The organism is Rhizobium sp. CCGE531, assembly GCF_003627795.1.
Lineage (GTDB): Bacteria > Pseudomonadota > Alphaproteobacteria > Rhizobiales > Rhizobiaceae > Rhizobium.
In genome coordinates, this window is the sequence record NZ_CP032686.1 from 1 (window position 1) to 230686 (window position 230686).

Genomic DNA, 230686 nt, shown 5'->3' on the forward strand with positions numbered 1-230686 from the left:
GACAATCCTCCTCGGGACACGTCGAACCTTGTTTGCCGCCGACAACGGGGTTGGCGCGGGAACGGATTGGCCGATTGTCTTTCCCATAAACCGGACGGCCACAGCTGAGCCTTCAGCTGTGGCCGACTGGATGCCGTCGAAGATGGTCGACCGTGCAACCGCAAATAAGGACTTAGCGGCAGATGCGTTCCTTGCGAATAACCCAATGCCCGTGCACCTTGTGCTTCACGGGCTTGACGAAGCAGTCACGATGATGATGGCGGTGGAACGGAGCGGCCTGGGACGGAGCGCTGACGGCGACGACGGATGCCAGGGCGATTGCGGAAGCAAGAAGCAGGTTTTTCATGTTGGTCCTCGTTAGCATTGGGGGCTGATGCTGCGCGATAACGCCCGACTTTGATGCCCCAATTCGACTGAACTGAAAATGAATAGGATGCTTACAAATTTGTAATGCTTCATCGATGCCCCACGGAAGAGGAGCGACAGATTGGGAGTTGATACGACCGATAACGGATATTCTCCTTTCGGAGGAAGGATAGCATTGGCCCCATAGGCGCTAACTTAAGAGCTCCGAAGCCGGGATGGGGCTGTCCCTTAAGCCGTAAAGCTGTCGCGAGGGTCCCCTGCAATAACGAGATTTTGTGTCTGATAATTGCGACAGTGTTTACGAGCGCTTTTAGTCCCAGCGTCGTGCTCCCAAGAAATCAGACAGACCGTCCGAAAACTCGAGCAACGGTCGTCATTAAATTTACCTTAAACCCAATCCGTCGATGAGATCGGCTCTGCCAATATGAACTAGAGCCATGACCACCGCGTTCTTTTCGTCTGGCAGAATTTGCTGAAGCTCTGCCGCGACAGCTTCCAAAACCTCGATGTCATCATCCTCCGTGGAGTTCCCTGAACGTCGATCTAAATAGGAAACAGCGATTGCCAGGGCGACGGCCAAATTAGACATGTAATCCCTTCCATACAGCCCGCGTGTAGGTAACCGCGGCTCGAAACCGTAGCCGCCATATACCGTAAGCGATCTAGAAATATCCTGCCTGATTCCGCAGGGTAATAGTCCATGGTAGCTTTTGCCATGGCGCATCTTTCAGGAACAGACCGCTCGCAATTGCTGCTTCTTCCGGAAGCGGTTGATGATTATGTTGGGGCAGACAATCCTGTCCGCTTCAGTGAGGCCTTCGTTGACGGCTTCGATCTTGCCGCCGCCGGCTTCGTACAAGTGACGGCGAAGGAGACGGGACGTCCGGGTTTCGATCCCGCCGATCTGCTTAAGTTGTATATTTACGGCTATCTGAGCTGGGTGCGTTCGAGCCGGCGGCTGGAAGCCGAGACGCATCGCAATATCGAGGTGATCTGGTTGCTTCGGCAACTGACGCCGGATTTCCGCACCATCGCCGATTTCCGGCGCGTGAACCGCTCAGCGTTCCGGCAGGTGTTTCGCGAGTTCGTCATTCTGTGCCGCCAACTCGACCTGTTCGGCCGGGAGCTTCTTGCTGTCGATGGTACGCGCATCAAGGCGGTGAACAACAAGGATCGCAACTTCACGCGCGGGTCGCTGACGAAGTTCATCTGTGAAGCGGATGAGAAGCTGGCTGACTACATGAAGCGGCTCGACGAAAGCGACGCCGATGAGGACAAGGTTGGCGGCGGCGATGGCCCCGGCGGCCGTAGCGGTGACCTTGCGCGGAAGATCGCGGTGATCAAGGCCAAGCGGGACCGCCACAAGGCGTTGCTGGACGAGCTGAATCGCACCGGCGAGGACCAGATCTCGCTGACCGATCCTGATGCCCGCGCCATGGCGCGCATGACGAAGGTGGGTGTCGGCTACAACGTGCAACTGGCCGTCGACGTGAAGCACAAGCTGATCGTCGAACAGGAGGTCTCCAATCAGGTTCTGGACATGGGATTGCTGGCGCCGACGGTCGAGGCGGCGATGGCAACGCTCGGGGTCGAAACGATCGAGGCGGTTGCCGATCGTGGCTACTTCAAGATCGAAGCCTGCGAGAAGGCGGGGATCACCGCCTTCGTGCCCAAGCCGATCCGCGGCCCCGCCGTTGCCCAAGGCTTCTTCTCCAAGGAGCAATTCCGCTACGACGCTGAAGCCGATGCCTCCACTTGCCCGGCGGGCCAGATGCTGTGGCCCCGCTATCATGGCAAATCCCGCGAGAACGTGAGGGTAACCTATTGCGATCGCAAGGTCTGCAAAACTGCGCGCTACGCCCCGCCTGTACTGCCAAGTCCTATCGAGGGATCACCCGGCTTGAGAACGAGGCCGTGCTCGACCGTATGGCAGACCGGCTCGCCGCCCAGCCCGGCATTCTCGACCGGCGACGTGAAAGCGTCGAGCATCCCTTCGGCACAATCAAGCAATGGATGAATCAGGGCGCATTCCTGATGCGCAGGCTCGACAACGTGCGTGGGGAGTTCAGCCTGACCGCGCTCGCCTACAACATCAAGAGAGCCATTTCCATCATCGGAGTTCCAGGCTTGATCGCGGCACTACAGGCATAATACCACCTCTTTTGCCGCGTTTCCCGGCCTGAATAGGCGCCACAAGGCACCACAACCGCCGTCTCGCATGCTCAGAACCGAAAAGTCCGCAATTTGCGCCAAAACACTGCCGATCTTGCCGAAAACAAGCTAATCTACGTCAACAGGAGAGTTTTCGGACGGTCTGCAGAAGTTTTGCGAATGCGTGGTCGGGGCAACAGTCAAAGAGACGGGCGAATGAAGATGCCGCTAAATCTGCCGTCCGCCGCCAGCGCAAAACTCCATTCCAGGTGGCCCCTCTCGAAGCTGACGTCGTAGACGTCCCAGCCGCAGTCCGTTACGCCCTTGAAGGACATGTCTTTGAGCGGTCCCATGCGCTCCAGATCGGCTTGAATCATTGCAGATTGCTCGCGCGCGGCAGTGGCGAGAGGGGGCATCATCTGCTCATAATCGGGTTCGCCGCGCTGGTGTTGGGCTATGATCTCTTGCAGAAGAGCCTTGCTGTTTTCCACCGGGCGCTTGTCCTTGATCCGCTTCGCAATCGCTTCTTCCAGCGCAATCACAACGCTCTCCTCGACGCGGGGTGCGGTCTGTTCATAGCCGTTCTGGTGTAGCACGAGACCGGATACGGCACCGCTTTCGTTGCGAGTGAAGGTGAGCTGCGCCTGGACTGCCTTGTAGAAGAAACGGTCAACGTCTTCGGGAAAAATTTCAAGCTCCGCCTGGCCCGTCAGGCGCGAAAAGAGTCGTCCATCTCTCAGGGTGATGACATAGGCAAGCGTATCGAGAAGGTAGTATCCGTTATAGTCGGCATAGAGAGCAAGATCGATCTTCTGCTCTGTCCGAGGCCTTGCCTGCTCGTAGCGGCGCCATGCGATGGTATCGGATGAAGTGTCGGTCATGTTCGTATCCTTTGCGAGTTTCAGGAGTTCTTCGATCGAAAGTAGGCCTCCCCCGGCAACCTTCGCCCTCAGGGCTTCAACGATGGCGAGACTGATCTGGGTGCGCCTGAGCTGTTCCTGTAGAGCGAGGTTCTGCATGGAAAGCATGCGATCGAGATCGGCCGCTTGCCCGGCCAACAGCCGGGAGATGTGATGCAGGCGGAAGCCCAGCCGCTTCAACGTCAGAATCTCGTTCAGCCGGGCGATTTCATTGGCTCCGTAGAGCCGCCAATTCTTTACCGTCCTGCGAGGGTGAATGAGGCCAGTTTGCTCATATAGCCGAAGTGCACGTACCGTGAGGCCAATGCACTTGGCACATTGCGCAGCCGTCAACCACGTTTCTTCCTTGATATCATTCCGCATAAGGCCTCCTACAAAATCATGAACCTCATCTAAGGTATGACGTTGGGTCCGGCTCAAGCGAAATTTGAGGGCGTTTTTTGCGTCGGAATCAATCTGTAACCTCCGACCGGCATCGCATTCTGGCTATGGTTGCCTGACTTTTGCGTCGCCTCGGCGGATCGCAGATATGCCGCATGACGGTGGCAAATCGCTTAGAGATTTTCTTCATCGTCCGCACCGACAATACTGCAGAGAGGATCGTATGCTTCAGGAGGCTATGCAGCCTCCGTAGCGACAGGGACCTGAATGTTTGAGATGTCGTCTTCCCAGGGGGAGAGTCGAAAACGTCAGTGACGGCCTCGTCGATCAATAACGCTACGATCGGATGCGCCATGAGCCAGCTTCGCGCCAGGCGCTCGTCCCTCGCTGGCAGTTCGAAGGGCTCTGTTGCAAAAAATCCGTTGATGCCGGAAAGAGCGGCATAGATTTTCAGCGAGACTTTTGATGAGCGATTTCAAGTGGCGTCATTTTCAGGGTGCGTGATTTTGTGGGCGGTGCGTTGGTATTGCCGCTACGGTATCAGCTATCGTGATCTTGAGCAGATGATGGGTGAGCGAGGCGTGCCGGTCGATCATTCGACGATTTATCGCTGGGTCCGGAAATAAGGGCCAGAAATAGAAAAACGGCTGCGCTGGCACTGGCGCCGGCCACAGTCGACGAGTTGGCGCGTTGACGAAACCTATGTGAAAGTCCGAGGACAATGGACGTATCTTTACCGAGCAGTCGATAAATTCGGCAACACGATCGACTTCTACCTGTCCCCGACGCGCAACGCCAAAGCGGCCAAGCGCTTTCTCGGCAAGGCCCTGAATGGTCTGAAGGACTGGGAGAAGCCAACCGTGATCAACACCGACAAGGCCCCGACCTACGGCATTGCTATCGCGCAATTGAAAGCCGAAGGCAAATGCCCCGACAACCTTGTCACGGCTCTGAACTCGGGTTAACGTTTCTTCCCTGAACGGTTTGGGTGTGATTCAAGAGTGTCGGTGATTTGGAGGCCGACATGTTTGAAGACGATCGCCCGCGGCTGCGGGTTTTGCTGGACCATTTTAGTCTCGTTGAGGATGAGCGGGAGCAATGGCGGGTCGCCCATCCGTTACCCGAGGTGCTTCTTCTGGTCGTTTGCGGGACGATCGGCGCATGCGACGATTTTGACGAGATCGTCGAATGGGGGGAGGATAACCTGGCGTTTTTACGTCGGTTTCTTCCCTATCACCATGGCATACCGGGTTCGCGCTGGCTGCGCATTCTGCTCAACCGGATCGATCCGGACCTGTTTTCGAACTGCTTCATATCCTGGGCGGCGACGCTTCGACCCGATGCTCCGGCGCTGGTGGCGATTGACGGAAAGACCTCGCGCGGCAGTCATGACCGGGCCAACGGCCGGGCGGCGCTGCATCTCGTCTCGGCTTTCGCCACCCGTGAACGGCTGGTTCTTGGACAAGAGGCAGTGGCAACGACAAGCTGTGAGCAGGACACCATCCCCTTGCTGCTGGAACGGTTGGCCGAAAAAGATCGCCTGAAAGGCGCGCTCGTGACCATCGACGCCATTGCCTGCAATGCCAAAACCGCCCAGGCGGTGCTCGATGCAGGCGCTGATTACCTCCTGGCGGCCAAGGCCAATCAGCCCGGCCTGATGGGTGAGATCGAGCGCTTCTTTGCCGACGCTCCGGCAAACCTCACCTCAACCGTGACCGAAGTCGACAAGGGCCATGGCCGGGTCGAAGAGCGGCGGGTCACCGTCTCCACTCAAATCGACTGGCTCTCCGGCGACAGGCGCTTTCCCGGCGAATACCGCTTCCCGTCCATCGCCACCATCGTCAAGGTGCAAGCACAAGTCTATGAAAAGTCCAGGCAAAGCAGCCAGGTCCGCTTCTATATCTCCTCGCGGTCGATGACCGCGCTCCAGTTCGCCGAGGCCATACGTGGCCATTGGGCCATCGAGAACTCCCTCCATTGGGTACTCGACGTCACCTTCAACGAGGATGCCGCCCGATCTCGAACCGGGCATGGACCAGCCAACATGGCCGTCGTCCGACACTTCGCCATCAACATGGTTCGAAGCCATAACGACAAGCGCAGTATCAAACTCAGACGAAACAAAGCAGGCAGAAACCCACAATACATGGCCGAAATCATCCGAGCATGACTGTTAACCCGGATTCAGCGCCGTGCAACCTTGTGCACCGGCAGGTCAAATATCTTAACAATGTCGTCGAGGCGGATCACGGTAAACTGAAACAGCTGATCAGACCGGTGAGAGGGTTCAAGACGTTGAAATCCGCCTACGCGACGATCAAAGGTTTTGAGGTCATGCGGGCTTTGCGCAAGGGCCAGGCAGCTGTTTTCAACCTGACGCGCGACATCCGTGGGGAGGCACGCATTGTCGAGCGAGCTTTCAACATCAGACCGAGCGCGTTGACGGAAGCGGTAGCTCTGCTCGCCCAAAATCTCGACGATCGGGCAGCCTGACTGTAAAAAGCACGGAAATATCTTCGCAGTTCGGAAAATTTGCAACAGAGCCCGATTTCATGCCTTCCCGCTCTGAGTGGCCTATGCGGAGATTGCGCTCATTATTCTCCGCATTGTTGCGGATAATGAGCTTGCTATTCTCCGCAACAGCTGCCTATTCTAAAATAATGACCTATATTTGGCAGTCTCATAATTGGCCAACATTTGAATGGCATTCAGACCAGCTCGCGACAAGTCTTGCGACCGTTCGCCTTGAACAAGGCCGCCTTATCGGTCGTGTCGAGGGACTTGGTTTTCGCACCCGTGAAGCAACATTCCTGCGGGCTCTGACAGATGACGTCGTCAAATCGTCAGCGATCGAGGGCGAACGGCTGGATGAGCAACAGGTCAGGTCGTCGTTGGCCAGGCGGCTTGGTATTAACATTGACGGCTTCGTGACGCCCAACCGCTCGGTCGAGGGCATCGTTCACATAACCCTCGATGCCACCATCGACTGTTTCAAGCCGTTAACAGCCGAACGCCTCTTTCAATGGCATGCAGCCCTTTTTCCAACCGGCCGCAACGAATGGGGACATAGGCTTCGGGTCGGCGAGTGGCGGGACGATTCTGATGGCCGGATGGAAATTGTGTCCGGCGCGTTTGGACACGAGAAGGTACACTATGTTGCGCCACCTGCTCACCGTCTGGAAGAAGAAATGAAAGCCTTCCTCAATTGGTTCAACGGACCACAGGAGATGGATCCTCTCATCAAGGCAGCGGTCGCCCATTTGTGGTTCGTGGCCATCCATCCGTTCGGCGACGGCAATGGCCGCATAACCCGTGCGATAGCCGACATGGTCCTTGCGCGCGGTGGCGGTGGAGCTCAGCGGTTATATTCCATGTCCGCAGCTATCGAGAGATCGCGTAGCGGCTACTACGAAGCTCTACAGTCGATCACCGCCACCGAGGAACTCGATATTACGAAATGGGTTCAATGGTTTCTGGATCGCCTGGGAAATGCAGTTGGGGCCGCATTGCTGACCCTCGACAACGTCATGCTCAAAAACGAATTCTGGCAGGCCCATGCCGCGCGTGATCTCAATCCCCGACAGACCAAGGTTCTCAATCGGTTGCTGGAAGGGAATTTCGACGGGAAGCTCACATCGACCAAGTGGGCGAAATTGACGAATGCATCCCAGGACACAGCCTCGCGTGACATCGCAGACCTCTTGGCCAAAGGCATCTTGCGCAAAGGCGAAGCCGGCGGCCGCAGCACGGCTTACGAACTGGTTTCAAATCTCTCTACGGACGGCTAACCCGATTTGAGCAAGGTCGGCGCGTATGCTTCGTCATCCGGCTCGCTTTTCACATGACGACCAGCGCCTTGCGCATTGTCTGATCGCTCGAGCGCATGGACAGGCATTTGTTCGGATTCCTCCCGGTAAAGCATTGCCATTCGAGAACCCTTTGGCGGAAGGGCATCTTTCGCCTGAAGGACGCCAATACCCCCGTCTTGATGGGAGTCGAACCGACGCCCCGTCCGTGATGGGCTAATCTCGTTTTTGTTTCAATGCCTTAGCGGAACACATGGTCTTCGTCTCTTCGCAGCCTCCACCGCCCAATCGAGTTCCGTTGAGTAACTGACAGCGCTCCAAAAATATAGTGGCTGCTTTAAATTATTGTAAACTACCAAAGCCCAAGATTGCAGACTGTTATGGTTTGCGTAGTTCCACTTTGATTAGATCTGTAGAGATATTGGAGCATTCTGTGGGCTGCTCATAAATGCCGCCACATCGAAGCAGCTAACCGACATCTTGTTGGAGGTCGATGCTGCGCTCGGGTTCACCGAAGCCTTCACTCATCTGAGAACCGGGGTTCCATGCGGTGGCCAGGTCGGCTTGCTCAATGTGCTACTCGCAGAAGGGCTGAATCTGGGACTGCGGAAGATGGCGGAGGCCACAAACACTCACGATTACTGGCAGCTATCGCGCCTTGCCCGGTGGCACGTCGAAAGCGACGCAATGGACCAGGCGCTGGCGATCGTGGTGGCTGCGCAGGCAAAGCTGCCGATGTCCCGGCTCTGGGGCATCGGAACGACCGCATCGAGCGATGGCCAGTTCTTTCCTTCGGCCCGGCAGGGCGAGGCGATGAACATGGTCAACGCCAAGTATGGAAACGAACCCGGCCTCAAGGCTAACACTCACGTCAACGACCAGTTCGCGCCTTTCGCGTCACAGACTATTCCCGCGACAATCAGCGAGGCCCCATACATCCTCGACGGTCTGCTGATGAATGAGGCCGGTCGTCAGGTTGGAGAGCAATATGCCGATACGGCCGGCTTCACCGATCACTTGTTCGGGACCAGCGGCATGCTCGGATACCGCCTTGTGCTGCGCATCCGCGATTTGCCTTCGAAGCGCCTTTACGTATTCAATCCCGAAGCGACACCCACGGATTTGCGCAAACTGGTCGGTGGCAAGATTCGCGAGGAATTGATCATCGCGAACTGGCCCGACCTGTTCCGCTGCGCCGCGACCATGGCATCCGGCAAGATCAAGCCAAGCCAGTTGCACCGCAAGCTTGCCTCCTATCCGCGCCAGAACGATCTGGCGGTCGCGCTGCGGGAGGTTGGGCGCGTGGAGCGAACCCTCTTTATTATAGAATGGATCCTCGACACGGACATGCAGCGGCGCGCCCAGATTGGCCTCAACAAGGGCGAGGCCCACCACGCTCTCAAGAATGCGCTGCGTATCGGTCGCCAAGGTGAAATCCGTGACCGAACCACCGAGGGCCAGCATTACCGCATCGCCGGTCTCAACCTGCTCACCGCAATCATCATCTACTGGAACACCGTGCATATCGGCCACGCGGTTGCCGAGCGGCGAAACGAAGGACTTGATGTGCCGCCCGAACTTCTGGCGCACATCTCTGCGCTGGGCTGGGCACACATATTGCTGACCGGTGAGTATCTCTGGCCCAAGCAAGAAACGGCTTAGAGTGTCATTCCGCCCCGAGCCGGAACCGACCCCGAAATCGCCGCCACTTCATTCAGACCACCCCAGGCCGCCGCAGAACGCAAGCTCATCCCGCCGGGTCCGTAAGCCAATGCCAGCCGCAGCAAGGTCTCGGCGTCACCAACGCCGCGTCGCCGCACAAGCGCCTTGGTTATACGCGCTGACGCGCCGAGATCAATGACGCGCTCTAGCTTCGATAGCAGTCTGGACCAATCAGGGGCGATGGAATCACTCGTTCGCATCCACCTTATGAATCACAGACAGATTCAAGCCGTCCAGCCCTTAAGTTAGCGCATATGAGCATTGGCCCCTCCCCTCCACGCCATCATCTCTGCTTGAGGGCTCGCTCGTCATCGCATTTTCTCAATCCGGCTGGCGGCATTAGATCTTTCCGAAAGCGATGAGTTAGCACCGCAAATTGCGCGTTGGTGCCTTCCGGCACCCACAAGACATCTTCGAACGTTTGAGAAAGCGTCCATCCCTGACGTCGATAGAAATTTTCAGCACGGCCGTTGCCTGCTGTACAAAACAGCTCGGCTTCCCGCACGCCATTTTTTTGACAGCTTCAGCTCGGCAAAAGAGAGCAAGCTGTCTGCTACGCCCTGCCCGCGAGCATTCCTGCCGACGTAGAGCTTGACCACCTCCGCGCCCTTTACGGACACGAAGCCGAGCAAGTCGGCGTTCACGGCAACGTAAAATTCATCTCGCGCCTCACTTAGCCAGGCATCGAAATGGTTCATTCTTCTAAAGGCCAAAACTTCCGCAGGAACAAGGGCGGCGTGAGCATCATGCCATCCCTGGTGCCACAAACGCACGATGTCAGCTTGGTCGACCGCATCCGCTGGCCGAATTGTGAGCACTGAAATACCTTTCGAAACGTATGATGATTCCGGGACCTGCAAGCCGCGGAGGAGCGGGTCGGGTGGCGGCCCCTAGGCGGTCGTAACACCGGACAAGCTCGCCAACGCCCGCCAGCATCCGGCGGGCCGCCTTAATGTCCGGGAGACTGCGGCTGGCTTGAAAATCGGCAACACCGCGCTCTACAAGGGGCTTAAGACCGAAAGAGCTGGTTCGGAAAAACTGGACAGCAAGGATAAGTGGAATTTCTGCCTGACTTTGGCTTAGATGCCGGAAACAGGAGAGAGCATGACGAGACGACCACGCCGGAACCACAGCCCGGCTTTCAAGGCGAAGGTGGCGCTTGCCGCCATCAGGGGTGAACAGACGCTGGTGGAATTGTCGCAGCAGTTCGACGTGCATGCCAATCAGATCAAGCAGTGGAAGGACCAGCTCCTTGAGGGGGCGACAGGCGTTTTCGGCGATGACGCCAAAGCGGAACCGGCGACTCCGACCGTCGATGTCAAAACCCTGCACGCCAAGATTGGGGAACTGACGCTTGAGAACGATTTTTTATCCGATGCGCTCGGCAAAGCCGGACTGCTGAGCGGAAAGAAATGATCAATCGCGAGCACAAACTGTCGGTCGTGCGCCAGGCGAAGCTTCTCGGCTTCAGCCGTGGCAGTGTCTATTATTCGCCGCGCCCTGTGTCAGACGGCGATCTGGCACTGATGCGGCGGATCGATGAACTGCATCTCGATTACCCGTTTGCCGGAAGTCGGATGTTGCAGGGGCTTTTGAAGGCGGAAGGGCTTCAGACAGGACGGCTTCACGTTGCGACGCTGATGAAGAAGATGGGCATTGAGGCGATTTATCGTCGTCCCAACACGTCGAAACCGGCACCTGGTCACAAGGTCTATCCGTATCTGCTCAGGAAGCTGACGGTCACCAGACCCAACCAGGTGTGGGCAATGGACCTGACCTACGTCCCCATGGCGCGGGGCTTTGTCTATCTCTGCGCCGTCGTCGATTGGTTCAGTCGCCGAGTGCTTTCATGGCGGCTGTCGATCACGATGGAGACGGCCTTTTGTATCGAGGCGGTTGAGGAAGCTCTTTGCCGATATGGAAAGCCAGACATCTTCAATACCGACCAGGGATCGCAGTTCACCTCCATCGACTTCACGGCGGTGCTGAAGAAGGCCGGGATTGAAATCTCGATGGATGGCAAGGGCGCATGGCGGGACAACGTCTTCGTCGAGCGGCTCTGGCGGTCGATCAAATACGAGGAGGTCTATCTCCATGCCTACAAGACCGTGTCCGAGGCCCGCGCTGGCATCGGCCGCTATTTGACCTTTTACAATACCCGACGTCCACATTCATCCCTTGACCGGCAGACGCCGGACCAGGCTTACTTCAACGCGCTGACACCGATGATGGTGGCGGCATAATCGAGGCGGAAATCCACTTAGCCAAACGTCGCAAGCTGTTCAGACAAACCGAGCCACCTCTGAACAATGAGCAAATTTCCGCCCCGGCGCGGATGCAACACTTTGTGGGAACCCATGACTTCAAGCAAAAGCATACTAGATTCTCTGCAGGGGCAGCTGAACGACGCCATTCGAGATATATACGAATACGCTGGAATGCACGTGACGCATCCGCTTCAGCCAGAAGCTGAAAGTGCGGAGTACGGCGCTTGCCGCTTTGGGCTTGACGGTCATACCATAGCCTTTCGCGTCGCCAAAACAACGCCGACCAAGATTGGCCAGTTTGTGACAATCTGGAAACGGCCGACGCCGGGCAGCGAAATTGCGCCACTCGATATTACTGACGGCGTGCAATTCGTTGTGGTCAATGTCGCAGATACTGCCTACCGGGGGCAGTTTATCTTCAACCAGAAGCTCCTGCTTGCAAAAGGCATCATGTCGCGCAACGGCAAAGGCGGAAAGAGAGCCATTCGTGTATATCCGCCATGGAGCTTTCCAACGGCGAAAGATGCGATACGAACACAGCAATGGCAGACCCAATACTTTCTTCCCCTTGCGACGGATGGGACGGCTGCATCACCGGAACAGGTGCGAAAACTTTTTCAAGCCTGATGTCTTCAGTAGATCAGTTCGTCACACGTTCTCAAATGTCGGATAGATTGGGTACCTCGCGCCGTGCCGCCTATATGTGGATGATCGGCTCCGCTCCAGTTCGCGAGCGTATAGCTAGCGGAAGAAATCTAAATTTTAGTTTCGCTATGTAAAAATTATCTGGTAAAAACAACCATTTAAGCCATGCAAAAATTGCCCATATTTGGGCCAATGGGGGTACGTGGGGCAGATTTGGTGGCGGTGCCGGTTCATTGGGCAACGGTGGTGGCGCAGTCGAGCCGAAGCGGCCCCGGGTGTTCAAGCCCGAGCGAGAATGATCGCTGACAGGGGCGGAACCGGTTGGCCGATGTTGCCAATACCAAGCCGGTCACCGAGATAGTGGTAAAAGGACAGCCCAAGCTTCTGGCAGGTCTTCATAAGACCAAGCATGACGTCGCGCGCAACACGGCCGTCGCGGCTCATCGTGCCGCCGGAGATTTTTCGCTTCGTGACAAAACTCCGCAGATCATTTTCGGATGCATTGGTGTGCAGCGGAATCTCGGGATGATCGAGCACCTTCAGCAGCTCGGTCTTCCTTCGATGCAGCCGCTCAAGCAGCTTGTCGAGTGCCTCATAACCGGTGCGCAGGCTGAAGATTCGGTCAAACCGTCGTCGGAAGGCCGGAACGGCCCGCGGTGAAGGGTTCTGCTTGTAGGCTTTCAGCGCCTTGTAGAAACGCCAGACGAGATCGCGGGCCATGGTGAGCGACCGCTCCTCTTTTGCGGTTCCTGGCATCAGCTTTTGCAGAAGACGTTCGGCATGAACCCAGCACAGCGCGTGATTGCCGACGCGGAACTGGCCGGCGTCGTCGGACACGATCACCGTGTTGCCCATCAGGCCGTGGTGACGGATAGAACCCCACAGGCCGGCCTCGGCATGCGTGCCGATCTCCTGCCGGTCGAAGATGTCGATACCCTTGTCGGCCAGATGCGCCATGAACGGCACCTGGTTGCAGAAGCGCTGCGGTTCAAGAGCGCGAAGTCCGGCAGTAATGGCCGCATCCGCACGGCGTTCTTTCAGATAATCGAACGCGGCATCGTTGAGCACATAATCCTGGTAATTGCCGCGCAGTAGCGACAGGAAATTCAGGCGGGACTTCGATTTTGTGGTGCGAAAGACAGTAAAATTCGGGCCGCCGATGTGTGTGGCGTAACAGTTATTATGGCAATGTCGGGCGCCGGTGTCGTCGACGGTGACATAAGACGACGACACCAGACCGGCATGCAGCACCGCCGCGTCCTCGGCAACAAAGCCATCCAGCTGCTGGGTCAAAAGCCGGACGATCTGGCGTTTTGAGATGTCGAGACCAATGTCATTGAGCAATGTCGTCAGACGCGCGGTCGTTACCTGCCCTTGTGCATGGAGCATCAGGCAAAGCCGCCTGAGGTTGGTGCCATAGCCGCCGATGATCCCCGCCGGCAAGGGTGCCAGCACCGTCTTTCCATCCGGCGTTACCCAGCATTCGCGACGGTAATGCACGAGCTCCGCCTTGAGCACCAGGTCGCGAACATAGACGCTTTTGTATCCTTTGAAGCGCGACCCGGCCGGAGCATCGACGCGCAGGATCTCCTGTCGGCTCACCCGCTTGACATCCAACTTTGGGCCGCGTGGTTTCTTCTTTGTCTGGGCTTTGACAGCGGATTTGGCATCCGTCGCCTTGTCCATACCGGAGGAGCGAAACGGCGGGCGCGGCGGCAGGTTTTTCAATCGCGCGATCTCGTCGCGCAGCAACTGGTTGTCGAGTTTCAGGCGGGTGTTCTCGAGCCGAAGGGCGGCGTTTTCCTCGCGCAGCTGGACGGTCTCGGCCTCAAGCTTCGCAAGCCGGGCTTCCGCCTGCTGCGACCGCTCCAACAGACCGGACACAAGACTGCGCAACGCATTCAGCGACAGCGTGTCGGCATGCTCGGGGGAGGGGAGCCGTTTCGTCATGACAGAATCGAATCATGATTTGCCCCGGCAGGAGAATCCCCAGGCCATAAATCAATTCTCAAAACGCCGGGTTATGCACACTTCTATGCTCGCTCACCGAAACGCTGCCACCGATTTTGCCCCACGTACCCAATGGGGTACGTGGGGCAGATTTGGTGGCGGTGCCGGTTCATTGGGCAACGGTGGTGGCGCAGTCGAGCCGAAGCGGCCCCGGGTGTTCAAGCCCGAGCGAGAATGATCGCTGACAGGGGCGGAACCGGTTGGCCGATGTTGCCAATACCAAGCCGGTCACCGAGATAGTGGTAAAAGGACAGCCCAAGCTTCTGGCAGGTCTTCATAAGACCAAGCATGACGTCGCGCGCAACACGGCCGTCGCGGCTCATCGTGCCGCCGGAGATTTTTCGCTTCGTGACAAAACTCCGCAGATCATTTTCGGATGCATTGGTGTGCAGCGGAATCTCGGGATGATCGAGCACCTTCAGCAGCTCGGTCTTCCTTCGATGCAGCCGCTCAAGCAGCTTGTCGAGTGCCTCATAACCGGTGCGCAGGCTGAAGATTCGGTCAAACCGTCGTCGGAAGGCCGGAACGGCCCGCGGTGAAGGGTTCTGCTTGTAGGCTTTCAGCGCCTTGTAGAAACGCCAGACGAGATCGCGGGCCATGGTGAGCGACCGCTCCTCTTTTGCGGTTCCTGGCATCAGCTTTTGCAGAAGACGTTCGGCATGAACCCAGCACAGCGCGTGATTGCCGACGCGGAACTGGCCGGCGTCGTCGGACACGATCACCGTGTTGCCCATCAGGCCGTGGTGACGGATAGAACCCCACAGGCCGGCCTCGGCATGCGTGCCGATCTCCTGCCGGTCGAAGATGTCGATACCCTTGTCGGCCAGATGCGCCATGAACGGCACCTGGTTGCAGAAGCGCTGCGGTTCAAGAGCGCGAAGTCCGGCAGTAATGGCCGCATCCGCACGGCGTTCTTTCAGATAATCGAACGCGGCATCGTTGAGCACATAATCCTGGTAATTGCCGCGCAGTAGCGACAGGAAATTCAGGCGGGACTTCGATTTTGTGGTGCGAAAGACAGTAAAATTCGGGCCGCCGATGTGTGTGGCGTAACAGTTATTATGGCAATGTCGGGCGCCGGTGTCGTCGACGGTGACATAAGACGACGACACCAGACCGGCATGCAGCACCGCCGCGTCCTCGGCAACAAAGCCATCCAGCTGCTGGGTCAAAAGCCGGACGATCTGGCGTTTTGAGATGTCGAGACCAATGTCATTGAGCAATGTCGTCAGACGCGCGGTCGTTACCTGCCCTTGTGCATGGAGCATCAGGCAAAGCCGCCTGAGGTTGGTGCCATAGCCGCCGATGATCCCCGCCGGCAAGGGTGCCAGCACCGTCTTTCCATCCGGCGTTACCCAGCATTCGCGACGGTAATGCACGAGCTCCGCCTTGAGCACCAGGTCGCGAACATAGACGCTTTTGTATCCTTTGAAGCGCGACCCGGCCGGAGCATCGACGCGCAGGATCTCCTGTCGGCTCACCCGCTTGACATCCAACTTTGGGCCGCGTGGTTTCTTCTTTGTCTGGGCTTTGACAGCGGATTTGGCATCCGTCGCCTTGTCCATACCGGAGGAGCGAAACGGCGGGCGCGGCGGCAGGTTTTTCAATCGCGCGATCTCGTCGCGCAGCAACTGGTTGTCGAGTTTCAGGCGGGTGTTCTCGAGCCGAAGGGCGGCGTTTTCCTCGCGCAGCTGGACGGTCTCGGCCTCAAGCTTCGCAAGCCGGGCTTCCGCCTGCTGCGACCGCTCCAACAGACCGGACACAAGACTGCGCAACGCATTCAGCGACAGCGTGTCGGCATGCTCGGGGGAGGGGAGCCGTTTCGTCATGACAGAATCGAATCATGATTTGCCCCGGCAGGAGAATCCCCAGGCCATAAATCAATTCTCAAAACGCCGGGTTATGCACACTTCTATGCTCGCTCACCGAAACGCTGCCACCGATTTTGCCCCACGTACCCAATGGGTGCGCAGCAGCCTAGGTTGCCCGGCATGTTTTACGGCCATTGTCATCGTGCTTCAGTTCGGACAAAATTTTCACAAGTGGGACAGCAACACCCATCATGGCACGTCCCATGATCTCAGCGACCGCTCGCGTTAACTCCGAGGAAAGCTCGGTATTCTCGATCGATTCGATTTCCTCAATGAGTTTGTTAAGGGTGGGGTCCAGTGAAACCACGAGGTCTATAATTCGCGTCGCGTAGGCCCTGTCTATGATCATCTCGCGTTTCCTGTGCCATGGCGATAAGGCGCAGTTTACTGGATTTAGTCCCGATAAAATAACGGCTGAATACAAATATCAATTGGCTCTGCAATTGCGCGCCACCCCTTCTGCTCCACTTATGCAAATCATTGCTGGCGGCGATTTCATATCGGCCCCTCTGCAAAACTATTCAGATGCCGCCTTCTTGTCGCTTCGGCCGCATCCCGATATGCCGCAGATGAGACTGGTGTTGGTGGTCGTTGTCAATTGGGCTGTTCCAGCGGATCGCCGCCTTGCACTTGGATTGCTTGGCTGGAGGCACCCTATCAAATCGATTTGCACGCAGCCTTTCTAAGGTGTTGAATGGGTTTCGCTGTACTCCGAGCCCGGGTATCTTCGTCGGTTTCACGCCAAACGTCTTTCGCGAAGAGTATGCGTATCTGGGGCGCGTCTTCGAGGCGAATGATCCGGAGGTCGAGCGGTTCACCTCCCGATTTGTCGGTGCCATCGAGAAATAACCCCAGGGGGCTTTCGTGCGGTGTCGGGCGCTCGAAAAGCGCGTCGCCGCAGATACCCCTCCCCTACGCTCACTCCGCAGAGATCATCGCGGCAGGCGAAGATGTCGATCGTCTGATGGGGGATTGCCGCCGTTCGCGAGAACCCGACGTTCGAGAAATTTGCTTGCCGATGGCGCGGCCGACAGACCAGGATTCGAGATCGCTGCGGCAAGCAGGAAGCTCATCATCTGTATCGAGGACTTAGATTGCTGCGCCAGTCCGAAGGTCTCGTGACCGTGATGTCCAGCCGAGCGCCGAACGGTACTTCCACGCTGAGCGCTCAGCCCCAATATTATGTTGTGGTTGCGCTACCGGAATTAGACGATCTGGGGTGCATGGACTCGCGCAGCAGCCGGACGACCTGTGGGACGGTAGGCCCTATGGCCGCCGGCGGATCGGCGCGTTCGCAGAATTCACGCCATACGTACAAAGTTAGTTCGGCGCCATCCGTTCCCGGTTCCCCCTGCCCTTCCGCAAAGTCTTCCAGCACGCGGTATCGCGGATCCCGCCAGAAGAGTTCCTCGACCCAATCGTAAATCGGGATCACATGGAAATGGATCGTTTGGCCGGCAGTGTGCCCATACCGGCCAATATACACGCGTCGGGCATTCAGCCGCTGTTTCGGATTGGCTTGAGTTAGCGCCAGCAGCGGGCCGAGTTCCCGCAGGGCGGTCTCCGACAGTTCAGACAAATCGTTGGCAAAGTTTTTGGCACTGATGATGAGATAGCCAGGAAGGGCGGAATTTGCGCGATGACTGACAAGCCACGCGTCGGTTTCAGTTATGGAATGACTGAGCTCCAACGGCCTCCCCTTCTTCCCCGTCTGACTGCAACGGTCTTTTCGCGGGCGCGATCGCATCCCGAGCTTAACTGATTTTGCGGTCGCTCTGTGACGCCGCGTACCTGACACTTGCCAAGCCGGTGCAGCGGCGAAATAGAATGCTTCGGCTGGGTGGTTTTAAGACAGATTCTCGCATCGCGGGAACGAGCTGAAGCTTGCCAGCCGGCGGTGGCGGACAACTGTCGAGCGTCGCGGCGATGGTTGGAAATGTTCGGGATTGGGATCATGGCGAAGCTTGTTCCAAGGCCGTGGCCAGTCCGAAGCGATGACCTTGAGCGTTGGAGTTTGCGACGATCAAAGCAAAGCTTGGGCTGGGTAGCGTGATGAGTGTGACGATTGCTGCAATGAAGGCGGCGTATAAGTCCGGCGAGATGCAGCAACTCTCTCGATAGACCGGGGTAGCCGCAGATCGTTTGAGATCGCCAGGGCGATTTTTCCAGCGGTTCGAGGAGTGGTCAGGTCTGTGAAGCCAATTATTGGTAAGTGGCGGAGGTAATTGAGTTGTCGTTGTGGTCCGATAGAACCCTGACAGCTGTCAGGGTTTTGGAGAAATGATAAGATTCTGACTTGGGGGAGGCGTGCCGCGAGCTCCGATGGCTTTTGGCATGCCCAGAAGTATCGTAGTCGGCCGGTCGTATGCTCCAAGATGCAGCTCGTGAAAACCTGACAACTGTCAGGGTTTTCGCGAGCAAAGGCCAAGGTCCTCCGGCCGAGATTTCCCGCTACCACACATTTCCGGTTCGTGCGTCTCGCGGCCCATTGAGGTTTCCTTGCCGAGGGTGAGGTTGCGCGGCGTCGGGGCGAGGGAGCAGCCATCGGGGAGATCAGCGCAGCCCGGAACGCAATGTTTCAGCCACGGAGGCGACGACAACGGCAACGCGGGCGGGACGGACTGGGCGACTGGCATCAGCTGTCGCGGATGCCTTTGCAGAATTTGAGCAGCAACTGGAACTGCAGAGCGCATTACGTTTGAGAAGAGGTAGGTGGCAACCGCTGAGACGCCTCATTCCGGGTGACACCTGTGCCGAAAATATAATCGAAGGCGACATTGGCGATCGCGGTATCTTGCGCTTCCATGAAGTTGGCGAGTGCCACAACGATGGCAATGATCCACGCGTTTGCGTCGGCGTGGCAACAGTGCTCGCACTTACATCCCTCATGCTTTCCGATAGCGTGAGGCTGGCGTCGGGCCGACAGTGGCCGATATTTCATCGATCTGGTCTTGTCGCCGATGCTGATATGGCGTCGCTCAGGATGCCGGTCGGAGGATCACGCGCGAGAGGCGGCATCTTTTTTATTGCGCGGTTGAGGTTATCGCCCCGCTGCGGATTTTGTGCGGTCGACATAGCAGGAGATGCCGCCTGATTTCGCCGGCCGCTAGATCCCGGCAGCCTGCTCCGCGCGTTGGTCGGTATTCGCAGCGTCGACCTCGCTCATCCGCGTCGAGCGGCTTCGATCGCCGCGACGTCGATCTTGCGCATGGTCATCATCGCATCGAAAGCTCGTTTTGCCTCATCGCCGCCGGCTACGAGTGCCTCCATCAAGACGCGCGGCGTGATCTGCCAGGAGACGCCCCATCTATCCTTGCACCAGCCACACTCACTTTCCTGGCCGCCATTGCTGACAATGGCGTTCCAGTAGCGATCGGTCTCTTCCTGATCCTCGGTGGCGATCTGAAAGGAAAAGGCCTCATTGTGCTTGAATACTGGGCCACCGTTAAGCCCGATGCAGGGGATGCCCGCTACTGTGAACTCGACGACCAATACATCGCCCTGCTTACCCTCCGGATAGTTGCCGGGGGCACGGGTAATGGCACCCATTGCACTATCGGGAAAGATTTCGACATAGAAGCTGGCGGCGGCTTCGGCGTCTTTGTCGTACCACAGGCAGATCGTATTCTTTGCCATTGCAAGTTTCCTTCCCTGTTGTTCCCGATTTTCAATGTAAGATAGGTACCAGGCGGGCATTCTCCACCCCAAGGCAGCCATTTCACGTCGAGCCCGACCAAAACACCCCAAATAGACTGAGTTGTCGTTTCCGCCCTGGGGAAGTACGATGGGCACTATTTCGCTATAACGGACAGAAAGCATGGGGAAGGGGAGGCCACATTCGTCGCGGCGATGGCGTGGAAGTCGGCGGATTCATCTATTCGCTCGGTGCTACCGCGGGTTCGCACAAGGTCGTCGCTCCAACAAGGGCGCACAGATATCGAATTAAGGACTAGCGGAAGTGATCTCGTTTTTAAGTTCAATATAGTAGAAAAACAACGCCAATTCATTTGTTTAACTAATAGAACTGCCGGTGCGGTTCTGAAGGTAGCCAGCCAGATTTTTCAGATTTCAAAGTCGATCTCAGCTCCGGGTCACCTTCAGCGGCGTGGGCATATGTTATTCGACTACCCTTTGCCAGTTTTAGCCAGCAAAGTTTTGCAGCAATTTTTGAGCCAGATTCACCATGTGTCAGATTTCTTCAGTGTGCTCGGCGTAATCGGGATGTATAATCTCGCATGATTTCTCCGTTTGGAGATGGAAAAGGCCGGTCGTGCAGCCTGGGTAGGAACAAAGATGTCGTTGGTTCCGTTTCAGCACCAGAGGTCGATTATGTTGATGTATGGAACATGGCAGAGACCCGTAAGTATCGAGCTGCACGGTATCGGCGAGTTTCGAACGATCAAGAGCAGTTTGGAAGCACTTGACTGTCTGTTGGCATATTGGCCCGTAGAAGAAGATCAGGCTTATCAGGACGCGTTGATAATCTGTCGCGCCGCGATCGAGGGCATTTCCAATCCTGAACTTGCCAGAGATGCCTTCATTGTGGCGGCGTACGAAGCTCACATCGGCATGAAGCTCGGATATATCAACCACGATTTCCTCACCATCGAACCGCCCCTGGCATTTTGAGATCGCTAGCAGATCCCGGCTCGAAGCTCACGTCGCGCCGCTCGGTCGATCGTGTGCCCGGTGTTGTCGTCGATCCTTGCCGCCGCGTTCAGCGCTATGTCGCGCCAATAAGTGAAAAGCACGAGATCAATTGGTGACGGCCATAAAGCCGCCGCTCTATGGCCAGCAGATCGCCGCCCTATTGCCCCACAGAAAACGTTTGACGGCCACATTGTCGCCGGATCGGTCTTCAACCCTAACCGGCGGCCAAATCAATGCGATATGCCGCCGTTCGCTCTACGCCATCAAAGAGGTGTTCTCCCCCCGCGCTACCGAAGAGGATTCAAAATGATCACTCGTTATATCCCCGCCGCATCGTTGACCGCCGCAGTCTTGAGCTTGATGCTTCTCGGCAATCCTGCGTCCGCGCAGCAAGCGACGCAAGAGAAGCAACCCACCCAAGGCCAACCGGATAGCGGTGGTGCGCCCGCGGCCGTCAGCGATCAAAAGATTGAGGCCTTTGCGGTCGCCTATCTCCAGGTGGACAAAATCAGGCAGGAATACTCGGCCAAGATCGGCGCAACCTCGGATGCGACCGCGAAGCAACAGCTGCAGACCGAGGCAAGCAAACAGATGGTCCAGGCTGTTCAGACCTCTCCGGGCATGTCGGTAGACGAATACAACGCAATTCTGACGGCTGCACAGAAGGATCCGGTGCTCGTTAAGAAAGTCCAGAACGAGCTTCAGAAATCCGCGCCCGCCGCGCCTGCGCAGCAGTAAGCGACGCCACGATCACTAGAGAAATTCCAGGAAAATTGCTGAGCGGTTTTCCGCCCGGAATTGCTAGGAAACAAAGAGACAGAGCGGTTCAGGGATTCCGTGAAAAGCTGAGCCGCTTCAGGCAAATTGATCTCCATCACCATGGCCGCGCCGAGTGTCGCAATCTTGGCGCGGCGTGGATCAGGGCTTCTTCATCACGATGGCTGTGAGCCGGCCGTGCTTGTCGAACGGCAGGATGGCTTCGAGCGCGCTAAGTTCCGTGGCTCGATGGATGATGGGGAAACTAGAGTGATGATATCGCCGTTCAGCGCTTGCGGACGAATTCGGTGCGCAACACCAACCCCTTGATCGTGTCGTGCCGGCAGTCGATCTCCTCGGGATTGTCGGTGAGCCGGATCGACCTGATGACGGTCCCTTGCTTGAGCGTCTGGCCGGCGCCCTTCACCTTGAGGTCCTTCACCAGGACCACGGAGTCTCCGTCTGCCAGAACATTGCCCGATGCATCGCGGACCTCCGCAGATTTCGCGGCCTGCGCGGCGATTTCCGAAGCCGGCCGCCATTCGCCGCTCACTTCGTCGTATATGTAGTCGTCGTTCTGGTCGCCCATGTCTGCCCTGCCGTGTTGCCTTGTTCAACCGCGTCGGTGCCACGCTCTCAGCATGGGCGACCAACCCGCGTTAGCCCTTTATCCCGCAAATGCCACGAAATCAAATCGCCGCCACCGGCCGCAACAAGGATCCGGCGCGATCGAGAGCCGCAAGGCCGGGCATGGCCGATGGCCGCTTTCAAGCGGCCGGTACGAACTGTTGATCGGCCTGGTGGCGCGCCCACGCGATCCCGTCTTCGAGCGATGTTGCCCGGTAGGCCAGATCGGTGCCGCCGGAAAATGCGGCCATGAACCGGCGTATCTTGCCATAGCTGTTATCTAGCACCGCATGCGGTCGCCCGAGCAGGATCGAGCAGATATGGACGTGAAGCCGGTCGGTGACGAGCGCGCGACCACGGGAGATCTGGCGGATGCCGCGACCCAATCTGTTATGTGCCGCGGCGTCGAGCTTGCGCAGCCGTATTTCGGCCGGTTTGAGAGCCAGCAAAGCCGTTGCCGCGCCTAGCGCTTTGGAGATGCGCACGCGTCTGGCGGATTCGGTGGTCCAGTCCTCTTTCGGAATATCGGGATAGGCGGAGAGGTTGGCATCTCCTACCTTCTCGAGATCCGATCTCAGCATGGCAAGGACGGGAAATTCCGGTTCCTCCGGCTGGATTGTTCCGATGGAAAAGGCCATGTCCGGGCAAAGGCGCACCTCGCAATCGAAATGCTTGAGGGCAAATTCCTTCGACTCCTCGTCGCGCACCAGCAATACGAAGTTCTTATGGCGTCCGATGACGCGGGCGCTTTCGGCGAGACGAGCCTCGGACTTGTAGTGGATGGACTGCGGGAACTGAATCACCTGACGATCGGGAAACCGCTCCAGCACCCGCTCGCGGAAATCCTGATGCGCGTCCCATATATCGCCGAAATTGCCGCCGCCATGAATGAAGATCGGACCGGTCGGCATGGTCCGCTCCAGCTGCTCGGGCGAAAAATCATCGATCCGCGAGACATAGGTCGGCCGCTTGCCATATCTCTTTTTGAGATAGGCCATTTCGCCCAACCAGATGGCGGAGTCGCCGCAATTGCGGATGTCGGGAAAGTCGAGGATCGCCAAAGGCTCATCATGGCTGATGTAGTCTTTCAGGCAATCGTGGATCATGTTGTCCAGTTTCGCGATCAGGGTTCGATTTGATTGCAATGTCATTTCCCCATTCCCCATTTAGATGACAAGGCGGTTCGGCGGGCCGGCCGAACGTGCTTCAGGCAAGACGCAATTTCGGCAGCACTTTGCCGAGTATGGTTTGAACCTCCGTTTCGGGACCGGTCGGCCGCTTCATCAGCCTCCACAGGAGGAACGTCGAACCGCAGTAGAGCAGGCCGCCAAGCGAGGTCAGCATTGCGAGATGCGTCACGAGCACGAGCTTGTCGTCCGTCGGCGCCAGATGGCTCGAGGCGAGGGATACGCCGAGCGCCATCACGGCGACGCTTGCGAGCGCCCGAAGGTTCACCGACAATTGCTTCGCGACACTGATGCCGGTGAAGCGCCGCACGAGCATCATGTTGACGGCGGTGCTAAAGAGGCCGGTGAACACACGGCCGGCAATGACACCCGGCAGGCCATAGAGGATCAGGCCGCCAATCATGATCGGCACCCGCAGGCAGAACATCTGGGTATCGCGAACGAAGAGCACCCGCGTCTCGCCCTTTGCCATGCCGAGCGGCTGAACCAGCGAGCCGAGCGTCTGCAGCGCAAAGACCGAGGCAAGCGACTGGATGATGAAGATGACAGGCGCCCATTTGTCGCCCAGCGCCAATCTGACCAGCGGATCGGCGGTCACTGCAACCCCGATGCCGGCAGGAAGCGCGATGGCGGCAACGAGTGCCTGCACGCGCTGATAAGCGGCAGCTAGCCTGCCGGGGTCGTTATGAATGCCGGCAAAAGCCGGATAGATCGTCTGCGTAAGGGGTGCGGTCGCTTCCCGCGTCGGCATCATGGCGAGATTGCTTCCCACCGAATAATAGCCGAGTTGGATTCCGCCGAGCATCTTGCCGACCAACAGATAATCGAAGCGCCAGTTGAGCGTGCTGACGATCTGTCCTGCGGTGAGCCAGGCGGAAAAGGAAAAGAACTCTCGCATATGCTTGAAAGTGATTCTCGGCCGGAACGGCAGCACGAGATAGGAGACGATGACATTCGTCGCCTGGCTTAGGAGGGTTCCGACGACCAGCGCCCAATAGCTTTGATAGATCACCGCTATCGCAACGGAGGCGACGAAGCCGGCGAATTTCTGCGAAACCGCGAGCACGAACTCCTGCCAGAAGATCAGATCGCGCTGGAGCATGATGCGGCGCGGATTTGTAAGGCCGCCCATCAGCATGCTGATACCGAGTGCCAGCATGACGCCCGTCAGCCGGGGCTCGTTGAACAGGGCGGCAGCCGGATAGGCAAAGATCGCAAACAGGATGCAGATCGCCAGTCCGCGCGCGGCATTGAGGGTCCAGGCAGCGCTGAAATGAGATTCGTCTGGCGCCGCATGCCGGATTAGCGCCTCGGAGAGGGAAAGCTCGGTAATGGTCGTGACGATCATGAGTATCGTCATGCCCAAGGCGACCACGCCGAAATCCGCGGGTGCCAGATAGCGCGCCAAGACGAAAGTACTGAGTGTGGCAAGCCCGTTCACGATCGTCCGGGATAGGCTTAACCACATGCTTCCCTTGACGAGGCGTCCGCTGATGCTGCTCATACGATATCCAATTTCCCACTGCGCAACTAGGTGACCGGAGGTGCGATCCGCACGGATAAACCATGCCGTACCGACCCTTGCGGGTCGGAACAGCTCGGAAGAGCCATATGGTCGCTGTAAGCAAAAGACGCCCCCCGGGCATCTCAGCGGGAACTAGTTCGAAGATTCCGTATGTCAACGTTCCCGGATCATTTTCACGTCATTTCTGGATCATTTTCGCATCAGTTTCGAATCTTTGACCTGTGACGCTCGATTGATCGGAAATCTGGCACTGCCTGTCCCGTTCGCGGCGCCCACCAGCGATATGCGCGACACGTTGTCAGCTACGATGCAGAGATGCGCCGTGGCAGTGGTCAGGCCTGGCGCCTGTCGGGATCTTCGATCACGTCATGCAGAGCAAAAAGCGGGTGTTTGGCATTCGGCATGGAATTACCCATCGCTCTGCGATCAGCCAATTTGGCGCGTCGTGTTCTCGCCATTCACGAATTCTGTCAATCTTGTTCCAACTTGTGATGGTGTTCGTGAGCCCCGAAAGCGGAACATTCCGGTGGCCAATCGTATTCCCCTTTCAGCTCTTCGGAGCCGATAAGCAAAGGAGAATGCTATGTATACGAAACTTATCGTTTCAGCGGCGGCCGCCTTTGGTCTCCTCGCTGGTTCAGCCTTCGCGCAATCTTCAACGGTCACCGGGGCCGCGGGCGGCGCGGTGACCGGTGCAGTCGTCGGCGGGCCTGTGGGTGCTGCTGTCGGCGGTGTGGCGGGAGCCATCGTCGGTACCGCAATCGATCCGCCGCCGCAGAAGGTGGTCACCTATGTACAGGAACAGCCGATGCCTCCTTCTGAGGCCGTCGTGCAGGATCGAATTGTCGTAGGCCAACCGCTTCCAGAGACCGTTGTCGTCACGCCGGTTCCCGAAAATCCGGCTTACGCCTACGCGGTCGTCAACCACGAGCGCGTGATCGTCCAGCCGAAGACACGCAAGGTTGTCAAGATCCTCGAATAATACCGGCAAAGGGCCTCCCGCGGGAGGCCCTTTTCGTGCGGTATCGACTTCGGCGATGAGCTCGTCAACGCGAAAGATAAGCGCAAAGGCCCATGACGGACGCTCGACGACCGATATGTTTGCGACCGTCGGCCGGTCAAATACGTCTGGATGATCGCGCCCATGACAGCGACAGGCTGCGACAAGACCTCAAAGCACGTGGGGCATGGGGGCTGTATCCGTCCCATGCCAAACAGGGTCAATATTCCAGTCTTCAGCCCGTGGCTCTACAAACAACGCAACGCTGTCGAGTAGTTTTTCAACAAACTCAAACACTTCCGGGCCGTCGCAACACGATACGACAAACGTGGCGACAACTTCTTCGCATCTATCCAGCTCGCCTCAATTCGTATCTGGTTGCGATCATATGAATCCGTCACCTAGCCGGCTTTCTTCGACGCTGTTGCAATCGGCGTCGCCAGGGATAGTCGGCGAGTGGATTGCATACGTGCGGGCAACTGCAACCTCGCTTTTTGTCGGTCAATGTATCGTCATCGGATTTCGGCAATGAACCGCTCGGACGAGCACAAGCGTCAGGATCCGGCGCCGCGACAATGCCACGGTTTGTCAACGAGTTTGCAACGCTATTCCGACGGAGCCTGCACCGTCGGGCGCTATCGTTATGGCGTCGTGGCATTGGAGCAATGCGACGAAAGCATAGGCTGGCGCCGGTTTCCGACAGGCGTCAGCGAACCGTGAAACAAACCAAGGAACCAGCATATGAAAAAGTTCACGCTCGCCGTTTCCGCAATCATGTTCGCTCTCGCGTCGGTCTCGGCGCACGCGAGTTCCAGCACCCCGAGCACCGGAAATACGAAAGAAAATGTCAAGGCCTTGAACAGTCCGAGTTCGAAAACGGAAACCCAGAAAGACCCCTCGCTTTTGAAGAAGCAGAACTCGACGGCGAAGGGCAAGACAAAATAATAAAACGAATTTTATTCACATGCCAATCTCGTTGCGCCTGGAAGAAAGGCGCAACATCTCAATAAGAGATGCATCGGTATCCGGGGTGCAGACCGACAGACACGATCACGAGAGAATTGCACCTTGGGGCAGTGGCGCATTAGAAGCGCGGTTTTTGGCCACGGCGAAAACAAGTTAGGTGAAAAATCTAGCCGGCGGTCGGCTCGCCGACGCAAAAGGCGGCTCAACCAACTCTCAAACAGATCATCATATTCGGTGCATGCGCCCAACGCGTGCTGGTAGTCCGAGGCCGGCCTTACTGAGTTGGCCGCATACTCAATATTTGCATCAAGTGTCACCCCATTCTCCACGCAATCTGGATATTGCGGGGCTCTAACCTTTCTCCAGAAGTCACAACCCGAACGTGGAAGGGAAGATTTTGAAACACGACAACTCCTGTCCCGCGAGCAAGCAAGCGGTTACCCTACGGCGAGCGCCTTATTCCGATTGCGAAGAACCTCAGCTTAGTTTCTCTTCCCAATTTAGGGGCCAAGATAACCTATCGACAATAGGCTTCATCATCCACTTGCTGCGTGTCAAACAGCGGCAGCAGCATGCTGAAAGACTGTTGAATCTTCTTCCTCTCTCCGCATCGATTTTGCCCGCTGTCGACGGCCGCCTACTTTTGAAGCGGGAGCGGCGAGAGTTCTACCAGCGACACTTGCATCAGCCTTTCTATCCCTTCGAGCTTACCGATGCCGAGATCGGTTGCTTCCTTTCGCACCGAAAAGCATGGCAGGCAATTGTCGATCAGAACATCGATATCGCTCTCGTCATGGAGGATGATATCGAACTCGATAACGGCTTTTACAGGAGCCTCGCACTGGCGCTCGCCCATATAGGACCGGACGATCTTATACGGTTCCCGATGCGTGGAGGTCGTGAACGTGGCCACCAGATCGCCAAAGCCGGCAAGATTGCTTTGATCGAACCCACCTGCCCAGGACTTGGAATGGGAGCGCAGTTGATCTCTCGCGGCGCAGCGATCAAGTTGCTTAAGGCAACCGAACAGGTGGATCGGCCCGTCGACGTGTTCTTGCAGATGTTTTGGTTGACGGGCGTCGTACCGAAGTCGATCACGCCCCATGCCATTTGCGAGATTTCCGGCACATTGGGTGGGAGTACGCTCAAACGACGCGTGCCGCTCTTGCAGAAATGTATCCACGAAATCTTGCGTCCGCTTTATCGCAGTAGGATCAAACGGCTCGCCCGATTGGCCGGTAAACGTCGTGTTCCGTCCTCCAGTGTTGCGGCAAGATAGCATGTCGATATCGATTTTAAGATACAGCCAGATCGCTGATCCCACTGAGCAAGGCGTCTACCTCCGTTACCGGACCGTTTATCCGAGCAACTTTCGCATCCAGATGCGACGATTGAAGAGACTGGGATTTACCGGACTGTCCCTGCGTGATCTCGGGCCGTATTTGCGTGGAGAAAAGTCGGGCAAAGTCTTTGGCATCACCTTTGACAACGGCTTTGGGAGCGTCCACACGCATGCTCTGCCGACCCTTCAAGAATTGCAATTTACAGCGACAAGTTACTTTGTCGCGAGCCAGGTTGGCGGATTCAACATTTGGGATTCACCGGTCGGCGCTCCGTACTCGCGATGCATGTCGAAGGCGGAGATACTGGAATGGGCTCTAATGGGCCAGGAAGTCGGTGCTCACAGTCTCGATCATATCCGGCTGACGGAAGTCTCGACTACCGAGGCAAGACGCCAAATCACCTTCGCTCGTTATAAGCTCGAGGACATGTTGGGAACTTCGGTCGACAGTTTCTCCTATCCGTATGGCGCCGTATCTGAACACGTCAGGTATATCGTTGAGCAAGCTAGCTATGTCAGCGCGACCACGACCTTTAGCGGAAGGATCTTACCCGAGGACGATATGCTGTGGCTACCACGACAGACGGTTCGCCAAGTGGATAGCTGGCTTAACGTCTTGTGCAGGTGTGCGCTCAGTTAGATCCAGATGACGTTATCTCCGCTTAATACAGAAGGTGGCTGCCAGAGAATGATTTGCGTGGGGACCGTCACACGTACAAGGCCGCAAATGCTTTCAAATCTTCTAAAGTCCTATAGCAGGCTTAACGTGCCTGAGGGAATTCGTCTCCATTTCATTATTATTGAGAACAATGAAACGACTTCGTTAGGTCAAGCTATCGAGAATTTTCGAGAGCAAGTACCGAAGTCGACCGTTCAATACGAGTTGGAGACGCGGCTCGGGATCGCCTTCGCTCGCAACCGCGCCCTTGAAGCTGCCCTTGCGGCGGGCGGCGACATATTAACCTTTGCCGACGATGACGAAACTGTCGAGGAAGACTGGCTCGCGCAACTGCTTGCCGCGCGGGACGCTCAGGATTTTGATATCGTCGCATCGCCTGTCAGGCTCGCGCCGCCACCGGCTAGCGCCTCTTCATGGAACAGGATGGTTTGGTCCGGAATGGACAGAATGAATCGCAACAGCGAAGCGAAATCCATTCGTCTCGTCGAGAGGGGAAAAGCCAAGCACATCAAGCTGGCAACCGGTAGCTGGATGGGAAAGCTGGAGTTCTTTCGTCGCACTGGCCTTCGTTTCGACAATACACTTGGCTTGGCAGGTGGCGAGGATTGGCAATTGTGGACCGATGCACTGAAGCTCGGCGCTTCGACGACTTGGACACCCCATGCAATTTCCTACGAGAGGGTTCCCATCGAACGCTTGACACTCCACTACCAATACCGGCGCTCTCGGGATCACAGCAGCATCTTGATTGAAAGACGAAATAGCAAGGGCTCAAAAACGGGGTCGCCGAAAATGTTTGCTTCGATTTTGGGCCGGGTATGGACGCTAAGCTATTGCATTCTCGCTGCTCCATTGACCGGTGGTAGGACTTTGGTGCGCGCGGCGTCGTGCTTGGGCAGCATAGTTGGGTTGCTGCGGGGTCATCTCGGGTTCGCGTCGCTGCATTATCAGACGACCAGCGGCTCTTAGCTGCCAAGACGAGACCCAACACAATGAAATCACCAGCCGTCCACTCGTCGTAGGGGCATTGGAATAGAACTCAGTTGTCGAAATGGGCATAGTAAACGAACCCACCAAAATGCAAAACTGCGAAGGCAGTCAGCGTTTGCGCGCTCATGGCCACTAAGTGACCGACTTATAAGATCGTAGCCAAATCCGCATTGATGCGAGCTGAACGGTTGCGAGGAAATTGTCGTCGCGTTTGTCGTATCGCGTTGCGACGGCACGGAAGTGTTTGAGTTTGTTGAAGAACCGTTCGACGGCATTGCGTTGTTTGTAGAGCGACGGGCTGAAGGCGGGGATGTTGACGCGGTTTGGCATAGGGCGGATGCAGCCCCACGCTCCTCGTGCTTTGAGGTCTTGGCGCAAGCTGTCGCTGTCATAGGTTGATGCGGTCCACTCCCCCGGGCTGTCACATCATACCGCTGTCATTTCCCAACGGCTTGGTTCGACGGCAATATTGTCATCACGTCATCGCCAGGAACAGGGTCCGCCAGAAAGCCGGCGTTTCTCGCCATGATCGCCCAGCGATGCGGGCAATCTGCAATTTTCCGATTGGAAACAGTTCTACGATCGATAGAAAAATCACGGCGCCTTCTGGGCGCCGTGAATAGTTCGTTTCGTGCGAGATTTCTTGCAGGGCAGTCCCTGCGGCAGACGTTAGCTCGCGTGATATGCCGCGATGACGGCGGCGACTTGGTCGGTGTTCATGGCCTGTATCTGCGTCGTCGTAATGGCGTGAACCTGATCGCTCGACAAGCTTCCGATATCCGTGGTCGATAGACCGGCAACTGCCGAGGTGGTGATAGCCGCGATGTCGGCAGTTGAGAAAGCGGCGATGTCGGCCGTTGACAAGGCACCGATCTGGCTGGAACTCAGAGCCGTGGTCTGCGCGGTGGTCAGAGCGCCAACCTGGGTGGAGCTCAAGGCACCGACCTGGGCGGTCGTCAGGCCGGTCACAGACTTTGCAGTGAGTGCGCCGATCTGCGTGGTCGACAATCCCGCGACATTATCGGTGGTAAGCGCACCAACCTGAGCCGCACTCAGCGTGCCAACCTGCGATGCGCTCAGAGCACCGACCTGGGCCGAGGTCAGAGCATGGACCTGGTTGGTCTTGAGGGCGGCCACCTGTTCCGTCCGCAGAGCCGCAGCCTGGTCAGACGACAAGGTTGCGACATTGGCTTCCGAGAGACCTCCAAGGGCGGTGGTATTGATGGCGGCGATATCGGCTGTCGACAGACCAGCAATTTCAGCGCTGCTCAAGGCACCGATCTGGGCGGAGTTCAGCGTGCCGACCTGAGCCGTCGTTAGTGCGGCAACATTGGCCGAACCGAGTGCTGCGACCTGGGCCGTGGTGAGACCAGCGACCGACTTGGCATTGAGCGCTGCGACCTGAGTGGTCGAAAGGCCCGCGACATTATCGGTGGTGAGCGCGCCAACCTGAGCCGCACTCAGCGTGCCGACTTGCGAGGCGTTCAGAGCACCGACCTGCGTTGAGGTGAGAGCGTTGGCCTGCGTCGTCTTCAGGGCAGCAACCTGCGCCGTGGTCAGCGCTGCGGCCTGATCGGAAGACAGAGCTGCGACATTCGACGTCGACAGTCCTCCGAGAGCGGCAGTGTTGATGGCGGCGACGTCGGCGGTCGAAAGGCCGGCGACTTCAGCGCTGCTCAGGGCGCCGATCTGGGCGGAGTTCAGCGTCCCAACCTGAGCCGTCGTCAGTGCGGCGACATTGGCCGAACCGAGTGCTGTGACCTGCGCCGTGGTCAGGCCAACAACCGACTTGGCGTTGAGTGCCGCGACCTGAGTGGTCGAGAGACCTGCGACGTTGTCGGTGGTAAGCGCACCAACCTGAGCCGAACTCAGAGTGCCGACCTGCGAGGCGTTCAGAGCGCCGAGCTGGGTCGAGGTCAAAGCGTGAACCTGCGTGGTCTTGAGCGCCGCAACCTGTGCTGTGGTCAGCGCTGCGGCCTGATCGGACGACAAAGCTGCGACATTCGCCTCGGAGAGCCCCCCGAGAGCCGCCGTGCTGATGGCGGCGATATCGGCTGTCGATAGACCAGAAATCTCGGCGCCGCTCAAAGCACCGACCTGAGCCGAGTTTAGGGCTCCGACCTGCGCCGTGGTCAGTGCGGCAACATTGGCCGAACCGAGCGCACCAACCTGCGCCGTGCTCAGGCCAACAACCGACTTTGCGCTAAGCGCTGCGGCCTGAGTGGTCGAAAGGCCCGCGATATTGTCGGTGGTGAGCGCGTTGACCTGCGTTGCGCTGAGGGTGCCGACCTGGGCGGTGTTTAGCGCGCCAAGCTGGGTCGATGTCAGAGCGTTGACCTGCGTGGTCTTCAGGGCGGCAACCTGCGCCGTCGTCAGTGCTGCAGCCTGATCGGACGACAGAGCCGCAACGTTGGCCGTCGACAATCCCGTGAGAGCTGCCGTGTTGATGGCGGCGATATCGGCAGTCGAGAAACTTGCGATGTCAGCCGTCGACAGTGCACCGATCTGGGCGGAGTTGAGCGAACCGACAAGGGCGGGGCTCAAAGCCTCGACCTGGGTCGAGCTCAGTGCTCCGACTTGGGCGGTTGACAGTCCTGCCACAGACTTCGAAGTCAGAGCACCGATTTGCGTAGTCGAAAGACCGGCAACATTGTCGGTGGTCAGCGCATTGACCTGCGTGGCGCTGAGGGTACCGACCTGCGAAGCACTCAGAGCGCCGACCTGGGTCGAAGTAAGTGAATGGATCTGAGTGGTCTTGAGCGCGGCAACCTGGGCTGTGGTCAGCGCCGCGGCCTGATCGGACGAAAGGGCTGCGACATTGGCCGTCGACAGGCCGGCGAGAGCCGCGGTGTTGATGGCGGCAATATCGGCGGTCGAAAGGCCGGCAACTTCCGCGTTGCTCAAGGCACCGATCTGAGCGGAGTTCAAAGCGCCGACCTGAGCCGTCGTCAGTGCCGCGACGTTGTCAGAGCCAAGTGCGGCAACCTGCATCGTGGTGAAACCGGTGACCGACTTGGCGGAAAGTGCGCCGACCTGAGCGGTCGAGAGCCCCGCAACATTGTCGGTGGTCATTGCACCGATTTGTGCGGCATTCAGCGTACCAACCTGGGAAGTACTCAGCGCACCGACCTGCGTCGAAGTCAGGGCGTGAACCTGCGTGGTCTTCAGGGCAGCGACTTGAGCCGTGGTCAAAGCCGCAGCCTGGTCGGACGACAGCGTTGCAACATTCGCTTCCGACAGCCCACCGAGAGCGGCCGTGTTGATGGCGGCGATGTCGGCGGTTGAAAGGCCGGCGACTTCAGCGCTGCTCAGGGCACCGATCTGAGCGGAGTTCAGCGTCCCGACCTGTGACGTCGTCAGTGCGGCAACATTGGCCGAACCGAGTGCTGTGACCTGCGCCGTGGTCAGGCCAACAACCGACTTGGCATTGAGCGCTGCGACCTGGCTGGTTGACAGGCCTGCGACGTTGTCGGTGGTGAGCGCACCAACCTGAGCCGCACTTAGCGTGCCGACTTGCGAGGCGTTCAGAGCGCCGAGCTGGGTCGAGGTCAGAGCGTGAACCTGCGTGGTCTTCAGGGCAGCAACCTGCGCCGTGGTCAAAGCCGCAGCCTGATCGGACGACAAGGCTGCGACATTGGCCGTCGACAATCCTGCGAGAGCCGCCGTGTTGATGGCGGCGATATCGGCAGTCGAAAGACCGGAAATTTCAGCGCTGCTCAGGGCGCCGATCTGAGCGGAGTTCAGGCTACCGATCTGGGCAGTGGTGAGTGCCGCGACATTGGCGGAGCCGAGAGCACCAACCTGGGCCGAGGTGAGCCCGGTGACCGACTTGGCGCTGAGCGCTGCCACCTGGCTGGTCGACAGGCCCGCGACATTATCCGTGGTCAGGGCGGTCAACTGGGCTGCACTGAAAGTACCGACCTGCGAGGCGCTCAGAGCGCCGAGCTGTGCCGAGGTCAGAGCATTGACCTGCGTCGTCTTCAAAGCCGAAACTTGCGCCGTGGTCAGTGCTGCAGCCTGATCGGACGAGAGGGCCGCGACATTGGCTGTCGAAAGACCGGAAAGTGCAGCAGTGGTGATGGCGGCAACATCGGCGGCCGAGAAGCTGGCGATATCAACCGTTGACAAGGCACCGATCTGGGCCGAATTCAACGCACCGACAAGAGCGGGGCTCAAAGCCTCGACCTGGGTGGAGCTCAAAGCACCGACCTGTGCGGTCGACAGACCGGTGACAGATTTTGACGTGAGGGCACCGATTTGCCCCGTCGAAAGGCCGGCGACATTGTCGGTGGTCAGCGCGGTGACTTGAGTGGCGCTGAGGGTACCGACCTGCGAAGCACTCAAAGCGCCAACCTGGGTCGAGGTAAGCGAATGGATCTGCGTCGTCTTCAGAGCCGAAACTTGCGCCGTCGTCAGCGCAGCGGCCTGATCGGACGAAAGGGCCGCGACATTGGCGGTCGAAAGACCAGCGAGCGCAGCAGTCGTAATGGCGGCAATATCGGCAGTCGAGAAGCCGGCGATATCGGCCGTCGACAAGGCGCCGATCTGGGCCGAATTCAAGGAGCTGATAAGGACGGGGCTCAAAGCTTCGACCTGGGTGGAGCTCAAAGCACCGACCTGTGCGGTCGACAGACCGGTGACAGATTTCGACGTGAGGGCACCGATTTGCGCCGTCGAAAGGCCGGCGACATTGTCGGTGGTCAGGGCAGTAACCTGTGTTGCATTGAGGGTGCCGACCTGAGCGGCGGTCAGCGCACCGACCTGCGTCGAAGTCAGGGCGTGAACCTGCGTGGTCTTCAGGGCAGCGACTTGAGCCGTGGTCAAAGCCGCAGCCTGGTCGGACGACAGCGTTGCAACATTCGCTTCCGACAGCCCACCGAGAGCGGCAGTGTTGATGGCGGCGATATCGGCGGTCGAAAGGCCGGCGACTTCAGCGCTGCTCAGGGCGCCGATCTGAGCGGAGTTCAAGCTACCAATCTGGGCAGTGGTGAGTGCCGCGACATTAGCGGAGCCGAGAGCACCAACCTGGGCCGAGGTGAGCCCGGTGACCGACTTGGCGCTGAGCGCTGCCACCTGGCTGGTCGACAGGCCTGCGACATTATCGGTGGTGAGCGCGCCAACCTGAGCCGCACTCAGCGTGCCGACTTGCGAGGCGTTCAGAGCGCCGAGCTGGGTCGAGGTCAGAGCGTGAACCTGCGTGGTCTTGAGCGCCGCAACCTGTGCCGTGGTCAGTGCTGCGGCCTGATCGGACGAGAGGGCTGCGACATTGGCTGTCGAAAGACCGGAAAGTGCAGCAGTCGTGATGGCGGCAATATCAGCGGTCGAGAAGCTGGCGATATCATCCGTTGACAGGGCAGCGATCTGGGCCGAGCTCAAAGCGTGGAGCTGCGAGGTCGTCAAGGCTCCGGCTTGCGACGAGCCGAACGCGCCGATCTGGTCAGCGCCGAGGGCGGCGACTTGTTCCGTGCTCAGGTTTTCTATTTTTGCCGTGTCGAGAACAGCCAATTGGCCGAGGCTCAGACCCTTGATCGCACCTGCGGATACAGCACTCATCTGGTCGGTCGAGAGCGCTGCAATTTCGTCGGTCTGCAGCGCTTTAATCTGCGATGAGGAAAGCGCTTTGATCTGCGTGGTGCTCAACGCTGCCACGTCACTGGTCGTGAGAGATGCAATGACGGTGGTGGTAAGAGATTTAATCTGATTGACGGTCAAAGAAGAAATGATTGAGGTCATTGGTGTGGGGCCCCTGATGTTAACCTATGGCAGATGTCATTTCTCAGACGCCGACAGCGTGAAAAGAGCGCGCCATCTCTTGACCGCGGCTTCGGACGCGCGACGCGCCGAACCCGTGACACCCAGATGACCGAGAGCCTTTATGGCGCCTGCCGCTTCAGGATCCTGCCGGACGAAAAGAATATTGTGAGAAACATGGCTCTCGAGAGCCGAAGCGTCGGAGGGGCTTCATGCATGCAGGGCCCGCAATGGCCTTGCTTCCAACGCCTGTTTACATAAACGTCTCGCTATTGCTGAGCCGCTTGATCAAAATCTACACTTCAGCACGGGCTGACATTGCGCCATCAGCTGTGTCTTAACCATAGGACTAAAGGGGTGCCTTTAATTTCGGGTTAACGGAGCAATATTTTTACTCAAAATCTCAAAGACAACCTAAATGATATCTTGATCTGCAATACACTAAAACAATAACCGTATAGTTTAACACAGTTAATTTGCGACGATTTCGTGAAGGTAAATTTAAAACTCGTAAAAAAATGCATATTCGCCATTGCACGCATGCTTTAGAAGTGCTTATTTTGACAATGGTGGTATAATCTTTAGAAAAGTCATGGATTTTTTGCCATATTATTTCTTTTGCGAAAAATATATCGAATATATTCAGAAATTGTATTCTGAGATAATCGGGTATGTTTTCGTAAAAGTCTTTATGTTGCTTTCAAAGCTCAACTGCAATCATAAGGTTTTTTAGTATATGAAAAAACATTTACTGCAGATTGAATAAAATTCAATCTGCAGACAAACCAGCGACAAGCCCAAAGCAAGCTAGCATCGATAAACAAACGTAATGCCAATTTCCCTCGGTCTCGGAACCGACTGAAACATTACTCGTTGTAGGATGCTCATGCTCATTGATAATGCAGCTGCCTCGAATATTCTTCTTCTCTTCGCAGAACTACAGGCTAGGGCTCGGAATCAACAGCTGTCCCTGCCCGATCTTTTGCAATTTGTTGAGGAGTTGAGCGCAACAGGACAAGCGAGCCTCGCAGCCGAGCTTTATAAGACATGGATCGCGTTCAACGACACGCATCCCTTGCTGCACGTTATATATTTCAATTACTCGGTCACCTTGCGGCAGCTTGGGGATGTGGCGGGAGCGATCCACGCCCTGCGTGCCTGTTTGAAAATCGATCCGCGGTTCGGGCAGGCATATGTCAACCTCGGCCGCGCGCTCGAAGATTGCGGTCTAACCGGCCAGGCCGTCCAGTCATGGCGGAGCTATCTGGAAGTAACGAACGAGATCACGGCGGAACGAGCCAGCCACCGCTTGATGATGTTGCAACATATTGGCCGCGTTCTCGAGAATGCCGGTCGTTTTGATGAGGCGGAGGGCGCGTTATGGCAGGCCATTGAATTGCGGCCTGACAAACCCGAATCCGCTCAGCATTGGACATCATTGCGGCAACGCCAGTGCAAGTGGCCAATGTTGGTTGGGTCAGAGCATGTTTCGATCCGTCAGTTGTTCGACGCGATGTCTCCGCTGACGCTTGCCTGCCACGCCGATGACCCGCTTTTCCAGCTCGCCAAGGCCTATCGCTATTGCAAGTCACTTGTGGGGCGACCCGATTTAAGCGGCTTTACGCGGATTTCACCACGACGGAAGTCTGGAACCGGAAAGCGGCTGCGCGTCGGCTACGTATCATCCGATTTGCGCGATCATGCGGTGGGTTTCGCTCTTCGCGAAGTCTTCGAAACGCACGACAAGAACAGTGTCGAGATCTATGCATATTATTGCGGCGATCCCTCACCCGAAGATGCCACGCAATCGCGAATCAAGAGCGCAGTCGATTGCTGGCGTGAAATCTCCGGCCTTAGCGACCGCGACGCAGCCGGGCAGATCGTCGCCGACGAGGTCGACATCCTCATTGACGTCAACGGCTACACAAAGCACGCGCGGACCAAAATCTTCGCGCATCGCCCGGCGCCCGTCATCGTCAATTTTTGTGGCTATCCCGGCACCATGGGCAGCCCGTTTCATCAATATATCATTGCCGACGAGCAGATCATTCCGCGTGAAAATGAGATTTACTATACGGAAAAGGTGCTGCGGATTCCTTGCAATCAGCCCATCGATCGCAAGCGGCAGATCGCCGAGCGTCCGCGGCGCTCCGAGGTAGGATTGCCGGAAGACGCGTTCATATTCGCCTGCTTCAACGGCATGCAGAAGATCACAGCTGCCTGCTTTGCGCGCTGGATGACCATTCTCTCCGAAACGCCCGACAGCTTCCTCTGGCTTCTGACCGGCGGCGAGGATGTCGACCAGCGCCTGAGGCAAGCAGCCGAGCAGCGCGGTGTCGCGCCCGAGCGCCTGATCTTCGCGCCGAAGGCGCCCAATCCCAAGCATCTGGCACGCATTGGGCTGGCCGATCTTTTTCTCGATACCTTCCCCTACGGCGCGCATTCCACAGCCGGCGATGCTCTGACGATGGGCCTGCCGGTCCTGACGTTCCCCGGCGCCGGTTTCGCGTCGCGGTTCTGTTCGAGCATCGTTTCGGCCGCAGGCGCACGAGGTCTGATCTGTGACAGCCCGGACGACTTCATCCGAAAGGCCGTCGGCTTTGCGCGGAACCCTGAAAGCCTGACAGAGATAAGGAATGCCCTGGAACTTCATCGCGATGCCAGCGTGCTGCGCGATATTCCGGCTCTCGTCCGCCGCCTTGAGCAACTGTACTGGCAAATGCAGAGCGAGAGTGAACGCGGTGAAACGCCGGTGCCGGATCTCGGTAATCTCGATCTCTATTATGAGATCGGCTCAGAGATCATTGCTGAGAATATCGAGTTCGAAAGCGATTTCGCCCGTCGCCAGCGTTACATCGAGAAGTTGGCGCAATGGCATGCCTTTTCACCGATCCCGCACGATAACCGCCTATGGACGGCAGAAATCGCCAATGCGTTGTAAGCGGCACCACACCAGGAAGCGAGGCTGAAATGGCTCCAGTAATTCTTGTCACATTTGCGGGCAGACAGAAAAGAATGGAAATTCTGACCCGGTACGTCCAGTCCGCCATGGATGCCGGGATCATAGACGAGTGGCATGTGTGGGATTTTACGCGCTCGCAACAGGACCATGAGTGGGTGACGCGCCAATTCGGGCCGATCCGCTATATGGGCTCCGCCGCGCTATATCAGTCCGCCGGATCGGTGGCGCCTAACCAGCCGCTCCGCCTTAGCGCAACGATCACCAACGATTTCCACATTGCCATCGTACCAAATGATGGCAGTGACAACTATTTCGAGCTGGTCGTCGGCGGCTGGAGCAATTCGCACTCCGTTTTGCGCAAGCTTCCACGCAGCGCGCTCAAGAATTTCGATCGTGACGATGCAACGACTGTCTGGAGCCGGCCGACGCCGGGCGTCCTATCTCCGGGCATTGCAAACCAGATCGTACTCAATATCGATGCCGCCGGTATTCCCTCACTCCATGTCAACAACGTGGTGGTCGGTCAGTGGTCGGACGTCGACCTAGCGGCCGGTGCATCGATCATGGTTCGCGGTGGCTGGGGTGCGGACCTGGAATTAGGGAACGTACGATCGCGAATACAACGCTTCGTCGGCAATCCAAACGAGCAGATGCCCTATTGGCAAGCTTATGATTTCTACGCAAAACGACTGAGGACATATGCCGACTCGATATTCCTGAAGTGCGACGACGACATCGTCTACATGGATGTCGAGAAGCTCAGCGATTTCATCGAATTCCGGCGTACCAATCCGAAATATGTGCTGGTCTCCGCCAATGTCGTAAACAACGGGGTCTGCGCCCACTGGCAACAGGTGGCCGGTTCCATTCCCGAGGCAATCGGCGAATTTGAACGGCCGCCCGGCGGCTTCGGCGGAAGCCTGTGGCAAAGCGCGGAACGCGCCAACAACCTCCACGAGTTTTTCTTGCAGACCGACAGCAAGCATCTTCCTTTGCCGAGCAAAGTGATCGAGTGGAAAGAACGTCAATCGATCAACTTTATCGCATGGCTCGGCAAGGACCTCGTGCATATGGCTTTGCCGGAAGGCGATGATGAGCGTGCGCTGACGGTTGACCTGCCGGAGCTTCTCGACCGGCCCACGGCGATCTACTCGGACTTCACGGTCAGCCATCTCAGCTTCGGACCACAGGAAAATGGCTTGGCACTGGATCGTTTGATTAACGCCTATGACGAGCTGATGCGCAGCGCGATCGCGGTGTAGCGCTCCTTTTGTTTGCGTAGACTTTCTGAATGCGAGATTGGAGCATCTTGGAATGCGAGCTAGCGGAAAAATCGGTATTGCAGGCGCGGGACTGTCAGGGGCGGTGATCGGACGGGAGCTCGCACTGGCAGGTCACCAGGTCGAGATCTTTGATGCACGCGACCACATCGCTGGAAACTGCCATACGGAGCGCGACAAGGACACCGGGGTCATGGTCCATGTCTATGGCCCGCACATCTTCCATACCGATGACACCGAGGTCTGGGACTATGTGAACAGCTTCCAGACCTTCAGGCCCTATAAGAACCGTGTGAAGACGACGTCAAAGAGCCAAGTTTATTCCTTGCCGGTCAATCTGCACACAATCAATCAGTTTTTCGGGAAGACCTTCAGGCCGGATGAGGCCCGCGCCTTCATCGAAGTGCAGGCGGATGGATCCATCGACGATCCGCAGACATTCGAGGAACAGGCACTCCGCTTCGTCGGCAGGGATCTCTACGAAGCCTTCTTCGAGGGATATACCCAAAAGCAGTGGGGCTGCTCGCCGACGGAATTGCCCGCATCCATCCTGAAACGGCTACCGGTGCGCTTCAACTACGACGACAACTACTTTGCTCACAAATATCAGGGAATGCCTGAAAGCGGCTATACGGATATGGTCGACCGTATTCTCGACCATCCCAACATCAACGTCAGTCTCAAGACCCGCTTCCACAGAACACAGAAGCAAGATTTTGCCCATGTGTTCTATTCCGGCGCGCTCGACGGCTATTTCGATCACGAATTCGGCCCATTAGGATATCGAACACTCGATTTCGAACGATTCGAATATGATGGCGATTACCAGGGCTGCGCGGTGATGAATTATGGTGACGTGAGCGTGCCCTATACGCGGATCACCGAGCATAAGCACTTCTCGCCTTGGGAAGAGCATAAAGGATCGGTTTGCTATCGCGAATTCTCGCGGGAATGCGGCATTGATGACATTCCTTATTACCCAATCCGCCTCGTCAAGGACAAAGAGCAGCTCGCTCAATATGTGCAGCGTGCAAACTTGGAAGCATCGATCACCTTCGTCGGGCGGCTCGGCACCTATCGCTATCTCGACATGGATCTGACTATTCGCGAGGCATTGGATACGGCACGGCTCTATCTTGCTCGAAAGGCGGACAACGCATCCATGCCAGCCTACCTGCATTCATCGATCTAGCCGTAAAAGAAGGCAGCGCGTAGACGATCTGAATCGCACCGGATTTGCCGGAGGCTGTTTCGTTTAGGTTATGCGGCCATGGCCGGTGCGTCCAGCATGGCGTAATACTGCTCCTCAGCTTCGGCAGGCGGTATGTTTCCGATGGGCTGCAGGAGCCGTCGATGATTGAACCAATCGATCCATTCCAAGGTGGCGAATTCCACCGCCTCGAAGCTGCGCCATGGTCCGCGCCGGTGAATGACCTCGGCATTGTGAAGACCGTTGATCGTTTCGGCGAGCGCGTTGTCGTAGCTGTCGCCGATGCTTCCGACGGAAGGCTCGATGCCTGGCAAGGGCCTTGTCCAGGCGTTAATGAAACAACCTGACATCGGCTTCTGGACTGTTGTGAACTACCTTACCAGCCATAGCTGAAGGTAGCGCCACTGCCGTTATCCCCATCCTGCACCACGTCGGTTTCAGTATTTCGCCCGTATTGGAAAATGCCATACGCATTGTTGTTGCCGTTCTGCCGCAAGGTTGCGGAATGGCCGTTGCCCCGCTGCTGGATGAAGCCGAGGTTGCCACGGCCAGCTTGAGCGATGCCAGCCGCATTACCCCGGCCCAGCTGCCGGATGTCGGCGTCCTTCAGACCGCGGTAGAGCGAATAGACGCGCAGTCCGGTTGAAAAAAGACCCGCATCCTCGGCATTGTCCGGCGCGAGATTGAACGAGATCCGGCCGCCGGCATAGGCCGGCACAGACAAGGCTGCCAGCCCCAGGCTCCCGGCAAGAAGAGTGACGGTAAGGATCTTAAACACGTTGCGGGTCATTCTGATCTCCATTGGCCGGCTGCCTTAGCCGATGATCAACCTTCGCATCTTTAAGCTGAACCCAGTCGGAATTGCCCGTTCAGTTGTCGTTCAGTCGTTGTGGCCTGATCAAAAGCAAAAGGGCGCCAGAAACCCCAGCCACTTACTCAAATGTGGAATCGATTTGTGGGGCGGTTCCACATCACCGCAAAGTTTTCGTCGGTGCAATTTTCGCGTTCGAAAGCTGGTAGTCGAGCGCCTTATGGCTCTTGAAAAACCCAAGTTGTTGGGTTATTTTCGAGCATGGTCACCGTTCTCCGCGAAGCAGGAATGCGATTTGTCATTTACACGGATGACCACGAACCGGCGCACACCCATGTCTATGGAGATGGGGAGGCCCGAATCAATATCCTTGATCTCACCGTGATATCAAACCGGGGAATGAAGAAGCGGGATTTAAGCGTAGCCCTTGCCATTGTTCAGGCGAACAAGCGCCTGTTCATCGAAAAATGGGAGAGCATCCATGGGTGAAGTTGTCTTTGAAGATCGTCACTACCGAGAAGCTACCGTGAAGGGGGAGGCGGAACGCGCCCGCGCGCCTATCCCGGCATCAGCCCGTTTCGATGAGGCATCCGGCCGCATCGTTGTGGATTTTACCAACGGCGCTGCGTTCATGGTGCCTGCCCGATCGATACAAGGCCTGGAGAATGCAACCGTTGCGCAGTTGGCGGAGGTCGAGCTTCTCGGCGGCACCGGCCTGCATTGGGAAAGCTTGGACGTGGATTTTACCATCTCCGGGTTGATGAACGGCATATTCGGCACTGCGAAGTTCATGGATGCGCAGCGCCGAGGCGGTCAGTCCCGTTCAACGGCCAAGGTAGAGGCAAGCCGTGCTAACGGTGCCAAGGGCGGACGCCCCCGGAAGAACGGCTAGGCGCTTGCAGATAGCTGATGTAAAGCCCCGCCGTCACGAGCGCTCGACGACGTTGCCACTCCCAGTCGCTAAACTGTTAGCCGCCAGGATAAGACTCTGGCGTAGATGAAAGGTTCGCTTGCGGTTCAACCCGGTCATCTACTGTGGGCAAGGACACGCCCGTGATTTGCGCGTAGTTGTCATCGCACTTCACGGACAAAGACAGGCCCATCCCCATTCTTCGCGCTTGGTGACTATTCGAAGTGCAAGTCCGCCAGGGCCAGTCGAAGCCGCTTTGGGTCTTCCGCAAAAATCTCCGGCATCAGCAATACCCCCGACAACCAATGTTGTAACAGACATTGCTACCGATCATTCAAACGAATCCACATTTAGGTAAGTGGCTGGGCCAGAAACCGGCGCCCTTTTAAAGAGATCTGCAGAGTGTGGAGGCCGTTCTATAGCGCGGCGATCAGGATGAGACGCTAGCGACAATCTAGATGAGACTCTTAAGTCGCGGTCGGGGTGAAGGTATCATGTTGATTGTCGCTGGCAAGAGTCTCGTCGGTTGCTGATGCCGCTCCGCGACAAACGTGGCGGAGCTTTTGACTGTCGCGAACGAAGCAGGCCTTCCACGCTGACGTTTGGCTTCCATGGCTGATCTGCGCCGGTAGCTTTCGACATTCATCTCGAAGATCGTCGCGTGGTGCACGAGACGGTCCACCGCGGCGAGGGTCATGGCGGGATCCGGGAAGACCCTGTTCCATTCTCCAAAAGGTTGATTGGCAGTGATCATGATGGATCGCCGCTCGTAACGGGCGGAGATGAGTTCGAAGAGCACACTGGTTTCGGCCTGGTCCTTGGTGACGTAGGCCAGATCGTCGAGGATGAGCAGATCGAACTTGTCGAGCTTGGCGATGGCGGATTCGAGCTGGAGCTCACGCCGTGCGACCTGCAGCTTCTGGACGAGGTCGGTCGTGCGAGTGAACAATACCCGCCAACCGTTCTCGATCAGCGCGAGGCCGATGGCTGCAGCGAGATGGCTCTTTCCGCCGCCCGGCGGCCCGAACAGCAGGATGTTAGAGGTGGCTCGGTTTGTCTGAACAGCTTGCGACGTTTGGCTAAGTGGATTTCCGCCTCGATTATGCCGCCACCATCATCGGTGTCAGCGCGTTGAAGTAAGCCTGGTCCGGCGTCTGCCGGTCAAGGGATGAATGTGGACGTCGGGTATTGTAAAAGGTCAAATAGCGGCCGATGCCAGCGCGGGCCTCGGACACGGTCTTGTAGGCATGGAGATAGACCTCCTCGTATTTGATCGACCGCCAGAGCCGCTCGACGAAGACGTTGTCCCGCCATGCGCCCTTGCCATCCATCGAGATTTCAATCCCGGCCTTCTTCAGCACCGCCGTGAAGTCGATGGAGGTGAACTGCGATCCCTGGTCGGTATTGAAGATGTCTGGCTTTCCATATCGGCAAAGAGCTTCCTCAACCGCCTCGATACAAAAGGCCGTCTCCATCGTGATCGACAGCCGCCATGAAAGCACTCGGCGACTGAACCAATCGACGACGGCGCAGAGATAGACAAAGCCCCGCGCCATGGGGACGTAGGTCAGGTCCATTGCCCACACCTGGTTGGGTCTGGTGACCGTCAGCTTCCTGAGCAGATACGGATAGACCTTGTGACCAGGTGCCGGTTTCGACGTGTTGGGACGACGATAAATCGCCTCAATGCCCATCTTCTTCATCAGCGTCGCAACGTGAAGCCGAGCGCATCGGATAAAAAATCGTTCTCAAGCGTCAGTTCCCCAATCTTGGCGTGCAGGGTTTTGACATCGACGGTCGGAGTCGCCGGTTCCGCTTTGGCGTCATCGCCGAAAACGCCTGTCGCCCCCTCAAGGAGCTGGTCCTTCCACTGCTTGATCTGATTGGCATGCACGTCGAACTGCTGCGACAATTCCACCAGCGTCTGTTCACCCCTGATGGCGGCAAGCGCCACCTTCGCCTTGAAAGCCGGGCTGTGGTTCCGGCGTGGTCGTCTCGTCATGCTCTCTCCTGTTTCCGGCATCTAAGCCAAAGTCAGGCAGAAATTCCACTTATCCTTGCTGTCCAGTTTTTCCGAACCAGCTCTGTTGGCACCTTTGGCGAGCCAGCTATCGCCTGCGGCAATGGCCATGACCTGGGCCTTTGAGACCATGGGCACGGCGTCGAAGGCGAAGCTATCGAGCGTCTTTCCGGGCGGCAGATGCGCCTCGGCGAGGTGACGTTCGATCCTGCGATGCGCCCGTTCGGCCAGTTCGTGTTCGGCAATGGCCGAGAGGAAACGAGCCGCTGGCCATCCTTCACGATCGGCCTGCTCCGCAAATTGTGGCCACAGCATTTTGATTGTCGGCAGCCTCAATTCATTGAGCATGATGCCGAGCCGGGCTTCGTCGATGATGTGATTGGTCTTCATGCGACCTCTCCCACGTAAGCCGAACTGATCAGGGCTTCATAGCCATTGAGCGATGCGAGTTGCACATGAACGATCGGCAACTGATCGGGGTCCGGGCCGAAGGCCGTTCTCAGGGCCGCCAAGTCAGGCAGTTTGTGGGCGTCGAGCATTCTGGCAAGCTCCTCGGCCAGTTCACGCTCGCAGCCGCGATCGTGCGCCAGCGCCAGCAGTTCGACGGTGATCTTGCAAGCCTGCCGGTCAGGGAGTTGCTCGATGAGAGCGTCGAAAGTCCGTCGGTATTCCGGCCGCGGGAAGAGCTTGTCGCGATAGACGAGGTTGAGAAGCGCCATCGGCTTTTTGCGCAGAGAGTGGATGACGTGGTGATAGTTGACGACCTGATCGTGCTTGCCACTCGCCTGGGCGCGCCCTCGGGGCAGCGTCAGTAGATGCGTGCCGCCGATGAAGACGTCGAGGCGATCGTCAAACAAACGCACACGCAGCCGGTGGCCGATCAAACGGGAGGGGACGGTGTAGAAGACCTTGCGCAAGGCGAAGCCGCCGGTGCGCGACACGGTGACGCCACCTCTTCAAAGTCGGTGGTGCGGCGCTCGGGAAGCGCCTGCAGATGCGGGCGCTCGGTATCGATGCGCTTGCCATGCGCGGCATTGCGACGGCTGACGATCTCATCGATGAAGGCACGGTAGGAGCGGAGATCGTTGAAGTCTCTGGTGCCGCGCATCAGAAGTGCATCGCGGATCGTGTTCTTGAGGTGGCCGTGAGAACTTTCGATCGAGCTGTTCTCGTGGGCGACACCCTTGTTGTTACGGGTTGGCGTCATTCGGTAATGAGCGCACAGTTCCTCATAGCGGTGCGTGAGATCGACCTTGGCATCGGCATCGAGGTTGCGGAAGGAGGCCGACAGGCTGTCGCTGCGGTGATAGAGCGGCGAGCCTCCAACGGACCACAGGGCGTTTTGAAGTCCCTCCGCCAAGGCGACGAAGCTTTCGCCGCCAAGAATGACATGGGCATGCTCAAAACCTGACCAGACCAGCCGGAAGTGATAGAGCAGATGGTCGAGCGGCTGACCGGCGACCGTCACGCAGAGGCTGCCCATGTCGGTAAAATCCGACAGCCCTAACCGGCCGGGCTCATGTGTCTGACGGAAGATCACCTCCTGCTCCTGGCCGTGAGCGGCCCGCCATGACCGGATGCGCCGCTCGAGTGTCCGGCGAATGCCTTCGGACAGCTCGGGATGACGCCGCAACATCTCGTCATAAACGGCGACTGCACGAATGCCGGGAGCGGCCTTGAGGAGCGGAACCACCTCCGCGTCAAAGATATGCTCAAGCGGATCGGGGCGACGCCGACCGCGTGGCGGCTTGTTTTGCGACGGAAGGCGCTGCTCCTTCTCCATACGGAAAGCCGTCGCCCGGCTAATCGACGCCTTCGCGGCGGCGACCTCAACAGAATGCGTTTGTCGATACTTCATGAATGATCTCATCTGATGATCGGTTACATGGCGACCCGGCACAAAGGTGGTTCTCCATTCCAGAAAACCGCCAGCGTAGCGGGCCGACCGCGATCATGAGACGCCGAAATTTTGCGCCGCGGCGGGGGTGTAACTCCGGTCGGGCTACGCCCTCCCTACGTCACACCCCCGCCGCAGAGTCTCATCCTGATTGACGCTGAATCTCACCGTGATTGCCGCCGCGCACCGTTCAGTTGTCGCCGATCTGCTTCGTGCAGCTGACACTCTTGTCCCCGATCACGACATCCAATGTCGCCTTGTATTTGGTTCCTTCGGCGTCGAGCGAGACGGAGCTGAGGATAGCCGAATGTCCCGGCGTCGCATCAAAGTCGCCACTCTGGTTGATCGTGGAGCTTCCGCCGTCTCCTGATTTCTCGACATGGAAGGTGTAGGTCCCGCCGACATGGCTGTCGGCGTGGACGAGCGCATCCAGTCTCACCATGCCTGCTGCAGGTGTTGCTTTGATTTCGCAAAGCTGCGCCTCATCAGATTGGTTCGCAGTCGTCATGGCCGCAACCGCGCCGACGGGAAGCAGGACCAGCGCAAGAATGGCCATCAGGCGGCGTGGATGTTTGACGCTATTTGGCATGGGTCGTCTCTCCTAATGGTCTGCTGTCGCGATTCTGACCTCTTTTGCGTCATCGTGCGGCCGCTTACGGGCAGGCCTGGACGAAGGCGGCGACATTGCCGTTGCCGCCCTGGTTGACATTGGCGCTGCAGCCATGACCGACCTGGACACCAGCCGCGATGTTGCCGTTGCCGTCCTGGGTAAGGATGGTCGTATGGTTGGAGCCAAACTGGCCGATGCCGGCGACGTTGCGGTCGCCGTTCTGATAGGTGGCGCCATAGTTGTCATTGCCTTGCTGACCGACAGCCGAAAGGTTATGGCGACCATATTGATGGCCAACAATCCGGTTGTAGCCACCGCTCTGGTAGGTTCTGATCCGGTTTCCATATCCTTCCTGCGCACCACCGGCAGAGTTCGACCAGCCATATTGCTCGATACGCACATCGTTGGCCATGGTGGGAGCTGCGGCGGTGAGGCCAACGAGAGCGACGAGTGCGGTTGCAATGAAAGACGTGCGGATCATGTCAGTGTCTCCTCAGGCGGATAGGACCGCGGTTGAACGTCTTTCTTTTAGACGCCCTCGTTGGAACGGAAGCTGAAGGCACCATTCAGTCGGGGTTCATTCGCAGAGATCGGCGCCTACCTCCTCGTATCAGGATGCCTGCGAAGCGCTCGGTCCTGAAAACGCCGCAGCCGTGATGGCATATATCCTGGAGAGGGTAGGGCACACGCCATTCAAGCCGGGCACGGACGTAACCTTCGTCGGTGCCGCCTTTGCTCCAAATAGCGTGGCAGCTTCTTCATGAACATGCGGGCTGAAAGTCGGCCCAGTTCAAAAGCGCCTGCGCGTTCATGGGCCGCGCTTTTGGCGTGCGAAGACCCGTAAGACGTGGCGTGGGTTGATCGACAAAAAAGGGAAGATGCCCTTGACGGTTGGGAGCTAACCACGGGCGAAGGCGTGACCCATGTTCCGATCGATTGGCGCTTTGCGATGGGCGGTAAGATCGAGGGGGAGAGATGTTCGAGCGCAACCCCGTCGGGATCGGATTCATCGACGAGGATCGGTTTCAAGAAAGGTCCTAGTGGCCTGCATCTCAGATCGAGAATGCGGATTTTCCTATTCGCGCCGTAAGCGACAGACTTCCGCCGGCAGGGCTCGACGCCGCAGAATAGATGCTGGGTGTTCGAATGCCTCCCAGCTATCGCAGGTTTCTTACGACCTTGGGGGTAGGCTCGTTTGATGATGCCGAATTCTATGGGATCGTTGTGAACAAGATACCAGGCAGTTCGGTGCCTAGTATGATCTGGCGGACTTTGGAGGATCGTAAACTCGCCGGCTGGCGAACTTCGAAAGCTCCTTCGATATGATCGATGAATTCCTCTGCGGTGATGCAGGATTTTCATCGTTCTGGCGGTAGCTGCAGGCTGCGACCATGCCGTTCTTGCACAAAATTCGCCAGTTATTTTCAGAACCCATCAGGTTGTAGTATAATTTGTAAAGTTTATATTCGATTAATATCATTAAAATTTCAAATACTGATAGTATTAAAATATATAACCATCGATTGAATTTAGAAGACAATTGATGATTTCATCGTATTGATGATGTATTTTAAAATTTGACGCGACATTAGAGACGATGATTGTTATAATCATCCGATTCCCTGCTTGTTGTTCGGGAATAATATTTATTGCCGCATTCAGCATTTTTACGACTGGCAGGCGGTTCCGGTGATCGAGAAATTCGGATTACATCAGCTGGATATGAAAAACTTCGCAGGGGAGCGAGAACGCTCTGCGGATGAGGTTTTCAGCGGGATTGACAATTTCCCGAAGCCATCTCGCGTGGCTATCAAGCCGACAGTGCAGCGGGAGGCAATATGGATCGACGCGAGGCAAGATGCGGATAGTGGCGCGGATGTTCTAAGGCCGATGAGGTCAACTGCTCTTGGAATTGCTGCCAACGTCCAATCACCCTACCGAGCAAAGCAGGTCAGACTGGCCAAGCGGCTGATCAAAGAAGCCATACCGGACGTTCGACATCTTTTTAATCGGGCACGGTGTTACCGCGACATCCAATATGATTCCGCCGGCAGAGTGGTCGGAAAGCTTATGTCGCGGTCCTCGGTCGATGTTGTTGCGTTAATCGGTGCTGAAAAGCCCGAAGGCGGTCAGGAAGGAACTCTCCTTCATTCGTTGGCCGTAAGCGCATCGATGATTGCATTTGGCCGGAGTTTGGGATTGGACGAAGATGCGGTAGGCCCTCTCGGTTTCGGCGGACTGCTACATGACATCGGAAAAATGGGTTTATCAACGAAGCTATTGGAGAGATCTGGCCCGTTGAATACCGCCGAGCTCATGGTTATCCGCACACATCCAGAGTTGGGCCACGAGATGCTCAGGCAAATCGAGGGCATACCGAAAGCCGTTCTGAACATTTGTCTCTATCACCATGAGAGGTTCGATGGCTCCGGCTATCCATACGGGCTTGCCGGAGCCGAAATCCCCGAGGTTGCACGCATCGCTGCAATCTGCGACGTATACGACGCTCTTACGACCATGAGGCCATATAAGACCGCATGGTCCCCTTGCGAAGCAATCGATGCGATGCTCAGGTCAACCGGACAGTTCGACCCCGTGCTGTTGGACGCGTTCGTATCGTGGATGGCACGCGACGGCGTCACCCAATAGATCAGAGGATCGCGGACAGGTGGCGTTGCGGCCGAACCGTGGCTGCGTTCAGTTCGCGACAATTTTGTTGCGCCCGCCATCCTTCGCCCGGTAAAACGCGTGACCGACCCGCGCAGAAGATCTCCGATCCAAGCACCGAAACAATCGCAGAGCGACGACGCCGATACCGATTGTGGCAACGAGATCGGGATTGAGCTCGTGCGATATTGCCAATCGGAGGATTGCCTACCTGATCTGTTCGGCAATGATCGCGGCCCCCCAGGTTGATCAGTATAGGAAAGTGGAACCGCAAACTTTTTGCCGCCATAACGGGCAATCACGCTATTGGCTGACATAATTGCAATCTTTATTGCGCAACCAAATTTATTTGAGACAATCGTCACCGGCCAGATCGCCATAACGATCACCAAACGGCTCGAACAAGTCGATATCAATCATCAACAGGCCGACTTTTCGTCCCTCTGATTGGCCACCTTGCGGCTCCCGCAAGAGTGCGCCGTCGAAGAAATCGCTCACCCGTTTCATCCAGTCGCGCTACAATATCGCCGAGCGACGGAGCTGGATCGCCGATCGTGGCGATGAACTTCGGTAAGTACGCGAGACGGGGCGAAAGATCTGACCTTTGGAAGATCTGCAACCAAAACAATATTTCTTGCAATAGTGCAACTATGTTGCATTCGGTAATGAAACAGGCCGATACTGCTTGCCATCCTTTTAAACAACATATGGCGCAGTAATCATTGCTAAATATGAAGATCTCGTAATATATTCGCCGAAAGCGGTTGCTACGTTCCGGTAAGTTACGACTTGCGCCGTTCGCTCGATGAGACTGCGATTATTGATTCGCATGCTTCGATGCGAACGGACCAGTTCAAACTGGACAATGGCCGGAATTTGCGTGGCTAGCTTAGGAGGACGAGGCCATATGCCAGAGAACCGAGTGGATCGGTCACAGCGAATTCCATATGAGTCCGAATCCGCCAACGGTTTAGAGGCGACAATTTCGCTTTGGGATCTCGATCTCAAACTGCTCGATTCCTCCAAGAGATTCAAAGAGCATATCGGCCTTGCGTCCCGGAACGAGATGACGTTGTGGGAGGCCTACCCGGCACTTGCAAAACCGGCGCTTGCCGAGCTCATTCGTCAGGTAATCGATACCAGTGAGCCCCGCACTATCCGGCTTGACGATTCGAGGCGGGGAAAATGCAACTTCCTCGTCTCCTATATCCGAGCGGGGCTCCTGATTGTCGAAACCAACGGAGCTAGCACGAATGGGAGCCCGCCATCCGAAGACAATGAAAAAGCGCGGCTCATCCATCAGGCAACGCACGATGCACTGACCGGATTACCCAATCGCCGCCAATTCAGCGCAGCACTGGCACAACTGCTTCCGGTGAGCGGTAAGATCGAGCCGGCGCTGATGCAGCTCGATCTCGATGACTTCAAGCCCGTCAACGACACGCTTGGCCACGGCGCCGGCGACATCGTGCTGAAACTCGCCGCCGAAAGAATCAAGGAAGCGCTCGGCCGCGGCGGAACGGTCTACCGTCTTGCCGGCGATGAATTCGCCATCATCCAGGTCGGTCCGCAACGGGCCTTCGAGGCAGAAAAACTGGCGGAGGCACTGGTTGCGGAATTCAAGAAGCCGTTCACGGTCAACGGCATCTCTCTCTTCGTCGGCGTCAGCGTGGGGATCGCAATTGCGCCGCGCGACGGCAATGAAGGAGAACAGCTGATGAAGGCTGCCGATGTCGCCCTTTATGCCGCCAAGCAAGAGGGACGCCGGCGTGCGCGGACTTTCGATCCGGCCATGCTGGTCGTGGTCGAACAAAGGGAGCTGCTGCGACGCAGCCTGCGCGTGGCGCTGCAGCACGACGAGTTCTTCATCGAATATCAGCCGCTGGTGGAGCCTCCGTCCAATGTGGTCGGCTTCGAGGCGCTGCTGCGCTGGCGGCATCCAACCCTCGGAATCATTCCGCCGGCGGCTTTCATTCCCATGGCCGAAGCCGACGGTCTCATGCGCGAAATCGGTCAGTGGATGCTGGAGGAAGCCTGCCGCGAAGCCCTGGCATGGCCGGCGCACTATACGCTTGCGGTCAACCTTTCTCCGGCGGAGTTCCTGACACCGGGCCTGACCGATCGCATCTCTCAAACGCTCGATATCGTTGGATTTCCGGCCGAGCGTCTGGAACTGGAAATTACCGAAGGCGTGCTTCTCGAGAGGACGACCAACAATCTGGACACGCTGAACACGCTGAACGTGCTCGGTATTCGGATTTCCCTCGATGATTTCGGCACGGAATATTCTTCGCTCAGCTATCTCAAGAATTTTCCCTTCGATACGATCAAGATCGATCGCTACTTCATCAGGGATCTTCTGCAGGACACTAAAAGCCAGACCATTGTGCGTTCCGTGATCGGCCTCGCCCATGGTCTGGACATGCGGGTGACCGCAGAGGGTGTCGAAACGCAGCCGCAGGTAGCCTGGCTCCAGGAGGAGGGCTGCGACCGCTTACAGGGCTACGGCATCAGCCCTCCGCTCAGCGCCGACAAGCTTGATGATTTCATAAGGCAAGGCGCGCGCACTCAATTCACCCCGACATTCATCGAATTTCATGCTAGCCCGTGAGTCTCTGAAGCGCATTTCATTTGGGAATTTCTCGAGAGGGTACCATGGAGGTGCTAGTGGACGCGGCTTTCGAGCCATTGCTTGAACTGGAGATGGAGATGGCGACCCTGGTGGCGGACTGGTCGCATTGCGACCAATCCGCCACTTATGTGGCCCGCATGGTCAGCCACGATCGTCACGATCCCATCCGCCATGCCAATCTGCTGTCGGCAGCCCTGAACGAGCTCTTCGAGATGTCGTTCCACACCAGAGAGAGCGATGGTGCTCTTACCTGTCGTTTCTACCGAAATGGCTCAACCGAACGCATCGAATTGACCTTTCCCTGCTCGGCCGAGCAACGCAATTCATATGAGACAATCGTTGAACGCATTGGAAACGGCCAGGCGCTCGCAAACTATCTCGATGTCATCACCGATGACGCCGCGCGTGCCGAGCATGCGATCCTTCTCGGCCTTGCCGTCAATTACGATGCCAACATCGAGCTGTCCGGTCAGGATACCGGAATGATGACTTTCGTGGTGGATCTCGCGCTCGAAAGGCTACTTAATTGAGCAACCTCTCCTCTGGCCGTTTCACGGCGCAATTCGACGCCAACAATCAGGAATTCTCTCTATCAGGAGTCCTTAGGCCGCATTCGGTTGCGGAGCTTGCCGATGATCTCGCCCTGCTGCGCAACGGCATCGAGACGGTGAACGGCGTCTGCTATGTCAATCTGAAGCGCGTCACCCATATGAACAATACGGCGTTCCGCGCCCTGGCGCACGTACTCCTCGATGCCACGAGATCGAGGCCGGATCTCAAACTGACGGTCGTCGCTTCGAGCGTTGTTGCATGGGCATCGCGACTGTTTCGTCATTTGAACGATCTGTCGCCCAACATCATCGTCGAGATTTACGATTCCGCCTTCTATCCCGGGCAGACATTCGTAGAGAACCAGAGCTTCATACCGATCCTCCGGACCCAAACAAAAATGACGTGGCGGCATGAGCGCGAGATATTGCCGCGGCACGGCCTTCGCGAGGGTTTGCATATCGCCGACATCTGCTGCGGCATCGGCGATTTCGCCATGCTGTTGCGAAAGGATTTCAAGCCGGCACGGATCGTTGCCCTCGACCATTCGGTGCCCAGCCTGGAATATGCCCGCAAGGTCGCCGAGGATTTCGATGTTACCGACATTGAATATACCTATGGCGATGCATCACAGATGCTGTTCGACAGCGACCAGTTCGATTTCGTGACCTGCAGGCACTCATTGCAGATCTTCGACCGCCCGGATCTCCTGCTTCGGGAGCTCTTTCGCATATGCAAGCCGGGTGGCAGGGTCTATATCACCAACGAAAAGAACTCTCATTGTCTTGGAGAGCCCAGAGCCGACAGTATTCAATGGACCTACAACGAGGTCGCGAAATTGTTTGCTCATTTCGACATGGATGTCGAGATGGGGCCGAAGGGGCGCCGCATGCTGCTGGACGCCGGTTTCACGGATGTGAGAATGGAAAGCTTCATGGTCACCAATCTCGATGGCAATCCCCAGGATTTCGCAGACGTCATTACAGCGTGGCAGAATGTCTATGCCGATGAAATGGCCGTTAGAAGAGGTGATCCTCCAGCATTCATCGAGCGATTCAAGCAAGGTTTCGCCGATCATATTTTCGCTGCACTCCACCCCAGAGGTTATGCCGGCTGGCCCATCTGGGCTTCCTCGGGGCAGAAGCCGCTATGACAGACACCCCAATTGCCAAGCAACGGCTCGGGCTGCGCTCATTTCGTGCCAAGTTTCTGCTCGTCGTTGGGGGAGCGGTCCTGTTCGACCTCATGGTCAGCGGCGGCCTTGCGCTGTGGAACGTGCAGCGCCTTTCGCGCAATGCGACGACGGAGGTGGGGCTGGGGCTGGAGAAGGCGAGCCAGGATTACATCCGTTCCTATGCGGATTCGACCGCAGCCCAGGTCGGTCTGCTGGTCGATCAGGTTCATTCCGACGTGAAGGCGCTGGCGGGTGTACTGCAGGACCAGATCGACAATCCCGCCAGGAGCGGGACTGTTGGCGCCGCCATAGCCCAGGCCTCTCCAGGTGCTGTAACGGTGGCGTATGACCCTGTGGGCCAGTGGGCGCAAAATCTTCCCGGAACGCCCTCCGTGGTCAGCGTCTGGGGCTACCTTTTGGACAAGGATCACCGCCCCCTGCCTCAGGTACAGGCCGATATTGAGTGGAGTGCGGTGCTTAACCTAGTCGCGCCATCGCTGCTGCACAATGGCGCGTCGAAATTGCAGATGTACTATATTGGTCCGAGAGAGCGACCATTATTCCGGACAGCGCCCTATACAACGCAGGCACAGACTTTCGATAAGCTCTATCCCGGGCACAATAGCGCAGACTTCTGGACCTTCTTCTTTCCGGGGCTCTACGAATCCTGGCAGCAATGGGCCGCCAGCCCCTCGTCAAGGCCCGTCGCCGATTACATCACCCAGACCGCTCCCTATACCGATGCGATCACCGGAAAGCTGATCGTCAGCTTTTTCCACCCTTTGTGGACGCCAGATCGGCATCATGTGGCCGGTGCCGCTGGCGCCGATATTACCCTGACGCAGCTTGCCGAAATCGTTGAGCACGTGAAAGTCGCCCAAACCGGTTTCGGCTTCCTCGCCATGTCGAATGGAAACGTCGTCGCAATCAATCCCGTGGGCGAGAAGGTCATCGGCTTGCGTGCCGCCAGCGATGCTGCCGCCAAGGGGGTCACCGGCGTCGACCGATCCTTGCGCAACAGCATGCAAACGGCCATCACCAAGCTGCCGCTCGATACCGATGGCGTGATCCAGCATATCTCCCTCAGCGAACAGGGAGGGGACGTTCCTTATCTCGTGGTCGTCAAGCAGTTGCGCCCGACCAATCTTTGGGTGGATGGGCCTGTGCAGCGCGAGGTCATGTCGCTCGGGATAGTCGTACCCGAGCGCGAGATCTATGCCTCGCTCATTGCCGCCAAGGATGAGATATCGCGGGCGACCAACCGCATCCTGCTCTATCAGATCATGGCGGTCCTGGTGTCCCTGATGATCGTTACGGCGGCGGTCTTTGCTGCGTCCAAACGCGTCACCAGCGGCATCAGCGCGCTGGCGAGCGCCGCCAAGCGCATACAGGCGAAGGATTATTCGGTCAGGGTCGATATCTCGACCAGGGACGAGGTGGCGGAGGCTGGCATCGCATTCAACCGGATGGCGGAGGATATCAGCTTCCACACCGAAAACCTCGAAAAGCTCGTTTCGGACCGAACCCAGGAGATCGAGGCGGCCAAGGAAGAGATTTCAACCCTCAACAGTCAATTGAAGGACGAAAACCTGAGGCTGGGTGCGGAGCTCAATGTCGCCAGGCAGATCCAGCTCATGGTCCTGCCGCGGGCCAAGGAGCTGACGGCAATCAAGCATCTGGAAATCGCCGCATATATGCGCCCGGCCGACGAAGTCGGCGGCGACTACTACGATGTTCTGCAGAACGGAAACAACCTGAAGATCGGCATTGGCGACGTGACCGGCCACGGGCTGGAGAGCGGTGTGCTGATGCTGATGGTGCAATCGATCGCCCGCGCCCTGCAGGAGGCGGGCGAGATGGACCCGGCAAAATTCCTGACCGATCTCAACCGCGCAATCTTCAAGAACATCGAACGGACACGGACCGACAAGCATCTTACCTTGTCGTTCCTCGACTACGACGGCGAGAGACTGACGATATCCGGTCAGCACGAAGACATGATCATTATTCGCCGGGACGGCAAGGTGGAGCGGATAGACACAGGCGATCTCGGTCTTCCGGTCGGCCTCGAGCTTGACATAGCTCCCTTTATCGATACGCGGCAAGTACCCTTCGAGAAAGGCGACATGGTTGTCCTGCATACCGACGGCGTTACCGAAGCGGAGAATTCAAAAGGCGAGCTATTCGGCTTCGATAGGCTTTTGGAGGATGCCCGCCGTCTGCATGGCGGGACCGCGGAAGAAGTGGTCGCGGGCATACTCGACGATTTGATGACTTACATCGGGACCCACAAGATCCATGACGATATTACCCTTGTGGTGATGCGGCACAGGTGAGGAGATGACAACAGCAACTTTCGGCAAGGAAGATCTGGTTTCGTTCGACGCTGCCAATGCCCTTCGCATTCGCCTGTTCGACGGTCCGCTTCATCTGGCATGGCGCCATTCGGCCATGACATCCGACTTTATCGCGGAGACAATGGCGCTCGGTTTCCGCGCTTCCGAGCGCCAATACAAGACGGTGCGACACGATATCGGTTACCTGACCAACGAGCTCATCGAAAATTCCATCAAGTTCCGCGTCTCGGGCGAGATCCTTGTCGAGGCTCTGCTGGATGCCCATCATTTCAAGATGCGGATCGTGAACCTGATCGACTGCAAAGCGACCATCCGCTTCCAACAATTATTGCAGAAGGTAACGGCCGGCGATCCGGGCGATCTCCTCATAGAACAGATCGAGGCGAGTGTTCTTGCAGGCGACAATGCGTCCGGGTTAGGACTGTTGACATTGATGAGCGACTACCAGGTTCAATTGGCCTGGCATTTCGATGAGCATGGTCCGCACAAGCAGATCAAGCTGCAAACCTATGCCGCGATGGCGATTTCATCGGCGTGAACCCGCGAGAGGCCCTTTATGGAAATCAAGGAAGAAGCATTCCGCGTCTGGTCCGAAGGCAGTACCTTATATTTCGATGGGACCATGCGCCTGGCGGGTCCCGATGCCTATGCGCCGGTCTATGATCTGGCCAGGGAGATTCTATATGGAGGCGGCGGCAAGGCGACTTTCGATCTGACCGGTCTACAGTTTTTGAACTCGTCCGGCATCAATTTGCTTGCCAAATTGACGATCGAAGCGCGCAAAAATCCGAATATTCACCTCACCATATGCGGCTCGTCGCAAATCCCCTGGCAGATGAAATCCCTGCCAAATCTCAAGAAGCTCCACCCTCATGTGGATTTACGTTTGACGTAACAACGCCCGTTCATTGCCCAGACATCGTTCGAACTGACAGCCATCTAGCGGTCTTCCCGAAGCTTCGCCTTGACCCTCCGTTGGGCATTTTGTTGCGCAGTTGCAGCCCCAAGTCCCTGTCGATGCGATCGGTTCGTTTGATATTGGTTTCCCAGCCCTCCCGCTCCAGAAGGACGTGGACGCGACGATAGCCATAGCGAACACGCGTCTCGCAGATCTCCCGTATGCGTCTCTCAAGACCGGCCTGATCGGCGCGGCGAGAGGCGTAGTGATAAGTCGAACGATCGATGTTCAGCACCCCACAGGCTCGCCGGATCGAGATCGCCCAGTCGCGGCACATGCCCTTCACCACCTGCCGCTTCCGAGCAGGCCTTAGAGCTTTCGGCGAATGACGTCCCGCACGCAGCATCTCGCGGTCCAGCGTCAGGTCAGCGACGATAATCCGGCGCCCACCATATCCGACGCTCGCGGGTCGCGGTGTCTTGCTCTCCCGGTAGGGGTGCACCTCGACACCATAGCCCTCGAAGAAGCGACGGATATTGGTTCCGTTTGTCTTGTCATCCCGCCATCCTTGAAAAATTCCCGCGAACATAGGCTACGATCGAAACCGCCTCGCCACGGGATATGAATCGGCCTATGAAACGAACGATAAGCATCGCCAATTCGAGAATTTCGCATGATGGAAAGAAAATGGAGCAAGGCGGTTACGATCGCGCTTGAGACACCTGACGAGTGGGTGGTCATAGATACGACTCAAGCGGCCTCCTGGGCAATGATCGAGGACTGGCCGCTTGAGGAGGCTACCGCGCTGGACCGGGCTTTGTCCGTCTGCGCCGATGTGATCAGCGGCAAGCGAACTCCAGAGGATGCTCGCCGGGCGTTCATCGACGCGGTCAAGGAAGCTCGGATTCCGATGAAGGATGAATGACGTCACATCGCCCCCATGATTTGCCGGTACTGAGCATCGACGCAGCCGTCTTCAGGATCCGCAAGGCCGCGGCATCCATGGCATCACGCCGGCCGATTAGCGCGGCAATTTCCCGGTCATCCTTGTAAACAACGCCCCCCAGCCGCCGCTTCCCGGGTTCGGCTCGCACGCTCCGCAGAAGATATGTACGCCAAAAGAAGTATCTGGAATTGGATTGATCTTCTCAATCCCCGCGGTATGTACAGCACGCTTTGAGCGCTTTGCGGCGGACCGAGCCGGAGCGGCCGATGACTTTTCGCTGTTGGCCGCTCCAAATGTCAGTTGTCGGGCCAGTTGATGTACGATCTAGCTCAGCGGTGACGTCCAGCGATTGTCTAGGGGCCGTAACGAACGCGTTCCGATCAGGATGATCTCTTGTCGTGATTGAACATTGATTTCCGCTGAGAACTGGCGTCTGCGTTGGAAAGGGATGTAGATGCTCCCTGCGTTCTCGTCGGACAGTCACAAAAGACCGCTTTTCATCCGTGAAAAACACGCTGCGGATTTGGTTGTTTACCAGTCGGGCCGCTGCCTCCTATCTCTCTCTAACGGCAAACAATCGTGGAGGACGACATGCTGACTGAACCTGACAATGCTACCACAATGGTTCTCTGGAACGGCCGCGAGATTCCGCGTCTAGGTATGGGATGCTGGGCGATCGGCGGCCCTTTTTATGCCGGCGACGTACCACTTGGCTGGGGCGAGGTCGATGACGATGAATCGATCCGCGCTATCGAGCGGGCGGTGGATCTCGGCATTCGCTTCTTCGACACCGCCTCGAATTATGGTGCTGGGCATTCCGAAGAGGTGGTCGGTCGGGCGATTGGTCATCGAGGCGATGTCCTCATCGCCACCAAATTCGGCTCCGCGACGGACGAAAAGACCAAACAAGCGACCGGCGCTTTTGCCGACCCCGCCTTCATCCGGCAATCCGCTGAGACCTCTTTGCGCCGCCTGCGCCGCGATCGTTTGGACCTGTTGCAGTTCCATCTCAACGATTTTCCGCTCGAAGCGTCGGATGAGGTATTTGAAACGCTGGAAACGCTCAAGGACGAAGGCAAGATTGACGCTTTCGGCTGGAGCACGGACCATCCGGATCGTGCTGCTCGTCATATGCATCGCGCAGGATTCGTGTCGATCCAGCATACGATGAATGTCTTCGAGCCGGCTTCAGCGATGATCGATATCATCGAACGCAACGGCCTGATTTCCATCAATCGCGGTCCGCTCGCCATGGGGCTGCTCAGCGGCAAGTTCACGCCTGACAAAACGGTCGGCGAGAAAGATGTGCGTGGTGCAAGCCTCGGCTGGATGGTCTACTTCAAGGACGGCAAGATCGCTCCTGAATTCGCCGCCCGCTTAGAAGCGGTCCGCGATCTGCTGACCGAAGACGGCCGCACGTTGACGCAGGGTGCGCTTGCTTGGCTATGGGCACGCTCGCCGCGTACGCTGCCAATTCCCGGCTTCCGCACCGTGGCCCAGGTCGAGGAAAATGCCGGTGCGCTCGCGAAGGGACCATTGCGAGCAGGTGTGATGGCGAAAATCGATCAAGCGCTGGCCGGCCTCTAGTTCCGGGCACGAAACACGCAACCAATTGTGGACGAAGGCAAGATCCCGACCTCGGCGGGGAGTGCCGCCGGTCTTGATCTGTGCATCGTGCGCAAGGATTTTGGAGCACAGGCCGCCAATAGTGTCGCGCGGCGGCACATCGTGACGGTGGGCATCTCAGTTCATCGAGCGTTCGCTATCGCCACCGGCAGGCGCCCGCCTGTCCACCTTGCCCGATGCCTGGGCTTCAGTGCTGCGACCGAAGCAGTACCATTGCCGGGCCTGGCAGAGCGGCGGCTGCGATCATAAATGCCCCCATCTTCAGTACCTTTATCCACCGCGTTCTGACGCCGCTCGCGTCGGTGCACTCAGCCATATCCTTGCTGGATGTTGTGCGGGAACTGCTATCCGGGCATGATCGCTGCTTTGACAAAAGCGTGTTCCGCGGCAGGCGAAAACGGCCGCAACCGTCGTAAATGCTAGTGAGGATGAAAATAGCACCGGGAGGAGGGCCCAATGACTACTATCCATCAGATGCAGTATCGCGAACGGCTGCGATCCGCAAAGGAGGCCGTCGCTCTGATCCCGTCAGGCGCGAAGGTCGCGATGCCGATCGCTGCCGGTCAGCCGCCCGCCATCCTTGCAGCATTTGCCGAACGGGCTCGGGCGGGAGCCGTCGACAATGTGCGGCTCCACTATCTTCTTTGTACTGGCGTCGCGGGAACCAGCGTTTTCGATTTCGACCTGTGCCACCGGATCATTCCGATAAGTTATTTTCACGGAGGCGTGGAGCGTGCGCTCGACAGGAGGCGATTGGCGGAGGCGATGCCTGCCGTCGACCTGGTGCCCTGCCATTTCAGCCAGGTGCCGCGCTCTCTGGCCGAGCATGTCGGGGTGGATACGCTGATTGCAACGGTCGCGCCGATGGATGCGGATGGCAATTTCAGCCTCGGCGCCAGTACCGACTATGCGCTCACAGTATCGCGGAAGCCAGGAATTCGGCTAATCCTCGAAGTCAATGCGAAGATGCCTTATGTGCGCGGCGATTGTATGATCCCCGTATCGAGCGTGACGGCGCTGGTCGAAAACGATGTCGGCCTGCCGATCCTGCCTACCGCTCCGAGCAATGAAGTGGACGATGCCATCGGTGCGATCGTCGCAGGCCTGGTGGAAGACGGCGATTGCCTGCAAATGGGTATCGGCGCCTTGCCGGATGCGGTGTGCTCACGGCTTTCGCAACATCGCCACCTTGGCATCCATACGGAAATGATGACGGTGGGCCTCGCCAATCTGGTTAAGGAAGGCGTTGTCGACAACAGCCGCAAGCAGACACATGTCGGGCGGTCGATCTTCACTTTTGCGCTGGGAGATCAATCGCTTTACGACTTCCTGCACAACAATCCGGACATTGAAGCCTATCCGGTCGACTATGTGAACAACCCTTTCGTCATTGCCCGGAACGACCGGGCTGTGTCGGTCAACGCGACGCTGCAGATCGATCTGAACGGCGCGTGCAATTCGGAATTTATGAACGGCCGGCAGTTCAGTGCATCCGGCGGCCAGGTCGATTTCGTGCGTGGCGCCTATGCATCGCGGGGAGGACGGTCGATCATCGCCTGTCATTCCACGGCGGCGAAGGGCACGCTCTCGCGCATCGTTCCGGCGCTGACTGGACCGGTGACAACATCTCGCAACGACACCCATATCGTCGCCACGGAATATGGATGGGCGAACCTCAAGGGAAAGTCCGTAGCCGAGCGAGCAAGGGCACTGATTGCGCTGGCCCACCCGGATTTCCGCGAGATGCTGGATCGGGCAGCCCATGGGGCAGGGCTTTTATGCTGACACTATGTTGAATTGACGAACCTTTGTCACCCAGGGTTGAGATATCCTTCCGTCGCCTAAAGCATTGCTTTTAGCGCCTTCTGCCTCTCTGGAACAAAAAGGTCGCAAGTGCGGTTCACTCGCACCAGGTGCGGCGCAAACACGCCGTGTCGGGTTTTGCTGGGAGACAGCCATGAGCGACTATCGAGTAGACGACAGAAGCGCCGTTGTTGAACCTTCAAAACCACGGCTATTGGAAATCCTTGGACCGGGACTGGTCACTGGCGCTTCGGACGACGATCCGAGCGGGATTGCAACCTACTCGCAGGCCGGGGCGCAGTTCGGCTACATAGCGAGCTGGACTTTGATTTTTACCTATCCGCTGATGGTCGCCATACAGATGATCAGTGCCCGCATCGGAAGGACCACCGGCCGGGGTTTGGCGGGCAGCATGGCGCGATGCTATCCGAGATGGGTCGCTGTGAGCATCACTGTTCCGCTCCTGCTCGCCAATGTCATCAATCTCGGCGCCGATCTCGGAGCGATGGGAGACGCAGCCCACCTGCTCCTCAACGGCTATTCGCTGATCTATGTTGCCGCCTTCGGTGTGGGCTGCATCCTCTTGCAGGTTCTTTTGAAGTACAAGCGCTACGTCGCGGTCCTGAAATGGCTGAGCCTGGCGCTGCTTTCCTACATAGCGACGCTGTTCGCCGTACACGTCGACTGGTCGAACTTTACGCGCGGGCTTCTGTTGCCGACATTCAAGACGGATCCGAACTACTGGTCGATGATCGTGGCAGTTTTCGGTACCACCATCAGCCCCTATCTTTTCTTCTGGCAAGCCTCCGAGGAGGCTGAAGACCTGAAGGAGAACCCTCGTCAGGAACCGCTGGTCGAGCATCCGCAGGACGCGAAAAGGGCGAATGCGCGCATCACGCTCGATACGCTGATCGGCATGGCTGCCTCCAACATCGTCGCACTCGCGATCATCACGACCACCGCCGCAACGCTCAACAAGGCGGGTGCGGTGAATATCGAGAGTTCCGTCGATGCGGCAAAAGCAATCGAGCCGCTCGCCGGACAATTTGCCAAGATCATCTTCGCGACCGGCATCATAGGAACCGGCCTATTGGCCGTACCCGTTCTCGCCGGTTCGGCGGCCTATGCGGTCGGCGAGGCGGCGCGTTGGAAGGTCGGGCTATCGCGCGAGCCAAGCGAAGCCAAGGCTTTCTATGCAACGGTGGGATTGGCAACCATCGTCGGCATGCTTTTGAACTTTACACCGGTCCCGCCCATGAAGGCCTTGTTCTGGAGCGCGGTGATCAATGGCGTGGTCGCCGTTCCTGTCATGGCGATCCTGATGCTGATCGCGACCAACCGCAAGGTCATGAAGCAGTTTGTCATCCAGGGTGGTTTGAAAGCGTTTGGCTGGGCGTCTTGCCTTGCCATGTTCGGTGCGGTGATCGGCATGGCCGTGACTGCCTTTTCTTAGCGACAGTGCAGGGCCTCAACTTCCGACTGGCCGTCGAAGCCCGAGACCTGGATGGTCTCGCAACCACACTAGAGGAGAAAACACCACGGCTTCCCAAGGTGGCTCCCATGAACGGCACAGCATGTCAAAGCTGATCAGCAGAGCCACATGCGCAATACTAACTTCGCGAACTTGGCACGCTGTTCTGATATCGGGAGCTATGTCGAAATCTGGTCGACTAAGGTCAACGCGCCCGCTTCGATCCGCGTTTAGTGAGGGGCTCCGGCCTTTGCTCGGATCACCTATGCGCGACGATGCTGACATAGCCCCGAATCCCAGCTAACTGGACCGGGCGCACAGCGCCCAGTCCCGGCGAGATGTCGTCGCAATACAACGGCATCTGAAAACACCTTACTTTGCGGGGGTCACCTTTGAAGCCCGTGGGACGCCGGATTTCTGGACCGCGTATCGGACCGCGACCTTCTCGCCGACCTTGAACGACTCGGCTTCGATGTTTTCAGGCAGCTTGATCGTTGTTCCCGTGGAGAGCGTGATCTGGTCCGCCTTGACGTCGATATTGGTGATCGTTCCAGTCTCGTCACGGGCCAGCGCCATTCCCGCAGTTAGGGTCGAGGCCGCGATAACAGCGACCGCCAACGACTTCTTCAGCATGATTCACTCCTTTGATTTTACCGGACTTACTATTGCGGCCTTGTGCGGCCTTAGGCCGGCATTGCCGACCGCCCGGGAAATCTAAGCTGCGATTCTTCCCTGCACTTTGCCGAATTCTTACAAAATGAATATCGCATGAGATATCGGGCGCCATTGGCTTGCTATGCGATTTTCCGGTCAGGCGAACCGATCGCTGCCTGCAAATGCGATGGCCGCGTCGAGCGCCTTCCCCGCAACTTGTCGAACGCCAGATAGATGACCGGTGTTGTAAAGAGGGTCAACGCCTGCGATACGACAAGCCCGCCAACGATCGCAATGCCGAGAGGAACGCGCAATTCGGATCCCGGCCCGGTTCCCAATGCCAATGGGACAGCTCCGAACAATGCAGCGAACGTCGTCATCATGATGGGCCGGAACCTCAACATGCAGGCCTGCCTTATGGCATCATGTGGTGCCAAATTTTGCGTTCGTTCAGCGTCCAGGGCAAAATCGATCATCATGATTGCGTTCTTCTTGACAATTCCGATCAGTAGAATGATTCCGATCATCCCCATGATCGACAGATCCAGATTGGCGAGCTTCAGAGCCAGCAGTGCACCGAGGCCCGCAGAAGGCAGCGTGGAAATGATCGTGAGCGGATGTATCGCGCTCTCATAGAGAACGCCTAGCACAATATAGACCGCAACAATGGCCGCCAGGATGAGCCAGGGCTGGCTTCGCAGCGAATCCTGAAAGGCTTGCGCGGTCCCCTGGAATGAGCCGATTACCGTCGTCGGCATTCCTGCGCTCGCCTCCGCCGCCTTAATGGCGGTGACCCCGTCGCTGAGCGCATTGCCAGGCTTCAGATTGAAGGAGATCGTCGTTGCCGGCATCGATCCTTGATGATTTATGGATACAGGCAACACGCCAGTTCTCAGCGATCCGAGAATGCTCAATGGAACGAGTTTGCCGGTGGTGGACGACTTCACGTAGAGATGCGACAGCGCCTCGGCCGACAGGGCAAACTGCGGCGCGAGCTCCATCACGACGTGATATTGACTGACCTGCGTATACAGTGTCGCGACCTGCCGCTGCCCGAAGGCATCATAAAGCGTCTGATCGATTTGAGAAACGTTCACGCCCAATCGAGAGGCTGTCGAGCGATCTATATCGAGCGTGAGGCTGGTGGCCGCCTTCTGCTTGTCGGAGATCACATCCTGGAGCTCCGGTAGTCCTTTCAGGACCTTGGTCATCGTCGCCGCCCACTTGTCGAGCTCTGCTGTATCCGGATCCTGAAGGGTGTATTGATACTGGGAGGCCGAGGCTCGCCCGCCGATCTGAATGTCCTGGCGAACCTGTAGGCCGACGGTCAAACCTTCCAGGCTTGCCGTTGCCGTTCGCAGACGCGCTAGAACCTCTGAGACAGGGCTTCGTGTGCCGATTGGCTTCAAGTTCATTTGGATCTGGCCGACACTGGCCGACGGGCTCGGATTGATCCAATATGCCACGTTGTCCACGGCAGGATCAGCCATGACAATCTGTGCCAGCGCCTGCATCTTCGTCGACATATCCGCAAAAGAAATGTCGGTTGCAGCCTGCGCCTGCCCTTGAACCCATCCCGTGTCCTGTTGCGGGATAAATCCCTTCTGTATGGAAACGTAGAGCCATCCTGTGGCAACCATGGTGGCAAGGGCAAGGGCAAGGGTAACGGCGCGGTAGCGAAGAACGATATCGAGCGCCTTGCCGTATCCAGCCGTGCACCTTTCAAAGAAGGTTTCCGACCAGCGGAAAAGGACGCCGTGCGGCTGATTGCGGTCGTGCTTGATCAGCCAGGCGCACATCATCGGGGTAACCGTCAGCGACACAAGCCCCGAAATGATAATCGCAACGCTGATCGTCACGGCGAATTCGCGAAAGAGACGACCGACGATGCCGCCCATCAGAAGAATCGGAATGAACACTGCCACCAGCGAGACGGTCATGGAAACGATGGTGAACCCCACCTCTCGCGACCCTTGGATGGCTGCTTTAAGCGTGGATTTCCCTTCTTCGACATGACGCATCACGTTCTCAATAACGACGATGGCATCGTCGACGACAAACCCGACCGCGATGGTCAGCCCCATCAGCGAGAGGTTGTCGAGGCTGTAGCCTGCGAGATACATGATAGCGAAAGTGCCGATCAAGGACAGCGGAATGGTTGCCGCGGGGATGATCGTAGCCCACAGATTCCGCAGGAAGCTGAAGATCACCAGCACCACCAGCCCAATGGTGATCAGGATCGTCGTCCTCACCTCGTCGACGGAAGCTTGGATCATGCCTGACCTATCCGCAACGACGGAGAGCTTGATGTCCGCCGGAAGTGCCGCCTCCATCTGCGATAGTTTGGTCTTTATCCCCTGTATGGTGTCAAGCACATTCGAGCCCGCCATCTTGTGAACGTCGAGCATGACGGAACGCGAGTCCTGCAACCACGCCGCCTGGTTGACATCCTCCGGGCCTGACACGACGGTTCCCAGATCGTCAGCTCGGATGGGCGAACCATTCTTGTATGCGATCACCATCGAGCGAAATGCCTGGACATCCATGATCTGGTCGGTCGCGTCCAGGACTGTGGTCCTTCCGTTGCCAACAAGCTGCCCCTTGGGCTGGTTGACAGTCTGGGCACCGACAGCGCTTCGAATATCTTCAAGCGTCAGCCCTCGCGCTGCGACCTTGTCTGGATCCAGCCGAATTCTGATCGACGGCCGTTGCGGCCCGTGGTAGTCCACCAGCCCGACGCCATTCATCTGCGACACCTGCTGTGCGATGATGTCCTCCGCATAGTGATCAAGCTCAGTCGTCGGGATGCGATCGGACGTCAGCGCCAAAGTGAGAATCGTTGCTTCCGCCGGATTGCTCTTGTGGAAGGTCGGAGCGGCCGGTAGATCCTTGGGCAACTGACCGCTGGCCGCACTGATCGCAGCCTGAACGTCCTGCGCGGCGCCGTTTATATCTCTGTTCAGATCGAATTGCAGCGTAATCGAGGTCCGCCCGGATGAGCTCGTCGATGTCATTTGCGATACGCCCGAGATGGTCGAGAGTTGGTTTTCCAACGGTGTTGCAACAGACGTGGCCATCGTTTCAGCGCTTGCGCCAGGAAGAGAGCTCGATATCTGGATTGTCGGGAAATCGACCTGTGGCAACGACGCGATGGGCAGCAAGCCATAGGCGATTGAGCCGACAATCAGAAGTCCCGCGGCCAGCAGGCAGGTTCCGATTCTGCGCTGGATGAAGATAGCCGAAATGTTCATTGGATCTTCTCCTCGCCGACGGCTGCCAACTTTTTGCCATCAGCGCCCTCGGTCGAGACGAAGGTTCCGTCTGAAAGCCTGGATTGACCCGAGGTTACGACCGTCTCACCGCTTGCGATGCCCTGTGTTATGGCAACGAGGCCCGAATAGGCGCCTCCCGTCGCCACCGATGCGGTCGATACCTTGTGATCGGGCTTCACTACGAAGACGTATGATCCCGTCTGACCGTTTTGAATCGCGGAAGCCGGCACGACTGTCGCGTTGGGATCGGTACGCAGCGTTATGTTTGCAGTTATGAGTTCACCCGGCCAAAGCGTGAGGTCATCGTTTGCAAATACAGCCTTTAACTTCACCATACCCGTCGCAGAGTCCACTTGGCTGTCTATCGCACTTAGTTTTCCGTCGGCTAGGTGCTTGGCGCCGTCGCGACTGAACGCTTGTACGAGCAGCTGCCCCTTCGACTGCCCCGCGATCAAATCGGGAAGATCATCTTGTGTCAGCGAAAACTCAACCGCAATGGGACGCATCTGCGTGACGGTCACAATACCGGTCGTATCGGTCGCATGGAGGATGGCGCCCTCTTGCTGCTGGCGCAAGCCTACCCTGCCGCTGATCGGAGCCGTGATGGTTGCGAATTCAAGATTGAGCTTCGCAGTATCCAGTGCCGCTTTTCCCGAGGCGGCCGTGGCATCCATGACTTTGACCTGTGCTGCTGCAGTTTGTGCCGCCTGGGTCGTACCGCTGCCCGTCGTCGTGAGCTTCTGCGCCCGGGCGTCGTCGATTTTAGCTTGTTCCAGCTGGGCGAGTTCCTTGTCGTGGTCGGCCTGCGCCTGCGCCACCGCAGCTTCGTAGGGGCGTGGGTCGATCGTCGCCAAAACGTCTCCAGTTTTGACGTCCTGCCCCTCGGTGAACGTCATGTGCTGAAGCTGGCCTTCGACGCGAACCTTCACATCGACGGCGGTCAAAGGCGAGACCACACCTAGGCCACTGCGCACGACGGGCAGATCTTTCGTAGCCGCTTTGGCTGTCTGTACGGGAACCGGCGCGCGTTCGGTTGCTGGCGCCTTTGTTTTGCCCAGGCCAGGCTCTGGCCAGGACGTCAAGTACGCTGCAGCCGACCCGGCCACCGCTAAAGCGCATATCCCCCAGAGATACACTCTTTTACCTGACCTCTTTGACCCCGCACGGGAATGATCCACTGCAATACTCCATCAAGCGTTCAGAATTGCACGGTAGGACTGCGGCCTTCCGAGCGATGCTTAGAACTTGGCGGATCGCAAGTGGCCGGCAATTCGCGCCAGCATGAATTTTTTTTTATGTTTCGCCGCGAACATCGGTCACGGTTTGATGAGGTACCCCGCACCTGGGACCGTGATGATCATGCTCGCCGCCGCCCCCATGTCGATCTTCTTGCGCAGACGGTGGACATGCATATCGACTATGTTGCCGCGGGGATCGAACGCATAGTCCCAGGCTGCTTCGAGGAGCATGGCACGTGTCACCACCGAACCCGCATTACGCATGAGGGCTTGCAAAAGCAGGAATTCCCTGAACTGAAGATCGATGACACGTTCATTCTTGCGTGCAATGCGTCGCCGGATATCGAGTGACAACTCGCCGACCACCAATGTACTTTCATGGCCTTCGGCTATGAAGTGCTTGGTAATCGCTTCGATGCGGGCAAGTAGCTCCGAGAAGAAGAAGGGCTTGGCCAGATAGTCATCGCAGCCCGCACGCAATCCTTCGACCCGATCCATCGAACTGGCCAATGCGCTGACCATGATCACAGGCACATTGACCTTCATCTCTCGAAGGCGCTTGACCAGCTCGATGCCATCAAGCTTAGGCAGAAGCCGATCGACGATCAGACCGTCATAAATCAGCTCCATCGCGAGTGCGAGACCGAGTTCGCCATCGTTTGCCACGTCCACGACGTGGCCGGCCTCCGAAAGCCCTCGCTTCAGATAGGCCGCACTTCGGTCATCATCCTCCACTACCAGCAGGCGCATTCAATCCTCATTAAAGACAACACGTCATTCCGAGCGCTTGCGAAGATGAAATTGATTTAATGTCCGGGAGAACCGACATTCACGATCGATCGATTATCTGGATAATGCTGCGAAACTAGCCAGCGTTCTTGGAGGAAATGTGTCGAAGATACTCGTAGTCGAGGACGATCAGGGGACGGCATCGGAGATCGAGGCAGCGCTTGTCGACCACGGCTGCACAGTTACGCGGGCAACCGATGGTCGCGATGGCCTGATCAAGGCGATTTCTGGCACATTCGATGCGATCGTGCTCGACCGTATGCTGCCCGGTGCACCAGATGGTCTTGGATTACTGGCTGCCTTGCGTGCGGCGTCCGTACAGACCCCGGTTCTCATCCTGAGCGCGCTCTCAGCCGTGGATGAGCGCGTACGGGGCCTCAAGGCGGGTGGCGACGACTATTTGACGAAGCCGTTTGAAGCGCTTGAACTCACGGCGCGACTAGACGTTCTGATGCGCCGGCGGACGAATACGACACAGGAGACGGTTCTCAGGGTAGGCGATCTTGAGGTTAATCTGCTGACGCACACCGCGAGCCGGGCCGGGCGGGCCATTGATCTTCTGCCGCGAGAGTATCAATTGCTCGAATATCTGGCACGGCATTCGGGCCAGATTGTCACACGCACGATGATGTTCGAAGAGGTTTGGCATTATCGCTATGGCGAAGCGACCAACGTCATAGACGTCCATATCAGCAAACTTCGCAAGAAGCTCGATCTCCCGGGTTTCACCCCTCTGATCCGAACGCTTCGTGGTTCAGGCTATGTTCTCGATGCGGCCAATTGAACTTTTTCGCACAAGCGGCTTCCGATTGGCGCTTGCATTTCTGCTCGTTTTTGGCGCGGCTGCAAGCGCGCTGTTTCTGTTTGTCGACTGGCAGATGCGTGACTTTCTCGATCAGCGAAGCGACGAATGGCTCAAGCGCGAGATACAATCGCTCCAGATCCTCCCCACCGACGAAATAGTCTCGCGCCTATCTGTCAGGAGCAAGGATTTCACGACCGTCGAGCGACCGTTCTCGCTCTTCGATCAGGACGGCAAGCTGGTCGCGGGAAACAAGCTTACCTACCCGGAGAAGCCGGCCTTCGAAATCCCCTTCGACTTCGTCGACCACGGCACGGCAAGGGGAGGCCATTACAGAGGCTTTCTCCATCAACGCTCTGATGGCGGCTCGATCCTCGTCGCTCAAAGCCTGCATGAGCAACGCGAATTTCGGGAACGGCTCGAAAACGCGACCTTATTCGCGTCGCTCGCGACTGCGATACTGGGACTTCTCGGCGCAATCGCTGTCGGGTTCGGCGCGGTTCGACGACTTGATGCGATATCCGGCGCTGCAGTGCAGATCATGAAGGGGGATCTCAAACAGCGGCTGCCGACAGGTCGCGCCGGCGGGGATATCGACCGTCTTGCCAGGGTTGTGAATGAAATGCTCGATGAAATCGAGCGTCTCATGCAGGAAGTGAAGGGTGTTTGCGACAATATCGCCCACGATATGCGCACGCCGCTCACACGCCTCCTGGGTAGCCTCGAGCGAGCGCGCAGGCGTGCCACCGGCATTGACGAGTATCATGGCTATGTCGACGAAGCGCTTGATGAAATTCGCGGCATTCTTAAAACCTTTGGTGCTCTTCTGCGGATTTCGGAGGTGGAGGATGGCCTGCGGAGATCTGGATTTGTTGACATCGACCTGAAGGCAATCGCACGCGATGCCGTTGATTTCTTCGAGCCGGCAGCCGACGAATGCGGCGTCACACTCAAATACGTCTCGAATACGAACGAGCCTGCAACTATCTCGGGCGATCCCAGCTTGCTCTTTGAGGCGATCGCCAACCTGATCGATAATGCAATCAAATTCACGCCACGGGGAGGGGAAGCAACGGTCCGCGTCGAAGGGAGCGGGCGCGTAGCAACTGTGACTGTCGAGGATACAGGGATAGGCATTCGCGCGGAGGACGCCGATGCCGTACTTCGCCGTTTTTACAGGGCCGAAAAAAGCCGACACGCCCCTGGCAACGGCTTGGGCTTGAGCCTGGTTGCGGCAATTGCCAGGCTTCACGGGATGCGTCTTGAGATCACGACACCGACAATAGGAACGCGCGTCCATCTTGCCGTCGAGTGGAAATATCGCAGCAAGATCGTCCAGGCTTCGAGTTAGAATTGCCTTGCCAACCCGTAGCCCAGCAACGCGACGACAACAGCCACCGCCGAGATGGCGAATATTGATGAGCGCCTTTTCTTGATGAACGTCAGCGCGGCTGCCCCATAGCGCTGCAGCAAGGCGCCGAGCAGAAAAAATCTTGCGCCTCTTGCGATTGTTGCCAGGCATATGAAGGCGAGCAGATTTACATGCACCACGCCCGATAGGATCGTCACAACCTTGATCGGCGGGAAATGTGTGAATCCAGAGCTCAAAAGAAGAATGGCGATCCATCGGGTGTCGACATAGGAACGCAAATGTTCAAAGGCCTCCTGCTTTCCATAGAAGGCAAGCACGGGTCGAGCAATTGTTTCATAAGCATAAAATCCCATTAGCCAGCCGGCAATTCCGCCTGCGACTGATGCAACCGTCGCGATGGTTGCCAATCGATAGGTTCGGCTGGGTCGAGCCAATACCATCGGGATAAAAAGCACATCGGCGGGAACCAGGAAAATGGAACTCTCGACAAAGGCTATTCCGGCGAGCCAGGCTTCCGCTGACCTGCTGGTGCTTAGGGCAGCTGCCCACCCATAAAGTCGCTGTAGCATTTTTTCTTTCGACGTGTTCGTGGCTTGGACGCCGAGAGGTGCCGTTCATGAAAGAGGCGGCGAGACCTCAGGGGAATGAGCCGATTGGCCTTTGATCACGGGATGACACTGTGTGAGCGCGGAGATCCTTGACATGGTGCGGATCAGGCAAGCCGGGCATGCGGATTCCGGCAACGCTATGGTATTCTTCTTACAGGAACTTTGCCTGCGACTTACCGTTTCGTAAGAACAGCTTATGGCCGCGCGGCGATCTTACGCTTTTGTAATATGCCGTTCAGGTTGCGGACATTTTCTTAAGGCACATATGGCCGATAAAGCAGTTGCACAGATGAGGGCCTTGGCCGGTCATGAAGATTCTCCTGGTGGAAGACGATCCGAGAACCGCGGATTATATCGCGCGTGGGCTCAGCGAGGCCGGCCATAGCTGCGAGATCATTAAAGATGGTATCGATGCGCTTTTCCAGATCACCAGGGAGCCATATGACGTTCTCGTTATCGATCGGATGATCCCCGGCCTGGATGGGCTCTCGCTGGTGAAAGCGGCGAGGGCGGCGAGGGTCAAGACACCGGCTCTATTCCTGACATCGCTGAGCGGCGTTGACGATCGGGTCGAAGGCCTTGAGGCCGGTGGCGACGACTATCTCACAAAGCCATTTGCATTTTCCGAACTCATGGCACGCTTGAATGCACTGGCGCGTCGACCGCCGGTCCAGGACCAGAAGACCGTTCTAAGAATCGCGGATCTGGAACTCGATATCGCCAAACGCCAGGTCCAAAGACAAGGAATTTCCATTGACCTCCAACCTCGTGAGTTTACCCTGCTGGAAGTTCTCATGCGTGGCGAAGGACGAGTTTTGACACGAACGATGCTTTTGGAACGGGTCTGGGATTTCCACTTTGATCCGAAGACCAGTGTCGTCGAAACCCATATAAGCCGGCTGCGGGCGAAGATCGACAAGCCGTTCGATGTGCCGCTTCTCCACACTGTCCGAAATACCGGATATTGCATCCATGCACCGCGGTAGGTTGTTGCGCAGCACGCCGTTTCGGCTTGCGCTTTCCTTCGGGCTCTTCTTCATTGTCGCCTTTCTCATTACCGGGCTGGTTGCCTATGGCCTCATGAAGCGCGAGCTCGCAAGATCGCTCGATGTCTCGATCAAGGATACGTATTCAGTCGTCGCGTCGACTTTTTCCACGAACGACCTCGAAGACCTCGTTGCGGCGGTATCGACTTATTCGGCCCTGAAGCGGCCGGAAGACCAAGTTTTTCTCCTTCTCGATCCCAAGGGGGAAAAGCTTGCAGGCAACGTCAGTGCGGCCCCGATGGAGCCGGGCGTCTCGACCTTACCCGCAGCGCAGCTAGGCCTGGAAGACGGAGATCCTGTCAGGGTCATGGCCGGCAGCGTTGGCGGTAATAATTTGATTGTTGGTCAAAGCTTTCGCGAAATCGATCGTATCGAGCAAATCGCACTGATGAGTTTTTCCTGGGCCTCGATCATTATTGTGGCAACGGTGATTTTAGGTGGGACCTTGCTTGCAAGGCGCACGCAACGGCGGCTTGATTCCATTGAACAAACCATGGTGGAAGTCTCCGCTGGAAATCTTTTGCGGCGAATCCCCATCCGTGGCAACGGCGATGACATCGACGTTGTCTCCGCGCATATGAACCAGGCTCTTGTGCGCCTTTCGGGGCTTGTCGAAGGGATGCGGCAAGTCAGCGCGGATATCGCGCACGATCTGAAGACGCCGCTCAATCGCCTGGGCTTGACGATCGAGCAATCGCTTCAACGGCTGGAGAAATCCAAAGATGTCGAAGACCTCATGTTCGACGCCAGAGACGAGATTGCCAGGATCAACGCTACCTTCGAGGCTCTGCTTCGGATTTCGCAAATTGAAGCCGGGGCGCGGAAAACGCGTTTCAAATCAGTGAACCTCTGGGATGTGATGACCTCGGTTGCAGAGATCTACAGCGATGTTGCCGAAGATAACTCGCAAACCTTGAAACTAGCGCCCTTCGACGGCGGCGCTTGCATGATCAATGGCGACCGGGAATTGCTCACCCAGCTCTTCGTCAACCTCGTCGAAAATGCGATAACCCATTGTCCCCGCGACACCATGATTGTCCTGTCGCTCACGCATGAAGCGAACTTTTATCGCGCGAGTGTCAGCGACAGCGGAATGGGCATACCTGAAGAGGAACGCGAGCTTGTGTTCCGGCGTCTTTACCGGCTCGATAAAAGCCGAACGACACCGGGCAACGGATTGGGCCTCAGTCTTGTCAAGGCGATTGCCGATCTTCACGCGGCCCGCGTTGCGCTTGAGGACAATAAACCGGGGCTGCGGGTCGCATTATATTTTCCAAAGGTTTGATCCGATCGTCGCATTCCGCTTGAGGTCATACCTCCCGGAGCCAAAGGCGATCACATGATCTCGCGCGCCTCTCATTGACTGATAAGCCTACGTTGCAGAGTTGAACCGTTACCGCTTCTTCAATGCCGGTTCGGATGAACACGAACATTTTAGAAGAGGTGGGTGCCGATGGTCCCCGCGCATCTACAATCTGCAAGTCAGCCCGTGCGCCGCCAGGTGATCATGGAGCTGGTGATATAATTCCAGCCGGCACCAATGACGGCTCCCGCCAGACCGGCGAGCCACCATCGTGGCTCCTGGCTGTAAAAAAGCGACGACACTCCGGTTCCCGCGAGAATTCCGATGCTGCAGAGCGTGGAAAACAGCATCAAACCCGTCAGGAACCGCACGCCGCGACGGCGTCGATCTCTGTATGTGATCGCATTGTTGAACGTATAGTTCGAGATGACCGCGGCCAACATGGCGGTAGCCTGGCTGACTGGAAACGCCAGCCCCCCCTGCAGGAGCAACCACAACATGGTCAGGTGAACGACAACGCCGCTCATTCCGACCAAGCCGAATAATAGCATCCGCGAGGAAATAATATCGCCGGACCATTTTGCGACGAGGAGCCCGATATACTCGAATATCACCGATGCATCCAGTTTGCTCTCGCCGTGGATCCTTGGCCGAAACACGTATGAAATCTCCCCTATTTTCAAAGGGGCCGGCGACGACGCGATAATATCCAGCAAGATCTTGAAGCCTTGCTGCGAGAGTTTTGGAGCAAGCTCCTCGATCAGCGCTCGCTTGACCATAAAGAACCCGCTCATCGGATCAGAGGTCTCGACATTCAACAGACGCCTTGCAATCCGGACGGCTATCTGGCTCCCTGCCTGACGAATGCGGTTGAAGCCCCCGTCCGACGATCCTTCCCCACCATATCTCGTAGCGACAACGAGATCGGTTCGATTGCGACGCATCATGGCGAGCATGTCCACCAGCCGCGTTTCATCGTGCTGTAGATCGGCATCCATAACCGCGACGATAGGCGCCGACGTCGAGAGTATGCCCTCCAGACACGCACCAGCAAGTCCGCGCCGATGGATCCGTCGTATCCCTCTGATACGCCGGTCGCTTAGAGAAAGGCTTCGCACGATATCGACAGTCTTGTCGCTTGAATCGTCATCAACGAAAACCACCTCCCATGCGATACCCACGAGGGCAGCACGAAGGCGTTCGATGAGCGGAACAATGTTCTCGCGTTCATTGAAGGTAGGTATGACGATGGAGAGCTCAATGCCGTCTTGTCGCGGGATTTCGCTCTTTATGATTGCCAAGTCCCCGGGCCATGCGCCGAGGGGAGCCAAACGAGATGAAGTCATATGCGTCTAATATTCCATGGAAGGAAGGGCGAGTATGATGTCGACGAATTCGCGGAAGGTTCGAGCCGAACACATGCGACCGCTTCAGCGGCTCATGACCCAACTTCCTTCCACAAATCTTCGTCGCTCATTGGCTCGCCATGACGCCGGAGCGACTTCGATCCGGTCAATATGCCATGACCACCTGACAATACTCTGAATTTGCGTGGAAATTCTATAACCATCCACTCACGGAACATGTAGCCGGCGCAGGAAATGCCTAACTCCCGGACGACGAGGCGCACTGCATGCCCGCACTCTTGCAACCACCGAGATTGTAGCCAACCCGATAATAGAAGCTCCCGACGACCGCGCCATTTTTTCGCACGACCTGCTCCTGGATGTCGGTCAGCCGTGAAAAATATTGAGGGAGGTCGTCTTGCTGCAACTCGCTTCGTTTCAGGGAAACGAGCACTGCCGTGCTTCCCCACAGGGTTTCTGCGGGATACCAGACGTCGTACATCAGGCTGCTGCCACCGATCGCGCTCAGCCCTACTGAATTGTCTCGAAGGCCCTGTGCTTGGCGGGCATAGAAGGCCAACTCGCTGGCAAGGAAGTACTTGTCCGTACCAATCAGCACGACGGGGGCCGCGCTCTCTTTGGCTGCCGCGGCCTCGACCGCACCGACCGCCTGGCCGAATTCGCTCCAGGCGACGGGCAATGTGCGGATGTTATGAATATAGCCGATCCCGGGGAAACCCAGAACCACGTAGTGAAATAGAACCGCATAAACGGCGGTTGTGATCCCGATCGTCGGTATCCATGCGCGTCTCAGGCGCCTTCCCAGCCAGGTATCTTTTCCCGTTGCTCCGACAAGCGCGGATGCGACGAAGGGCAGGACCGCGAGCCATAGAGGACCAGTCCAATTCGGCTTGTTCTCATGAAAGAGGCTGAAGAGAACAAATACGCTCAGCGGGATAAGTGTGAAGAGGAGTATAAAAAGCGCCCTCGCTGTGCCTGGTCGTGATCGGGCTGCCGAGAGATTTGCCGTCAGGCCGGCGGCGGTGGCGACGAAGCCAGTGGGCGTCAAGAGGACGGCGACGCTGATGATGAGAGATGGCAACGTGAATTGAAATGCCTCATCAACGCGTCTCGATCCCTGAAACGCAAAGGACATCCATTGGTGCGTGGCGTTCCAATATACGACCGGTGAAAATAACAAAATGGAGAGCGCTGCGCCAAGATATGGCTCTTTTCGACCGAGCCATCGCCGCGATCTGGGGTCGATCAGAATCAATAGTAATGCTGCTGGCCCTAACAACAGTATCGTATACTTCGACAGCAGGCCGATGCCAAACGATAAGCCGGCGCCGAGCCAAGCAAGACGCTTCTCACCAAGGAGAGCTCGCTCCAGAAAAAATAGTGTAGCCGCCCAGGCCGTAGTCAGTGGCGCGTCCGGCATCATGAGAAAGCCGGTCGAAAAATAAAATGGGAGCACGGCCACCAAAAGAGCGCAAGCTACTGCTGTCGCCTTATCGAAGAGATTCCGCGCAAGATTGAAAGAAAAATAACCGGTCAGTAGCCAGCAGCAATAGGCACCGATGCGAACACCGAACTCATTGTCTCCAAAGAGTGCGGTCCCCAGCCAGATCAGCCATGCTACCATCGGCGGATGATCAAGATAGCCAATATCGAGGTGCTGCGAATAATTCCAATAATAGGCCTCTTCAGGCAGAAGGTTTGCGGAACCGAGGAATAAGAGGCGAAGTGAGAGAAGGTAGATAATGATGCAAACCGCCGCGAACAGCTTTCGTCGTTCGATAGACATGGTCGGCCATAGAAAAAGCGTATCGCCCAATAAACCTATGGCAGCACTTGCAAACACCACGGAGGCGCCAGAAAAAAGGACAGGAAGATTGAGCGTTGTCATTGCGACAACGAAGATCCCGCCTCTCAGACCAAGCGTCAAAAGCCTCAGCAAAAGGAAAATTGCCAATTGCTGCGAGCTGGAATTGCTGTCGACGATGGTATCGATCCGCGCCAAGAACCCTGTTACGAGGCAGACAAAATATAACAGGACGCTACAGGCGAAGCTCAAAACGTGAGCTTTCATTGGGTCGATGCCAATTCGAATCAACACTACGAAAGCCACAAGATCGAGAAGCGCACAGATCATGCTGACGACGAAGAGGCGCATGACAGACTGCTTGTGTGTGGCCGCCAGAGCCTGAACTTGTCGCACGATAGTATCCGATCTCAATTTTTTCTCTTGTTGTCGACGATCCAACGTGCGCGGGGCGGCTATCAAGCAAGCAACGTCGTCGCATGACGAGCAGTCAAATACGGCCTGAGGCATCTCTCAGCTATGGAGATGGCTCACAAACTGCCATTGGCTTGGTGTTTGACCATTCGCTTTGAAGACGCGCCGACCGCAGCTATCGCCAAGTGGCACCGTTTACGAGTTCGGCCTGCGCCTGGTTCTTGTGTTGAGCTTCGATATCTTGCCAGCTCCTATCCATGGCATAGGCGGCTGAAACCAGAGGGATGCCCACGTGTCCATAATAAAAGGATAATTGACCTTCAGCTCGGGCTTCATCCAGCCCGGCAATTTTCCTGACATAAAGCGCGGCGGCCAAACCGCTGCGATCGGAACCCGAGAGGCAGTGAATAAGGATTGGTTTCGGGGCCGAGGCCATCAACTCGACGAGCCGCTCCGCCTTTTCAGGTGAAATAATTTTCGTGGCCGACATGCCAAAATCGATATGCGTTATGCCGAAGCCACGAGCTGTCGAAACCTCGTCGTCATACCATGCGGTACCTGGATGTGTTCCACGCAGATTAATGACCGTCTTGATTCCGTGTGCCTGTATATAAGAGGCGAGCTCTTCGGATGTTGGCTGAGCTGAGCGGTAAAATTGACCATCAATCACCGAATGAAAGTTACCGGTGACCTGCAAAAAGCCGGCATAGGCTGCGCAACTTCCGCCAAGAATTCCGATGGCGCCGAAGGCAGCGAGGACCACCTTGCGAAATACAGTCATTGCTCTTCAACCGTTCCCTCTGTGATATCTCCATGACATGCCGGAAGAGCCTGACATGCGCCTGAACAGTGACCGTGAAAAATGCGAAAAATTGTCAGCGTCTAAGGGCGAGGCGAATGTTGGTCGGGCGCAAAGCCAGCACCCGCGCCCGGTAGAAGGCTGATCCGGTGCGTCAACGTCTCCAGGCGAAAGGGCTTGGTCAGATAGTCAGCAGCGCCCAATCGCTTCGCCTCGAGCCGATCGGACAGTTGATCCAAAGCCGACATAATGATGGTCGGACACCGGGCCAGTCCGTTGCGCAACAGGTCGAAACCGTCGCCGTCCGGAAGCTGCCGGTCAAGGCAAATGACATCGAAAGCCACTCGGCATAAGGTATCCGCGCCAAGCCGATAACCGGTCACCCAAGTTACTTCCCATCCCATTGACGACAGGTGCTCCTGAAGAGCCTCGCCCAACAGAATGTTGTCTTCCACGAGCAGTATCCGCAACCTGGTTCTCCCTTCATGCGGACACCAATGCTCCAGTTTACTGACAGGCACATGAATCTCGTCGAGCCCATGCGCTGACTCCAACAGGACTGCTTTCGTCAGCCGATCGATTGGAACATCGTCGGTTTTAGGCGGCGGGAAATCCGACGGTCACGACAAGACCAGGTCCGTCGGTACGGTTCATCAATTTCAGGGACAAGCCATAACGTCCGCATATGGCCTCTACAATCGCAAGACCGAGCCCGGTACCCTCGTTTCGGCCCGAGCCGCGATAAAATCGCTCCGTAAGTCGCGGCAACTCATGCTCCGGAACGCCGGGACCATTGTCGGAGACCATCAGTAGCGGGGATGCTCCGCCTTTTACGGTAATGTCCACTGCCCCTCCGTTCGGAGTGTAGCGCACGGCATTGTCGATGATCGTCTCGATCAATGTTTTCAGGTCGTCGCTATCGATCCGAACCCGAGCCCCATCGGCTAGCGCTGCAAAGCCGAGATCGAGCTGTTTCTCCTCGGCGGCGATCAGGAGCCCGGAAACCACGTCCTTGACCATCTCCGCCAGATCGAAAACCTGGGTCGGAGCCGCCAGGGGTTGCCCCTCATATCTGCTGATCTTGAGAAGTTTATCGGTCAGGGCGGATACGCGTCTGGCACCCGCGCGTAGCTCGGAGAGCCGTTCCTCAAGATCAGGTCCCTTGCTCTGCGACAGATTGCCAATCTGCAGTGTCAATGCCGAAAGCGGGGTCCTCAATTCGTGCGCCGCATCCGAAAGAAACATCTGTTGCTGCCGAAATGCTATAGCAAGACGGTCTATGAGCTCGTTCATCGAACGGACGAAGGGCCAGACCTCACGAGGCATCGTGCTCAGATCGACTGGAATTGCGTCCGCGGTTGCTTTTAACGACAGCTCTTTGCCAATTTGCTCCAGATTGCGAAAAATACGCCCTGTTACAAAGGCGACAAGAATCCAGGAAAGAGGAATAGCCACCAGAAAGGGAATAGTAGCCCTCGCGGCGGCATCAGCAGCCAATTCTTTTCGGACAGCCATCTGCTGTGCCACTTGCACGCTCCTTTCCGGCGTGACCATCGAAAAGACCCGCCAATCCCTCATTCCATCGGAGAATTCGGAAAATCCCGTCTCTTTGCGATCTGGAATAGCGATAGATTTGTCAGAGCTTCTGGCCGCGCGACCGTCCGCGTAGCTCACTTCTATGACATAATCGTCTTCGCTGTCGTGGGGAGGCAGGGCTGCCCGATCGGGTGCGATGAAGGTCAGATCGCCGACATAGCGGGCGATCTGACGTTGCTGGAGATCGAGAAACTCGCTGCTTTCGTTCATTGTGAACGCATAGGATGCCGCCCCAAAGACGACAGCGATGACGGTGAAAAGGATGGACAGCGAGCTTGCCGTTGCGGTACGAAGCGAGATCATGACTTTGGAACCATCCAACCGGCACCACGGACATTGCGTATGACTTGTTTGTCAAAGCGCCTGCGAATGTAAAAGATCAGCACTTCAACCGCATTGCTTTCGACCTCCTCTCCCCACCCGTATATTTTTTCTTCCAGTTGCGACCGTGATAAAATCACACCGGGCCGTTCGACAAGCGCCCGCATGAGCGCAAATTCACGATAGGGAAGGACTTCTGTCACGCTGTTGTAGGAAAGCTCGTGAGTCGCAAGATCGAGAACAACGCTTGATGTTCCGATCTTCGACGTGGCATGACCCGCCCGACGTCGGATGACGGCTCGAAGGCGAGCAATGATCTCCGACGGCTCGAAAGGCTTGAGCACGAAATCGTCCGCTCCGAGATCAAGTCCCTTCAGCCTGATATCGAGATCGTCGCGTGCGGTGATGACGACAATCGGTACGCTCGACCCTCGAAGGCGCGCGTCACGCAACAACGTCAGGCCGTCGGGTGCGGGCAAAGACAAATCCAGAAGAACTGCTGCATGGGAATCGTCTCTCATCGCCTCCTCGGCCAATCGACCGTCCGCGACCCAGTCGACGGACATGCCGACATCCGTCAACGCGCGTCGCAGCCCGAGCGCCAGCATCGGGTCGTCTTCCACAACCAGAATTCTCATCCGCGTTCAATCTCCCGTGCACTTTCCGAACCCATGAATTCGAGAATTTGGTTCAGAGTTGGCACCAACCAAAATCACTAAGTCGCATCTAAGAATCGGATGCAACTTTTCCCCCCGCTTAGAACCCGGTGCTAGGCTTATACCACAGTGTTCGCGCAGCTGACTTGAGCCTCTGCGCGTAACGCCTTGCTGGTGAAGCACTTACCGGGGAGACAGGGCGAGCGCCGCGATTAGCGCGGCGACATGCAACGCCTTTGGATCAGCACTCAGTTCATTTGGAGCCGACGCCATGCGGCCGGATGTTGCTGGAGTGCCGATCGACGGCAAAGGTGATGTGCCGGCAGAACCGCCGGGACTGTTCGCGCTGGTGCTCTCCGGCGATCGGGCAATAGCAGGCGGCGCGGACGAGGACGGAGTTACAGTGTCAATCGTTTCGCGTCGCCATTCAACCGTCCTGATAGAGCCAAGGACATCGCTGTCGAAAAAATGATCGCCGAAAATTACATTCATGAATATGCGACCAGGAAGAAGGCTATGAAAAGGCCAGTTGCGAGCAGCAGTGCATATTGCACGACCGTGCCCGCAAGTTTAGCAACAGCGTGCATTGTCGACAGGTATTGATGGCCCGTTCTCGAATTCTGTCCATGTCTATCAACATAATAGCGATGAATCTGATCAACCTCCATCCGGTGGCCGACAGGATGCGGCGCGAAACTTAACGCAGAATTATGCGCGTCCAAGCGAGCTTTCGCGGATAGAGGCCCTAAGTTCTCTCTAATTGTCTGGAATGAACATGCGCTTTGAAGTGATGATGACGGAGATCCGTACCGGTTTATGGCTGGGAATGAATTCACGACCGAGGTATCGAGCTGTGGCAATCTCCCGAGAAGACGGGAAGCACTGCGAAAACTGTTGAGAAACGATTCTCGAACCTCTTCCTCACACAGGAACATCAATCCCCTGGGGCAGGACGTCATCGTCGAGCTTCTATGCCGACCAGAGCAATGTCTGTTTGCCGTCGGGAGACCCTTGGGTGGCTCCGGCTCGTTCTGCTTGCTGAGAAAGACGATCGCAGATCGTTGCGCCGAATTGCGACTGTCCGATGAGGTCACCGCCTCCGCACAATCTTATTCAATGAACCTTCTCAATGATGCCTTGAACTGTCTCTTCAAGGCCAGGGTGTGAACATGGATGTCATTACTACGCGCTGGATCAATAGCTGGGCCGGATGGAATTACACCCTCGATGCCGTGGTTATTGCATTGACACAATTCGGCGCTCCACTTCTGGTGCTGCTTGTCGTCCTGCAATGGTGGTCTGGCAAGGATAGAAGCCATGTCCGGCATGCATGCATAGCCAGCGGCCTGACCTTCCTGCTTGGACTTGGCTTAAATCAGATCGTCATTCTCTTCATCCATCGCTTGCGACCTTACGATCTCGGCGTCACTCATCTCGTCATTAGCCGAAGCACCGACGCGTCATTTCCATCCGATCACGCCACCGCAACATTCGCGATTGCCTTTTCCCTTCTCGCGGAGGGACTAAGACGGCGGGCAATCGTCGCTACGCTGGCGGCGCTGCTTATCAGCCTATCGCGTGTCTATGTCGGCACACATTATGTTTCCGACTTGGTGGGTGGAGTTTTCATGGCCGCGCTGTCGACCGCGCTCGTCCAGGCATTTTATCGCGAAGACACGAAGCTCGATCGCGTGGTGAAATCGATCCTCTAATCATGTCAGGGGGCGGAGAGCCGACGCCAAGCCCCAGATGCGGCGGGCGAACGCTGTTCACACGACCGCAGGGATCGATCCGGCGCTGCTCGGATGCAGGGGATTTCGCCCGCCGTCAAAGCAAATCCCACCGACCACCAGCTGATCTTACGAAACAGTATAGCTGAGGCAAAGGCGGGGTAATCAACACCGGCCAGTCTGAGCCGCGGCGCGACAACGGCGCAGGCATCGGAGATTCATCCATGAAGAAGGCGCTTATCATCGCTTCGCTGGCTCTTACTCCCGCCGTCGCATCCCCCCACCCGGCTACAGAGGCTGTTACTGCCGTTTCACCCGCACTCGGCGATCTCGCACAATTCGAGGCAATCGCCAACGATACGCTCAAGCTGGTTGAATCCGGCGATATGGCCGCTGCTGAAAGGCGCATCACCGACTTTAAAGCCGCTTGGGATGCGGCCCAATCGCAGCTTTATCCGCTCAACAATGAAGAATGGAGTGCAATCGACACAGCGGCCGACGGCGCCATTTCATCACTGGGCGTAAAAGAGCCGAGCCCGGCCGGCGCAAAACTCGCGCTGAAGGAGCTCATCAAGGCCATGCAGAACCCATCGATGAAATGAGCAGCAATCATCATGATGAGCCTGTGGGGGAGTAAAACCGGTCGTCATCGCTGTCGACGGCGCGATTTGCCGGACAACGTGACCGACTAGCGGGAAAGGCTCGCCATTACGCCTGATGGCAGTGGTGTGGTCACGACGGCACGTTTGCCGACGGAATGAATTCCCCCGCCGCCTCTCTGCGTTGCAAACTTTGCCACAAGCATGATGGCCGACAGGGAGCCCTGTCGGCCATCTCGCACGGTGGGCGGGATCTTAACGTCGATGGGCGGCGTTAGGCCGAATTGAAGACCCGGTCCACGCTGGCGTGCAGCCAAGACAGACGTTCCCACATCGCAGTTAATCGCTGTCGAGGATCAATACGTCGTCCCTGCCTTGTCGGCGATTGATGCTCATATAGACGACGATGAGGACGATGGCACCGAGAAACAGAACACTGGTGATCGTGGTCCCGAACCCCAATCCCCCATACTCCTTCGGCTGCGAAAGAAGATCGCCAAACGATGCCCCAAGTGGGCGAGTAAAGATATATGCCAGCCAAAAGGCAAGAATGGCGTTGAGCCTAAAGAGATAGTACCCCAGCGCGACGACGGCGATAATCCCGCCGAAGATATAGCCCGTGGTCAAATAGCCGAGATCGAAGCGCTCGGCCACTAGATCACCTGACGAAGTCCCCAGCGCGAATGTAAAAAGAATCGCAAACCAATAGAAGATTTCACGCCGCGTCGTGAAGATCGTGTGGATGGACAGTGTTTTCTCGCTCGCGTACCAGGCGCTGAAGGTAGCTGCGAGAGCGATGCTGAAGACGATCGTTGTTGTCTCGAGCGCGACCCCGAAGTTATCGACGAGGTTATCGCTGACCAATGTGCCGACGACGCTAATCATGACGACCGCAAGCCAATAGGACCAGGGTACGTATCTTTTCTGTGCGAATTGCAGGACAAGCCCGACTGCCAGCAATCCGCACATTATGGCCGATGTCATCGATAGGCCGAGGCCGAGATTGACTGCGAGATAGTCAGCCGCTGTCTCGCCCATGGTCACCGCCAGGAGCTTAATAATCCAAAAGTCGACCGTCACGTTGGGAACGCGATTGAGGGCCGGAGCCGTCGATGCTGTTGTTGAAGACATAGCATCCTCCTTCTTTCACAGGGGCCGCGCCAGATGTCACTTGCCCAGGATTTTCATCGCCTGGGTGAAGAATTCGTCGGCACGCTTGTCGTCGTCGGCGTTGCAACGCTCGATACCCTTTGCTTCAAGATCGGAAATTTTAGCCTTGTCGGCATCGCTCGGTTTGGTAGAGGCTTCAACTGCGCGCAACTGTTTCAGCATTTCCTCGCATGGCACGCTCGCAGCCAGCGCCGCATTTGTCGAGTAAATGCCGGCCGCAAGCACAATGATTGGCAGAAAAAGATTCTTCATAGGATTTGTCCTGTTGATCGATATTTGTCAGAGGCCCTCAAGGTCAGGCCCGGTCACAGCTAACGTCCAATTGTCGACCGCACCTGTCCGACAGTTTACAGTTTCGTAAAGTAATAGGCGCGCTCCCGAAGGCGCACGGTCATCTCCCTGGTTCCGGCACGGCAAAAAAAGGGGCACTAGCGCGGTTGCCGATCGACATTAATTGCTGCCTGGCGGCAAGCCGCCAGCGCCGGCTTCAAAGTGCAGCATCACCGGCGCCGAGCTTGGATCGCGGAACGGATGGCGTGACGTGCGGGGCGGTAAGGCAACCCGGCGCCTAGAACCCAGTGAAAGGCTAGGGCTGTCATCTCGAAGGAAATTGTCTTCAATCGCCCGATTTAGAAGACGTGGCGGAATTCAGTGTCAGTTCAAGATCGTGAGTTAACAAGGCCAAGATCGGCCCCGTGGCGAATGATCATTGCGTGTGTGGAAGGAGAAAGATGAACGGCGAAACCCATTCCCTCGGCTTGACCTCCTTTTCAGATCGGCGTTGGGCTTTCATCGTCGACGGGCTCTGGCTCGCCATAATGTCAGCTTCCCTGATCGAAAGTTACACTTATCGCTATGCTGGCGGGTTGCTCGTACTTATTTCACTCGTTTTATATGTGCGATCCTCGCCCAGGCCCTCGATCGATTGGCGTGGTTGGCTCTGCCTGGCGTGGGGCACCTATGCATTGTTGCGATTTTCTCTTCAATTTGCCCTGCAAAGCGATCATCCGATCGGTGATCGCGATCTGCTTTTCCTGATGCCGCTGACCTTTCCGCCTTTCGCATATATTCTGTTCCGATGCTGGACCGATCTTGAGAAACTCATCGCTGTCTATTTCGGCTTTGCGCTTGTCGTTCTTCTGTGGAGCATGCCGATCGATGCGATTGTCGCGGGCAAGACGATCATTCCGTTAATGCAGCATAATCAAATACATGGTGCAGTTTGCTGCGGTATGATTTTCATAGGTGCCACATTCTGGCTGCTCTATTATCTGACCGAGGGGGCCGATAGGCGCACGATGCGACTTTACGCTTCCGTTCTTTCTCCGCTGATCTGCCTGCTTTGCCTTCTTGGGATTTATGGAGCAAAATCGAAAGGTGTCTGGCTTTCGCTCGTTCCGGTATTGCCGATTCTGGCATTTCTGACAGTGCGCAGCCTGAAGCGGCGGCTAGCGGTGCCGCTCGTCCTCACCTTCCTTTTGTTGCTTTCCGGCGGCGTCTATGCCGTCAGGGACAATCTCGACCGGATAGCCGGACCGACGATTTCAGCGACCCTTGTCATGTTCGAGGATGCCGGCGCGACCGAGCCGATCGGTCAAGCTGTCTCCCGATCGATAGAGAACAGCAGCACGCCGATTGCGATGAGCGAACGCCTTCAGCTCTGGGCAAATGCATGGGAATTGTTTTCCGCAGCACCATTCTTTGGCTGGGGGAGCGAGTGGCTCGCGCTATGGCCGCATACGCGCTACCCAAACGTCGGATACACTTTCATGCATAACGGTTATCTTGAAATCCTCATCCGACACGGGGTTTTCGGGTTGGCGATCTTTGGTGCGATGTTGGCCTGTTTTTGTGACAGCGTCCGGCGCGCGGTCGGTTTGGGGATTATCCCAAGGCACGCCATGCATGCCTATTTTTTGATTCTCTTCTTTTTCAGCATGACCATCCTGAGCAACTCGAACAACCGGCTGGTGAGTGGTGAGAGCCTGTCGATCCTGACCGCCGCTTTCGCCTTGGCGTGCCAGTTGAGAATTCGCATGCACACCGGCCTGAAGCCCGCTTCGCATCAAGAAGCCAAAGAATAGGCCACTCTCAGACGATCGATGGACGACGACCTCATCCCCTACACATCAAAACGCCGCTCCGCCGCCCTCCCATAATTGTACTGTAAGTTGAAGTCTGCACCGTCGCCCTCAGATTGGATTGTGTTGTTTGCGACCGCACTTTAGGAATCGTACAAGTGAGTCATGTCTGCGAGATTGCCAAAGGGGCGTACATCCAAACATTCAGAAATCCCTCAAATACTCTGCGTCGTGCCCTCGTGGAGGTCTTGCTGCTAGAACTGCCGTCACGATGGCCGCGACCACCAGAGACAAGACGATACCAAGATAGATCCAAGGTATAGACAGTTTTTCGGGTGGTGGATCGAATACGCCAGTCAGCAGCTTCACCAGCATCCAGGCCGTCGCTATCCCGGACAGCACGCCGAAAACGACCCCTCCGACAAAAATGAGAAGGCCTTCGCTCCAGAGAAAGGCCGATAGTTGCGGGCGGGTTGCCCCGATGGCGCTCAGAATGGCGAAGTTCCTGCGCCGTTCGATCAGGCCCAGCGCTAGCATCAGCCCACTCGCTGCGGCGGCCATCACCACGGCGAATGTCAGCTCTATCGTCGTCAGGCCGGCCAGATCGACGGCTGTGAGGCTCGAACCGATCAGGTGAGCGGCCTGACCGATGTCGGTGATTTTCATCGATGGATCGGATGAAACGAGGGTGGACGCTTCCGCGGCGAGGGTTGCCGGGTCGCTCTTGGCCTTCATCAGCACATATTCCGAAGCGGTGTCCCCGGTCTTTTCAGCGATGTAGCCGGCATTGGCCACGAGGAACGAATCTTTCGGCGCGGTCGGAAACTCGCGCGCGACCCCGATGAACTTGAACGGCACCGGATGATATTGATGGTCTCGGGCATCCATCAGCCGCAAGTTGATCGTGTCGCCCTGCTCGAGCTGGAAATCCTGAACCGTCTCTTCCGACACGAGCACACCGTCCGGCGTTGCGGCCAGCTTGGTGAGTGTGGCGGTCGCGTTGCCGCCGCTGAAATAGGCATCCGAAAGGCTCGTCGCGTGCCCAATGCGCTGGGGATCAATGCCGTAGAGATCCTGGAGGTCGGATCCGACATAAGCGAAGCGATGCTGCATCGGTTCGGCCGCGGCAGCATCCGGCAAGGCGGCGAGCGCGGCCAGATGCACATCGGCGGGCTTTTCCAACGTACCGAATACGGTGACATCGGATCCATTTGTAAGTTCTGCGTCCACACGCGACTGTGCATTGTAGGTGGCATTGAAAATTGCTGTCGAGATAGCGAATGAGATTGCCAGCGCCGTCATGGCGATGCCTGCCGTGAGCCGGCGGGCCTGCCGGGACAATGCGGCGGCCACGATAGGCGCGAGCGCACCGCTGGCGGGCCTTATGAAGGTTCGAAGAAGCGCCCCATTGCTCGCGATCACGCTGTTCGACAACCGCAGCGTCAGCAGCGCCAGGCCAAGCCACAACAAGGCAGGCGCTATGAATGCCTTATAGTCCACGGCCGTCCCCGCGACGCCTTCCGGTGCCAGCACGATCTGATATCCGGTGCTTGCCGCCTGCCAGAAGAATAGACCCGCCGCCGCAAGTAGCACTACGTCCAGCCACAGGCGCTGCCATACCGGCTCTCCGGCCGCGGCAACCGCGCGCCGCGCCGCGCTGACTGTATTCACGCGCAAGTCTCGCCAGGCGGGATAAAGATAGGCGGCAAAGCCCGCGACGAGTCCGGCGACGGCCACGAGGCCCAGGATTGGAGCGGTCGCTCCCGGAATCATGCGCAGCTCCGGCACCAAGGGCCCTAGCCACAACGCTGCCGCAGTTCCAAGCCCCGTACCGGCGACCGCGGCCACCGTTGCCTCGGTGGCGGACAAAGCGAGGATTGTCGAAGAGGCGGCGCCACGAACACGCAGCAGCGCCTGCTCGATACGACGGCGTGCGGCACCCGACGACGTTACCGCGAAGGTCAGAACCAGAGCCAGCGCGACGCCAGGCAGGCCAAGAAACAGAAACAGCACGGAAGCGTAGCGCGCATCTTCGCGCACCGCGTCGAGGCGGGAGCCTAGATTGTCCGCGACCAGGGCCTGTCCCGCGACCTTTGCTTCCAGGTTCCTTGCGGCGCCGGTGACGAAGGTGAAGGCCGATACCGGATCCCGCGGCAGGGCTTCGTGAACGAGCCTGACATGCAACTGTTGACGGGTAGTGCCGGGACGCGCCTTCGCCTGAGGATCGAAGGCCTGCTCCCATTGGGCCAGTGACAGGATGAGCACGTTATCCGGAGGCGCCTGCGGAGCTGCTTGGGGTGGCTGGCCGACCGCCTGGAACAGCGCATCGGCGTCGGGAAGATCGACTACGCCGTCCACCGTCACAGTCAGTGGCGGCAAGTCTATCCGCTTGATCGTCACCCGGTCTCCCGGCCCGACATGCAGGTTGGCAGCAGTCTGCTGCGCAATGAGGACGCCGTCGCGACTGCCGGAAAGGAACCGGACCTCCTTGGCAAAATCGCGCAGATAGTTGTCGTCGAACGCGATCACCTGTCCCGGCCCGGTCGTCTGGACAGTGTTGCTGGTGCTCGCTTCGAATCCGATGACATCGGCATAGCTTGCCTGGCGCGCCGCCTGGATAAGCGCCGTTTTATCCAATGCCTTTCGCATCGCGTTCTGATCCGCGCCCGGTACGAGTTGAACCTGCCAGTCGATGGGCACCGCCGATACCGCGCGGGAGGTCATGGAAGCCCCAGCGCTGACCAGGAACAGCGCCAATATGGCAAGGAGGGCCACCGCAAGCCCGATGCCCACCGCTGAACCCGCAACACGGGCAAGCCGATGGGCAAGGACGCCTCGGATCCACAGAATAAACATCATGTCGCCGCCACTTTCATTCTCTCACGGCTCAGTCGGCCATGATCCATTGTCCAGCGCGTCGCCATCCGGGCGGCAATCGCTTCGTCATGCGTGGCAACGACCAGGGCAGCTCCCATTCCTTCCACGTGCTCCAGCACCGCATCCATGAAAGACTGCGCCGTAGTCCCGTCCAGTTGTCCGGTCGGTTCGTCGGCCAAGACGAGTTTCGGCCGGAGGGCCAAGGCGCGTACCATTGCGATCCTTTGCGCCTGACCGCCCGACAATTCCTCCGGCAGCTTGTCCGCAAGTTCGCCGAGGCAGAAGCAGGACAGCAAGTCGCGACTGTAGCCGGGCGCTATCTCCGCACCGGCGAGGATCGCCGGCAGATCGACATTCTGTGCCGCCGTCAAGGCGGGAAACAGGCTGGGCGACTGGAACACGAAGCCGATCCGACGAGGGCGAAGCTGCTCGATCGTGCCCAAAGATGGCCATTCGATCTCACCGCTCGTCTGGCGGTCCAGCCCACCAAGAATATGCAGCAAGGTTGTCTTGCCAGAGCCGGAGGGACCGGCCAAGGCAATGCGATCACCTTCCCGGATCTCGCAGTCTATGTCTTGCAGCACGGACAGACGCTCGGTTCCGCTTAGAAATTTCCGGCCAACATTCCGGCAGATCGTCAGCATCTCAGCCATCCTCCACCCTCCCGTCACGCAGCTGGATGATCCTGTCAGCCTTTCGAGCCAATGCCTTGCTATGGGTTGCAAGCAAAGTGGTGAGACCGGCGCGTCGCCTGGTTTCGAAATGATCGATCAATCGCGATTCAGTATCGGCGTCGACTTCCGCGGTAGGCTCATCCGCAACAAGGATCGGCGGATTGGCGGCAAGAGCAACCGCAAGACCGGCGCGCGCCGTTTCGCCGCCGGACAGCTGCGTGACGAAGGCATCCGCGCGATGCCGCAACCCCACCATTTCCACCAGCTGATCAAGGCGTTTATCGTCAGCCTTATTAGCCAGCCTCATCTGGAAGCGGATGTTTTGGTCCACAGTGAGATGCGCAAACAGATTGCCCGACTGGAGAAGAATGCCGAAATTTGTCGCGCGGATGCGTGCCCGCACCGCTTCCGATCGCCTGGTCAGTCGCAAGCCGTCCACCAGGACACGGCCGCCGTCCGGCTCATCCAGCCCAGTCAGGCATGCCAGCAGTGTGGACTTGCCGCTACCGGACGGTCCCATCAAAACGACGAACTCACCCGGCGACAGGGATAGGCTAACTCCGCGCAGGGCGAATGTTTCGTCCTCGCCTGTGTGGAAAAATCGGTAGAGTTCATGCGCGACAAGCAGCGACATCGATGTCCGCCTTAGTTCCAGCGGAACGACTTCGACATTAATTCCCACTGGTCAACATTGTCCGCGCCCTTCGGTGCGTAGAGTTCGAGGGTGACCAGCTTGCCGTCCTTGAAATACAAATAGCGCTCATTCTCCAGCCGAACCTGCTTGTTGGTCACCGCGTTCGGTTGTGAGTTGGACGTATAGACGATGCGGATCGCCGGACCCGCCGGCAATTTCACAGCCTTGACGGACGTTACCGTCACCGCGCGCTCGGCGGCCTTCAGATTTGCCACTTCGTTTGCCCCGACGCTTTCCATAGTTGGCGCCGCGTTGGCTTTCGAGACCGAAACGATCACACCATCCAGCTTATCGACGAAACTCGCACCGTCGGCGCGGTCAGAACGTGCCCAGCCTTCGGGGACCTTCATCGTGAAGCCTTGCGGCGATGCATAATCGATAAATACTTGCGTGTCGGGGATGTCGCCGGGAGGATTCTTTTCCGCCGGAACGGCGTTTTCGGTGGCATAGGCCGGCGAACTGTCGGCAAGCACGAAAATTGGGCCAAGGCAGGCAAGCGAAAAAAAGGCAGCCGCGAAAACCGTCGGAGCCTTCTTGATGGAGATAGTTTTCACAACTGCGATCCTTCACTCTGACGAGATTGCATGAATGGTAGGATAGCCAGTTTACGGGCGGTTCGCTGAAAGCATACGGATCGGTAAACTCGCGCCATAACGCTGCACGGATTACGACCTATGCGCCGCCTGCCTTCACGGCTGGGAAATCCACCATGACCGCGAACCCCGACGCGCGATCCTCCAGCCTGATCTGTGGGGAACAAAACGAACGCGTTCGATCTGTGGAGCCGCTGTTGAAAGCTAATTGAAAGGTTGCCCTCGCTAACCTAATTGAGCTTCGTGGAGGAAGCAGGTGCCTATGTCGCAATCATGTGACCTGGTGCCGCAACAGGAGGAGACACTTATGCGTTCATCGCGCGTATTTTTTCATACCGTAGCCCTTTCCGCCATCATGACTGCCGGCTCGCTCGGCGCCACAGCAGCGCATGCCGCCGACAAGATTTCCATCATGGTGGGTGGCTATGAAAAGCAGATCTATCTGCCGGCCAAGCTTGCCGAAGGACTTGGTTATTTCAAGGAGCAGGGGCTGAACGTCGAACTTCTCAATGAGCCTGCAGGTGTTGACGCGGAAAATGAAATGCTTGCAGGCGCCGTCCAGGGCGTGGTCGGCTTCTATGATCATTGCATCGACCTTCAGGGCAAGGGCAAGTTCGTCGAATCCGTCGTGCAGTTCAGCCAGGCACCCGGCGAGGTGGAATTGGTGTCGGCCAAGCATCCGGAAATCAAGTCGCCCGCCGATTTCAAAGGCAAGAACCTCGGTGTCACCGGTCTCGGCTCCTCGACCAACTTCCTGACACAGTATCTGGCCGTCAAGGCTGGCCTGAAGCTAGGAGAGTTCACCTCCGTTCCTGTCGGTGCCGGCCAGACATTTATCGCAGCCATGCAGCAGGACGCGATCCAGGCCGGCATGACGACCGAACCGACGATCTCGCGGCTGTTGAAAACCGGCGAAGCCAAGACCCTCATCGATATGCGCACCATGGCTGGGACTAAGGCCGTTCTGGGTGGAACCTACCCGGCCGCCTCTCTTTATATGAGCGCCGACTGGGTCGATGCTCATAAGGAAGAGGTGCAGAAGCTGGCGAACGCTTTCGTCAAGACGCTGCATTTCATCAACACCCATTCGGCCGCCGAGATCGCCGACAAGATGCCGAAAGACTTTTATGTCGGCGACAAGGAAGGCTATGTGAAGGCGCTGGAAAACGGCAAGGCCATGTTCACGCCCGACGGCGTGATGCCAGAAGATGGGCCGAAGACCGTCCTTGCCGTGCTTTCCGAGTTCTCCAAGAACGTCCAGGGCAAGTCGATCGACCTGTCGAAGACCTATACGACGGAATTCGTCAAGAACGCCAAGTAAGGCAGCCCAACGCGTCGCTTCCGGAAAGGCCTGAAGCGGCCTGGATTTACGGTGGGAAGTGGCCCAGGTCACTCCCCACCGCAAATCGACACAATGGAACCGCCGCCGATACTTATCAGTGTCTTAAGGGTCTGCTCGCCACGGCCGACTTGGCCGTAACGGAAGTTGGCCGGAGGGAGCCGATGGCACGAAGGGATCGCGGTGAGCTGGCCGCGATCCTCGCTTTTAAAGCCCGACAATCCTTCAAGGACGGCCGAGGCAGCAGGATCAGAACTCCTCCCAGGATGCCGACGCCGCCGTGGCTGCACCGGAGCCATTGAATGCGCCGGCAATCTTGGCCCGGAGCGAGCGCGCCGGCGATGCGGCCGGGCTCGATCGTTCCGTCGCGGCAGCCGGCCGCGCGCGGCTGCGGCCATTTTGCAGATTGAACTGCCCGAGGATATCGTTCAGCGCCGTCACCTCCTTGGCCAGGCTGTGGCTGGCAGCCGTCGATTCCTCGACCATGGCCGCATTCTGCTGCGTTCCCTGGTCGATGCTGTTGACGGCCGTGTTGATCTCCTGCAGGCCGGTTGCCTGTTCGCGGGCCGCCTCGACGATCGCGCGCACGTTGCTGTCGATTTCTTCCACTTCCTTGACGATCTGCTGCAGCGATTGCCCGGTTCTCGTGACGAGAGTGACGCCGCTGTCGACCTGTTGTCCAGATGTGGAAATGAGCGCCTTGATCTCTTTGGCCGCCGTGGCGGAGCGCTGCGCAAGCTCGCGGACTTCCTGCGCGACGACGGCAAAGCCCTTGCCGGCGTCGCCCGCACGCGCCGCCTCGACACCGGCGTTCAGCGCAAGCAGGTTGGTCTGGAAGGCGATATCGTCGATGACGCCGATGATATTATTGATTTCGCCCGACGACTTCGAGATTGCCTCCATCGCGGCGATCGCCTGTTGCATGACCTCGCCGGATTTCTCCGCGCCGATCCGGGCACGGCCGACCAGCGAGCTTGCTTCCTCCGCGCGCCGGGTGGAATCCTTGACGGTGGTGGTGATTTCCTCGAGGGCCGCGGCCGTCTCCTCGACGGAGGCGGCCTGCTGCTCGGTCCGCTTGGAGAGATCTTCCGCTGCGGAGCGGATCTGGTTGGCGCCGGCGGCTATGGCCTGACCACCCTGGCCGACGGCGACAAGCGTCTCTTCGACCTTGGTCATCGAGGCGTTGAAATCTGCTCTGAGGCGATCGAGATGGGCGACGAAGGGCTGCTCGATGCGATAGACCAGATTGCCATTTGAAAGCTCTCCGAGGCCATTTGCCAGGCTGTCGACGGCAAATTGCGCGTCAGCGGCATCCTTGGCCTTTTGCGCCTCGCGCTCCAGTCTTTCCTTTTCGGAGAGGCTGCGGCCGGCAGCGGCTTCCTGCTCCAGCCGTATGCGCTCGATGGCGCTGTCGCGAAAGACGGACACGGCCGCAGCCATCTGACCGACTTCGTCCTTGCGTTCGATCCCGGAAACAGGCTCTTCGGTATTGCCGTCCGCGAGCGAGACCATGCGCGCCCGCAGCCGTTCGATCGGAGCGGCAATGCCGCGCGCGGAGACGAGAATAGCGACCAGGACCGCGCCAGCCAGCAGGACACCCAAGGCGATCAGGGTGTTTGTAATGGTATCCGTGGCCTGTCGAGCGAGCGTCTTGCTCTTGGCTCCGATATTCTTGTTGAAGGTATCGAGCCATTGGCGGATCGCAAGAACCTCGTCAGCGATCAGCGGATCCGCCTGCTTCAACAGCTTGAGCGCGCCGTTATTATCGTCCGTCAGCCCGGCCTTCACTGCCTGATCGGTCAGCGCGAGGGCGTCGTTGGCCTTCGCTATCAGTTGGTCCACTGCGTCCGCCTCAGCGGGGATAAGCGCGCGAACGGTTGCCAAGCGTTCGAGAAGCACTTTCCTGTTCCCCTCATAATCCTTGGCGAACTTAGCCATTTCCGGGTCTTTCGCGCTGTAGGCCAGGATCTGATAAGCATTGTAGCTGAGCGCCACCACCCGTTGGCTGGCCCTCGCCATCTCTACCGCTGCGGCCTCATCGTTCGAAATGAAGTTCGAATAAGTGCCGACACTATCCTTGTATTGGCTCGATACGAAGAGGACACCCGCCATCCCGATCAGGCACATCGGAATTATAATGGAGAGTACTTTCGTCCTGATCTTGGCATTCTGAAGAAATGACATGGGTTGGCTCGCTCTCGAAAGGAGCTGGCGACCGCTAAGGCGATGGAATAGGCGCAATTGCCAGCGATGGCCTGCTTTGGATTGTCGAAATTACAGAGAGGGAGCATCCTGCTCGTCGCCGATGGCGCTGCACAGCCAAGAGAGCGCGGCAAGCTGACAAAACGGTTAATATAGCTACATATTGCGTAAATTTTGACCATAAAATTCCAAATAATTGTGCTAAGTAAATCACTATAAATCTCAGGTTGCCATCTTTCTATTCATGATTGTTGATGATCAATATACAAGTTGCATGAGATAATAGCCGTGCGCCTTACGCTTAGGAGATCGAGTCAGTCATTTCCCGTCAATGGATGTTTTCGCTTCATGGTAGAGCTTGACCAGCAGGGCGGCTTAGTTCGACGCACCTCGCTGGACCAATCCCACGGATTCATCACTCCGCTCCAAAGCCTGCTCAGTTCTCCGTGGCAATCAACAGGTTAGGGTTCCAGGGAGCCGAGCAGCAGATTGCGCAAGGCGTCGTGGTCGACCTCCGGCCGATCGAAATCTTCCGGCTATTCATGCCAAAAACGGGGCGCCGCCGATTTTTTGGGCTTTTGGTTTCAATTGGACACCGTATAAATTTCAAATCGTCACATATTGGCTTTCAATCAGCCAACCTCATAGTTTCAAATAGTCACACGGAGCGAAACTATGACGATATATCCAGGGCTCGCCGAGCAACGAATTAACGACGCCATGTCGGACGCGCGCGTCGTATTGATCGTCGGCCCCTGACAATCCGGTAAAACGAGGCTGGCCAAGAAGATAGCCAGTCCAGCCGCCATCGGGATGAATCACATCACAACAAAAAATACGTCGGCATATTCGAGAGCTTATTTCTCGCTCGAACCTTGCAACCCTGGTTTTCCAATAAGCTGAAACGCCTCATCAAGACACCCAAAATACATTTTCTTGATTCTGGTGTTCTCGCTTCTCTGCGAGACCTCTCTCACGACCGGCTACGGGCAGAGAGGGGGCAATTTGGACCATTGCTGAAGACTTTCGTCTTCGCCGAGATTCTTAAACGCGGGTGGCGGGGAAGAACGAATTGAGTTCTCACATTTTCGCGACAAGCAGCAGAACGAAGTCGATATCGTTATCGAAAACAGAAGAGGACGCATTGTCGGCATTGAGATAAAGGCGGCGGCTACCGCATCGTGCGCCGACTTTTCTGGATTGCGAATTCTAGCCGAGGCGTCTGGAGAAAAATTTGTTTCAGGCTTTGTCTTGTATGACCATCAAAAGGTGGTCCCCTTCGGAGAACGCCTTTACGCCGTGCCTATTTCCGCATCGTGGCGTTAGCGCTTGGGAATTTCGGTCAACTTCTCGGCTCGTACATTATTGAAAATTCGACATTTTCCTATAAAAAATGAGCATTGGATCGAGTCCCATCAAGCCGAGGAATACCGATTTTCGATCAATCCGCTCGACCGGATGAGGGGCTGGCGAAACCGGGCTCGCAGGTGCCTGGCTCTAGTCGGCGCCTTGAAGATATTGCCCAAAGGCCACCTTTGGTCCGTGCCCGCGTTTATATATTCCTTGGCGATGGTGGCGACCGTTTTCTATTTCGTACCCCAAGGGTGCGCCAATCGGCAGTCGTCCGATGACACTTCGAAACCTCGGCTAGTTGCGATCGCTGCTTTTGGCGAGCGCGAACTCCGCGCTGACAGGATCGGCAGATGGTTTTGAAATCTCGAATCGCTTGATCTCGCCGACCAGCACCCAATAGCTGATGACCCCGCCTATGACATGCAGCCCCACATAGAGGAGCGCGCCGTGAAAGGAGCCCGTTCCCTCGACGATATAGCCGATTGCGACCGGAGTGATGACCCCGCCGATACTTCCTGCCGCGTTGAACAGGCCGCCAGTCAAGCCGATCGCTTCCCTGGGTGCGGTGTCGGCGACGACGGTCCATCCAAGCGCCCCAAAACCCTTGCCGAAGAAGGCAGCGCACATGATCGCAACGACGATGGCATTTACATCCGTGTAGTTGCACAGAATGATCGTGGAACTCAGGCCGAGGCCGATGGTGATCGGGATTTTCCTGGCTAGGCTGAGAGAGCCCGACTTGCGCAGGAGCCAATCGGAAAAAAATCCGGTGGAGACGCCGCCGATACATCCGAAAATCGCCGGCAAGGATGCCACGAATCCGGCCTGAAGCATCGAGAAATGTCTTTCCTGAACCAGATAGCTGGGAAACCAGGAGATAAAGAAGGTTGAAAGCGAGGCAATACAATATTGGGCGAGGAAAATCCCGAGCAGCATGCGGTTCGTCAAAATTTGTCGGGCGACCTGCCGGGTGGAGACTTGCACCTGGTCGCCTTTGATTTTCTCCCCTCCCACATCGGTCAATGCTCCGCCTGATTTGATGTAGGCGATCTCTTCTTTCGTAACCCGCGGGTGACGACTGGGGGCAAAATAAGCTCTCCACCAGATCAGTGCCAACACCAGTCCGATGACACCCATGACGGAGAAGATGTGTTCCCAGCCGAGATAGTGGAACAGCGCGCCCATCAGGGGCGTAAAGATCGCAAGAGACAGATATTGAGCCGAGTTGAAGATCGCGCCGGCAACGCCTCGTTCGTCGGAGGGGAACCAGGCGGCGATGATACGAGCGGAGGCTGGCGTGACCGGTCCCTCCAGCAGCCCGAGCACGAACCTCAATACGTAAAGCGCTACCACCGGATAGGCGAAATATCCGACGCCGCTGACAAGGGTGATCGCGATCGACCATCCGGCCAGCGACAGCAACATCGCCGCCTTGGCTCCCGTCCGATCGACTATGTAACCCGACGGGACCTGTGCGATGAAATAGCTCCATGAGAATGCCGAAAAGAGCCAGCCCATATTCGCGGCGCTGATGCCGAGATCCTTCGAGATCCCAGGGCCAGCGACAGAGAGGGTTGCTCTATCTCCTGTGCTCACGGCCAGGATAACCGTAATGAGCGCGAGCACGACGAACCGTTGGTAGCCGGCGCGAGGCACGCCAATGGGCTTGGAAGTATGCGTTGTCATCTAAGGAACCTTTCGGGAGGTCTGGGGCTCTGCAGCGTCCGCTGGGACCAATGCGCCTGGCTCGAAGAAGGAGGGTAACCGCCGTCCGAGGGCCGCGGTGCCTGAAACAGCCTAGGATTTGATGGTCGGCGGCTCGCGGGGCACGGACCTTGAGCGGCCGATATTTGCCGCTGGAACGTTGGAAAAGGCGATGAATCGCTCTGCGTCGCGCATCCTCCTCAAGGCTCCTCAACCCCTCTTCTGGCGATTTCGCTTGCCGAATTCTGATGTCGACAGAAATCTGAAATCTGATATACCAGATGTCACAATAATGAAGACCCGTCAACGAGATTCAAAAATGATCGAAGCGAAGCAGGGTGCGGGGCGCGAGGCGGCCTTTAAAAAAATTGATCCGGCCTTACAGGTCACGGTACGCGATCATGTCTATCGCGCGATTAGAAGCGCCATCCTGTCGGGTGCCTTCGCGACCGGCGAAAGGATCAACGAGCGGCAGCTGGCAGAGCAATTCGGCGTCAGTACGACGCCAATCAAAGAGGCATTGCGTCAGATCGAAACGGAGGGGCTTGTCGAGACCTTGCCTCGCCGGGGCGTCGCCATCCGTTTCAGCACGCAATGGGCGGAGGAGATGATCCTTGCCCGTGCGGCATTGGAATCAATGATCGCGCATCTGGCCGCCAAACGTATAGACAAAGCATCGGGAGCCAAGCTTCTTGGCACGGTCGATGTCATGAAAACGGCAACCGCATCCGGGGATGCCGATAGGCTGATAGCGCTCAACGAGACGTTTCACGATCATATCCATCGCAGCTCTCGCTGCGGCTATCTCGCGAAACTCATCGAGCGCCAGCAGTTTTACGATGCAAGCATTCGCCGCGTCATTCATCTCGACTCCACGGAGCGGCAGAAGGCCCTCAGCGAGCATGCAAGCATCGCCGAAGCCATCGTTACGGGCGATGCCGATTTGGCGGAGCGCTTGATGCGCAACCATGTCGTCCGCTCGGGCGAGACCTATCTCAGCATCGTCTTTGGAAAGCAGAAGAATATCTGAAGAGGCCTCGGCGCTCATGCGATCCCGACACGGATCTAGTGAAGGCTGGCAAGGATCGAGTTCCGCTAATAAGCCGGATTGTAAAAAAGAAAGCCGCATTTGAAGCATGTGTTCAGACTAAGGTCCATGTTCAATGCATTTCTCTTGGGATATGGGCATTTTGCCCCCGGTCGCCTTCACCACAACTAGTGTTGGCGGTCAGCCCTGTCACCAGAGTAAGCTCTGGTGACAGGGCGATAATTTGGCTGATTGATGGCAGTGCTTCCCGCGTCCTTGATCGAGCTGACAATATCGAAGGCTGAGGCCCTATCTCTTCGATCCCGCTTTCTCAGAAGCTCTCTCGCGTTTCCTCCTGCGGCAAATCCGAACCGATATCAGCTCAATCAAGGCGGCTTTCGACACCATAATGTGTTCTGGGCACGACCCGTTGGGAGTGATCCAGAGAGCCGACGGTCACTCGGATGAGTTCACCATCGGGTCCTCTTCGTGTTGCTCCGCACCCTCGATCGGCGCAAGCCAAGGTTCCCGGCGCTTCGTCCACAGCTCATAGGTGGGGGTGAGGCGAACAGGTGCCTTGGTCAGGACACCGAGCTTTATCTCGGCTTCCTTCTCGCGAATTGCAAAAACGCGCGAACCGCAGCGAGCGCAAAATTCCCGTCCGGCAAATTCCCTCGTTTCGCCCTCATATTCGAACTCATCTGAAGACCATACGCCGAAATAGGTAAAGGCCGAGCCGCTCTCCTGCCGGCAATCGGTGCAGTGACAAATGCCGACACGAAGAGGATTTCCTCGAACCGCCAAACGCACTTGCCCGCAGCGGCACGAACCGGTCAATTTCGTCACGGCATATCCTCTTCATCGATGACATTTGTGGTTGGGCCCTCACCGCGGCTGACATGCTCCGTATGCCAGCGCCCGTCGTGAAGCTGGTAGGTTATCTTGGCGTCTTCGCCACCTTGCTGCTGCCGAGCCGCGGCTGATTTCGCCGCGGCAAGGGCGCTCTCGTGATCGGGAAACGTCTCCGACCAAACATCGCCGACGCGGTAGGCGAAGCCTTCATCATGTTTGCCGACGTTATATGTTAGGGGCATCATCTCCTCCCGGCTTCGCCGATAGGGCTCGAAGAGTCACGCGCAAGCCGTGGACGGAACTCCTCTCATGCGAAACGAGAGGCTCCATTCATGGAAAACCGTCTTCGTATTCAAAGTTCCGAGAAGCAGAAAAGTTTCCAACAGTGATGGATATTGCGATTGAGCGGCGCTCAGTCGTATCGCCATCCTTGAAAGTCAAGCTGCTGATTTGGGCTGTACAAGAAAGAGAATAGCCGACATTGCCTTTGGGGAGGCGTGGACGCTTCAACGCCCGGGCGACAAGAACATATCGGTCGGACGCGATCGCGGGAAGGCCGTACCTTCCCGCGATCCTCGCTTTTAAAGCTTGACGACGCTTCAAGGACGGCCGAGGCCCGCAGGATCAGAACTCCTCCCAGGATGCCGACGCCGCCGTGGCTGCACCGGAACCATTGAATGCGCCGGCAATCTTGGCCCGGAGCGAGCGCGCCGGCGATGCGGCCGGGCTCGACCGTTCGGTTGCGGCAGCCGGTCGCGCGCGGCTGCGGCCATTTTGCAGATTGAACTGCCCGAGGATATCGTTCAGCGCCGTCACCTCCTTGGCCAGGCTGTGGCTGGCAGCCGTCGATTCCTCGACCATGGCCGCGTTCTGCTGCGTTCCCTGGTCGATGCTGTTGACGGCCGTGTTGATCTCCTGCAGGCCGGTTGCCTGTTCGCGGGCCGCCTCGACGATCGCGCGCACGTTGCTGTCGATTTCTTCCACTTCCTTGACGATCTGCTGCAGCGATTGCCCGGTTCTCGTGACGAGAGTGACGCCGCTGTCGACCTGTTGTCCAGATGTGGAAATGAGCGCCTTGATCTCCTTGGCCGCCGTGGCGGAGCGCTGCGCAAGCTCGCGGACTTCCTGCGCGACGACGGCAAAGCCCTTGCCGGCGTCGCCCGCCCGCGCCGCCTCGACGCCGGCATTCAGCGCCAGCAGGTTGGTCTGGAAGGCGATATCGTCGATGACGCCGATGATGTTATTGATTTCGCCGGACGACTTCGAGATTGCCTCCATCGCGGCGATTGCCTGTTGCATGACCTCGCCGGATTTCTCCGCGCCGATCCGGGCACGGCCGACCAGCGAGCTTGCTTCCTCCGCGCGCCGGGTGGAATCCTTGACGGTGGTGGTGATTTCCTCGAGGGCCGCGGCCGTCTCCTCGACGGAGGCGGCCTGCTGCTCGGTCCGCTTGGAGAGATCTTCCGCTGCGGAGCGGATCTGGTTGGCGCCGGCGGCTATGGCCTGACCACCCTGGCCGACGGCGACAAGCGTCTCTTCGACCTTGGTCATCGAGGCGTTGAAATCTGCTCTGAGGCGATCGAGATGGGCGACGAAGGGCTGCTCGATGCGATAGACCAGATTGCCATTTGAAAGCTCTCCGAGGCCATTTGCCAGGCTGTCGACGGCAAATTGCGCGTCAGCGGCATCCTTGGCCTTTTGCGCCTCGCGCTCCAGTCTTTCCTTTTCGGAGAGGCTGCGGCCGGCAGCGGCTTCCTGCTCCAGCCGTATGCGCTCGATGGCGCTGTCGCGAAAGACGGACACGGCCGCAGCCATCTGACCGACTTCATCCTTGCGCTCGATCCCCGCAACAGGCTCTTCGGTATGTCCGTCCGCGAGCGAGACCATGCGCGCCCGCAGCCGCTCGATCGGAGCGGCAATGCCGCGCGCGGAAACCAGGGCCGCGATCAGGATAGCAGCGGCGAAAAGAATACCGAGTGCGATCAGGGCATCGGTAATCGTGCTCGTCGCGTGATCATTGAGCAGCTTGCTTTTGGCGCTGATGTTTTCATTGAAGGTAACAACCCATTGGCGAATGGCCAAAGCTTCGTTGCCAATCAGCCCATCGGCCTGCTTCAAAAGCGTGGTTGCCGTGTCGTCGTCGTCATTCTTACCTGCCGTCACAGCCTTGTCGGTGACGGCGATGATGTCGTTGGCCTTTCCCGAAAGGTCTTCGACTGCGGCCCCCTGCTCAGGAACCAATTTCCTGACATTGGCAAAGCGCTCCAGAAGAGCCTGCTTGTTTTCCTCGTAACTTTTGACGACGCCAGCCATTTCCGGGTCTTTGGACCTGTAGAGGCGGATTTGGTAGGCATTGTAACCCAGCGCCGCCAATCGTTGATTGGCCATCGACATCTGTATGGTCGCTGCCTCATCTGTTGAGATGAATTTGGAATAGTCAGCAACGGTATTGCGGTATTGAGACGACACGAGCAGGGTGCCGCCAATTCCGATCAGGCAGATCGGGATGATAACGGAAAGAACCTTTGCTCTGATCTTGGCGTTCTGAAAAATGCTCATGGGCTCATCCACTTTTGGGAGCCGGTGACCGCCGGCGCAACGAAGGTTGCGACTATCGCCTGCTCTGAAGATCGGGAACATTGCAGGCGTGAGCATCCTGCTCGTCGCATCGGCGCTGCAACGTGAAAGATGGCATATACATCTGATGAAACAATTAATAACGGAAGATTGCGTGAGTTGATTGAAGTACTTCAATCAATTGTTAGCAGGTGCAGCAACCTCTAAAGATTGTATTTTAGTGCATGGTTGCAATTCGACAACTATTTTTTCGTGTATAGCTGAGTAATTTAACTGATGGATGTCATTTCACGATGGCATAAATGCATCTATTTTCAATCTATACTGGATTTTCGCTGCTCTTAAGCGGGAGAATTTACAACTAAGGCACAGCCTGGCGTATTTGCATCGCATGACGAAGTGCCGCGATTATGAGCTAGGAAAGCCACACGCTGCATCGCGTCTTGATTGCCATATAAGCATTTTGGGAGCACGCTTCGCGAAGAGTCCAACGGACTCTGAAAGATTGGGGAGAGGGGAAATGACCATACAAAATCCATCGCCTGCGTTGTACAACGAGGACCTGGCGCCCGCCGAAGAGAGGAAGTGGGGCGCGTTCAGTATCTTCAATGTATGGACGTCGGATGTTCACAGCCTTTGGGGGTATTATCTTGCCGCAAGTCTTTTCCTGTTGTGCGGCAGTTTCATCAACTTCGTGATCGCGATCGGTATCGGCTCGCTGGTCATCTTCTTCCTTATGAGCCTCGTCGGCAACGCCGGCGTCAAGACAGGCGTGCCCTTCCCAGTCCTTGCCCGCGCCTCGTTTGGAACCTTCGGCGCAAACGCCCCGGCGCTGGTGCGGGCTATCGTTGCCTGCTTCTGGTACGGCGCCCAGACCGCAGCTGCCTCGGGCGCCATCGTCGCCCTTCTGATCCGCAACGAGAACATTCTCGCATTCCATCAAAACAGCCACATGCTCGGCCATTCAACGCTTGAGGTCATCTGCTACGTCGTCGTATGGGCGCTGCAGCTTTTGATCATCCAGCGCGGCATGGAGACGGTGCGCAAATTTCAGGATCTGGCCGGCCCCGCCGTCTGGATCATGATGCTGGTGCTTGCGGTCTATTTGGTGGTCAAGGCAGGCACGTTTTCCTTCGGCAGTGAAATTCCGCGCGAGATACTGCTGGAAAAGACGAAGGACGCGGGTGTTCCCGGTGAGCCTGGATCTTTCCCGGCGCTTGCGGCTGTCGCCGCCACCTGGATCACTTACTTTGCAGCGCTTTACTTGAACTTCTGCGATTTCTCGCGTTACGCCAAGGACACCAAGACCTTACGAAAAGGCAATCTCTGGGGCCTGCCGATCAACCTGCTCGCCTTCTGCCTCGTCGCTGGCGTAACCACTACGGCTGCCTTCACCGTCTACGGCGAAGTGCTTCTACATCCCGAAGCGATCTCGGCGAAATTCGACAGCTGGTTCCTGGCGCTGCTTGCCGCATTGACCTTTGCGGTCGCAACGCTTGGCATCAACGTGGTCGCAAACTTCGTCTCGCCGGCATTCGACTTCTCGAATGTTTTCCCGAGGCAGATCAGCTTCAAGCGGGGCGGCTATATTGCGGCCCTGATCGCGCTGGTGCTCTACCCGTTCGCGCCATGGGAGACGAGTGCCGCGCATTTCGTCAATTTCATCGGCTCGAGCATGGGGCCGATCTTCGGGATCATGATGGTGGATTACTATCTGATCCGGAAAGGCGAGCTGAATGTCGCGGCACTCTACCAGGAAAATGGCGAGTTTCGCTTCCAGAACGGCTGGCATAGAAATGCCTTTATAGCCTTCGTGGTCGGCGTACTGTTCTCGTCGATCCTGCCGACCTTCACGTCCATCCTTCCGGAATGGTGGGGAACCTATGGCTGGTTCTTCGGCGTCGGCATCGCCGGGGTAGTCTACTATGTGCTCCGTATGAGCGCCCGCGGTTCCGCCATCGGGGCTGCGACTTAACCAGAATTGCCGTACCCGGCAATGAGTTGCCGGGTACGGCTCAGGCTCCCGCACGGTCTTTATCGACGCAGTTTTCAATTGTGATTGATCGCAAGACGGGACAGGCAAAGCGCAAAAGGTTCGAATTCATTCAAGAGCACCCCATATCCGCTCGCGAACCGAGGCAGGCGCTCCCTCGCCATATCATTGAAATACCAGCTGCCAGAAGCAAGTGTGGCAAAGCGGCTACAGCTGTCACCGGCCAAGCAGAAAACCGTAATTTTCTAAGCATAGTCCATAGTTTTCTAAAATACCGCCGTCACGAATGCAGCCATCTTCGCCATAGTAACCATTCGGTGCGCTATGGACACTCAATTCCCAGGTTTTGAAATCTTTGCTCCGAAAATCGATGCGGCCTGGACTGCCTCGCAACGGCAATATGCCAGCCACCTGACCGGTACGGAAATCGATCATCTATTTGCCCGCCGCGCCCTGGTGGGGATCAAGCTCCCTTCCAATCGCGGCCCTGTTGCATTCATTCCATTCCGGAGCCGGGCCAAACAGGATCAGATCTGACAGGACTTGCATCACGTGAATTTCGCCGCTGGCATGAAATGCGCCCGAAGCGTCGATCATCCATGACTTGCGCGTAATGCATACAGCTAACCCCTACGAATTCGGCAATGCCAATGCTTCAATCGATCGGGAGAGTCGCATGAATACTGAAAAGATCATTATCTTTGACACTACCTTGCGTGACGGCGAGCAAAGCCCCGGCATCAACCTCGACGCCGGTGAAAAGGTCGAGATCGCGCTTATGCTCGAAGCGCTGAAGGTTGACGTGATCGAGGCCGGCTTTGCCGTCTCCAGTCCTGGCGAGTTCGATGCGATCAAGGCCGTGGCGCGCGTCGTCAAGGACAGTACGATTTGCAGCCTGAGCCGCGCGGTCGAGCGCGACATCGACCTGACGGCGGAGGCTGTTTCCGGTGCGGCGTCGTCTCGCATCCATATCGTGCTGGCGACCTCGCCTATTCACATGAAATACAAGTTGCAGATGACACCGGAAAACGTGCTCGAACATGCCGTTCGCGCGGTGCTCCACGCGCGACGCTATTCAGAGGATATCGAGTTTTCCTGCGAGGACGCGAGCCGGTCGGAGCCGGAGTTTCTTGCCCGTATCGTGGAACAGGTGATCAGGGCCGGTGCGACCACGGTCAGCCTGCCTGATACCGTCGGCTACGCCACGCCCCACGAATATGGCAAGCTATTCACCTATCTGCGCAATGTCGTGCCGAACGCTGACAGGGCCGTGTTCTCCGCGCATTGTCACAATGATCTGGGCATGGCTGTTTCCAACTCGCTCGAAGCGACCCGGCAGGGCGCGCGCCAGATCGAATGCACGATCAACGGCATCGGCGAGCGAGCGGGCAATGCGTCGCTTGAGGAGATCGTCATGGCATTGCATACACGCGAGGATTTCTTCCGATGCCGGACGTCGGTCGAAACCCGCCGATTGACCGCTGCCTCCCGTCTCGTCTCGGAGATCACGGGTTTCGTTGTGCAGCCTAACAAAGCGATCGTCGGTAAGAATGCCTTCTCGCACCAATCAGGCATTCACCAGGATGGCATGCTGAAGAACCCGTTGACCTACCAGATCATGACGGCGGTGGAGGTCGGCGCCGACGAGTATCGGTTGGTGCTCGGAAAGAATTCGGGTCGTAACGGTTTTCGCATGTGCATGCGCTCGCTGGGCGTCGAGTTCGGCTCCGATGCCGATCTTGATCTCGCTTTCTCCCGTTTCAAGGATATCGCCGATCAGAAGGCATCGCTTTGCGATGAGGATCTTCTGGCGACGGTTGCGGGTATGGAAGCGCTCTCCCGGGAAAAACGCATCGCATAATTCTACCCCAGAACATGTAATCGGGATCGGCTGTGTGTCGGAACCGTGCTTCCTCCGGGCCTGACCGGTCCGGGGAAACGCACGTCAATACTTTGCGGAATTCAGGAACGAAGGTCATAGCGGAGAGGCGAGCAAATGACGGTGAATCTTGCAGTCGAAACGGCGGGCGATGTTCGGGTAGTCAAGCCGGAAACAGGGCCGAAAACAGGATATGAATTCCTGATCGACACGCTTAGGACCTGGCATGTGCGCCACTATGCCGGCGTCACGGGGGGAGGGGTCATCCATTTGCTCAAGCATCTCGAGCCGATGGTCGTCCCCGACGACGGCGCCGAAGTCCCGGTTTTCTTCAATATCGGAGAGTACGTCGCCGGCTTCATTCCTCTGGGATACTATCTGGCGAGCGGGAAAATCAGTGCAGCCATTGCAACGACGGGAGCCGCAACGCGGTTGCTGACCTGCGGCCTGAGTGATGCGAAATTGCACAATATTCCGGCAATCTACCTCATTCCTCTCAGTCCGTCAGATACGCGACACCGTGCACCGCTGCAGGACACGAGCCCGGAGGGCGCCGGCGTCGTGGCTCAGTTGCAGGCTGAGCTACCATCAGGCACATTCGTCTTGAACGATCCAGACGGTATCGAAGAACAACTTGAGCAAGCCCGTAAACAGCTCGCCCAGGGCTCGCCCGTCGCTCTTCTGATGCCGCCGGAGGCACTCGGAAAGATGATGCCTGAGCCGGTCTATAAGCCTTGGCACGGTGACCGCGCCCATAAACCGAACAAGATCGACCATGGGTCGCTAACCCATTTCTTGGCCGAATTCCCGCGGCAAGCGGTTGGGCGTCGGGTGATTGTGCTCGCCGGCGAAGAGGCGGCCATGTATCCGTATATGCCTGTCCTTACCACACGTTTGTGCAAGGTATTACAGGCGCCGATCGTCTGGAGCATAAACGGGGCGAATGCGGTCGCGCGCAACAATATCTTCGGTTTCGGCTATCTGGGCTTTGGCGGCAATGATCGCGCAATGCAGCTTTGGAGAAGCCTCGGCCCTGATGATATTGTCATTACCCTCGGGTTTTGCCCTGACGAATATACCCTTAATTTTTCTGACATACCTGCCCATACGACATGGAATTTCACCAACCTGGCCGCCCCATACGGCAGCGTTGGAGGCGAGTTTCGGCATCGTGTGCGCGGCGAATATTTCGATGTTCGAGGGCCAATCGATCAGGTTCTGAGCGAAGCGATCGGCCGGCTCGAGGATATCAGGCCGCCGCGTCCCCCGGCACCGGCTTTTGTGGCTGATCTCAATGATCGCAAGATCATGCCGCCACGCACTGGGACAATCGATATTGCCCGATTTTATCAGGAGCTCGATCGTCAATGGTTGCCGGAAAGCATTGCATTCGATGATGTGTGCCTTGCCTACAAAGATCGTCAGTATGTCACGCAGCGCCCGCATCCGAACGTCCGCTTCCATTCGCTTTATCGCGGTTCGGCAATGGGCGGAGCATTCGGCGCGGCTATCGGCGCAAAGCTTGCAAAACCGGACGCGACAGTCTTCGCTTTTACGGGCGATGGCTGCTTCCGGCTGATTGCTGGTTGCCTGGCCGAAGCACGATCATTGGGCCTCGTCCTGTTCGTGCTGGACAACGGCGCACTCGGCATCATGGTGCAGGGCCTGCCCGTGGTCATTCCCGACTATTCATCCTCCCGCTACCACAGCGATCTGCACCGCATCGACTTTGGATCGATGGCGCGCGCATGCGGCTGGTCAAGCCGCAGGCTGTTGCCGGATCTGAGCAATCTGGCCGAGATCATGCGTGAAAGCTACAGCCCCGGTCACTCATCCATCCTGGTTGAGGTACCCGTCGATGCAGAGCAGGTGGTGGGACAAAATCCGCGGGCTAACAATTTGTAGTGCCCTGTCACTTGCTGCAATCATGCAAAGAAAGAATCTGCAGGTCTATAGTTTGAACCCATTCAAGGCGCCCAAACCGGATGACCGCATTACGTCGGTTCCAGACGCTAGAGAAAGCAGCGCCTTCTCTGCGACTAGCGCATAGTGGAGCTTCCTGGCAGCACCTCGAACTTCCAGAATTTATCTGGCGTGAAATAGACCTGGGCGATGGCGCGCACGGTCTGCGCTGTCACATTCTCATAGCCGCTTTGATTGGAGCGCAGAAAGTCGATGTAGCGGGCATCGGCCTGAGCTTCGGAAAGCTGCGACAGCCAATGATCGTTCCGCTGGCGTTTCAATGTGATATCTTCGAAGAGGGCCTGTTTGGCCCGCGCAAGTTCATCCGGCGTGACATCTTCGGTGCGCAGATCCCCAAGAATTTTTTCGGCGATCTCATAAAAGCGTTTAACCTCATTGGATGCGGTCTCCACATAGACATAGGCATAGCCATAGTCGGGTAAAACTTCCGAGAGCACGGCGTTGGCTCGAGGCGTGTAAGTCGCGCCTTCGTTTCGACGAAACTGCGCGATCACACGGTCGAGGAGAATGCTCACGGCAACTTTCGCCGAATATGTCCTTGGCAGATCGGACAAAAGGTCGCCGATAGGAGCGGCCAAGAGAGCAGCTGCATTGTCGGGGCGCTGAAGTTGATTCAACACAACTGGCTGTTTCGTCGGCGCCGGAAAGTGGACCGCAGGCGCCACGGTCGTCGACGTCGACCGCACCGGCAGCGCACCAAAAGTCGCGCTGGTAAGACGGATCGCGTCATCGACAGTCACATCGCCGACGATACTGACGTTGATTGGCCCGCTCGACAGATAAGGCCCAAATTGGGCCTCGAAATCTGCCGGCGTGGTGGAAGAGATTTGCCGCTGGTCAGGGGCTGCCCAGCGAGGATCGCCGGCATGCAGCAATCCAGGGAGATAACGGTCGGCTATGCTGCCCGCTGTTAGTTCTCGATCAGCGATGCCATGCTTGTAAGCTTCCTGGACCTGTATGAAGGCTTGCGGACGAAAGGCCGGAACCGAAGTATAGGCAGCAAGCATCTGCATTTGCGTCGCCAGATCTTCTGTCCTCGTCTTACCCTGGAGGACAAACGCCTCATCGTTGAACGAGAACCGTATGCTGACCTCCTTACCCGGCAAGGCTTGCCACATCTCATCATAGCTGATGGCCTTCAGGCCACCTGGGATAAACGCTGCGGCTGCCCAGGCGGCTTTTTGCTGCGTAAGCGGAAGATCACGTCTTCCCCGGCCGATGTCGGCGCGCACCAGAACTTCGCCGTCGTTGAACTTTGTTGGCTTGATGGCCAGGTGTACACCGTTGGCAAAGCGCACCAACGTGATTCCCAGATCTTCGATAGCATGTGTCTCGCTGACAACCCCTGGCGGGCCGAACGATGTATAAGGCCAGGAGGGAATAGCGGTCGACGCTGGCCCTGAAACCGCCGTCGCCCGTGACGTCTTGTATGCCGTGTCGATAGTAGCCTCGCGGCCGAATGGCGCTTCCGGCGTTTGTAGGATGATGCGCAGATCTTTGACGCTGAACGTTCGCTGGAGTGCCTTATTTACCTCGGCGGTCGTCAGCCTCTTCGCGATATCGTCGAAAAGGGCGAGCGTGTCGGCAGGGGAAATAAAAGTTTTGTCGGCTGCGGTGCTTGCCATCAGGCCGTCTGCAAGGGTGGTCGTGGGCCGCGTTGCCTCACCTGCAGCTGCCGTCTGCAAAGCGGCACGCTCGTTCTGAAGTTCACGTTCGAGCTCCGGCTGGAGGGCTCCAGATTTGCCGATGCGACGTTGCTCTTGCTCAATGGCTGCCAATGCCCGCTGCCATGCGATGGGCGCGACGAGAGCGGAAATCGCGATCATATCAGCGGATTTGAGCAGATCTTCCTCGCCGGCTTTTATTCTAAGGAACGGGGTGTCGGTCTGATGCGCCAGAACGTCGAGGCGTCGTGCAAGAATATGCAAGCCAATGTCTCGAATTGTTCTCTGACGTCTTAAAGCGCGCGTGTCCGGCGCCTGATCATGGGGTCGTATCCAGGCGAACTCTAAAAGCGCTGCGCCACTTCCAGTCGTTAGAATATCGGCCAGAGAATGATGTGGCCGAAGCGTGCCGAGATTGCGCCTTGTTTTGGCGGGTCCGATGGAAGTCCAGTCGCCGAAACGACGCCTGATTTCAGCCTCGAGGGCTGTTGGCTCGATATCCCCGACGACGACGAGGGTGGCACGATCGGGGCGATAGTTAGCTCGGTAATAGTCACGCAGTCGGTCGACAGGCGCGTTGCGAATGACGATCGTATCCCCGATTGGAAGACGCAGTGGCGCAAGCTGACCGGCAAGAAGCAGTGCGCCAAGGGCATGATCGGCGCGTGCCTGCGGTGTATCGCGCTGACGTTCTTCAGCCAGTATGACGCCACGCTCACGTTCAAGTGCGCCAGCGTCGAGCCTCAGCTCGCTCGCGATTTCACGCATTAACATTAAACCGGTGGAGACCGTATCAGTGTCGGCGTCTGGAATATTGAGCTTATAGATTGTCTCATTAAAACTTGTGGAGGCATTGACATCGGGTCCGAATGTTAGCCCCTTTCGTTGCAGAAGACCGATCATCTCGTCTTCGGTGACATGTGTGCTTCCTCTGAACGCCATGTGTTCGAGAAAATGCGCTAGGCCGCGTTGGTCGTCGTCCTCGTCACGGGAGCCGGCTTCCACGCGAAAGCGGATCGCGACCTGTCCGCGCGGCGTAGTATTATGCATGATGGCAAATTTCATGCCGTTTGTGAGCGTGCCGAATCGCACGCCCGGGTCCGGTTTCAGATCGCTTCCTGCTTGTGGCCAGGGTGTGGACGGCTGGGCGGCCTGAAGCGGCGCTATGATGGCAAACAGGGCACCGAACAGCGTCAATATGCTCATATGCCACTTTGGCAGGGAAAACACCGATTGGATGAAGGGCATATAAGTCTCGGGATAATGTGGTGGGGAGTAAGTGGTGCGTTGGCGTGGCGTCACTATCGAATAGGTTGCGCTTAATATCAACAGCTGCGATCTCGTCTTTCCTCGCATCGAGCCCGGTCGTCTCGGTGTCGAGGATGACGCCGCGCAGAGGATAACCAAGCCTTGGGGTAGCGGCGATCGCCCGCGGCTCAAGTTTTCGGAGGATCTGATAGCGTCCGGTCGCTTCCAGGATCCGCACCATCTCGGCTTCGTCGGGCGCCGAGCCGACCTGTCGAAGACGTATGCTTGGGGGCCGACGATCTGCGAAGGCCTTGCGCATTTTCCTAAAACATGTCGAGCTGAGACGTCATTGCCCATCCGTTTAAGGGGGCAGGGCAAGCTTAGAACGGCCGGCCCAAGGCGAGAAGCGCCTGGCGTCCTCATTGAGCCGATACGCACCGATATTACCTCACATCGCATTAATCGAATATTGTAAAAGTATTGTATTTGTCATATTTTCAGGCTCAACGGAGCATAGGTCATGGCACGCGCAAAAACATTTTCTCTCGGTGACAGGTACGATGGAATTCTATCGGATCTTGTGCGGAACGGACGGTTCGGTACTGAGACTGAAGCCGTGCGCGCCGGGATCCGCTTGCTTGCCGATCACGAACTCAAAATGCAGGTCCTTCGCAGAGGCATACAGACGGCAGACGAGGAAATTGAAGCAGGCCTCGCCAAGGAATATGCCAATGGTGCCGATCTACTCAAAGACGTTATGAACGAAGGATAGGGCCATCAAACCGAAACGCCTGATTATTGCGCCACCTGCAATCAGCGACTTGCGGAACATAAGGTGCTATATCGCCGAAAACAGTCTTCACTATGCACAGGAATTTCTGGCCGACCTAACTGCCAAGATAGCTTGGATTGCCGAGGTGGATTTCACTGGCTCGCCCCGCGACCATATCGCTCCAGGTTTCCGTGCGTTCCCCTATTGGAACCGCTGCTCTGCTATCGCTCGTATCCAGACAGAATTGTAATTCTTCGTGTCAGGCACGGCGCCGAAGACGTCAAACCACAGGACTTCGAATTTTAGGTGCCGCCAAAACCTAACGAAAATGTCCCTCGGAATTTCGCCCGCCGGGCTATTGCAGTCGGCGTCTTGACGGCCGGGCAATTCTGAGAAATTACGGCCGCCCCTGACATTCGGGTGCAGGCGAAGGCCGTCGTCGAGGAGATCGTCTCGACGCAGCCGGCGTCAGAAGCATAGATCGGGAATCCCAAGGTCACGGTACTTGTTGAATTGCTGGCCGCTGACAGCTACAGTATCTGGTACGCCATAATACGATTTTCCAATTCGGCTGCCGCGGCGGAACTTGGTGGTGCGAAGCCGGTCCAACTCTGAGGTGTAGAATGAGCGGTGCTCTGAAGGACGCAGCAATTCGGGTCGAGCGTCCGACAAAGACATTGCGGGAACTGGCGCTGGACAAGGTCCGCGAAGCGATCGTGAATGGCTATTTCCGTCCCGGCGATCGCCTTGTCGAACGTGATCTCTGCGCCCAGCTCGGCGTCAGCCGGACGGTCGTGCGCGAGGTTCTGAGGCACCTGGAATCGGAAGGGCTCGTCGCCAACCTGCCGAACAAAGGGCCGATCGTCGCCCAGCTCGACATCGAAGAAGCCAAGCAGATTTATGAGATCCGCGGCGCGCTCGAAGGCATGGCGGCGCGGCTATGCGCCGAGCGCAGCAGCCCCGAAATCGTCGCTGCCCTGGAAGAATCCCTGACCGGGATACGCAACAGCTACCGCGACAACGATATGGCGGGCGTGCTGGCGAATACCTCTTCCTTCTATCAGACGCTGTTCACCATGGTCGACAGGCATGTTGCCTGGGGCGTCGTCAATCTTCTCACCGTGCGGATAAATCACTTGCGCTCGATGACGATAAAGACCGAGCGGCGCGGCATCGAGGGGCCTGCGCAGATGTCGAAGATCGTCGACGCCATCCGCCGGGGTGACGGCGAGGGGGCTTACAAGGCCGCGACGGATCACATCGCCGCCGCCAGTGCGATTGCCGAAGCGGTGCTGTCGGCCAAGAAGTCGGCTGATTAACTCAGCGCCGGCGCCGCTGGCCTTCTGTCGGATGCAGCCATAAATGCTGCTCCGTCGGCCATTTGATGTCTTTCAACATTCGCAGTCGCGACTCCGTGGAATCCCGGAGAGGCCGCACTCCAGGCTTGACACCCAACTTCGCCCAGTGTGATGGTATGCCATAATCAATAATATCTAAGGCGGTATCATATGAACTGGGATCATTTTGCCTTTCAGATTTGTCGAGCGCCTGCGGGCTGTCGACGCAGCGCCTCCAACGCCTGACAACAAGCTGATCCAAATTGCCTCCGAGGCTCGACATCGCTCGTGCGTCATCGAGGAAGTCTCGAAGCCGTCCTATGGACAGCGGCTCGGCAGACAACCGAGAAAATACGGGTAACTAACTGTTTTTAGTAACGTATATAAAAATCGGCGGACTAGGCTGGCGGCTTTTGCAGAAACGAACTTGACAGTTAGATATTATGGCATACCATAATATCTAATCCTAAATGGGAGCGAGCTATGAGCCTTCAGATCCGAAAAACTCTCCTGCAGATCGAAACGACGCTTGTTGAAGGGGGCAGGGCAGCGGCGGTGCCGTTGAAGCTCTTTTCGGCATGCGCGATCGTCAAAAATCCCTGGGCCGGTCGCGGCTTTGTCGAGGATCTGAAGCCGGAGATTCACGCCGCCGCCCCTATCCTCGGTGAATTGCTCACCAAGATGATCATCGAGGCTGTCGGCTCGGGCGAGGCCGTCGAAGCCTATGGCAAAGCGGCCGTCGTCGGACTGAACGGCGAGATCGAACATGCATCGGCGCTGATCCACACGCTGCGGTTCGGCAATCACTATCGCCACGCCGTCGGCGCCAAGTCCTATCTTGCCTTCTGCAATACGCGCGGGCCGGCCAATGCGCCGATCATGATCCCGCTCATGGACAAGAATGATGAAGGTCGTCGCTCGCACTACCTGACCATCCAGACGTCGATCCCCGACGCGCCGGCTGCCGACGAGATCGTCGTGGCCCTTGGCGCCTCGGTGGGCGGGCGTCCCCACCACCGCATCGGCGACCGTTACCAGGATCTGAAAGACCTGGGGCAGGACGTCGCCAATCCTGCGGGCGTTTGAGAGGGGACTCAGAGATGCTGGCAGCTGGATCGACCGCAGGCACCGCTGCAGCAAAGAGCGCCGACGGTGCCTTGCCTCGGAAGAAGACAGCAGGCGGAACGGCTTATCACGAGGCCGGGCGCGGCGAGCCGGTGGTGCTGATCCATGGCGTCGGCATGCGGCTCGAAGCCTGGGCTCCGCAGATTGCATCTCTCTCGGCGGGTCATCGCGTCATCGCCGTCGACATGCCGGGACACGGTGAGAGCGCAAAGCTGCCGATAGGCAGCCGCCTGCAGGAATTCGTCGCCTGGTTCGAACGCTTTCTCGACGAGATGAAAATCGAAACGGCGAATGTCGCCGGGCACTCCATGGGTGCGCTGGTGTCGGGAGGGGTGGCCGCGACCTTCGGCGAGCGCGTCAAGCGCGTCGCTTACCTCAACGGGGTCTATCGGCGCGATCCGGAGGCGAAGGCTGCCGTGCTTGCGCGGGCTGCGGCCATTCCGGTGACGGGCGTCGACAAGGAAGGGCCGCTTCGGCGCTGGTTTGGCGACGATGCGCAAAGCTCCGTTGCACGCGAACTGACGCGCAACTGGCTGAACCTCGTCGATCCGCTGGGATATGCGACGGCCTACGCCGCTTTCGCCGGCGGTGATGAGACCTATGCCGATCGCTGGCCCGGCGTCATGGTGCCGGCTTTGTTCCTGACGGGTTCGGACGACCCGAATTCGACGCCGCTAATGGCCGAGCAGATGGCGGCGGCAGCGCCTAAAGGCCGGGTGCGGATCGTCGAGGGGCATCGCCATATGGTGAACCTGACGGCACCAGATATCGTCAACGGGCTGCTCGCCGAGTGGCTTTCATGCGGGGAGGACGCAAGATGACGACGCAAGACTTCGACCCAAGGGCGCTGCGCGACGCCTTCGGTGCATTTCCGACCGGCGTCACGGTCGTAACCGCGCGTGATCAGGCCGGTTTGCCGATCGGTTTTACCGCAAACTCGTTCACGTCGGTGTCGCTTGACCCGCCGCTTCTTCTTGTCTGCCTGGCAAAGACCTCGCGTAATTTCGAGGCCATTACGAGCGCCAAGCATTTTGCGATCAATGTGCTGTCGGAGACGCAGAAGGCCGTCTCCAACACCTTTGCGCGGCCCGTCGAAGACAGGTTTGCCGCCGTCGAGTGGAATTCGGGAGCAGATGGCTGTCCGATCCTTTCCGATGTCGCTGCCTGGTTCGAATGCGCCATGAGCCAAGTGATCGAAGCCGGTGATCATGTTGTCCTGATGGGACGCATCGTTTCGTTCGATAATAGCGGTCGCAATGGCCTCGGCTATGCCCGTGGCGGCTATTTTACACCGATCCTGGCCAGCAAGGCGGTCTCCGCCGCTGCGGAAGGTAACATCGAACTCGGTGCGGTCCTGGAACGTGACGGTGAGATCCTGCTACTCGGGGATGATGTTCTTGCCCTCCCAGATTGCGAAGGCAGCGAAGGAAGCCCAGCTGACATTCTTGGCCAGTACCTGCAGGCGCTGACCGGCCTTACGGTAACGGTCGGCTTTCTCTATTCGGTCTATGAAGGCAAAAGCGACGGCAAGCATCATATCGTCTATCGCGCCTTCGCTTCGCAAGGCGAGCCGCGCGAGGGCAGGTTCCTAAAGCCGGATGCGCTGAAAACAGTGCGCTTCAAGACCAGTTCGACGGCCGACATCGTCGCTCGCTTCGCGCTGGAAAGTCAGATCGGCAATTTCGGTGTCTATTTTGGCGATGAGACCTCCGGCATGGTGCGGCCGGTCTCGGGGAAGGCGGTGCAAGCATGAAATTCTCTCTCTTCGTTCATATGGAACGCCTCGACGCGAGCCAGACCCACAAGAGTCTCTACGAGGAATTCGTCGCGCTCTGCGAGATTGCCGACAAGGGCGGCATGCATGCGATCTGGACGGGCGAGCATCACGGGATGGATTTTACCATCGCGCCCAACCCCTTCGTGACGATCGCCGATCTGGCGCGGCGTACGTCGCGGGCAAGGCTGGGCACGGGAACGGTGATTGCGCCGTTCTGGCATCCGATCAAGCTTGCCGGCGAAGCGGCCATGGCCGACATCATCTGCGACGGCAGGTTGGATATCGGCATTGCCCGCGGCGCCTATTCCTTCGAATACGAGCGGCTGCTGCCGAGTCTCGACGCCTGGGGTGCCGGCCAGCGCATGCGCGAGCTGATCCCGGCGGTCAAAGGCATTTGGCAGGGCGACTACGCCCATGAGGGCGAGTTCTTCAAATTCCCCTCGACCACCTCGGCGCCGAAGCCGCTGCAGCAGCCGAACCCGCCGATATGGGTTGCGGCACGCGACCCGAATTCGCATGAATTCGCCGTCGCTAATGGCTGCAATGTCCAGGTGACGCCGCTTTGGCAGGGCGATGATGAAGTCGAGGCGTTGATGGGCCGCTTCAACGATGCCTGCGTGAAGAACTCGCATATCGAGCGGCCGAAGATCATGCTCTTGCGCCATACCTATGTCGGTTCGTCCGAGGACGACATCGCACGGGCCGCCCATGAGCTCAGCGTCTATTACAATTACTTCTTCGCCTGGTTCAAGAACGAGAAGCCCATCCATCAGGGCCTGATCGAGCGCATCCCGGAAGAGGACATTCGCGCCAATGCCATGCTGTCCGATGCGGTCATGCGCAGCAACAATGTCGTCGGTGATGCATCGACCGTGATCGCCCGGCTGAAGACCTATCAGGCAATGGGCTACGACGAATATTCCTTCTGGATCGACACCGGCATGTCGTTCGAGCGCAAGAAGGCTTCGCTCGAACGCTTCATCACCGAGGTCATGCCGGCATTTGCGGAGTAAACGCCATGCAGCGCTTCCAGTACTATATCGATGGCGAGTTTCTGGACGGGGAGGCCCGGTTCGAGTGCATCGATCCCGCGACCGGCAACCCCTGGGCCGAGATGCCGGAAGCACGCGAGGCCGATGTCGACCGCGCGGTGACCGCCGCCGAAAAGGCGCTTTACGATGGCCCCTGGGCGAAGGTGACGGCGACGCAGCGCGGCAAGCTTCTCTACAAGCTCGCCGATCTCGTGGCAGTCAATGCGCAAAGGCTCGCCGAACTGGAAACGCGCGACACCGGCAAGATCATTCGCGAGACCTCGGCGCAGATCGCCTATGTCGCCGACTATTATCGCTACTATGCCGGCATCGCCGACAAGATCGAAGGCTCCTACCTGCCGATCGACAAGCCTGATATGGACGTCTGGCTGCGCCGCGAGCCGATCGGCGTCGTCGCCATGGTCGTGCCCTGGAACAGCCAGCTCTTCCTCTCGGCAGTCAAGATCGGCCCGGCGCTCGCCGCCGGCTGCACCATGGTCGTCAAGGCGTCGGAAGAGGGGCCGGCGCCGTTGCTCGAATTTGCCCGACTGGTTCATGAGGCAGGTTTTCCGGCCGGCGTCGTCAACATCATCACCGGTTTCGGCCCTTCCTGCGGCGCAGCGCTCGGGCGCCATCCAAAAGTCGCGCATATCGCCTTTACCGGCGGGCCGGAGACGGCACGCCATGTCATCCGCAATTCGGCCGAGAACCTTGCCTCGACATCGCTGGAACTGGGGGGCAAATCGCCCTTCATCGTCTTTGCCGACGCCGATCTCGAAAGTGCCGCCAATGCGCAGGTCGCCGGCATTTTCGCGGCGACCGGCCAAAGCTGCGTTGCCGGCTCCCGCCTGATCGTCGAGGCCAGCGTCAAGGACGCATTCCTGTCGATCCTCAAGCGCAAGGCAGAGGCGATCCGCATCGGTTCGCCGCTCGACATGGCGACCGAAGTCGGCCCGCTTGCCACGAAGCGCCAGCAGGATCATGTGGCGGCTCTTGTCGAGAAATCCATAAGGAGCGGTGCCAGGCTCGTCACCGGCGGGCAAAGGCCCGATGGCGTGGGCTATTACTTCCCGCCGACGATCCTGGATTGCGATGGCGTCAACTCGCCTTCCTTGACCGACGAATTCTTCGGGCCGGTCTTGTCGGTGGTCTCCTTTGAGACCGAGGCCGAAGCTTTGAGGCTCGCAAACGATACTCGTTATGGGCTGGCCTCCGGTGTCTTCACCCAGAACCTCACGCGCGCCCATCGCCTGATGAAGGGCATCCGTGCCGGTGTCGTCTGGGTCAACACCTATCGCGCGGTATCGCCGATCGCGCCGTTCGGGGGCTTCGGCCTCTCCGGCCACGGCAGGGAAGGCGGCCTTGCGGCCGCACTCGATTATACCCGCACCAAGACCATCTGGCTGCGGACGTCCGATGATCCGATCCCAGATCCCTTCGTCATGCGGTGAGGCCGATGTTTTACGAGATCCGCACTTACCGACTAAAGAACGGCACGGTCCCGCAATATTTGAAGGTCGTGGAAGAGGAAGGGATTGCGATCCAGAAGGCGCATCTCGGCAATCTCGTCGGCTACTTCTATTCGGAAATCGGGGTCATCAACGAGATCGTGCACATCTGGTCCTATGCAAGCCTCGACGATCGCGAAGCGCGGCGGGGGCGGCTGGCGGCGGATCCCGAGTGGCAGGCTTTCCTGCCGAAGATCCGCGACCTGATCGAACAAGCGGAAAACAAGATTATGAAGCCTGCCGGTTTCTCCCCCTTGGGATGAACGGGCGGTCGCATAAGGCATGCCTCCAAAAACTGAAAAACAAGGACAAGGGAACATGAAAGCAAGAATTGCACTCGCGGCCTTTGCCGCAATGATGGCCGCATCCATGCCCGCCAAGGCCGACACCATGGTCTTCACGAGCTGGGGAGGAACGACGCAGGATGCGCAGAAGGTCGCCTGGGCCAACCAGTTCACCGCAAAGACCAGTATCGGCGTCATGCAGGACGGCCCGACGGACTATGGCAAGCTGAAAGCGATGGTCGAAGCGGGGCAGGTCAGCTGGGACGTCGTCGATGTCGAGGGCGATTATGCCGCGCAGGCCGGCAAGGACGGACTGCTCGAAAAGCTCGACTTTTCCGTCATCGACAAGTCCAAGCTCGATCCGCGTTTCGTCGGCGACTATTCGGTCGGCAGTTTCTATTATTCCTTCGTCATCGGATGCAATGCCGATGCCGTCAACGCCTGCCCGAAGACCTGGGCCGATCTTTTCGACACGAAGAAATTCCCGGGCAAGCGCACCTTCTATAAATGGTCCGCCCCGGGCGTCATCGAAGCTGCACTGCTCGCCGACGGCGTTCCCGCCGACAAGCTCTATCCGCTCGATCTAGACCGCGCCTTCAAGAAGCTCGATACGATCAAGTCGGACATCGTCTGGTGGTCGAGCGGCGCGCAGTCGCAGCAGCTTCTGGCGTCGGCGGAAGCACCCTTCGGCAGTCTCTGGAACGGCCGCATGACCGCGCTTGCCAACAGCGGCGTCAAGACGGAGACGTCTTGGAGCCAGAACATCACGGCGGCGGATTCCCTGGTCATCCCCAAAGGTGCTCCGAACATGGAGACGGCGATGAAATTCATCGCGCTGGCGACCGCGGCGCAGCCGCAGGCCGATTTGGCAAAGGCCACGGGCTATGCGCCGATCAATCTCGACTCGGCGAAGCTGATGGATCCGGAGACGGCCAAGACCCTGCCGGACCAGCAGACGGCGAGCCAGGTCAATGCCGATATGAATTACTGGGCCGCAAACCGCGATGCCATCGGCAAGAGGTGGTACGCCTGGCAGGCGAAGTAAGATCTGGAGATGACCTAAGCAATTCCAGGAAAAGTGCGCAGCGGTTTTCCGTCCAGAATTGCGTAGAAGCAGGAAGATGGAACGGTTCAGAGATTCCGTGAGGAACTGAACCGTTCCACGCCATCGCGGGCCTCGGCCCGCGGTGCGGCAATGCGAGGTGTGGGCCTATCGGCAGCCGTGGCTGTCCGTCAGGCCCCGATGGGAAGGAATTGCCATGTCGACATATATTGACGCTGCGGACGAGGCCGCACCGGCGCGCAAGGCGGCAAAGCCCACCGGATTTGCACAGGTGGCGCCGGCTCTGGCCTTCGTGACGATCTTTTTCGTATTTCCGGTCATCGCGCTGTTCCTGCGCAGCGTGCTGGAGCCGGCATTCGGCCTTGGCAACTATGCCGAATTGCTGGGATCCGAAACCTATCTGAAGATCTTTGCCAATACCTTCATCGTATCGGGCCTCGTCACTGTCATATCGCTGCTGATCGGTTTTCCCGTCGCGTGGACGCTGGCGATCATGCCTTCGCGCTGGTCTTCGGTGGTCTTTGCGATCCTGCTTCTGTCGATGTGGACCAACCTGCTCGCCCGGACCTATGCCTGGATGGTGCTTTTGCAGCGCACAGGATTGATCAACAAGATGCTCGTCGGCATGGGTCTGATCGACAAGCCGCTCGCCCTCGTCAACAATCTGACGGGTGTCACGATCGGCATGACCTATATCATGCTGCCCTTCATCATCCTGCCGCTCTACGGCGTCATCAAGAAGATCGATCCGGCCGTGCTGCAGGCGGCGGCACTCTGCGGCGCAAGTCGATTGCAGTGCCTCACCCGCGTTCTGCTGCCTCTTGCCGCTCCCGGTATGATGGCGGGCGCATTGATGGTGTTCGTCATGTCGCTTGGCTATTACGTCACGCCTTCGCTCCTGGGCGGTACGGCGAATATGATGCTGGCGGAGCTCATCGCACAATTCGTGCAATCCCTGGTCAATTGGGGCATGGGCGGAGCGGCCGCCTTCGTCCTGCTCGTCGTCACGCTGACAATCTATGCCGTGCAGCTGCGGCTGTTCGGCGTACAGAATACGGGAGGGCGCTGAGATGCTGTTGAATTTCGACCGTCTTGGTTGGTGGAAATATGTGCTTCTCGCGATCACGGTTCTCACATCAGCCTTCCTGCTGCTGCCGATCCTGTTCATCGCGGCCTTGTCGTTTGGCTCGTCGCAATGGCTGATCTTTCCGCCGCCGGGCTGGACCTGGCGCTGGTACGCGGAGCTGCTTTCCGATCCGCAATGGCTGGCTTCCGCCTGGACGAGCTTCAAGATCGCGGCGATCGTCACCGTGCTTTCGGTGCTGCTCGGCCTGGTAACCTCCTTCGGCCTCGTGCGCGGAAAATTCATGTTTCGCGATGCGTTGAAGGCGCTGTTTCTGACGCCGATGATCCTTCCGGTCGTCGTCTTCGCCGTGGCGCTTTATGCCTTCTTCCTGCGAATTGGCCTTGGGGGCACTTTGACCGGCTTCGTGCTCTCGCATCTCGTCCTGGCGCTGCCCTTTTCCATTCTATCGATCTCCGGCGCGCTCGAAGGCTTCGACAAGTCCATCGAGGATGCGGCCGTGCTCTGCGGCGCGTCTCCGCTCGAGGCGAAGATCAGGGTCACGCTGCCTGCCATAAGCCACGGATTATTCTCGGCGGCGGTCTTCTCGTTCCTGACATCCTGGGATGAGGTGGTGGTGGCGATCTTCATGGCGAGCCCGACACTGCAGACGCTGCCGGTCAAGGTCTGGGCAACGCTCAGGCAGGATCTGACCCCGGTGGTCGCTGCCGCCTCCACACTTCTCATTCTGTTGACGGTCACGTTGATGACGCTGGCCGCGATCGTACGCAAGGTTCTGAAATCATGAGCGAATCCTTCCTGAAGATCAAAGGTATCCGCAAGGAATACGGCCCCGTCGTCGCAGTCCACGACGTCAATCTCGAGGTCAAGCGCGGCGAGTTCCTGACCTTTCTTGGCCCCTCCGGCTCGGGCAAGAGCACGACGCTCTATATCCTCGCCGGTTTCGAGCAGCCGACCAAGGGCGATATCCAGCTGAATGGCGAGACCCTGCTGTCGACGCCATCGCACAAGCGCAATATCGGCATGGTGTTCCAGCGCTATACGCTGTTTCCGCATTTGACTGTCGGAGAGAATATCGCCTTTCCGCTGAAGGTTCGTCGCAAGTCCAAGGCCGAGGTCGACAGCCGCGTGAGGGAAATGCTGCGTCTGGTCCGGCTCGAAGGCTTCGAGGATCGCAAGCCCGCGCAGATGTCGGGCGGCCAGCAACAGCGCGTGGCTCTTGCAAGGGCGCTCGCTTATGATCCACCGGTGCTTTTGATGGACGAGCCGCTGTCAGCGCTCGACAAGAAGCTGCGCGAGGAGATCCAACACGAGATCCGCCGCATCCACCAGCAGACGGAGGTGACGATCCTCTATGTGACGCATGATCAGGAGGAGGCGCTGCGGCTTTCGGATCGCATCGCCGTCTTCTCAAAGGGCGTCATCGACCAGATCGGCACGGGGCCGGAACTCTACGCCAATCCCCGGACGCGTTTCGTCGCGGAATTCATCGGCGACAGCGATTTCATCTCCTGCCATCTGCTCTCTTCGGACAATGGCCAGGCGACGATCTCGCTCGGCGACAAGACCGTTTTCGAGAGCATTCCGGTGCATGGCCGGCCGACATCGGGTAGTCATGCGGCCTTGATGCTACGGCCGGAGCGCATCCGGCTCGGGCGCAAGGCGGGCGTGAACAAGGGCCTCAGTGCGACGGTCAACGATATCACCTTCCTCGGCAACAATGTGCATGTGACGACACGGATAGCCGCCGGCGAAACCCTGTCCGTGCGGCTGCCCTTCGGCCACGAGGCCATCTCGGGCCTGAGCCGCGGTGACAATGTGCATCTGGAGTTCGATCCGGATGCCGCACACGTCTTCTGCTGAAAGGTGTCATATGCAACTTAAAGATCCCTCGCTGTTCCGTCAGGCATGTCCGGTCGCCGATTACTGGATCGAAGCGGAAGGCCGCCCGGCGACGATGATCCACAATCCGGCGACGGGCGAGGCGTTGGGGGCGGTCCCAGACCTCGGTGCCGTCGAAACGGAGGATGCTATCCGATCGGCCGTCATCGCCCAGAAGCTTTGGGCGAAGAAGACTGCCGGAGAACGTGCGTCCGTTCTCAAGGCGTGGCACCGCCTGATGATCGAAAACCGCGACGATCTGGCGATGATCCTGACGCTGGAGCAGGGAAAGCCGCTCGCCGAAGCCAAAGGGGAAATCATCTATGGGGCGAGCTTCATCGAATGGTTTGCCGAAGAGGCAAGACGCATCAACGGAGAAATCATACCGGGACATCAGAAGGACAAGCGCATCCTCGTGCTGCGCCAGCCCGCAGGCGTGGTGGCGGCGATCACGCCCTGGAACTTTCCGAATGCGATGATCACCCGTAAAGTCGGCCCGGCGCTTGCCGCCGGCTGTGCCGTCGTTCTCAAGCCGGCGCCGCAGACGCCGTTCTCCGCAATCGCGCTCGCCGTTCTTGCGGAGCGAGCCGGCCTGCCGCCCGGTCTTCTCAACATCGTCACGGGGGATGCAGCCGCAATCGGCAGCGTCCTGACCGCAAGCCGCGACATCAGGGTCCTGACCTTCACCGGCTCCACCCGGACCGGTGAATTGCTTTACCGGCAATGCGCGCCGACGATCAAAAAGCTCGGCCTTGAGCTCGGCGGCAACGCGCCTTTCATCGTGTTCGACGATGCCGATCTCGACGCCGCTGTCGAGGGCGCGATCATCGCCAAGTTCCGCAACAACGGCCAGACGTGCGTCTGCGCCAATCGGCTTTATGTCCAGGACGGTGTCTACGAGACGTTTGCCGCCAAGCTCGCGACGGCCGTTGCGGCGCTGAAGGTTGGCAATGGCTTGGACCGTGATGTCGTGCTTGGCCCGCTCATCGACAAAAACGCCGTCGCCAAGATCGAGGCCCATATCAGCGATGCTGTGGCACGCGGTGCAGGGATCATTTCAGGAGGGAACCGCCACGCGCTTGGCGGCCTTTTCTTCGAGCCGACTATTCTGCGCGATGTTAGTGCCGACATGCAGGTCGCCCGCGAGGAAACCTTTGGGCCTCTTGCGCCGCTCTTTCGGTTCCGCGACGAGCAGGACGTCATCGAACAGGCAAACGATACCGAATTCGGGCTCGCCTCCTATTTTTACGCACGCGATCTGTCGCGGGTCTTCCGCGTGGCCGAAGCGCTCGAATATGGGATGGTCGGCGTCAACACCGGGCTGATCTCGACAGCCGAAGCGCCGTTCGGTGGAGTAAAAATGTCGGGGCTCGGTCGTGAGGGCGCTAGTCATGGGATAGATGAATTTGTTGAGTTGAAATACGTATGCATTTCAGTTCCATGAATCTTTGCTATCCCACGCATCGCAATAGTTTGGTCCACGGTTCAGATGCCATCAAGGCGATCCAGTATGTATCGCACCTAACAGAAGCCATTGAGCTTCAGGATTCTATGGGCGTCAATCGTCGCCCGAAGCGCCTCCTCCGATGCGCGGTCTCCATCGTTTGCGTCGGGATGGTGCATCTTGAGCCTCTGCTTGTAACGGCTTCTAATTTCATCCGGCGTCGCGCTCGGTGAAAGACCGAGCGTTTCGAATGCTTTTGCTTCCAGCACCTTAAGTTTGCGGGAATGAGGGACCGCTTTCGCCGCTTGCCTTTGTGCAGTGTCTTTTCTTGCATTGATCGTTTTCGCGGTCCCGGAACGAATTGAGGAGGGGAGGGGCGTTTCAGAAGTGTGATTGATTCTAACGCCCCAGCTAGGACGGCTGCCACTTGCCGCTTCCCTCTGATAGCGGGCCGTGGTGGGGTTCGACAGTTTCGTGACGTAATTGTAGCCTTCGCTATACTCTTTTGCATGGCCACGGCAAAACAACAGGTACAGCCCCTCAGCATCCGCTCCCACGGGCACGCGATGCATGCCTTGTTTGTCGCATCCGTCCCATTGGCATCTCGGACCGCTTGTTTCGCGATGTTCAGCCGGTTTCTTCCGCGTCGGTCTCAGGCCGACAAAAATCTTTGAATCAGACGTCATAGCGCCTTATACGGCGCTACTGCCGGACACGACAAGATTGCTCGACACAGAGTCGCCATTCCTATGGCGGGGCCGTAATGACCGAGGCGGGTGGCGACGCAAGGTCAGGAGCCTTCTCTATATCGCTGCCTTTATCTTTTACAACCGAGGCGCAAAACAGGGTCTGTTCAGCTTCACAACGCTTTGACCCATATTTGCATTTGAGGTTAAAAGTGAGCGGACGCGCCCACTCTGAGATGCTCGATCATTACGTTCCCCCTCGGCGAACGTCGGCCCCACCGTTATCCGGCAAGTCGGTCAGCCATATTCCCCAAGAGCAGATTTACATGTCGCACGGAGACAGACAAGTTTTGCGGGCGTCAGATAGCATTATTGGTCTCTGGCGCGTGGATATGTTTTCACCAGCTCACCAATGTCCGCTACTGAGTAATTTCAAACGGATAGTAATTTGTATCAAAGGGGTCGCCGGTTCTGATCCCTTCAAGGCGATAGAGGTCGCATCCCATTTTGCGACCTATCCCCTCGATCGTTATACTGTTCTTGAAAAAACAGTATAACACGAAGTCGCGCTCATGAAGTCCATCGACTTCATGGACATGGTGGTACGAAACGTCGTTACGTCAGTTCTGCTGATGATCCGGTTATCGCGCAACGCGTAGCTGATCATAAGCTGGACAAGGACGATCTACGCGCTCGCAGGCGCTTGGTAAATTCCCTGACCCGCGAAGGCGGGATGATCGCCCCCGATGCCATGTCGGGCGACATCGTCGAGGCTCTTGCCGATGGCGGTCTCTTTCGGTTCCGGGGTGTTCTCATCGGCACGGTGGCCTTTCAGTGCTATTCAGGACTGCTGGGCGTCCGCCTTCCCATGGCTGTGATCCTGACCGGCGAAACGGACATCGCCCAGGACTATGCCATCAGTCGGGAGGTTGAAGACAGTCTACCTCCGATTGTTGAGCTGCTGCAGGGCGTCGACGCCAGCTTCCGGCCAGTTCCACATCGATCGTGATCCGCGGCCTCGTCGGCGTTTCAGAATGCCGACGGCTACAGGGTTGAATTCCTGACGTCGAACCGTGATTCGGATGACTACGTCGACCAACCGGCGAAGATGCCCGCCCTTGGTGGCGCCAGCGCGGATCCACTTCGCTTTCTCGACTTCCTCATAAGCGAACCCGTCAGGACAATGCTGCTCCACCGAAGCGGGGTCCCAGTCGTCGTCCCTGATCCGTCCCGGTATGCGGTCCACAAGCTCATAGTCGCCAGCCGCCGAAACACTGACGGGCTGGGGCCGGCGAAGCGAGAGAAGAACGTTCGTCAAGCTGCGCTGCTCTTTGAAGCCCTGCAGCAGACAAGGCGCTCTGCCGACTTGGCGCTCGCCTACAACGAAGCATGGGAGCGTGGGTCTGCGTGGCAAGAAGGTATTCGAACCGGGGCGGGAATGCTGCCGGCACAAGATGCCGAGCGGCTCAACACGGTCCTGATCGAGGGCGCAAAAAGAAACCGCGAAGAAATTGAACTTCCGCTTGGAGAATAGGCCGTCTTCCGCTTCGAAAGCCAAGCAATTGATTTGATTCGAAGTGGCGAAGACAAATATGGTGCCGAGAGTTCGAGAGTGCTAACTACCCGTATGAGCCTGAGCTTCGCACCGTCACAGCGACGGCGCGGCCAAGATTTCCGCTGACGGGCGTTATTCTCGATACCGAAACGACCGGCTTCAACCATCGCAAGGATAAAATCATCGAGATCGGCACTGTTGCCTTCACCTTTGATGAACTCGGCAATATTTCCCCTATGTTTTAGGGGAAATCATTAATTCTGTTTCAATAAAGCTGGGCTAACTTTTCTCTTGATTGGGCAGGGCATGACGCGCCTGTGGTCGGGCGGCACCTCGACGGCTCACGGATTGCTTTTCTTTTAGAAAATTTCACCTCAAGAGCTCCAGAAGTACGTGTTTTGGCGAAGCGGGTTAGCGTTACGGCACCCCGAACGTAGGTGAGCAATTATGATTTTTTCTCTTCGCAATATACTTCTTGGGATTTTCCTTTTTCTCAGCATCGCCCTATGTGTGCTAACGGGATCTTCGACGCTTAATGCCTATCGCGATGCGGGCACCTATGCCGACGTCTCGAAGTTCACCATGCTCGACCGCGCGCTCTTCCAAACACTCGCCAACTTTCGCAACGAGCGGGGTGACGGCTCGTCGCTCGCCAAACTTGAACTTGGCGCGCAAGATGCAACGCTTGCCTTGCTGAAAACGGACAGGGGTGTCGTCGACAAATATATGGCTGACGCAAGATCAGTCTTTGCAAACATCGACGACGAGACGCTCAAAGCCCCGATTGCCGACGTCATGAACGCCTATGATCGGGTAGTCGCATTCCGCTCAAAGCTCGACAGCGAAGTCGCCAAGAAGCTTGCTGATCGCGACCCGACACTGCAGGCCACGACGCTGGACATCGGTCAGCAGCTCTTAACGGCATTGGAGACAGGTTCGACCGCCATTGAAAGCCGGATTCGCACAAGTGATCCCTCAATGACCGCACTCATTCAGATCCGTGCGCTGACATGGTACACTCGCGCAACAGCTGGTGCTGCAAACCTGTTGTTCGTCAACACACTCGCCTCCGGAGAGGCAATGAAGCCCGAGGACGTCAGCAAGGTCCAGCAATTCGATTATGCTGCGAATTTCACCTGGGGACAGATCGGCACTCTGATCAATCATCCATCGACACCACAGGTCGTCAGGGACGCCTTTAAAGCCAGCAGCGCGACCTATTTCAACGGTGACTTCGCAGCGAAACACAGTGCGTTGCTTGCGAGGTTCGCGGCCGGTGAGAAGAAGGCCATGTCCCTCGACGACTGGCGTCCGCTTGGCAACGCTTCCCTTCTGACCATCACAAACACCGCAGCGGCAGCCGCAGATGGCATGGTCGCAAAAGCATCCGCCAGCCAGCATGATGCATTCGTCAGCTTGATCGCCTATGGGCTCATCTTCCTTGTTGCCGTGGTTCTGAGCATTACGGGCATCTGCGTCATCATCTTTCGCGTCACTAGGCCCGTCGGAGCGCTAACTCATTCCATGACTGCACTCGCCCAAGGCAACCTCTCGGTCTCAATCGGTGGCGTCGAACGGCGTGATGAGATTGGCGCCATGGCGCGTTCCGTCCAGATTTTCCAGCAGGCGGCCTTACGCAACAAGGCGCTCGAAGCGGAAGCCGCCGAGGCGCGCGTTTCATCGGAGAATGAACGCGTCGAAGTCCAGCGCCGCGCCGAAGCAGAGGCCGAAGAGAGGCTGCTGCAAGCAACGGGTTCGCTTGCGACAGGACTTCGTCATTTGGCATCGGGCGACCTGCGTTGCGAGATCGAAACGCCGCTAGCTGCGCAGTTCGAAGCTCTGCGTCACGACTTCAATTCATCGGTCAGCCAGCTGCGCGCTGCGATGTCCCAGGTCGGCCAGGCCGCGTCACTCGTAAACAGCGGCAGTCGCGAGATTTCGCAGGCTTCAGATAATCTTTCCAAGCGCACGGAGCAGCAGGCCGCGTCACTGGAAGAAACGGCGGCTGCACTTGAAGAGGTTACGGCCAACGTCCAGTCGACCTCCAAGCGGACTGGCGATGCACGCGATCTGGTTCGCGGCGCCCGGTTGCGGGCAGAAAACTCCAGCCAAGTCGTCAACAATGCCGTCAATGCCATGGGTAGGATCGAGCATTCGTCCAAACAGATCAGCCAGATCATCAGCGTGATCGACGAGATCGCCTTCCAGACCAATCTGCTCGCGCTCAACGCCGGCGTCGAGGCGGCGCGTGCGGGTGAAGCCGGCAAAGGCTTTGCCGTCGTCGCCCAGGAAGTGCGCGAACTGGCCCAGCGCTCGGCTAATGCCGCCAAAGAGATCAAGGTTCTGATCGGCAATTCTGAAGTCGCCGTTGGCGAGGGCGTGAAACTTGTCAACGACACCGGCGAGGGCCTCGCTGTTATCGCTGACCTCGTCCTGCAGATCAATCAGCACATGGACGCAATCGCCACTGCCGCTCAGGAACAGTCGATGGGTCTTTCGGAAATCAACAGCGCCGTCAATCACATGGACCAGGCGACGCAGCAAAATGCCGCGATGGTCGAAGAGATGAACGCGTCCGGCGCAGGTTTGGCCGAGGAGAGCAAGCGTCTTGGCGAACTCTTGAGCGCCTTCCGCACAGGCGAAGCCGAACGCATGGAGCCACAGGTTAGGCCCGTGTCCCCGCTTGCCTCAGCCCCGGCAGCGCGCCAGCTTGCTGCACGCGCGGCTCCCGTCGCGCAGGGCAATGCTGCGCTTAAACATCTCCAGCAGGGGTGGTCGGAGTTCTGATTAGTCTGATGTGACGACAGGCACCGCAGTTCTACCGCGGTTCAAGAGCGAAGATTGGCCTGGACACTTGATCTGGGCCATTTCGTTTAGCCAATTCGGCTTCCCGCGTAATGCTGCAGATCTTAGGCCTCGATCAGGCGCTCGGCGCTGAACTTGTCCGTAATCAGCATATCGATAACGCCGATACGCAAGGCGCCGGCGATCGCCGCGGTCTTCTTCGTGCCACCGGCAAGCGCGATGACCCGATCGACCCGTTCGAGATCTTCGAGCGGGAGGCCGATGACGCGCTCGTCGAGCGGCGTCTTTACAGGCTTGCCGTCCTTGTTGAAAAAACGCAGCGATATATCGCCGACGGCACCTGCCTCGGCAAGATCGGCAAGCTCGCGCGACGAAAAGATATTGCCGGACCTTGCAAGCAATTCCGATGGCTCAACGGCGCCGATGCCGACGATGGCGAGCGTGATGCTGCCGAAGAGATCCATCGTCTCCCGCACGAACGGATCCGACTGCATCAAAAGCTTGGCTTCGCGCGAGGTCGTCACGCCCTGCACCGGAAGAAGTTTCGGCTCGGCGCCGGTCAGCCGTGCAAGGCGGGTGGTCAGCTGGGTGGCATGCGTCTGCACCGACGGGTCGCCCATACCGCCAAGCGTCTGAACGACATATTTGGCCTGCGCGCTCTTCTGGGGATGAATATTTTCCACCATCTTGAAGATCGTCTGGCTCCAGCTGGAGACACCGATGATCTCGCCAGGTGCCAGCGTAACCTCCAGAAGATGAGCTGCCGCTTCACCGATCCGGGCCATGATGGCTCCGTCACGGTCTTCGGTGCATTCGACGACAATAGCTTCGGGCAGACCGTACTTTGCGCGCAGCGCTCCTTCGAGTTCGCTATAGGTGCCCACCGGCGGGATGACGCTCGTGCGCACGATGTCTTCCGCCTCGGCCCGTTTCAGCATTCGTGAGACGGTTGCCTGCGACAGGCGAAGGTGCTGCGCGATCTCCGCCTGCCGCTTTCCCTCGATGTGGTACATCTGGGCAACTCGTGAGATGAGGCGGAGTTCGTTAAGGCGAGCCATTGTTGATCCCGGGGTGAATTTTTATTCACCTTTAACCGGAGTTGGACGCAAGGTCGAGCGGGCCAGCGCATCATTCCATCTATTCAGGAGCGATGTGCTGTCGATGCTTTGCGGCTGGATGATCCGGGTGTTTCTCGGAAGTGCTGCGATGGCGTCAAGATCCCGCCAAAGGCCGATTGAAAGACCCGCGAGATAGGCTGCGCCGAGAGCGGATGCCTCCGGCGCCTCGCACTGGATGATAGCGTGGTTCACCAGGTTCGAAACGCACTGCATCAGGAAACCATTGCCGCTCGGCCCGCCGTCCACGTAAAGCCTGCCAAGTTCGCCGCCGCTCTGCGCCCGCATCGCCGTGATCACGTCATGAACCTGGAGGGCGATCGAATCGGTGACTGAGCGTGCCATCTGCGCGCGCGTGGTGCTGAAATTGATCTGCGAGAAGAGCGCGCGGGCGTCGGAACTCCAGTAGGGCGCGCCCAGCCCGACGAAAGCGGGTACGAATCCCGGGCCGCCCGGTTCCGCCATTGCTGCAAGATCGACAAGCGACGCCACGTCCGGAAGGCCCAGAATGCCGGCCATCCATGGTAGGCTCGCAGCGCAGACAAGGATATTGCCTTCGAACGCAAAGGTCGGCTGCCCGGCAATGCGCCAGGCAACGGTGGTGGTAATGCCGTTGCGCGGCGCGATGAAGCGCGGAAGGGTGGTCATGACCGAGGACCCTGTTCCAAAGGTCACCTTGCCATCGCCCGGGTTGAAGGCCCCATGGCCGAACAAGGCGGCATGGCTGTCCCCGATGGCCGATCTGATCGGCGTGCCGTTCGGAACGCCGGCAAGACCATGCGTGGTTCCGAAGTCCGCGGAGCTGTCAAGCACGTCCGGGAGGAGCCGGATATCGACGCCGAAAATCGCGCCCAGTTCCTCGCTCCAGGCTTGTGCCTCGAGGTCGAACAGCTGGCTTCGCGCGGCATTCGAGGCGTCGCACACGTGCTTGCGGCCACCGGTAAGGCAATGAATGAGCCAGCTGTCGATCGTGCCGATGCGGACCTTTCGCCCATGCGCGACGCGATCGAGGAGCCAACGGAACTTCGGGCCTGGAAACATCGGATCGAGGGGGAGGCCGGTCAGGGCTTCGACGCGTTCCAGATGACCATCGGCGATGAGACGCTCGCAATCCGGCGAGGTGCGCCGGCATTGCCAGCTTAGCACCGGTCCGAGCGCCTTGCCCGTTTCGGCATCCCAGATGGTAACCGACTCCCGCTGATTGGAGATCGCCACCGCTTCGATCGTCGAGCCGGGTGCGCCTTGCAGGCACCGTTCGATCACTTCGCGGACGGATGCATAGATCCGATCCGGATCCTGTTCGACCCAGCCGGGCTTCGGATAGGAGATACCCACCGGAGCCGAACCTCTGGCAATAATGTCTCCGCTCTCGGAGACGAGAGCCGCCTTGGAATTGGTCGTTCCCTGGTCGATTGCCAGAATGGCCCGCATCATATCCTCCACCAATAACGAGACCGGGGCGGCAATCCGCCCCGGCTCCAACGCGTGCCGTTCGTCTACTTGCGCTTGATAAGCGCTTGCGCGGCGTCTGCAATAGCCGACGGTGCCATGCCGAATTCATCGAGAAGGAACTCGGCCGAGCCGGTTGGCGCGTATATGCCGGGAACGCCGAGGCGCGTCATCGGGACAGGGGCATTGTCGACGACAACCTCGGCCACGGCCGATCCCAGACCGCCGAAGATCGAATGTTCTTCCGCCGTAACGATCGCGCCGGTTTCCCTGGCGGCCGCAATGATGGCATCCTCGTCGATCGGACGGACCGTGGCGAGATTGAGCACCCTGGCCCTTACGCCGCGTTGCGCGAGAATGTCGGCGGCTTTCACCATGCGATGGGTCAGCGTCCCGTTTGCGATGAGTGTGACATCGGAACCTTCGCGCAGCAGATTGGCTTTTCCGAGTTCGAACGTGTGGCCCTCCGGCAGGAGGTCGGGCACGCCGACACGCGACAGGCGCAGGAAGCAGGGACCGTTGTAGCTTGCCGCCCATTCCACCGCCGCTGCCGTCTCGATGCGGTCGCAGGGCGCGATTACCGGGAGGTTGGGCAGAACGCGCGTCCAAGCGAAATCCTCGATCGAATGATGGGTTGGGCCGAGCTCGCCATAGGCCATTCCAGAGGAAATGCCGACGAGCTTGACGTTGGCATTCGAGTAGGAGATGTCGGCCTTGATCTGCTCCAGCGATCTGCCCGTGAGAAACGGCGCGGCGCCGCAGACATAGGGCAGGCGCCCGCCGTTGGCGAGGCCCGCGCCGACGCCGACCATGTTCTGCTCGGCGATGCCGACATTGACGAGGCGATCGGGAAACTTGGACTTGAAGCCACCGAGCTTCGAAGATCCGACCGAATCGTTGCAGACTGCCACAATCGTTTCGTTCTCGACGGCCAAGCGCTCAAGTGTCGATGCGAAGGCGTCTCGGCAGTCATAGAGCTTGGGTGCATTCACAGGCGCGTTCATTAGAGTGCCTCCGACAATTCTGCCAATGCGACTTCGTATTGTTCCTTGCTCGGAACCTTGTGGTGCCAGTCGACACGGTCCTGCATGAAGGAGATTCCGTGTCCCTTGTTGGTGTGGGCCACGATGCAATGGGGGCGATCGCTTCGGTATTCGAGGGCCGGGACGACTTCGCGCATATTGTTGCCGTCGATTTCGCTGACGTCCCAGCCAAAGGCTTCGAGCTTTGGGCGAAGCGGAGCGATGTCGTTCGTCTCCGAGAGCGCTGCACCCTGCTGGAACCGGTTGTGGTCGACGATCAGTGTCAGATTATCCAGCCGGAACTGTGCCGCGGCCATGATCGCCTCCCAGTTGGAACCCTCCTGCATCTCGCCGTCGCCGGTAATCACGTAGGTATGGTAGCCGGCACCTGATAGTTTGGCCGCCTTGGCCATGCCGACCGCCACCGGCAGGCCATGCCCGAGAGGACCTGTGTTGGTCTCGACGCCCGGCACCTTGTTGCAATTGGGATGGCCATTGAGCCTCGAATGCGGCTTCAGGAATGTCGAGATTTCCTCTTCCGGAATGAAGCCGCGTTTCGCCAGCGTGACATAGAGCGCGCATGCGGTATGTCCCTTCGAAAGCACAAACCTGTCCCGATCCGGATGTTTCGGCTGGTCCGGCCAGATGCGCAGCACGCGGAAGTACAGTGCGGTCAGGAGGTCGATCACGGACATCTCACCGCCAATGTGTCCCGCGCCTGCTTCATAGACTGCCTGTAGATCTCGCAGGCGTATCTGGCGAGCAACGCGTTCAAGTTCGGAAGGCACCATCGTTTCCTCGCGTGAATAATTATTCATCTGGTTATATTTTTGCATATGAAAGCAGTTAGTCAAGCCCCAGCGCGCGACATCTTATAAAACCAGGCGCGGAAAACTCGGTTGACAGGCTTAAAGTGAGTTGGTAATGAATTTTCCAGCAAGTGTGAATAAATATTCTTGCTTGAGGAAATATTGGCTGCTAGCCCTAATCTCCAGGGAGGAATGATGGTGGCGATCAACGTCAGCGAAGAAAAGCATCCGTCCGCGACATGGCTGAGCAAGCTCGCCGGCGCGACCGGCCCGCTCGTCGGGTTGCTTGCTCTTTGCGTTTTCCTGAGCCTCAGCACCGATGCGTTTCTTTCGCTCCGCAACGGTCTCAACATTCTCGACCAGATCACCGTGCTTGGAATCATGGCCGTGGGCATGACCTTTGTCATCCTGATCGGCGGTATCGACCTGTCGGTCGGTTCGGTCCTTGCGCTCGCCATGATGGTCATGGGCTGGACGGCAAACATTGCCGGCCTGCCGCTTGTCGCGGGAATTGCCGTGGCGCTTGTCGCCTCCGCGATCAGCGGACTGATTGTCGGGCTTCTCGTCACCTTGTTCAGGGTTCCGGCCTTCATTGCGACATTGGCGATGATGTCGGCTGCGCGTGGCGTGGCGAATATGATTACCGACGGACAGCAGATCGTCGGATTTCCCGACTGGTTCATGATGCTCGCGATCGATCGCCATTTCGGCGTGCTGACGGCGACGGTCTTCCTGATGCTCGCGGTCGCCGCCGTGGCTTGGGTGTTCCTTCACTTCCGTTCCGAGGGCCGCATGCTCTATGCCGTGGGCGGCAATCCGGAAGTTGCCCGTCTTGCCGGCATCAATGTCCAGCTCGTGACGATTGCGGTCTATGTCGTAAGCGCGGTTCTCGCCGGTCTGGCAGGCATCGTGCTGGCGGCGCGTCTCGACTCCGTTCAGCCATCCAGCGGCTTCGGCTACGAGCTGGACACGATTGCGGCCGTCGTCATCGGCGGAACGTCGCTCTCCGGTGGATCCGGCGGCATCGGCGGCACGCTCATCGGTGTCCTGATCATCGGTGTCCTGCGCAACGGCCTCAACTTGCTCAACGTCTCGCCATTCCTGCAGCAGGTCATCATCGGCATCGTCATCGTGCTTGCGGTCGGTGCCGAGACGATCCGCAGGCGGCGGGCCTGACATTCAGGTCCGCGCTGGCGGACCTCCACGAGTTCCTCTCCGAGAGGTTTGGAGCGGATCACTTGCCCGAGGGGGAGGATATGCCCAAGGGTTCATTGCAAAAGGAGGAAATAAAATGAAACTTGCGCGCATTCTTCTGGCCTCTGCCGCCGTGCTGGCGATGTCATTGGGCTCTGTTCAAGCAAAAGACGCCAAGAAAATCGGCCTGGCTGTCGCCAACCTGCAGGCAAACTTCTTCAACCAGATCAAGCAGTCCGTCGAGGATGAAGCCAAGAAGCGTGGCATTCAGGTCGTGACCGTGGATGCCAAGGGCGACGGTCCGACCCAGATCAACCAGATCCAGGATCTGCTGACCCAGAATATCGATGCCTTGATCTACATTCCTGCCGGCGCGGCTGCCGCAAGCGTTCCCGTAAAGCTCGCCAAGAATGCCGGTATTCCCGTCGTCAACGTCGACCGCAACGCCGAAGGCGCTCCCGGCGACACGTTCCTTGCCACCGATTCCGTCGCGTCCGCCAAGGGCGTTTGCGACTACATCCTCAAGCAGGCCGGTGGCAAGGGCAAGATGGTGATCATTCACGGTCAGAAGGGCACGACGCCCGAAGTCGACCGCAGCAAGGGTTGCGCGGAATCGCTGAAGGCAAATCCTGGCGTGAAGGTCGTTGCCGAGCAGTATTCCAACATGTGGGCCCAGGACGAGGGCTTCCAGATCATGCAGAACATGCTGCAGGCAAACCCCGATGTGTCGATCGTGTTTGCTCAGGCAGATGCGCTCGCACTCGGCGCCGCGCAGGCGATCAAGGTTGCAAACCCATCCCAGAAGATCGTCGTCGGCGGCTTCGACGGTGATACGGCGGCCCTGGAAGCGCTCGGCAAGGGTGTCTTCGACGTCACCGCGACACAGCAGACGCAGAAAATGGGCCGCGATGCGGTCGCCAATGCCGTCAAGCTCGTCGGCGGTGAGAAGGTGCCTCCGATGCAGCTCATGGACGCCACGCTGACGACCAAGGAAAACGTGGCCGGCTTCATCGCCAACCATCCGTAATCGTGCCGAAATCTTGAGGAGGTGTGCCGTGACTGAGCCCGTTCTTTCCCTGAGGGGCATATCCAAGCGCTACGGATCGCTTCAGGTGTTGAAGAATGTCAGCCTGGATGTCTATCCCGGCGAGGTGGTTGCGCTTCTCGGTGAGAACGGGGCCGGCAAGTCGACATTGTCTGGCATCATTGCCGGATCACGCACGCCGTCCGAGGGAACAATGACATGGCTGGGGCAGCCCTATGCCCCGGCCACTCCACGCGACGCGATCGACAAGGGCGTCGTCCTGATCCATCAGGAATTGCAGCTGCTGCCGCATCTTTCGATTGCCGAGAATGTCTTTATTGGCCGGTGGCCAATGAAGAACGGGGCTGTCGATCGCCCCCAGATGGTCCGGCGTGCGCAGGAGCAGCTTGCTCGCCTCAACCTGCATATTCCCGCGACGCGAAAGGTCGCGGGTCTGTCGACGGCCAATCAGCAGCTTATCGAAATCGCCAAGGCGCTGGCGCTCAATGCCAAGCTGCTGATCCTCGACGAGCCGACTGCCGCTCTCGGCGGGGCGGAGACGGAGGCGCTGTTCGAGCAGGTAAGGAAGCTTCGGTCCGAAGGCGTCGGCATTGTCTACATTTCGCATCGCATGGAGGAGATCAGGCAGATCACCGATCGCATCGTCGTCCTGCGCGACGGCGAGCGCGTGCAGGAGTTCGCCGACAGCGCGACACCCGTTCGCACCATCGTCGAGAGCATGGTCGGCCGCTCGCTGGACCGGATGTTTCCGGCGCTTCCCGAGCCGGCGGATCGTGCGGTGCTGCAGGTCAGCGGGTTGAGCTCGCCTGACGGCTCCTTCCGGGACGTGACGTTCGACGTTCATGCGGGTGAAATCCTCGGTATTGCCGGGCTGGTCGGTGCCGGCCGCACGGAACTCGTCCGGGCCATCGCCGGGGCGGATCCGGTCAGCGCCGGCTCGGTCAGGCTGGAGGGTGAAGAGCTCAAGCTTCGCGATCCGGCGGATGCGATCGCGAAGGGCATCGTCATGGTGCCTGAGGACCGCAAGGAACAGGGTCTCGTCGTCGGCCACCGCATCAGTGAAAACATCATCTACGCCAATCTCGACAAGCTCGGCGGGCGTTGGATCACATCGCGCGTCAAGCGCGCCTTCGCCGAGAAGGCCGTGACGAAGTTCGGCGTCAAGGGCCGTGCCGAGCAATATGCCTCCGACCTGTCGGGCGGTAACCAGCAAAAGGTCGTCATTGCCAAGTGGCTGATGCGGGACCCCAAGGTCGTGGTGCTCGATGAACCGACCCGAGGCATCGATGTCGGCGCCAGAGCCAGCATCTACGACATCATCGTGAACCTGGCGAAACAGGGTGTCGCGGTCATCGTCGTCAGCTCCGATCTCGAGGAGGTTCTCGGCGTGTCGAACCGCATTCTCGTGCTCGCCCAGGGCAAGCAGGCAGGCATTCTTAATCGTGACGAGGCGAACGACGTCTCGGTCATGGAACTGGCGACAATTTAGATAAAAAGAAAGGAAGAGCGGTGTCCGACATCACTCTGAACGCCCCGAAGCTTTTCGATCTCAAGGGACAGGTCGCTATCGTGACCGGAGCCGGAAGCGGGATCGGGCAGCGCATCGCAATCGGCCTCGCGCAGTGCGGCGCCGACGTCGCGCTTCTTGACCGTCGATCCGACGATGGTCTGGCGAATACTGCTTCGCATATCGAGGCGGCCGGTCGCCGTTCCCTCCAGATCGCGGCTGACGTCACCAGCAAATCTTCTCTTGCAGATGCGGTCGCCCGCACCGAGGCGGAACTGGGGCTTCTGACGCTTGCCGTCAACGCCGCCGGTATCGCCAACGCCAATCCCGCCGAGGAAATGGAAGAGGACCAGTACCAGACGCTGATGGATATCAACCTGAAGGGCATTTTCCTGTCCTGCCAGGCGGAAGCACGGGCCATGCTGAAAAACGGACGCGGATCGATCGTCAACATCGCCTCCATGTCCGGCGTCATCGTCAATCGCGGCCTGAGCCAAGCCCATTACAACGCTTCCAAGGCCGGCGTGATCCACATGTCGAAGTCGCTGGCCATGGAGTGGGTCGGTCGCGGTATCCGCGTCAACACCATCTCGCCGGGATATACGGCGACGCCTATGAACACGCGTCCGGAGATGGTCCACCAGACCAAGCTCTTCGAAGAGCAGACGCCGATGCAGCGCATGGCAACGGTGGATGAGATGGTCGGTCCCGCCGTCTTCCTGCTGTCGAATGCCGCAAGCTTCGTGACGGGCGTCGACCTGCTCGTCGACGGCGGCTTCTGCTGCTGGTGATGTGATGAAGAAATTGATTGCCGGTAACTGGAAAATGAACGGTCTCGCTTCCTCCCTGGCTGAGATCGAGGCGCTGAAGGGGATAACGGGCGAGGCGGCGTGCGATATCGTCGTCTGCCCGCCCTTCACGCTGGTCGAAAAAGCGGCCGAACGGACGCGGGGATCAGGGATTGCCATCGGCGCACAGGATTGCCACGCGCAGGCGTCGGGCGCCTATACCGGAGATGTCTCCGCCGAGATGCTCGCCGAAATCGGCGCGCGTTTCGTGATCCTTGGACATTCCGAGCGCCGCTCCGTCTACAGGGAAGCGGATGCCGCGGTCGCGGGCAAGGCAGCCGCGGTCCATAGGGCGGGGCTGACAAGCATCATTTGCGTCGGGGAAACACGCGCAGAACGGGACGAGGGAAGAGCGATCGAGGTCGTTCGTGCCCAGCTCGAAGGATCAATTCCCGACGCCGCAACCGGTTCGAACATGACGATCGCCTATGAACCCGTATGGGCGATCGGGACCGGACTGGTTCCGACCCTCGAGCAGATCGACGAAGTGCATTCCTCCATCCGGCAGACACTCGAAGAGTTGCTGGGAGACGATGGAGCCCACGTCAGGATCCTTTATGGAGGCTCGGTCAAGGCGTCGAACGCAAAGGCGATCTTTGGGGTTCGCCATGTCGACGGCGCCTTGGTTGGAGGCGCGTCCCTGAAGGCATCGGAGTTTGCCGGGATTATCTCGGCAGTCGTTTGAAGTCGCCAGCAACGGGCAGCGCGCCCGGCCCCTTGAGCCGGCGCTTGGCATGGCTGTCACCGCGAAAGGAATGGAAAATGCAACGCTTCGAAAGCAAGACCGTCGTCATCACCGGCGCCAGCCGCGGCATTGGCGCCGCGATCGCCGGGCGCTTTGCGCGAGAGGGTGCCAACCTGGTGGTCTCCGCCAACGAGGATTCAATCCATGCTGTTGCCGATAAGATCAAGGCTGGTGGCGGAAAGGCGATTTCCTTCGTCGGCGACGTGACGGACAAGGCCTGCGTAAAGGGTCTCTACGACGCCGCCGAGACGGCGTTCGGCGGGGTCGATATCTCCATTCAGAATGCCGGCGTCATCACCATTGCCCGTGTCGAGGATATGACTGAGGACGAATGGGACAAGGTCATGGCCGTCAATACCAAGGGCGTCTTCCTGTGCGCGCAAGAGGCGATTGCCCGCATGCGCAAGCATGGACGCGGCGGCCGCATCATCAATACCGCCTCCGGCCAGGCGCGTGACGGGTTCATCTATACGCCGCATTATGCGGCATCGAAGATGGGCGTCGTCGGCATTACCCAGAGCCTTGCAAAGGAAGTCGCGACCGAGGGCATTACCGTGAACGCCTTTTGTCCCGGCATCATCGAAACCGACATGTGGGCCTATAACGACCAGGCGTGGGGCAAGCTGCTCGGCAATTACGGTCCCGGCGAACTCATGAAGGAATGGGTCGAAGGCATTCCGATGAGACGAGCTGGATCCGGAGAGGACGTTGCAGGTCTCGTCACTTTCCTTGCCAGCGACGATGCGGCCTACATTACCGGCCAGACGATCAATGTTGATGGTGGTCTGATCATGTCCTAGCTTCGTTCAATAAAGAAGAACTGTGCTTCCACCGCGAAATCAAATTTTCGAAAGCGGAAGCGCGGTCAGCCCCTTGCAGAACGAAACAATCATCAACTATCTTAGAGATGTTCTCAGGGCGGGGTGTAATTCCCCACCGGCGGTATCGAGGCAACTCGGAGCCCGCGAGCGCCTTCCGAATTTCGGAAGGGTCAGCAGATCCGGTGAGATGCCGGAGCCGACGGTCATAGTCCGGATGGAAGAGAGCAACGCAGGAGACGCCGCTTCATGGTGGCGTTCACATGCTTGTTCGCCCAAGGGAAAATGGTGGCTTTGACAGGCCATGCACGCCGTTCTGAACGGCAACCCTTGAAAGGCAGGAAAATGGCAATTTCGAAAATTGAAGATGCGATCGCAGCAATTGCGCGGGGCGAGATCGTGGTTGTCGTCGATGATCGTGACCGCGAAAACGAAGGCGATCTGGTAGTTGCGGCCGAGGCAGTTACGCCACAGGCGATCACGTTCATGATGAACCATGCCCGCGGTCTTATCTGCGTTCCGATGGAAGGCGAAAGGCTCGACGAGCTGGACATTCCGTTGATGGTGCCGCGCAATACCGAGGCTCTGAAGACCGCCTTCACCGTTTCCGTGGATTACATCCCGGGAACGACCACCGGAATATCCGCCGCCGACAGGGCGGCAACGGTTCAGGCTCTCGTCAGGGATGGTGCGCGTCCGGAGGAATTTGCTCGCCCCGGTCATATCTTTCCGCTTCGCGCACATCCAAACGGCGTCCTGTCACGCCCGGGACATACGGAAGCAGCCGTGGATCTTGCCAGGCTTGCCGGCCTTTCGCCGGCCGGCGTCATCTGTGAAGTGGCGAATGACGACGGCACGATGGCCCGTCTTCCCGAACTCGAGGCGTTCGCCGAGCGGCATGGCCTTCATCTTGTCACGATCGAAGATCTGATCGCCTACAGGACCGCAACGGCGGCTTTCAAGGCTGCCTGAGTGTTCGGATACCGAAGAAGCTAGTTCTCACAATCGTTTCCTATGAGACGATCCGCTGTTGGGCAAAGAAATTCGGCCCGGACTACGCCGGCGGCTTGCGTCGGAAAGCGGCGAGCCTAACTGACGCGTGGCATCTGGACGAAGTGGTGGTGGCGATCGGTAGCGCAAACACTGGCTCTGGCGTGCTGTCGACCAAGACGGCTACGTTCTCGACGAAATCGTCCAGGCTCGCCGCAATACCAAGGCTGCCAAGCGCCTTTTGATCCGGCTGATGAAGAAGCAGGATGCCTGCCCAAGCGTATCGTCATAGACAGACTCCGCTCTTACGGTGCTGCACGGCGCCAGATCATGTCGACGGTCGAGCATCGATCGCACAAAGGGTTGAACAACCACGCTGAAAACTCGCACCTGCCGCTGCGAAAACGGGAGCGGGCGATGCAGCGGTTCCGCTCTCCAGGTGCCTTACAATATTTCGTCAGCGTCTTCTCCGCGGTCCGAAACCTTTTCGTCCCTGCACTTTCCAAACGCTCAGCCATCAACGTCCATTTGCATCGCCTCGGAGCGATGGCACATTGGAAGGCGGTCACTGGGACGGTAGCCTAATCAAACCAGCCTGCTGAAAGCCTGCTCGCCCTAGTTAACCTGACATCACCCCTCTGGCGCCTTGCGGCGGTTCAGGGCATCCTATGATGGCTGAAAATTGTGTTTATGGCAGTTGGAGGAAGGCCGATGCGCTGCTTTACCGTGCTTGGACCCTCGCAGACCGGAAAATCGACAGTCGTGGAAAAGCTCGGCTCCCTGGAGGGGACGCCGAGAAAATCCAGCTCCCCTTATGGATTGAACCTCACAGAATTCACCTTCGGAAACGAGGCGTGGTGTGCACTGGATGCGCCAGGACCCAACGAAGCGTTGGCGCATGCGCAGCACGCGCTTCTTGCCAGCGACGCCTGCATCCTGTGCGTTTCATCGGCACCCGAGGAGGCTGTGCTCGCCGCGCCCTATCTGCGGATAGTCGAAGCCTCGGGGACGCCTTGCATCCTCTTCGTCAACCGGATGGACGAACCGAGAGGGCGGCTGAGGGACGTGATCGCCGCGCTTCAAGACTACGCCAACCACACCCTTTTGCTTCGCCAGATCCCGATCCGCGAGGGGGACAGGATCATCGGCAGTTGCGATCTGATTTCGGAACGGGCGTGGCGCTACCGGGAAGGCCAGACTTCGGCGCTGATCGCAATCCCCGAAAGCACCGCCGAACGCGAGCACGAAGCGCGCACCGAGCTCCTGGAACACCTGTCCGAATTCGATGACTGGCTTCTCGAGGAACTGATCGAGGACCGCGAGCCACCCAGCGACGCGCTCTATGCCATTTCATCACGGGTTCTCAGGGAAAACAGGATTATCCCGGTCCTGATCGGTGCTGCAAGTCACGGCAACGGCATGACGAGGCTGATGAAGGCGCTGCGCCACGAGGCGCCACCGGTAGGGGTTCTTCGGCAGCGTCTCGCTCATGCGGGAACTGTCGATGAAGGCAAGCTGGTGGCCGTGAGCTTCCATGCCTATCATCGCCAGAATGTCGGCAAGACGGTGCTTGTGCGCGCACTTGGCGAGGGACTGCGGCAAGGCGCATCACTGGGCGGCTCCAGCCTCGGCGCCGTACAAAGTCTCGCAAACGGGCGGTCCAATTCGGCGGTTCTGCCTGCGCCGGGGGATGTCTTCGCGACGGTCAAGTCCGACCATCTGCGCGTCCCTTCGCTGTTGACCCCCGGCGCGGTGGTCGCTCCGCCTGAGTGGACGGAACCACCCACGCCGATGCTTGAAAGGATCCTAATTCCGGGCAGCGAGCGCGATGAGAACAAACTTTCCGAAACGCTGGCGAAACTTTCCGAGACGGATCGCGGCCTGAAAGTCTTGCAGGAGGAAGGCACGGGCGCTCAACTCGTCCGCGCCCAGGGGCCGGTGCATCTGCGTGATCTCTGCCGAACGCTGTCCGATGTCTTTCACATCTCCGTGACCGACCGAACGCCCAGCCCGATCTACCGCGAGACGATCACGAAACCATCGGAGGTTCATTACCGCCATCGCAAACAGACCGGCGGTGCCGGGCAATTCGCGGATGTGAAGCTGAGCATTCACCCCAACGAGCGCGGCCAGGGCTTCACCTTTGGCGAAACCGTCAAGGGCGGCGCCGTTCCGCGCAATTACATCCCCGCCGTCGAAGCGGGCGCGCGCGAAGCGATGGAGAAAGGACCGCTAGGCTTCGAAGTCATCGATGTCGGCGTAACGCTGTCAGATGGTCAGCACCATACTGTCGACAGTTCGGAACACGCCTTCCGGACTGCGTCGAAAATGGGGGTGCGCCAGGCGCTTTCCGAAGGATCGACCGTCTTGATGCAGCCGGTCTTCCGCAGCGAGTTCCACATCCCGTCGGTCTATTCGGGCAGCCTCGTCCAGATCGTCTCAGCCCTCAACGGCCAGGTTCTCGGCTTCGACCGTGATGAAACCGCCAAGGGATGGGACATCTTCCGGGCGCTCGTTCCGGGCGGCGCACTTGACGATCTGGCGCGGGCGCTGCGCTCGGCGACGCAGGGCATTGGTTATTTTTCCAAGACCTTCGATCACTTCGAGGAACTATACGGCAAGGAAGCGGACGCCATTGTGAGGGCAAACGAGAAGCCAGGCATCGTACACTGAAACGCTACCGCCACTTCATGTTCGTACGCAGAGCCGGGCTCACGCCCGCCTTTACGTGCGTGAAACGTTTGCAGTTGTAGTAGCACAGGCCCGCGGTTGGGGCTTGCTTACGGGTATCAGATAGCCGTCGCGTAAATTAGAATCAGCCAAGATCGTACTTTAAATTGGCCGGCAGGCTCGAAGATTTCCATGACCGCGTTTGTCAAGTTCAGGCAGCACGGGACAGTAGGGCAGAGGTATGCTTCCAAGTGTACTTTAAATTACAAGCTTTTAGAAAATGATCAGCTCAGATCCGGCCTGTTTTGATGCCCGAAATTGATGAGGCGTAACAGCTGCGGCGCGGACCATCGATGAAGACGGGGATGCGCGGAGCCTAACGCTCGTCTTGAAGTAGTTCATTATCCGACTGTCGGAAGATCTCACGCTGCCCTCGTCAACAAGACCTGCATCCGGCAAATTTTCGATGGCTGTGTCAGGTCTCGGCTTTGAGAGCGTGCTTGACGCGTAGAATGCTGATGACGACGGTTCCCACAACCACCGGAATGGCGACAAGCATCACTAGGGGATTCAAGTGGAACCCTGCATGATCTGCAGTCTCGAAAATAAACTTCAGCAAACTCAGCAGGTAATAGCTGATTGCAATAATCGAAAATCCTTCTACTGCACGTTGGATCTTGACTTGCGTGGCAGCCCGCTCGGCCATTGCCTGGATCTGCGTCGCGTTCTGGAACTCGATCTCCACTTGAATCCGCGTTTGCAGCAGGTCGAGCAGGTGCATCGTAGCTCTCGATAATTGATCCAGCCTCAACGCTGTTGCCTCGCAGGTGCGAACCGCGGGCTTAAATCGCCGCTCTACGAAGGTGCCGAAGCGCTGGAAGCCAATAACATGAGTCTCCCGCAACAAAGCAACGCGCTCTTCGACAATCTTCGCGTAAGCAGCGGTTGCTCCGAACCTGTTTCTGGTCTCCGCACTCGCTGAAATGATGTGCGATGAGAGGATGGTGATCTCCTCAAGCAGCTGCTTGTGTGCATTTGCAGGTGTGATCAAGTTTCGGTTCGTCAGTTGGACGAGTTCCGCATCATAACCACCCAGAAGCGGCGCTAGGCGCCGCGCCTCCGGCAATCCGAGGAGCGCCATCGACCTGTAGGTTTCGATCTCAAAGATGCGGCGTACCATTCGCCCCAGGCGATGTGCGTTCAGGTCCTTGTTGAACAAGATGATCCTGCTTGAGTTATCATCCCGAACGCGAAAATCGGAACAAACTTGCGCCGAGCCACCGCCGATCGATGATGCGGCGCAATCGCCAAAGCCAAAGGCTTTCAGAATCGGTCCTAGCTCATTAGGAGGGCTCCCAAGGACGAGGATGCTGACGTGGCAAACAAGCAGGGGAGAAATCAATCCCGCGAGCTGCGCGAAATCACCTTCCACGAGGTCAGGTTCTGGCCAACGCTCCGGCTCGGACTCTAGCTTCCGAACCCGTGTTACCGTCACGAACTCAGTATGCCGCTCAACCCTTACGGAAACGCCGCCGTCGACTTCGAGGGTATCGTGGAACTCCTTGATCGCTCCATCTAAGGGCATGAACGCCAAGTGCTCGACGATCGCCGGACCGTTGAAATAAATCGACGGTCGAGCGTGAAGCTCGGAGTTGAAGTCTGCTGACTTTTGCAAAATTGCGGCTGAGCTGAAGACGGGTGGTTTGGAGGCAGAGACAGTCGCCGAAACTGTACGAGCGTCTTCCGCACCCTCGGATGCCACGTCGATTTTCCCCATACCCACGATCCCCCTTGTCGTAGACCTATATGAACTGAATGCTGACAAGTTGAAAGTCCCGCTGAGGTGTGACCAATTCACCGTGCAAACGCGACAGAAAGGGGCACGTCGAGGCGATAGTCAACAGTCTGGGTCACGTGATAGACCGTAAACTGCGGCAGGCTGGCTCACACCCTTCAACGTGAAAAATCCGAGCCGTTCAAATCCGTTTTGGACGTGCGAAGCGAATAGTTCGGAGGCCAACAGGTTGCGTTCGACCGTATCGCACAACTTCTCCATCCTGGCCGCCTCGTTGACAGCTCTGCCGATTGCCGTGAAATCAAGTCTGCGGGCAGCTCCGACGTTTCCATAGAATACGTCTCCGATATGCAGAACTATATCGACGAGGAGCTCGGGTTTCTCGGAAACCAATCGTGCCCGGTTGATCGTTGCATTCGCCTCGATTGCCATCTTCGCGGCGGACAAGGCCCTTTCACACGCGTTAGCCGGCTCTTCAATATCAGTTGGGAAGATAGCAAGCAGGCTGTCACCCATAAATTTGAGGATCTCGCCGCCGAACTGCTCAACCGGCCCCCCGATTGCGTCGAAATGCTCGTTCAGCCAACCGACGATACGCTCTGGCGGAAAACGTTCGTTGAGCGCCGTGAAGCTCTTGATGTCGGCAAGCAGGATGGCAGCATGGATGGCTTCACCATTGCCGCGCCGCGTCTGGCCGCTGAGGATGCGGCCGCTTGTGCGGGCTCCGGTATAAACGGCGAGCATGTCGGTCGCGACACGCATTGCCGCGATGCGGTAGCAGGCGAGGGCGAGGGCAGGTAGAAATTCATCCAGGGCGGCAATCTGGCTGTCGGAGAACCCCTCCGGGCTATCGACAGCCAATGAGAAGCCGATACCAGCCAGCGCGGTTCCCCCGGGAAACCGGGCAAGTTTCACCAGGTAGTCGGTTGCCCCAAGATCGGTTAGTTCGCTTAGCAGCGGAAACCCGGTTGCGTCACCGTCGGGCGGCAGCCTCCAGCGCCCAACCTCGATGTCTCGTGAAAGAAGATATGAAATAGGCGAGCGGCGAAACATCGCGTCACCCGCTTCGCCGTGCTCTTGTATTTCGAGCGAGATGCTCGATGACCGCGACCAGGAAACTGAAGAGCCTTTCTGAAGCGGATCAATGGACGGCATGGCTATCGATGCCCTAACGAGTGGATAGCCGAGCCTGGTCAGCCGTTCTGAAACTCCGGTCAGGATTTCTTCGATGCTGTCGCTGATCAGGCCCATAGCTATGATCCAGTCGACCAACTCCCGCGTCTGCGTCACTTCATAAATCCCTTTGAGCGGCAAGATTTGAGAAGATTGTCGACCGAGTTTGGTGCTTCGGTCCAAATCACTGACAGGCAGCCTAGCATGGAAACTGGCGAAAGTAGCTTTGTGTGCTGGAGCAACGGTCAAGCCGAAGGGCAGTCCAACCGCCTCAAGATGTTGAAGCGAGCAATGTACGGCTGCGCCGGCCCAGAACTGATGAGGGCGAGAATGCTGTCGCTGAATCCCAGAAATTGAAGATGAGCCTGATTAAATGCAAAACGACACTTTGCTAAGGAACTGGTTCGGTGGCAAGCTTTCCTACCGAAAGGTCGAGAGGACAGCTATGTCGAATGTCTCAAAGGTCAGCATCGCAGTAACGCCTCAGCAAGCTGAGCTCCTCCGCGATGCGGTCGAAAGCGGCGCCAATGCCAGCAGCAGCGAAATTGTCCGCGAAGCTGTGCGTGATTGGTCTGCAAAATGGGCCACCCGGAAGAACGACATCGAGCATCTGCGTGAATTGTGGGCTAAAGGCAAGGCTAGTGGTGCACCGAAGGCTATTGATTTCGAGGCGACCCAAGAAAAAGCCCGCCAGAAATTGAACGCCGCTCGCAACCATGGTGGTTAGGCTTGTTTGGTCGCCTCAAGCCGAGGACGACGACGTCATCAGTATTTATGTCGAGATCGGTCTTCACCAACCACAGGCAGCTGAACGCTATTGAGCAGTTTAGACAGGGGATCGCAGCGGGAACCGTGGCGCTTCTGCTGTTTTGGTTCAATGAGCAGATTGGCGGTCGGTACCAAGATGCGAAAGAGCTTTCCCTGCCATTCGATTCCCTTCAAGAGCTCAAACAACGCATGATCCGGCTCGCTCCTGATTGGCGTCCTCCATGTGTGTCTCCCTGATTTTCAAGGTTTTCTCGTAAGGCGCCGAGATTGAAGAGTTGAAAGCAACGATTATCGCCTGCTTCCGATTTCGAGCCGGCAATCGGGGAATTTTTCTGACGCCAACCGCAAAGAGACGAGTAGGCGCAACCGCGAAGGTTACGGCAAGGATTTCCTTGATTGCGTCTGCGCGCCGCTGGCTGAGGTTGAGAGTGTGCTGGTCGCTTCGGCCGACGTTGACTCGGCCAGGCGGGGAGGATCTACGAAGTTCTTTGCTATTTCCCACCAGCTGTGGGCCATCGCGAAACGGGATTTGGAGTAAATTTAGTGTGGAATTTAACATCTATGACCTAACTATCCTTGCGCAACTATCGATTACGAAGATACGTCATACGACTAAAGATTGATATCTGAATGAGCTCGCCAGTAACAACAGCATATTTCGGTCGGATTTGTTCCCTTTAATCTTGCTCCTTTGTTCGCCAAGTGGTCACGATCTTAATATGTTGAATTTAAAAGTCTCATGGCCGTCCTGTATATCGGCTTTAAGCTCTAAGGATTCTACCATGAAGAAAATCATCGCATTGGCCTTGCTTGCATTAACGTCTCCTCTCACGGCGCACGCTGCTACCTTGACATTTCCTGGTGACAAGCCCGTCGCAAGTATCACCATTCCAGATAGCTGGAAGCCGGAGGAAACCGACGGCGGCATCCAGGGAACCTCGGACGATTCTGCGGTCTATCTTTCAGCCGAGGTCGCCAGCGGCAAATCCATGGAGAAAGTTGTCACCGGTGCGATCGATTTTCTCGCAAAGAACAAAGTAACGATCGACCCCTCTACTCAAAAAGAGACGCCCACTACCGACGTCAACGGTATGCAGATGGCCACCCTGGAGTGGGATGGTAAGGATGAAGACGGCCCCGTCAGTGTCGGCTTGCTCATCGTGCAGGTGAGCGCTGACAACGCTCTCGTGGTGACGTACTGGGGAGACAAGGGGGAAGAAGACAAGCACGATGCTGAAGTCAAGGCAATCGTCGCCTCGATCAAGCCGGTTGAGTGACTTAATCTGTGGCAGCGGTGAACTTGTCGCCGCTGCCCGTGGGTTGTTGAGCTCCGCCCTGATTTGACCTTCTTTCCGCCCGGCGGCGACCCGGCCGGGTGGAGGCAGGCCTATGAGATGCCTCGCAATTTTGAACCAACTGCGGGTCATCGCGACAACGCCGTGTTCGAGCATCAATTCTTCGACTTCGCGCAGGCTGACTTTGAAAGGGAAATAGCGCCAGATCGCGCGGATCTCGATCGGCTTTGACGCGGCATCAAAGACGGGTCTCGCTGTTTGGGCCTATGCCGCTGCTGCCGCAGTAGTGGGGTTGCCAGCCTCATGCGGCCGGCAGCACGCTGATCGGGATGTCGTCGCTGTCGTCGCCGCGCTCGAAGGCCATTTGGTCGGCGAGCTGGCGGAGTTGGTTGAAGTCGGCCGGGCCGTCGAAGGAGATGCCGCCGAGGCGGATGGCGAGGGAAAGCGGCGCGCCGTCGGCGCTGAAGGTGGCCGCGGCGACGCCTGCGCGGATGCGGGTGCCGATGTCGCAGGCGTTCTCGATCGTGGCGCCAGGCAGGAAGATGCCGAGTTCGTTGGTCGCAAGCCGCGCCACGAGATCGCCGCGACGAACCGAAGACTGGATGATCGAGGCAAGCGATTGCATCACCGTGTCGGCCCATTGCAGCCCGTAGCGGCGGCCGATGTCGTCGAGCGTATCGACGATGACGGCGATGATGATGCCGCCGGTATCGGTGTCGGCATGCTTGCGCCGGTCGATAAAGTGCTCGACCGCCGCGGCAAAGGCCGTACCGTTCAGCGTCTTCGTCACGCTGTCGTAGCGCGCCGCCTGGGTGACGTTTTCCTGCATCTTGCGGACGACGGCGTTGTTGAGCTGCAGGGTAAAAAGCAGCGGAAACGCCACAAATGCGGAAATAAGTGCTGCACCGACAAATCCGACCAAAAATGGTCGATCCGGCATCAATAAGTTTAATATAAGTAAAAGACCAACGGAACCGACCACGGCGCATAGCGCGCCGAGTGTGGCCCTCCGCAGGGCTTTGAAAATGGTGGCGGAGGGATGTCGCCGTTGTAGAATCATATCGGAGTTATCCCCGTTCTTAATGCTTCGTCAGCTAAACAGAGGCCCGAAAAAACCGGCTTAAGAAATCCGGTAAAATTTGTTGTTTTGCACAGTTGTCTTCACCAATTAACTGTCCGAACGAATATCAGGAACGGTTATTTGCGCTTGGTGTCCAGTCTGCGAGAGAACCCCAGCGCTTCATCTCGATCCATGGCCTCTGGCGTGTTTCATCTTCAGCGTGTCAATCGGCATGGGTCATGATGCCGATAAGCACAATAAGCAATTGTTTTCGCTGCAGCGTCTCGGTCGTTATTTGATGCTTACTTACATCCTGGCGGCGGAAGTACCTGTCAGGATCATTATGGGCGACGACGGGCAGGCGATATCGAACATGCCTGAAACGTGAACTAATTTGCCGCCTTTGGCAATCAAATATTGAAAATGTCTAAAATACACGCGGCGTGTCACATCCCGCCATTTGGCTGATCGCGGTTCAATGACATCCATGCTTGGGTGCACTCGCGCGCCGATGAGTATTTTCTAATATTGCCGAACTTTCCGAGTGTTTTAAATCGCCTTCCTGCGCGTTTTGGTGGATAAAGTTATGTATATTCTCTGTATGGTTGATGGTTGGAATTGTTGCGATCATGCGACAGCGACATAGACTCTGTGAATGGTCCAAAAATAGTCAATAGATTTCCACCACGAAAGCTTGCCCTTTCCGACATTAACTGTTTCAGGAGATTAAATCGGAATCTATTTTACAAATAGACGTGATGTCGTCTACGTTCGTAGGTGAATAAGATTTATAAAATGTATCTATAAAGTATAAGTGGGCGAAGGGGCGTAGTTTTGGCTTATAAGATGCGATTGATGGCGGCAATCGGAATTTCGATGGCCATAAGTTCTTTATCAAGTGGTTCTGCTGGTGCTTTGACATTGCAGCAGGCGATTGAAAAGACAATGAAAACCAACCCACAGATCATGCAGGCGGCGCAGGATCGGGAAGCAACCGAGTTCCAATTGCGCCAGGCAAGGGGGCTTTACTTACCATCAGTCGACCTCGAGTCTGGTTACGGTCGCCGTAGATTGTCGGATGTAACATCCGGAGCCTTGTCGCGTACCCATGATTACCTAAATCCCGCAGATGTAAGCCTGACGATTACGCAGACGTTATTCGATGGGGGCGACCGCAAGGCGCAGAAGGACAAGCAGGCGGCCCGTGTCGACGGTGCATCCTTCCGCGTTCAACAGCGCTCGGAGGCTTTAGCGCTGGAAGTGTCCCAGAATTATCTCGAGTATCAACTGCAGATGGAGATCGTAGCGGCTGCTGAAAAGAACGTCGCCTTCCACAAGCAGATGGTCGGCAACATCGAGGATAGCATCAAGGGCGGCGCTCTCACGGATGCCGATCGTCTTCAGGGTCGTGAACGCCTGCAGGCGGCGAATGCCCGCCTTCAGGAAGCAAAGAAGGAGCTCGACGCGACGAAGATCCGCTTTCTCCAGGTTGTCGGCGAGCCGATCAGCAATGCAAATCGTCCGGCCTCCGTGGCGCGTTACTTGCCGAAGACGCTCGATGACGCTGTCTTCATCGCTCAAAAGAACAATCCGCAGATCTCGTCGGCCAAGGCTGACGTCAATGCCGCTGACGCGGACGTCCGCGGTTCCAAGTCTGCATTCCTGCCGCGGCTGGACCTCGTCGGCAGCGCCCGCATTGGCGATGATGTCGACGGCAACAAGGGTAACACCAGCGACGTTCAGGTCGGTGTAGTCGCCAAGTGGAACCTTTATCACGGCGGTATCGATACCGCCCATCAGCAGGAACTGGTTCGTCGCGCAGCCGAACAGCGTTTTGCGCTAAGCCAGAGCTATCGCGAGGTTGACGAGTCTGTCCGTTCCGCTTGGAGCGAGCGTACCAACCAGGCTCAGCTAGCGCATATCTTGGATGGGCAAGCCAAAACAAATGCGCAGCTCGTATCGTCCTATCGCGAGCAATTCAAGGTGGGCCAGCGCTCGCTGCTTGATCTGTTGGATGCCCAGAACACTCGCTTCAACACCGAGGTTTTGGCCAAGACGGCAGAGGTCGCCTCGCTCTTTGCCGAATACAAGATTCTGGCAGCATCGGGCAGCTTGTTGTCGACGATGAAGCTGAAACCGGTCGATCAGGCGACACCTTATGCCCGTGATCAGTTCGCTGTGTCGTCGAATACCGCTGATCCTGGCTATACCAAATACGACTCGCACCAGAAGCCCGGCCTGCCGATCGATCTGCTCGAGCCGATTCGTTAATCGTTACGATCCGAATTGGATAGTGGTTCATGTTGAACGTAGCACCTGACGTGTTTGCGAGCGTATCGCTGCGGACTTTCAAGTCGGCATTTAAATCGGTCGCTGCGTTTTACGGTCGCCCGAACTCGGATACCGTGCTGTTTTCGGGCGTTCCAGACGAAATTTTGGAGGCTATGGACCTCGACGATGTCGAGCGGCTGTCGGAACGTATTGGTCTGCAGGTCCTGAAGCATAAGGAACGAGACTGCCGACTGGGTAATTTCGACTGTCCCGCCATTGTCACCTTCGCCGGTGGCGGCGTGCTACCGCTGCTTGAGACGGCCGAAAACGGCTCCTACGTCACCGATATCGCGCCGATCGCCGGAGCGTCGAACCTCTTGGCGCGAGAGGAGCTTGCCGCGCTCAATCCGCAATCTGCCTTTGCCTTCACCCTCTATTACCAGAATGCTTCGGAAGAGGCACGCATCGGCCATGCGGTGGAGATTGAGAAGCGTCACTGGCTTGCGACGGCGCTGGTGCCCTACTGGCGAACCTATGCCCGCGTCATGCTGGCGGCGCTCTTTATCAACATCATCGCGCTGGCCTCGCCGCTCTTCACCATGAATGTGTACGATCGGGTTCTGCCAAACAAGGCGTTCCCAACACTTTGGGTGCTGACCGCCGGCATTTCGCTGGCCTATCTCTTTGATTTTCTTTTGAAGACGGCCCGCGCATTGCTGATCGACTATGCCGGTCGCAAGGCGGATCTGCGGCTGTCACAGCTGATCTTCGACAAGATCCTGAATTCGACGCTGGCGTCTCGCCCGTTGTCGACCGGAGAATATGCCAATCGCGTGACACAATATGAATTTGTGCGCGAGTTCTTCACCTCGAACACGATCGGCGTGCTGATCGACAGTCTTTTCGTCGTGATCTTCCTGGTCGTCATCTATCTGATCGCGGGTTGGCTCGTGATCATTCCGGCCGTCGCCTTCGTTCTGTCAGTGACAATCGGGCTCGTTGCGCAGGCCCAGATTGGCAAGCGCATGGCAACGGCCACGAACGAGGCATCGCGCCGCCAATCGATGCTCGTCGAGACGATTTCGACGATCGAGACATTGAAAAGCCTGCGCGCCGAGGCAACCATGCTGCGCCGCTGGCAGGAGCTGACGAAATATTCGAGCCGCACCAGCGAGGATATCAAGCACATCTCGTCGAACGCCATCAACATGACGGTGTTTCTCCAGCAGATGGTCAGCGTACTCATCGTCGTCGCGGGCACGTATGAATTTGCCGATGGAAAAATCGCCATGGGTGCGATCGTCGCCACTGTCATGCTGGCGAGCCGCGCGGGCGCGCCCTTCGGGCAGATCGCCATGACGCTTGCGCGGTTCCGCCAGGCCACCATGTCGCTGCGCATTCTCGACAAGATCATGGAACAGCCTGATGACCGGCCGTCGACCGTCGGCTTCGTCAATCGGCAGATCACTAGCAGCGGATTCAGCTTCCAGGACGTTTCCTTCCAGTATCCTGGCTCCGACCAGGCGGTCATCAACCAGCTATCCTTCACGGTTGCACCTGGCGAAAAGATCGGGATCATCGGCCGCATTGGCTCGGGCAAAACGACACTCGGCCGGCTTCTCGACGGGCTCTTCCAGCCGGCCAGCGGCCGCGTGCTGATTGATGGCGTCGATATACGCCAGTATCACATGGCGGAGGTGCGCGCTGCCGTGGCTGTCGCCGGCCAGTCGTCGGACCTGTTCTCCGGCACCGTGAAGGAAAATCTGCTGCTCGGCCGTGCTGATGCCAGCGACGAGGAACTATTGGCCGTTTCGCGCATGACCGGCGTAGAAGAATTCGTTGCCCTTCACCCACGCGGTTTCGACATGCCGGTCGGCGAGCGCGGCGCGAACCTCTCGAGCGGCCAAAAACAGGCGTTGACCATAGCTCGCCTGCTCCTGACCCGTCCGAAGATCGTTTTCCTGGATGAGCCGTCGGGGGCGATGGATTTGGCAAGCGAGCGCCATCTGATCAGCAGGCTGAGCCATGCATTCGGCCCGCAAACGACGCTGCTGGTCGCAACCCATCGCCACAGCATGCTGGAGCTCGTCGACCGGCTGATCGTCATCGATAAGGGCCGCATCATCGCCGATGGACCAAAGAATGCTGTCATCGAGGCGATGCAGCGCAAGGCGGTGCAATGATGGGTGCATCTCGCCACGACATCCACGACAATCCTCCATTCTTCGCCCGGCTGATCCTTGGCCTTTGTGCCCTGATGATCGTTGCTTTCATCGCCTGGGCGGCCTTTGCCGATATCGACGAGATCGCACGCGGTGAAGGGAAGGTGATACCGGTATCGAAGACGCAGATCGTGCAATCGTCCGAACCAGGTATCGTCCAGCAGATCAATGTCAATCTCGGGCAAGTCGTCCACAAGGGCGATATTCTGGTCCAGCTCGACAACACAACGACGGCGTCTACGCTCGGCGAATCGGTTGCCAAGGCTCGCGCGCTCGGTGCCAAGGCTGAGCGCCTGGCCCTGGAGGAGGCAGGTGCCTTCGACGCACAGTTCGTCTGTCCGGCTGATATTCTTGCCACCGCAAAAAACGTCTGCGACAACGAGGAAAAGCTCTTCGAGGCGGATCGCGCTTCTTATAACAATAAGCTCGATGTTCTCGATCAGCGCCTGAAGCAGCATCAGAACGAGCTGGACGAAGCCCACGCCAACATAGACCGCCTGACGCAAAACATCGCCGGCGCCCAGAAGCAATACGATCTGCTGAAGCCGCTTGGTGAGAAAAAACTCGTTGCTCAAACGGAGGTTCTCAAAGTCCAGCGAGAGCTTGTCGACCTGCAAGGGCAGCTTAAAGTCTACGTCGAAAGCCTCGATCGCCTGCAAGCGGCCGTCAAGGAGGCGACATTACAGGTTGCCGACCTTGGATTGCAGCTGCGCCAGCAGGCCCTGACCGACAAGGGACAGGCACTGTCGGAACTTTCGGTCGTCGACGAGACGATCCGCGGGGCATCCGATCGGGTCAAGCATACGGATATCCGGTCACCGGTGGACGGCATCGTCAATACGCTGGAGGTCAATACGATCGGCGCCTATGTCGACGCCGGCAAGGTCATCGCTGGTGTCGTCCCGACAGCGGACACTCTGCTGATCGAGGCGAAGATCTCACCCCGCGACGTTGCTTTCGTGCGCGTCGACCAGCCGGCGGTCATTAAGATTTCGGCCTATGATTTCTCTATCTTCGGTGCTTTGGACGGCAAGGTCGTCAATGTGTCCGCCGATAGCCTTGTCGAAAAGGACAAGAACGAAACCTATTACCTCGTGCGCATCAAGACCGACAAATCGGCGCTGGAGCGAGACGGCAAGCACTATCCGATCATCCCCGGCATGGTGGCTTCCGCCGAGATAGTGACAGGCCGCAAGGCGATTCTCGCCTATCTGATGAAGCCGATCAACAAGGCGCGCTCCGAAGCGCTCACGGAACGGTGAGGGTCGTTATGCGCAAAGGAGCCGGGAAGGACGAAGCTGCGATGATGGTCCGGGACGAAGCCTTGCCATCGGTCGATGGTGATGAGTTGGAGCCACGTTTCCGAGCCGTAACCGGCGGCGGCGAGCGTCGTGGCATTCGTCTGGAGCGTATCTATTGGGATGGTCTCGGACGAATGTCGGAGGCCGGCGGCATCAGCATCGGTGACCTGGTATCCACCACGGCAGCCGAAATGCCGGAAACGGGTAACCTGACTTCTTTGTTGCGCGTCCTCAGCTTCAAATGGGCGCTCAGTCGTCTCGATGCCGTTGAGGATGTCGCATCGCTGACCAATCTTAACGCCGTTCTTCAGGCGTCGCCAACGCCGGCGGTGGTGTTGACGCAGGAGCGCGGGATCAAGCTGTTCAACGATGCCTTCCTGAAGATGCTGCGCCACCGTCTGCCGTTGATCGATGATGTCCAGCAAACGGCGCGCACCTTACGCCTGTCGATCGATACTCAGATCGAAGAGGTGCTCTCCATCCTGTCGATTAATCGCGGCAAGACGCTGAACACCGGATTCAAGATCGGCCTCGGCTCGCAATCGCTGACGGGCCACATCAATCTGGCGTTGGCGCCGACGCACGAGGCACCGATGCTGGTCGGCTATCTTTCCGTTAATTGAGATGCCATCTTCTTCGTTGCGAGCTGTGCTCGCCTCGATATGCTTTGAAGACGGGTCCTGTTAATGGACCTCGCCTTCGCCGGGAACCACCTTGGCGAGCGGCACTGCGGCGGCCACTGCTTGTGCATGAGGATCGCGCGAGCCGTGCAAATAGCCGCGACCTGCAACGATCGAATAGAGTGGCAGATATTCCCCAATGCGTTTGTCGGACAAGACCTCGTCACGCATGTTGTCGAGGATAAGATTGTTGCCGTTGACGGAGACTGACAGGACGGCGTGGTAAAAATGTCGCTGCTGGTCGAAGAGAACGACCAGGGTCATATGGTCGAGATCGACACCGGCTTTATAGAGTGCCGCCATCTTCAAGATTGCGTAGTCCTCACAGTCGCCCTGCTGATGCGATAGCGCTTCGCTCGGTTTCGCCCAGTGATCCGCCACATGATAGGTGTCCATGTCGCTGGCGTAGCGGATGGCATGGTTGACCGTGTAATTGATAGTATTGATCTTGTCGCGGATCGAGGCGCCGGCAATCTTTGTTTCAGCGGCCGCGATGACGGTTTCGGCTGCATTGCATCCACGTGCTCCGCAATCGAGCGATTTGCCCGACCGGATTTCGGCGAGCGGGCCGGCGTAATTGTTAAGCGCGGCAAGATGTTTGAACGGAATGGCGACAGTTCCGAATACAGAGTCGCCCAAGGGAGCGCTGCTCGGCTTTGTGGGGCGTACCGGCTCCGATGCAGTCAAGTCATTATGCGGAAGGCCGCCCGGTGCAACAGCGAGGCTCTGGTTCAATGTAGCCAGGTCGACGCCGCTGATTGCCTTTGCGGCGTTTCCGATGGCGGGCGCAAAGAGATCGATGGCGGTCTCGACCAGTGGGTCCTGAAACAGCGTGACAACAGGGCGGACGGTATCGCCTGTCGCCGCCATACCAATGGTCGGTGACGATAGACCGAAGGCAAAGGAAGCGGCAGCAAGTGCTGAAAGTATAGTTTTTTTGTTCTTGTATGCCATCGGCGCTCAATTCTCCCTGATTGGGAGAATAGTGCGCGATACTCCTGAATATGGCGTTCGGATATATAGATAAATTAAGTATAAATTAAGAGATCAAATAAGTATAAAATTGTGCGGAGTGCGATGGGAAACTATTAAGGATGATTTCGGCAAGGGTATTGAACTAATTCATCATGACGCAGGAGCGGATGAAGTGGCGCTACCGTGATGGCGACGGCGCGTGTCAGTACCTATGTGCGTCGATGACGCCTGCCTGCTTCAGAACGACTGTGAGGGCTGTGTGGAAATCCTTAGTTTGCCGCCCTCGATCGTATTGATCACCATTCTACGCTCCACCTGGCCGGCGGCGTTGAAGCGGAACAGCCCGGTCGTGCCGCGGAAGCCGACCTTGTTCCTCAGATTGGCCGCGGTGACGGCTTGCGGGCCCTGGGAACGGATGAGGCCAGAGGTGATCGCCATGGCGTCATAGCCATAAGCGCCGTAGGTCGTCAGCGGGTGGTTGAAGTGGCGCTGATAGCGCTCGGCGATGAGCCCGCTACTCTGCGTGTCGTCCGTCGCGACAAAGGCGCCAGCTACAGCCGGCATCGCATACACCGCTTGCGGCCAGCCGTTGGTGCCGACCATCGCCTGACCGGGAATGGCCGCGCTGCGTACGGCACTCGCCGCCAAGCCGATTTCCGAGGTGTTCCCGAGAATGACCACGATTTCGGCCGACTGGATGAGAGGTCGATTCTTGGCAAGGACATCAGCGGCCTGATCCGTTGCGCCGTAACGGCCCAGGCCCATGAAGGTGTTGCCACTATTCCAGATCGCATTGCCCAATCTCGTTGTGTCGGATTGAGAAAAATCAGCAGGCACCAGCGCCGATACCTTCTTGTGACCGGAAGGACCGGCCGCCTTGACGCCCTCCGTCGCGCTGTCGATTTCATCCGAGGCCAGGTTGAAGACCTCCCCGCCGGTCGCCGCAGTCGCAAGGTTAAGCAATGGGGGACGCTGGGTGGATGGAATGGTGGCGATGGAAGCCGTCTCGGCCGGCGGCAAATAGCTTACGATGAGCGCGGCATTCCGCCCCTTGGCCGCTGTGACCTGTGCGGCAACGCCGGCAAGTCCCGGGCCGACATTCTTGACGCGCAGCCGAACCTGATTGTTGCCGAGTTCACCGACGCCAAGGACCGCCCCGTCACGCACATCGCGGGCCGGACCTTCATAGAGACCGGCCGCACCTTTACGCAGCAATAGTGTGATTTCCGTGCCGCTGTCGCCGCCATAGGTCTCCTCAATGGCGGTGGACGGCATTTTTATGTCGTCTTTCTTGCTGTTGTTCTCCAGTCCCACACCGTCCATCTGACAGCCGGCGAGGCCGGCACAGAGGATGAGGGCGGCACCGCGTGCTGATCGTCGATGCGCTCTGCGCGGCAGCCACTCGGTCAAAAGGCTCAACGAAAAGCTGATCGCAAACGGCACAACTACTCCCCCGATTCTCTACGGCAGACTGCAACAGCCTATCGGGCCGCATTTGCACACCGCGACTGACGTAAAGTCAAGCGGTATACTTAGCGAGTTGTTCTTTGGTTGAGTTAACCATCGGTAAAATAATTCTGCGATGCTGCATAACCGGCTATATCGACGAGGTTAATGAAGTATTGCAATCGTCTCGCTCCCGTAATTGATTGCGGCAAATTATGAGACACCGGGAGCCAGACCTATGGACGACTTGCGCATTTCGACCGTAGACCACGAAGCTGCTTCGCATGATTTCGCATCAAGCGGCCGGGACTCGAGCGTTGCAGCCGATATCAGTGCCGATCATTCGCTGCCGTTGTCGCAGAATGCCGATATCGCCGCATTCGAGGTGGCACAAGCCGAGGAGCAGCAGGCGAATGGCAAGACGGGACGCCTGACCGCCAACGAGCCACAAGACAACGGCGCTCGCCAGCTGATCCAGATCGTGCCCGACAACGGCAATATCGTCCATCTGCCGCCGAACACATCTATCGACGACATCCACGTCGAGGGGCGTAACCTTGTTCTGATCCAGGCCGATGGTACGCGCATTGTCATTATCAACGGTGCGCTTCACGTTCCAACCTTTCTGATCGGTGAAGTCACGCTGCCGCAGCAGGCCGTGGTTGCCGCGCTGCAGCAGCAGGGCATCAACGTCGCTGAAGGTCCCGATGGCTCGGTTCACGCCGGCAACGGCACAGATTCCGGCCACCAGTTCACGGACAGCCAGGCTGGAAATCCGCGCGCGCCGCTGAACCTGATCGGCCTTCTCGGTCCTGGCGACTTAATCGGCGGCGGTAACGGCCGCAATCTCTCCGGCACCCAGACCCGTGTTCCCTTCATCGATCCGCAGGCGACCGAAACGGCTTCGCTGATCGAACGCGGCAGCAGCACTGGCGCCTTCCTCACGACAAGCGGCACCGGCCGCTTCGGCTTCGGCGGCAATAATGCCGCGATCACCACCGTCACCCTGGTTGGCGAGGCAGAAATCACCGGCGGCGGCACGCAGCAACTGTCAGGTCTAACCTCGGGAGGCGTTCCCGTTGTCGTCACCCAGAACGGCCAGACCGTCACCGGCGTCGCCAATGGGGTCACGGTCTTCACGCTGGTATTCAACGCTTCGACCGGGGACTACACCTTCACTCAGCTCGCTGCCCTCGACCATCCCCGCGGCGCCAATGCGTCGAACGATGTACTTCAGCTTCAATTCCGGTACACGGTCTCGGACACGAGCGGTCATACGGTTGCGTCCATCGCGAATGTCGACATCACGGACAGTGCACCGGCCGCGGCCGTGGGGTCAGCGGGTTCTGTTACCGAGGCGGCGCTGGCTGCCGGCAACGGAGCCCTAAGCCATGACACAGGCGCCGCGACGGCCACCGGCTCGCTTAACATCTCCTGGGGTGCTGACAGCGCCAATACCAACCAGGGCGGCCTGGGCGATCGCTCGGTTGCCTTCACTAATGCTACGGTCGCGACACAGGGTCAGGATGGCGAAGCGCTGAGCTCGCATGGTCTTGCCGTTCACACGGTGCTCTTGGCCGATGGCACGCTGGTTGGTTACACCGGCGAGGCCGCTCCAACGGCAACTTCAGCATCAAACGTCGTCTTCTATGCCACGGTCTCCGACACCGACAACGGCCACTACAACTTCACCCTGGTGCAGTCGCTCGACGACGCCAAGGGTTCGGATGCCATCACGCTGACCTTCGGCTACACGGCCAAGGATTCGGATGGCGATGCCGCCTCGAACACCTTCACTGTCACCGTCGCCGACGACAAGCCTGTCGCAGCTGCCGGCGATGCAGGCTCGGTCACCGAAGGCGCACTTGCGAGCGGCAATGAGACCCCGCATGTTGGCACCGATGCCATCGCCACCGGCTCGCTCAACATCTCGTGGGGTGCCGATAACGCCAACACCGATCAGGGCGGCGCTGGCGACCGGTCTGTTGCCTTTACCAGTGCCACGGTCACGACGCAGGGCCAGGACAGCGAGGCGCTGAGCTCGCATGGTCTTGCGGTTCACACGGTGCTGCTGGCCGACGGCACGCTGGTTGGCTATACCGGCGAAGCCGCGCCGACGGCAACTTCCGCAACCAACGTCGTCTTCTATGCCACGGTCTCGGACACCGATAACGGCCATTATAACTTCACGCTGGTGCAGTCGCTCGACGACGCCAAGGGTTCTGACGCCATCACGCTGACCTTCGGCTACACGGCCACCGATTCCGACGGCGACGCCGCCACGAACACCTTCACCATCACCGTCGCCGACGACAAGCCTGCCGCGTCGGCCGGCGATGCAGGCTCGGTCACCGAAGGTGCACTTGCGAGCGGCAACGAAAATCCGCATGTCGCAGGCGATGCAATCGCCACCGGCTCGCTCAACATCTCGTGGGGTGCCGATAACGCCAACACCGATCAGGGCGGCGCAGGCGATCGTTCTGTTGCCTTCATCAATGCCACAGTTGCGTCAACGGGTCAGGACGGCGAAGCGCTGAGCTCGCATGGTCTTGCCGTTCACACGGTGCTGCTCGCCGATGGCACGCTTGTCGGTTACACCGGTGAGGCCGCGCCGACGGCAACCTCTGCAACCAACGTCGTCTTCTATGCCACGGTCTCCGACACTGACAACGGCCATTACAACTTCACCCTGGTGCAGTCGCTCGACGACGCCAAGGGTTCAGATGCCATCAAGCTGACCTTCGGCTATACGGCAACCGATTCTGACGGCGATAGCGCCCAGAACACCTTCACAGTCACCGTCGCCGACGACAAGCCTGTCGCCGCAACCGGCGATACAGGCTCGGTCACCGAAGGCGCACTTGCGAGCGGCAACGAGAACCCGCATTCCGAAAGCGATGCGACGGCGACCGGCTCGCTCAACATCTCCTGGGGTGCTGATAACGCCAACACGGATCTGGGCGGCGCGGGCGATCGGTCTGTCGCCTTCACCGATGCCACGGTCGCGACACAGGGGCAGGACGGCGAAACTCTGAGCTCGCACGGTCTTGCTGTGCACACGGTGATCTTGGCCGATGGCACGCTGGTTGGCTACACCGGCGAGACCGCTCCGACGGCCGTCGCAGATGCCAAGGGCGCGGTCGGCTCGAACATCGTCTTCTATGCGACGGTCTCGGACACCGACAACGGCCACTATAACTTCACGCTTGTGCAGTCGCTCGACGACGCCAAGGGTTCTGACGCCATCACGCTGACCTTCGGCTATACGGCAACCGATTCCGACGGTGACGCCGCCCAGAACACCTTCACCGTGACCGTCGCCGATGACAAACCTGTCGCCAGCGACGTCACGGTCGGTACCGGCAACCTTTACGATACCACGCCGGCAGAGCAAATGCCGCTCCGCCCACTCGTCGAGTTGAGCGAAGGGCCGAAGTCGCCGGAAGGCGCCGCCGACTCCGTCAGCGGCGGATCGGGCAGCTTGTTTACTGCCGGCGCCGACGGCTTCCAGCAGGTCACCTTCACAGATCCGGCCGGCCTCAAGGGCATCTACATCGATGCCAACGGTGTCGCTCACAAGGAAGGCCTGTCCTATAGCACCACGACGGACAATCTGGGAAATACCATCTACACCGCAACTGGCAAGGAATCGGGTCAGGTTCTCTTTGCCCTGACCGTCGGTGCCGACGGCAGCTATACCTACGTGCAATCCGGCGCGTTCGCCGATGCCAAGGGTTCAAACAACGAGAATTTCAAGATTTCCTTTGAAGTCACCGATGGTGATGGCGACAAGGCGGCAGGCTCGCTGACGCTCAACGTCGCCGACAGCCTTCCGGTCGCCAATAATGTAACGGTCGACTCAGGCAGTCTCCATGACACCACGTCGACCTCCTCAGGGACGAATCCGCTTACCGTCCAGCTGCTTATCGAGCAGCCGAGCGAAGGCTCGACGCCACCGGATGGCGCTAAGAGCGGTTCCGACAGCGTCAGTGGCGCATCGGGCAGCTTGTTCACAACCGGTGCCGATGGCTTCGCGCGGCTGACCTTCACGAATCCAACCGGTCTCAAGGCCATCAACATTGATGAAAACGGCGTCGCGCACACGGAAGGGCTGCGTTACGGCACCTCGAGGGACGATTCCGGCAACACGATCTACACCGCGACCGGCAAGGATTCCGGCCACGTCATCTTCACGCTGACTGTCCATGCCGATGGCAGCTACACCTATGTCCAGTCCGGCGCCTTCGCAGATGCCAAGGGCTCAGACAACCAGAATTTCAAGATCGGCTTCGAAGTCACCGATGGTGATGGCGACAAGGCAACGGGCTCGCTGACGCTCAACGTCGCCGATAGTCTCCCGGTCGCCAGCGCTGTCACAGCTGAGCACCTCGTCAACGACGATATGTTCACAGGCGGCAATCCCGACAAGACTGACGAATACAACAGCGTCAGCGGCGCATCGGGCAGCCTGTTCAACATGGGCGCAGATGGGTTCAAGCGTGTCACGATTGCTCATTCGGATCTGCCGCAGCTGACCACGATCTACACCGATGCGAACGGCGTCGCGCATCAGGAAGCCGTGATCTGGAGCAAGGCGCCGGTCGCCGACGGCAGCACGACCTGGGTGGCCAGCAGCGCGCATCACGAGACCGTTGCCACATTAATCATCAATGCCGATGGTTCCTACACGTTTTCGACCGGCGCGCCGCTTGCGCATCCGGCCGCGCAAGCCGCCGAAGAGACCTTGTCCTTGACGTTCAATTTCACCGTCACCGATGGCGACGGAGACAAGGCAACGGGTTCGCTGACGATAGGCGTCAAGGATGACGTGCCGGTCGCTCACACGGTTGACAATACCGCCTCGCCGCTCAACGACGACGCACAGATCGGCGGAAACCTGGACGCCAACGACGCCAATGTGCATAGCGTCTCGGGCGCTGCCGGTGCGCTGTTCAGCGCTGGTGCTGACGGTTTTGCAAGCGTCTCGATCGATCAGTCCAGCCTGCCGGCTTTGAAGACGATCTATGTCGATGCCAACGGGTTCACGCAGCAGGAAGACGTCACCTGGGGCAAGCCGACGATTTCCGACGGCGCAACGACCTGGGTTGCTTCCAGCGCAAATCACGAGACCGTCGCCACGCTGACCATCAATGCCGACGGCTCCTACACATTCAGCACCGGCGCGCCGCTCGTCCACCCGACCGCTGGCACGACGGAAGAAGGCTTGCCGCTGACCTTCACCTTCACGGTGACTGATGGCGACAACGATACATCGACCGGCTCGCTGATCCTGCATGTTACGGATGACGTGCCGTTAGCAAGTTCCGTCACCATCACCAGCGTGATGCTGAATGACGATGCCCTGAAGGGCGGGAACCCCGACACGGTCGGCGTAGCGGATACCGATACGGTCAGCGGCGCAAGCGGCACGCTCTTTACGGGCGGTGCGGATGGCGTGCATCAGGTGACCCTCGGAACAACGACGGATTTCAGCGCGATCTATACCGGCAAGGACGGCTTTGCCCATGTCGAGTCGGTCGTCTGGGGCAGCCCGACGACGACGGCGGGCGGCGAGACGATCTGGGTGGCGACGGGCAAGGACAGCGGCCAGACGGTCGCGACGCTGACAATCGGCACGGATGGTTCCTACAGTTTCACGCTCAGTGCGCCGGTCGCCCATGCGGCAAGCCTGACCGCGGAAAATACACAGGATCTGACCTTCAACTTCACTGTCACCGATGGTGACAGCGATACGGCCAGCGGCTCGCTAACGGTCACCGTCAAGGATGATGCACCGATCGCCTATAAGGTCGATGCTACCTCGACGCCGCTCAACGACGATGCACAGGCACATGGCAACCTGGACGGTGCCGCAGACGCGAATTCGATCAACGGCGATGCAGGGGCTCTGTTCTCCGCCGGTGCCGATGGCGTCAAGAGCGTGTCGATGGACAGCCTCCCGACACTGAAGGCGATCTACCTCGACAGCCATGGCATCGGCCACCAGGAATCCGTGACGTGGGCGTCGTCTTCGGCGAACGGTGTGACGACCTGGACGGCAACCGGCGCCGCCAGCCATGCCACCGTTGCGGTTCTGACTATCAATTCGGACGGTTCCTATAGTTTCACCGCAGGTGCGCCGCTTGTTCATTCGACGTCGTCGACGACCGAAGACAGCCTGACGCTGAATTTCGGCTTCACCGTCACGGATGGTGACGGTGATACAGCGAAGGGTTCGCTGGCGATCGCCATCACCGACGACGTTCCGGTTGCCTCCGGCACGACCGCCGCGGTCAGGGCAGACGAAGGCGACATTTACAATCTCCTGTCGCATGGCAACAGCCCGCTCGACGGCGCACATGACGGATCGTCCTCGCAGCCGGCACTGTTCGGCTTCGGCTTTGCTGCCACGGTATCCGGCTCCGTTGCGTCCACCGTCTCCTTCGGTGCCGATGGCGCAGCGCTCGGCGGCGGCTTCAGCTTCACCGCCAATGCGGCGTCGACGCTTGCCGCTCTGCATCTGACTTCGGGTGGCGAAGCGCTTTCCTATGCCGTCGTCAACAATGTGATCGTCGGCTATGTCGATAACGATCACCATGGCGGCTACAATCCGTTTTTCGACCGTCCGGTCCTGTCGCTAACGCTGTCCGGTGACGGCGGCTTCACCTTCCAGCAGTACGATCAGCTCGACAACGTCGCCGGTGCCGGCAACGACCTGCGCTCGGGCAGTGGCTCGATCTCGGCCATCGACTTCGGGTCGGTCATCCAGGCGACCGACGGCGACGGCGACAGCGTAACGCTGACCGGCGCCTTGAAGGTCACCATCGTCGACGACGCGCCGAAGGTCGATCTGGCCCTGACGGGTTCGATCACGATCGACGAGAGCGGCAGCGGTGACAACGATGTCAGTGCCAGCAATTCGGTCAGGAACTTGTTTGCCGGCATCACCGGTGGCAACGATCCGCACATGTCGACTGTTTATGCGCAGCACAATGTTGTCTCTCCGTCGGTCTCGATGGGCGCTGATGATGCGACGGGCGCGACAAGCAGCCTGACGCTCCATATCGACAACCCCGACTCCGGCCTGACGACGACTGCAGGTCAGGCGATCACGCTCTCGCAGCTCGCCGACGGCACGGTTGTCGGTAAGATCGCCGACGGCGAGATCGCCTTTGCGATCCGTATCGACGACAGCGGCAAGGTCAGCATCGCCCAGTACATGGCGCTCGCCAATCCGAACCCATCCAAGTCGGATGGCGACTTGGTCGATCTCAGCGGCAAGCTCTCGGCTGTGCTGAGCGCGACCGATAGTGATGGTGACACCGTCAACACGTCCGTTTCCATTGGCAGCGGCATTCGCTTCGATGATGACGGCCCGTCGATCGGCAACGCTGTCTCGACGAAGACTCTCGCCGAGCACGACCTTGTGACAAATTCTGGTTCACTGTCGCCCTCTGGCATCAGCACGGGTACGGCTGCGCTCAATTTCGCCTTTGGTGCCGACGGCCCTGCTGCGCATGCGGTCACCTTCGTGACGCGTTCGAACGGCAGCTATTTCACTGCGAGCTACGGCAACAACCAGACGCTTGACGCGACCAAGCTCAGCTCTGGCGGCCATGCGTTGTCCTACGCGGTCAGCAGTGACGGTATGACGCTGATCGCCTATACCGGCAGCAACGCCACCGACCAGTCGGGCTGGGTCTTCAAGGTCGCCCTGTCCCAGGACAGCGGCCACGCCAGCGGCGCCTACAACTTCACGCTTTACAAGGCGCTCGACGACGTCAACGGCCAAACCAACCTCTCGGATATCAAGCTGACTTTCCAGGTTGCCGGCCATGACGGCGACGGTGACACGACGAAGGGGACACAGAGCTTCTCGGTCGATGTTACCGACGACGGCCCGTCCATCTCGTCTTTCGCAGTCGACAAGACCCAGGCGATCACCGTGGACGAACACGGCCTGACGCCTTCCTCCCCGGTCAGCGCCACGACCGGAACGCACTCGATCGTCACGGCGGTCGTCAATGCAGGCGCCGATGGCCTTGCCTCGCAGGTCTATTCCCTGCAGGTCGGCAGCAATGCGAATTCCGGCCTATCGACCATCGACAATCATGCGATCACCCTGCAGCAGCAGGCTGCCGGTACGGTCAACGGCGTCTATACCGGCGCCGACGGCAAGACGCACATCGCCTTTACGATCTCCATCGACTCCGGCAGCGGTGCACTCAGCGTCACTGAGAATGTCGCATTGAAGGACATCGCCAACAACAACCCGGTCGACCACCTGAACCTTGCAACCGGTTCCCTGAGCGCAGTGGTGACGGTGACGGACGGCGACGGCGATAAGGCAAGCAAGTCTGCCGACCTGTCTGGCGTCATCACCTTCAAGGACGACGCTCCGACCATCGCAAGCGTGACGATTAATAGCGTCGGTGAAAACGACCTGGCGACGACGCATCCGTCCGCCACGGGCTCGCTGGCGATCAGCTTCGGCGCCGACGGCGCCAAGAGCGTCGCCTTCAGCAACGCATCCGCCGCAAGCAACGTGACAGGCCCGAGCGGTCTGTCGTCGAACGGCAAGCCGCTTGCCTATGCCTTCATCGGCAGCCTGCTGGTGGCCTATACGGGAGCGATGCCGACGGAGGCGGATGCGGCCAACGTGGTCTTCACCGTAGCGCTCGCGCTCGCAGGCTCCGGCTCCTATACGTTTACGCTGCTCCAGCCGCTCGATCATTCCGACGCCATTGCTTCCAATGGCAGCCATGCGATCGATCTGACCTTCGGCTACACGGCCACGGACGGCGACAGTGATACGGCAAGCGGCAGCTTCACGGTCGAAGTGAACGCAGCCGGCACGGTAACCGCTCAGACGATCGACTACTCCGCCGTCTCGACCGGCGTTACCGTGAACCTTTCCGACGCCAGCCAGACCATCGGCTCGCAGACGATTGCCGCCAACATGGCAACCGATGCCGGCGCGGTCCATGTTGTCGGCAGGGACAATGTGGCCGGTATGACGCATGTCATCGGCACCAGCGGCGACGACACGCTGATTGGCGGCGCTGGCGACACGCTGACGGGCGGCGCAGGCAACGATACCTTCGTGGCTGCCGGCGGAACGGTCACCGTCACCGATCTTCACGACAAGGACATCGTCAAGGTTTTGAACGGCGCGACCGCTGCCATCACCGCCACCGGCGACTGGACCGCAACGAGCGACACGGTCAACAGCGGCACGGCAACGATCAATGCCAACGGCCATAACATCGACCTGTCGGCTGCCGGCGGCAATGGCTGGACACTGACCAATGCCGGCAATGCAACCGGCGTAACCCTGGTTGGTTCGAACCACGGCGACACCATCATCGGCGGCTCCGGCGACGACATCATCAAGGCGGGCACGGGCTCTGACACCATCGATGCCGGCGCCGGCAACGACAAGGTCTATCTGTCCGCCGATATTGCCGATGCCGCGGCCTATGGTCCGCGCAGTTTCGATCTCGGTGGTGGCATTAAGATCAATGTCTCGCTCGACCACATGTCCGGCACCGGCGATAGCGTCAACGGCGGTACCGGCGACGATACGCTCTATCTGCAGGGTTACGGCACGAACGGCTACGTCCTTGACTACCGCTCTACCTCTGGCCTGCAGCTCCAGGGCGTCGAACACATCGTTGGCACCGACAGCAACGATCTGATTGCGGTTTCCAAGACCTATATGAGCGATGCAGTCGGCGGAGGTGTTACCATCGACGGCGGTGCGGGTGACGACGTCATCTTCGGCGGCGCTGGTAACGACACCCTGATCGGCGGCGCTGGCAACGACATCATTGTCGCCGGCACGGGCAACGACACCATCCTCGGTGGCACGGGCAGCGACAAGATCTACTACACCGTAGGTTCCGGCACCGACCGCATCGATGGCGGTGCGACCCTGGTTGGCGGTAAGGAAACCGACACAGACGTACTGCATATCGTCGGCGATGGCTCCGGCCACACCTACACGATCGGCGAGACTGCCGTGAGCGACGCCGGCAACATCGTGTCGGCTGACGACCATGCCGATCTGACCATCGGCATCAGCGGCACCGGCAGTGTCCGTGCCGACGGTATCGAGGACCTCTACCTCGATCTTGGCGGCAGCGCCGGCAACACGGTCGTCTTCGGCAATGTCAGCGATACGGCGCTGGCGCCCGACACGATCGTCGTCAACAGCGGCAGCGGCAACGATACGTTCGACATGACCGGCCTCACCGGCAACGTCCACATCGTCATCAACGATAGCGACCCCGTTGCAACTGCAGGCAGCGACACCGACACGCTGAAGCTTGCCGGCAAATGGGCCGACTGGACGGTTGCTCACACCGGTCTCGACGACGGCACCGGCAGCTACACGCTGACGAATGGCACGGAGACGATCACCGTCTCCAATGTCGAGCAGTTCACCTTCATGGGCGAGAACGGCGGTGCCGGCGGAACGCTGTCGCTCAGCCAGCTGATGAACGTCGCGCCTGTGGCAAACAACTTCACCGCCTTGAGCCCGGTAACCGAAGACAGCTCCAGCGAGAGCGTCGAAGGTTTCATTCTGCACGGCAATCATGCAACGGATGCGAACACCAACAAGTTCGATACGCTGACGGTCGTCGGCATCAGTGCGGGAACGACGCCGTCTGCGGTTGCCAATGTGGCGAGCTCTAGCGGAACCGTCGTTGACGGCACTTATGGCAAGCTGACCATCTACGCCGACGGCACCTACAGCTATACGCTCGACGACACGAAGGATGCGACCAACTCCCTCAGCCAGGGCGAACAGGTCAAGGAGGTCTTCGACTATACCGTTCAAGACGCCCACGGCGTCCAGAGCTCCGCGACGATCACGATCAATGTCGTCGGTACAAACGATGCGCCGATCGCCGTTGCCGAGGCGGCTTCGGTGACCGAGGACGCAGCAGTCACGGCGACCGGTAGCCTTCTTGCTGGGGCCAGCGACGTCGACCACCTGGATGTTCTCTCCATCGCCAAGGTCGGTGAAGTTACCGATGGCCATGCAGGCGTTGCCGGCACCTACGGTACGCTGACGTGGGACGGCACCAGCGGTGCATACACCTATGTCCTGAACAATGCCGATCCGGCCGTGCAGCATCTCATCCCGAACGAGACGCTGACCGACAAGTTCACCTTCACGATCACCGACAATCACGGCGCCACCAGCACGCAGACGCTGACGGTGACGATCAACGGTTCCGACGACTTCCCGGTCATCATCGGCGCGCAGGACCCTGCTGGCCATGCCGTTGCCTCGAACCTTCTGGTCGACGGCGATTTCGCCCATGCAACGGCATCCGCCTGGACGAATGGCGGCGGCTTCATCTGGGCGACGGAAGGCACCGGCTGGACGATTTCCGGGACCGAACCGGGTCAGACCGGCGTGCGCCTTGAAGAAATTGCGAGCAACTATAACGGCGTTACCTCGTCCAATGGCGCGCCGATGGTTGATCTCGGTGCTTCTCCGGGCAATATCGCGATTTCGCAGGCCGTTCACGGCTTGACCGATGGCGCCAGCTACGTTCTGAGCTTCGAATATGGCACGCCAGCCAATGGCACCGCAGCCGTACAGGTTTGGTGGAATGGCACGCTGGTCGATACGCTGACGCCCACGCCCGGTGCTGGCCCGATGTCAACCATCAGCTTGGCGCTGACGGCACAGGGCAGCGACAACACGATCTCCTTCGTCGAGGTCGGCACTGCTAGCGACAACACCGGCACCTATCTCGCGAACGTCTCGCTGACCGCAGCATCGGCAACCTCGCTGCCGGTCATCGCCGATGCGACGACCGAGAATGAAAACCATAATTTCACCTTCGGTTCCGCCCAGTTCAACTATGGCGCCGACGGTCAGGGCACCACGGGTGCGCTTACCTTCGACACCGCGCATGCGGTGGTCTCCGGTCCACAGGGCATCATCCTCGGCATGCCGCAGCTGAGCTTCGACGGTTCGACCATCACGGTGACCCCGGGCACGGCCTTCGACGCGCTTGGCGCTGGCGAGATCGCCAAGATCAGCATTCCCTTCGAAGTGACGGATCGCAACGGCAGCGTTACCTCCGGGGTTTACGAGCTGACGGTCACCGGCACCAACGATGCTCCCGTTATCCTGGCATCGAGCCAGACGAGCGGTTCGGTCGTCGAGCAGGGCCTGGATGCGACCGGCCATGCGGTTGGGACATCGTCCGCTTGGGGCGTCATGGCAAGCAGTGATGTCGACCATGGCGATACCGCGACCTGGTCGATCGTCTCGGGCCAGACGACCGTGTCGTCGATGCAGGGCACCTACGGCACGCTGCAGATGGATGCGAGCACCGGCAAGTGGACCTACACGATCAACGAAACGGCGGCCAACTCGCTGCAGCTTGGCGATCAGAAGGTAGACAGCTTCACGGTCGAAGTCGCGGACGGCCATGGCGGCATTGCTGTGCAGCAGGTCAACATCAACGTCATCGGCTCGAACGATGCTCCGACAATCACGGTTACCAATGGCGATAGTGTCAGCGGCAACGTGACGGAAGCCGGTGTTGGCGTTGCCAACGACAGCGCTCACAATACGGTTTCCGGCCATCTGACCGGGGCCGATGTCGATAACACGTCCCTGACGTGGTCTGTGGTTGCGAGCAGCGGCCAGGCGGCCAATCAAGATGGATCGGTCGCGGGCGCTTATGGCAAGCTGAGCGTCGGTGTGGATGGTACCTGGACGTATACTCTGGATCAGTCGAAGGCTGATTCACTAACGGCCTTGGATCATCCGCAGGAAAGCTTCACGGTTCAGTTGAGCGATGGCCAAGGCGGCGTCACGACGCAGACGGTCGTGGTGACGGTTAACGGCACCAACGACGCGCCGACGATCTCGATTGCCAATGGCGACAGCGTGAGCGGTGCTGTGACCGAGGCCGGCATTAACGTTGCCGACGACAGTGCTCATAATTCGGTTTCCGGCCATCTGACCGGGGCTGATGTCGACAACACGTCGTTGACGTGGTCGGTGGTTGCGGGTAGCGGTCAGACGACCAATCAAGGTGGGTCGGTCACCGGTGCTTATGGTACGCTGAGCGTCGGTGCGAATGGCACCTGGGCCTATGCGCTGGACCAGTCGAAGGCCAATTCGCTGACGGCTTCGGATCATCCGCAGGAAAGCTTCACGGTTCGGTTGAGCGATGGCCAAGGCGGCGTCACAACACAGACGGTCGTGGTGACGGTAAACGGCACGAACGATGCCGCCTCGATCTCGGGCACGGCGACCGGTTCGGTTACCGAGGATGGCCAGTTGACGGCGAATGGTGTGCTGACGGCTACCGACGTCGACAATGGCCAGAGCCATTTCCAGACACCGGCATCTCTGACCGGCACCTACGGCACGTTCGCCTTCAATGCGACGACCGGTGTTTGGGGCTACACCCTCAACAACTCTGCCTCGAATGTGCAGGCATTGAACGGGGGGGTGACGGTTACGGACAAGCTGACCGTAGCGTCCGCAGACGGAACAGCTTCACAGGATATCGTTGTAACCATCCACGGCACCAACGAGTCGGTCTTGGCGCCAAGCATCAGCAGGGTCACCGACAATGTCGGGTCGATCCAAGGCAGCTTGGCTGACGGTGCGGTGACGGATGACACTAACCTTGGTGTCCGCGTGAGCCTGACCGGAACCGGTGCCGTAAACGGTGATACGGTGCAGCTCTATAACGGCACGACCGCACTCGGCTCGGTCACGCTGACGGCGACCAACATCAGCAATGGATATGTCGATATTACCACACCGACGCTGACGAACGGATCGACTTATAACTTCCGTGCCTCTCTGACGGATGCGGGTACCACCAGCCCGCTGTCGACGAGCGGCGCGTATGATATCAAGATCGATACGACTCGCCCCACACTTGTCATTACGCAGAACAGCGGCGTGATGACCTTCACCTTCAGCGAGGCGGTGTCTGGGTTCAATAGCAATAGCGTTACTCAGGGTAGTAATTATTTACTATACAACTTTTTTCATGTTGGCGTGAATGCCTCCGGCCAGGACATCTACACGGCGAATATTTTCAACTGGAACAACGGCTGGAAGTCTGCCTCGGTTTCGGGGAGCAGCTATACCGATCTTGCGGGCAACGTCGGGACAAACAGCAATGTGTTGACATTCAAGCCGGCCGGTGTCTCCGGCGAGGCCATCAACCTCGCCCTTGCCGATCCGTCAAATCACGTCGGTACGGTGACGATGAGCATTGCCGGAGTACCGGCAGGCTGGACGCTGAGCGAAGGCACGCATAATGCCGATGGCACCTGGTCTGTAGTGACGAACAATCCGTCGTCGCTGATGGTAACCTCGCCTGATGGTGCAACCGGCGCGGTGGTCCTCCAGATCACCGAGACCTGGATCAATCCGGACGGATCGATTGGAATGGCCACTGTGTCCGACAACGTCGAAGCCTATGCCAAGGGCGCGCCGATTTTCGCCTGGTCTGGCGACGATACGCTCACGGCATCGAGCGGCAACGACACGCTGGTCTTCGCGAACACCATCGGCACGGACGTCGTGCACAACTTCGATACGGCGCATGACAAGATCGATCTGGTCGGCTTTGCGGGCTTCTCAAGCTTCGCGGACGTTCAGGCCCATCTGTCGAGCGATGCGTCGGGCAATGCCGTCATCACGCTCGGCGATGGCGAGACCATCACCCTGACAGGCGTCAGCGCCGCGTCTCTTACCGCGGACGACTTCCTCTTCAACGAGACGGTGGTGACGCACAATACCGGCGACATGGTGCTTAGCGACGGCGCCCTGATGCCGTTCAGCGGCACGCTCGACAACACGGGCAGCATCCATATCACCTCGGCCGGTAGCCAGACAGCCTTCGAAATCGTGCAGCACGGCCTCACGCTGACGGGCGGCGGCACGGCGACGCTGTCCGACGATGCGTCCAACATGATTTTCGGCAGCAGCGACGATGTCACGCTGACCAACGTTGACAATACCATCTCCGGCGCCGGTCAGATCGGCGATGGTCACCTGACGCTGATCAACGAGGGCACGATCATTGCCGACGGCAGCCACGCGCTCGTCATCGACACTGGTGTCAATGCGGTCAGCAATACCGGCACGCTGGAGGCGACCGGGACCGGCGGCCTCGACATACACAGCGGCGTCGTCAATGACGGCCTACTGTGGGCAAATGGCGGCAACATTCATCTCGACGGCAATGTCAGCGGCGGCGGCACGGCGCTGTTGTCGGGTCACGCCAGCCTCGAAATCGGCGGCTCGTTCAGCCAGGCGATCACCCTGAGCACGGACGCCGAGGCCACCATCACCATCGACCATGCGGTGGCCTTTACCGGAACGATCGCAGGTCTCGATGGCAACGATGCCCTGCGGTTTGGCGACATCTCCGCTGCAACTGCAAGCTTCTCCTATACCGAGAGCGCGGCGAAGACAGGCGGCGTGCTGACCGTCACTGACGGCACCCATACTGCGTCCATCGGCCTCAGCGGCGAATATTCGGCCAGTGACTTCTCGCTCGGTCACGACGGCGCATCTGCCGAGATCGACTTCAGCGGGATCGGTCACCTCTACGGCACCGACGGCAACGATATTTTGACGAGCGGTGGCGGTTACACCATGACCGGTGGTGCTGGTGTGGATACCTTCGTGCTCGATGCCAAGGCTCTGCACAACCTCAACATGGCCGATGTCATCACCGACTTCAGCCCGAAGGGAGAGGGCGACAAGCTGGATGTCTCGAACCTGCTGAACGCGCTGGTCGGCGAACATCCGGGTATGACCGAGGCGAGTGCAGTTGCGTCGATGACGGCAGCGGTCGATACCGCAACCAATTCGACGAAGATCAGCGTCAACACCGGTTCGGAGACGCATGTGGTGGCCACGCTGCAGAACTACACGCCGACGGGGCATGACGCCGTGCATGTGCTGTTCAACAATCACGATGAGCAGCTTGCCACCCATACCCAGACCGCTGGCGCCTGACGCCTTTCGGTTGGCACTCAAATTTCGAAGCGGCGCGTCTCGAACGCGCCGTTTTTCATTGAAATTGATGCTGCCGACATGGCACAGCGATGCATCGATCGGGAGGCATCTCCTTAATGGTCGGAGCCTCCAGCCACGCAGCATATTAAGCAACTCCGGTCCGGCCCACGCAAGTCCTCGAAATCCGATGCCGGACATCGCCATCATCGATAAATGCCGCCTCTTTCAAGAGAAGGGGGTCGTAAAACCTATCTGAAGGATTAGACCTATGGCATCAGCCTTAGTGATGAGGCGCGTTGACCGGTATATGCAGTGAGGCTCCTGCCTTGTCGGCCGCTGCCCGCAGGCGCTTGTCTCTGGTCCATAAGGACGCTTTGTGGTCGAGAAGAACAGACGCCAGCAAGTGAGCATCCGTGTAGCCAATGCCCATGCTGAAAATACCATGTCGATCGATCATTATCATGACTTCGTCATGCGTTGCGACGACCGCACCGCGCTGGGCCGATAGGAAAGCTATCACGTCACCGCGATCGCGGAGGCTGCCAAGCGCCAGCTCGCCAATCACAACCGGATGGCAGAGCAGACGATCATCCTCGATAATCCTGCGCAGCTCTGTATCGGCAGATCGGAAATGATCAATCCAGATCGAGGTGTCTGCAAGTATCACTTAGCCGCTGTGCTCCGGCGGCGCGGAGCTGCCTCTGCCTCAGGCATGGTTCCTCCAAGCGCGATGAGGCGTTTTCCGGACTCTACGCGAACAAGCGTCTCCAATGCCTGGCGAACGAGCGCCGCAGTTTCCTTGATCCCAGTCAAGGATTTCGCCCTATCCAAGAGTGCATCGTCGAGATTGATAGTAGATCGCATTAGCCGGACCCCTTACTGGAGCACATCAAATAGCACCAGTTGGTGATGAAATCTACGCCTCATTTCTGCTTCCATGGGCAAGGGTATAGCCTGAAATCCGGAGAAATTGCGGGGTCCAGTGTTCAAATTGGTTCAAGAGCGCCGCATATCCGCTCGAAACTATGGCAGCTCCTGCTCATAAAGCTGGTCCATGCTGAGCGATGCGACTTCGGCAAATGCCGTCTGGTTGCGGACACGCCCGCCGCTGAGGATGACAACGTCGTCGCAGAAAGAGATCGTGCTGCGATGGTGACTGATCACGATCGTTGTCCGGCGGCCGGCGCGCAATTTCAGCGTCTCGACGATGGCGGCTTCCGACAATCCATCCATGGCGTTGGTGGCTTCGTCCAGAATGAGGATATCGGGATCGCGGACGAGCGCCCTTGCGAGCGCTATGCGCTGCCGCTGTCCGGCCGACAGGCTGGCGCCCCTGTAGCCGACGAGTGTTGCATATCCCTCGGGGAGCTTTTCGATGAATTCATGCGCTTCGGCAAGCCTGGCGGCCTGTTCGGCCTCGGCGGGCGAGGTGTGCTGTCCGTAGGTGATGTTTTCGAGAATGGTGCCGTCAACCAGTTCCAGGTCCTGGCTGGCAAGCGCGAGCCGGTTTCGCCATTGCGTGGGATCGATGCGGCTGAGCGGCGATCCATCGATCAGGATTTCGCCTTCGTCGGCTTCGACAAAGCGGCACAACAGGTTGACGATCGTCGTCTTTCCCGCACCCGATCGGCCGATGAGGGCGGTGGAGCGACCGTGGCGAATTTCGAAACTGGCGGAGCGCAGCACCACCGGCCGTGCGGCGGAACCTGGATATCTAAAGGTCACACTGTCGAATTTTATCTCTCGCCCCAGTCCGGGGGCCGGCAGGTCTCCAGCCGGCGGCTGGGGCTTGTCGGAGGCATCCAGCAGCCAGCGGACTTCTTCCAGCGAACCGCTCCAGCCCTGCATCTGGCTCCATGCCTGCTGCAGAGCGCGCACATGCGGCTGCAGCCGGTATAGCAGGACCACGAAGGCGACGATGATCGGAAAGCTGACGTCCCAGGCCCAGGCGCCGACGACCACCGCCAGGAAAAGCGCCGAATGCAGCACCTCGGTCAGCGGCGGCAGCGCGCCCTGGCGGGTCTGCAAAACGAAGCCCGCCTTCCTCACGGCATTCGATGCGCCGTCGAACACGGCCTTTTCGCGCCCCTCCTGACCGAAAATTCGGATCAGCCGTCCGGCATGAACGAGATGCAGCATTTGGCTGGCAAGTTCATTGTTGGAAGAAGCGACTTTGCGGCTCGGCATTTCAGGCTGGCGGAGAGGCCGGCATGCGCCGCCTGGACGAGGATAAGGCCGAGCGCGACGCAGAGCGTCATCTGCCATGACAGCAGGAGCAGAAAGGCAAGCAGAATGATGGCCGCCGACGCATTCACGATCGCCGCAAGCACCGTCTGTATCGCATCCGATGCCCGCCAGGATTCGTTGGAGATGATGTTGAGCAACCGGCCCGGGCTTTCCTGCAGGAAGAATGGATATCCGATCTTCAGGAGCTGGTCGGCGAGCGCGCTGCGGATCGCATGGCCGGCCTTGCCGTGTATGAAGTTGGTAAGAACCGTATTGGCGAAGGCGAGAATGTTCTTCAGGGTGATCAGCACCAGGATGCAGGCGGCGATGGCCATCATCCGTTGCCGGTCGTCCAGACCTGAGCCGGCCTGCTGGAAGAGCGCGGAAAATCCGCTCAGTCCCGTCGGGGCCTTTTCGCCACCGATGATGCCGAGCATAGGAATGATGAGGCCGATGCCGGTGCCTTCAAGCACGGCGCCGATCAGGCCGAGAACGACGACGACAGGCAGGAGCCGGATCTGCCGGCCAAGCGCCTGTCGCAGGAGTTGCAGGCCCGGCAGGAGGAGTTTCAGCATGCGGATCTCACCTCAACGAACGGTGGAGGTCCACTTCGCAATCGTCGTCGATGAAGATCAGGATGCGCCCGCGAGACCGCTCCATCCCCGCATTGCGGGCAGCGGCCAAGCCAGGGCGACGTTCCACCACCGGTATGATCTCGATGCCCGACGTGGCGGCGATCTGGGCCAGCGCTCGGCGGCATCGTCGGTCGAGCCGTTGTCGACCACCACCAGCTCGCTTGTTATCGAGCCATGCGCGCGACTGGCTGCTTCGATTGATCGAATGCAAGCTTCGAGCGCCTGGGCGCGGTTGCGGGTGCAGACGATGAAACTTGCCGCCGGGGCGCGACCGACGGAGGGACGAGGGTGCTTCGCGGCCTGCCGCGGATGCTCCCGCGAGATTTCAGAACCCTCGCCGGCCATGTCAGGCAAGCCCCTGCAGCGGCAGCACGCTGCTTGCCGGCACCGATTGCCGATATCTCGCCAGGGCGTCGAGGCGCAGGCTCGCATCGCTCCAAAGGCGGCTGCACTAGGGCGCATAGGTGGCGGCGCGAAGCCCATATCGCTCGCGACGCCTTATCGTATGCCATTTGCCTGTCTGTGTGAGGAACTGATGCGTCAACGCGGGTTGCTTCTCGTCCGCGATGAGCTGGTAGAGGAAATAGAAGAAGCACATCAACCCTTCCTGATGGCTTGCGGAAGCCCGCATGCCGCGCGCGGGATCCTTTCTTCGATGGAGAGTAGACAGTCGGCGGCACGGGAAACCGTATCCGGCGTCACCGCCGCACCGATATCGTGCAGGGCATGGGGACCGTCGATCAGACCTTCCAGCTGGAGATTTTCCGCCGCGATCGCCAGATGTGTGCGCCGCATCGGCCGCTTGTGCTTGTTGGTGACGCTTTCGTCGTGAACGCGATAGGCAACAAGGCTGTCGTCGATCATGGCAGCTGGAAATTCGCGGGTGATCCGTCGGAACAGATCGAAATCCTCGGCATGCACATAGCTTGCATCATAGGCCAGCATGCCAGCCGGAATGACGTTGCGGTTATACATCAAGGTGGAATGCATGAAGACGGTGTAAAACATAGACAGGACGTGCCAGTCGGCCGACTGATGGATCGGATTGGGCGTGCCTCCGTTTGGTCAACCCTTTGCTTATATTATGCAATTATCGAATGATTTTCAGAGCCGTGAAACATCCCTGAGCTGCGATCTCGGCCATCTTTTTCGTTTGCCTCCGCTTTATTCAATCACCGGTAGACAAGGAGCTTCAAGCCGTCACCGATGGTTCTCTGCCGACGACATGCTGATGTGGAGCCCGGGCAGCGGCACATCTCTCCAAACATGTGTTGTGATGAATATTGACAATATATGCTACGCACCCCACAATTAGGGATAACGAAAGGATAGTTCCGATGGCGTCGGGTAGCATTCATGTGAAGGTCAGCGGTGCGCTGCAAGACCATATCCAGCAGCAGATTGGCGACGATGGCCTCTATGAGAATGCCAGCGAATACATTCGTGCCTTGATCCGTCGCGACCTGCAAACCCGTGATGAGGCATGGGATACGCTTCAAAAAGAGCTTGCACCTGCCCTACGGGCGGATGACAGCGAATTTGTCACCGTCACCGCCGAGGATGTTATCAGCCGCAATAAGCGCCGCTGATCATGGCTTATCGGTTCTATTCGCGCGCGGATGCTGCGCAGGACAAAATCTGGCGGGATACCGTTGAAAGGTGGGGTGAGAAGCAGGCGGTGACTTATATCACCGGATTGCATACGCATTTGCAGCGGTTATGCGAGGAAAAGGCCATTTGGAGGAAGCTCCCGCAACGCCTTGCCGTTCCTGCCGATGTGAAGCGCGAGGCCTACTTCAGCCGCTACGAGCATCACTACGTCTTTTTCCGGGAACTCGATAACGGTGATCTCGGCGTGATGAGCATTTTGCATGAACGCATGGATGTGCCGGTGCGTCTTGCCGAGGACCTGGCGGCTCTTGTCGGGAAAGCGGAGCATTTCAAGGCGTAGGGCTGGGCGCGGCGGTTGCATTGCTATCGCCTGCGATAGTAGGCGTCCCATGCCAGCTTAATGTGGAAGAACAGCCATTCGCGGCGGCGGCCGTAAGCCGGGCTTGGGCGACCAGGGCATTCGTTGAGGTGGGTTTCACGCTGGAATTTCACAAACCAGGCAGGCGGATGATTTCGGCTTACCGTTCGAACGGCTCACCGAGGGAGGCGACGCCGTTGAGCTTCAGCAGGCGGCGATCTGCCGAGATGATGCCGAGGACGATGATCGTCACGAGATAGGGCAGGCATGCCAGCAGTTGCGAGGAAACGGCAAGTCCGCTTGCCTGGGCGGCAAGCCCCATCAGCGATACCGCGCCAAAAAGGCAGGCACCTAGGAAAATCCTCGATGTCAGCCAGGTTCCAAAGACAACGAGAGCAATGGCAATCCAGCCACGGCCGGCGATCATGCCGTCGGCCCAGAGTGGTGTGTAGATCGTTGCGGCGTAGGCGCCGGCAAAGCCTGCCATCATGCCGCCGAATGCAACCGCGGCGAAACGGATCGCGATGATGGGATAGCCGATGGCATGGGCGGCTTTCGGATTTTCGCCGACGGCGCGAAGGATGAGGCCGATCTTGCCGTAGGCAAACAGCGCCCATATGCCAAAGGTCACGGCAAGGGAGATCCAGACGACGATATCCTGATTGAAAAGGCCCCCAATGACGGGAATGTCTGAAAGCCCGGGGATCGCGATCTTCGGCAGCGTGGTGACGGTCAGGCTTTCATAGCTCTTGCCGAACAGCGCCGAGAGGCCCTGACCGAGAATCCCGAGCGCAAGGCCGGCTGCGACCTGGTTCGCGTTGAAGCCCAGAGTGATGCCGGCAAAAATCATGGAGAGGAGAGCGCTTCCGAGACCGGCCGCAAGGAAAGCGAGGAAATGGCCGCCGCCGTGATAAACGACAATGAAGGCGATCACGGCGCCAAGCGCCATCAACCCTTCGACGCCGAGATTGAGGACGCCGGCGCGTTCCACAACGAGCTCACCTAAAGCTGCCAGCAGAAACGGCGTTGCGGCTGCCAGCATGCCCGCGAGAATGAACTCCGCAGCACTCATGATGCACTCCGGGCGGAAATGGGACGCCATATGATGCGATAGCGCACGAAAGCCATGGCGATGAGATAGATGAGGAGCAGGCTGCCCTGGAATACGCGGACGGCGGCGATGGGCAGATTGGCGGAGACCATGGCATTGTCGCCGCCAATATAGAGGGCCGCCATGATGATCGAAGAAATAACGATGCCGATCGGGTTGAGACCGCCAAGATAGGCAACGATGATGGCCGCGTAGCCATATCCCGTCGAAATGGAACGCTGCAGCTGGCCAAGCGGTCCGGCAACTTCGGCGGCACCGGCAAGGCCGGCCGCCGCGCCGCCGATGACCAGCGAGAGCCAGATTGCCCAGCTCTCCTTGAAGCCGGCATAGCTTGCAGCCCGGGGAGCCAGTCCGCCGACCTGCAATTTGTATCCGGCAAAGCTTTTCTGCATGAAGATCCATGCCGCGATCGATAGGCCGGCGGCGAGGATGAGCGAAACATTGACGCGCGTTCCTTCGAACAGGATTGGCACCATGGCATCGTACTGGAACATGACCGACTGCGGGAAATTGAAGCCGTTCGGATCTTTCCACGGGCCGAGAAGCAGATAATTGAGCAATTGCGCGGCGACGAAGCTCAGCATCAGCGAGACAAGGATTTCATTGGCATTGAGCCTGACGCGCCAAAACGCGGTCAGAGACGCCCATAGCGCGCCGCCAATGGTGCCGAGGAGGAGCATCGTCGGCCAGATCCATTGGCCCGTCGCCTGCGGCATCCAGATGGGTATGGCAGAGGCGAAGATCGCACCGAGAATGAATTGGCCCTCGGCCCCGATGTTGAAGACCTTCGCCCGAAAGCCGATCGCCAGGCCCTGTGCGATCAGAAGCAGGGGGCCGGTCTTCAGCAACACTTCTGAGAAAGAGGCCCAGGAGAAGAACGGCTCGATCAGCATGGCATAGATCACCGCTGCCGGATCCCTGCCCATGGCGACATAGAGGCTCAGATTGAGAGCGATGGTGACAACGAGGGCGATCGGCGGCGCGAGCAGCTTCGCGGTGAACGAGGCTCGTTCCCGGCGGACCAGGGTGGGCAGGGCGGCGGAGAAGGGGCTGCTCATGCGGATAGCTTCTCCCGTTGGGGCTGTGCGCCAATCATGTATCGACCGATCTCTTCCGGTTGGGTGTCGCGTGTGACGAGCGGCGGGCTCAGCGTGCCGTGGTACAGAACCTGGATGAAATCGCTGAGCTCGAACAATTCCTCGAGCTCTTCCGATATGATGAGAATGGCCATGCCTTGATTGCGCAGCTCGATCAGCCGCTTGCGAATGGCCGACGCCGCGCCGACATCGACGCCCCAGGTTGGCTGGGCAAGAAAGAGCAGTTTCGGCGCCAGCATGATTTCGCGTCCGACGATGAACTTCTGCAGGTTTCCCCCGGAAAGCGAGCCGGCTTCCGCATCCGGGCCGCGCGTGCGCACGTCATAGTCCCGGATGCACTCAGTTGCGAAGGCGGTGGCCTCGGCGCTGTCGAGGAGACCATGTCGCACAAGCTTCAAGGGATGCGCCGTCAGCAGGCCATTGAGCGTCAATGACATTTCAGGGACTGCGCCGTGGCCGAGCCGGTCTTCCGGGACGAAGGCAAAGCCCAGCTTTCGGCGGCTGGCAGCATCGAGGCTGCCCACATCCCGCCCCATCATGAAGATCTGGTCGCGCTTGTCCCGGGGCAGGGTCGTTTCCCCTGAAATCAGCGCGGCAAGTTCCTTTTGTCCATTCCCGGAAATACCGGCAATACCGAGAATCTCGCCGCTGCGCACGCTCAGGCTGATGGTTGAGAGCGGCGCTGCGAAAGGATCGTCCGGCCGGTAATCGAGACCAATGATCTCCAGGCGCTTTTCGCCCTCGGCCAAAGGCAATGCGGGTATCGGCTCCGGCATGTCGCGGCCGATCATCATGCGGGCGAGATCATGGGCGTCATGCTGGCGCGGATCCACATGTCCGGTCACGCGTCCGCCGCGCAGGATGGTCGCACGGTCGCACAATGACTGGATCTCCTCCAGCTTGTGCGAGATGAAGAGGATCGACACGCCGCCGTCGCGCAGCCGGCGCAGCGTGTCGAACAGCTTTTCGACGGCCTGCGGCGGCAGGACCGATGTCGGCTCGTCGAGGATCAGCAGTTTCGGATCGGTCATCAAGCACCGGATGATCTCCACCCGCTGCCGCTCGCCGACAGACAGTTCATGCACATGCGCCAGCGGATCGACTTCAAGTCCGAACTCATCACCCAACTTGCGGATGCGCTGCGCAAGTTCGGCCCTTCGGCCTGATACGATGAGGCGAATGTTTTCGACCACCGTCAGGCTCTCGAACAGCGAGAAGTGCTGAAAGACCATCCCGATGCCGGTACGCCTCGCCTCGGCCGGAGAGGCGAGGCTGAGGGGTTGTCCATGCCAGGCGACGGTCCCGTCGTCCGGTTGTTCGACGCCGTAGATCAGCTTCATCAGGGTCGATTTGCCGGCTCCGTTTTCTCCGAGGATGGCATGGATCGAGCCGGGAGCTACGTCCAGATCGATATGCTGGTTGGCATGGACCTGGCCGTAGCTTTTGGAGATGCCGCGCAGCGACAGCAGCGGGATGGTCATGATGGACTTACTTCGGCAAAGGCGTCTTCACACCTTTGACATGCCAGTCCATCGCGACGATCTGGGCATCCGCCAATGTCGCGCCGGTCGCCGCGCCTTCGCTGCCATCGGCCTTGGTGATCGGGCCGGTGAACGGCGAAAAGCCGCCGCTTGCGATCCTCGCTTCGACTTGCTTGATCTTCGCCATGGTGTCGGCCGGGATCGCCGGGCTCCAGTCGACGACTTCGACGACCTTGTCGGCGACGCCGAGGAAGGCGTTGGCGCCTTTGAAGGTGCTGGCGAGATGGGCGTCGACCGATGCCTTGAAGAAGGGCGACCAATCGGTGGAGATGCAGCCGAGATAGGTCTTCGGCGCATATTTCTTCATCGAGGAATTCAGGTTGAAGGCATAAACGCCGGCTGCCTCGCAGGCGGAAATGACCGAGGGCGTATCCTGGGCGTTCGAAAAGATCACGTCGCAACCCTGCGAGATCAATGCCTTGGCTGCCTCCTGCTCCTTGGCCGGATCGAACCAGGAATTGACCCAGACGACCGATACCTCGATGTCGGGCCTCACGGCCTGGGCTCCGAGCGTGAAGGCGTTGATGGAGGTGATCAGTTCGGGAATGGCAAAGGCGGAGACCGAACCGAGCTTGCCCGTCTTGGAGACTGCGGCCGCCGCCATGCCGAGCAGGTAGGTCCCCTGAAAATACTTGGCGGCAAAGGGCGAGAAATTCGGCGCGACCTGGAAGCCGGAGGCATGCAGGACGGTGACCTTGGGGTTGCGGCGGGCGATCTGAAGCGCGCCGTTCTGATAGCCGAATGAGCCGGCGATCAGGAAATGGTTTCCGTCGGCGACCGTCTTGTTCATGATGCGGTCGGCATCCGGACCTTCGGCGATGTTCTCGATCACCGTTACCTTGACCTTGTCGCCATAGGCGGCCTTGATCGGATCAAGGCCGGCAGCGAGCGCATGCCCCCAGCCGACATCGCCGATCGGCGAGGGCACGACGAGCGTGATGCCGAGCGGTTCGTTTGCGGCAAAGGCGGCACGGCCGGCAAAGGCCGTCGCGAGGCCTGCGACAGCCGCGCTCTTCATCAATGTTCTGCGGGTCAGATTGTTCTGCATCCCAGTTCCCCTTTTTGGTTTTTCAGAATTCTACTGTTGCAAGCGTCGCCTCGGCCGCCGCAAACAGCGCGGCCTCGTCCAGTCCGGTGAATTCACCGCCTTGCCAGACGATGCGTCCATTGATCATGGTCATATCCGTCGGCATGCCGATCCCGACCTTGGCAATCAGGCTCAGCGGGTCATGCCGCGTCCCGACATAGTCCATCCGCCGCGTATCGATTGCGAAGAGGTCGGCAGCCATCCCCGGGGCAAGGCGCCCGATATCCGTGCGCCCCAGCAGGCTCGCGCCCCCGCTTGTCGCGTACTGGAGAAAGTCAATCGGGGCGGGAACGGCGTGCTGACGCGTTGAGGCGGTCAGGCACTGCAGCATGTAGGCGGAATGGATGCAATGCATGAGATTCGAGTTGTCGTTCGATGCGGCTCCGTCACAGCCAAGGCCGATACGCAGTCCGAAGGCCTGCATCGCCGGAATGTCGGTTACTTCGGCGCCGACCAGGTAAACCGGCTCGGGGCAATGGGAGACGCCCGTGCCGTTCGCCGCCATCTTGCGCAACTCGTCATGCGTCAGTTCCCAGCAATGGGCATAGAACGTGTCGGGGCCTGCAAAACCCAATTCGGCGCAATAGTCGACCGTGCGCATTCCGTGCCGCGCCTCGATGACGGGGCTTTCACCTTCGCCGACATGCGTGTGCAGCTGCACGCTGCGATCCCGCGCCAGCGCGACCGACTCGACGAAGGTTTCGCGATAGCAATTGACGGGCTGGCAGGGGGCGACCACCACCTGGCGCATGCTGAAGGGGTCGGCATCGTGATAGCTGTCGATCAGCCGCGCGCAATCGGCGATGAATTCATCCGTGGTTTCGAGCATGGCATCAGGGATCGTCGACCCCTCGGATTTCGGCAGGGTATTGCCGCCGCGGCCGGCGTGAAAGCGCATGCCAAGAAGGTCGGCCGCCTCGAACTGGCGATCGATCAGGCGCTTTCCCGCAGGGCGGGGAAAGCAATATTGATGGTCGAATGCCGTGGTGCATCCATGCTTGATCATCTCGGCCATTGCGGTGACCGAGGAATGATAGAAGCAGTCCTCCGTCAGTCGCGAGAAGATCGGATAGATCCGGTCGAGCCATTCGATGACGGAAAGCTTCGTCCAGTCGAGATCGGCGCGATTGCGCACGAAGCACTGAAAGAAGTGGTGATGGGTGTTGACGAGCCCCGGATAGACGAACCAGCCGGAAGCGTCCTGGACAATGGTGCCCTCAGGCAATGCGTTCTGCGGGAGGTTCTCGCCGATCGCCTGGATCGCCGGACCCTTGGTGAGCAGGTCGACGTTGCGGCGCACGCGCGGCCCATTGCCCCCATCGACGATGACAGCCGCGCAGTTTTTCAGGAGATAACCCGTCATTCCATCATTTCTCCCCTGCCGGATGCGGATCGGGTTTCAGCTCGTGCAGGCGGTGAATGCCGGGCATTTCGATGAAACCGTTCAGGCTGCGGATGGCGCGCATCCAGAGCCGGATCAAGGGATAGGGATCGAGCGAGATGCCGCCGTCGGGTGCAAGCGCCACATAGGGGAAGCAGGCAATGTCCGCGATCGTCGGCTGGCTTGCCGCAAGGAACTGCATGCCGCGCTCGCCCTGTTCGAAGAGGCCTGCTTCCAGCTCGCGTAGGGCCGCAATCCCCTGAGCCTGCAATGCCTTGATATCTCCCGGTCGCAGGAGCATCTCGTGGAGCCGCGCGCCGCCAAGGTTCGCCGTCAGGCGATGCGAAAAGGAGAGCCATTGCTGCACGCGCGCCGTCTCCCGCGGCGAACCCTGTCCCAGCCATTCCGGCGCACCATTGGCGGCGAGATAGGCAAGCATTGCCGAGGATTCGGTGAGGACGAGATCATCGTCCTCGAGGATCGGGATAGATCCCGCCGGATTGAGCGCCAGAAGCTCCGGGCCGCGATGCTCCGCGCCGGGATGAAAATCGACTGACCGGATTTCGAGCTTGATGCCCAGGATTGCGGCCATCAGCCGTACCTTGTAGCAGCTCGGCGATAAAATATAGTCATAGAGTTTCATTGTGCGACCAACTGTGCGCCGTAGGTATAGTTGTGGCGCTTGAGCCATCGCCGGTAGGCGACCGAGGTAAGGTCGGCCCTTGTCGGAATTTCCATGCCGGGATCAAGCGGAAGAAGCGTAGGGATCTGGTTTTCGAGGATCGAGCGATCCTGCAGGAAAATCATCTGCTGAAAATGGATGAGATCGGTCATCGGCGTATCGTCGTCGAAGAGAGCCATCCACGGCCATACGTCACAAAGGTCCTCGGCAAGAGGCTGAACGAACAAGGTAATAACGTCCCATTCGCTTGGTCGCGGAGGACAGGTCTTATAGAGCACCGAACAGGTCGGTGCCGGCACGCGGTACATGTATTCGGTCGTAATGCCGCCGGCCGCCGATTTCGCAGCCTGCGGCTGGTAGAATTTGACTTGCGTTGCCCAGACTTCATCCTCGTTCTCGCGGATCTCGACCTTGTAATTTTCGACCTCCGTATTCGGTTCCGCGCCGAGGATGTCGGTGTGGACGAAGGGAAAATGCGCGATGTCGAGAAAGTTCTCGACGGCGCGAAGCGGCGAGCAGCGTACGCGGACGACGCCGACATCGACGAAACGACGGCCTGGCTGATCGGCCTCCGGAATGGCGAAAAGCTCCTTGTCCGGTTTTCCGAGGGAAGACCAGACATGGCCATACCGGACGCGGACCGGAAGGGGTCGTCCATTGTCCGTCACCACCCGCGCATTCCCCTCGCGATCGCGCGCGACTTCGATCGCCTCGCCCATCAGACGGGTCTTGCTTCCCTTTTCGCTGAGCTGGCTGAAGAGGCCGACCGGATACCATTCGTCGATCATCGCGCCGCCTTTCATTCTGCACTCTCCCTTTGGTGCTCTTCCGCCCGGCGGCGGAGGGATTCGGCAATGCGGGAAGCCGTCAGGCGGTCTGCCGGGCTACGGTCCGGTTCGATCATGAGATGAACGAGCGTACGCTTGTCCTGGGGTGCCAGCAGCAGCCCGATCCACGGGAGTTCAGGTAGATGTATCAGCCCGTTCGTATCGATCTTTGCTCCTGCCGCGTCCTCGATTGCCGCAATGTCCGCTTCCACGGTTAACGAGCGTAGCGGTATCAGTTCCTCGAGCTGCGGAGGTTGCGTTTCCGGTTGTCCGGCAGCTACCCATAAAATGCCGCTCGATTCTTCGACCCGCTGGATAGCGACACGAATGGTTTCGGGAGGGACCAGATTGGGATGCGCCGGAATGCGGATGCATCCGCCCGATGGGGAATAGCTCCATCCGTGATAGATGCAGGACAGCGCCTCGCCACGGACGAAACCATGCGACAAGCGCATTCCGCGATGCGGACAGCGATCCGAAGATGCGGTTGCGCGGCCTGACTGACTGCGCCACAGGGCAATTGAGCCGGCCGGCGTCCAGGCCGGTATGACGGTTCCTGGTGGTAGATCAGAGGAAAGCGCGACTGGCGCCCAGGACCCGGCCCCATCAAATGGCATAGCCTTAACTCTCTTAATTTCACCAACGGTTTAGCACCGCTGGCCATAGGCAGGCGCCGATCCCCGCATCCCCTCAGCCTTTAAAAGCTTGCATAAATAATTCGCATTGGCAACATTGATTAAATAAAAGGCAGTAGATCAGGAATTCCTAAGATTCGCTGATTCTTGGCCATCCATGACCCTGCGCTGGATCTCCTCCACCCAGACATCGATCGGACCGAGCGAGCAGCCCATTTCCAGCATGTCGATCAATTCAACGGGGCCGGCGACCTCAAGCTCGATCCTGTCAGCGCCAGAATGAAAGAATGTTTGGGAAAGTCCGAGCTTATTGGCGTGGCGCTGAATCCACGGGACGAATGAGGTCGCGCTGACGTCGCCCAGGATCGTCATGCGTTCTCGAACCTCATGCTGCCGCGCTTGCATCCGCAAATGCCCCTTGTTTCCAAATTGGTCTGATTTGAAAGCCGTCTAATGAAAGTCTGAGAGCTTTGAAATAGTCGATAAGACCCATTCTTCGATGTTGCCGGCTTTCAAGTCAAATCCCAGGCTCGATGTTCAGCCAATGGGCCTTGTCCAGCTCCTTGCAATTGGACAATTGCGCGATGACGCGGTCGGCCATTGCGGCGCATCGCGCGCCGTCGAACGGGAAGAGCAAAGAGAATGTTCCCGCCAATTTTTTTTCGATGGCAACCCGCATCATTTTACGGGCGCGATGCAGCCTCGTCTTGGCGGTTCCCGGTTTGATGCCGAGATGCGACGCGGCCTCCTCGGTGCTCATCCCCTCGACGTCCCGCAGCACGAAGATCGCGCGGAATTCATCGGGTAGCCCGTCGATTGCGTGTTCGAGGAAACGGCGAGTCTCGCTGCGGGAAAACTCGGTTTCGGGGTCTGCGGCCGCGAGCGAGGTGGGAAATTGCAGCACCGCGCCGCGTCCTGATCCTGCCGTCATGTCGACTTCCTCCAGTCCGACGCTTGGCTGGCGGCGCCGGACGCGTCCGAGCGCCTCGTTGAGCGCGATCCGTGTGAGCCAGGTTGAAAGCTGCGCCTCGCCGCGGAATGAGACGAGATGGATGAAGGCATGCACATAAGTCGCCTGGACCACGTCCTCCGCCTCCGCGTCGTTGCGGACGATGGCGCGGGCCGACCGAAACAGGCGACGATTATGCCGCTGCACCAGGGTGCGTATGGCCATTTCGTCGCCCGTCCTGGCGTGAACGACCAGGTCGGCGTCGGATAGCGACGTCATGTCCGCGCTGCGCCGTGACGCCGGGATGGGAATGCCAACCATGATCGCTCCAACCTACCTGTGCGGCCGTTGCCCAGCCTATGGCTCGATATCAAGCGTACCGGTCATCACCGGGTGAAAGCGGCAATAGAAATCCACTTTTCCCGCCTGTTTGACCGTGATGTTTCGCTCCGATTTCGGCGGAAGATCGACATCGAAACTCTTGTCGCGTGCAGTCGCTGTATGGTGGAATATATCATCATTGCGCCAAGTGATCACGTCGCCGGCGTGCAATGTCGGCACCGCGCCGAATTGCATCTTGGCGATGATGATTTCGCGATTGGCAGCCGCCGCGCTCGCGGGACCTCCAATCGCGAACCAGGCAAATGCCAGTGCCGCAAGAATGCGGAAGAGGGCGCGCATGGCGGGCCTACTTAATCATCGATGCAAGGTGCTCGGCGTGCATCTGGTGCTCCTTGAAGAGCGCCAGGCCCGTCTGCAGCAGCGATTTCAGTTCGGCATTCTGAGCCGATGGAATCAGTAGCGTCTCAAGCGCACCATTCACCTGCTTATGATATGCCACTTCGTTATCGGCATAGGCCTTGTCGAAGGCTGCGCCATGAAGCTTGGCGAGCTTTGCCAATTCTGCCTTGGCGGCAGAGGTCAGCGACTTGCTGGTGTCGTTGTCTTCGGGCTTGACCTTCAGCTTCTTGAGCAGGGCGAGCGCCTGTTCGTTCACGGCCGTGTGGTCGCGCTGCATGGTCTTGGCGAAGTCTCGAACCTCTGCGTTCTTGCTCATTTTCAAAGCCTGCTTGGCCGCGGCAATGTCGATCTCGCCGGCCGTATAGGCGATATGGGCGATCTGCGGATCGGTCGGCTTGTCGGCGGCGTATGATGCAGTCGCAAGCGACAGCGCCATCGCCGTTGCCGTGAGAAGTCCCTTGAACATATCGGTCTCCTATTCTCCAGAGAAAATTCCGGACGCCTCCGGCATCCGAAACAGCCATTGGATGCGGTTTCCGTCAAAAGGTTCCCGAAAATCTTTTTTTGATCGCCAGGCGCCGGCCGACGACGGTGTCGGTCGGTGACCGCGCCATCTGCGCATCCCTGAGCCTGTAACAGAAGGCGGGATTTTCAGCTTTACGTCAGTTCCTAAGGTTATTTGCTAAAAAGTGACACGTTGCGGCTGTATGCGCATAGCGTCAGACTTGGAGAGTTGATTTTGAATCTTGTTCTTAGGCGCTCGTCTTCTCCAGCGCCTGTCCATGGATATGGACCCAACAGCCTCACCTATCGCCGCGATATCGACGGCCTGCGAGCTCTAGCGATCCTTCCGGTCGTCCTCTATCACGCGGGCATTCCCGGGTTCAGTGGCGGTTTTGTTGGCGTCGACGTATTTTTCGTCATCTCGGGCTTCCTGATGGCGTCGCTGATTTCGAACGAGATCGCTGGAGGCGAATTCAGTCTGGTGCGGTTCTATGAGCGCCGCATCCGTCGGATTTTCCCCGCGCTGTTTGCGGTCCTGGCTGCCTCTTTCATAGCGGCGTGGTGGCTGCTGATGCCGGCCGAGTTCGCCTATTTCGCGCGCAGCCTGAAGGCGGCGGCCCTCTTCACATCGAATATCCAGTTCGAGAAGGAAAGCGGTTACTTCGACATCGGCGCGCAGATGAAGCCGCTGCTGCACACCTGGTCGCTCGCCGTCGAAGAGCAGTTTTACATTCTTTTCCCGCTGCTGCTGATCGTCGTCACCCGGTTTGCCCGGCGGCATGCCACGCTGATTTTGGCGGGATTGCTGGTCGTTTCCTTTGCGGCGAGCGCTTGGACGTTGTTCCACTCTCAGGCTGAGGCATTCTATCTGCTTCAGTTTCGCGCTTGGGAGCTCCTTCTTGGAGCGCTGCTGGCCCTCGGTGTCCTACCGATGCCGAAACGGCCCGAGATGCGGGCGGGATTGGCCGCTGCGGGCGTCCTTTTCATCGCCATTGCCATATTCGGCTTCAGCGACAAGACCCTGTTTCCCGGTCCGGCGGCACTGCTACCCTGTCTTGGCGCAGCGCTCATCATCCATGCGCGCGACGAATGGGGACCGGCGAGCCGCCTTCTGCGATCCAAGCCGATGGTCTTTGTAGGGCTGATCTCCTATTCCCTTTATCTGTGGCACTGGCCGATCATCGTTTTCAGCCGCGAGATGACCGGACGGGAGCTTTCCCTGCCGCAAGGTGGTATGATCGTTGCGGCGTCGCTTGCCGCCGCCATCATCTCATGGCGCTTCATCGAACAGCCGTTTCGCGGGCGCGGCAGCCTTGTGAAGCGCGTGCCGCTCCTTGCCGGAGCGGTGACGGTCGTCATCGCTGCTGCCGGGGTCGGAGACTATGTCGCGCATCATGGCGGCCTGCCGGATCGGCTGTCGGCGGATGTGCGGAAGGTCTATGCTTCCACCTATGATCAGAGCCGTTTCAGCCTGCCGCCGTGTTTCGCCGATTCCGATACGACAGGCCCGTCCGAGGCAGATATCCGTGCTGGCAAGCTTTGTCCGCTTGGCCCAGAAGGCAAGCCGTCCTTTCTTGTATGGGGGGACTCCCATTCCGGGGCCATGGCTCCAGCCATCGATGCCGCAGCGACCCAAGTCGGTATCACCGGCCTGTTCGCGGGGCATGCGTCGTGTCCGCCGTTGCCGGGAGTTCAGCTCTCGGCGCGCGGCGATACCGAGCGCTGCGGCAAGTTCAATGGGGCGGTGCGTGACCTGATTGTGTCGCAACACGTTCCGCTGGTCTTCCTGGTCGCCTATTGGCCCAAATATGTTCATGACGCCGAAATGCCGAACGAGGGTCCTTATTTCGATCCATCGGTGCTGCCGCCGCTGAAGGATCGATCCGCTTCGATCGTTCAAACGCTGGATGATCTCCTGGCTGATTTGACCAGGCAGGGAACCAGGGTCGTGCTGATTTCGGATGTTCCCGAGATGGGGCGCTATATGCCGGAGGCTGTCGCCAAGGCGATGATACAAGGCACATCGACGGATCTCGCGCCGCCATTGCAGTATATCGAGAAACGGCAGGCGCTCCCGCACACGATCCTGAGCCGTCTTGCCGCAAAATACGGCGCGACGATCATCGATCCGCTGCCTTCCATCTGCAGCAACGGCCGTTGCGATGCCGTTCGGAGCGGCCTGCCACTATATAAGGACGCCGACCACCTTGCAGCGACTTTCGCAACGACCCTAAGTCCGCTCTACGTTCCAGCTCTGTCCGAGCTTCGCCGATCGGTTTTGGGGGCTTCTGACTTCATTGATTGACCTGACTGAGCGGCGGGCGGATTTCTACGGCTGGGCGGTTTGGTGCTCGTTGCGTGCAGCACTCCACACCTCGCGTGCGGCATCGGCATTCATCGCGGCGATCGCCAGCCCGATGATGAGGTCAGGCCAGGCGGAACGCCAGACAAAGGCGGTCACAAGGCCTGCGGCAATGATGGCGATGTTTGCAAGAGCATCATTGCGGGCGGACAGAAACGCCGCGCGCGTCAGGCTGCCGCCATGGTGACGGTAGCGGGTGAGCATCACCGCGCAGGAAAGATTGACGACGAGCGCGCCCAGGCCCGTCAATGTCAGCGGCAGCGGATCGGGTGCGACGGGGGTCATGAACTTCTGCCAGGCAGTCCACACAGTAGCGAGCCCCGGAACCAGCAATATGCCGGCAAGCGCCATGCCGAGGCGGGCACGATTGCGGACGCTCCAGCCGAGCGCGATGGCGATCAGCAGATTGACGGAGGCGTCTTCGAGAAAGTCGACACTGTCGGCCAATAGAGAGACTGAGCCGATCGACAGTGCCACCAGGAATTCGACGCCGAAATAGCCGAGATTGAGAAGTGCCACACAGATGACGGTGCGCTTCAGGCCTTCTCCCATAAGCGAGATCATCATCGGTCCTTCGTCTCCGTGGGCTTGGCGGTATTGTTTCTATCCGTCTTCAACCATCGGCCTCGACGGAAGTAAAGGGTCGAAAGAATCCAGTCGGCTGCAGGATCGAACTGGCGATATTGGCAACGATCTGGCCCGGCGCCTCGCTCTTTGCCCTAGCCTCCTTCCAGGCCGGATCAGCCAGGAATTCCGCCCATTTCCGCTCGCGCTCCTCCAGCGATTGCCATTCGAGGAAATAGATGAGGTCGTAGCTGGAAGGCCCGATCATCGTCGTCCAGAAACCGAGGGGGCGGATGCCGAGCCGGTCCCAGATCGCCAGCGTCGCCGTTTCGAAACGCTCCTGCAGTGCTGGCAGCTTGCCGGGCAAGCAAGTATAGATGCGCATTTCATGGATCATGGAAAATCCTCCTCGAGTGAGTTCAGAACAGGCCGAGCCTGTCCCTGAGAGCCCGATTTAAAAGTAGTTGAGCGATAGCAGCAGGTTGTGATCCCCTTTTGGTGCTGAATCAAAATGGGTTTTCGATGACCTGACTGCTATTGCTCGATTTGAGCATAACCGAGACGCGCTTCGTTTTTCAAGTGATTTGACGGACCGGGAACGGGCGTTGATCGATCCTCTGATCCCACCGGCATACAGTGGTGGGCGACCGAGGACAACGAATATGCGCTCGGTCGTGGAGCCGGACCGGCGCCTTGAGGGACCCGACAGCCCGAAGGCGATAAGGACCGCCTTCAGGCCGAATTCTTGATCAGCGTCCTCGCAGAGCGGAGATACGGAACGCCGGTTCGCGTGCGTTTACTAGCGAACCTTCCATCCGGCGAGCGCTTCAGAATGCTGGAAACCCGGACCTGCGTCCGCGACATCTTCGAGGTGAAGCGCAAAAGCTGATGCTCCCGGATCGCCCAATTCCGCGCGGAGTTGCATGGTCGGGATGTGATAATCCCCGCCATTTTGACGCCGGTAAGGAATAGGACGCGTCGTCTCAAGGGTTCGCAGCCGGTCGCGCAGACTTTCGGCGGCGGCTTCAAAGAGCGTTTCGTTGAAGCGATCGGTGCTGTAGGTCACGAAGGGCGGCAGCACGTCGTAGCCCGGATAGTAAAGGATGCCGTGGTTGATCGGGAATAGCAGGTCATCGATGGCGCCGTTGATACCGCGCGGCGAATAATGTTCCTCCCAGCCGCCTGCGGTCACCATCAACATGGCACGTTTGCCGACCAGGGTTCCTTCGCCATAGCGATCACCCCAACGCTTGTCGCTGTGTTCGCCGACGCCATAGGCGAAGCCGTAGGCGAACACGCGATCGACCCAGCCTTTCAAGATGGCGGGCATCGTGAACCACCAGAGTGGAAACTGCAGGATTAATGCGTCGGCCCAGAGAAGCTTCTCGATCTCTGCCTTGACATCGTTCGTCAGCGTGTCGCCGTCGAAAGCATGTTTGGAGGCCGCGACGGGCAGAAGCCGTTCGTCGGGGGCCAAAGAAGGAAAGTCGGCGCGATCGACTTCGGATTTCCACCGCATGGCATAGAGGTTGGAAACCTGAACCGTATGTCCGGCTGCTTCCAGTTCCCGGATGGCGACATCGCGGAGTGATGCCGAAAGGGATTTCGGTTCGGGGTGGGCGAAGACGATGAGCACATTCATGACGAGCACCTGCTTGTTGGCGATAGCTTCACCCAAGATAGACCATGCCCGACCGATGCGTTATATGGAGCATATGGATAACATAATGCCGAATAATGGATAGATCAGACATCACGCTCGAACGGATCCGCACCTTTGTTCGCGTCGCCGAGCGCGGGAACCTGTCGGTTGTGGCACGCGAGCTGAATGTCGGCCAGTCGAGCATCACGCGGCATGTGCGCGAGCTTGAGGAAGCCCTAGGCGTGGTATTGCTGAGCCGCACGACCCGCCGCGTCACGCTCACCGAGGAGGGCAGCCGCTACTATGCCGATGTCGTCCAAATCCTGCGTCTTGTGGAACAGGCGACCGATGAGGCGCGAAGCGCGCGGGGCGCCCATGCCGGCACGGTTCGCCTCTCTTGCACGGCGGCGCTCGGCGTCCGGCACGTCAGCCGGTTGATCTTCGCCTTCCAGGACCGCCATCCCGACATCGCGGTCGATCTCAGCCTGACGGACGAGCGCGTCGATCTCGTCCGCGACGGGGTGGATATTGCGCTGCGCCTTGGCCCGCTCGCCGATAGTTCCATGAAGCTGCGAGCAATCGGCCAGAGCCGGCGTGTTCTCGTCGCTTCCCCCGCTTATCTGGCAAGACATGGCCGGCCGACGACGCCCGAGGAACTCAAGGGTCATGAGGGCGTCCGCATGTCGAACGTTGCCGGGAGCGAAGATCTCGTGCTCGAACGGGCGGGGGATAAACGGTACATCGTGCCGTTCGGCGGGCGGCTCCGGGTCGATCACGGGCTTGCCGCGCGCGAAGCCTTTGCGGCAGCTCGCGGCTTTGGTCCGGCCCATATCTGGCTGGTGGACGACCTCCTCGCGGACGGTCGCCTCGAAACAATCCTGCCTGACTACACGCCACCGGCCGTGCCGTTGAACATGCTTATTGCGCCTGAACGGACCAGTATCGCGCGCGTCAGGCTGCTGGTGGAATTTCTGGCTGAACAGCTACAGTGCATTCCTGGAATAATGCGGTCGCGGGCGGAGAATTAGGCCGCCCATTCTGACAACGGATCAGGTGCGTTTTGCTGATTCCCGGCTGACAACCATGGCGGAACCCATGGGTGAAAATTCTTGATTTACGATCAGCTTCGGTAATTCACCAATTAGGTACATGATGATGTGCCTTGCGCCATGATGCTGCCCCTATAGTAGAATAGTTCCAATTTCCCGGTAACTTTCGGAGGAAAACCCGTGCGTTACCTAGTGATACGGTGCTGGTTGTGGTGATCATGATTGGATTGATCGCAGCATAGCGACAATTTGACTGGAGGCTGGCTAGTGAAAATCTCTACACGTTCTTCCCGATTTATTTTACATCAAGAATGTGATAGCAGACATATAGTAGTCCTGTGAGAATGATAATGGCCGAATTCAATTTTAGCGAGCCACCGAGAGGAAACGGCTCTGAGGACATTTCGAACGAATGCCAACGCCAATTGCAGCCTATCGTTAGTGAAATTGTCCGGGCCGCGGTTGCTGCTGGATGGAACGAAAAAGATGTCCTTCTGGCGATGGCGGACGTTGCGTGGGATATGTACGAAAAGCGCCGGCGCGACCTTCGGTCGCCGCAATAGTCCGACAGCAGTTTTCTACTTCCGCGCGAAATAAAATATAGGCTGAGAACAGCCATCTGTTGAATTGTGTCGGATCCATTCGATCCAACTAATAAATAATGCGCTCTAGCGCCTTATTCTTTCTTTACCATGTGAATATTTCCCCTTCAAAACTCGGTAATTTATACTATTTAATTCCGCGCTATAGGTGATTTGCGACGGCGTTGAGCAGGCAGGTTGGGAAATTGAGATTTCAATCAAGGATTGTTATCTTGACTGTTTGCTCGCGCTCATAAAATTGGTTGGGGCGGGCGATGCATAATGAAAGTTGCGGGTGAAGCCCGCGAGCGGGCCGATCGATACGTATTCGACATAATTCCTGAAAGCGCGGGGCCGAGAAAGGCCTCCATGCGGGGGAGCGTCATAAGCTCCGTTCGCAATCCCGGATCGCAGACCTTCCTTGCCAGGGAGCATGCGGTGGGAATCGTGTTGGCCCCTATGCGTGGCTTGCGAGCCTCTCTCGGCAGCGACCGGATCACGCAGTATGATGCGCCGGTTGGCTGTCTCGTGGTCAATCCCGCCGGTGTGGATAGTACCCTCGCCTGGCAGGAAACCAGGACAAATCTTGTCGTCGCCATTCCTCCGGATGTTCTGTCCGAACTGGCGCTTCAGGAGTTCGATCTTGGCAATGTAGAACTTCAGCCTCCTGCTTTCGGCACCGTCGATCCAGTAGCCCTCGGCATAGCGCAGAGGATTTCCGTCGAGTTAACTGGGAAAGCAACTCCGAATGAACTCTATGTGGATTCATTGGTTACGTTATTCAGCACACATCTGCTTCGCACCTATACAAGCCGCATGAAACAGCTTCCTTCGTCAAAAGGCGGGCTTTCCGCCAAAAGCGCTCAGCGCGTGCAGGAATATCTCCGCGAACATTTTACCGAGAAGGTACATGTCGCGGAGCTTGCTGCCGTCGCCGGCATTTCGCCCAATCACTTCATCGTGAGGTTTGCCAGGACATTCGGCATGCCGCCGCACCGCTACCTTATAAATCTACGCCTGGACATGGCGGAGCAGCTGCTTGCCGAGGGCGAGATCTCCATTGCGGAAATTGCCTACATGGCCGGATTTTCGGATCAAAGCCATTTGGCGACCACCATGAAGAGATATCGCGGAAAAACGCCGACGGAGCTCCGATTCACGCGGTAAGAGTGGTGGAGCGCAAGTGCTGGAAGTCTCGCTCGGATCCGCCCCGGAAGCCGATTTTTCATTTTAGCAAATGCTCTATCTCTCGGACATACCGAGGGATAGAGGCTGCATGGAGCTGAAAAATTCTTGTCCGGGTATGCATGCCCGGCAATCCCCCGCGTTCATGCCCGACAGCCTGAGGTAAGTGTGGCAAAGCGGCTACACCTGCAACCGGCTAAGCGAAAAACCGTAATTTCCTAAAAAAATTGCGGAATTTTCTAAAATACGATTATGCAAAAATAAGGGCATGGTCACCAATGGTAACTATCCGGTGCGCTATGGACATTCAATTCCCTGAATTTGAAATCTTTGCTCCGAAAGTCGAGGTAGCCTGGACTGCCTTGCAGCAGCGATATGCCAGCCGCCTGACCGGCGCTGAACTTGATTACCTATTTGCCTGCCTTGTCCTTGGTTTGACCTCCCCGGCCTATGGGGAAGGGGAGCCGTCGGTTCATTTCGATATCTGCCGCGCCCTGGTGGCGATGAAGCTCCCGCCCGATCGGGCGGATGCCGCGTTGCATACCGTCCCGGCGCCGACAGAGCCATGGGTCGAAAACCTGCGCGAGCAGCTCGAAAGCCAAAGTGCCAAGATGGGGCAAACACTTCAGGAAATGCGGAATTTTAATGACGACGCGGCCGCAGATGCGGATCCAAGCGTGCTTAGTCGTCCAGCCGACAACGAGGAGAAGGCAGCATGAGGGAATGCGTTGGGGAACATCTGCAGACTAAATCTCGTAGCGGATTTGCTGGAAACTCTGTTTCAGCTGATCGCACCGATCGGTCACTCCGGCGCCGCCTGATGGCTGTACTGCGGATGGCGCACCTGGCGCTCGGCATGAAGCGCAAGCGGCTTGGCTTGGGCGGGCTCGGCGCTGGCGGATTCGCGTCACTCAGGGCGATTCTGGCGCCGGCGGCGGCTTTTGCGATCGTTGTGGCCGCGACCTCGGGCGCGAGCGCTGCAACCGTGACCCTTGGTGGAGCGACCACTGGCGGAGCGGGTTCGCAGGTCGGCATTGGCACCGGCGCTCAAGCGGTCGCCAGCGGCACCGGCGGTTCTCCGATCGCCATCGGCAATAACGCCAACGCTAGCGGAACAGCCCCCGTTGGCTTTACTTTTGAAGCGGTGGCAATCGGCAATGCGGCGGTCGCCACGGGGGCTTGGGCCACAAGCGTCGGTACAACCGCTTCCGCAACGGGAACCGGCGCCAGCGCCTTCGGTACATCCGCCAATGCTTCGGCGAATCAGGCGACAGCGCTCGGAAATGGAGCGACGGCCTCCGCCGTTACATCGACGGCGGTCGGCTACCAAGCCAGTGCGGCGGGACAGTACACAGTGGCTCTCGGTCGTGGCGCGTCGGCCTCAGGCGTCGGCGGTGCGATGGCGCTGGGCGCCGGCACGGTCGCAAGCAATGTCAATTCGATCGCGCTCGGCGTGAACGCCACCGCCAACGCAGCGGGCGCCAGCGCCTTGGGCACTTTCTCCAGTGCCACGGGAGGGAATTCCACGGCGGTGGGCGTCAGCTCCGGTGCTACCGCAAGCTTTGCATTTGCCGGTGGGTGGGGTTCCGTTGCCAGTGGGGACAGTTCCCTTGCCCTCGGCAAGCAGGCCGCTGCATCGGGCATCAACTCGGTCGCCGCCGGCTCCAGCGCCGTTGCGTCGGGAGACTTCGGGGTTGCCTTGGGTAATCAGGCGCAGGCGCTGGCTGCCGGTGGTGCTGTTGCGATAGGTTCGGGCGCAATTGTGGCAAACGGTGCGACCTCCGGCGTCGCGCTCGGCAACAATGCAAACGCCGCCGCCAATTTATCCACCGCAGTCGGCGTCGGCGCGAGTGCCTCTGGGACTGGGGCCGTATCCATGGGGTCCCTCGCAAAGGCTAGCGCCATCAATGCAGTCGCCGTGGGCGCGGGCGCGGTCGCCAACCAGCAAAACACCCTAGCTTTGGGCGAGTCCTCTACTGCCAGTGGTGTGAACAGCACGTCGATCGGCGGCGGATCTGTCTCCAGCGGGCTTCAGGCGGTCGCTTTGGGCATCAACGCGAACGGAGCAGGCGCCAACGCTATTGCAATCGGAACGGCGGCCCAGGCCACCTCTGCCGAAGCGGTCGCCATGGGCAACAACGCGGTGGCGACCGGGGGCAAAGCCGTCTCCATCGGCTCCGGCAACACAGCTTACGGCGATGGTGCGGTCGCCATCGGCGATCCGAGCTATGCGAGCGGCACCGGCGCCTTCACCGGCGGCGCCAACAACATCGCCAACAGCGACGGCACCGCGACCGCCACCGCCGCCAACCAAGCGGCCGGCGCGGTCGCGATCGGCAACAACAACAAGGCGATCGGCCAGGGCTCGGTTGCGCTCGGCAACGGTTCCACCGCGGGTGCTTCCGGTTTCGTCGGCAATGTCGCACTCGGCAACGGCGCGACGGCGGCGGCAAGCTCCGGCGACGTAGCCCTCGGCTCGGGCTCGGTGACCGTCACGGCGGTCGGCACACCCAGTGGGGTGGTCAACGGCACGACTTATGCCTACCAGGGCACCAACCCAGCTTCGACGGTCAGTGTCGGCGCCGTCGGCGCCGAGCGCACCATCACCAACGTCGCCGCGGGCCGGGTCAGCGGGTCGTCCACCGACGCCATCAACGGTTCGCAGCTCTTTGCCACCAACCAGGCGGTCAACGCCATCGGCACGACGGTCAACAACATCAACAACGGCGGCGGCATCAAGTATTTCCATGCCAACTCGGCGGCGGCGGACTCGTCGGCGACGGGTGCGGAATCAGTCGCGATCGGACCTCTCTCAGTTGCGGCGGGGGCGAATGCCATCGCGGCCGGCAACAATGCGACCGCCTCCGGCCTCGACGCAGCGGCGTTGGGATACATATCCAAGGCCACGGGTGACTTCAGCACCGCCATCGGCCCCAATGCCAATGCGACAGCAACGTCCAGCACGGCGATCGGCCAGAACGCCTTTGCAACGGGCGTTCAGGCAGCCGCTCTCGGCGCCGGAGCGAATGCCGGCGCTCAGAACGCGCTGGCGTTGGGCGCCCTTTCCTCCGCCAACAATGCAGGCGCCGTGGCGCTCGGCTCGGGTTCGGTGACCACGGCAGCGGTCGGCACCGCGAGCACGGTGATCGGCACCACCACCTACAACTTCGCCGGCACGACACCGGCCTCTACGGTCAGCGTCGGCGCTGTCGGCGCCGAGCGCACCATCACCAATGTCGCGGCGGGCCGTCTCAACAATGGTTCGACAGACGCCGTCAACGGTTCGCAGCTCTTCGCCACCAACCAGCAGGTGACGCAGAACACCACCGATATTACCAACATCAACAACGGTGGCGGCATCAAGTATTTCCATGCCAACTCGGCGGGGACGGACTCGGCGGCGACGGGTGTGGAATCAATCGCGATCGGACCTCTCTCGGTTGCGGCAGGGCAGAATGCTATCGCGGCGGGCTACGGTTCGGGTGCCTCCGGCCTCGACGCATCGGCGTTCGGATACATAGCCAAGGCCACGGGTGACTTTAGTACCGCCATGGGCGCCGATGCCAATGCCACTGCCGCATCCACCACCGCGATCGGCCAGAATGCGTTTGCAACTGCCGTTCAGGCAACCGCTCTCGGCGTCAACGCCAATGCCGGCGGCGCGAGTGCCCTCGCGCTAGGCCCCAACGCCACAGCGGGCAACGCAGGCGCCGTGGCGCTCGGCTCGGGCTCGGTGACGGACGTTGCCGTCGGCACGGCCAGCACGGTGATCGGCACCACCACCTACAACTTCGCCGGCACGACACCGGCTTCGACTGTCAGCGTCGGCGCCGTCGGTGCCGAGCGCACCATCACCAATGTCGCGGCGGGCCGCCTCAACAATGGTTCGACAGACGCCGTCAACGGTTCGCAGCTCTTCGCCACCAACCAGCAGGTGACACAGAACACCACCGATATTACCAACATCAACAACGGTGGCGGCATCAAGTATTTCCATGCCAACTCGGCGGGGACGGACTCGGCGGCGACGGGTGTGGAATCAATCGCGATCGGACCTCTCTCGGTTGCGGCAGGGCAGAATGCTATCGCGGCGGGCTACGGTTCGGGTGCCTCCGGCCTCGACGCATCGGCGTTCGGATACATAGCCAAGGCCACGGGTGACTTTAGTACCGCCATGGGCGCCGATGCCAATGCCACTGCCGCATCCACCACCGCGATCGGCCAGAATGCGTTTGCAACTGCCGTTCAGGCAACCGCTCTCGGCGTCAACGCCAATGCCGGCGGCGCGAGTGCCCTCGCGCTAGGCCCCAACGCCACAGCGGGTAACGCAGGCGCCGTGGCGCTCGGCTCGGGCTCGGTGACGGACGTCGCCGTCGGCACGGCCAGCACGGTGATCGGCACCACCACCTACAACTTCGCCGGCACGACACCGGCCTCAACGGTCAGCGTCGGCGCTGTCGGCGCCGAGCGCACCATCACCAACGTCGCGGCGGGCCGCCTCAACAATGGTTCGACGGACGCCATCAACGGTTCACAGCTCTTTGCCACCAACCAGCAGGTGACGCAGAACACAACCGACATTACCACCATCAACGGCAACCTGACCAATCTCGGCAATACGATCAACAACATTGCCGGCGACACGTCCACGGCCTATACCGATGCAAACGGCGATGGCATCCGCTACGTGCGCACCAACGACCGGACGCTTGCCGTCAGCGACTCCTCCGCTCAAGGGATCGGTTCCACGGCTGTCGGCTATAACGCCACCTCCGTCGCCGACAATTCGCTTGCGCTTGGGATGAATAGCCAGACCACCATCGTTGGCGGCGTCGCCCTTGGTTCGGGATCGGTTTCCGATCGGCCCCTTGCCCCGGCCGCCGGCCAGGTAGCCGCAGGCCCGACGAACTTCATCCAGTATAATACGACGGACAAAAACCTGCTGGGCGCAGTCTCGGTCGGTTCGAGCAGCTCTTATCGACAGATCACCAATGTCGCTGACGGTACCAATTCGCAGGATGCCGTCACGCTTCGCCAGCTCCAGGGCGCCATCGCTTCGGTCGCGACGACGCCAGGCAAGTACTTCCACGCAAACTCGGCCGCCGGCGACTCCCTCGCCGTCGGTGCGGAGTCGGTGGCGGTCGGCCCGACCACCGTGGTCAACGGCGACAACGGCATCGGCATCGGCAATGGCGCGGTCGTCGATCAGATCGCGCCCGGCGGCACGGCCATCGGCCAGAATGCCCACGTCATGCTGGCCGACGGCGTTGCGCTCGGCACCAACTCGCTGGCTGCAGGCGTGCAGTCGGTCGCATTGGGCGCCGGCGCGCAGGCCAACAATATCAACAGCGTCGCTCTCGGCGCGCAATCCGTAACGACCGTGGGCGCTCAGGCGGGCTATACCGGCTTTGCCCTTACAGGCCCGCAAACCTCGGTCGGCGAAGTGTCGATCGGCTCGGCCGGATCGGCTCGCAAGCTGACCAATCTCGCAGCCGGCTCGGCCGATACCGACGCCGTCAATGTCAGCCAGCTCAAGGGCCTCGGTACCAACATTACCAACCTGATCGGCGGCGGCACGACGGTCAATCCGGATGGCTCGATCACCGGCCCGACCTATAATGTCCAGGGCAACAACTACACCACGGTCTACGATGCCTTCGGCGCGGTCAACAACACATTGACCAACATCACCAATGGCGGCGGCATCAAGTATTTCCATGCCAACTCGACGCTCGCAGATTCCGTGGCAGGCGGCACCGACAGCGTCGCGATCGGTCCTCAGAGTGTCGCCAGCGGCGTGAGCAGCCTGGCAGCAGGCAACGGATCTGCCGCCGTAGGGCAGGGCGCGGTCGCTCTCGGTCAGGGCGCGCAGGCCAACAATGCCAACGACGTCGCTTTGGGTTCCGGTTCGGTTACCCAGGCTGCTGTCGGCACGGCGGGCACGGACCTTCAGGGGCAGCACTACGACTTTGCCGGCACCAAGCCTGTCGGAACGGTGAGCGTGGGCGCCCCAGGGTCTGAAAGAACCATCACGAACGTCGCCGCCGGCAGCATTTCCGCCGGCAGCACCGACGCCATCAACGGCTCGCAGCTTTTTGCGACCAACTCGGCGATTAACAGCCTGCAGACGGGTGTCGGGACGATCACCAAGAACGCCGTCACCTATGACCTCAATCCCGATGGCAGCAAGAAGAACAGCATCACGCTGCAGGGCGGCGACGTGAATGCGCCGGTGGTCATCTCCAATGTCGGCAAGGGTGTCGCTCCCACGGATGCCGTCAATGTCGCTCAGTTGACCGACAGCTTCAACCAGGGCAAGTCGTATACGGATACCGCGGTCGGCAACACCTTGACCGCGGCCAACAACTATACCGACCAGAAGTTCGGGAAACTGAACCAGGAGCTCGGAGACGTACGGTCGGAAGCGAGACAGGCGGCCGCGATAGGGCTTGCCGCCGCATCGCTTCGCTATGACGACCGTCCCGGCAAGCTGAGCGTAGCTGTCGGCGGTGGTGTCTGGCGGGGTGAAGGAGCTCTCGCCTTCGGCGCCGGTTATACCAGCGAGGACGGGCGCATTCGCGGCAACTTGTCGGGTACGGCGGCTGGCGGCCAGGTGGGCGTCGGCGCTGGTCTCAGCTTCACCTTGAACTGAGGCCGTGATGCTTAAAGGAGCGCTTCTCGGCGTCTCAACTTTCATGGCTTGCATCCTCCTGTTCGGCCCTTTTGCGGCCGGGCAGGAGGGTGCCCTCCCAAACTATCGCATAAGGCCTTCCGAGGTCGTCGCTCCTCAGGGGCTGAAACCTGGCGATTATCAGAGAACCATTCGTCCGTTCGAAAATTGGACCCTGATCTGCGATGAAAACCTGAAGGTCCGCCAGAAGGTTTGCAACGTCACCCAGATCATCGAGAACGAGCGGGGGCAGATTGCGTTCAGTTGGTCGCTCGCCGCCACCAAAGGGGGCGAGCCCTATATGATCCTGCGCACCGCCCCGGTTGCCAAGAGCGACGGACGCATCTCGGTAACGTTCGAGGGTCGCAACGAGCCCATACAAGTCAAGCTCGATGGCTGCAGCCAAACGGTTTGCGTCGGCATGCTCCCGATCGGGCCGATGCTGCGCGAGCAGATTTCGAAGAGTACCGCGCCAACGATCTCCTATCCAACCGCGGATGGGCAGACGATCAGCGTGACTGCAAACCTCAAGGGCCTTTCCATTGCCGTTAAGGCGATAAAGTGACGGACGGATTTTCAATGAACCAGCAATCAATCCACGAGCGCATCATGTCCCGCAACAGCAACGACACCGCCATTCAGAACCTGGCCAGCGATCAAGCGAAGCCGCAGCGGAGATGGCGGAAGGCGACCCTTCTCTCGCTGCTTGCGATTGCAATCGCCGCCGGTGCTGGCTACGCCGTGGCCCGCTACGACATGATCGGCAGCCTTCTATCGCAGCCGGCGGTCGCCGCCGCGAACGACGCCAATCCGGCGCTGCCGGACACGCCATTTCTGCAACACGCCAAAAAGGCCGGCCTGCAGTCCTGCTCGACCATCTTCCCGGTTCTCGGACAGCTGCTGACAAGCGGCACGCAATACAATGTTCAATCGATCTGGAACAACGAGGCGGCCGACAAGCATGCGGTGCAGGCCCTTGTCGGCATGAACTACGCCTCACAGGGCTATAGCGGTCCGGCCGCCGGCATCGTATTCGCAGCACCCGTCGCATCCGGCTGCGAAGGATCGATGGTTCGCGTGGCACCGTTTACAGGCTCTTGCCCGGAAATCTCGGCCAAGTTCCCGAACGGAAGCAAGCTCGTCAACAATCTCGGACCGGTCGGGGTCTACGAACTCGGCCAGGATGGCGGCGATGCGATGCTTCTGCCGACCGGAAACGGCTGCGTCGTCATTTCCGTGGCCTCGGCGGCAGGAAAACAAGGGGGCTCAAAATGAAATTGAGATCCGCCATTGCGGCGATCGGCATGTTGTTTGTCTCTATCGGCCAGCTGGGGGCGGCCGATCTCTTTACGGCAGAGCCGCCGCCGGCGCCGCCGCCGGACGAACGCGGCATCTGGGCGGCCATCGCCTATTCCGCGCCCGATGAAAAATACGGTTTCTTCTGGGGCGCCGACAAGCGCCAGGAAGCCATGGATATCGCGCTCAAGTACTGCGAGCGGGACAAGGGCAACAGCTGCGTCGTGGTCAGCGTATTCCGCAATCACCGGCATTGGGACGACGACGATAAGACCGGCTTTCCCTACAATCATTGCGGCGCCCTTGCCATCGGTAAGGAAAAACACGAGCGGGCGACGCCATGGAGCGCAAATTCGGCACCGACGCGCAAGGAAGCTGAAGATCTTGCGCTGAAGGCATGCGAGGCCTCGGGCTCTCGCTGCGCCGTCCGTGAGTGGGTGTGTACCTAACTTATCCGCAATTGTGATCACGAAAGCGTAAGGTTCGTGCTCGCGACGGTCAGTATTGGTTTGGCTCCTCACCCTGGAGCCTTGCGGCACCAGGGAGTGAGAAATCTCTCGTTCCAAGCAGAAAGAGCTTATCCCTTGACAATTTCGACGTTCATTTCATCTCGAACAGCCGGCATATTTCGGGCAATGCTCGCCTTTATCTGCGCGGGTGTCACTCTGACGCTTGCGCCCGTGGCCTTTGCCCAAACGGCGCTGCCAAACGGTGCCTCGAGCCTGCAAGAGTCCTATCAGGACTGGCGCGTCGCATGCAGCCAACGCGACAAGGCGTCGATATGCACGATTTCGCAAGATCAGACCCAACAGAATGGTCAGCGACTGCTTGCCGTCGAACTGCAGATGCGTCCCGACGGCAGCGGGCTTGCGACACTTCTCTTGCCGTTCGGCATTGTTCTCGATTCCGGCGTGACACCGAACATCGATGATCAGCCGCCCTTGAAGCCAGTGCGCTTTCGCACCTGTTTGCCCAACGGCTGCATTGCCTTGCTTCCGCTCGACGCGGCAACGCTTGCCAAATTGCGCACCGGCTCGCGCCTGAACCTCAAGGTCGTTGCCGACGGTGGCAATGCGCTGGGCTTTCAAATATCGCTACAGGGCTTCTCGGCAGCAGTCGACCGGATTGCCGCCTTGAATGTTCGATAGAAAATAAGACTGTCCCGGCTTTGCGTGGCAGCGTGGGACGCTCGCTATTTTAGAACGACGGCACTGGAGTTAGGCTCCCTGTGCCGTCGCGCAGACATCGCGCAGAACCGCTCAGGCGAATACCGCGATACTGACGGACAGCCAGATCAAGGCTATTCCCAGCGCCAATGCTCGCCTGGCCTCAACCACTTTCTCCGCATCCTCTTCCGCCACGGGCGTCGTCACAATCCAGGGCACGGAACCGAGCGCTGCAAATCCGATGATGGCTAAAACCACCACAAAATAATCGGAAATATGCCAGCGTCCCTGTTCGTACACGCCCCAATAGCCCAGGAAGGCCATCCCCACCGCAAACATGGTCGCGGATGCGGAGCAAAGCCCGGTAACGGAGCCCGCGGGTGCACGCATTTTACTTTTTTCCGGTATTGACCCATTCATGACGCCATATCCACGCCGGCAAGTCGCCTCCGTGCATGTATGTCAGGAATTGAGCGCGGCGTGAAGCGATGGTCATGGCCTGAATGGGAAACTCTGTCTTGGCGTAGCGGCCGGCCGTCGCCGTGAAAGGCGACAACCGGCTGCTGCGAGCTCAAGAGTTGCCTGCCGCCTCAGCGGAATGCAAGAGGGATCGCTTCAACTGGTGAATGTGGCCTGCGCCAATCCCGCAGCAACCGCCGACCATGGTTGCGCCGGCATCGACCCATGAACAGGCGAAGCGTGAATAGGCGTCATCATTCAGATCGTCGCGGGTCGCATGTAGGCCCTCATTGGCGGCGGATTCGCCCTGTTCCCCTTCGAAGGCATTGGCATAGACGCCGATCTGAAGGGCAGAGCCGCTGCTCTTGAAGACCTGTCCAGCCGCGTCGACCGCTCCGCGCATGACTTCCGGCTTGCTGCAATTGAACAAAAGCGCTTCCGCGCCAGACGAAGCGGCCCATCGCGCCGCATCCTCCACCGTCTCTCCGGAGCGGAGCTTGGGAGTGGTCCCGTCCCGCTGTGCCGCGTCATCCGCCAGGGTGAAAGAGATCCAGAACGGCTTGCCGATTTCGGCGACCGCGGTGCGAACGGCTTCCCCTTCGGCGATCAGGCTGAGGGTTTCGCCGAGCCAGACATCGACATAGGGATCGAGATTTGCCACCAAAACCTTGAGATAGTCCTGCACCCGAGACGGATCGAAGTTCTGCGGCTCGTAGGAACCGAAGATCGGCGGCAAGGAACCGGCGACCAGAATTTTTCGATCTTCGCACGCATCGGCGGCGTCGCGCGCCAATTGCCCCGCGCGCGCAATCAGAGCGGCGCCCTCGGCCCGGAACCGCTCTTCACCGATATGGAATGGCACGAGCGCGTAGCTGTTGGTGGTTATGACGTCGGAGCCGGCGGCGATGAATTCGTCATGGACCTGTCGGACAATCTCGGGCGAATTGATCAGCGCCAGTGCCGACCATTCCGGCTGCTTCAGCTCGGCGCCGAGGCGAAGGAGTTCGCGGCTCATGCCGCCGTCGAGGATCAAGAGTTTGCTCATGAATGGGATCTCCAGAAAGGTCGGGATGCGGAAAGGTGCGCGCCCCGGTTAGCGCCGCACTGGAACCTGCGCCTCCAGGAAGCGGAAGGCGCGTGCGACGATGGCGGTGAGGATGAGATAGAAGATGGTCACGACGATCAGCGGCTCGTAGACGAGCAGCGTGTCCTGGCGAACCTTGGTAGCAACGGCGTAGAGATCCATCACCGTAACGGTGAAAGCCAGCGGCGTCGCCTTCAGCTGCATGACGATTTCGCCGCCGATCGTCGGAAGCGCAATACGAATGGCGCGCGGCAACCAGATGCGCCGCGTCAGCGTGAATGGCCGCATGCCGAATGCGCGTCCGGCCTCCAGCTCGCCTTTCGGAACGGCAAGCAATGCGCCGCGCAGCACCTCCGCTTCGTAAGCCGCATAGTTCAGCGTAAAACTGACGGCGGCGAAGAAAAAGCCCTCACTCAAGATCGGCCAAAGCAGGCTCTGGCGAATACCGGGGATCATCGGCAGAAGAGAACCGATACCATAATAGAGCAGCCAGAGCTGGATCAGCAGCGGCGTGCCCCGGAAGAAGGTGCAATAACCGCTGGCGAGATAGCGGAGAAGGCGATTGCTGCTGATCTGCGCGAAGGCAAGGCCGATTGCGATGATGAAGCCGAAAACGACGGAAATCGCAAGCAATGACAGCGTTTGCCAGGCGCCCGTCAACAGTAGCGGCCAATATGAGTCTATCCATGAGAAGGTCATATCAGCTCACCTCACGCAAGCTTCGGTTGGCCGCGACGCACCCGGCGCTCGATCAGCTTGAACACGGCATTCGAGACGAGCGTGAGCGCGAGATAGATGAGGGCGGAGGCCAGGAAAAAGATGAAATAATGCTTGGTGCTCGCACCGGCGAGACGCGTGGCGAGAGCAAGTTCCTGGTAGCCGACGACCGCGACCAGGGCGCTGTCCTTGGTGACCGACATCCAAAGATTGGCAAGACCGGGTAGCGCGTTCGGCAGCAGGGCCGGCAGGATGATGCGGCGGAAACGCAGACGCGGCCCCATGCCGAAAGCCTTTGCCGCCTCGACCTGGCCGACGGGAATGGCGAGGATCGCGCCACGCAGCACCTCCGTCATGTAGGCGCCCTGCACGAAGCCGAGCACGGCGACGGCGACCGCAAAGCCGTTCAATTCGAAGGCCGGCAAATTGAGCGCCGCGAAGATCCGGTTGAGACCGTCCATTCCCGCATAGTAAAGCCCGACGATCAGGATCAGCTCGGGGACCGCGCGGATGGCGGTGGTGTAGAGTTCCAGCAAAAGGCCGAGCGGCCTGATGCCGGAAAGCTTGCCCAGTGCTCCGCCGATGCCGAGGACGAGGCCGATCATAAAGGCGCCGGCGGAGATGGCGACCGTGGAGGCGGCCCCGGTCAACAGCACTCCACCCCATCCGGGCGGATAGGGGGAGAGCAGGTCGAGAATGCCTTGTTGGGAGGTCGCCATCGTCGCGATCGTTTACTTGGCGCCGTAGATGTCGAAACTGAAATACTTCTTGGTGATTTCGTCATATTTGCCGCTGGCGCGCACCACGGCGATGGCCGCATTGAGCTTTGCCTTGAGCGCGGTGTCTTCCTTGCGCAAGCCGCCGGAGACGCCGGCTCCAAGGATTTCCTTGTCGTCGGCGACGTCGCCCATCTTGGCGCAGCAATCCTTGCCGCCGTCGCTCTTCAGGAAGGCATCAAGGGCAAGTGAATCACCGAAGACATAGTCGATGCGGCCGGCGGCAAGATCCTGAAACGCCTCGTCGAGCGTCTGGTAGGTCTTTTCTTCCGCGACCTTGGCAAAGTATTTCTTGTAGTATTCCGACTGAATGGTCGACACCTGGATGCCGATGGTCTTGCCCTTGACATCGTCTGCCGTCGCGCCCGGCTTCTGGTCCTTCGGACCGATCAGCGTGCTCGGCGTGTTGTAATATTTGTCGGTGAAATCGATGACTTTCGAACGCTCCGCCGTATTCGACATCGACGACCAGATCACATCGAACTTCTTGCTCTGAAGCGCTGGAATGAGACCGTCCCAGGAAAGTTCGACGATCGAGCACTTTTCTTTCATCTGCTCGCAAACGGCGTCCATCATGTCGATTTCCCAACCCTGCCATTTGCCGGCGGCATCCTTGGCGAAGAATGGCGGATAGGATTCGTTCATGACGCCGAAACGGACTTCTGCCTGTGCGGTAATGGTGGAAAGGGCAAGCGTTACGCCGGCAAGCAGCATGGGAAGCAGTTTCATGTGCGGGGTTCTCCTGGTGTTGTTGTGTCTGTGTGTGGTGAAGATCAGGGGGAAAGCATGCCGGTGAATTCGCGGCACCGGGCGCTGAGCGGCGCATCGAAGACCTGCTCCGGCGCGCCCTCTTCCTCGATCCGTCCCTGGTGGAGGAAAAGAACGTGGCTCGAGACGTCGCGGGCGAAACGCATCTCGTGGGTCACCAGCAGCATGGTTCGACCCTCTTCCGCGAGATCGCGGATGACCTTGAGCACTTCACCCACCAGTTCCGGATCGAGCGCGGATGTCGGCTCGTCGAAGAGCATCACCGCCGGGTCGATGCAAAGTGCGCGGGCGATCGCTGCCCTTTGCTGCTGACCTCCGGAGAGAAAGGCCGGATAGGCATCGCGCTTGTCGTAAAGCCCGACTTTATTGAGAAGCGCATGCGCCTTTTCGATCGCCTCGCGGCGAGGGATGCCCAGAACATGCACCGGAGCCTCGATGGCGTTTTCGAGGACGGTCATGTGAGCCCAGAGATTGAAGCTCTGGAATACCATGCCGAGGCCCCTGCGGATCCGCTCGATCTGTCGCCAGCTTTTCGGCTGGGCTCGTCCATGACGTGCCTGCCTCAGGGCGATTTCCTCGCCATTGACGACGATGCGTCCGCGGTCGGGCATTTCGAGCAGGTTTATGCATCGCAGAAACGTGCTCTTGCCGGAACCGGACGAGCCGATGATGGCAATGACATCCCCTTGCCTGGCCGTGGTTGAAACGCCCTTGAGGACTTCGTGTGAACCAAAGCTTTTGTGAAGATCTTCCACACAAAGTGCCTGGGAGGACGGCTCTGCCATGCATAATTCCGATAAAAGACAATTTGCGGAGAATATCGCGAAGATGAGCGGAGTTTGCGCGCAATTTCCGATTATTTTGCACAAAAAAAGCAAAAAACTATTTCAAGTGCATCTTTTGTGATAGAACAGGGATGTCGCCACGCTATTTCGCCGACCCGGCCAGAGGAATGGGATGGAAAATCTGGATCGCTTTGATCGCGATATTCTCGATATCGTCCAACGCAATTGTCAGCTCACCGCCGAAGCAATCGCCGACGAGGTTGGCCTTTCGACCTCTGCCGTGCAGCGGCGCCTGAAGCGTCTTCGTGAAGACGGGGTCATCAAAGCGGAAATCGCGGTCGTAGACCGCAAGGCGACCGGAACCGCTATGGTCTTCATCGTCGGTATGGAGATCGAGCGGGACAATTACGATGCGCTCGCCAAGTTCCGCCTTTGGGCGGAGAAGCAGGATCACATCCAGCAGGTCTATTATGTCACCGGCGCAGTCGACCTCATTGCGATCGTCACTGCCCGCGATGTCGAGCATTACGACGACATCGCCGCCTTGATCATGGCGGAGAATCCCCAGATCCGGCGTATGCATACGAATGTGGTGTTGCGGGACGTGAAGCTCGGATTACTCGTTCCGCTGGCAAATGGCGGCGAGGCCGACCGATAAACGCCCGGTGCATCGATTGTCGGCGGTCTGGCGCACGCTGCGCACGCCGATCTCTTCATCGGTGATGCGCGGCCATTATCTGTTTATCGCTTTATTGCGTATGGCAACGAGAGGCGCGCAGGTTCCTTGAGCCGGCGGAACGCCTATGGCTGAATTTTGAACGGCCCCAATTGGATGGAGTGCATTAGCGTTGCGCGGGCGGAGCTTAGATGAGTGAGCAAACTTTTCTCCACCGCGGTCGCATCGCGGCTGCGAAGGGCCGCTATATAATCGAGATGCTGCGTAAGTGCTCTGATGTTGCGCTGCTTTTCGTCGCCGATGTTCCACTGGTAGGTATAGTGGAAAATAGCTGAAACGACATTGTAGAATTCGGTGATGTATCTGTTTTTGGACGCATCATGCACGACGCGATGCAGACGCTCATCGAGTGCCGGGAACTCGCGGTAACGGCGGTCGATATCCGACAGCAGCGCCAGATGCTCTGCCTCGATCGCTTGCAGCTCCTTCCAGCACCGGTCGCCAACCGGCAGTTGGATCAGATGTCTTGCCGAGCGCAGTTCGAACATTTCGCGCACTTCATATATTTCCTCGGCAAAATTCGGCGTGATGCCGAGAAACACCCAAGCGCTGTTGGGGCGGCGTTCTATCAGACCGAAATGCTGGAAATGCGTTAGATATTCGCGGATGGTCGTGGTCGATGTGCCGAACTGGCGTGCGAGTTCGGCGCTGTTTAGAAGCTGTCCGGCACGAAAATCTCCCTGCAGTATCCATTCCATGAAACGGCGCTCGACGGCGGCCGCCGCCGAAATGGTCTGTGTTTCGGGGAAATAATCATCGGGTTCTGGCTTGCGCTGCAAAGAGTGACCCGCGGCGTCCTGCCGTAGCACGCCGGCCTTCGCGAGGGATGACAAGACGGAACGCACCGTCGTGCGGCTGACCGCCAGCCTTGCGGCGAGTTCCGAATTCGAAGGCAGCGTTTGTCCTATCCGAAGCTCTTCGAGATAAGACAGGCAACGGTTGTACGCGCCCTTGTAGACTGCATTCCCCTTCATCCCCGGTCATCCCCGTTGCGATCCATGCGTAACATATAGCCGATTTATTTATATAAAAAACAGTTGACTCGCAAAATCCCAACTGTCTTATATATATAAGAGACAGCGAGAGGGAGGATTGAAGCTTGTCCGGGATTGACCTTGCCAACAAAACTCCGCATCGCGCCTTCATCGGGAAGGCAGGCGCGTGAGCGGCCACATCATCCAGTTCGGGACCAGTCGCTTCCTGCAGGCGCATGTGGCGTTTTTCGTCCACGAGGCAGCCGAAGCCGGTCAGCCCGTCGGCCCCATTTCCGTCGTTCAGGTATCCGGAGACAGCAGCCGTAGCGGCCGCGTCGCGGCATTCGGCCGGCCCGAAGGCTATCCCGTCTTCATTCGCGGCATGGCTGGCGGCGAAACGATCGACCGCACGGTGCAGGTGAAAAGCGTCGATTGCGGCTTATCCGCGGCAAATGATTGGGCCGAGATCACCAGGCTTTTCGTGGAAGACGCGGATTTCGTCGTCTCCAACACCGGCGATACCGGCTATAGGACGGCCCCGGGCGAAGACGGCTTTTCCGATAGCCATCCCCCGAAGTCGTTCCCGGCGAAACTCGCATTCCTGCTCTGTCGCCGCTGGCAGGCGTCCGCGCGTCCGCTCGTGGTGCTGCCCTGCGAACTGGTGACCGGCAACGGCCAGCTTCTCAAGAAGGCCGTCGTCGAAAGTGCACGCCAGAACGATGTGCCGGCGGAATTCTTCCAATGGCTCGACCGCGACGTCGCCTTCGCCGACACGCTCGTCGACAGGATCGTCTCCGAACCCATCGAGCCGGTCGGCGCCGTTGCCGAACCCTATGCGCTCTGGGCAATCCGGCAAGCGCCAGGCGTTCGGCTGCCGTGCTTGCACGAACAGATCGTGCTTACGCCCAATCTCGAACCCTATGAACGGCTGAAGCTGCACATCCTCAACCTCGGGCACACCTTTCTCGCGGAGATCTGGCAGACGGAAGGCCATGCGAGCGACCAGACGGTGCGCGGCATCCTCGCCGATCCGAATGTCATGGGAAGGCTCGAAGCGCTCTACGCGCGCGAGGTCGTTCCCGGCTTCGCCTTGAAGGGCATGGGCGATGAAGCCGGACCCTACGTGGCAGCCACGCTCGACCGCTTCCGCAACCCCTTCCTCGATCACCGCATCGCCGACATCGCCCAGCACCATGCCCAGAAGGTGGAACGCCGTATCGCCGCCTTCCTGGACTGGGTCGGCAAGCCGCCCGCGGAATTCGAGGCTGCGATCCTGAGGGAAATCGCCTCGCGCTACCCGGCATCCGGAGAGGCGGCATGAACTATCAATTCGACTTCGCCTCCCTCCTTCCCTATTGGAAGGAGTTCGCGCTCGGCGTCTGGCTGACGCTCCAGCTCTCCGTCGTCTCCACCGTCATCGGCTTCGTCCTCGGTACGCTCTGCGCGATCGGGCGCGCCGACGGCGGCCCCTGGATCCGCGGCGTGATTGCCACTTATGTTGAGGTGATCCGCAACACGCCGCTGCTGGTGCAGGTGTTTCTCGTCTACTTCGGCATCGCCACGCTTGGTGTCCATGTCTCGGCGAACCTGGCGGCCGTCATCGCGCTCGTCGTCAATGTCGGCGCCTATACCTGCGAAATCGTCCGCGCCGGGCTGCAATCCATCCACAAGGCGCAACTCGAAGCGGCGGAATGTCTTGGCCTGTCACGCGGACAGACCTATTGGCACGTGATCATCCGCCCCGCCATCGAGCGCGTCTATCCGGCGCTGACCAGCCAATATGTGCTTTTGATGCTGGCCTCCTCGATCACCTCGCAGATCTCGGCCGAGGAACTGACCGCCGTCGCCAACCGTATCCAGTCGGACACGTTCCGCAGCTTCGAGACCTACATCGTGGTCGGCGTTCTCTACCTCTTCCTATCCTTCGTCGTGCGTATCGCCCTCTGGCTGCTGAGCCTTGCGATCTTCGTGCGCCGACGCAAGCTCGGCACGGCACTTTAAAGGACGCGGCAATGACAACATTCGGCTTCGTTCATCTGGAATTCCTGGGCTGGGCAGCGCTTTGGACTATCGGGCTTTCGGCGATGGCTTTTGTCGGCGGCGGTTTTCTCGGCCTCCTCGTCGCGCTGGCGCGCATCAGCAGCGTCGGCACGTTGCGGACACTGGCCTCGGGCTATATCCAGCTCGTCCAGGGCACGCCGCTACTTGTGCTCCTGTTCCTCATCTATTTCGGCATCGCCATCCTCGGCTTCGACCAGGTTCCGGCAATCGTCGCCGCGGCGGCTGGCCTCACCATCTATTCCTCCGGCTTTCTCGGCGAGATCTGGCGCGGCTGCATCGAATCGGTGCCGAAAACCCAATGGGAAGCAGCCGAATGCCTGGCGCTGTCGCGCTGGCAGCGCATGATCAGGGTCATCCTGCCGCAGGCGCTGCGCATTGCGACGCCGCCGACCGTCGGTTTCCTGGTGCAGATCATCAAGAACACCTCGCTGGCCTCCGTCGTCGGCTTCGTTGAACTGTCGCAGGCCGGCAAGCTCATCAACAATTCGATCTTCGAACCCTTCACCGTCTTCATCGTGGTGGCAGTATTCTACTTCGCCATGTGCTTTCCGCTCTCTCTGTGGAGCCGCAATCTCGAGAGGAAGCTCAATGTCATCAATCGTTAAGCTCGCGAATGTTCACAAAGCCTTCGGTGCCGTCAAGGTTTTGAACGGTGTGTCGTTCGAGGTCGGGCGCGGCGAGGTTGCCGCGGTTATTGGTCAGTCCGGCTCGGGCAAGTCGACGGCGCTGCGCTGCATCAACGCGCTTGAGACCATCGAAAGCGGCACGATCGAGGTCTGCGACCATGCGGTCCACGCCCCCAAGCTCAACAAAAACGCGCTGCGCCGCGACGTAGGCATCGTCTTCCAGAGCTACAACCTGTTCCCGCATCTGACCGCAGAGCAGAACATCATGCTCGCGCCGACCTGCGTGAAGAAGCTCGGGAAGGCCGCCGCCCGCGACCTGGCGCGAGAGGTGCTGAGCCGTGTCGGGCTCGAAGCCAAGGCCGAGCATTATCCCGAACAGCTTTCTGGCGGTCAGCAGCAGCGCGTGGCGATTGCCCGTTCATTGGCGATGAAGCCCAAGCTGATGCTGTTCGACGAGGTGACATCCGCTCTCGATCCGCAACTGACCGGCGAGGTGCTGAAAGTCATGGAGGATCTCGCCCGTGGCGGGATGACGATGATCCTCGTGACGCATGAAATGGCCTTCGCCCGCAAGGTGGCGTCGAAGGTCGTCTACATGCATCAGGGCCAGGTCTGGGAAACCGGGCCGGGCGCTATGCTGGACAATCCGCAGACCAGGGAATTGCGCGAATTCGTCGGCAGTGGGCTTTGAGATTGAATTGCAAAGAGATTTTTTGGAAGGACCAAAGGGTGGAGAAGATGAAACGTAGAACTTTCCTTGCTGGCGTAACCGGCGCGCTCGCCGGCGCAACGCTCCTCGGCGTCAATCTGGGCCAGGCGCTTGCCAATACGCTGGAGACCATCAAGACGCGGAAGAAGCTTCTGATCGCGGTCGATCTCGGTTCGCCGCCATTCGGCATGAGCGATGCGGCGATGCAGCCTACCGGCTCGGATGTCGAGACCGCCAAACTGCTTGCCGCCGATCTCGGTTTCCCCCTGGAGATCGTTTCCGTCACCAGTCCGAACCGCGTCCCATTCCTCCTGACCAGCAAGGCCGACATCGTCATGGCCTCCTTCAGCGTCAACGAGGAGCGCAAGAAGGTCATCGACTTCACCGACGCCTACGGCGTCATCCAGATTGTCGTGGCCGCACCGAAGAGTACCGACATCAAGAGCCTTCAGGATCTCGTTGGTCAGCGGATCGGCACCACACGCGGCTCGACCAACGACAAGGAAACGACCAATCAGGCGAAGGATGCCGAAATGGTGCGTTACGACGATGACGCGACGCTGATCACCGCTCTTGTTTCCGGCCAGGCCAACGTCATGGCGTCCTCGCCGCAGATCATGGCCGCCGTTAACCAGCGTCGGACGAACGATCCGCTCGAGGTCAAGCTGGTGCTCAAGACCAATCCCTATGCCATCGGCCTGCGCAAGGGCGACGATGCGCTGAAGGCGACGTTGAACGAGTGGATCGCCAAGAATCTTGCCAACGGCAAGCTCAGCGCGATCTATCAGAAGTATAATGGCGTAGCACTTCCGGCCGAGATGCCGAAGACGTAAGCTATTGCCAATAAACCCGGAGCGCCGCTCACGCGGCGCACCCTGCAATCCAATGATGCGGTTCGGCGGGTTGGCCCCCGCGGGCAAGGAGTGAACGATGAAAGCATTGATCTGCAACGAACCAGGCCGGCTGTCACTGATCGAGCGCGACGTGCCCGTCCCCGCCGAAGGCGAGGTCCTGGTGCGCATCCGCCGCGTCGGCATCTGCGGAACCGATTTCCATATTTTCCAGGGCAAGCATCCCTTCCTCGAATATCCGCGCGTCATGGGTCATGAACTCTCGGGGACGATCGAGGATGCGGCGGGATCGACGCGGCTGAAGAAGGGCGACAATGTCTATATCGTGCCTTATCTATCCTGCGGACAATGCGTCGCCTGCCGTCGCGGCGTGACGAATGCCTGCCAGAACATCGCCGTGCTTGGCGTGCATCGCGACGGCGGCATGTCGGAATATCTCTGCGTTCCCGAACAGAATGTGATCTCGGCCGGAAAGGCTTCGCTCGACGAAGCCGCGATGATCGAGTTCCTGGCGATCGGCGCCCATGGCGTCAAGCGCGGCGGCATCCAGGCATCCGATCGCGTCCTCGTGGTCGGCTCCGGGCCGATCGGCATGTCCACCATCATCTTCGCAAAGGCGCGTGGCGCCGATGTCACCGTCATGGACGTGCGCGAAGACCGTCTCGCCTTCACCATCGACGCGCTCGGCGCCGACCGGATACTGCTCGCCAACGATGCGGCCGAAGCCGAGGCCAAGCGCCTGACGGACGGCGATTTCTTCGATGTCGTCATCGACGCGACGGGCAATGCCGGCGCCATGCAGCGCGGCTTTGGCTTCGTCGCCCATGCCGGACGCTATGTGCTGGTCAGCGTCGTGCGCCAGGACATCACCTTCTCCGATCCGGAATTCCACAAGCGCGAAACCACCCTTTTCGCCAGCCGCAATGCGCAGGCGGACGATTTTGCCGAAGTCGTGAGGCAGATGGAGGCGGGTCGCGTGCCGACGGCCGCTCTCAACACCCATCGCGGCGCGCTTTCCGACGCTCCGGGCCTCTTCACCGAATGGCTGCGACCCGAAGCCGGCGTCATCAAAGCCATTCTGGAGGTGTGATCGCATGGCCGCGCCGCGCACGCTTCGCCTTCATGACGCCGACAATGTCGTCATCGCCATCGACAGCCTTGCCCGAGGCAAGGTGATCGACGGCGGCATTACCGTCACGGCAGCCATCCCGCGCGGGCACAAGGTCGCCGTCCAGCCGATCGCAAGCGGCGAGCCGATCCGCAAGTTCGGGCAGATCATCGGCTTTGCCAAAAGCGGCATCCAGCCCGGCGACTGGGTGCACGAACACAATGTCGCCATCCACGATTTCGAACGCGACTATGCCTTCGCTTCCGAGGCAAGGGCGGACGGCGGGCTTCTGCCCGGCGAGAGCCCCGCGACGTTCGAGGGATTCCGGCGCGCCGACGGCCGTGTCGGCACGCGCAATTATATCGGCATCCTCAGTTCCGTGAACTGTTCGGCAACCGTCGTCGACTTCATTGCCGACGAGATCGCGCGTTCCGGCATCCTCGCCGATTATCCCAATGTCGACGGCGTCGTGCCCTTCACCCACGGGACCGGCTGCGGTATGGGCAGCCAGGGCGAGGAATACGATCTTCTGGCGAGAACCCAATGGGGCTATGCCAGCCATCCGAATTTCTCGGCGATCCTGCTGATCGGGCTCGGCTGCGAGGTGTTTCAGATCCCGCGCCTGAAAAAGACTTATGGCATTGCCGAGGGCGATCATTTCCAGAGCCTGACGATCCAGGAGGTCGGCGGCACCCGCAGATCGGTCATGATGGGCGTCGACAAGATCCGCGAGATGCTGCCGCTTGCCAACAGGTCGGTGCGCGAGACGGTTCCGGCCTCGGAGCTGATGGTCGCCCTGCAATGCGGCGGCTCCGACGGCTATTCCGGCCTGACGGCCAATCCGGCGCTGGGGGCCGCCGTCGATATTCTCGTGCGCCATGGCGGCACGGCGATCCTGTCGGAGACGCCGGAGATCTACGGCGCGGAACATCTCCTCACCCGGCGGGCGGAAAGCCCCGAGGTCGGCCGGAAGATCGTCGACCTGATCGACTGGTGGCGGGATTATGCGGCGCGCACCGGCGGCGAACTGAACAACAATCCCTCGCCCGGCAACAAGGCCGGTGGCCTGACCACCATCCTGGAAAAATCCCTCGGCGCGGTCGCCAAGGGCGGCAGCTCTACATTGCGGGGCGTCTATCGCTACGCCGAGCGCGTTGACCGCAAGGGCTTCGTCTACATGGACACGCCCGGCTACGATCCCGTCGCCGCCACCGGCCAAGTTGCGGGGGGTGCCAACGTGCTCTGTTTCACGACAGGCCGGGGCTCGGCCTATGGCTGCAAGCCGACCCCATCCCTCAAGCTCGCCACCAATTCCGATCTGTTCAACCGGATGGAAGAGGATATGGATATCAATTGCGGCGATATCATCGACGGCGTGTCCATCGAGGAAAAAGGCCGCGAGATCTTCCAGTCCATCCTGGAAACAGCCTCGGGCAAACGCTCGAAATCCGAATTGCTCGGATATGGACGCAATGAGTTCGTACCCTGGCAGCTCGGCGCGACGATGTAGAGGGCATAAGGCCGGTGACCACTTGAACATGTAGCGCAAAAATGGGCACCAAATAGCGCGGAACGCGGCTAATAAGAGGCGATGACCGCTCCAAGTGACCTATCGCAGATAGTGGATATGCGGCCGCGCGTGATGAGGCGAGATCTCGACCCGGGCTTCCACGGCAAAGACGTCCCGCAGGAGGTCTTCGGTCAGGACATCTTCCGGGGCGCCGGTGGCCACGATCCGGCCGCGCTGCATGATGATCAGCTGGTCGCAGAACATGGCGGCGTGGTTGAGATCGTGAAGGGCGATGATGCTGGTGATCGGCAGGCCGGAGACCAGTCGCATCAGGCTGATCTGATGCTGGATGTCGAGATGGTTGGTCGGCTCGTCGAGGATCAGTTCCTTCGGGGCCTGTGCCAGGGCGCGGGCAATGTGGGTGCGCTGCTTTTCCCCGCCCGAAAGGCTCTGCCAACGGTCGTTACGCTTGTCCTTCATCCCGGCGCGCTCCAGGGCGCTTTCCACGGTTTCGTCATCGGCCGGCGTCCAGCCTGAAAACATCGACCGATGCGGAAATCGGCCGAGCTTTACGACGTCGATGACCTGGAGATTGGCATTGGTCGTGCTGTGCTGCTCGACAAAGGCCACGCGCCGTGCGATCGCGCGCCGAGGCATCTTGTCAAGTTCGCGCCCTTCAAGCGTGATGCGGCCGGAATTCGGCTTTTTCAATCCGGCCAGCAGACGCAGGAGCGACGTCTTTCCCGAGCCGTTCGGCCCGAGCAGGCCGAGCATTTTTCCCGCGGGCGCTTCGAAGGAGACGCCATCGAGTATGGTCTTCCTGCCGATTTTCCAGATGATGTTGTCAGCCTTGATGCTCATGACGCGCGCTGGAACCGGTAGAGAATGATCGCAAAGAAAGGGACGCCGACAAGTGCCGTGACCACTCCGATCGGCAGGACCTGCTGTGGGATGAGGGCGCGTGAGGCGATATCCGCCAGCACCATGAACATCGCTCCGATGACGGCGCAAGCCGGCAGCAGCCGGATGTGAAGCGGCCCGACGACGAAGCGTGCCGTATGCGGGACGACGAGGCCGACAAAGCCGATCGAGCCGACCATGCTGACGATGGTCGCGGTCATCATCGCGGTCAGCGCAAAGAGCCCCATCCGCGCTCGCCCGACATTGACGCCAAGAGAGGAGGCTGCCTCGTCGCCAAAGGCGAAGGCATCCAGGACGCGGGCGTAAAGCAGACAGGCGGCGAGCCCGAAGCCGACAACAATCGATACCAGCATGAATTCCGGCCAGCGGACGCCGCCGAAACTGCCGAGCAGCCAGAACATCACATCCCGTGCCTGCTGCGCGTTTCCCGAGGTCGTCACGATATAGGACGTCGCGGCGTTGAACAGCTGAGAGGCGGCAACGCCGGCAAGGATCGTGCGATCGGTGCCGCCCCGCGCGCCGTTGGAAAGGAGAGCGACGAAGAAAAACGCCGCGAATGCGCCGGCAAAGGCACCGGCCGACAGCGAAACCGCACCGGCGCCGACGCCCAGGATGACGACTGCCACGGCACCGCTCGAGGCGCCCGCCGAGATGCCGAGCACATAGGGTTCGGCGAGGGGATTTCGAAGGAGCGACTGCATGATTGCCCCCGACAGCGCCAGCCCCGCGCCGCAGAAAGCCGCCACCAATGCCCGGCTGAGGCGATAGTCCCAGATGACCGTTTCGTGGATACGGTTGAGTTCGACGCCGGTCCAGCCGAGCCTGTTGGTGATGGCGTAGAAGGTCGTCGACAGCGGGATCGGCAGGTCGCCGATGCCGACGCTGACACCGATGATCACGCCGATCGCTGCAAGGGAAGCCAACAGCAACAGGCCGAAGACGGCCAGTTGCTGGAGATTGCGGTAGGCGTCGATCACTTCGATAGACCAAGCGCCTTGAGCTGCTGGGCGACCTGCTCGGCGCCATAGATCGTGCGGATGGTCGGGTTCATGGCCTGACCGTCCATGACGACGACGGCCTTGTTCTTGACGGCGGGAAGCTGGCTGACGGCCGGATCGGTGGTGAGAAACTTGATCTTGGCTTCCGGCTTATCGAGCTCCCAGCGATTGCGATCGAGGCTGGCGACGACAATGACGTCAGGATTGGCCGCGATGATGCTCTCCCAGCCGAGTGTCGGCCATTCCGCTTCGGCGGTAATGGCATTGTGGCCGCCAAGCAGGTCGGCGATGAAGCCGGATGCGCTGTTCTTGCCGCCGAGATAGGCGTCGGAGGAGGGCGATTGGCTGGAAAACCAGAAGACGTAGGAAAGCTGCTTGCCGTCTTTCGGCACGCTGGCGCGGAGTGCTGCTTCGCGCGCCTTGAAATCCGTGATCAATGCCCGCCCGCGATCGGGCACATCGAAGATCTGCGAGAGCTCGTCGATCTCCTTGTAGAGAAGATCCATGTTCCATAGCTCTCCGCGGCTGCCATACTGGTCCTTGACCGCAGCCGTGCTGAGGCAGGTGCTGGGAGACAGATAGGCCGGGATGCCGACCTTCTCGAAATCCTCGCGCTTGGCGACCTTGCTATTCGGCCCCATCAGGCTTGGTAAGGCAACAGCCACGAAGTCAGGATTTTCAGAGAGGATCGATTCAAACGTCGGGAACTCGACGGTCAGCAATTTGACCTTGGAATTCGCTTCGGCAAGCTGTGGCAGGACCTTGCTCGGCCAGAAGGCGGTGCCGACCATTTTGTCCTGCAGGCCAAGCAAAAGAAGAATTTCGGCACTGTTCTGGCCGAGCCCGATCGCCCGTGCCGGTGCTTTCTGGAATGTGACCTTTGCGCCGCAATTGTCGATTGTCAGGGGATAGCTGGTCGATGCGGCCGATGCTGCCGGTGCGGCAAGGCCGAGCGCCGCGCAAAGAGCCGGGACGGCCAAAAGTGATTTCAATATGGTCACGAAAAACATCCTGATCGTTTGCGGCCAAATATGGACGGGTGAAAACACCCGCGGCGGTATAGCCTTGCCAGCCGGTCACAAACAAGAGGGATTTACTCATATTTCTACAGATTCCGCGCGCGGGACCAGGACAAAGCCCGGATTCGCCAGTATCGCTTCCGTGACCGACCGTCAGATACCGAGATCGAGCTGGGATTGCGAGCGGCCTTCGTCGGCTCTTTCGTTCGTGAGGGATGACAGCGTGACGCCGAGCAGCCGAACCGGCCTCCTGAACGGATGGACGGTCGCCAGAAGCGCGGATGCCGCTTCTAGGATTTCGCCCATGTCCGCGACCGGAAAAGGGACGGTCCGACTGCGCGTCGCCTGCGTGAAATCGGAGTATTTGATCTTCACGGTCACCGTCTTGCCGCTGATGCCGCTTGCCTCGCAGTAGCGCCAGACCTTCTCCGCGAGCGGCTGCAATTCCGCCGTCGCCAGATCGAGGTCGTCGATATCCTCGGGAAAAGTATCCTCCGCGCCGACGGATTTGCGGATCCGGTCGGGTCTCACCTGGCGTTCGTCGATGCCCCGGGCGATCCCGTAGAAATACGGTCCGGACTTTCCGAAATGCTCCTGCAGGAAGGCGAGAGACTTCGACCTTAGATCGAGCCCGGTTTCGATCCCGTACTTGCGCATGCGCTCGGCGGTCGCTGGCCCCACGCCATGGAATTTGCTGACGGGGAGCGCCTCGACAAATGCCGGCCCGTTCTTCGGCGTGATCACCGCCTGGCCGTTGGGCTTGTTCAGATCGCTCGCCATCTTGGCGAGGAACTTGTTGTAGGAAATGCCGGCGGAAGCATTGAGCCCGGTGATCTGTTTGATCCTGGCCCGGATCTCCAGCGCGATCTCCGTGGCGATCTCCATGCCCTTGAGGTTTTCGGTGACGTCGAGATACGCTTCATCGAGTGAAAGGGGCTCGATCAGCGGCGTATATTCGGCGAAGACCTCGCGTATCTGCCGCGACACGGCTTTGTAGACGTCGAAGCGCGGCGGCACGAAAATCAGGTCCGGGCATTTACGCTTCGCAGTCACCGACGGCATGGCCGAGCGAACGCCGAAGGCGCGGGCCTCATAGCTTGCCGCCGCCACCACGCCGCGCGCCGCGGACCCGCCGACCGCAAGCGGCTTGCCGCGCAGTTCGGGATTGTCCCGCTGTTCGACCGACGCGTAGAAGGCATCCATGTCCACATGGATGATTTTGCGGACGGGCGTCGAGCTCATATCGTTCATTATCGTCTCGGCATCATGCTCTGCACTTCAGCACCGTCGTAGATTGTGGGGCTGAAACAAATGCGGAACATATCATCCCTGGCGACGATATCAAACCGGTTCCGGATCTTGCCGACAGAACTTCATCAAAGACCAAGCGTGCTGAGCCAGTTATCGAAACTCGACACCACAGCCGTGCGCGACGGCGCTTCCGTCTTGAAATCCCGAGAATGCCTGCGCACTTCGCTTGGGTTGTAGCCGAACTCATGGGTGAAGGCTCGGCAGAAGTTGGCGGCGGACTCGAAACAGAACTGATTGGCGATTTCGCCGATTTTCCGGCCATCGGCGGGATCGTTAAGTGCGGCGCGCGCAGCCAGAAGCCGTTTCCTTCGGATGTAGTTGAGCACTCCGCTCGAGGTCTGGAATAGCTCGTAAAGACGGGTCCGCGAAATTGCCAGTTCACGGCTTAGGGTTTCCGGCGTCAATTCCGCGGATCCCAGGTTGTTCTGAATGAAATGCCTTGCCCGGGTCATCAGCCCGCTTTGCGATATCTCGCCATCGATCTGGCAGTGCACCAAGGGAGCGATGGTATGGAACACCATTTCCCGAAGCTGGTTCCTGACGCTTGGAAGGTCGTCTCTGGTCAAACGAAGGAGATTGACTTCGAGAAAATCCATGTAGCTCGAAAGTAACGAGACGCGCGCGCCCCCAAGTACGATATTGCTGCTGGCGCTCGGCAATCCACCATAGGCGGCGAACAGATCGCATGGCAGGATCAGGGTCGTGGATTGCGCCGGCGAGGTTCGTCCGTAAAAGGGGTAGCCCAGCATCCGGATTTCCATCATGCCAGGCTCGTTTTCGACAACCTTGCCATTAACGCTCGCCCACGTCTTTCCGGTGCGCAGAAAGGTGATCTGCCAATGATCTATCGAGCTGAATCGTATTTTTTCCGCGGAGCGTTCGAAACTGAATGCCGGGGTATCCTGCTGAATGAGCAGGACACCTTCGAGGTTCCATACGACCTGCTTCACCGCGAACGGCTCACACGCTTTTGCTTGATTTTGCGGCCGCATATCGATCAGCGGAGCCATGCGCTCCTGCCAGGCCGCAAATTGCCGATCGGGGCGCAGTTCCCCGGTTGAAAATGACAGGGACGCCAGCTCCGTCCTTTCGGGGACTTCGCTGTAAAGCGGCGCCTGAGGAGAGCGGGGCCAGCGGCGGCGCTCGACAGCCTTGGGCTGTTCAAATGGAATACCTGCTTTGCTCCACATCATTGTAGCGATCCCTCGACACTACATGGCGTGTTGTACTTGCCGCGGCTGCAGCGCGTCCATTGAAAATTCTGCAGCTGGCCCCAACACCAGTTGATCATCTTAAAGCCAGAATTTGTCTGTGGATTGGCCGCCTTCTCGTAAGATCCAGCCTGATTCCCAACTTTTCATGCCGGTACGAATCTGATTCCCTATTGTAACAGGAAGAGAGAGGGGTAAACGCACGACAGGTGACGTCCTCGTCTTTGATGAGGCGGACGCTTCTGTTCGACAGCGTGGCGAGCAGCTTGGCAAAAGGCCAAACTGCCCGACTGATCTCCGGCGGCCATCGCAAGGAACGCAAAACTGATACCCGAGAGGGTCGCATTGCCGCAAACCTTACTTCAATACTCGTAACAGTTACTTAAGCATTATTCGTTAATAATTTCAAGAATTTTATCGAGAGACAGAAATAATTTTAATGGATGTGGAAACGAACATAGAGGATATGGAAGTAAGCAAATGGTAGTAAACCTGATTGAGCCGAAGTTTTATCTTTCTCGCCTTGTATCAACATTGACTTCTGTTTGCCTATGCGCCTTTTTTCTTGCCTATACGGCAGAAAATGCGGCTTCCGCAACCATGAATAAATATAAGTACAAGACCATCGACCTGTACATGAAGAAAAGCGAAAGCAATATGTACTTTTATGGGACCGGTCAGGTCCGCAAGAGGACGACGGTTTCCTCGGAAGAGTATTTCAAGGGGGCACCCTATATCTGCACGCCGAGCGGCTTTGGACGGACCTCGCATTGCTACAATCGGGGAAACTGAAACCGTTCTGACAACTGATCCCATCTTGCCAGAACGGTTGCGGATGTCTCATTCCATGGCGATGTCATAGTCGGTTGATCTCGACTGCTCGACATCTTCGCCTCTATCCGGTTTAGCTGGGCAAGTGCCGGATGACGTCGTTGCCTTTGCGCAGTTTCATTGCCTCGTCGTCATGTCTCGGGCGATTGTGACGAAATACATACCACTTCCCGTCCGGCAGAGACTTCTGATAGATGACGCCGTCTTTTTCACGGTGCAGAAAGCAGGACGTCTTCTCGACGTCGTACTTCGTGCTCTGCCAACGTGCCTTCATGCATAGCTTGCCATTAAAGGTCGCATACCAGGTGCCTTTGGCATCGGTTCTGTCGGCGCCGGTATGCGACCAGGCCATGAAGCTGCCTTGCTTGGCCGAAAAGTAGCCGGCACCATCTTTCCAGATCCAGGACCGGCCCGCGTAAAGGCTTCGCACGTCCGAGGCGCTTATCGATGTTGCTTGAATGGCAGAGCGCTCGATCATCCAATCGGCGTGCTGCCGGCTTGCAGCATATGCCGGCCCGCCCAACAGCAACATCGACATGGCCGCACTTGATATAAAGAGTCTTGCGAGAGACATCTTCGCCTCCATTTTCGTTGTTGTTGGTTCAGTTCAACAGAGGGCTGACAACGCGCCAGTCCGGCAGTCCGAGACCGTGAGGCCACGGATAAACCTCGCGATCGTCGAAATACACCACCCCCACGATGTTCTTGAATTCGTCATGCGGTTTGGCGGCTTCTTCAGCCCAGGCATGGACATAGGCTTCGTTTCCCTGGTAGCCCAGCTCCGCGATAACGATCGGCTTTCCGAAAGCTTTGACGCGGTCATAGGCCGGTTTGGTGGCCTCGACGAAGGTCGAGTCACGCCCGAGCACGCGCTGGTCGAAGGGCTGATAGCCGAAGACCGAGATGCCGACGACATCCACATATCGATCTCCCGGATAATAGGCTTCGAGCCCTTCCTTGCCCATCGGCGACCACATGTATTCGGCGGATGGAAGATCGCGACGGCATACATCGACGGCGTGCTTATATGCCTTCACATATTGCGAGGGGCTCCAGTAGGCCCAGGTGAACTGCCCGTTCTTCTCATCCATTTCCTGTGCCCAGCGAATGGTAACGGGTTGCTTCAGCTTGGCGGCGGCCGAGCATATCGACGCCATGTTCGCATCGTAGTGCCCATCCATGATCGCCTGGAACAGATCGTCCGGCGTAACGCGCCAATTGCGTGCCCAGGACCAGGGCTCGACTGTAATCAGCAGCGAGCGGCCGCGCTGGCGCGCATAGCTGTCCGCGACCCCAAGCGTCGCCAGATCCACATCTTCCCAGGGGAGGAAGAGATGCTCGATCTTGGGATTGGGGTCATTTGAGAAATCGCCGTTCGGATCGTAGGCGCCCGATGGCAGCGATTGCGGCGTGATGATCGGTCTCTTGTCATGGAACGTGCTTTGGCTGCCGCCCGCCGTTTCAACACCTTTGTTGGGGGCGTAAATCGCTCCGGACAAACCTGCGAAACAAACGACGGCAGCGGTAAGCTTGGATGCCGTTTTCATTGGACTGCCTCCTCCTTCAGTTCGGCCTTGCTCGTGCCCAGGGTGGCTTTCACGATGCTCAGTCGTTCAGTAACCAGATCGCTGGCGACCAACTTTTTCGCCTCGTCGGCGTCTTTGATCGCGGCATGGCGAAATATGAACCATGCCCCACCGGATTCGCGCTTCTGGTAAACGGTTTCATTGAGAATGCGGTGCAGAAAGCAGGTCTTGGCCGGGAACTTGCCGTTCGCCGCGTACCAGGTTGCTTCAAAGCACATGCGGCCGGCATCGCTCACGCTCCAGCGGCCTTCGGCCCAGGATTTGCCTGCATTGCCATCGACCCAGGCAGCGAACCGGCGATCTGCGTCCTGCATTTGCCCTGCGCCATCTGGCCATTGCCAGCTCTTGTCGCGATAGAGTTGGTAAAGCTCGAACGCTGTCATGGGGCGAGCGTCGACCGGCAGTTTGAGGCCTTTGCCCTCAGCGGCGGCGCTACTTGCCGCGACGGATCCGAGGACGATGACGGCGGCAAGCGTCGCAGCACTTACGCGGATCAGAAGGCTCGGTTTGTTATATGATGATGCCATTGTCTTTCTCCCGCATAGCAATTGGTATGACTTTCGCGGCGCCCAGAGATTTGTTCCTCTGTCTCGCCATGCTTCGAACATCGCCCTTGGTGCTGGCCGAATTTCCGATGGTGGAAATGCGGAATCCGAGCTGCGCGGCAGCTTCCTTGCGAAAGGCGTTTCTGAGATCCACCAGGATTGGCTGGCGCATATTCGCCTTGAGCTGGATCAGGTCGAGATTCCTAATGATTGCCCATTCCGTCATGACGACCGCCGCATCGGCATTGCGCGCGCAGTCATAAGGATCGTCGCAGAACACCACGTCATCAAGGACCTTCGCGGCATTCTCGATGCCCATCGGATCGTAAGCGCGAATATGACCGCCAAAGCGCTGCAGCGCTTCGATCAGCGGAACCGAGGGGGCTTCGCGCATATCGTCCGTGTCGGGCCTGCATGTGAGGCCAAGGACGGCGATGGTCAGACCGTCTATATTGCCGCCAAGCGCTTCGACGACCCTGCGCGCCATGCGTCGCTTGCGGGCGTCGTTCGCTGCAACGGTTTCCTCGATCACGCGCAGCGCCACGCCATAATCCTGCGCGGTTCGCAAAAGAGCGAGCGTATCGCCTGGAAAACAGGAGCCGCCGAAGCCTGGACCTGCCGTCAGGAAGGTCGTGCCTATGCGCTTGTCCAATCCTATCCCGAGCGTCAGTTCCTCGACATCGCTGCCCAGATGTTCGCAAAGATCGGCGAGCTCGTTGATGAAGGTTATCTTCGTCGCCAGAAACGCGTTGGCCGCATATTTGATCAATTCCGCAGTTCGCCGCGCCGTCACCACAACCGGTATATCCAGGAGATCCATCGGGTCGGTATAGAGTTCCAGCAGGCGCTTATAGGCAGGTTCGTCGTCAACGCCGATAACGACACGATCGGGTGCGAGGGAATTCTGTACCGCAACGCCTTCGCACAGGAATTCCGGGTTGGAGGCAACGGAAAACGTGCCTGGCTTCCGTGTCGCGGCGATGATCTTCTGCACCATGTCGCCGGTGCCCACGGGCACGGTCGATTTAATGACGACGACCGCGTCGTCTGCTATCAACGGCGCAAGATCGCTTGCCGCACGGTAGAGGCAGGAAAGATCGGGTTCACCGCGATCATTGCGAGGCGGCGTGCTGAGGGCGATAAAGACGATGGCGGCTTGCCTGACCGCCCGGGCGAGGTTGCAGGTGAAATCAAGCCGTCCCGATGCGCAGTTTCGTTCGACCATTTCGTCGAGATGCGGCTCGTAGATTGGCATTCTGCCCTGTCGGAGACCGGCAATCTTCGGCGGATCCTTGTCCACGCAGACGACTTCATGACCCCACTCGGCGAAGCAGGCGCCGCTGACCAAACCCACATATCCCGTTCCGACAACAGCTATCTTCATGTTCTATTGCGCTTATGCGCCCCTCCTGTCGGGAATTTCCGTCACTGCGTTGCCGTCATGCCAGTGCGGATCGAACATGATCCGATGCAGCTTGCGTCCGCTGACGCCTGCTCCCGCCACCGACGAGCGCTCCACGAAAAGCGCATAGCCGCTGGCGCTCCATGTCAGCGACAGCACTCCGTCGGCACCGCGCTCCGTGGCGGCAAATCCCGGCAGGGCGATGAGAGCGAGCAATGCGCTTGCAACGGCAGGACGATAGAACCGGCTGCTCATGGAGACGGTGTTCTCCTGCGCGTGCTTCACAATGATCACCAATAGCAGCAGCGTGTAGATCGCCGCATTCATGGTCGCGAAGATATAGAAGCCGCTCGTCTCTCCGGCATCGCGAACCGTCAAGACAGGTACGATGGAAACGAGAGACAGAAGCGCATAAGGCGCCAGCACGCGGAAGGGCAATGGATCGACATTGGACGTGCCTTTCGGCGTGACGCGAAAATCGACGAAAGACCCAGTCGCCCAAT

The 230686-nt window shown here is 58.7% G+C and carries 181 protein-coding genes, 23 pseudogenes and 1 riboswitch (1 of these 205 cut by a window edge); of the genes and pseudogenes, 108 read left to right on the forward strand and 96 right to left on the reverse strand.

The features are described 5' to 3' along the window. Positions 1–172: 172 nt before the first annotated feature. On the reverse strand, positions 173–346 hold the full coding sequence (locus tag CCGE531_RS34425) for a hypothetical protein (RefSeq protein WP_162944028.1): 174 nt from the start codon (positions 344–346) through the stop codon (positions 173–175). Between the two features lie 402 nt (positions 347–748). After that, positions 749–955 carry a hypothetical protein gene (locus CCGE531_RS26295; protein ID WP_120669469.1) on the reverse strand — a complete coding sequence of 69 codons (207 nt, stop codon included), beginning with the start codon at positions 953–955 and terminating at the stop codon, positions 749–751. A gap of 126 nt (positions 956–1081) precedes the next feature. On the opposite strand from CCGE531_RS26295, the pseudogene CCGE531_RS26300 reads away from it, so the two are divergent. Both CCGE531_RS26300 and CCGE531_RS34920 read left to right on the forward strand, forming a co-directional pair. Further along, positions 1082–2158: pseudogene (locus CCGE531_RS26300) on the forward strand (IS1182 family transposase); the annotation flags it as partial. Then, the gene (locus CCGE531_RS34920; RefSeq protein WP_245459442.1) at positions 2143–2517 is read left to right on the forward strand and encodes a transposase; all 375 of its coding nucleotides are present in this window, start codon (positions 2143–2145) and stop codon (positions 2515–2517) included. The pseudogene CCGE531_RS26300 and the gene CCGE531_RS34920, both read left to right, overlap by 16 nt. A 200-nt stretch (positions 2518–2717) precedes the next feature. On the opposite strand, the gene CCGE531_RS26305 is transcribed toward CCGE531_RS34920, so the two are convergent. Next, positions 2718–3800 carry a MerR family transcriptional regulator gene (locus tag CCGE531_RS26305; protein ID WP_120669471.1) on the reverse strand — a complete coding sequence of 361 codons (1083 nt, stop codon included), beginning with the start codon at positions 3798–3800 and terminating at the stop codon, positions 2718–2720. A 497-nt stretch (positions 3801–4297) separates the two neighbouring features. Here CCGE531_RS26305 and CCGE531_RS26310 point away from each other — a divergent pair. From CCGE531_RS26310 to CCGE531_RS26330, 5 genes and pseudogenes are all read left to right on the forward strand, one after another. Further along, positions 4298–4747: pseudogene (locus tag CCGE531_RS26310) on the forward strand (IS6 family transposase); the annotation flags it as partial. A 95-nt stretch (positions 4748–4842) separates the two neighbouring features. Continuing rightward, on the forward strand, positions 4843–5988 hold the full coding sequence (locus CCGE531_RS26315) for an ISAs1 family transposase (RefSeq protein ID WP_004112765.1): 1146 nt from the start codon (positions 4843–4845) through the stop codon (positions 5986–5988). A 35-nt stretch (positions 5989–6023) separates the two neighbouring features. After that, positions 6024–6311, forward strand: a pseudogene (locus CCGE531_RS26320) (DDE-type integrase/transposase/recombinase); the annotation flags it as partial. 131 nt (positions 6312–6442) lie between these two features. Continuing rightward, positions 6443–7606, forward strand: a complete 1164-nt coding sequence (locus CCGE531_RS26325; protein ID WP_348633044.1) for a Fic family protein — start codon at positions 6443–6445, stop codon at positions 7604–7606. 483 nt (positions 7607–8089) lie between these two features. Next, positions 8090–9286: pseudogene (locus CCGE531_RS26330) on the forward strand (Tn3 family transposase); the annotation flags it as partial. Between the two features lie 518 nt (positions 9287–9804). Here CCGE531_RS26330 and CCGE531_RS34925 read toward each other — a convergent pair. After that, a complete protein-coding gene (locus tag CCGE531_RS34925; protein ID WP_245459444.1) occupies positions 9805–10044 on the reverse strand; it encodes a hypothetical protein in 240 nt (79 codons plus the stop codon). A 184-nt stretch (positions 10045–10228) separates the two neighbouring features. On the opposite strand from CCGE531_RS34925, the pseudogene CCGE531_RS34930 reads away from it, so the two are divergent. The 3 genes and pseudogenes from CCGE531_RS34930 to CCGE531_RS26360 form a co-directional block, all read left to right on the forward strand. Further along, positions 10229–10429 (forward strand): annotated as a pseudogene (locus CCGE531_RS34930) (hypothetical protein); the annotation flags it as partial. Between the two features lie 21 nt (positions 10430–10450). Continuing rightward, positions 10451–11589, forward strand: a protein-coding gene (locus tag CCGE531_RS26350) for an IS3 family transposase (protein WP_162943987.1) whose coding sequence is annotated in 2 segments (ribosomal slippage) — positions 10451–10709 and positions 10709–11589 — 1140 coding nt in all. Because the reading frame shifts where the segments join, the coding sequence is not laid out codon by codon here. Between the two features lie 114 nt (positions 11590–11703). After that, positions 11704–12240, forward strand: a complete 537-nt coding sequence (locus CCGE531_RS26360; protein ID WP_120669477.1) for a MepB family protein — start codon at positions 11704–11706, stop codon at positions 12238–12240. 297 nt (positions 12241–12537) lie between these two features. Here the strand turns inward: CCGE531_RS26360 and CCGE531_RS26365 are convergent, their stop codons facing one another. The 3 genes from CCGE531_RS26365 to CCGE531_RS26375 all read right to left on the reverse strand — a co-directional run bounded on the left by CCGE531_RS26365 (position 12538) and on the right by CCGE531_RS26375 (position 16488). Next, a complete protein-coding gene (locus tag CCGE531_RS26365) occupies positions 12538–14208 on the reverse strand; it encodes a transposase (RefSeq protein ID WP_120669479.1) in 1671 nt (556 codons plus the stop codon). A 218-nt stretch (positions 14209–14426) separates the two neighbouring features. Beyond that, positions 14427–16097: a transposase gene (locus CCGE531_RS26370; RefSeq protein WP_120669479.1), complete on the reverse strand. Its 1671-nt coding sequence runs from the start codon at positions 16095–16097 to the stop codon at positions 14427–14429. 148 nt (positions 16098–16245) lie between these two features. Continuing rightward, on the reverse strand, positions 16246–16488 hold the full coding sequence (locus tag CCGE531_RS26375; RefSeq protein WP_120669481.1) for a hypothetical protein: 243 nt from the start codon (positions 16486–16488) through the stop codon (positions 16246–16248). Between CCGE531_RS26375 and CCGE531_RS34430 the strand changes: the two genes are divergently transcribed. Continuing rightward, positions 16481–16825, forward strand: coding sequence for a hypothetical protein (locus tag CCGE531_RS34430; RefSeq protein WP_162944029.1), 345 nt, complete (start codon positions 16481–16483; stop codon positions 16823–16825). The two genes, CCGE531_RS26375 and CCGE531_RS34430, sit on opposite strands and share 8 nt — an antisense overlap. A gap of 494 nt (positions 16826–17319) precedes the next feature. Here CCGE531_RS34430 and CCGE531_RS26385 read toward each other — a convergent pair whose 3' ends face one another. Next, positions 17320–17829, reverse strand: coding sequence for an HIT family protein (locus CCGE531_RS26385; RefSeq protein ID WP_120669485.1), 510 nt, complete (start codon positions 17827–17829; stop codon positions 17320–17322). Between the two features lie 1472 nt (positions 17830–19301). Further along, complete coding sequence (locus tag CCGE531_RS26390) at positions 19302–19775, reverse strand: VOC family protein (RefSeq protein ID WP_120669487.1); 474 nt, start codon at positions 19773–19775, stop codon at positions 19302–19304. A gap of 657 nt (positions 19776–20432) precedes the next feature. Here CCGE531_RS26390 and CCGE531_RS26400 point away from each other — a divergent pair. The 3 genes from CCGE531_RS26400 (at position 20433) to CCGE531_RS26405 (ending at position 21527) form a co-directional block, all read left to right on the forward strand. Further along, complete coding sequence (locus tag CCGE531_RS26400; protein WP_162944030.1) at positions 20433–20768, forward strand: DUF982 domain-containing protein; 336 nt, start codon at positions 20433–20435, stop codon at positions 20766–20768. Positions 20769–20901: 133 nt separating this feature from the next. Beyond that, a complete protein-coding gene (locus tag CCGE531_RS34435; RefSeq protein WP_162944031.1) occupies positions 20902–21099 on the forward strand; it encodes a hypothetical protein in 198 nt (65 codons plus the stop codon). After that, positions 21096–21527: a DUF4168 domain-containing protein gene (locus CCGE531_RS26405; protein ID WP_120669493.1), complete on the forward strand. Its 432-nt coding sequence runs from the start codon at positions 21096–21098 to the stop codon at positions 21525–21527. Before CCGE531_RS34435 ends, CCGE531_RS26405 begins: the two co-directional genes overlap by 4 nt. 304 nt (positions 21528–21831) lie before the next feature. Here the strand turns inward: CCGE531_RS26405 and CCGE531_RS26410 are convergent, their stop codons facing one another. The 3 genes from CCGE531_RS26410 to CCGE531_RS26420 all read right to left on the reverse strand — a co-directional run bounded on the left by CCGE531_RS26410 (position 21832) and on the right by CCGE531_RS26420 (position 24863). Next, positions 21832–22134, reverse strand: coding sequence for an alkylphosphonate utilization protein (locus CCGE531_RS26410; protein ID WP_120669495.1), 303 nt, complete (start codon positions 22132–22134; stop codon positions 21832–21834). 178 nt (positions 22135–22312) lie between these two features. Beyond that, positions 22313–23323, reverse strand: a complete 1011-nt coding sequence (locus CCGE531_RS26415; protein ID WP_120669497.1) for a polysaccharide pyruvyl transferase family protein — start codon at positions 23321–23323, stop codon at positions 22313–22315. 55 nt (positions 23324–23378) lie between these two features. Next, on the reverse strand, positions 23379–24863 hold the full coding sequence (locus CCGE531_RS26420; protein ID WP_120669499.1) for a lipopolysaccharide biosynthesis protein: 1485 nt from the start codon (positions 24861–24863) through the stop codon (positions 23379–23381). A 604-nt stretch (positions 24864–25467) separates the two neighbouring features. On the opposite strand from CCGE531_RS26420, the gene CCGE531_RS26425 reads away from it, so the two are divergent. The 6 genes and pseudogenes from CCGE531_RS26425 to CCGE531_RS26450 all read left to right on the forward strand — a co-directional run bounded on the left by CCGE531_RS26425 (position 25468) and on the right by CCGE531_RS26450 (position 29840). After that, the gene (locus tag CCGE531_RS26425) at positions 25468–25866 is read left to right on the forward strand and encodes a DUF1236 domain-containing protein (protein ID WP_120669501.1); all 399 of its coding nucleotides are present in this window, start codon (positions 25468–25470) and stop codon (positions 25864–25866) included. Positions 25867–26130: 264 nt separating this feature from the next. Next, a pseudogene (locus tag CCGE531_RS34935) lies at positions 26131–26289 on the forward strand (IS5/IS1182 family transposase); the annotation flags it as partial. 311 nt (positions 26290–26600) lie between these two features. Next, positions 26601–26894, forward strand: coding sequence for a hypothetical protein (locus CCGE531_RS26435; RefSeq protein WP_162944032.1), 294 nt, complete (start codon positions 26601–26603; stop codon positions 26892–26894). 500 nt (positions 26895–27394) lie between these two features. Then, positions 27395–28129 carry a glycosyltransferase family 25 protein gene (locus CCGE531_RS26440; protein WP_245459446.1) on the forward strand — a complete coding sequence of 245 codons (735 nt, stop codon included), beginning with the start codon at positions 27395–27397 and terminating at the stop codon, positions 28127–28129. Between the two features lies 1 nt (position 28130). Beyond that, entirely contained in the window at positions 28131–28832 is a 702-nt protein-coding gene (locus tag CCGE531_RS26445; RefSeq protein WP_120669508.1) for a polysaccharide deacetylase family protein, read from the forward strand. 48 nt (positions 28833–28880) lie between these two features. Continuing rightward, positions 28881–29840, forward strand: a complete 960-nt coding sequence (locus CCGE531_RS26450; protein WP_281024515.1) for a glycosyltransferase — start codon at positions 28881–28883, stop codon at positions 29838–29840. A 153-nt stretch (positions 29841–29993) separates the two neighbouring features. Here CCGE531_RS26450 and CCGE531_RS26455 read toward each other — a convergent pair. Both CCGE531_RS26455 and CCGE531_RS26460 read right to left on the reverse strand, forming a co-directional pair. Next, positions 29994–30254 (reverse strand): annotated as a pseudogene (locus tag CCGE531_RS26455) (transposase); the annotation flags it as partial. Positions 30255–30530: 276 nt separating this feature from the next. Continuing rightward, on the reverse strand, positions 30531–35594 hold the full coding sequence (locus CCGE531_RS26460; protein ID WP_120669514.1) for a hypothetical protein: 5064 nt from the start codon (positions 35592–35594) through the stop codon (positions 30531–30533). Positions 35595–36498: 904 nt separating this feature from the next. Here CCGE531_RS26460 and CCGE531_RS26465 point away from each other — a divergent pair. The 3 genes from CCGE531_RS26465 to glf are packed head-to-tail and all read left to right on the forward strand — an operon-like array spanning position 36499 to position 41046. Next, a complete protein-coding gene (locus CCGE531_RS26465; RefSeq protein WP_120670539.1) occupies positions 36499–38553 on the forward strand; it encodes a tetratricopeptide repeat protein in 2055 nt (684 codons plus the stop codon). Positions 38554–38582: 29 nt separating this feature from the next. Further along, the gene (locus CCGE531_RS26470; RefSeq protein WP_120669516.1) at positions 38583–39836 is read left to right on the forward strand and encodes a hypothetical protein; all 1254 of its coding nucleotides are present in this window, start codon (positions 38583–38585) and stop codon (positions 39834–39836) included. Positions 39837–39888: 52 nt separating this feature from the next. Beyond that, on the forward strand, positions 39889–41046 hold the full coding sequence (glf, locus tag CCGE531_RS26475) for a UDP-galactopyranose mutase (protein ID WP_120669518.1): 1158 nt from the start codon (positions 39889–39891) through the stop codon (positions 41044–41046). A gap of 68 nt (positions 41047–41114) precedes the next feature. Here the strand turns inward: glf and CCGE531_RS26480 are convergent. Together CCGE531_RS26480 and CCGE531_RS26485 are read right to left on the reverse strand one after the other, a co-directional pair. Further along, a pseudogene (locus CCGE531_RS26480) lies at positions 41115–41372 on the reverse strand (integrase core domain-containing protein); the annotation flags it as partial. A gap of 68 nt (positions 41373–41440) precedes the next feature. Further along, on the reverse strand, positions 41441–41854 hold the full coding sequence (locus CCGE531_RS26485) for a curlin (RefSeq protein WP_162944033.1): 414 nt from the start codon (positions 41852–41854) through the stop codon (positions 41441–41443). A gap of 282 nt (positions 41855–42136) precedes the next feature. Here CCGE531_RS26485 and CCGE531_RS26490 point away from each other — a divergent pair, with 282 nt between their 5' ends. Both CCGE531_RS26490 and CCGE531_RS26495 read left to right on the forward strand, forming a co-directional pair. Further along, entirely contained in the window at positions 42137–42364 is a 228-nt protein-coding gene (locus CCGE531_RS26490) for a DUF4160 domain-containing protein (protein WP_007535288.1), read from the forward strand. Beyond that, positions 42357–42767, forward strand: a complete 411-nt coding sequence (locus CCGE531_RS26495) for a DUF2442 domain-containing protein (protein WP_106996398.1) — start codon at positions 42357–42359, stop codon at positions 42765–42767. The genes CCGE531_RS26490 and CCGE531_RS26495 overlap by 8 nt, the downstream gene beginning before the upstream one ends. Positions 42768–43252: 485 nt before the next feature. Here CCGE531_RS26495 and CCGE531_RS26500 read toward each other — a convergent pair. The 6 genes and pseudogenes from CCGE531_RS26500 to CCGE531_RS26530 all read right to left on the reverse strand — a co-directional run. Beyond that, positions 43253–43827, reverse strand: a pseudogene (locus tag CCGE531_RS26500) (ATP-binding protein); the annotation flags it as partial. Positions 43828–43885: 58 nt separating this feature from the next. Further along, a pseudogene (locus CCGE531_RS26510) lies at positions 43886–44787 on the reverse strand (IS3 family transposase). 84 nt (positions 44788–44871) lie between these two features. Continuing rightward, a pseudogene (locus CCGE531_RS26515) lies at positions 44872–45195 on the reverse strand (ATP-binding protein); the annotation flags it as partial. After that, positions 45192–46675: pseudogene (istA, locus tag CCGE531_RS26520) on the reverse strand (IS21 family transposase). The pseudogenes CCGE531_RS26515 and istA, both read right to left, overlap by 4 nt. A gap of 217 nt (positions 46676–46892) precedes the next feature. Further along, a complete protein-coding gene (gene csgH, locus CCGE531_RS26525; protein WP_120669522.1) occupies positions 46893–47291 on the reverse strand; it encodes a curli-like amyloid fiber formation chaperone CsgH in 399 nt (132 codons plus the stop codon). A 64-nt stretch (positions 47292–47355) separates the two neighbouring features. After that, positions 47356–47793 carry a curlin gene (locus tag CCGE531_RS26530; RefSeq protein WP_120669524.1) on the reverse strand — a complete coding sequence of 146 codons (438 nt, stop codon included), beginning with the start codon at positions 47791–47793 and terminating at the stop codon, positions 47356–47358. Between the two features lie 1208 nt (positions 47794–49001). Here CCGE531_RS26530 and CCGE531_RS26545 point away from each other — a divergent pair. Beyond that, positions 49002–49961: an HD-GYP domain-containing protein gene (locus CCGE531_RS26545; protein WP_162944034.1), complete on the forward strand. Its 960-nt coding sequence runs from the start codon at positions 49002–49004 to the stop codon at positions 49959–49961. Positions 49962–50324: 363 nt separating this feature from the next. Here CCGE531_RS26545 and CCGE531_RS26550 read toward each other — a convergent pair whose 3' ends face one another. Then, the gene (locus CCGE531_RS26550) at positions 50325–50477 is read right to left on the reverse strand and encodes a diguanylate cyclase (RefSeq protein ID WP_162944035.1); all 153 of its coding nucleotides are present in this window, start codon (positions 50475–50477) and stop codon (positions 50325–50327) included. Positions 50478–50886: 409 nt separating this feature from the next. On the opposite strand from CCGE531_RS26550, the gene CCGE531_RS26555 reads away from it, so the two are divergent. The 6 genes from CCGE531_RS26555 to CCGE531_RS26580 are packed head-to-tail and all read left to right on the forward strand — an operon-like array spanning position 50887 to position 57586. Then, positions 50887–52590: a bifunctional diguanylate cyclase/phosphodiesterase gene (locus CCGE531_RS26555; RefSeq protein WP_120669532.1), complete on the forward strand. Its 1704-nt coding sequence runs from the start codon at positions 50887–50889 to the stop codon at positions 52588–52590. Positions 52591–52634: 44 nt separating this feature from the next. Continuing rightward, a complete protein-coding gene (locus CCGE531_RS26560) occupies positions 52635–53141 on the forward strand; it encodes a ubiquinone biosynthesis methyltransferase UbiE (RefSeq protein WP_120669534.1) in 507 nt (168 codons plus the stop codon). Further along, positions 53138–54313 carry a class I SAM-dependent methyltransferase gene (locus CCGE531_RS26565; protein WP_120669536.1) on the forward strand — a complete coding sequence of 392 codons (1176 nt, stop codon included), beginning with the start codon at positions 53138–53140 and terminating at the stop codon, positions 54311–54313. Before CCGE531_RS26560 ends, CCGE531_RS26565 begins: the two co-directional genes overlap by 4 nt. Beyond that, complete coding sequence (locus CCGE531_RS26570; protein ID WP_120669538.1) at positions 54310–56670, forward strand: SpoIIE family protein phosphatase; 2361 nt, start codon at positions 54310–54312, stop codon at positions 56668–56670. Before CCGE531_RS26565 ends, CCGE531_RS26570 begins: the two co-directional genes overlap by 4 nt. A 4-nt stretch (positions 56671–56674) precedes the next feature. Continuing rightward, positions 56675–57229 carry an ATP-binding protein gene (locus CCGE531_RS26575; protein WP_120669540.1) on the forward strand — a complete coding sequence of 185 codons (555 nt, stop codon included), beginning with the start codon at positions 56675–56677 and terminating at the stop codon, positions 57227–57229. 18 nt (positions 57230–57247) lie between these two features. Further along, the gene (locus CCGE531_RS26580; protein WP_120669542.1) at positions 57248–57586 is read left to right on the forward strand and encodes a hypothetical protein; all 339 of its coding nucleotides are present in this window, start codon (positions 57248–57250) and stop codon (positions 57584–57586) included. Between the two features lie 47 nt (positions 57587–57633). On the opposite strand, the pseudogene CCGE531_RS26585 reads toward CCGE531_RS26580, so the two are convergent. Continuing rightward, positions 57634–58031 (reverse strand): annotated as a pseudogene (locus CCGE531_RS26585) (IS3 family transposase); the annotation flags it as partial. A 234-nt stretch (positions 58032–58265) separates the two neighbouring features. Between CCGE531_RS26585 and CCGE531_RS26590 the strand changes: the two are divergent. The 5 genes and pseudogenes from CCGE531_RS26590 to CCGE531_RS26610 all read left to right on the forward strand — a co-directional run bounded on the left by CCGE531_RS26590 (position 58266) and on the right by CCGE531_RS26610 (position 63417). Further along, positions 58266–58514, forward strand: coding sequence for a DUF982 domain-containing protein (locus CCGE531_RS26590; RefSeq protein WP_205586528.1), 249 nt, complete (start codon positions 58266–58268; stop codon positions 58512–58514). A gap of 612 nt (positions 58515–59126) precedes the next feature. Continuing rightward, positions 59127–60122, forward strand: coding sequence for an aldo/keto reductase (locus CCGE531_RS26595; RefSeq protein ID WP_120669545.1), 996 nt, complete (start codon positions 59127–59129; stop codon positions 60120–60122). Positions 60123–60149: 27 nt separating this feature from the next. After that, positions 60150–60263 (forward strand): annotated as a pseudogene (gene ftrA, locus CCGE531_RS34940) (transcriptional regulator FtrA); the annotation flags it as partial. A gap of 354 nt (positions 60264–60617) precedes the next feature. Beyond that, complete coding sequence (locus tag CCGE531_RS26605; RefSeq protein WP_120669547.1) at positions 60618–61946, forward strand: acetyl-CoA hydrolase/transferase C-terminal domain-containing protein; 1329 nt, start codon at positions 60618–60620, stop codon at positions 61944–61946. A 172-nt stretch (positions 61947–62118) separates the two neighbouring features. Further along, a complete protein-coding gene (locus CCGE531_RS26610; RefSeq protein WP_120669549.1) occupies positions 62119–63417 on the forward strand; it encodes a divalent metal cation transporter in 1299 nt (432 codons plus the stop codon). Positions 63418–63807: 390 nt separating this feature from the next. Here the strand turns inward: CCGE531_RS26610 and CCGE531_RS26615 are convergent, their stop codons facing one another. The 4 genes from CCGE531_RS26615 to CCGE531_RS26630 form a co-directional block, all read right to left on the reverse strand. Further along, complete coding sequence (locus CCGE531_RS26615; RefSeq protein WP_120669551.1) at positions 63808–64068, reverse strand: DUF1344 domain-containing protein; 261 nt, start codon at positions 64066–64068, stop codon at positions 63808–63810. Between the two features lie 161 nt (positions 64069–64229). Further along, positions 64230–67340, reverse strand: coding sequence for an efflux RND transporter permease subunit (locus CCGE531_RS26620; protein WP_120669553.1), 3111 nt, complete (start codon positions 67338–67340; stop codon positions 64230–64232). Next, complete coding sequence (locus CCGE531_RS26625) at positions 67337–68539, reverse strand: efflux RND transporter periplasmic adaptor subunit (protein WP_120669555.1); 1203 nt, start codon at positions 68537–68539, stop codon at positions 67337–67339. Before CCGE531_RS26625 ends, CCGE531_RS26620 begins: the two co-directional genes overlap by 4 nt. 138 nt (positions 68540–68677) lie before the next feature. Further along, positions 68678–69349 carry a response regulator transcription factor gene (locus tag CCGE531_RS26630; protein WP_120669557.1) on the reverse strand — a complete coding sequence of 224 codons (672 nt, stop codon included), beginning with the start codon at positions 69347–69349 and terminating at the stop codon, positions 68678–68680. A gap of 139 nt (positions 69350–69488) precedes the next feature. On the opposite strand from CCGE531_RS26630, the gene CCGE531_RS26635 reads away from it, so the two are divergent. After that, a complete protein-coding gene (locus CCGE531_RS26635; protein WP_120669559.1) occupies positions 69489–70172 on the forward strand; it encodes a response regulator transcription factor in 684 nt (227 codons plus the stop codon). A 25-nt stretch (positions 70173–70197) separates the two neighbouring features. Then, positions 70198–71541, forward strand: coding sequence for an ATP-binding protein (locus tag CCGE531_RS26640; RefSeq protein ID WP_245459451.1), 1344 nt, complete (start codon positions 70198–70200; stop codon positions 71539–71541). Here the strand turns inward: CCGE531_RS26640 and CCGE531_RS26645 are convergent. After that, a complete protein-coding gene (locus CCGE531_RS26645; protein ID WP_120669563.1) occupies positions 71538–72131 on the reverse strand; it encodes a YqaA family protein in 594 nt (197 codons plus the stop codon). The two genes, CCGE531_RS26640 and CCGE531_RS26645, sit on opposite strands and share 4 nt — an antisense overlap. Before the next feature lie 347 nt (positions 72132–72478). Here CCGE531_RS26645 and CCGE531_RS26650 point away from each other — a divergent pair, with 347 nt between their 5' ends. Both CCGE531_RS26650 and CCGE531_RS26655 read left to right on the forward strand, forming a co-directional pair. Continuing rightward, complete coding sequence (locus CCGE531_RS26650; protein WP_120669565.1) at positions 72479–73156, forward strand: winged helix-turn-helix domain-containing protein; 678 nt, start codon at positions 72479–72481, stop codon at positions 73154–73156. 94 nt (positions 73157–73250) lie between these two features. Next, complete coding sequence (locus tag CCGE531_RS26655; RefSeq protein WP_348633854.1) at positions 73251–74501, forward strand: HAMP domain-containing sensor histidine kinase; 1251 nt, start codon at positions 73251–73253, stop codon at positions 74499–74501. A 197-nt stretch (positions 74502–74698) separates the two neighbouring features. Here CCGE531_RS26655 and CCGE531_RS26660 read toward each other — a convergent pair whose 3' ends face one another. From CCGE531_RS26660 to CCGE531_RS26685, 6 genes are all read right to left on the reverse strand, one after another. Continuing rightward, the gene (locus CCGE531_RS26660; RefSeq protein ID WP_245459452.1) at positions 74699–75820 is read right to left on the reverse strand and encodes a glycosyltransferase family 2 protein; all 1122 of its coding nucleotides are present in this window, start codon (positions 75818–75820) and stop codon (positions 74699–74701) included. Between the two features lie 304 nt (positions 75821–76124). After that, positions 76125–78041: a glycosyltransferase family 39 protein gene (locus CCGE531_RS26665; protein ID WP_162944036.1), complete on the reverse strand. Its 1917-nt coding sequence runs from the start codon at positions 78039–78041 to the stop codon at positions 76125–76127. Between the two features lie 238 nt (positions 78042–78279). Next, positions 78280–78885 carry a dual specificity protein phosphatase family protein gene (locus tag CCGE531_RS26670; RefSeq protein ID WP_120669573.1) on the reverse strand — a complete coding sequence of 202 codons (606 nt, stop codon included), beginning with the start codon at positions 78883–78885 and terminating at the stop codon, positions 78280–78282. A 101-nt stretch (positions 78886–78986) separates the two neighbouring features. Continuing rightward, positions 78987–79358, reverse strand: a complete 372-nt coding sequence (locus tag CCGE531_RS26675) for a response regulator (RefSeq protein ID WP_162944037.1) — start codon at positions 79356–79358, stop codon at positions 78987–78989. Positions 79359–79500: 142 nt separating this feature from the next. After that, the gene (locus CCGE531_RS26680) at positions 79501–80709 is read right to left on the reverse strand and encodes an ATP-binding protein (RefSeq protein ID WP_162944038.1); all 1209 of its coding nucleotides are present in this window, start codon (positions 80707–80709) and stop codon (positions 79501–79503) included. Between the two features lie 89 nt (positions 80710–80798). Then, positions 80799–81458 (reverse strand): response regulator transcription factor, encoded by a 660-nt coding sequence (locus CCGE531_RS26685; protein WP_120669579.1) that lies wholly within the window; start codon positions 81456–81458, stop codon positions 80799–80801. A 289-nt stretch (positions 81459–81747) separates the two neighbouring features. Here CCGE531_RS26685 and CCGE531_RS34440 point away from each other — a divergent pair, with 289 nt between their 5' ends. The 3 genes from CCGE531_RS34440 (at position 81748) to CCGE531_RS26695 (ending at position 83808) form a co-directional block, all read left to right on the forward strand. Then, positions 81748–81948, forward strand: a complete 201-nt coding sequence (locus CCGE531_RS34440) for a hypothetical protein (RefSeq protein ID WP_162944039.1) — start codon at positions 81748–81750, stop codon at positions 81946–81948. Positions 81949–82645: 697 nt separating this feature from the next. Further along, positions 82646–83188: a phosphatase PAP2 family protein gene (locus CCGE531_RS26690; protein ID WP_120669581.1), complete on the forward strand. Its 543-nt coding sequence runs from the start codon at positions 82646–82648 to the stop codon at positions 83186–83188. Positions 83189–83430: 242 nt separating this feature from the next. Then, positions 83431–83808, forward strand: coding sequence for a hypothetical protein (locus CCGE531_RS26695; protein ID WP_120669583.1), 378 nt, complete (start codon positions 83431–83433; stop codon positions 83806–83808). Positions 83809–84144: 336 nt separating this feature from the next. On the opposite strand, the gene CCGE531_RS26700 is transcribed toward CCGE531_RS26695, so the two are convergent. Continuing rightward, a complete protein-coding gene (locus tag CCGE531_RS26700) occupies positions 84145–84936 on the reverse strand; it encodes a hypothetical protein (RefSeq protein ID WP_120669585.1) in 792 nt (263 codons plus the stop codon). A 36-nt stretch (positions 84937–84972) separates the two neighbouring features. Continuing rightward, positions 84973–85227 (reverse strand): hypothetical protein, encoded by a 255-nt coding sequence (locus CCGE531_RS26705; RefSeq protein WP_120669587.1) that lies wholly within the window; start codon positions 85225–85227, stop codon positions 84973–84975. Between the two features lie 479 nt (positions 85228–85706). Between CCGE531_RS26705 and CCGE531_RS26710 the strand changes: the two genes are divergently transcribed. Further along, the gene (locus CCGE531_RS26710; RefSeq protein ID WP_120669589.1) at positions 85707–87059 is read left to right on the forward strand and encodes an O-antigen ligase family protein; all 1353 of its coding nucleotides are present in this window, start codon (positions 85707–85709) and stop codon (positions 87057–87059) included. A gap of 201 nt (positions 87060–87260) precedes the next feature. On the opposite strand, the gene CCGE531_RS26715 is transcribed toward CCGE531_RS26710, so the two are convergent. Genes CCGE531_RS26715 through CCGE531_RS26730 form a run of 4 tightly spaced genes read right to left on the reverse strand, consistent with a single transcriptional unit; the run spans position 87261 to position 91855 of the window. Then, on the reverse strand, positions 87261–89915 hold the full coding sequence (locus CCGE531_RS26715) for an ABC transporter permease (protein WP_120669591.1): 2655 nt from the start codon (positions 89913–89915) through the stop codon (positions 87261–87263). Next, positions 89912–90586, reverse strand: coding sequence for an ABC transporter ATP-binding protein (locus CCGE531_RS26720; RefSeq protein WP_120669593.1), 675 nt, complete (start codon positions 90584–90586; stop codon positions 89912–89914). The genes CCGE531_RS26715 and CCGE531_RS26720 overlap by 4 nt, the downstream gene beginning before the upstream one ends. Beyond that, entirely contained in the window at positions 90579–91241 is a 663-nt protein-coding gene (locus CCGE531_RS26725) for an ABC transporter ATP-binding protein (protein WP_120669595.1), read from the reverse strand. The genes CCGE531_RS26720 and CCGE531_RS26725 overlap by 8 nt, the downstream gene beginning before the upstream one ends. 11 nt (positions 91242–91252) lie before the next feature. Next, positions 91253–91855 carry a hypothetical protein gene (locus CCGE531_RS26730; RefSeq protein WP_245459453.1) on the reverse strand — a complete coding sequence of 201 codons (603 nt, stop codon included), beginning with the start codon at positions 91853–91855 and terminating at the stop codon, positions 91253–91255. 346 nt (positions 91856–92201) lie between these two features. Here CCGE531_RS26730 and CCGE531_RS26735 point away from each other — a divergent pair, with 346 nt between their 5' ends. Further along, positions 92202–93215: an ABC transporter substrate-binding protein gene (locus tag CCGE531_RS26735; RefSeq protein WP_120669597.1), complete on the forward strand. Its 1014-nt coding sequence runs from the start codon at positions 92202–92204 to the stop codon at positions 93213–93215. A gap of 267 nt (positions 93216–93482) precedes the next feature. Here the strand turns inward: CCGE531_RS26735 and CCGE531_RS26740 are convergent, their stop codons facing one another. Beyond that, positions 93483–95417 carry a methyl-accepting chemotaxis protein gene (locus CCGE531_RS26740; protein WP_120669599.1) on the reverse strand — a complete coding sequence of 645 codons (1935 nt, stop codon included), beginning with the start codon at positions 95415–95417 and terminating at the stop codon, positions 93483–93485. Positions 95418–96310: 893 nt separating this feature from the next. On the opposite strand from CCGE531_RS26740, the gene CCGE531_RS35250 reads away from it, so the two are divergent. Continuing rightward, complete coding sequence (locus CCGE531_RS35250; RefSeq protein WP_281024472.1) at positions 96311–96511, forward strand: DUF4143 domain-containing protein; 201 nt, start codon at positions 96311–96313, stop codon at positions 96509–96511. Continuing rightward, positions 96507–96761, forward strand: a complete 255-nt coding sequence (locus tag CCGE531_RS35255) for a DUF4143 domain-containing protein (protein WP_281024480.1) — start codon at positions 96507–96509, stop codon at positions 96759–96761. The genes CCGE531_RS35250 and CCGE531_RS35255 overlap by 5 nt, the downstream gene beginning before the upstream one ends. 321 nt (positions 96762–97082) lie before the next feature. On the opposite strand, the gene CCGE531_RS26750 is transcribed toward CCGE531_RS35255, so the two are convergent. Continuing rightward, entirely contained in the window at positions 97083–98474 is a 1392-nt protein-coding gene (locus CCGE531_RS26750; RefSeq protein ID WP_120669601.1) for an MFS transporter, read from the reverse strand. Between the two features lie 337 nt (positions 98475–98811). Here CCGE531_RS26750 and CCGE531_RS26755 point away from each other — a divergent pair, with 337 nt between their 5' ends. Continuing rightward, a complete protein-coding gene (locus tag CCGE531_RS26755) occupies positions 98812–99522 on the forward strand; it encodes a GntR family transcriptional regulator (RefSeq protein ID WP_120669603.1) in 711 nt (236 codons plus the stop codon). Positions 99523–99975: 453 nt separating this feature from the next. On the opposite strand, the gene CCGE531_RS26765 is transcribed toward CCGE531_RS26755, so the two are convergent. From CCGE531_RS26765 to CCGE531_RS26775, 3 genes are all read right to left on the reverse strand, one after another. After that, positions 99976–100365, reverse strand: coding sequence for a GFA family protein (locus CCGE531_RS26765; RefSeq protein WP_120669605.1), 390 nt, complete (start codon positions 100363–100365; stop codon positions 99976–99978). Then, on the reverse strand, positions 100362–100616 hold the full coding sequence (locus tag CCGE531_RS26770) for a hypothetical protein (RefSeq protein ID WP_205586524.1): 255 nt from the start codon (positions 100614–100616) through the stop codon (positions 100362–100364). Before CCGE531_RS26770 ends, CCGE531_RS26765 begins: the two co-directional genes overlap by 4 nt. Before the next feature lie 379 nt (positions 100617–100995). Continuing rightward, positions 100996–102930 carry a methyl-accepting chemotaxis protein gene (locus CCGE531_RS26775; RefSeq protein ID WP_120669609.1) on the reverse strand — a complete coding sequence of 645 codons (1935 nt, stop codon included), beginning with the start codon at positions 102928–102930 and terminating at the stop codon, positions 100996–100998. A 538-nt stretch (positions 102931–103468) separates the two neighbouring features. On the opposite strand from CCGE531_RS26775, the gene CCGE531_RS26780 reads away from it, so the two are divergent. After that, complete coding sequence (locus CCGE531_RS26780) at positions 103469–104923, forward strand: NCS1 family nucleobase:cation symporter-1 (RefSeq protein ID WP_120669611.1); 1455 nt, start codon at positions 103469–103471, stop codon at positions 104921–104923. A gap of 234 nt (positions 104924–105157) precedes the next feature. Here the strand turns inward: CCGE531_RS26780 and CCGE531_RS34445 are convergent, their stop codons facing one another. After that, on the reverse strand, positions 105158–105376 hold the full coding sequence (locus tag CCGE531_RS34445) for a hypothetical protein (RefSeq protein WP_162944040.1): 219 nt from the start codon (positions 105374–105376) through the stop codon (positions 105158–105160). A gap of 241 nt (positions 105377–105617) precedes the next feature. On the opposite strand from CCGE531_RS34445, the pseudogene CCGE531_RS26785 reads away from it, so the two are divergent. Together CCGE531_RS26785 and CCGE531_RS26790 are read left to right on the forward strand one after the other, a co-directional pair. After that, positions 105618–106775: pseudogene (locus CCGE531_RS26785) on the forward strand (2-isopropylmalate synthase); the annotation flags it as partial. A gap of 162 nt (positions 106776–106937) precedes the next feature. Then, on the forward strand, positions 106938–108725 hold the full coding sequence (locus tag CCGE531_RS26790) for a thiamine pyrophosphate-dependent enzyme (protein ID WP_120669615.1): 1788 nt from the start codon (positions 106938–106940) through the stop codon (positions 108723–108725). A 134-nt stretch (positions 108726–108859) separates the two neighbouring features. On the opposite strand, the gene CCGE531_RS26795 is transcribed toward CCGE531_RS26790, so the two are convergent. Beyond that, entirely contained in the window at positions 108860–111715 is a 2856-nt protein-coding gene (locus tag CCGE531_RS26795; RefSeq protein ID WP_120669617.1) for a M16 family metallopeptidase, read from the reverse strand. Positions 111716–111803: 88 nt separating this feature from the next. After that, positions 111804–112065 (reverse strand): annotated as a pseudogene (locus tag CCGE531_RS34945) (3'-5' exonuclease); the annotation flags it as partial. Between the two features lie 170 nt (positions 112066–112235). On the opposite strand from CCGE531_RS34945, the gene CCGE531_RS26805 reads away from it, so the two are divergent. The 13 genes from CCGE531_RS26805 to CCGE531_RS26870 all read left to right on the forward strand — a co-directional run bounded on the left by CCGE531_RS26805 (position 112236) and on the right by CCGE531_RS26870 (position 125021). Beyond that, positions 112236–112487 (forward strand): type II toxin-antitoxin system ParD family antitoxin, encoded by a 252-nt coding sequence (locus CCGE531_RS26805; protein ID WP_120669619.1) that lies wholly within the window; start codon positions 112236–112238, stop codon positions 112485–112487. A 623-nt stretch (positions 112488–113110) separates the two neighbouring features. Beyond that, on the forward strand, positions 113111–113806 hold the full coding sequence (locus tag CCGE531_RS26815; RefSeq protein WP_120669620.1) for a GntR family transcriptional regulator: 696 nt from the start codon (positions 113111–113113) through the stop codon (positions 113804–113806). 501 nt (positions 113807–114307) lie between these two features. Then, positions 114308–114910 (forward strand): amino acid synthesis family protein, encoded by a 603-nt coding sequence (locus tag CCGE531_RS26820; protein ID WP_120669622.1) that lies wholly within the window; start codon positions 114308–114310, stop codon positions 114908–114910. Positions 114911–114924: 14 nt separating this feature from the next. Further along, the gene (locus tag CCGE531_RS26825; protein ID WP_120669624.1) at positions 114925–115770 is read left to right on the forward strand and encodes an alpha/beta fold hydrolase; all 846 of its coding nucleotides are present in this window, start codon (positions 114925–114927) and stop codon (positions 115768–115770) included. Continuing rightward, complete coding sequence (locus tag CCGE531_RS26830) at positions 115767–116702, forward strand: flavin reductase family protein (protein WP_120669626.1); 936 nt, start codon at positions 115767–115769, stop codon at positions 116700–116702. Before CCGE531_RS26825 ends, CCGE531_RS26830 begins: the two co-directional genes overlap by 4 nt. Beyond that, positions 116699–117739, forward strand: coding sequence for an LLM class flavin-dependent oxidoreductase (locus CCGE531_RS26835; protein WP_120669628.1), 1041 nt, complete (start codon positions 116699–116701; stop codon positions 117737–117739). Before CCGE531_RS26830 ends, CCGE531_RS26835 begins: the two co-directional genes overlap by 4 nt. A gap of 5 nt (positions 117740–117744) precedes the next feature. Further along, positions 117745–119208: an aldehyde dehydrogenase gene (locus CCGE531_RS26840; protein WP_120669630.1), complete on the forward strand. Its 1464-nt coding sequence runs from the start codon at positions 117745–117747 to the stop codon at positions 119206–119208. A gap of 5 nt (positions 119209–119213) precedes the next feature. Next, entirely contained in the window at positions 119214–119528 is a 315-nt protein-coding gene (locus CCGE531_RS26845; protein WP_120669632.1) for an NIPSNAP family protein, read from the forward strand. A 55-nt stretch (positions 119529–119583) separates the two neighbouring features. Further along, positions 119584–120594 carry an ABC transporter substrate-binding protein gene (locus CCGE531_RS26850; RefSeq protein WP_120669634.1) on the forward strand — a complete coding sequence of 337 codons (1011 nt, stop codon included), beginning with the start codon at positions 119584–119586 and terminating at the stop codon, positions 120592–120594. A gap of 214 nt (positions 120595–120808) precedes the next feature. Then, entirely contained in the window at positions 120809–121681 is an 873-nt protein-coding gene (locus CCGE531_RS26855) for an ABC transporter permease (RefSeq protein WP_120669635.1), read from the forward strand. A gap of 1 nt (position 121682) precedes the next feature. After that, a complete protein-coding gene (locus CCGE531_RS26860; RefSeq protein WP_120669637.1) occupies positions 121683–122483 on the forward strand; it encodes an ABC transporter permease in 801 nt (266 codons plus the stop codon). Next, positions 122480–123559 (forward strand): ABC transporter ATP-binding protein, encoded by a 1080-nt coding sequence (locus CCGE531_RS26865; RefSeq protein WP_120669639.1) that lies wholly within the window; start codon positions 122480–122482, stop codon positions 123557–123559. The genes CCGE531_RS26860 and CCGE531_RS26865 overlap by 4 nt, the downstream gene beginning before the upstream one ends. A 10-nt stretch (positions 123560–123569) precedes the next feature. Beyond that, positions 123570–125021 (forward strand): NAD-dependent succinate-semialdehyde dehydrogenase, encoded by a 1452-nt coding sequence (locus tag CCGE531_RS26870; RefSeq protein ID WP_120669641.1) that lies wholly within the window; start codon positions 123570–123572, stop codon positions 125019–125021. 77 nt (positions 125022–125098) lie between these two features. Here the strand turns inward: CCGE531_RS26870 and CCGE531_RS26875 are convergent, their stop codons facing one another. Next, positions 125099–125707, reverse strand: a complete 609-nt coding sequence (locus tag CCGE531_RS26875; RefSeq protein ID WP_120669643.1) for a J domain-containing protein — start codon at positions 125705–125707, stop codon at positions 125099–125101. A gap of 77 nt (positions 125708–125784) precedes the next feature. Between CCGE531_RS26875 and CCGE531_RS34450 the strand changes: the two genes are divergently transcribed. From CCGE531_RS34450 to CCGE531_RS26890, 4 genes and pseudogenes are all read left to right on the forward strand, one after another. Continuing rightward, positions 125785–126264, forward strand: coding sequence for a hypothetical protein (locus CCGE531_RS34450; RefSeq protein ID WP_162944041.1), 480 nt, complete (start codon positions 125785–125787; stop codon positions 126262–126264). Positions 126265–126305: 41 nt separating this feature from the next. Further along, positions 126306–127241: pseudogene (locus tag CCGE531_RS26880) on the forward strand (GSU2403 family nucleotidyltransferase fold protein); the annotation flags it as partial. A 56-nt stretch (positions 127242–127297) separates the two neighbouring features. Next, positions 127298–127492 (forward strand): annotated as a pseudogene (locus CCGE531_RS26885) (exonuclease domain-containing protein); the annotation flags it as partial. 217 nt (positions 127493–127709) lie between these two features. Further along, positions 127710–130049 (forward strand): HAMP domain-containing methyl-accepting chemotaxis protein, encoded by a 2340-nt coding sequence (locus CCGE531_RS26890; protein WP_120669645.1) that lies wholly within the window; start codon positions 127710–127712, stop codon positions 130047–130049. A 122-nt stretch (positions 130050–130171) separates the two neighbouring features. Here the strand turns inward: CCGE531_RS26890 and CCGE531_RS26895 are convergent, their stop codons facing one another. From CCGE531_RS26895 to CCGE531_RS26910, 4 genes are all read right to left on the reverse strand, one after another. After that, positions 130172–131125 (reverse strand): sugar-binding transcriptional regulator, encoded by a 954-nt coding sequence (locus CCGE531_RS26895; protein ID WP_120669647.1) that lies wholly within the window; start codon positions 131123–131125, stop codon positions 130172–130174. Between the two features lie 21 nt (positions 131126–131146). After that, positions 131147–132613, reverse strand: a complete 1467-nt coding sequence (locus tag CCGE531_RS26900) for an FGGY-family carbohydrate kinase (protein WP_120669649.1) — start codon at positions 132611–132613, stop codon at positions 131147–131149. A gap of 65 nt (positions 132614–132678) precedes the next feature. Beyond that, positions 132679–133635 carry a transketolase family protein gene (locus CCGE531_RS26905; RefSeq protein ID WP_120669651.1) on the reverse strand — a complete coding sequence of 319 codons (957 nt, stop codon included), beginning with the start codon at positions 133633–133635 and terminating at the stop codon, positions 132679–132681. Further along, positions 133635–134471, reverse strand: a complete 837-nt coding sequence (locus CCGE531_RS26910; protein ID WP_281024474.1) for a transketolase — start codon at positions 134469–134471, stop codon at positions 133635–133637. Before CCGE531_RS26910 ends, CCGE531_RS26905 begins: the two co-directional genes overlap by 1 nt. A 186-nt stretch (positions 134472–134657) precedes the next feature. Here CCGE531_RS26910 and CCGE531_RS26915 point away from each other — a divergent pair, with 186 nt between their 5' ends. The 9 genes and pseudogenes from CCGE531_RS26915 to CCGE531_RS26955 all read left to right on the forward strand — a co-directional run bounded on the left by CCGE531_RS26915 (position 134658) and on the right by CCGE531_RS26955 (position 144282). Next, positions 134658–135638, forward strand: a complete 981-nt coding sequence (locus CCGE531_RS26915; RefSeq protein ID WP_120670547.1) for an ABC transporter permease — start codon at positions 134658–134660, stop codon at positions 135636–135638. A gap of 115 nt (positions 135639–135753) precedes the next feature. Continuing rightward, on the forward strand, positions 135754–136683 hold the full coding sequence (locus CCGE531_RS26920; protein WP_120669653.1) for a sugar ABC transporter substrate-binding protein: 930 nt from the start codon (positions 135754–135756) through the stop codon (positions 136681–136683). Between the two features lie 28 nt (positions 136684–136711). Continuing rightward, positions 136712–138190 (forward strand): sugar ABC transporter ATP-binding protein, encoded by a 1479-nt coding sequence (locus CCGE531_RS26925; protein WP_120669655.1) that lies wholly within the window; start codon positions 136712–136714, stop codon positions 138188–138190. A gap of 20 nt (positions 138191–138210) precedes the next feature. Next, entirely contained in the window at positions 138211–138999 is a 789-nt protein-coding gene (locus tag CCGE531_RS26930; protein ID WP_120669657.1) for an SDR family oxidoreductase, read from the forward strand. Positions 139000–139003: 4 nt separating this feature from the next. Further along, positions 139004–139741, forward strand: a complete 738-nt coding sequence (gene tpiA, locus CCGE531_RS26935; protein ID WP_120669659.1) for a triose-phosphate isomerase — start codon at positions 139004–139006, stop codon at positions 139739–139741. Between the two features lie 77 nt (positions 139742–139818). Then, positions 139819–140601, forward strand: coding sequence for a glucose 1-dehydrogenase (locus CCGE531_RS26940; RefSeq protein ID WP_120669661.1), 783 nt, complete (start codon positions 139819–139821; stop codon positions 140599–140601). A 105-nt stretch (positions 140602–140706) separates the two neighbouring features. Next, a riboswitch (FMN riboswitch) is annotated at positions 140707–140852 on the forward strand. 112 nt (positions 140853–140964) lie between these two features. Then, the gene (ribB, locus tag CCGE531_RS26945; RefSeq protein ID WP_120669663.1) at positions 140965–141591 is read left to right on the forward strand and encodes a 3,4-dihydroxy-2-butanone-4-phosphate synthase; all 627 of its coding nucleotides are present in this window, start codon (positions 140965–140967) and stop codon (positions 141589–141591) included. Continuing rightward, positions 141576–142194: pseudogene (locus CCGE531_RS26950) on the forward strand (IS6 family transposase); the annotation flags it as partial. The gene ribB and the pseudogene CCGE531_RS26950, both read left to right, overlap by 16 nt. Before the next feature lie 126 nt (positions 142195–142320). After that, positions 142321–144282 (forward strand): elongation factor G, encoded by a 1962-nt coding sequence (locus CCGE531_RS26955; protein ID WP_120669665.1) that lies wholly within the window; start codon positions 142321–142323, stop codon positions 144280–144282. Positions 144283–144754: 472 nt separating this feature from the next. Here CCGE531_RS26955 and CCGE531_RS26960 read toward each other — a convergent pair whose 3' ends face one another. Together CCGE531_RS26960 and CCGE531_RS26965 are read right to left on the reverse strand one after the other, a co-directional pair. After that, positions 144755–146041 (reverse strand): DUF3422 domain-containing protein, encoded by a 1287-nt coding sequence (locus CCGE531_RS26960; protein ID WP_120670549.1) that lies wholly within the window; start codon positions 146039–146041, stop codon positions 144755–144757. A gap of 135 nt (positions 146042–146176) precedes the next feature. After that, entirely contained in the window at positions 146177–147325 is a 1149-nt protein-coding gene (locus CCGE531_RS26965) for an adenylate/guanylate cyclase domain-containing protein (protein ID WP_245459455.1), read from the reverse strand. Positions 147326–147692: 367 nt separating this feature from the next. On the opposite strand from CCGE531_RS26965, the gene CCGE531_RS26975 reads away from it, so the two are divergent. Further along, positions 147693–147974: a type II toxin-antitoxin system ParD family antitoxin gene (locus CCGE531_RS26975; RefSeq protein WP_120670552.1), complete on the forward strand. Its 282-nt coding sequence runs from the start codon at positions 147693–147695 to the stop codon at positions 147972–147974. Between the two features lie 823 nt (positions 147975–148797). Further along, positions 148798–149292, forward strand: coding sequence for a histidine kinase (locus CCGE531_RS26985; RefSeq protein ID WP_120669667.1), 495 nt, complete (start codon positions 148798–148800; stop codon positions 149290–149292). Between the two features lie 319 nt (positions 149293–149611). Here the strand turns inward: CCGE531_RS26985 and CCGE531_RS26995 are convergent, their stop codons facing one another. Continuing rightward, a complete protein-coding gene (locus tag CCGE531_RS26995; protein WP_245459462.1) occupies positions 149612–150232 on the reverse strand; it encodes a diguanylate cyclase in 621 nt (206 codons plus the stop codon). 370 nt (positions 150233–150602) lie between these two features. Between CCGE531_RS26995 and CCGE531_RS34455 the strand changes: the two genes are divergently transcribed. From CCGE531_RS34455 to CCGE531_RS27015, 5 genes are all read left to right on the forward strand, one after another. Then, positions 150603–150758 carry a hypothetical protein gene (locus CCGE531_RS34455; RefSeq protein ID WP_162944042.1) on the forward strand — a complete coding sequence of 52 codons (156 nt, stop codon included), beginning with the start codon at positions 150603–150605 and terminating at the stop codon, positions 150756–150758. A 467-nt stretch (positions 150759–151225) separates the two neighbouring features. Then, positions 151226–152641 (forward strand): TolC family outer membrane protein, encoded by a 1416-nt coding sequence (locus CCGE531_RS27000; RefSeq protein WP_120669673.1) that lies wholly within the window; start codon positions 151226–151228, stop codon positions 152639–152641. A 29-nt stretch (positions 152642–152670) separates the two neighbouring features. Next, positions 152671–154824 (forward strand): type I secretion system permease/ATPase, encoded by a 2154-nt coding sequence (locus CCGE531_RS27005; protein WP_120669675.1) that lies wholly within the window; start codon positions 152671–152673, stop codon positions 154822–154824. Then, positions 154821–156125 carry an HlyD family type I secretion periplasmic adaptor subunit gene (locus CCGE531_RS27010; RefSeq protein ID WP_120669677.1) on the forward strand — a complete coding sequence of 435 codons (1305 nt, stop codon included), beginning with the start codon at positions 154821–154823 and terminating at the stop codon, positions 156123–156125. The genes CCGE531_RS27005 and CCGE531_RS27010 overlap by 4 nt, the downstream gene beginning before the upstream one ends. An 8-nt stretch (positions 156126–156133) precedes the next feature. Further along, entirely contained in the window at positions 156134–156787 is a 654-nt protein-coding gene (locus CCGE531_RS27015) for a ribbon-helix-helix domain-containing protein (RefSeq protein ID WP_120669679.1), read from the forward strand. A gap of 60 nt (positions 156788–156847) precedes the next feature. Here the strand turns inward: CCGE531_RS27015 and CCGE531_RS27020 are convergent, their stop codons facing one another. Both CCGE531_RS27020 and CCGE531_RS27025 read right to left on the reverse strand, forming a co-directional pair. Continuing rightward, complete coding sequence (locus tag CCGE531_RS27020) at positions 156848–157798, reverse strand: transglutaminase-like cysteine peptidase (RefSeq protein WP_120669681.1); 951 nt, start codon at positions 157796–157798, stop codon at positions 156848–156850. Positions 157799–158056: 258 nt separating this feature from the next. Then, entirely contained in the window at positions 158057–159262 is a 1206-nt protein-coding gene (locus CCGE531_RS27025) for a hypothetical protein (RefSeq protein ID WP_120669683.1), read from the reverse strand. A 241-nt stretch (positions 159263–159503) separates the two neighbouring features. Between CCGE531_RS27025 and CCGE531_RS34460 the strand changes: the two genes are divergently transcribed. Continuing rightward, the gene (locus CCGE531_RS34460) at positions 159504–175295 is read left to right on the forward strand and encodes a VCBS domain-containing protein (RefSeq protein WP_162944043.1); all 15792 of its coding nucleotides are present in this window, start codon (positions 159504–159506) and stop codon (positions 175293–175295) included. Positions 175296–175575: 280 nt separating this feature from the next. Here CCGE531_RS34460 and CCGE531_RS27080 read toward each other — a convergent pair whose 3' ends face one another. The 5 genes and pseudogenes from CCGE531_RS27080 to CCGE531_RS27100 form a co-directional block, all read right to left on the reverse strand. Continuing rightward, positions 175576–175962 carry a type II toxin-antitoxin system VapC family toxin gene (locus CCGE531_RS27080; protein ID WP_120669685.1) on the reverse strand — a complete coding sequence of 129 codons (387 nt, stop codon included), beginning with the start codon at positions 175960–175962 and terminating at the stop codon, positions 175576–175578. After that, the gene (locus CCGE531_RS27085) at positions 175959–176159 is read right to left on the reverse strand and encodes a type II toxin-antitoxin system VapB family antitoxin (RefSeq protein WP_120669687.1); all 201 of its coding nucleotides are present in this window, start codon (positions 176157–176159) and stop codon (positions 175959–175961) included. The genes CCGE531_RS27080 and CCGE531_RS27085 overlap by 4 nt, the downstream gene beginning before the upstream one ends. Before the next feature lie 159 nt (positions 176160–176318). After that, positions 176319–178096 (reverse strand): annotated as a pseudogene (locus tag CCGE531_RS27090) (ABC transporter ATP-binding protein). 28 nt (positions 178097–178124) lie between these two features. Then, positions 178125–178501, reverse strand: a pseudogene (locus CCGE531_RS27095) (glycosyltransferase family A protein); the annotation flags it as partial. Position 178502: 1 nt separating this feature from the next. Continuing rightward, positions 178503–179212, reverse strand: a pseudogene (locus CCGE531_RS27100) (glycosyltransferase family 2 protein); the annotation flags it as partial. A gap of 281 nt (positions 179213–179493) precedes the next feature. On the opposite strand from CCGE531_RS27100, the gene CCGE531_RS27105 reads away from it, so the two are divergent. Both CCGE531_RS27105 and CCGE531_RS27110 read left to right on the forward strand, forming a co-directional pair. Then, positions 179494–179745: a transcriptional regulator gene (locus CCGE531_RS27105; protein ID WP_120669689.1), complete on the forward strand. Its 252-nt coding sequence runs from the start codon at positions 179494–179496 to the stop codon at positions 179743–179745. Next, positions 179745–180107, forward strand: a complete 363-nt coding sequence (locus CCGE531_RS27110) for a type II toxin-antitoxin system RelE/ParE family toxin (RefSeq protein ID WP_120669690.1) — start codon at positions 179745–179747, stop codon at positions 180105–180107. Before CCGE531_RS27105 ends, CCGE531_RS27110 begins: the two co-directional genes overlap by 1 nt. 178 nt (positions 180108–180285) lie before the next feature. On the opposite strand, the gene CCGE531_RS27115 is transcribed toward CCGE531_RS27110, so the two are convergent. The 12 genes from CCGE531_RS27115 to CCGE531_RS27170 all read right to left on the reverse strand — a co-directional run bounded on the left by CCGE531_RS27115 (position 180286) and on the right by CCGE531_RS27170 (position 190642). Next, on the reverse strand, positions 180286–181197 hold the full coding sequence (locus CCGE531_RS27115; RefSeq protein ID WP_120669692.1) for an ABC transporter permease: 912 nt from the start codon (positions 181195–181197) through the stop codon (positions 180286–180288). Further along, the gene (locus CCGE531_RS27120) at positions 181194–182294 is read right to left on the reverse strand and encodes an ABC transporter permease (protein ID WP_120669694.1); all 1101 of its coding nucleotides are present in this window, start codon (positions 182292–182294) and stop codon (positions 181194–181196) included. The genes CCGE531_RS27115 and CCGE531_RS27120 overlap by 4 nt, the downstream gene beginning before the upstream one ends. Further along, positions 182291–183814, reverse strand: a complete 1524-nt coding sequence (locus tag CCGE531_RS27125; RefSeq protein WP_120669696.1) for an ABC transporter ATP-binding protein — start codon at positions 183812–183814, stop codon at positions 182291–182293. Before CCGE531_RS27125 ends, CCGE531_RS27120 begins: the two co-directional genes overlap by 4 nt. A 7-nt stretch (positions 183815–183821) precedes the next feature. After that, positions 183822–184922 carry a BMP family ABC transporter substrate-binding protein gene (locus CCGE531_RS27130; RefSeq protein WP_120669699.1) on the reverse strand — a complete coding sequence of 367 codons (1101 nt, stop codon included), beginning with the start codon at positions 184920–184922 and terminating at the stop codon, positions 183822–183824. 22 nt (positions 184923–184944) lie between these two features. Then, positions 184945–186324, reverse strand: coding sequence for an amidohydrolase (locus CCGE531_RS27135; protein WP_120669701.1), 1380 nt, complete (start codon positions 186322–186324; stop codon positions 184945–184947). Between the two features lie 4 nt (positions 186325–186328). Further along, the gene (locus CCGE531_RS27140) at positions 186329–186985 is read right to left on the reverse strand and encodes a glutathione S-transferase family protein (RefSeq protein ID WP_120669703.1); all 657 of its coding nucleotides are present in this window, start codon (positions 186983–186985) and stop codon (positions 186329–186331) included. Continuing rightward, positions 186982–187827, reverse strand: a complete 846-nt coding sequence (locus CCGE531_RS27145; RefSeq protein ID WP_120669705.1) for an aromatic ring-hydroxylating dioxygenase subunit alpha — start codon at positions 187825–187827, stop codon at positions 186982–186984. The genes CCGE531_RS27140 and CCGE531_RS27145 overlap by 4 nt, the downstream gene beginning before the upstream one ends. Further along, on the reverse strand, positions 187824–188468 hold the full coding sequence (locus CCGE531_RS27150) for a Rieske 2Fe-2S domain-containing protein (protein WP_120669707.1): 645 nt from the start codon (positions 188466–188468) through the stop codon (positions 187824–187826). The genes CCGE531_RS27145 and CCGE531_RS27150 overlap by 4 nt, the downstream gene beginning before the upstream one ends. A 138-nt stretch (positions 188469–188606) precedes the next feature. Further along, complete coding sequence (locus CCGE531_RS27155) at positions 188607–188858, reverse strand: acylphosphatase (protein WP_245459463.1); 252 nt, start codon at positions 188856–188858, stop codon at positions 188607–188609. 145 nt (positions 188859–189003) lie between these two features. Next, complete coding sequence (locus CCGE531_RS27160; RefSeq protein ID WP_120669711.1) at positions 189004–189756, reverse strand: RNA polymerase sigma factor; 753 nt, start codon at positions 189754–189756, stop codon at positions 189004–189006. Between the two features lie 36 nt (positions 189757–189792). Next, positions 189793–190116, reverse strand: a complete 324-nt coding sequence (locus CCGE531_RS27165; protein WP_120669712.1) for a cupredoxin domain-containing protein — start codon at positions 190114–190116, stop codon at positions 189793–189795. A gap of 7 nt (positions 190117–190123) precedes the next feature. After that, positions 190124–190642, reverse strand: coding sequence for a DUF4142 domain-containing protein (locus tag CCGE531_RS27170; protein ID WP_120669714.1), 519 nt, complete (start codon positions 190640–190642; stop codon positions 190124–190126). Between the two features lie 273 nt (positions 190643–190915). On the opposite strand from CCGE531_RS27170, the gene CCGE531_RS27175 reads away from it, so the two are divergent. After that, positions 190916–192985 carry an acyltransferase family protein gene (locus tag CCGE531_RS27175; RefSeq protein WP_120669716.1) on the forward strand — a complete coding sequence of 690 codons (2070 nt, stop codon included), beginning with the start codon at positions 190916–190918 and terminating at the stop codon, positions 192983–192985. Positions 192986–193009: 24 nt separating this feature from the next. On the opposite strand, the gene CCGE531_RS27180 is transcribed toward CCGE531_RS27175, so the two are convergent. Both CCGE531_RS27180 and CCGE531_RS27185 read right to left on the reverse strand, forming a co-directional pair. Beyond that, positions 193010–193609, reverse strand: a complete 600-nt coding sequence (locus tag CCGE531_RS27180; protein ID WP_245459471.1) for a cation transporter — start codon at positions 193607–193609, stop codon at positions 193010–193012. Positions 193610–193655: 46 nt separating this feature from the next. Next, positions 193656–194003 (reverse strand): NIPSNAP family protein, encoded by a 348-nt coding sequence (locus CCGE531_RS27185; RefSeq protein WP_120669718.1) that lies wholly within the window; start codon positions 194001–194003, stop codon positions 193656–193658. Positions 194004–194133: 130 nt separating this feature from the next. Between CCGE531_RS27185 and CCGE531_RS27190 the strand changes: the two are divergent. Then, positions 194134–194283 (forward strand): annotated as a pseudogene (locus tag CCGE531_RS27190) (IS5/IS1182 family transposase); the annotation flags it as partial. 122 nt (positions 194284–194405) lie between these two features. On the opposite strand, the gene CCGE531_RS27195 reads toward CCGE531_RS27190, so the two are convergent. Then, positions 194406–195248, reverse strand: coding sequence for an NAD(P)H-dependent oxidoreductase (locus CCGE531_RS27195; RefSeq protein WP_120670558.1), 843 nt, complete (start codon positions 195246–195248; stop codon positions 194406–194408). A 95-nt stretch (positions 195249–195343) separates the two neighbouring features. Between CCGE531_RS27195 and CCGE531_RS27200 the strand changes: the two genes are divergently transcribed. The 9 genes from CCGE531_RS27200 to CCGE531_RS27240 all read left to right on the forward strand — a co-directional run bounded on the left by CCGE531_RS27200 (position 195344) and on the right by CCGE531_RS27240 (position 207177). Further along, on the forward strand, positions 195344–196276 hold the full coding sequence (locus CCGE531_RS27200; protein ID WP_120669720.1) for a LysR family transcriptional regulator: 933 nt from the start codon (positions 195344–195346) through the stop codon (positions 196274–196276). A 371-nt stretch (positions 196277–196647) separates the two neighbouring features. Then, on the forward strand, positions 196648–196860 hold the full coding sequence (locus CCGE531_RS27205) for a hypothetical protein (RefSeq protein WP_120669722.1): 213 nt from the start codon (positions 196648–196650) through the stop codon (positions 196858–196860). Positions 196861–197160: 300 nt separating this feature from the next. Beyond that, a complete protein-coding gene (locus tag CCGE531_RS27210; protein WP_120669724.1) occupies positions 197161–198045 on the forward strand; it encodes an AraC family transcriptional regulator in 885 nt (294 codons plus the stop codon). A 317-nt stretch (positions 198046–198362) separates the two neighbouring features. Then, entirely contained in the window at positions 198363–198782 is a 420-nt protein-coding gene (locus tag CCGE531_RS27215) for a hypothetical protein (RefSeq protein ID WP_120670560.1), read from the forward strand. A 101-nt stretch (positions 198783–198883) separates the two neighbouring features. Next, on the forward strand, positions 198884–204715 hold the full coding sequence (locus CCGE531_RS27220; protein WP_245459477.1) for a YadA-like family protein: 5832 nt from the start codon (positions 198884–198886) through the stop codon (positions 204713–204715). Positions 204716–204722: 7 nt separating this feature from the next. After that, positions 204723–205298: an invasion associated locus B family protein gene (locus CCGE531_RS27225; RefSeq protein WP_120669728.1), complete on the forward strand. Its 576-nt coding sequence runs from the start codon at positions 204723–204725 to the stop codon at positions 205296–205298. 14 nt (positions 205299–205312) lie between these two features. Then, positions 205313–206008, forward strand: coding sequence for a hypothetical protein (locus CCGE531_RS27230; RefSeq protein ID WP_120669730.1), 696 nt, complete (start codon positions 205313–205315; stop codon positions 206006–206008). After that, positions 206005–206478, forward strand: coding sequence for a DUF4189 domain-containing protein (locus CCGE531_RS27235; RefSeq protein ID WP_120669732.1), 474 nt, complete (start codon positions 206005–206007; stop codon positions 206476–206478). Before CCGE531_RS27230 ends, CCGE531_RS27235 begins: the two co-directional genes overlap by 4 nt. Positions 206479–206664: 186 nt before the next feature. Further along, a complete protein-coding gene (locus tag CCGE531_RS27240; protein WP_120669734.1) occupies positions 206665–207177 on the forward strand; it encodes an invasion associated locus B family protein in 513 nt (170 codons plus the stop codon). 111 nt (positions 207178–207288) lie between these two features. Here CCGE531_RS27240 and CCGE531_RS27245 read toward each other — a convergent pair whose 3' ends face one another. From CCGE531_RS27245 to CCGE531_RS27270, 6 genes are all read right to left on the reverse strand, one after another. Then, positions 207289–207585: a hypothetical protein gene (locus tag CCGE531_RS27245; protein WP_120669736.1), complete on the reverse strand. Its 297-nt coding sequence runs from the start codon at positions 207583–207585 to the stop codon at positions 207289–207291. A 181-nt stretch (positions 207586–207766) separates the two neighbouring features. After that, complete coding sequence (locus CCGE531_RS27250; RefSeq protein WP_120669737.1) at positions 207767–208699, reverse strand: homocysteine S-methyltransferase family protein; 933 nt, start codon at positions 208697–208699, stop codon at positions 207767–207769. 48 nt (positions 208700–208747) lie between these two features. Next, entirely contained in the window at positions 208748–209437 is a 690-nt protein-coding gene (locus tag CCGE531_RS27255; protein WP_120669739.1) for an ABC transporter permease, read from the reverse strand. Positions 209438–209448: 11 nt separating this feature from the next. Then, on the reverse strand, positions 209449–210174 hold the full coding sequence (locus tag CCGE531_RS27260; protein WP_120669741.1) for an ABC transporter permease: 726 nt from the start codon (positions 210172–210174) through the stop codon (positions 209449–209451). 12 nt (positions 210175–210186) lie between these two features. Beyond that, positions 210187–210960, reverse strand: coding sequence for a transporter substrate-binding domain-containing protein (locus tag CCGE531_RS27265; protein WP_120669743.1), 774 nt, complete (start codon positions 210958–210960; stop codon positions 210187–210189). A gap of 44 nt (positions 210961–211004) precedes the next feature. After that, positions 211005–211784 carry an ABC transporter ATP-binding protein gene (locus CCGE531_RS27270; RefSeq protein ID WP_120669745.1) on the reverse strand — a complete coding sequence of 260 codons (780 nt, stop codon included), beginning with the start codon at positions 211782–211784 and terminating at the stop codon, positions 211005–211007. 172 nt (positions 211785–211956) lie between these two features. On the opposite strand from CCGE531_RS27270, the gene CCGE531_RS27275 reads away from it, so the two are divergent. Then, positions 211957–212442 carry an Lrp/AsnC family transcriptional regulator gene (locus tag CCGE531_RS27275; protein ID WP_120669747.1) on the forward strand — a complete coding sequence of 162 codons (486 nt, stop codon included), beginning with the start codon at positions 211957–211959 and terminating at the stop codon, positions 212440–212442. 143 nt (positions 212443–212585) lie between these two features. On the opposite strand, the gene CCGE531_RS27280 is transcribed toward CCGE531_RS27275, so the two are convergent. Then, positions 212586–213494, reverse strand: coding sequence for a GntR family transcriptional regulator (locus tag CCGE531_RS27280; protein WP_120669749.1), 909 nt, complete (start codon positions 213492–213494; stop codon positions 212586–212588). Positions 213495–213681: 187 nt separating this feature from the next. Between CCGE531_RS27280 and CCGE531_RS27285 the strand changes: the two genes are divergently transcribed. From CCGE531_RS27285 to CCGE531_RS27315, 7 genes are all read left to right on the forward strand, one after another. Then, on the forward strand, positions 213682–214815 hold the full coding sequence (locus tag CCGE531_RS27285; RefSeq protein WP_120669751.1) for a mannitol dehydrogenase family protein: 1134 nt from the start codon (positions 213682–213684) through the stop codon (positions 214813–214815). Further along, entirely contained in the window at positions 214812–215495 is a 684-nt protein-coding gene (locus CCGE531_RS27290) for an amino acid ABC transporter permease (RefSeq protein ID WP_120669753.1), read from the forward strand. The genes CCGE531_RS27285 and CCGE531_RS27290 overlap by 4 nt, the downstream gene beginning before the upstream one ends. An 11-nt stretch (positions 215496–215506) precedes the next feature. Further along, on the forward strand, positions 215507–216160 hold the full coding sequence (locus tag CCGE531_RS27295) for an amino acid ABC transporter permease (protein ID WP_120669755.1): 654 nt from the start codon (positions 215507–215509) through the stop codon (positions 216158–216160). Then, complete coding sequence (locus CCGE531_RS27300) at positions 216144–216872, forward strand: amino acid ABC transporter ATP-binding protein (protein WP_120669757.1); 729 nt, start codon at positions 216144–216146, stop codon at positions 216870–216872. Before CCGE531_RS27295 ends, CCGE531_RS27300 begins: the two co-directional genes overlap by 17 nt. Positions 216873–216910: 38 nt before the next feature. Next, positions 216911–217723, forward strand: coding sequence for a transporter substrate-binding domain-containing protein (locus CCGE531_RS27305; protein ID WP_120670562.1), 813 nt, complete (start codon positions 216911–216913; stop codon positions 217721–217723). 97 nt (positions 217724–217820) lie between these two features. Next, complete coding sequence (locus CCGE531_RS27310) at positions 217821–218831, forward strand: zinc-binding alcohol dehydrogenase family protein (protein ID WP_120669759.1); 1011 nt, start codon at positions 217821–217823, stop codon at positions 218829–218831. A gap of 4 nt (positions 218832–218835) precedes the next feature. Then, the gene (locus CCGE531_RS27315; protein ID WP_120669761.1) at positions 218836–220359 is read left to right on the forward strand and encodes an altronate dehydratase family protein; all 1524 of its coding nucleotides are present in this window, start codon (positions 218836–218838) and stop codon (positions 220357–220359) included. Positions 220360–220458: 99 nt separating this feature from the next. Here CCGE531_RS27315 and CCGE531_RS27320 read toward each other — a convergent pair whose 3' ends face one another. From CCGE531_RS27320 to CCGE531_RS27340, 5 genes are all read right to left on the reverse strand, one after another. Further along, positions 220459–221220, reverse strand: coding sequence for an ABC transporter ATP-binding protein (locus CCGE531_RS27320; protein WP_120669763.1), 762 nt, complete (start codon positions 221218–221220; stop codon positions 220459–220461). Next, positions 221217–222257: an iron chelate uptake ABC transporter family permease subunit gene (locus tag CCGE531_RS27325; RefSeq protein WP_120669765.1), complete on the reverse strand. Its 1041-nt coding sequence runs from the start codon at positions 222255–222257 to the stop codon at positions 221217–221219. Before CCGE531_RS27325 ends, CCGE531_RS27320 begins: the two co-directional genes overlap by 4 nt. Beyond that, positions 222254–223279, reverse strand: coding sequence for an ABC transporter substrate-binding protein (locus tag CCGE531_RS27330; protein ID WP_120670564.1), 1026 nt, complete (start codon positions 223277–223279; stop codon positions 222254–222256). The genes CCGE531_RS27325 and CCGE531_RS27330 overlap by 4 nt, the downstream gene beginning before the upstream one ends. Before the next feature lie 171 nt (positions 223280–223450). Continuing rightward, the gene (gene dinB / locus CCGE531_RS27335; RefSeq protein WP_162944044.1) at positions 223451–224548 is read right to left on the reverse strand and encodes a DNA polymerase IV; all 1098 of its coding nucleotides are present in this window, start codon (positions 224546–224548) and stop codon (positions 223451–223453) included. A gap of 125 nt (positions 224549–224673) precedes the next feature. Then, positions 224674–225801 carry an AraC family transcriptional regulator gene (locus tag CCGE531_RS27340; RefSeq protein ID WP_120669767.1) on the reverse strand — a complete coding sequence of 376 codons (1128 nt, stop codon included), beginning with the start codon at positions 225799–225801 and terminating at the stop codon, positions 224674–224676. A gap of 498 nt (positions 225802–226299) precedes the next feature. On the opposite strand from CCGE531_RS27340, the gene CCGE531_RS27345 reads away from it, so the two are divergent. Beyond that, positions 226300–226611 carry a hypothetical protein gene (locus CCGE531_RS27345; protein ID WP_120669769.1) on the forward strand — a complete coding sequence of 104 codons (312 nt, stop codon included), beginning with the start codon at positions 226300–226302 and terminating at the stop codon, positions 226609–226611. 112 nt (positions 226612–226723) lie between these two features. Here CCGE531_RS27345 and CCGE531_RS27350 read toward each other — a convergent pair whose 3' ends face one another. From CCGE531_RS27350 to CCGE531_RS27370, 5 genes are all read right to left on the reverse strand, one after another. Then, positions 226724–227188, reverse strand: a complete 465-nt coding sequence (locus tag CCGE531_RS27350) for a DUF995 domain-containing protein (RefSeq protein ID WP_245459479.1) — start codon at positions 227186–227188, stop codon at positions 226724–226726. Positions 227189–227252: 64 nt separating this feature from the next. After that, positions 227253–228197, reverse strand: a complete 945-nt coding sequence (locus CCGE531_RS27355; RefSeq protein ID WP_120669771.1) for a glycosyl hydrolase — start codon at positions 228195–228197, stop codon at positions 227253–227255. Further along, positions 228194–228763, reverse strand: coding sequence for a DUF995 domain-containing protein (locus CCGE531_RS27360; RefSeq protein ID WP_120669773.1), 570 nt, complete (start codon positions 228761–228763; stop codon positions 228194–228196). Before CCGE531_RS27360 ends, CCGE531_RS27355 begins: the two co-directional genes overlap by 4 nt. Continuing rightward, on the reverse strand, positions 228747–230165 hold the full coding sequence (locus CCGE531_RS27365; RefSeq protein WP_120669775.1) for a UDP-glucose/GDP-mannose dehydrogenase family protein: 1419 nt from the start codon (positions 230163–230165) through the stop codon (positions 228747–228749). The genes CCGE531_RS27360 and CCGE531_RS27365 overlap by 17 nt, the downstream gene beginning before the upstream one ends. Positions 230166–230177: 12 nt before the next feature. After that, on the reverse strand, positions 230178–230686 hold the 3' end of the coding sequence (locus CCGE531_RS27370; protein WP_120669777.1) for a glycosyltransferase family 2 protein. The gene runs 1342 nt beyond the window's last position; the window shows 509 of its 1851 coding nt (coding positions 1343–1851); its start codon lies off the right edge, out of view; it ends in the stop codon at positions 230178–230180.

Excerpts from the sequence above, each read along its gene's own strand:
- CCGE531_RS34425 (WP_162944028.1), bottom strand. The coding sequence starts at position 346 with ATGAAAAACCTGCTTCTTGCTTCCGCAATCGCCCTGGCATCCGTCGTC.
- CCGE531_RS26295 (WP_120669469.1), bottom strand. The coding sequence starts at position 955 with ATGTCTAATTTGGCCGTCGCCCTGGCAATCGCTGTTTCCTATTTAGAT.
- CCGE531_RS26305 (WP_120669471.1), bottom strand. The coding sequence starts at position 3,800 with ATGCGGAATGATATCAAGGAAGAAACGTGGTTGACGGCTGCGCAATGT.
- CCGE531_RS26315 (WP_004112765.1), top strand. The coding sequence starts at position 4,843 with ATGTTTGAAGACGATCGCCCGCGGCTGCGGGTTTTGCTGGACCATTTT.
- CCGE531_RS34925 (WP_245459444.1), bottom strand. The coding sequence starts at position 10,044 with ATGAACCATTTCGATGCCTGGCTAAGTGAGGCGCGAGATGAATTTTAC.
- CCGE531_RS26360 (WP_120669477.1), top strand. The coding sequence starts at position 11,704 with ATGACTTCAAGCAAAAGCATACTAGATTCTCTGCAGGGGCAGCTGAAC.
- CCGE531_RS26365 (WP_120669479.1), bottom strand. The coding sequence starts at position 14,208 with ATGACGAAACGGCTCCCCTCCCCCGAGCATGCCGACACGCTGTCGCTG.
- CCGE531_RS26370 (WP_120669479.1), bottom strand. The coding sequence starts at position 16,097 with ATGACGAAACGGCTCCCCTCCCCCGAGCATGCCGACACGCTGTCGCTG.
- CCGE531_RS34430 (WP_162944029.1), top strand. The coding sequence starts at position 16,481 with ATGATCATCTCGCGTTTCCTGTGCCATGGCGATAAGGCGCAGTTTACT.
- CCGE531_RS26375 (WP_120669481.1), bottom strand. The coding sequence starts at position 16,488 with ATGATCATAGACAGGGCCTACGCGACGCGAATTATAGACCTCGTGGTT.
- CCGE531_RS26390 (WP_120669487.1), bottom strand. The coding sequence starts at position 19,775 with ATGGCAAAGAATACGATCTGCCTGTGGTACGACAAAGACGCCGAAGCC.
- CCGE531_RS26400 (WP_162944030.1), top strand. The coding sequence starts at position 20,433 with ATGTCGTTGGTTCCGTTTCAGCACCAGAGGTCGATTATGTTGATGTAT.
- CCGE531_RS26405 (WP_120669493.1), top strand. The coding sequence starts at position 21,096 with ATGATCACTCGTTATATCCCCGCCGCATCGTTGACCGCCGCAGTCTTG.
- CCGE531_RS26410 (WP_120669495.1), bottom strand. The coding sequence starts at position 22,134 with ATGGGCGACCAGAACGACGACTACATATACGACGAAGTGAGCGGCGAA.
- CCGE531_RS26415 (WP_120669497.1), bottom strand. The coding sequence starts at position 23,323 with ATGACATTGCAATCAAATCGAACCCTGATCGCGAAACTGGACAACATG.
- CCGE531_RS26420 (WP_120669499.1), bottom strand. The coding sequence starts at position 24,863 with ATGAGCAGCATCAGCGGACGCCTCGTCAAGGGAAGCATGTGGTTAAGC.
- CCGE531_RS26425 (WP_120669501.1), top strand. The coding sequence starts at position 25,468 with ATGTATACGAAACTTATCGTTTCAGCGGCGGCCGCCTTTGGTCTCCTC.
- CCGE531_RS26445 (WP_120669508.1), top strand. The coding sequence starts at position 28,131 with ATGTCGATATCGATTTTAAGATACAGCCAGATCGCTGATCCCACTGAG.
- CCGE531_RS26450 (WP_281024515.1), top strand. The coding sequence starts at position 28,881 with ATGATTTGCGTGGGGACCGTCACACGTACAAGGCCGCAAATGCTTTCA.
- CCGE531_RS26460 (WP_120669514.1), bottom strand. The coding sequence starts at position 35,594 with ATGACCTCAATCATTTCTTCTTTGACCGTCAATCAGATTAAATCTCTT.
- CCGE531_RS26465 (WP_120670539.1), top strand. The coding sequence starts at position 36,499 with ATGCTCATTGATAATGCAGCTGCCTCGAATATTCTTCTTCTCTTCGCA.
- CCGE531_RS26470 (WP_120669516.1), top strand. The coding sequence starts at position 38,583 with ATGGCTCCAGTAATTCTTGTCACATTTGCGGGCAGACAGAAAAGAATG.
- glf (WP_120669518.1), top strand. The coding sequence starts at position 39,889 with ATGCGAGCTAGCGGAAAAATCGGTATTGCAGGCGCGGGACTGTCAGGG.
- CCGE531_RS26485 (WP_162944033.1), bottom strand. The coding sequence starts at position 41,854 with ATGACCCGCAACGTGTTTAAGATCCTTACCGTCACTCTTCTTGCCGGG.
- CCGE531_RS26490 (WP_007535288.1), top strand. The coding sequence starts at position 42,137 with ATGGTCACCGTTCTCCGCGAAGCAGGAATGCGATTTGTCATTTACACG.
- CCGE531_RS26495 (WP_106996398.1), top strand. The coding sequence starts at position 42,357 with ATGGGTGAAGTTGTCTTTGAAGATCGTCACTACCGAGAAGCTACCGTG.
- csgH (WP_120669522.1), bottom strand. The coding sequence starts at position 47,291 with ATGCCAAATAGCGTCAAACATCCACGCCGCCTGATGGCCATTCTTGCG.
- CCGE531_RS26530 (WP_120669524.1), bottom strand. The coding sequence starts at position 47,793 with ATGATCCGCACGTCTTTCATTGCAACCGCACTCGTCGCTCTCGTTGGC.
- CCGE531_RS26555 (WP_120669532.1), top strand. The coding sequence starts at position 50,887 with ATGCCAGAGAACCGAGTGGATCGGTCACAGCGAATTCCATATGAGTCC.
- CCGE531_RS26560 (WP_120669534.1), top strand. The coding sequence starts at position 52,635 with ATGGAGGTGCTAGTGGACGCGGCTTTCGAGCCATTGCTTGAACTGGAG.
- CCGE531_RS26570 (WP_120669538.1), top strand. The coding sequence starts at position 54,310 with ATGACAGACACCCCAATTGCCAAGCAACGGCTCGGGCTGCGCTCATTT.
- CCGE531_RS26575 (WP_120669540.1), top strand. The coding sequence starts at position 56,675 with ATGACAACAGCAACTTTCGGCAAGGAAGATCTGGTTTCGTTCGACGCT.
- CCGE531_RS26580 (WP_120669542.1), top strand. The coding sequence starts at position 57,248 with ATGGAAATCAAGGAAGAAGCATTCCGCGTCTGGTCCGAAGGCAGTACC.
- CCGE531_RS26590 (WP_205586528.1), top strand. The coding sequence starts at position 58,266 with ATGGAAAGAAAATGGAGCAAGGCGGTTACGATCGCGCTTGAGACACCT.
- CCGE531_RS26595 (WP_120669545.1), top strand. The coding sequence starts at position 59,127 with ATGCTGACTGAACCTGACAATGCTACCACAATGGTTCTCTGGAACGGC.
- CCGE531_RS26605 (WP_120669547.1), top strand. The coding sequence starts at position 60,618 with ATGACTACTATCCATCAGATGCAGTATCGCGAACGGCTGCGATCCGCA.
- CCGE531_RS26610 (WP_120669549.1), top strand. The coding sequence starts at position 62,119 with ATGAGCGACTATCGAGTAGACGACAGAAGCGCCGTTGTTGAACCTTCA.
- CCGE531_RS26615 (WP_120669551.1), bottom strand. The coding sequence starts at position 64,068 with ATGCTGAAGAAGTCGTTGGCGGTCGCTGTTATCGCGGCCTCGACCCTA.
- CCGE531_RS26620 (WP_120669553.1), bottom strand. The coding sequence starts at position 67,340 with ATGAACATTTCGGCTATCTTCATCCAGCGCAGAATCGGAACCTGCCTG.
- CCGE531_RS26630 (WP_120669557.1), bottom strand. The coding sequence starts at position 69,349 with ATGCGCCTGCTGGTAGTGGAGGATGATGACCGAAGTGCGGCCTATCTG.
- CCGE531_RS26645 (WP_120669563.1), bottom strand. The coding sequence starts at position 72,131 with ATGCTACAGCGACTTTATGGGTGGGCAGCTGCCCTAAGCACCAGCAGG.
- CCGE531_RS26650 (WP_120669565.1), top strand. The coding sequence starts at position 72,479 with ATGAAGATTCTCCTGGTGGAAGACGATCCGAGAACCGCGGATTATATC.
- CCGE531_RS26655 (WP_348633854.1), top strand. The coding sequence starts at position 73,251 with ATGAAGCGCGAGCTCGCAAGATCGCTCGATGTCTCGATCAAGGATACG.
- CCGE531_RS26665 (WP_162944036.1), bottom strand. The coding sequence starts at position 78,041 with ATGCGCCTCTTCGTCGTCAGCATGATCTGTGCGCTTCTCGATCTTGTG.
- CCGE531_RS26670 (WP_120669573.1), bottom strand. The coding sequence starts at position 78,885 with ATGACTGTATTTCGCAAGGTGGTCCTCGCTGCCTTCGGCGCCATCGGA.
- CCGE531_RS26680 (WP_162944038.1), bottom strand. The coding sequence starts at position 80,709 with ATGAACGAAAGCAGCGAGTTTCTCGATCTCCAGCAACGTCAGATCGCC.
- CCGE531_RS26685 (WP_120669579.1), bottom strand. The coding sequence starts at position 81,458 with ATGAGAATTCTGGTTGTGGAAGACGACCCGATGCTGGCGCTCGGGCTG.
- CCGE531_RS34440 (WP_162944039.1), top strand. The coding sequence starts at position 81,748 with ATGCGGCCGGATGTTGCTGGAGTGCCGATCGACGGCAAAGGTGATGTG.
- CCGE531_RS26690 (WP_120669581.1), top strand. The coding sequence starts at position 82,646 with ATGGATGTCATTACTACGCGCTGGATCAATAGCTGGGCCGGATGGAAT.
- CCGE531_RS26695 (WP_120669583.1), top strand. The coding sequence starts at position 83,431 with ATGAAGAAGGCGCTTATCATCGCTTCGCTGGCTCTTACTCCCGCCGTC.
- CCGE531_RS26700 (WP_120669585.1), bottom strand. The coding sequence starts at position 84,936 with ATGTCTTCAACAACAGCATCGACGGCTCCGGCCCTCAATCGCGTTCCC.
- CCGE531_RS26705 (WP_120669587.1), bottom strand. The coding sequence starts at position 85,227 with ATGAAGAATCTTTTTCTGCCAATCATTGTGCTTGCGGCCGGCATTTAC.
- CCGE531_RS26710 (WP_120669589.1), top strand. The coding sequence starts at position 85,707 with ATGAACGGCGAAACCCATTCCCTCGGCTTGACCTCCTTTTCAGATCGG.
- CCGE531_RS26715 (WP_120669591.1), bottom strand. The coding sequence starts at position 89,915 with ATGATGTTTATTCTGTGGATCCGAGGCGTCCTTGCCCATCGGCTTGCC.
- CCGE531_RS26720 (WP_120669593.1), bottom strand. The coding sequence starts at position 90,586 with ATGGCTGAGATGCTGACGATCTGCCGGAATGTTGGCCGGAAATTTCTA.
- CCGE531_RS26725 (WP_120669595.1), bottom strand. The coding sequence starts at position 91,241 with ATGTCGCTGCTTGTCGCGCATGAACTCTACCGATTTTTCCACACAGGC.
- CCGE531_RS26735 (WP_120669597.1), top strand. The coding sequence starts at position 92,202 with ATGCGTTCATCGCGCGTATTTTTTCATACCGTAGCCCTTTCCGCCATC.
- CCGE531_RS26740 (WP_120669599.1), bottom strand. The coding sequence starts at position 95,417 with ATGTCATTTCTTCAGAATGCCAAGATCAGGACGAAAGTACTCTCCATT.
- CCGE531_RS26750 (WP_120669601.1), bottom strand. The coding sequence starts at position 98,474 with ATGACAACGCATACTTCCAAGCCCATTGGCGTGCCTCGCGCCGGCTAC.
- CCGE531_RS26755 (WP_120669603.1), top strand. The coding sequence starts at position 98,812 with ATGATCGAAGCGAAGCAGGGTGCGGGGCGCGAGGCGGCCTTTAAAAAA.
- CCGE531_RS26770 (WP_205586524.1), bottom strand. The coding sequence starts at position 100,616 with ATGATGCCCCTAACATATAACGTCGGCAAACATGATGAAGGCTTCGCC.
- CCGE531_RS26775 (WP_120669609.1), bottom strand. The coding sequence starts at position 102,930 with ATGAGCATTTTTCAGAACGCCAAGATCAGAGCAAAGGTTCTTTCCGTT.
- CCGE531_RS26780 (WP_120669611.1), top strand. The coding sequence starts at position 103,469 with ATGACCATACAAAATCCATCGCCTGCGTTGTACAACGAGGACCTGGCG.
- CCGE531_RS34445 (WP_162944040.1), bottom strand. The coding sequence starts at position 105,376 with ATGATCGATTTCCGTACCGGTCAGGTGGCTGGCATATTGCCGTTGCGA.
- CCGE531_RS26790 (WP_120669615.1), top strand. The coding sequence starts at position 106,938 with ATGACGGTGAATCTTGCAGTCGAAACGGCGGGCGATGTTCGGGTAGTC.
- CCGE531_RS26795 (WP_120669617.1), bottom strand. The coding sequence starts at position 111,715 with ATGCCCTTCATCCAATCGGTGTTTTCCCTGCCAAAGTGGCATATGAGC.
- CCGE531_RS26805 (WP_120669619.1), top strand. The coding sequence starts at position 112,236 with ATGGCACGCGCAAAAACATTTTCTCTCGGTGACAGGTACGATGGAATT.
- CCGE531_RS26815 (WP_120669620.1), top strand. The coding sequence starts at position 113,111 with ATGAGCGGTGCTCTGAAGGACGCAGCAATTCGGGTCGAGCGTCCGACA.
- CCGE531_RS26820 (WP_120669622.1), top strand. The coding sequence starts at position 114,308 with ATGAGCCTTCAGATCCGAAAAACTCTCCTGCAGATCGAAACGACGCTT.
- CCGE531_RS26825 (WP_120669624.1), top strand. The coding sequence starts at position 114,925 with ATGCTGGCAGCTGGATCGACCGCAGGCACCGCTGCAGCAAAGAGCGCC.
- CCGE531_RS26830 (WP_120669626.1), top strand. The coding sequence starts at position 115,767 with ATGACGACGCAAGACTTCGACCCAAGGGCGCTGCGCGACGCCTTCGGT.
- CCGE531_RS26835 (WP_120669628.1), top strand. The coding sequence starts at position 116,699 with ATGAAATTCTCTCTCTTCGTTCATATGGAACGCCTCGACGCGAGCCAG.
- CCGE531_RS26840 (WP_120669630.1), top strand. The coding sequence starts at position 117,745 with ATGCAGCGCTTCCAGTACTATATCGATGGCGAGTTTCTGGACGGGGAG.
- CCGE531_RS26845 (WP_120669632.1), top strand. The coding sequence starts at position 119,214 with ATGTTTTACGAGATCCGCACTTACCGACTAAAGAACGGCACGGTCCCG.
- CCGE531_RS26850 (WP_120669634.1), top strand. The coding sequence starts at position 119,584 with ATGAAAGCAAGAATTGCACTCGCGGCCTTTGCCGCAATGATGGCCGCA.
- CCGE531_RS26855 (WP_120669635.1), top strand. The coding sequence starts at position 120,809 with ATGTCGACATATATTGACGCTGCGGACGAGGCCGCACCGGCGCGCAAG.
- CCGE531_RS26860 (WP_120669637.1), top strand. The coding sequence starts at position 121,683 with ATGCTGTTGAATTTCGACCGTCTTGGTTGGTGGAAATATGTGCTTCTC.
- CCGE531_RS26865 (WP_120669639.1), top strand. The coding sequence starts at position 122,480 with ATGAGCGAATCCTTCCTGAAGATCAAAGGTATCCGCAAGGAATACGGC.
- CCGE531_RS26870 (WP_120669641.1), top strand. The coding sequence starts at position 123,570 with ATGCAACTTAAAGATCCCTCGCTGTTCCGTCAGGCATGTCCGGTCGCC.
- CCGE531_RS26875 (WP_120669643.1), bottom strand. The coding sequence starts at position 125,707 with ATGACGTCTGATTCAAAGATTTTTGTCGGCCTGAGACCGACGCGGAAG.
- CCGE531_RS34450 (WP_162944041.1), top strand. The coding sequence starts at position 125,785 with ATGACCGAGGCGGGTGGCGACGCAAGGTCAGGAGCCTTCTCTATATCG.
- CCGE531_RS26890 (WP_120669645.1), top strand. The coding sequence starts at position 127,710 with ATGATTTTTTCTCTTCGCAATATACTTCTTGGGATTTTCCTTTTTCTC.
- CCGE531_RS26895 (WP_120669647.1), bottom strand. The coding sequence starts at position 131,125 with ATGGCTCGCCTTAACGAACTCCGCCTCATCTCACGAGTTGCCCAGATG.
- CCGE531_RS26900 (WP_120669649.1), bottom strand. The coding sequence starts at position 132,613 with ATGCGGGCCATTCTGGCAATCGACCAGGGAACGACCAATTCCAAGGCG.
- CCGE531_RS26905 (WP_120669651.1), bottom strand. The coding sequence starts at position 133,635 with ATGAACGCGCCTGTGAATGCACCCAAGCTCTATGACTGCCGAGACGCC.
- CCGE531_RS26910 (WP_281024474.1), bottom strand. The coding sequence starts at position 134,471 with ATGAATAATTATTCACGCGAGGAAACGATGGTGCCTTCCGAACTTGAA.
- CCGE531_RS26915 (WP_120670547.1), top strand. The coding sequence starts at position 134,658 with ATGGTGGCGATCAACGTCAGCGAAGAAAAGCATCCGTCCGCGACATGG.
- CCGE531_RS26920 (WP_120669653.1), top strand. The coding sequence starts at position 135,754 with ATGAAACTTGCGCGCATTCTTCTGGCCTCTGCCGCCGTGCTGGCGATG.
- tpiA (WP_120669659.1), top strand. The coding sequence starts at position 139,004 with ATGAAGAAATTGATTGCCGGTAACTGGAAAATGAACGGTCTCGCTTCC.
- CCGE531_RS26940 (WP_120669661.1), top strand. The coding sequence starts at position 139,819 with ATGCAACGCTTCGAAAGCAAGACCGTCGTCATCACCGGCGCCAGCCGC.
- ribB (WP_120669663.1), top strand. The coding sequence starts at position 140,965 with ATGGCAATTTCGAAAATTGAAGATGCGATCGCAGCAATTGCGCGGGGC.
- CCGE531_RS26955 (WP_120669665.1), top strand. The coding sequence starts at position 142,321 with ATGCGCTGCTTTACCGTGCTTGGACCCTCGCAGACCGGAAAATCGACA.
- CCGE531_RS26965 (WP_245459455.1), bottom strand. The coding sequence starts at position 147,325 with ATGGGCCTGATCAGCGACAGCATCGAAGAAATCCTGACCGGAGTTTCA.
- CCGE531_RS26975 (WP_120670552.1), top strand. The coding sequence starts at position 147,693 with ATGTCGAATGTCTCAAAGGTCAGCATCGCAGTAACGCCTCAGCAAGCT.
- CCGE531_RS26985 (WP_120669667.1), top strand. The coding sequence starts at position 148,798 with ATGAAGAAAATCATCGCATTGGCCTTGCTTGCATTAACGTCTCCTCTC.
- CCGE531_RS34455 (WP_162944042.1), top strand. The coding sequence starts at position 150,603 with ATGGGTCATGATGCCGATAAGCACAATAAGCAATTGTTTTCGCTGCAG.
- CCGE531_RS27000 (WP_120669673.1), top strand. The coding sequence starts at position 151,226 with ATGGCGGCAATCGGAATTTCGATGGCCATAAGTTCTTTATCAAGTGGT.
- CCGE531_RS27005 (WP_120669675.1), top strand. The coding sequence starts at position 152,671 with ATGTTGAACGTAGCACCTGACGTGTTTGCGAGCGTATCGCTGCGGACT.
- CCGE531_RS27010 (WP_120669677.1), top strand. The coding sequence starts at position 154,821 with ATGATGGGTGCATCTCGCCACGACATCCACGACAATCCTCCATTCTTC.
- CCGE531_RS27015 (WP_120669679.1), top strand. The coding sequence starts at position 156,134 with ATGCGCAAAGGAGCCGGGAAGGACGAAGCTGCGATGATGGTCCGGGAC.
- CCGE531_RS27020 (WP_120669681.1), bottom strand. The coding sequence starts at position 157,798 with ATGGCATACAAGAACAAAAAAACTATACTTTCAGCACTTGCTGCCGCT.
- CCGE531_RS34460 (WP_162944043.1), top strand. The coding sequence starts at position 159,504 with ATGGACGACTTGCGCATTTCGACCGTAGACCACGAAGCTGCTTCGCAT.
- CCGE531_RS27085 (WP_120669687.1), bottom strand. The coding sequence starts at position 176,159 with ATGCGATCTACTATCAATCTCGACGATGCACTCTTGGATAGGGCGAAA.
- CCGE531_RS27105 (WP_120669689.1), top strand. The coding sequence starts at position 179,494 with ATGGCGTCGGGTAGCATTCATGTGAAGGTCAGCGGTGCGCTGCAAGAC.
- CCGE531_RS27115 (WP_120669692.1), bottom strand. The coding sequence starts at position 181,197 with ATGAGTGCTGCGGAGTTCATTCTCGCGGGCATGCTGGCAGCCGCAACG.
- CCGE531_RS27120 (WP_120669694.1), bottom strand. The coding sequence starts at position 182,294 with ATGAGCAGCCCCTTCTCCGCCGCCCTGCCCACCCTGGTCCGCCGGGAA.
- CCGE531_RS27125 (WP_120669696.1), bottom strand. The coding sequence starts at position 183,814 with ATGACCATCCCGCTGCTGTCGCTGCGCGGCATCTCCAAAAGCTACGGC.
- CCGE531_RS27130 (WP_120669699.1), bottom strand. The coding sequence starts at position 184,922 with ATGCAGAACAATCTGACCCGCAGAACATTGATGAAGAGCGCGGCTGTC.
- CCGE531_RS27135 (WP_120669701.1), bottom strand. The coding sequence starts at position 186,324 with ATGACGGGTTATCTCCTGAAAAACTGCGCGGCTGTCATCGTCGATGGG.
- CCGE531_RS27140 (WP_120669703.1), bottom strand. The coding sequence starts at position 186,985 with ATGAAACTCTATGACTATATTTTATCGCCGAGCTGCTACAAGGTACGG.
- CCGE531_RS27145 (WP_120669705.1), bottom strand. The coding sequence starts at position 187,827 with ATGAAAGGCGGCGCGATGATCGACGAATGGTATCCGGTCGGCCTCTTC.
- CCGE531_RS27150 (WP_120669707.1), bottom strand. The coding sequence starts at position 188,468 with ATGCCATTTGATGGGGCCGGGTCCTGGGCGCCAGTCGCGCTTTCCTCT.
- CCGE531_RS27155 (WP_245459463.1), bottom strand. The coding sequence starts at position 188,858 with ATGACGATCCTGGGCGACGTCAGCGCGACCTCATTCGTCCCGTGGATT.
- CCGE531_RS27160 (WP_120669711.1), bottom strand. The coding sequence starts at position 189,756 with ATGGTTGGCATTCCCATCCCGGCGTCACGGCGCAGCGCGGACATGACG.
- CCGE531_RS27165 (WP_120669712.1), bottom strand. The coding sequence starts at position 190,116 with ATGCGCGCCCTCTTCCGCATTCTTGCGGCACTGGCATTTGCCTGGTTC.
- CCGE531_RS27170 (WP_120669714.1), bottom strand. The coding sequence starts at position 190,642 with ATGTTCAAGGGACTTCTCACGGCAACGGCGATGGCGCTGTCGCTTGCG.
- CCGE531_RS27180 (WP_245459471.1), bottom strand. The coding sequence starts at position 193,609 with ATGATGATCTCGCTTATGGGAGAAGGCCTGAAGCGCACCGTCATCTGT.
- CCGE531_RS27185 (WP_120669718.1), bottom strand. The coding sequence starts at position 194,003 with ATGATCCATGAAATGCGCATCTATACTTGCTTGCCCGGCAAGCTGCCA.
- CCGE531_RS27195 (WP_120670558.1), bottom strand. The coding sequence starts at position 195,248 with ATGAATGTGCTCATCGTCTTCGCCCACCCCGAACCGAAATCCCTTTCG.
- CCGE531_RS27200 (WP_120669720.1), top strand. The coding sequence starts at position 195,344 with ATGGATAGATCAGACATCACGCTCGAACGGATCCGCACCTTTGTTCGC.
- CCGE531_RS27205 (WP_120669722.1), top strand. The coding sequence starts at position 196,648 with ATGGCCGAATTCAATTTTAGCGAGCCACCGAGAGGAAACGGCTCTGAG.
- CCGE531_RS27210 (WP_120669724.1), top strand. The coding sequence starts at position 197,161 with ATGAAAGTTGCGGGTGAAGCCCGCGAGCGGGCCGATCGATACGTATTC.
- CCGE531_RS27215 (WP_120670560.1), top strand. The coding sequence starts at position 198,363 with ATGGACATTCAATTCCCTGAATTTGAAATCTTTGCTCCGAAAGTCGAG.
- CCGE531_RS27220 (WP_245459477.1), top strand. The coding sequence starts at position 198,884 with ATGGCTGTACTGCGGATGGCGCACCTGGCGCTCGGCATGAAGCGCAAG.
- CCGE531_RS27225 (WP_120669728.1), top strand. The coding sequence starts at position 204,723 with ATGCTTAAAGGAGCGCTTCTCGGCGTCTCAACTTTCATGGCTTGCATC.
- CCGE531_RS27230 (WP_120669730.1), top strand. The coding sequence starts at position 205,313 with ATGAACCAGCAATCAATCCACGAGCGCATCATGTCCCGCAACAGCAAC.
- CCGE531_RS27235 (WP_120669732.1), top strand. The coding sequence starts at position 206,005 with ATGAAATTGAGATCCGCCATTGCGGCGATCGGCATGTTGTTTGTCTCT.
- CCGE531_RS27240 (WP_120669734.1), top strand. The coding sequence starts at position 206,665 with ATGCTCGCCTTTATCTGCGCGGGTGTCACTCTGACGCTTGCGCCCGTG.
- CCGE531_RS27245 (WP_120669736.1), bottom strand. The coding sequence starts at position 207,585 with ATGCGTGCACCCGCGGGCTCCGTTACCGGGCTTTGCTCCGCATCCGCG.
- CCGE531_RS27250 (WP_120669737.1), bottom strand. The coding sequence starts at position 208,699 with ATGAGCAAACTCTTGATCCTCGACGGCGGCATGAGCCGCGAACTCCTT.
- CCGE531_RS27255 (WP_120669739.1), bottom strand. The coding sequence starts at position 209,437 with ATGACCTTCTCATGGATAGACTCATATTGGCCGCTACTGTTGACGGGC.
- CCGE531_RS27260 (WP_120669741.1), bottom strand. The coding sequence starts at position 210,174 with ATGGCGACCTCCCAACAAGGCATTCTCGACCTGCTCTCCCCCTATCCG.
- CCGE531_RS27265 (WP_120669743.1), bottom strand. The coding sequence starts at position 210,960 with ATGAAACTGCTTCCCATGCTGCTTGCCGGCGTAACGCTTGCCCTTTCC.
- CCGE531_RS27270 (WP_120669745.1), bottom strand. The coding sequence starts at position 211,784 with ATGGCAGAGCCGTCCTCCCAGGCACTTTGTGTGGAAGATCTTCACAAA.
- CCGE531_RS27275 (WP_120669747.1), top strand. The coding sequence starts at position 211,957 with ATGGAAAATCTGGATCGCTTTGATCGCGATATTCTCGATATCGTCCAA.
- CCGE531_RS27280 (WP_120669749.1), bottom strand. The coding sequence starts at position 213,494 with ATGAAGGGGAATGCAGTCTACAAGGGCGCGTACAACCGTTGCCTGTCT.
- CCGE531_RS27290 (WP_120669753.1), top strand. The coding sequence starts at position 214,812 with ATGAACTATCAATTCGACTTCGCCTCCCTCCTTCCCTATTGGAAGGAG.
- CCGE531_RS27295 (WP_120669755.1), top strand. The coding sequence starts at position 215,507 with ATGACAACATTCGGCTTCGTTCATCTGGAATTCCTGGGCTGGGCAGCG.
- CCGE531_RS27300 (WP_120669757.1), top strand. The coding sequence starts at position 216,144 with ATGTCATCAATCGTTAAGCTCGCGAATGTTCACAAAGCCTTCGGTGCC.
- CCGE531_RS27310 (WP_120669759.1), top strand. The coding sequence starts at position 217,821 with ATGAAAGCATTGATCTGCAACGAACCAGGCCGGCTGTCACTGATCGAG.
- CCGE531_RS27315 (WP_120669761.1), top strand. The coding sequence starts at position 218,836 with ATGGCCGCGCCGCGCACGCTTCGCCTTCATGACGCCGACAATGTCGTC.
- CCGE531_RS27320 (WP_120669763.1), bottom strand. The coding sequence starts at position 221,220 with ATGAGCATCAAGGCTGACAACATCATCTGGAAAATCGGCAGGAAGACC.
- dinB (WP_162944044.1), bottom strand. The coding sequence starts at position 224,548 with ATGAACGATATGAGCTCGACGCCCGTCCGCAAAATCATCCATGTGGAC.
- CCGE531_RS27340 (WP_120669767.1), bottom strand. The coding sequence starts at position 225,801 with ATGATGTGGAGCAAAGCAGGTATTCCATTTGAACAGCCCAAGGCTGTC.
- CCGE531_RS27345 (WP_120669769.1), top strand. The coding sequence starts at position 226,300 with ATGGTAGTAAACCTGATTGAGCCGAAGTTTTATCTTTCTCGCCTTGTA.
- CCGE531_RS27350 (WP_245459479.1), bottom strand. The coding sequence starts at position 227,188 with ATGTCGATGTTGCTGTTGGGCGGGCCGGCATATGCTGCAAGCCGGCAG.
- CCGE531_RS27355 (WP_120669771.1), bottom strand. The coding sequence starts at position 228,197 with ATGAAAACGGCATCCAAGCTTACCGCTGCCGTCGTTTGTTTCGCAGGT.
- CCGE531_RS27360 (WP_120669773.1), bottom strand. The coding sequence starts at position 228,763 with ATGGCATCATCATATAACAAACCGAGCCTTCTGATCCGCGTAAGTGCT.
- CCGE531_RS27365 (WP_120669775.1), bottom strand. The coding sequence starts at position 230,165 with ATGAAGATAGCTGTTGTCGGAACGGGATATGTGGGTTTGGTCAGCGGC.